The organism is Lichenicola sp., from assembly GCF_965198575.1.
In the GTDB taxonomy this organism is placed as follows: Bacteria; Pseudomonadota; Alphaproteobacteria; order Acetobacterales; family Acetobacteraceae; genus Lichenicola.
This window is the reverse complement of the sequence record NZ_OZ240671.1, coordinates 3,851,239-4,079,498: the sequence shown is the minus strand read 5'-3', so window position 1 is coordinate 4,079,498 and position 228,260 is coordinate 3,851,239. Positions and strand designations below refer to the sequence as shown.

The 228,260-nt window shown below is 67.6% G+C and carries 194 protein-coding genes, 4 tRNA genes and 3 pseudogenes (2 of these 201 only partly in view); 73 read left to right on the top strand and 128 right to left on the bottom strand.

What is annotated here, in order from left to right:
- The 15 genes from bamA to ACOEQ2_RS18355 all read right to left on the bottom strand — a co-directional run.
- Positions 1–1,594 carry the 5' portion of an outer membrane protein assembly factor BamA gene (gene bamA / locus ACOEQ2_RS18425; protein ID WP_419729385.1) on the bottom strand. The gene continues 815 nt to the left of window position 1, outside the view, so the window shows 1,594 of its 2,409 coding nt (coding positions 1–1,594); it begins with the start codon at positions 1,592–1,594; the stop codon falls past the left edge of the window.
- Between the two features lie 209 nt (positions 1,595–1,803).
- Positions 1,804–2,928: an RIP metalloprotease RseP gene (rseP, locus tag ACOEQ2_RS18420; RefSeq protein WP_419731279.1), complete on the bottom strand. Its 1,125-nt coding sequence runs from the start codon at positions 2,926–2,928 to the stop codon at positions 1,804–1,806.
- A 46-nt stretch (positions 2,929–2,974) separates the two neighbouring features.
- On the bottom strand, positions 2,975–4,168 hold the full coding sequence (gene dxr, locus ACOEQ2_RS18415) for a 1-deoxy-D-xylulose-5-phosphate reductoisomerase (protein WP_419729384.1): 1,194 nt from the start codon (positions 4,166–4,168) through the stop codon (positions 2,975–2,977).
- Positions 4,165–5,235: a phosphatidate cytidylyltransferase gene (locus ACOEQ2_RS18410; RefSeq protein WP_419729383.1), complete on the bottom strand. Its 1,071-nt coding sequence runs from the start codon at positions 5,233–5,235 to the stop codon at positions 4,165–4,167. The genes dxr and ACOEQ2_RS18410 overlap by 4 nt, the downstream gene beginning before the upstream one ends.
- Entirely contained in the window at positions 5,162–5,836 is a 675-nt protein-coding gene (gene uppS, locus ACOEQ2_RS18405; RefSeq protein WP_419731278.1) for a polyprenyl diphosphate synthase, read from the bottom strand. The genes ACOEQ2_RS18410 and uppS overlap by 74 nt, the downstream gene beginning before the upstream one ends.
- A 134-nt stretch (positions 5,837–5,970) precedes the next feature.
- A complete protein-coding gene (frr, locus tag ACOEQ2_RS18400) occupies positions 5,971–6,492 on the bottom strand; it encodes a ribosome recycling factor (protein WP_419731277.1) in 522 nt (173 codons plus the stop codon).
- 104 nt (positions 6,493–6,596) lie between these two features.
- Entirely contained in the window at positions 6,597–7,376 is a 780-nt protein-coding gene (pyrH, locus tag ACOEQ2_RS18395; RefSeq protein ID WP_419729382.1) for a UMP kinase, read from the bottom strand.
- 72 nt (positions 7,377–7,448) lie between these two features.
- On the bottom strand, positions 7,449–8,354 hold the full coding sequence (gene era / locus ACOEQ2_RS18390) for a GTPase Era (RefSeq protein WP_419729381.1): 906 nt from the start codon (positions 8,352–8,354) through the stop codon (positions 7,449–7,451).
- 22 nt (positions 8,355–8,376) lie between these two features.
- Positions 8,377–9,108, bottom strand: a complete 732-nt coding sequence (gene rnc, locus ACOEQ2_RS18385) for a ribonuclease III (protein WP_419731276.1) — start codon at positions 9,106–9,108, stop codon at positions 8,377–8,379.
- Between the two features lie 71 nt (positions 9,109–9,179).
- Positions 9,180–9,965, bottom strand: coding sequence for a signal peptidase I (lepB, locus tag ACOEQ2_RS18380; protein WP_419729380.1), 786 nt, complete (start codon positions 9,963–9,965; stop codon positions 9,180–9,182).
- Between the two features lie 145 nt (positions 9,966–10,110).
- Complete coding sequence (locus tag ACOEQ2_RS18375; RefSeq protein WP_419729379.1) at positions 10,111–10,506, bottom strand: VOC family protein; 396 nt, start codon at positions 10,504–10,506, stop codon at positions 10,111–10,113.
- Positions 10,507–10,535: 29 nt separating this feature from the next.
- Positions 10,536–10,955, bottom strand: coding sequence for a holo-ACP synthase (acpS, locus tag ACOEQ2_RS18370; RefSeq protein WP_419729378.1), 420 nt, complete (start codon positions 10,953–10,955; stop codon positions 10,536–10,538).
- Between the two features lie 13 nt (positions 10,956–10,968).
- The gene (locus ACOEQ2_RS18365; protein ID WP_419729377.1) at positions 10,969–13,341 is read right to left on the bottom strand and encodes a RelA/SpoT family protein; all 2,373 of its coding nucleotides are present in this window, start codon (positions 13,339–13,341) and stop codon (positions 10,969–10,971) included.
- 12 nt (positions 13,342–13,353) lie between these two features.
- Positions 13,354–13,752 carry a DNA-directed RNA polymerase subunit omega gene (rpoZ, locus tag ACOEQ2_RS18360; protein WP_419729376.1) on the bottom strand — a complete coding sequence of 133 codons (399 nt, stop codon included), beginning with the start codon at positions 13,750–13,752 and terminating at the stop codon, positions 13,354–13,356.
- Positions 13,753–13,888: 136 nt separating this feature from the next.
- The gene (locus tag ACOEQ2_RS18355; RefSeq protein ID WP_419729375.1) at positions 13,889–14,272 is read right to left on the bottom strand and encodes a UrcA family protein; all 384 of its coding nucleotides are present in this window, start codon (positions 14,270–14,272) and stop codon (positions 13,889–13,891) included.
- Between the two features lie 245 nt (positions 14,273–14,517).
- Here ACOEQ2_RS18355 and ACOEQ2_RS18350 point away from each other — a divergent pair, with 245 nt between their 5' ends.
- From ACOEQ2_RS18350 to ACOEQ2_RS18340, 3 genes are read left to right on the top strand one after another with little or no spacing between them, the layout of a single operon-like run.
- Positions 14,518–14,661 carry a winged helix-turn-helix domain-containing protein gene (locus tag ACOEQ2_RS18350; RefSeq protein ID WP_419729374.1) on the top strand — a complete coding sequence of 48 codons (144 nt, stop codon included), beginning with the start codon at positions 14,518–14,520 and terminating at the stop codon, positions 14,659–14,661.
- Between the two features lie 3 nt (positions 14,662–14,664).
- Positions 14,665–16,248, top strand: coding sequence for a winged helix-turn-helix domain-containing protein (locus tag ACOEQ2_RS18345; RefSeq protein WP_419729373.1), 1,584 nt, complete (start codon positions 14,665–14,667; stop codon positions 16,246–16,248).
- A gap of 40 nt (positions 16,249–16,288) precedes the next feature.
- Entirely contained in the window at positions 16,289–16,447 is a 159-nt protein-coding gene (locus tag ACOEQ2_RS18340; RefSeq protein WP_419729372.1) for a hypothetical protein, read from the top strand.
- Here the strand turns inward: ACOEQ2_RS18340 and folK are convergent, their stop codons facing one another.
- On the bottom strand, positions 16,448–17,011 hold the full coding sequence (gene folK, locus ACOEQ2_RS18335) for a 2-amino-4-hydroxy-6-hydroxymethyldihydropteridine diphosphokinase (RefSeq protein ID WP_419729371.1): 564 nt from the start codon (positions 17,009–17,011) through the stop codon (positions 16,448–16,450).
- A gap of 69 nt (positions 17,012–17,080) precedes the next feature.
- Between folK and ACOEQ2_RS18330 the strand changes: the two genes are divergently transcribed.
- On the top strand, positions 17,081–17,677 hold the full coding sequence (locus ACOEQ2_RS18330) for an NYN domain-containing protein (RefSeq protein WP_419729370.1): 597 nt from the start codon (positions 17,081–17,083) through the stop codon (positions 17,675–17,677).
- A gap of 8 nt (positions 17,678–17,685) precedes the next feature.
- On the opposite strand, the gene ACOEQ2_RS18325 is transcribed toward ACOEQ2_RS18330, so the two are convergent.
- Together ACOEQ2_RS18325 and ACOEQ2_RS18320 are read right to left on the bottom strand one after the other, a co-directional pair.
- A complete protein-coding gene (locus tag ACOEQ2_RS18325) occupies positions 17,686–18,810 on the bottom strand; it encodes a pyridoxal phosphate-dependent aminotransferase (protein WP_419729369.1) in 1,125 nt (374 codons plus the stop codon).
- Between the two features lie 24 nt (positions 18,811–18,834).
- Entirely contained in the window at positions 18,835–21,216 is a 2,382-nt protein-coding gene (locus tag ACOEQ2_RS18320) for a TonB-dependent receptor plug domain-containing protein (RefSeq protein ID WP_419729368.1), read from the bottom strand.
- A gap of 205 nt (positions 21,217–21,421) precedes the next feature.
- Here ACOEQ2_RS18320 and ACOEQ2_RS18315 point away from each other — a divergent pair, with 205 nt between their 5' ends.
- The 3 genes from ACOEQ2_RS18315 (at position 21,422) to ACOEQ2_RS18305 (ending at position 24,112) form a co-directional block, all read left to right on the top strand.
- Complete coding sequence (locus ACOEQ2_RS18315) at positions 21,422–22,111, top strand: uracil-DNA glycosylase (protein WP_419729367.1); 690 nt, start codon at positions 21,422–21,424, stop codon at positions 22,109–22,111.
- A complete protein-coding gene (locus ACOEQ2_RS18310) occupies positions 22,111–23,382 on the top strand; it encodes an Hsp70 family protein (protein WP_419729366.1) in 1,272 nt (423 codons plus the stop codon). Before ACOEQ2_RS18315 ends, ACOEQ2_RS18310 begins: the two co-directional genes overlap by 1 nt.
- Before the next feature lie 64 nt (positions 23,383–23,446).
- The gene (locus ACOEQ2_RS18305) at positions 23,447–24,112 is read left to right on the top strand and encodes an HAD family hydrolase (RefSeq protein WP_419729365.1); all 666 of its coding nucleotides are present in this window, start codon (positions 23,447–23,449) and stop codon (positions 24,110–24,112) included.
- A gap of 9 nt (positions 24,113–24,121) precedes the next feature.
- Here ACOEQ2_RS18305 and smpB read toward each other — a convergent pair whose 3' ends face one another.
- Both smpB and dapA read right to left on the bottom strand, forming a co-directional pair.
- On the bottom strand, positions 24,122–24,607 hold the full coding sequence (gene smpB / locus ACOEQ2_RS18300) for an SsrA-binding protein SmpB (protein WP_419729364.1): 486 nt from the start codon (positions 24,605–24,607) through the stop codon (positions 24,122–24,124).
- 9 nt (positions 24,608–24,616) lie between these two features.
- Positions 24,617–25,495 (bottom strand): 4-hydroxy-tetrahydrodipicolinate synthase, encoded by an 879-nt coding sequence (gene dapA, locus ACOEQ2_RS18295; RefSeq protein ID WP_419729363.1) that lies wholly within the window; start codon positions 25,493–25,495, stop codon positions 24,617–24,619.
- A 215-nt stretch (positions 25,496–25,710) separates the two neighbouring features.
- Between dapA and ACOEQ2_RS18290 the strand changes: the two genes are divergently transcribed.
- A complete protein-coding gene (locus ACOEQ2_RS18290) occupies positions 25,711–27,795 on the top strand; it encodes a transglycosylase SLT domain-containing protein (RefSeq protein WP_419729362.1) in 2,085 nt (694 codons plus the stop codon).
- Complete coding sequence (locus ACOEQ2_RS18285) at positions 27,792–28,292, top strand: phosphatidylglycerophosphatase A (protein ID WP_419729361.1); 501 nt, start codon at positions 27,792–27,794, stop codon at positions 28,290–28,292. Before ACOEQ2_RS18290 ends, ACOEQ2_RS18285 begins: the two co-directional genes overlap by 4 nt.
- A gap of 36 nt (positions 28,293–28,328) precedes the next feature.
- On the opposite strand, the gene ACOEQ2_RS18280 is transcribed toward ACOEQ2_RS18285, so the two are convergent.
- On the bottom strand, positions 28,329–28,697 hold the full coding sequence (locus ACOEQ2_RS18280) for a hypothetical protein (RefSeq protein WP_419729360.1): 369 nt from the start codon (positions 28,695–28,697) through the stop codon (positions 28,329–28,331).
- Positions 28,698–28,815: 118 nt separating this feature from the next.
- Here ACOEQ2_RS18280 and ACOEQ2_RS18275 point away from each other — a divergent pair, with 118 nt between their 5' ends.
- Positions 28,816–29,316, top strand: coding sequence for a CinA family protein (locus ACOEQ2_RS18275; protein WP_419729359.1), 501 nt, complete (start codon positions 28,816–28,818; stop codon positions 29,314–29,316).
- An 85-nt stretch (positions 29,317–29,401) separates the two neighbouring features.
- On the opposite strand, the gene ACOEQ2_RS18270 is transcribed toward ACOEQ2_RS18275, so the two are convergent.
- The 13 genes from ACOEQ2_RS18270 to ACOEQ2_RS18210 all read right to left on the bottom strand — a co-directional run bounded on the left by ACOEQ2_RS18270 (position 29,402) and on the right by ACOEQ2_RS18210 (position 43,415).
- Positions 29,402–29,776, bottom strand: coding sequence for a hypothetical protein (locus tag ACOEQ2_RS18270; protein WP_419729358.1), 375 nt, complete (start codon positions 29,774–29,776; stop codon positions 29,402–29,404).
- 146 nt (positions 29,777–29,922) lie between these two features.
- Positions 29,923–30,417: a type II toxin-antitoxin system RatA family toxin gene (locus ACOEQ2_RS18265; RefSeq protein WP_419729357.1), complete on the bottom strand. Its 495-nt coding sequence runs from the start codon at positions 30,415–30,417 to the stop codon at positions 29,923–29,925.
- Positions 30,417–31,409 carry a lipoyl synthase gene (gene lipA, locus ACOEQ2_RS18260; RefSeq protein WP_419729356.1) on the bottom strand — a complete coding sequence of 331 codons (993 nt, stop codon included), beginning with the start codon at positions 31,407–31,409 and terminating at the stop codon, positions 30,417–30,419. Before lipA ends, ACOEQ2_RS18265 begins: the two co-directional genes overlap by 1 nt.
- A 117-nt stretch (positions 31,410–31,526) precedes the next feature.
- On the bottom strand, positions 31,527–32,936 hold the full coding sequence (lpdA, locus tag ACOEQ2_RS18255; protein ID WP_419729355.1) for a dihydrolipoyl dehydrogenase: 1,410 nt from the start codon (positions 32,934–32,936) through the stop codon (positions 31,527–31,529).
- Position 32,937: 1 nt separating this feature from the next.
- Entirely contained in the window at positions 32,938–34,239 is a 1,302-nt protein-coding gene (locus ACOEQ2_RS18250) for a pyruvate dehydrogenase complex dihydrolipoamide acetyltransferase (protein WP_419729354.1), read from the bottom strand.
- 14 nt (positions 34,240–34,253) lie between these two features.
- Positions 34,254–35,627 carry a pyruvate dehydrogenase complex E1 component subunit beta gene (locus ACOEQ2_RS18245; protein ID WP_419729353.1) on the bottom strand — a complete coding sequence of 458 codons (1,374 nt, stop codon included), beginning with the start codon at positions 35,625–35,627 and terminating at the stop codon, positions 34,254–34,256.
- Between the two features lie 6 nt (positions 35,628–35,633).
- Positions 35,634–36,632 carry a pyruvate dehydrogenase (acetyl-transferring) E1 component subunit alpha gene (gene pdhA, locus ACOEQ2_RS18240; RefSeq protein WP_419731275.1) on the bottom strand — a complete coding sequence of 333 codons (999 nt, stop codon included), beginning with the start codon at positions 36,630–36,632 and terminating at the stop codon, positions 35,634–35,636.
- Between the two features lie 14 nt (positions 36,633–36,646).
- Entirely contained in the window at positions 36,647–37,174 is a 528-nt protein-coding gene (gene moaC / locus ACOEQ2_RS18235; RefSeq protein ID WP_419729352.1) for a cyclic pyranopterin monophosphate synthase MoaC, read from the bottom strand.
- A complete protein-coding gene (trpC, locus tag ACOEQ2_RS18230; protein WP_419729351.1) occupies positions 37,174–37,983 on the bottom strand; it encodes an indole-3-glycerol phosphate synthase TrpC in 810 nt (269 codons plus the stop codon). Before trpC ends, moaC begins: the two co-directional genes overlap by 1 nt.
- Entirely contained in the window at positions 37,973–39,226 is a 1,254-nt protein-coding gene (gene trpD, locus ACOEQ2_RS18225; protein ID WP_419729350.1) for an anthranilate phosphoribosyltransferase, read from the bottom strand. Before trpD ends, trpC begins: the two co-directional genes overlap by 11 nt.
- A 33-nt stretch (positions 39,227–39,259) precedes the next feature.
- Positions 39,260–39,862 carry an anthranilate synthase component II gene (locus tag ACOEQ2_RS18220; RefSeq protein ID WP_419729349.1) on the bottom strand — a complete coding sequence of 201 codons (603 nt, stop codon included), beginning with the start codon at positions 39,860–39,862 and terminating at the stop codon, positions 39,260–39,262.
- An 86-nt stretch (positions 39,863–39,948) separates the two neighbouring features.
- Positions 39,949–41,487 carry an anthranilate synthase component I gene (gene trpE / locus ACOEQ2_RS18215; RefSeq protein ID WP_419729348.1) on the bottom strand — a complete coding sequence of 513 codons (1,539 nt, stop codon included), beginning with the start codon at positions 41,485–41,487 and terminating at the stop codon, positions 39,949–39,951.
- Entirely contained in the window at positions 41,484–43,415 is a 1,932-nt protein-coding gene (locus ACOEQ2_RS18210) for a peptidyl-prolyl cis-trans isomerase (RefSeq protein ID WP_419729347.1), read from the bottom strand. The genes trpE and ACOEQ2_RS18210 overlap by 4 nt, the downstream gene beginning before the upstream one ends.
- Before the next feature lie 197 nt (positions 43,416–43,612).
- On the opposite strand from ACOEQ2_RS18210, the gene tpiA reads away from it, so the two are divergent.
- The 7 genes from tpiA (at position 43,613) to ACOEQ2_RS18175 (ending at position 49,839) form a co-directional block, all read left to right on the top strand.
- Positions 43,613–44,368 (top strand): triose-phosphate isomerase, encoded by a 756-nt coding sequence (gene tpiA / locus ACOEQ2_RS18205; RefSeq protein ID WP_419729346.1) that lies wholly within the window; start codon positions 43,613–43,615, stop codon positions 44,366–44,368.
- A gap of 21 nt (positions 44,369–44,389) precedes the next feature.
- Positions 44,390–44,782, top strand: coding sequence for a preprotein translocase subunit SecG (gene secG / locus ACOEQ2_RS18200; RefSeq protein ID WP_419729345.1), 393 nt, complete (start codon positions 44,390–44,392; stop codon positions 44,780–44,782).
- Positions 44,783–44,804: 22 nt separating this feature from the next.
- The gene (locus tag ACOEQ2_RS18195; protein WP_419729344.1) at positions 44,805–46,166 is read left to right on the top strand and encodes a flavin monoamine oxidase family protein; all 1,362 of its coding nucleotides are present in this window, start codon (positions 44,805–44,807) and stop codon (positions 46,164–46,166) included.
- Positions 46,167–46,177: 11 nt separating this feature from the next.
- Positions 46,178–47,809, top strand: coding sequence for a CTP synthase (locus tag ACOEQ2_RS18190; RefSeq protein WP_419729343.1), 1,632 nt, complete (start codon positions 46,178–46,180; stop codon positions 47,807–47,809).
- 75 nt (positions 47,810–47,884) lie between these two features.
- A complete protein-coding gene (locus ACOEQ2_RS18185) occupies positions 47,885–48,361 on the top strand; it encodes an FKBP-type peptidyl-prolyl cis-trans isomerase (protein WP_419729342.1) in 477 nt (158 codons plus the stop codon).
- Between the two features lie 139 nt (positions 48,362–48,500).
- Complete coding sequence (gene gntA, locus ACOEQ2_RS18180) at positions 48,501–49,247, top strand: guanitoxin biosynthesis heme-dependent pre-guanitoxin N-hydroxylase GntA (RefSeq protein WP_419729341.1); 747 nt, start codon at positions 48,501–48,503, stop codon at positions 49,245–49,247.
- Positions 49,240–49,839 carry a DUF1989 domain-containing protein gene (locus ACOEQ2_RS18175; protein ID WP_419729340.1) on the top strand — a complete coding sequence of 200 codons (600 nt, stop codon included), beginning with the start codon at positions 49,240–49,242 and terminating at the stop codon, positions 49,837–49,839. Before gntA ends, ACOEQ2_RS18175 begins: the two co-directional genes overlap by 8 nt.
- Here the strand turns inward: ACOEQ2_RS18175 and ACOEQ2_RS18170 are convergent.
- The 3 genes from ACOEQ2_RS18170 to ACOEQ2_RS18160 form a co-directional block, all read right to left on the bottom strand.
- Positions 49,811–51,010 (bottom strand): glycosyltransferase family 4 protein, encoded by a 1,200-nt coding sequence (locus tag ACOEQ2_RS18170; RefSeq protein ID WP_419729339.1) that lies wholly within the window; start codon positions 51,008–51,010, stop codon positions 49,811–49,813. The two genes, ACOEQ2_RS18175 and ACOEQ2_RS18170, sit on opposite strands and share 29 nt — an antisense overlap.
- The gene (locus tag ACOEQ2_RS18165; protein ID WP_419729338.1) at positions 50,998–52,266 is read right to left on the bottom strand and encodes a TIGR03087 family PEP-CTERM/XrtA system glycosyltransferase; all 1,269 of its coding nucleotides are present in this window, start codon (positions 52,264–52,266) and stop codon (positions 50,998–51,000) included. The genes ACOEQ2_RS18170 and ACOEQ2_RS18165 overlap by 13 nt, the downstream gene beginning before the upstream one ends.
- A 136-nt stretch (positions 52,267–52,402) precedes the next feature.
- The gene (locus ACOEQ2_RS18160) at positions 52,403–52,951 is read right to left on the bottom strand and encodes a hypothetical protein (protein ID WP_419729337.1); all 549 of its coding nucleotides are present in this window, start codon (positions 52,949–52,951) and stop codon (positions 52,403–52,405) included.
- Here ACOEQ2_RS18160 and ACOEQ2_RS18155 point away from each other — a divergent pair, their 5' ends adjacent.
- Positions 52,952–53,356 carry a hypothetical protein gene (locus tag ACOEQ2_RS18155; RefSeq protein ID WP_419729336.1) on the top strand — a complete coding sequence of 135 codons (405 nt, stop codon included), beginning with the start codon at positions 52,952–52,954 and terminating at the stop codon, positions 53,354–53,356.
- Positions 53,357–53,689: 333 nt separating this feature from the next.
- On the opposite strand, the gene ACOEQ2_RS18150 is transcribed toward ACOEQ2_RS18155, so the two are convergent.
- Positions 53,690–54,802, bottom strand: a complete 1,113-nt coding sequence (locus tag ACOEQ2_RS18150; protein WP_419729335.1) for a GNAT family N-acetyltransferase — start codon at positions 54,800–54,802, stop codon at positions 53,690–53,692.
- A gap of 102 nt (positions 54,803–54,904) precedes the next feature.
- On the opposite strand from ACOEQ2_RS18150, the gene ACOEQ2_RS18145 reads away from it, so the two are divergent.
- The 3 genes from ACOEQ2_RS18145 to ACOEQ2_RS18135 are packed head-to-tail and all read left to right on the top strand — an operon-like array spanning position 54,905 to position 57,714.
- The gene (locus ACOEQ2_RS18145) at positions 54,905–55,654 is read left to right on the top strand and encodes a YdcF family protein (protein ID WP_419729334.1); all 750 of its coding nucleotides are present in this window, start codon (positions 54,905–54,907) and stop codon (positions 55,652–55,654) included.
- Positions 55,645–56,751, top strand: coding sequence for a GNAT family N-acetyltransferase (locus ACOEQ2_RS18140; RefSeq protein WP_419729333.1), 1,107 nt, complete (start codon positions 55,645–55,647; stop codon positions 56,749–56,751). Before ACOEQ2_RS18145 ends, ACOEQ2_RS18140 begins: the two co-directional genes overlap by 10 nt.
- 27 nt (positions 56,752–56,778) lie before the next feature.
- Entirely contained in the window at positions 56,779–57,714 is a 936-nt protein-coding gene (locus ACOEQ2_RS18135) for an NAD-dependent epimerase/dehydratase family protein (RefSeq protein ID WP_419729332.1), read from the top strand.
- Positions 57,715–57,810: 96 nt separating this feature from the next.
- Here ACOEQ2_RS18135 and ACOEQ2_RS18130 read toward each other — a convergent pair whose 3' ends face one another.
- The 11 genes from ACOEQ2_RS18130 to ACOEQ2_RS18080 form a co-directional block, all read right to left on the bottom strand.
- Complete coding sequence (locus ACOEQ2_RS18130) at positions 57,811–58,626, bottom strand: VPLPA-CTERM sorting domain-containing protein (RefSeq protein WP_419729331.1); 816 nt, start codon at positions 58,624–58,626, stop codon at positions 57,811–57,813.
- Positions 58,627–58,680: 54 nt separating this feature from the next.
- Positions 58,681–60,672 carry a tetratricopeptide repeat-containing sulfotransferase family protein gene (locus ACOEQ2_RS18125; protein ID WP_419729330.1) on the bottom strand — a complete coding sequence of 664 codons (1,992 nt, stop codon included), beginning with the start codon at positions 60,670–60,672 and terminating at the stop codon, positions 58,681–58,683.
- A gap of 179 nt (positions 60,673–60,851) precedes the next feature.
- A complete protein-coding gene (locus tag ACOEQ2_RS18120; RefSeq protein WP_419731274.1) occupies positions 60,852–61,601 on the bottom strand; it encodes a PEP-CTERM sorting domain-containing protein in 750 nt (249 codons plus the stop codon).
- Positions 61,602–61,643: 42 nt separating this feature from the next.
- Complete coding sequence (xrtA, locus tag ACOEQ2_RS18115) at positions 61,644–63,119, bottom strand: exosortase A (protein WP_419729329.1); 1,476 nt, start codon at positions 63,117–63,119, stop codon at positions 61,644–61,646.
- 6 nt (positions 63,120–63,125) lie between these two features.
- Complete coding sequence (locus ACOEQ2_RS18110; protein ID WP_419731273.1) at positions 63,126–64,172, bottom strand: FemAB family XrtA/PEP-CTERM system-associated protein; 1,047 nt, start codon at positions 64,170–64,172, stop codon at positions 63,126–63,128.
- A 2-nt stretch (positions 64,173–64,174) separates the two neighbouring features.
- The gene (locus tag ACOEQ2_RS18105; protein ID WP_419729328.1) at positions 64,175–65,014 is read right to left on the bottom strand and encodes an XrtA system polysaccharide deacetylase; all 840 of its coding nucleotides are present in this window, start codon (positions 65,012–65,014) and stop codon (positions 64,175–64,177) included.
- Entirely contained in the window at positions 65,011–66,099 is a 1,089-nt protein-coding gene (locus ACOEQ2_RS18100) for an AAA family ATPase (protein ID WP_419729327.1), read from the bottom strand. The genes ACOEQ2_RS18105 and ACOEQ2_RS18100 overlap by 4 nt, the downstream gene beginning before the upstream one ends.
- Complete coding sequence (locus ACOEQ2_RS18095; RefSeq protein ID WP_419729326.1) at positions 66,099–67,751, bottom strand: hypothetical protein; 1,653 nt, start codon at positions 67,749–67,751, stop codon at positions 66,099–66,101. The genes ACOEQ2_RS18100 and ACOEQ2_RS18095 overlap by 1 nt, the downstream gene beginning before the upstream one ends.
- Positions 67,752–67,934: 183 nt before the next feature.
- Positions 67,935–68,831, bottom strand: coding sequence for a hypothetical protein (locus ACOEQ2_RS18090; RefSeq protein ID WP_419729325.1), 897 nt, complete (start codon positions 68,829–68,831; stop codon positions 67,935–67,937).
- 40 nt (positions 68,832–68,871) lie between these two features.
- On the bottom strand, positions 68,872–70,395 hold the full coding sequence (locus ACOEQ2_RS18085; protein ID WP_419729324.1) for an XrtA system polysaccharide chain length determinant: 1,524 nt from the start codon (positions 70,393–70,395) through the stop codon (positions 68,872–68,874).
- 47 nt (positions 70,396–70,442) lie between these two features.
- Complete coding sequence (locus tag ACOEQ2_RS18080; protein ID WP_419729323.1) at positions 70,443–71,024, bottom strand: XrtA/PEP-CTERM system exopolysaccharide export protein; 582 nt, start codon at positions 71,022–71,024, stop codon at positions 70,443–70,445.
- 689 nt (positions 71,025–71,713) lie between these two features.
- Here ACOEQ2_RS18080 and ACOEQ2_RS18075 point away from each other — a divergent pair.
- The 8 genes from ACOEQ2_RS18075 to ACOEQ2_RS18040 all read left to right on the top strand — a co-directional run bounded on the left by ACOEQ2_RS18075 (position 71,714) and on the right by ACOEQ2_RS18040 (position 84,727).
- Complete coding sequence (locus ACOEQ2_RS18075) at positions 71,714–73,048, top strand: exopolysaccharide biosynthesis polyprenyl glycosylphosphotransferase (RefSeq protein WP_419729322.1); 1,335 nt, start codon at positions 71,714–71,716, stop codon at positions 73,046–73,048.
- An 11-nt stretch (positions 73,049–73,059) separates the two neighbouring features.
- Positions 73,060–75,162: an XrtA/PEP-CTERM system histidine kinase PrsK gene (prsK, locus tag ACOEQ2_RS18070; RefSeq protein WP_419729321.1), complete on the top strand. Its 2,103-nt coding sequence runs from the start codon at positions 73,060–73,062 to the stop codon at positions 75,160–75,162.
- 3 nt (positions 75,163–75,165) lie between these two features.
- A complete protein-coding gene (gene prsR / locus ACOEQ2_RS18065; protein ID WP_419729320.1) occupies positions 75,166–76,602 on the top strand; it encodes a PEP-CTERM-box response regulator transcription factor in 1,437 nt (478 codons plus the stop codon).
- On the top strand, positions 76,584–79,484 hold the full coding sequence (locus tag ACOEQ2_RS18060; RefSeq protein WP_419729319.1) for a tetratricopeptide repeat protein: 2,901 nt from the start codon (positions 76,584–76,586) through the stop codon (positions 79,482–79,484). The genes prsR and ACOEQ2_RS18060 overlap by 19 nt, the downstream gene beginning before the upstream one ends.
- Positions 79,485–79,512: 28 nt before the next feature.
- The gene (locus tag ACOEQ2_RS18055; RefSeq protein WP_419729318.1) at positions 79,513–80,766 is read left to right on the top strand and encodes a glycosyltransferase; all 1,254 of its coding nucleotides are present in this window, start codon (positions 79,513–79,515) and stop codon (positions 80,764–80,766) included.
- Complete coding sequence (locus ACOEQ2_RS18050) at positions 80,763–81,827, top strand: acyltransferase family protein (RefSeq protein ID WP_419729317.1); 1,065 nt, start codon at positions 80,763–80,765, stop codon at positions 81,825–81,827. The genes ACOEQ2_RS18055 and ACOEQ2_RS18050 overlap by 4 nt, the downstream gene beginning before the upstream one ends.
- 7 nt (positions 81,828–81,834) lie before the next feature.
- On the top strand, positions 81,835–83,070 hold the full coding sequence (locus ACOEQ2_RS18045; protein ID WP_419729316.1) for an acyltransferase family protein: 1,236 nt from the start codon (positions 81,835–81,837) through the stop codon (positions 83,068–83,070).
- A gap of 205 nt (positions 83,071–83,275) precedes the next feature.
- A complete protein-coding gene (locus tag ACOEQ2_RS18040; protein WP_419729315.1) occupies positions 83,276–84,727 on the top strand; it encodes an oligosaccharide flippase family protein in 1,452 nt (483 codons plus the stop codon).
- Here ACOEQ2_RS18040 and ACOEQ2_RS18035 read toward each other — a convergent pair.
- Genes ACOEQ2_RS18035 through asnB form a run of 5 tightly spaced genes read right to left on the bottom strand, consistent with a single transcriptional unit; the run spans position 84,658 to position 92,287 of the window.
- Entirely contained in the window at positions 84,658–86,076 is a 1,419-nt protein-coding gene (locus tag ACOEQ2_RS18035) for a glycosyltransferase family 4 protein (RefSeq protein WP_419729314.1), read from the bottom strand. The two genes, ACOEQ2_RS18040 and ACOEQ2_RS18035, sit on opposite strands and share 70 nt — an antisense overlap.
- The gene (locus ACOEQ2_RS18030; protein ID WP_419729313.1) at positions 86,073–87,113 is read right to left on the bottom strand and encodes a hypothetical protein; all 1,041 of its coding nucleotides are present in this window, start codon (positions 87,111–87,113) and stop codon (positions 86,073–86,075) included. The genes ACOEQ2_RS18035 and ACOEQ2_RS18030 overlap by 4 nt, the downstream gene beginning before the upstream one ends.
- Positions 87,103–88,248: a glycosyltransferase family 4 protein gene (locus ACOEQ2_RS18025; RefSeq protein ID WP_419729312.1), complete on the bottom strand. Its 1,146-nt coding sequence runs from the start codon at positions 88,246–88,248 to the stop codon at positions 87,103–87,105. The genes ACOEQ2_RS18030 and ACOEQ2_RS18025 overlap by 11 nt, the downstream gene beginning before the upstream one ends.
- Entirely contained in the window at positions 88,232–90,361 is a 2,130-nt protein-coding gene (locus tag ACOEQ2_RS18020) for an NAD-dependent epimerase/dehydratase family protein (RefSeq protein ID WP_419729311.1), read from the bottom strand. The genes ACOEQ2_RS18025 and ACOEQ2_RS18020 overlap by 17 nt, the downstream gene beginning before the upstream one ends.
- Before the next feature lie 6 nt (positions 90,362–90,367).
- The gene (gene asnB, locus ACOEQ2_RS18015) at positions 90,368–92,287 is read right to left on the bottom strand and encodes an asparagine synthase (glutamine-hydrolyzing) (RefSeq protein WP_419729310.1); all 1,920 of its coding nucleotides are present in this window, start codon (positions 92,285–92,287) and stop codon (positions 90,368–90,370) included.
- A 317-nt stretch (positions 92,288–92,604) separates the two neighbouring features.
- Between asnB and ACOEQ2_RS18010 the strand changes: the two genes are divergently transcribed.
- Entirely contained in the window at positions 92,605–95,670 is a 3,066-nt protein-coding gene (locus tag ACOEQ2_RS18010; RefSeq protein ID WP_419729309.1) for a beta strand repeat-containing protein, read from the top strand.
- Here ACOEQ2_RS18010 and ACOEQ2_RS18005 read toward each other — a convergent pair.
- Both ACOEQ2_RS18005 and ACOEQ2_RS18000 read right to left on the bottom strand, forming a co-directional pair.
- Positions 95,663–97,063 (bottom strand): putative O-glycosylation ligase, exosortase A system-associated, encoded by a 1,401-nt coding sequence (locus tag ACOEQ2_RS18005; RefSeq protein WP_419729308.1) that lies wholly within the window; start codon positions 97,061–97,063, stop codon positions 95,663–95,665. The genes ACOEQ2_RS18010 and ACOEQ2_RS18005 overlap by 8 nt on opposite strands.
- Positions 97,064–97,069: 6 nt before the next feature.
- Complete coding sequence (locus ACOEQ2_RS18000) at positions 97,070–97,216, bottom strand: hypothetical protein (RefSeq protein ID WP_419729307.1); 147 nt, start codon at positions 97,214–97,216, stop codon at positions 97,070–97,072.
- A gap of 270 nt (positions 97,217–97,486) precedes the next feature.
- Between ACOEQ2_RS18000 and ACOEQ2_RS17995 the strand changes: the two genes are divergently transcribed.
- Positions 97,487–97,561, top strand: a tRNA-Val gene (locus tag ACOEQ2_RS17995).
- Between the two features lie 130 nt (positions 97,562–97,691).
- Here ACOEQ2_RS17995 and ACOEQ2_RS17990 read toward each other — a convergent pair.
- Genes ACOEQ2_RS17990 through ACOEQ2_RS17980 form a run of 3 tightly spaced genes read right to left on the bottom strand, consistent with a single transcriptional unit; the run spans position 97,692 to position 102,795 of the window.
- Entirely contained in the window at positions 97,692–99,875 is a 2,184-nt protein-coding gene (locus tag ACOEQ2_RS17990; RefSeq protein WP_419729306.1) for a glycogen debranching N-terminal domain-containing protein, read from the bottom strand.
- A gap of 25 nt (positions 99,876–99,900) precedes the next feature.
- A complete protein-coding gene (locus ACOEQ2_RS17985) occupies positions 99,901–101,796 on the bottom strand; it encodes a hypothetical protein (RefSeq protein ID WP_419729305.1) in 1,896 nt (631 codons plus the stop codon).
- A gap of 18 nt (positions 101,797–101,814) precedes the next feature.
- Entirely contained in the window at positions 101,815–102,795 is a 981-nt protein-coding gene (locus tag ACOEQ2_RS17980; protein WP_419729304.1) for a mitochondrial fission ELM1 family protein, read from the bottom strand.
- A 155-nt stretch (positions 102,796–102,950) separates the two neighbouring features.
- Between ACOEQ2_RS17980 and ACOEQ2_RS17975 the strand changes: the two genes are divergently transcribed.
- Entirely contained in the window at positions 102,951–104,087 is a 1,137-nt protein-coding gene (locus ACOEQ2_RS17975; protein ID WP_419729303.1) for a DEAD/DEAH box helicase, read from the top strand.
- On the opposite strand, the gene ACOEQ2_RS17970 is transcribed toward ACOEQ2_RS17975, so the two are convergent.
- Together ACOEQ2_RS17970 and ACOEQ2_RS17965 are read right to left on the bottom strand one after the other, a co-directional pair.
- Positions 104,007–105,296, bottom strand: coding sequence for a glycosyltransferase (locus ACOEQ2_RS17970; RefSeq protein ID WP_419729302.1), 1,290 nt, complete (start codon positions 105,294–105,296; stop codon positions 104,007–104,009). The two genes, ACOEQ2_RS17975 and ACOEQ2_RS17970, sit on opposite strands and share 81 nt — an antisense overlap.
- Positions 105,293–106,495 carry a glycosyltransferase gene (locus ACOEQ2_RS17965; protein WP_419731272.1) on the bottom strand — a complete coding sequence of 401 codons (1,203 nt, stop codon included), beginning with the start codon at positions 106,493–106,495 and terminating at the stop codon, positions 105,293–105,295. Before ACOEQ2_RS17965 ends, ACOEQ2_RS17970 begins: the two co-directional genes overlap by 4 nt.
- Positions 106,496–106,683: 188 nt before the next feature.
- On the opposite strand from ACOEQ2_RS17965, the gene argE reads away from it, so the two are divergent.
- The 3 genes from argE to ACOEQ2_RS17950 all read left to right on the top strand — a co-directional run bounded on the left by argE (position 106,684) and on the right by ACOEQ2_RS17950 (position 110,507).
- Positions 106,684–107,853, top strand: coding sequence for an acetylornithine deacetylase (argE, locus tag ACOEQ2_RS17960; RefSeq protein WP_419729301.1), 1,170 nt, complete (start codon positions 106,684–106,686; stop codon positions 107,851–107,853).
- A complete protein-coding gene (locus ACOEQ2_RS17955; RefSeq protein ID WP_419729300.1) occupies positions 107,850–108,932 on the top strand; it encodes a peptidase M14 in 1,083 nt (360 codons plus the stop codon). Before argE ends, ACOEQ2_RS17955 begins: the two co-directional genes overlap by 4 nt.
- Positions 108,933–109,064: 132 nt before the next feature.
- Entirely contained in the window at positions 109,065–110,507 is a 1,443-nt protein-coding gene (locus ACOEQ2_RS17950) for an amino acid permease (protein WP_419731271.1), read from the top strand.
- Between the two features lie 46 nt (positions 110,508–110,553).
- On the opposite strand, the gene ACOEQ2_RS17945 is transcribed toward ACOEQ2_RS17950, so the two are convergent.
- Positions 110,554–111,441, bottom strand: coding sequence for a ferritin-like domain-containing protein (locus ACOEQ2_RS17945; RefSeq protein ID WP_419729299.1), 888 nt, complete (start codon positions 111,439–111,441; stop codon positions 110,554–110,556).
- Positions 111,442–112,068: 627 nt separating this feature from the next.
- Between ACOEQ2_RS17945 and ACOEQ2_RS17940 the strand changes: the two genes are divergently transcribed.
- The 7 genes from ACOEQ2_RS17940 to ACOEQ2_RS17910 all read left to right on the top strand — a co-directional run bounded on the left by ACOEQ2_RS17940 (position 112,069) and on the right by ACOEQ2_RS17910 (position 120,395).
- Positions 112,069–113,034, top strand: coding sequence for a ubiquinol oxidase subunit II (locus tag ACOEQ2_RS17940; RefSeq protein ID WP_419729298.1), 966 nt, complete (start codon positions 112,069–112,071; stop codon positions 113,032–113,034).
- Complete coding sequence (locus ACOEQ2_RS17935) at positions 113,031–115,112, top strand: cbb3-type cytochrome c oxidase subunit I (protein WP_419729297.1); 2,082 nt, start codon at positions 113,031–113,033, stop codon at positions 115,110–115,112. The genes ACOEQ2_RS17940 and ACOEQ2_RS17935 overlap by 4 nt, the downstream gene beginning before the upstream one ends.
- Positions 115,109–115,756, top strand: coding sequence for a cytochrome c oxidase subunit 3 (locus ACOEQ2_RS17930; protein ID WP_419729296.1), 648 nt, complete (start codon positions 115,109–115,111; stop codon positions 115,754–115,756). Before ACOEQ2_RS17935 ends, ACOEQ2_RS17930 begins: the two co-directional genes overlap by 4 nt.
- The gene (locus tag ACOEQ2_RS17925; RefSeq protein ID WP_419729295.1) at positions 115,756–116,097 is read left to right on the top strand and encodes a cytochrome o ubiquinol oxidase subunit IV; all 342 of its coding nucleotides are present in this window, start codon (positions 115,756–115,758) and stop codon (positions 116,095–116,097) included. The genes ACOEQ2_RS17930 and ACOEQ2_RS17925 overlap by 1 nt, the downstream gene beginning before the upstream one ends.
- Before the next feature lie 165 nt (positions 116,098–116,262).
- Positions 116,263–117,258, top strand: a complete 996-nt coding sequence (hemB, locus tag ACOEQ2_RS17920; RefSeq protein ID WP_419729294.1) for a porphobilinogen synthase — start codon at positions 116,263–116,265, stop codon at positions 117,256–117,258.
- 11 nt (positions 117,259–117,269) lie between these two features.
- Complete coding sequence (locus ACOEQ2_RS17915) at positions 117,270–119,600, top strand: penicillin acylase family protein (protein ID WP_419729293.1); 2,331 nt, start codon at positions 117,270–117,272, stop codon at positions 119,598–119,600.
- 66 nt (positions 119,601–119,666) lie between these two features.
- Positions 119,667–120,395: an arginyltransferase gene (locus ACOEQ2_RS17910; RefSeq protein WP_419729292.1), complete on the top strand. Its 729-nt coding sequence runs from the start codon at positions 119,667–119,669 to the stop codon at positions 120,393–120,395.
- 51 nt (positions 120,396–120,446) lie between these two features.
- Here ACOEQ2_RS17910 and parC read toward each other — a convergent pair whose 3' ends face one another.
- Positions 120,447–122,672 carry a DNA topoisomerase IV subunit A gene (parC, locus tag ACOEQ2_RS17905; RefSeq protein WP_419729291.1) on the bottom strand — a complete coding sequence of 742 codons (2,226 nt, stop codon included), beginning with the start codon at positions 122,670–122,672 and terminating at the stop codon, positions 120,447–120,449.
- A 127-nt stretch (positions 122,673–122,799) separates the two neighbouring features.
- On the opposite strand from parC, the gene ACOEQ2_RS17900 reads away from it, so the two are divergent.
- Together ACOEQ2_RS17900 and ACOEQ2_RS17895 are read left to right on the top strand one after the other, a co-directional pair.
- Positions 122,800–124,092 carry an MFS transporter gene (locus ACOEQ2_RS17900; RefSeq protein ID WP_419729290.1) on the top strand — a complete coding sequence of 431 codons (1,293 nt, stop codon included), beginning with the start codon at positions 122,800–122,802 and terminating at the stop codon, positions 124,090–124,092.
- Between the two features lie 9 nt (positions 124,093–124,101).
- Entirely contained in the window at positions 124,102–124,986 is an 885-nt protein-coding gene (locus ACOEQ2_RS17895; protein ID WP_419729289.1) for an NAD(P)-dependent oxidoreductase, read from the top strand.
- Positions 124,987–125,008: 22 nt separating this feature from the next.
- On the opposite strand, the gene ACOEQ2_RS17890 is transcribed toward ACOEQ2_RS17895, so the two are convergent.
- Positions 125,009–125,899, bottom strand: coding sequence for an SDR family oxidoreductase (locus ACOEQ2_RS17890; RefSeq protein WP_419729288.1), 891 nt, complete (start codon positions 125,897–125,899; stop codon positions 125,009–125,011).
- Between the two features lie 109 nt (positions 125,900–126,008).
- Between ACOEQ2_RS17890 and ACOEQ2_RS17885 the strand changes: the two genes are divergently transcribed.
- Positions 126,009–126,944, top strand: a complete 936-nt coding sequence (locus ACOEQ2_RS17885; RefSeq protein WP_419729287.1) for a LysR family transcriptional regulator — start codon at positions 126,009–126,011, stop codon at positions 126,942–126,944.
- Here the strand turns inward: ACOEQ2_RS17885 and recO are convergent.
- The 3 genes from recO to rpsB form a co-directional block, all read right to left on the bottom strand.
- Positions 126,905–127,657 (bottom strand): DNA repair protein RecO, encoded by a 753-nt coding sequence (gene recO, locus ACOEQ2_RS17880; protein ID WP_419729286.1) that lies wholly within the window; start codon positions 127,655–127,657, stop codon positions 126,905–126,907. The two genes, ACOEQ2_RS17885 and recO, sit on opposite strands and share 40 nt — an antisense overlap.
- A gap of 15 nt (positions 127,658–127,672) precedes the next feature.
- Positions 127,673–128,596, bottom strand: coding sequence for a translation elongation factor Ts (gene tsf / locus ACOEQ2_RS17875; RefSeq protein ID WP_419729285.1), 924 nt, complete (start codon positions 128,594–128,596; stop codon positions 127,673–127,675).
- Between the two features lie 112 nt (positions 128,597–128,708).
- Positions 128,709–129,572 (bottom strand): 30S ribosomal protein S2, encoded by an 864-nt coding sequence (gene rpsB, locus ACOEQ2_RS17870; protein WP_419729284.1) that lies wholly within the window; start codon positions 129,570–129,572, stop codon positions 128,709–128,711.
- A gap of 274 nt (positions 129,573–129,846) precedes the next feature.
- On the opposite strand from rpsB, the gene ACOEQ2_RS17865 reads away from it, so the two are divergent.
- Positions 129,847–130,200 carry a hypothetical protein gene (locus ACOEQ2_RS17865; RefSeq protein WP_419729283.1) on the top strand — a complete coding sequence of 118 codons (354 nt, stop codon included), beginning with the start codon at positions 129,847–129,849 and terminating at the stop codon, positions 130,198–130,200.
- Between the two features lie 23 nt (positions 130,201–130,223).
- On the top strand, positions 130,224–130,520 hold the full coding sequence (locus ACOEQ2_RS17860) for a hypothetical protein (protein ID WP_419729282.1): 297 nt from the start codon (positions 130,224–130,226) through the stop codon (positions 130,518–130,520).
- A 53-nt stretch (positions 130,521–130,573) separates the two neighbouring features.
- Here the strand turns inward: ACOEQ2_RS17860 and dnaE are convergent, their stop codons facing one another.
- From dnaE to ACOEQ2_RS17710, 30 genes are all read right to left on the bottom strand, one after another.
- Positions 130,574–134,038, bottom strand: coding sequence for a DNA polymerase III subunit alpha (dnaE, locus tag ACOEQ2_RS17855; protein WP_419729281.1), 3,465 nt, complete (start codon positions 134,036–134,038; stop codon positions 130,574–130,576).
- Positions 134,039–134,070: 32 nt separating this feature from the next.
- Complete coding sequence (locus tag ACOEQ2_RS17850) at positions 134,071–135,246, bottom strand: DNA topoisomerase IB (protein ID WP_419729280.1); 1,176 nt, start codon at positions 135,244–135,246, stop codon at positions 134,071–134,073.
- Positions 135,247–135,307: 61 nt separating this feature from the next.
- Positions 135,308–136,006, bottom strand: coding sequence for an ABC transporter ATP-binding protein (locus ACOEQ2_RS17845; protein ID WP_419729279.1), 699 nt, complete (start codon positions 136,004–136,006; stop codon positions 135,308–135,310).
- On the bottom strand, positions 135,999–137,246 hold the full coding sequence (locus ACOEQ2_RS17840) for a lipoprotein-releasing ABC transporter permease subunit (RefSeq protein ID WP_419729278.1): 1,248 nt from the start codon (positions 137,244–137,246) through the stop codon (positions 135,999–136,001). The genes ACOEQ2_RS17845 and ACOEQ2_RS17840 overlap by 8 nt, the downstream gene beginning before the upstream one ends.
- A 2-nt stretch (positions 137,247–137,248) precedes the next feature.
- Positions 137,249–138,568, bottom strand: a complete 1,320-nt coding sequence (gene proS, locus ACOEQ2_RS17835) for a proline--tRNA ligase (RefSeq protein ID WP_419729277.1) — start codon at positions 138,566–138,568, stop codon at positions 137,249–137,251.
- 403 nt (positions 138,569–138,971) lie between these two features.
- The gene (locus ACOEQ2_RS17830) at positions 138,972–140,618 is read right to left on the bottom strand and encodes a ribonuclease J (protein ID WP_419729276.1); all 1,647 of its coding nucleotides are present in this window, start codon (positions 140,616–140,618) and stop codon (positions 138,972–138,974) included.
- Positions 140,618–141,427 (bottom strand): type III pantothenate kinase, encoded by an 810-nt coding sequence (locus ACOEQ2_RS17825; protein ID WP_419729275.1) that lies wholly within the window; start codon positions 141,425–141,427, stop codon positions 140,618–140,620. The genes ACOEQ2_RS17830 and ACOEQ2_RS17825 overlap by 1 nt, the downstream gene beginning before the upstream one ends.
- A gap of 6 nt (positions 141,428–141,433) precedes the next feature.
- Positions 141,434–142,144 carry a biotin--[acetyl-CoA-carboxylase] ligase gene (locus ACOEQ2_RS17820; RefSeq protein WP_419729274.1) on the bottom strand — a complete coding sequence of 237 codons (711 nt, stop codon included), beginning with the start codon at positions 142,142–142,144 and terminating at the stop codon, positions 141,434–141,436.
- An 82-nt stretch (positions 142,145–142,226) separates the two neighbouring features.
- Positions 142,227–143,651 carry an NADH-quinone oxidoreductase subunit NuoN gene (nuoN, locus tag ACOEQ2_RS17815; RefSeq protein ID WP_419731270.1) on the bottom strand — a complete coding sequence of 475 codons (1,425 nt, stop codon included), beginning with the start codon at positions 143,649–143,651 and terminating at the stop codon, positions 142,227–142,229.
- A 13-nt stretch (positions 143,652–143,664) separates the two neighbouring features.
- Entirely contained in the window at positions 143,665–145,605 is a 1,941-nt protein-coding gene (nuoL, locus tag ACOEQ2_RS17810; RefSeq protein WP_419729273.1) for an NADH-quinone oxidoreductase subunit L, read from the bottom strand.
- A 1-nt stretch (position 145,606) separates the two neighbouring features.
- Positions 145,607–145,945: an NADH-quinone oxidoreductase subunit NuoK gene (gene nuoK / locus ACOEQ2_RS17805; protein ID WP_419729272.1), complete on the bottom strand. Its 339-nt coding sequence runs from the start codon at positions 145,943–145,945 to the stop codon at positions 145,607–145,609.
- Positions 145,946–145,949: 4 nt separating this feature from the next.
- On the bottom strand, positions 145,950–146,705 hold the full coding sequence (locus tag ACOEQ2_RS17800; protein ID WP_419729271.1) for an NADH-quinone oxidoreductase subunit J: 756 nt from the start codon (positions 146,703–146,705) through the stop codon (positions 145,950–145,952).
- On the bottom strand, positions 146,702–147,190 hold the full coding sequence (gene nuoI, locus ACOEQ2_RS17795; RefSeq protein WP_419729270.1) for an NADH-quinone oxidoreductase subunit NuoI: 489 nt from the start codon (positions 147,188–147,190) through the stop codon (positions 146,702–146,704). Before nuoI ends, ACOEQ2_RS17800 begins: the two co-directional genes overlap by 4 nt.
- Positions 147,190–148,254 (bottom strand): NADH-quinone oxidoreductase subunit NuoH, encoded by a 1,065-nt coding sequence (gene nuoH, locus ACOEQ2_RS17790; RefSeq protein ID WP_419729269.1) that lies wholly within the window; start codon positions 148,252–148,254, stop codon positions 147,190–147,192. The genes nuoI and nuoH overlap by 1 nt, the downstream gene beginning before the upstream one ends.
- 7 nt (positions 148,255–148,261) lie before the next feature.
- The gene (gene nuoG, locus ACOEQ2_RS17785; RefSeq protein WP_419731269.1) at positions 148,262–150,331 is read right to left on the bottom strand and encodes an NADH-quinone oxidoreductase subunit NuoG; all 2,070 of its coding nucleotides are present in this window, start codon (positions 150,329–150,331) and stop codon (positions 148,262–148,264) included.
- 3 nt (positions 150,332–150,334) lie between these two features.
- Complete coding sequence (gene nuoF / locus ACOEQ2_RS17780; RefSeq protein ID WP_419729268.1) at positions 150,335–151,711, bottom strand: NADH-quinone oxidoreductase subunit NuoF; 1,377 nt, start codon at positions 151,709–151,711, stop codon at positions 150,335–150,337.
- A 16-nt stretch (positions 151,712–151,727) separates the two neighbouring features.
- Positions 151,728–152,468: a complex I 24 kDa subunit family protein gene (locus ACOEQ2_RS17775; protein ID WP_419729267.1), complete on the bottom strand. Its 741-nt coding sequence runs from the start codon at positions 152,466–152,468 to the stop codon at positions 151,728–151,730.
- A gap of 6 nt (positions 152,469–152,474) precedes the next feature.
- A complete protein-coding gene (locus tag ACOEQ2_RS17770; protein ID WP_419731268.1) occupies positions 152,475–153,686 on the bottom strand; it encodes an NADH-quinone oxidoreductase subunit D in 1,212 nt (403 codons plus the stop codon).
- Between the two features lie 74 nt (positions 153,687–153,760).
- The gene (locus ACOEQ2_RS17765) at positions 153,761–154,459 is read right to left on the bottom strand and encodes an NADH-quinone oxidoreductase subunit C (protein ID WP_419729266.1); all 699 of its coding nucleotides are present in this window, start codon (positions 154,457–154,459) and stop codon (positions 153,761–153,763) included.
- Positions 154,401–155,024, bottom strand: a complete 624-nt coding sequence (locus tag ACOEQ2_RS17760) for a NuoB/complex I 20 kDa subunit family protein (RefSeq protein ID WP_419729265.1) — start codon at positions 155,022–155,024, stop codon at positions 154,401–154,403. The genes ACOEQ2_RS17765 and ACOEQ2_RS17760 overlap by 59 nt, the downstream gene beginning before the upstream one ends.
- Positions 155,025–155,031: 7 nt before the next feature.
- Entirely contained in the window at positions 155,032–155,397 is a 366-nt protein-coding gene (locus tag ACOEQ2_RS17755) for an NADH-quinone oxidoreductase subunit A (protein WP_419729264.1), read from the bottom strand.
- 197 nt (positions 155,398–155,594) lie between these two features.
- Positions 155,595–155,671 (bottom strand) — tRNA-Asp (locus tag ACOEQ2_RS17750).
- A gap of 79 nt (positions 155,672–155,750) precedes the next feature.
- A tRNA-Val gene (locus ACOEQ2_RS17745) sits at positions 155,751–155,822 on the bottom strand.
- Positions 155,823–155,875: 53 nt separating this feature from the next.
- Complete coding sequence (locus ACOEQ2_RS17740; protein ID WP_419729263.1) at positions 155,876–156,160, bottom strand: HU family DNA-binding protein; 285 nt, start codon at positions 156,158–156,160, stop codon at positions 155,876–155,878.
- A gap of 170 nt (positions 156,161–156,330) precedes the next feature.
- On the bottom strand, positions 156,331–158,712 hold the full coding sequence (gene lon, locus ACOEQ2_RS17735; protein ID WP_419731267.1) for an endopeptidase La: 2,382 nt from the start codon (positions 158,710–158,712) through the stop codon (positions 156,331–156,333).
- A 329-nt stretch (positions 158,713–159,041) separates the two neighbouring features.
- Complete coding sequence (gene clpX, locus ACOEQ2_RS17730) at positions 159,042–160,298, bottom strand: ATP-dependent Clp protease ATP-binding subunit ClpX (RefSeq protein ID WP_419729262.1); 1,257 nt, start codon at positions 160,296–160,298, stop codon at positions 159,042–159,044.
- 195 nt (positions 160,299–160,493) lie between these two features.
- A complete protein-coding gene (gene clpP / locus ACOEQ2_RS17725) occupies positions 160,494–161,144 on the bottom strand; it encodes an ATP-dependent Clp endopeptidase proteolytic subunit ClpP (RefSeq protein ID WP_419729261.1) in 651 nt (216 codons plus the stop codon).
- A 153-nt stretch (positions 161,145–161,297) separates the two neighbouring features.
- A complete protein-coding gene (tig, locus tag ACOEQ2_RS17720) occupies positions 161,298–162,635 on the bottom strand; it encodes a trigger factor (protein WP_419729260.1) in 1,338 nt (445 codons plus the stop codon).
- Positions 162,636–162,767: 132 nt separating this feature from the next.
- Positions 162,768–162,852: transfer RNA gene (locus tag ACOEQ2_RS17715), tRNA-Leu, on the bottom strand.
- Positions 162,853–162,904: 52 nt separating this feature from the next.
- Positions 162,905–164,377, bottom strand: coding sequence for an NAD(P)H-hydrate dehydratase (locus tag ACOEQ2_RS17710; RefSeq protein ID WP_419729259.1), 1,473 nt, complete (start codon positions 164,375–164,377; stop codon positions 162,905–162,907).
- Between the two features lie 91 nt (positions 164,378–164,468).
- Between ACOEQ2_RS17710 and ACOEQ2_RS17705 the strand changes: the two genes are divergently transcribed.
- The gene (locus ACOEQ2_RS17705; protein ID WP_419729258.1) at positions 164,469–164,960 is read left to right on the top strand and encodes a CopD family protein; all 492 of its coding nucleotides are present in this window, start codon (positions 164,469–164,471) and stop codon (positions 164,958–164,960) included.
- A gap of 70 nt (positions 164,961–165,030) precedes the next feature.
- Here ACOEQ2_RS17705 and ACOEQ2_RS17700 read toward each other — a convergent pair whose 3' ends face one another.
- Complete coding sequence (locus ACOEQ2_RS17700; RefSeq protein WP_419729257.1) at positions 165,031–165,771, bottom strand: hypothetical protein; 741 nt, start codon at positions 165,769–165,771, stop codon at positions 165,031–165,033.
- A gap of 249 nt (positions 165,772–166,020) precedes the next feature.
- Positions 166,021–167,829 carry a glycoside hydrolase family 15 protein gene (locus tag ACOEQ2_RS17695; protein ID WP_419729256.1) on the bottom strand — a complete coding sequence of 603 codons (1,809 nt, stop codon included), beginning with the start codon at positions 167,827–167,829 and terminating at the stop codon, positions 166,021–166,023.
- Between the two features lie 820 nt (positions 167,830–168,649).
- Between ACOEQ2_RS17695 and ACOEQ2_RS17690 the strand changes: the two genes are divergently transcribed.
- Positions 168,650–170,347 (top strand): DEAD/DEAH box helicase, encoded by a 1,698-nt coding sequence (locus ACOEQ2_RS17690; protein WP_419731266.1) that lies wholly within the window; start codon positions 168,650–168,652, stop codon positions 170,345–170,347.
- Positions 170,334–171,689 carry a class I SAM-dependent RNA methyltransferase gene (locus tag ACOEQ2_RS17685; protein ID WP_419729255.1) on the top strand — a complete coding sequence of 452 codons (1,356 nt, stop codon included), beginning with the start codon at positions 170,334–170,336 and terminating at the stop codon, positions 171,687–171,689. The genes ACOEQ2_RS17690 and ACOEQ2_RS17685 overlap by 14 nt, the downstream gene beginning before the upstream one ends.
- 18 nt (positions 171,690–171,707) lie before the next feature.
- Here the strand turns inward: ACOEQ2_RS17685 and ACOEQ2_RS17680 are convergent, their stop codons facing one another.
- From ACOEQ2_RS17680 to ACOEQ2_RS17640, 9 genes are all read right to left on the bottom strand, one after another.
- Positions 171,708–172,079, bottom strand: coding sequence for a HesB/IscA family protein (locus tag ACOEQ2_RS17680; protein WP_419729254.1), 372 nt, complete (start codon positions 172,077–172,079; stop codon positions 171,708–171,710).
- 22 nt (positions 172,080–172,101) lie between these two features.
- Complete coding sequence (locus ACOEQ2_RS17675) at positions 172,102–172,566, bottom strand: SUF system Fe-S cluster assembly protein (RefSeq protein ID WP_419729253.1); 465 nt, start codon at positions 172,564–172,566, stop codon at positions 172,102–172,104.
- Positions 172,567–172,571: 5 nt separating this feature from the next.
- The gene (sufU, locus tag ACOEQ2_RS17670) at positions 172,572–173,051 is read right to left on the bottom strand and encodes a Fe-S cluster assembly sulfur transfer protein SufU (RefSeq protein ID WP_419729252.1); all 480 of its coding nucleotides are present in this window, start codon (positions 173,049–173,051) and stop codon (positions 172,572–172,574) included.
- Positions 173,044–174,306, bottom strand: coding sequence for a cysteine desulfurase (locus ACOEQ2_RS17665; RefSeq protein ID WP_419729251.1), 1,263 nt, complete (start codon positions 174,304–174,306; stop codon positions 173,044–173,046). Before ACOEQ2_RS17665 ends, sufU begins: the two co-directional genes overlap by 8 nt.
- On the bottom strand, positions 174,303–175,601 hold the full coding sequence (sufD, locus tag ACOEQ2_RS17660) for a Fe-S cluster assembly protein SufD (RefSeq protein WP_419729250.1): 1,299 nt from the start codon (positions 175,599–175,601) through the stop codon (positions 174,303–174,305). The genes ACOEQ2_RS17665 and sufD overlap by 4 nt, the downstream gene beginning before the upstream one ends.
- A complete protein-coding gene (sufC, locus tag ACOEQ2_RS17655; RefSeq protein ID WP_419729249.1) occupies positions 175,598–176,368 on the bottom strand; it encodes a Fe-S cluster assembly ATPase SufC in 771 nt (256 codons plus the stop codon). The genes sufD and sufC overlap by 4 nt, the downstream gene beginning before the upstream one ends.
- Positions 176,365–177,867, bottom strand: a complete 1,503-nt coding sequence (gene sufB, locus ACOEQ2_RS17650) for a Fe-S cluster assembly protein SufB (protein ID WP_419729248.1) — start codon at positions 177,865–177,867, stop codon at positions 176,365–176,367. The genes sufC and sufB overlap by 4 nt, the downstream gene beginning before the upstream one ends.
- Before the next feature lie 7 nt (positions 177,868–177,874).
- A complete protein-coding gene (locus ACOEQ2_RS17645) occupies positions 177,875–178,354 on the bottom strand; it encodes an SUF system Fe-S cluster assembly regulator (protein ID WP_419729247.1) in 480 nt (159 codons plus the stop codon).
- Between the two features lie 131 nt (positions 178,355–178,485).
- Positions 178,486–179,796 carry a DUF445 domain-containing protein gene (locus ACOEQ2_RS17640; protein ID WP_419729246.1) on the bottom strand — a complete coding sequence of 437 codons (1,311 nt, stop codon included), beginning with the start codon at positions 179,794–179,796 and terminating at the stop codon, positions 178,486–178,488.
- Between the two features lie 175 nt (positions 179,797–179,971).
- Between ACOEQ2_RS17640 and ACOEQ2_RS17635 the strand changes: the two genes are divergently transcribed.
- The 3 genes from ACOEQ2_RS17635 to ACOEQ2_RS17625 are packed head-to-tail and all read left to right on the top strand — an operon-like array spanning position 179,972 to position 185,377.
- Entirely contained in the window at positions 179,972–182,794 is a 2,823-nt protein-coding gene (locus ACOEQ2_RS17635) for a phosphoenolpyruvate carboxylase (RefSeq protein WP_419729245.1), read from the top strand.
- Between the two features lie 15 nt (positions 182,795–182,809).
- The gene (locus ACOEQ2_RS17630) at positions 182,810–183,649 is read left to right on the top strand and encodes an MBL fold metallo-hydrolase (protein WP_419729244.1); all 840 of its coding nucleotides are present in this window, start codon (positions 182,810–182,812) and stop codon (positions 183,647–183,649) included.
- Positions 183,650–183,685: 36 nt separating this feature from the next.
- Positions 183,686–185,377, top strand: a complete 1,692-nt coding sequence (locus ACOEQ2_RS17625; protein ID WP_419729243.1) for a S10 family peptidase — start codon at positions 183,686–183,688, stop codon at positions 185,375–185,377.
- 36 nt (positions 185,378–185,413) lie between these two features.
- Here ACOEQ2_RS17625 and ACOEQ2_RS17620 read toward each other — a convergent pair whose 3' ends face one another.
- The 7 genes from ACOEQ2_RS17620 to ACOEQ2_RS17590 form a co-directional block, all read right to left on the bottom strand.
- On the bottom strand, positions 185,414–187,030 hold the full coding sequence (locus ACOEQ2_RS17620) for a glycosyltransferase (protein ID WP_419729242.1): 1,617 nt from the start codon (positions 187,028–187,030) through the stop codon (positions 185,414–185,416).
- Positions 187,031–187,049: 19 nt separating this feature from the next.
- Positions 187,050–190,076 (bottom strand): Hint domain-containing protein, encoded by a 3,027-nt coding sequence (locus tag ACOEQ2_RS17615; protein WP_419729241.1) that lies wholly within the window; start codon positions 190,074–190,076, stop codon positions 187,050–187,052.
- Between the two features lie 88 nt (positions 190,077–190,164).
- Positions 190,165–192,237, bottom strand: a complete 2,073-nt coding sequence (locus tag ACOEQ2_RS17610) for a Hint domain-containing protein (RefSeq protein WP_419729240.1) — start codon at positions 192,235–192,237, stop codon at positions 190,165–190,167.
- A gap of 81 nt (positions 192,238–192,318) precedes the next feature.
- Entirely contained in the window at positions 192,319–194,400 is a 2,082-nt protein-coding gene (gene fusA, locus ACOEQ2_RS17605) for an elongation factor G (protein ID WP_419729239.1), read from the bottom strand.
- A gap of 179 nt (positions 194,401–194,579) precedes the next feature.
- On the bottom strand, positions 194,580–194,885 hold the full coding sequence (rpmB, locus tag ACOEQ2_RS17600) for a 50S ribosomal protein L28 (protein ID WP_419729238.1): 306 nt from the start codon (positions 194,883–194,885) through the stop codon (positions 194,580–194,582).
- A 160-nt stretch (positions 194,886–195,045) separates the two neighbouring features.
- Entirely contained in the window at positions 195,046–195,339 is a 294-nt protein-coding gene (locus ACOEQ2_RS17595; protein WP_419729237.1) for a hypothetical protein, read from the bottom strand.
- A gap of 178 nt (positions 195,340–195,517) precedes the next feature.
- On the bottom strand, positions 195,518–197,431 hold the full coding sequence (locus tag ACOEQ2_RS17590; RefSeq protein WP_419729236.1) for an ABCB family ABC transporter ATP-binding protein/permease: 1,914 nt from the start codon (positions 197,429–197,431) through the stop codon (positions 195,518–195,520).
- Positions 197,432–197,527: 96 nt separating this feature from the next.
- Between ACOEQ2_RS17590 and ACOEQ2_RS17585 the strand changes: the two genes are divergently transcribed.
- Entirely contained in the window at positions 197,528–198,382 is an 855-nt protein-coding gene (locus tag ACOEQ2_RS17585) for a thiamine pyrophosphokinase (protein ID WP_419729235.1), read from the top strand.
- Positions 198,383–198,626: 244 nt separating this feature from the next.
- Here the strand turns inward: ACOEQ2_RS17585 and ACOEQ2_RS17580 are convergent, their stop codons facing one another.
- Both ACOEQ2_RS17580 and ACOEQ2_RS17575 read right to left on the bottom strand, forming a co-directional pair.
- Positions 198,627–198,848, bottom strand: a complete 222-nt coding sequence (locus ACOEQ2_RS17580) for a hypothetical protein (RefSeq protein ID WP_419729234.1) — start codon at positions 198,846–198,848, stop codon at positions 198,627–198,629.
- Between the two features lie 137 nt (positions 198,849–198,985).
- The gene (locus ACOEQ2_RS17575; RefSeq protein WP_419729233.1) at positions 198,986–199,945 is read right to left on the bottom strand and encodes an alpha/beta hydrolase; all 960 of its coding nucleotides are present in this window, start codon (positions 199,943–199,945) and stop codon (positions 198,986–198,988) included.
- Positions 199,946–200,130: 185 nt separating this feature from the next.
- On the opposite strand from ACOEQ2_RS17575, the gene ACOEQ2_RS17570 reads away from it, so the two are divergent.
- Positions 200,131–200,625, top strand: a complete 495-nt coding sequence (locus tag ACOEQ2_RS17570; RefSeq protein WP_419729232.1) for an OB-fold nucleic acid binding domain-containing protein — start codon at positions 200,131–200,133, stop codon at positions 200,623–200,625.
- A gap of 123 nt (positions 200,626–200,748) precedes the next feature.
- Here the strand turns inward: ACOEQ2_RS17570 and ACOEQ2_RS17565 are convergent, their stop codons facing one another.
- Complete coding sequence (locus ACOEQ2_RS17565) at positions 200,749–202,440, bottom strand: hypothetical protein (protein ID WP_419729231.1); 1,692 nt, start codon at positions 202,438–202,440, stop codon at positions 200,749–200,751.
- 359 nt (positions 202,441–202,799) lie between these two features.
- On the opposite strand from ACOEQ2_RS17565, the gene ACOEQ2_RS17560 reads away from it, so the two are divergent.
- Entirely contained in the window at positions 202,800–203,597 is a 798-nt protein-coding gene (locus tag ACOEQ2_RS17560) for a dienelactone hydrolase family protein (RefSeq protein ID WP_419729230.1), read from the top strand.
- 4 nt (positions 203,598–203,601) lie between these two features.
- Positions 203,602–204,540, top strand: a complete 939-nt coding sequence (locus tag ACOEQ2_RS17555) for an acetamidase/formamidase family protein (protein ID WP_419729229.1) — start codon at positions 203,602–203,604, stop codon at positions 204,538–204,540.
- A gap of 25 nt (positions 204,541–204,565) precedes the next feature.
- Here the strand turns inward: ACOEQ2_RS17555 and ACOEQ2_RS17550 are convergent, their stop codons facing one another.
- The 3 genes from ACOEQ2_RS17550 to ACOEQ2_RS17540 all read right to left on the bottom strand — a co-directional run bounded on the left by ACOEQ2_RS17550 (position 204,566) and on the right by ACOEQ2_RS17540 (position 206,837).
- Positions 204,566–205,324 carry an SDR family oxidoreductase gene (locus tag ACOEQ2_RS17550; protein WP_419729228.1) on the bottom strand — a complete coding sequence of 253 codons (759 nt, stop codon included), beginning with the start codon at positions 205,322–205,324 and terminating at the stop codon, positions 204,566–204,568.
- Positions 205,325–205,350: 26 nt separating this feature from the next.
- A complete protein-coding gene (locus ACOEQ2_RS17545) occupies positions 205,351–206,592 on the bottom strand; it encodes an MFS transporter (RefSeq protein WP_419729227.1) in 1,242 nt (413 codons plus the stop codon).
- A gap of 101 nt (positions 206,593–206,693) precedes the next feature.
- On the bottom strand, positions 206,694–206,837 hold the full coding sequence (locus ACOEQ2_RS17540) for a hypothetical protein (protein WP_419729226.1): 144 nt from the start codon (positions 206,835–206,837) through the stop codon (positions 206,694–206,696).
- Between the two features lie 130 nt (positions 206,838–206,967).
- On the opposite strand from ACOEQ2_RS17540, the gene ACOEQ2_RS17535 reads away from it, so the two are divergent.
- Together ACOEQ2_RS17535 and ACOEQ2_RS17530 are read left to right on the top strand one after the other, a co-directional pair.
- Positions 206,968–207,498, top strand: a complete 531-nt coding sequence (locus ACOEQ2_RS17535) for a DUF488 family protein (RefSeq protein ID WP_419729225.1) — start codon at positions 206,968–206,970, stop codon at positions 207,496–207,498.
- The gene (locus ACOEQ2_RS17530; RefSeq protein ID WP_419729224.1) at positions 207,495–209,630 is read left to right on the top strand and encodes a S9 family peptidase; all 2,136 of its coding nucleotides are present in this window, start codon (positions 207,495–207,497) and stop codon (positions 209,628–209,630) included. Before ACOEQ2_RS17535 ends, ACOEQ2_RS17530 begins: the two co-directional genes overlap by 4 nt.
- Here the strand turns inward: ACOEQ2_RS17530 and ACOEQ2_RS17525 are convergent.
- Positions 209,620–211,974: an AsmA family protein gene (locus ACOEQ2_RS17525; protein ID WP_419729223.1), complete on the bottom strand. Its 2,355-nt coding sequence runs from the start codon at positions 211,972–211,974 to the stop codon at positions 209,620–209,622. The two genes, ACOEQ2_RS17530 and ACOEQ2_RS17525, sit on opposite strands and share 11 nt — an antisense overlap.
- A gap of 143 nt (positions 211,975–212,117) precedes the next feature.
- Here ACOEQ2_RS17525 and ACOEQ2_RS17520 point away from each other — a divergent pair, with 143 nt between their 5' ends.
- Complete coding sequence (locus ACOEQ2_RS17520; protein WP_419729222.1) at positions 212,118–213,224, top strand: acyltransferase family protein; 1,107 nt, start codon at positions 212,118–212,120, stop codon at positions 213,222–213,224.
- Between the two features lie 46 nt (positions 213,225–213,270).
- Here the strand turns inward: ACOEQ2_RS17520 and ACOEQ2_RS17515 are convergent, their stop codons facing one another.
- A complete protein-coding gene (locus ACOEQ2_RS17515; RefSeq protein ID WP_419729221.1) occupies positions 213,271–213,696 on the bottom strand; it encodes a GNAT family N-acetyltransferase in 426 nt (141 codons plus the stop codon).
- 321 nt (positions 213,697–214,017) lie between these two features.
- Positions 214,018–215,373: an FAD-binding oxidoreductase gene (locus ACOEQ2_RS17510; protein ID WP_419729220.1), complete on the bottom strand. Its 1,356-nt coding sequence runs from the start codon at positions 215,371–215,373 to the stop codon at positions 214,018–214,020.
- A 175-nt stretch (positions 215,374–215,548) separates the two neighbouring features.
- On the opposite strand from ACOEQ2_RS17510, the gene ACOEQ2_RS17505 reads away from it, so the two are divergent.
- The 8 genes from ACOEQ2_RS17505 (at position 215,549) to ACOEQ2_RS17470 (ending at position 222,974) form a co-directional block, all read left to right on the top strand.
- Complete coding sequence (locus tag ACOEQ2_RS17505; RefSeq protein WP_419729219.1) at positions 215,549–216,655, top strand: AI-2E family transporter; 1,107 nt, start codon at positions 215,549–215,551, stop codon at positions 216,653–216,655.
- A gap of 242 nt (positions 216,656–216,897) precedes the next feature.
- Complete coding sequence (locus tag ACOEQ2_RS17500; protein ID WP_419729218.1) at positions 216,898–218,226, top strand: tyrosine-type recombinase/integrase; 1,329 nt, start codon at positions 216,898–216,900, stop codon at positions 218,224–218,226.
- A complete protein-coding gene (locus ACOEQ2_RS17495) occupies positions 218,223–218,744 on the top strand; it encodes a hypothetical protein (protein ID WP_419729217.1) in 522 nt (173 codons plus the stop codon). Before ACOEQ2_RS17500 ends, ACOEQ2_RS17495 begins: the two co-directional genes overlap by 4 nt.
- Positions 218,745–218,816: 72 nt before the next feature.
- Complete coding sequence (locus ACOEQ2_RS17490) at positions 218,817–219,029, top strand: helix-turn-helix transcriptional regulator (RefSeq protein WP_419729216.1); 213 nt, start codon at positions 218,817–218,819, stop codon at positions 219,027–219,029.
- A gap of 292 nt (positions 219,030–219,321) precedes the next feature.
- The gene (locus tag ACOEQ2_RS17485; RefSeq protein ID WP_419729215.1) at positions 219,322–219,708 is read left to right on the top strand and encodes a DNA-primase RepB domain-containing protein; all 387 of its coding nucleotides are present in this window, start codon (positions 219,322–219,324) and stop codon (positions 219,706–219,708) included.
- A complete protein-coding gene (locus ACOEQ2_RS17480) occupies positions 219,705–221,678 on the top strand; it encodes an AAA family ATPase (protein WP_419729214.1) in 1,974 nt (657 codons plus the stop codon). The genes ACOEQ2_RS17485 and ACOEQ2_RS17480 overlap by 4 nt, the downstream gene beginning before the upstream one ends.
- Positions 221,679–221,843: 165 nt before the next feature.
- Positions 221,844–222,170, top strand: coding sequence for a hypothetical protein (locus ACOEQ2_RS17475; protein WP_419729213.1), 327 nt, complete (start codon positions 221,844–221,846; stop codon positions 222,168–222,170).
- Between the two features lie 222 nt (positions 222,171–222,392).
- Positions 222,393–222,974 carry a hypothetical protein gene (locus ACOEQ2_RS17470; protein ID WP_419729212.1) on the top strand — a complete coding sequence of 194 codons (582 nt, stop codon included), beginning with the start codon at positions 222,393–222,395 and terminating at the stop codon, positions 222,972–222,974.
- Between the two features lie 71 nt (positions 222,975–223,045).
- Here ACOEQ2_RS17470 and ACOEQ2_RS17465 read toward each other — a convergent pair whose 3' ends face one another.
- Complete coding sequence (locus ACOEQ2_RS17465; RefSeq protein ID WP_419729211.1) at positions 223,046–223,723, bottom strand: hypothetical protein; 678 nt, start codon at positions 223,721–223,723, stop codon at positions 223,046–223,048.
- Positions 223,724–224,018: 295 nt separating this feature from the next.
- Here ACOEQ2_RS17465 and ACOEQ2_RS17460 point away from each other — a divergent pair, with 295 nt between their 5' ends.
- Together ACOEQ2_RS17460 and ACOEQ2_RS17455 are read left to right on the top strand one after the other, a co-directional pair.
- Positions 224,019–224,207 (top strand): hypothetical protein, encoded by a 189-nt coding sequence (locus ACOEQ2_RS17460; protein ID WP_419729210.1) that lies wholly within the window; start codon positions 224,019–224,021, stop codon positions 224,205–224,207.
- 207 nt (positions 224,208–224,414) lie between these two features.
- Entirely contained in the window at positions 224,415–224,759 is a 345-nt protein-coding gene (locus tag ACOEQ2_RS17455) for a hypothetical protein (protein WP_419729209.1), read from the top strand.
- Positions 224,760–224,776: 17 nt separating this feature from the next.
- On the opposite strand, the gene ACOEQ2_RS17450 is transcribed toward ACOEQ2_RS17455, so the two are convergent.
- Positions 224,777–224,932, bottom strand: coding sequence for a transcriptional regulator (locus ACOEQ2_RS17450; protein WP_419729208.1), 156 nt, complete (start codon positions 224,930–224,932; stop codon positions 224,777–224,779).
- Positions 224,933–225,177: 245 nt separating this feature from the next.
- On the opposite strand from ACOEQ2_RS17450, the gene ACOEQ2_RS17445 reads away from it, so the two are divergent.
- Positions 225,178–225,738 (top strand): hypothetical protein, encoded by a 561-nt coding sequence (locus tag ACOEQ2_RS17445; RefSeq protein WP_419729207.1) that lies wholly within the window; start codon positions 225,178–225,180, stop codon positions 225,736–225,738.
- Positions 225,739–225,780: 42 nt separating this feature from the next.
- Positions 225,781–226,203, top strand: coding sequence for a hypothetical protein (locus ACOEQ2_RS17440; RefSeq protein ID WP_419729206.1), 423 nt, complete (start codon positions 225,781–225,783; stop codon positions 226,201–226,203).
- 122 nt (positions 226,204–226,325) lie between these two features.
- On the opposite strand, the pseudogene ACOEQ2_RS17435 reads toward ACOEQ2_RS17440, so the two are convergent.
- Positions 226,326–226,928: pseudogene (locus ACOEQ2_RS17435) on the bottom strand (IS630 family transposase); the annotation flags it as partial.
- Between the two features lie 68 nt (positions 226,929–226,996).
- Between ACOEQ2_RS17435 and ACOEQ2_RS17430 the strand changes: the two are divergent.
- Positions 226,997–228,056, top strand: a pseudogene (locus tag ACOEQ2_RS17430) (IS110 family transposase).
- Here ACOEQ2_RS17430 and ACOEQ2_RS17425 read toward each other — a convergent pair.
- Positions 228,048–228,260, bottom strand: a pseudogene (locus tag ACOEQ2_RS17425) (IS3 family transposase); it runs 935 nt beyond the window's last position. The pseudogenes ACOEQ2_RS17430 and ACOEQ2_RS17425 sit on opposite strands and share 9 nt — an antisense overlap.

The following is a 228,260-nucleotide window of genomic DNA, read 5'->3' as shown; positions in this document are numbered from 1 at the left end:
CGTAGTAGTTCTGGACGCTCGAGCTGTTGCCCTCGGTCTGGATGTTGAACAGATCGAAGCCGGCGACCATGTTGCGGCCGAGGAAGTACGGGTCGGTCACCGACAGGTCGATCTGGTTCTCGTACTGCGCGATCGTGCCGGTCAGGCTGGCATCGATGCCCGATCCAACCAGGTTCGACTGCCGGATGCCGGCATTGCCGAGCACGCCTGCATCGGTCGAATAGCCGCCGCCGAGGGTGATCTGGCCGGTCGGCTTCTCGGTGATGTTGGCGTTGACGTTGACCTTGTCCGGCGCCGATCCCGGTGCGGTGTCGATCGTGACGGTGTTGAAGAAGCCCAGATCCTGCAGGCTGGTCTTGGCCCGGCGTTGCTGCGCGGGTGTGAACGGGTCGCCCTCGGCGAAGTCGAACTGCCGGCGGATCACCCGGTCCTGGGTGATGGTGTTGCCGTTGATGTCGATGCGATCGACGAACACCCGCGGCCCCTCGCTGACATCGAACAGCAGGTCGACGGTGTGGTTGTCGGTGTTGCGGGCGATTTCCGGACGCACCGAGGCGAACGGACTGCCGCTCGCCTGCAGACGGTCCTGCAGCGCCTCGGCGGTCTTCTGGATGTCGTCGCCGTTGTACCACTGGTGCTCGTAGAGCTGGATCTGCGGCCGCAGGCTCTCCGAGCTGACATGGCGCAGCGTCGATTTCACCTCGATATGGCCGAGCCGGTAGCGTGGTCCCTCATTGATGGTGAAGGTCACGTAGAACGACTTGCGATCCGGCGAGAGCTCGGCGGTGGCGTCGGTCACGGTGAAGTCGACATAGCCGTTGCGCAGGTAGAAGCGCCGCAGCAGCTCGCTGTCGTACTTCACGCGGTCCGGGTTGTACTCGTCGGACGACGAGAAGAACCGGTACCAGGCGGTCTCCTTGGAGGTGATCACCTGGGACAGGCGGGCCTCGCTGAACGCCTTGTTGCCGACGAAGCTGATCTTCTGGATCAGCGTCAGCTCGCCCTCGGTGATCTGGTAGATCACGTCGACGCGGTTGTGCGACAGGCGGATGATCTGCGGCGTCACCGTCACGCCGTAGCGGCCCTTCTGGGCGTAGGAGTCCAGGATCTTCTGGCGGTCGCGGCTGGCCATCTCGGGCGTATAGACGGCACGCGCGCGCAGGCTGATCTCCTTGCGGAGGTCCTCGTCCTTGCCGGCGTGGTTGCCCTCGAACGAGATGCGATTGACGATCGGGTTCTCGACGACGGTGACCAGCAGCGCATTGCCGTCACGATGCAGCGTGACGTCGCGGAACAGCCCGGTCGCGTAGAGCGTCTTCAGGCTGCGATCGAGCTGCTCCTGGTTGAACGGGTCGCCGGCCTGCACCACCAGGTAGGACAGGATGGTGCCGGTCTCGATACGCTCGTTGCCACGGATCCGGATCGACTGGATGGTGCCACCGGACGCCACCGGCGTTTCGGAAGCCCGCTCCGGATGGCGGTGGCGGAGATGACCCGCGGTTCCCGTACTCGCATCCTGGGCGTGCGCGGACACGTCGAGGGCGAAGGGAACGAGGCAGGCCGAAGCGAGCAGTGCAGAACGTTTACCGGACAAGACGACCCATCCCCCACACGATATTCTCTCCCGATGGAGGCGGACGCCGTCCGGCCGGTTTCCTGCCGGCTGCGGCACCCACTAGGCATCACCCGTCGGCAGCACCCCTTGCCGCGCTGCTACCCGAATATCGGTCGGTAGCGCAAGCGTGACCCGCGCTCCATGCAACACATCAGGGGTGTCGTCGCCGGTCCTGCCGCGGCGGGCCCTCATCCGATCACGTGACGCAGCCAGTCGAACAGGCCGAACTGGGTCAGGTCGTTGAACGTCGCGAACAGGAAGATCCCGGCGATCAGCATGAAGCCGGCACGGAAGCCGTACTCCTGCACGCCGCGCGAGACCGGCCGGCCGCGCAGCGCCTCAATCGCGTAGAACACCAGCCGGCCGCCATCCAGCACCGGCACCGGCAGCAGGTTCACCATGCCGAGGTTGATCGACAGGATCGCCATGAACGTCAGCAGGCTGGTCACCCCGGCGGCGGCGAACTGGCCCGACATCTGCGCGATCCTGAGGGTGCCGCCGAGATGCGACGGGCTCACATGGCCGGTGATCAGCTGCCAGAAGCCGGCCACCCAGCCGACGATCACCACCCCGGTGGTGCGCACCGCGGCGACCACGGCGCCACCCGGGGAGACATGCTGCGGCGGCGGCAGATCGGCCTGCACCCCGAGCTGGCCCTCTGCGCGGCCGCCGTCGGTGACGCTGCCGAGCGTCGCCGGCAGCGTGATGTCGTGGCCGGCGCGGCGCACCGTCAGCTGCACCTGGCGGCCGGGACTCGCCGCCACCAGCCGCTGCAGGTTGGCGAAGTTGGGGATCGACACGCCGTCGACCTGCTCGATCAGGTCGCCCGGCTTCAGCCCGGCCTTGTCGGCGGAACTGCCCGCCACCACGCCGCCGACGCTCGGCCGCAGGCCGGCCAGGTCCGACGCATCCGGCGGCCGGCCATTGAAGGCGAACACCACCGCGAACAGCACGATCGCCAGCAGGAAATTGAACACCGGCCCGGCGACGATGACGATCGCCCGGCTCAGCACCGGCTTGTCGTGGAAGGTGCGGCCGGGGAGCCAGTTCGCGCGGATCTCCGGGCTCGCCTCTTCCGGACCCTCGAAGCCGTGCGGCTTCACGTAGCCGCCGATCGGCAGGATGCAGATCCGCCACTCGGTGCCGACGCGGTCACGCCAGCGCAGCAGCGGCTTGCCGAACCCGATCGAGAACACCTCGACATGCACGCCGCGCCAGCGCGCCGCGAGGTAATGGCCGAGCTCGTGGATGAACACCAGCACGCCCAGCACCAGGGCGGCCGACAGGACGGTGCGAAGAAAGTCGCCAAGCATGCTCAAGACCTGTCTCCTGCCCGGCGGCCGACACCGGCCGGGCTCGTCATGCGGCGCGCCCGGCCATGCGCCTGGCCGCGTGCGCCGCTTCCTGGGACGAGGCCTGCAGGATCGCCTGCCGCCTCGCCTCCTGGTCCCAGTGTAACACGGCTTCGATGGTGTCGGCGGCCGGTGCACCCAGCCGGTCGAGCACGAATTCGACCAGCCTGGCGATGTCGCGGAAGCCGATCCGGCGGGCGAGGAAGGCCTCGACGGCGATCTCGTTGGCAGCCGACAGGATCGCCGGCGCCGCACCACCTGCCGCCAGCGCCGCGCGGGCCAGGCGGAGTGCCGGGAAGCGCACCGGGTCGGGCGCCTCGAAGGTCAGCTGGGCGAGTGCAGCCAGGTCGAGGCGCGGCGAGTTGGTGGCCATCCGGGCCGGCCAGGCGAGCGCGTGGGCGATCGGGATGCGCATGTCCGGCGCGCCGAGCTGGGCCAGCAGGCTACCGTCGCTGTACTGCACCAGGCCATGCACCACCGATTGCGGGTGCACCAGCACGTCGATGCGCTCGCCGGGCAGCCCGAAGATGCGCGCCGCCTCGATCACCTCGAGACCCTTGTTGAACAGGGTAGCCGAGTCGATGGTGATCTTGGCCCCCATCGACCACACCGGATGACGCAGCGCGGACTCGGGTCCGGCCCGCTCCATCTCCTCGATCGTGGCGGTGCGGAACGGGCCGCCGGACGCGGTCAGGATGATCTTCTCGACCTGGTCCGCCTGCTTGTCGGCCATCGCCTGGAAGATCGCGTTATGCTCGGAATCGACCGGCAGCAGCGTCGCGCCGGCCGCGGTCACCGCCTGCAGCATGACGTCGCCGGCGCAGACCAGCGCCTCCTTGTTGGCCAGCGCCACCGCCCCGCCGCCCTTGATCGCGGCCAGGGTCGGCGCCAGCCCGATGGCGCCGGTGATCGCCGCCATGGTCCAGTCGACCGGTTCGCCGGCGGCGTCGCATACCGCCTCCCGGCCCGCGGACCAGCGGATCCCGGTGCCGGCGAGCAGCGTGGCGAGCTCGGCGGCACGGCTCTCGTCGGCGATCACCGCGTGCCCGGCCTGCAGCGCCACCGCCTGCTCGGCGAGCTTCACGGCATTGCTGCCGCCGACCAGCACCGCCACCCGGTAACGCTCGGGCGCCTGCAGCAGCAGGTCGACGGTGTTGGCGCCGATGCTGCCGGTGCTGCCCAGGATGGTGACGCTCTTCATGTCGGATCGCTTCCTGAACGCAAGGCGGGGTGATCGGCGGCGTGGCCGGAGCGGGTCGGCAGCAGCGAAGGCATCGATGCCGCGTCGACGTGCGGACCCGCATGGACCAGGCCGAGCGGGGTCGGGCCGGTCGATGCGCCGGCATACCAGAATCCGGCGCCGAAAGGAGCCGCCAGCGACAGCAGCGCCGCCACCGGGACGGCCGCCAGCACGCCGTCGAGCCGGTCCAGAAGGCCGCCATGGCCGGGGATCAGGCGGCCGGAATCCTTCACCCCGCAGCGCCGCTTGAACGCACTTTCCGCAAGGTCGCCGGACTGGCTAACGAGGCCCAGCAGCAGCCCGAACCCGATCCCGCGTAACGCTACCTGTGCGGCGTCGACCCCGGTCGCGTCCGGCAGCAGCAGTGCCACGACACCTCCCACGAGCATCGCGCCGACGAGGCCACCGACCGAGCCGGACCAGGTCTTGCCGGGCGAGATCCGCGGCGCGAGCTTGGCGCCACCGATCGCCCGGCCGGCGACGTAGGCGAAGGTGTCACTGGCCCACACCACGAGGATCACGAACAGCACGCCGTCCCAGCCGCTGCCGGTCATGAAGCGCAGCCACAGCAGGCCGATGCCGCCGAGCCCGATCGCGATGATGCCGACATCGAGCCAGAGCCCGAGCACCGCCGGCACCAGCAGCATCAGCAGCGCCTCGTCCCAGCGGTTGGTGACGATGGCGGCGATGCAGGCGATCGCCGGCCAGGCCAGCAGCACCACGCCGCGAAGCTGCCGCAGGGTCTGGCGCAGCAGCCCGGCCCACTCGAAGCCGAGCCCGACCACGCCGGCGACGACCAGCGCCACGAAGGCCAGGCCGCCCAGCCAGATGCACAGCAGCCCCACCGGCGCGAGCACCGCAGCCGACAGGATCCGCAGCCGGAGGTCGCGCCAGTTCCGCCGGCTGCCTCCCGGCGGCGAGCCAGGCGCGGCGGCCGCCCGGGGTGTGACGATCTCAGCCAGGACGTGCTCCGAAGCGCCGCTCGCGGCGATTGAACGCCGCCAGTGCCTGGGCGAAATGGCTGGCATCGAAATCCGGCCACAGCACGTCGAGGAACACCAGCTCGGCATAGGCCGACTGCCAGAGCAGGAAGTTGGACAGACGGCACTCGCCGCTGGTGCGGATCACCAGGTCCGGGTCGGGGATGTCGGCGGTCGAGAGGAAGCCGGCAAAGCTCGCTTCGTCGAGGCCTGCCGGATCGAGGGTGCCGGCGCGCACCGCCTCCGCCACCCGGAGTGCCGCCTGCAGGATCTCGGCGCGGCCGCCATACGAGAGGGCCACCACCATGGTCAGCCGGGTGTTGCCGGCGGTCAGGCGTTCGGCGGCGGCGAGCTCGGCGCGCACCTCCGGCCCGAACCGCTCATGCTCGCCGATCACCCGCACCCGGACGCCCTCGCGATGCAGCTCGGCAATCTCGCTGCGCAGGTAGTGCCGCAGCAGCCCGGTCAGGTCGGTCACCTCGTCGGCCGGACGCCGCCAGTTCTCGCTCGAGAACGCATACAGCGTGAGCCAGCGCACCTTGTTCTCGATCGCCGCCTGGATGCAGCGGCGCACCGCCTGGGCCCCCGCGCGATGACCGGCAACCCGCGGCAACCGACGCGCCGCGGCCCAGCGTCCGTTGCCGTCCATGATCACCGCGACATGATCGCAGGCCTTGCGGCCGGCACCCTCCCTGGCGCCCTCCCCGGCATCCAGCGGCTGGATCTCGGGAGCCGGCCGCGGGTTCGGAGCCAGCAGGGCTGTGTCCGGATCGGCCAACGGCCTCAGACCTGCTTGATCTCGCGGTCCTTCTCCGCGAGGTTCTCGTCGATCCGGCGCACGTAGCTGTCGGTCAGTTTCTGCACCGCGTCGGACCAGTCCTTGACGCCGTCCTCGGCGATCTCGCCCTTCTTCTCGAAGCCCTTGATCTGGTCCATGCCGTCGCGCCGCACGCCGCGCACCGCGATCTTGGCGTTCTCGGCATAGCGACCAGCGGCCTTCGCCAACTCGACACGCCGCTCGGCGGTCAGCAACGGGATCGGCACCCGCACGATCTGTCCGTCCGACGACGGATTGAGCCCGAGCCCGGCATCGCGCACCGCCCGCTCGACGGCACCCACCAGCGTGCGATCCCACACCTGCACGGTGATCATCCGCGCCTCGGGCACCGCGATGGTGGCGACCTGGGTGATCGGCACCTCGCCGCCATAGGCCTCGACACGCACCGGCTCCAGCAGCGCCGGGCTGGCACGGCCACTGCGCAGGCCGGCAAAGTCGCGCCTGAGGGTCTCCAGGGCGCCATCCATGCGGCGCGTGAGGTCCTCTTTCAGCTCGTTCAGGTCAGCCACTCGAAATCTCCCTCGGGCGGCCGCCTGTCATGGCCGGTCGCCTGCACTACAAGAGCCCTGCTTTACGCGGGGTCGATGATACGCGTGAACAGCCCCTCGCCGCGGATCACCTTGCCGAAGGCGCCGGGCGCGTGGATGTTGAAGACAATGATCGGCAGGCTGTTCTCGCGTGCCAGGCTGATCGCCGACGCATCCATCACGTTCAGGTCGCGCGACAGCACCTCGAGGTAGGTCAGCTCATCGAAGCGGGTCGCGTTCGGGTCCTTGCGCGGGTCGGCGGAATAGACGCCGTCGACCTGGGTGCCCTTGAACAGCGCGGTGCAGTCCATCTCCGCCGCCCGGAGTGCGGCCGCGGTATCGGTGGTGAAGAACGGGTTGCCGGTGCCGGCGGCGAAGATCACCACCCGGCCCTTCTCCATGTGCCGCACGGCGCGCCTGCGGATATACGGCTCGGCGATGCTCGACATCTGGATTGCCGACATCACCCGCGTATCGACGCCGCAATTCTCCAGCGCGTTCTGCATCATCAGCGCGTTGATCACCGTCGCCAGCATGCCGGCGTAGTCGCCCTGCGCCCGTTCCATGCCGCGCGCCGCCGCCGCGATGCCACGGAAGATGTTGCCGCCACCGATCACCAGCCCGACTTCGACGCCCATCCGGTGCACGTCGGCGACGTCGGCGGCGATCGCCGAGACGGTCACCGGGTCCAGGCCGAAATCTCCTGCACCCATCAGCGCCTCGCCGGACACCTTGAGCAGCACCCGGCGGTACTCGGGCGAGATGCCGGCAAGGCTGGTCTCGCGGTCTAGGCCGGCGCTCGTGTCGGTGGAATGTCCGGTCATCGATCCTCGTGTGCTGGGGCGTGGCGGTCGCGGATGCCGGCGGCGGGATCGTCATAATCTGGATGCAGAGGATCAGTCCAGGTCGTCGAGCCCGATCGCCCTGAGGCGCGCGCGTTCCTCGTCCCAGCCGGCGCGTTCCTTGACGTTCAGGAACAGGTGGCAGGGCCGTTCCAGCAGCGAGGCCAGGCCGTAGCGCGCCTTCTCGCCGATCTCCTTGATGCGGGAGCCCTTCTCGCCGATCAGGATCGCCTTGTGGCCGGTCCGCGACACATAGATCGTGGCCTCGATCCGCACCGAGCCGTCCGGCTTCTCCTGGAAGCTCTCGGTCTCGACGGTGCAGGCATAGGGGATCTCCTCCTGCGTCTGCAGGAAGATCTGCTCGCGCACCAGTTCGGCCGCCAGCAGCCGGTCCGGCAAGTCGGTGAGGTCGTCCTCGGGATACAGGAACGGGCCCTCGGGCAGCGCCAAAGCCAGCGCATCCAGCAGGTCGTCGAGGCCGTCGCCCTTGCGCGCACTCACCATGTACACGTGCTCGAACTCGACCAGGCCGGACAGCTCCTGGGTCAGCGGCAGCAGCAGGCCGCGCTCGATCAGGTCGGTCTTGTTCAGCACCAGCCAGGTGCGGCGGCGGGTGGTGTTGAGCCGCTCGGCGATGGCGCGCACCTGGTCGGTGATGCCCTTCTGGGCGTCGACCAGGAGCAGGGTGATGTCGGCATCCTCCGAACCGGTCCAGGCCGCCTTGACCATGGCGCGGTCGAGCTTGCGCTTCGGCTTGAAGATGCCGGGCGTGTCGACCAGCAGGATCTGGGCGTGCGCGTCGGCCACGCGGCGCATCAGGATGCCGAGCACCCGGAACCGCGTCGTTTGGGCCTTCGGGCTGACGATCGACAGCTTGGCTCCGGTGAGCCGGTTCAGCAGCGTCGACTTGCCGGCATTCGGCGCGCCGACGATGGCGGTAAAGCCGCAATGTTGGCTCATGCGCCGTCCTCGCAATGTTGGCTCATGCCAAGCGTCCCAGCAATTCGGCAGCGGCGATGCTCTCGGCGGCGCGCTTGTTTCCGGCCTCGCCCACTCCAGACAGGCCGCTCGCCTGCACCCTGACCACGAAGCGTGGCGCATGCGACGGGCCAGTGGCGGACTCCACGCTATAGACCGGAAGCGGCTGGCCACGCCCGAGCAGCCACTCCTGCAGCGCGGTCTTGGCATCCTTGGGCGGCAGCGCCTGGCCGGTCATCGCGGACTCCCAGGCCTGGTGCACGAGGCGTCGCGCCGGCTCCAGCCCGCCGTCGAGATAGGCCGCACCCAGCACCGCCTCCACCGAGTCGGCAAGTACGTTGGCCGCGTTGCGGATGCCGGCGCGTTCCTCGTGCGGCGCCACGTCGAGCGCCTCGCGCAGGCCGAGATCGATCGCGATCCGTGCCAGCACCGGACGCGACACCAGCTGCGCCAGCCGGGGCCCGAGCTTGCCCTCCTGCTCGTTGGGGAAGCGCGCGATCAGCCATTCCGCGATCAGTAGCCCGAGCACCCTGTCGCCGATGAACTCGAGCCGCTCGTTGGAGCCGACGCCCTTGCGACCGGCGGCAAGACGACTGCCCCTCCTGCCCGGGGCGTGGGGGCTGGACCTGGCCGTCGAGCCCGGCATCTCGTGCGCCGCCGAGCGATGGGTGAGCGCCTCGCGCAGCAGCTCGGGCTTCCGGAACTGCCAGCCGATCAGCGCCTCGACCCGCGCCATGCCCGCCGCCAGCGCATCGTGGCCGGTGCTCGGAAGCGCCGGATCGGGAGCCGGGATCTCCGCCATGTGGCTCAACGCACCCACCGGAACAGCCGGTTCCAGCGGATCTCCACGGGCCACTCCCAGAACTGCCAGAGCGGATGGCTGGCATCGAACGAGAAGAAGATCATCTGCGCGTGGCCGACCAGGTTCTCGATCGGCACGTAGCCGAGATCGTCCATGAAGCGGCTGTCGGCGCTGTCGTCGCGGTCGTCGCCCATGGCGAAGAAGTAGCCGGGCGGCACGACATACTCGGGGGTGTTGTTCTGCATGCCGTCGTTGGTCAGGCGCAGGATCTGGTGCACCACCGGACCGCGGCCGCCGCTGCCCGGCAGCGTCTCGTCATAGAGCCGGCCCTGCAGCTGGTCGCGATGCTCGTCGATCGCCACGTAGTCGCCGATTTCGGTGCGCGGCACCTCGGTGCCGTTCAGGTACAGCAACCCGTCGCGCACCTGGATGTGGTCGCCGGGCAGGCCGACGATGCGCTTGATGTAGTCGATCGAGGTGTCGCGGGTGAAGCGGAACACCGCCACGTCGCCCCGGTGCGGGGCCGAGTACAGGATGCGCCCGGAGAACAGGTTCGGCGAGAACGGCAGCGAGAACTTCGAGTAGCCGTAGGTGAACTTCGAGACGAACAGGTAATCGCCGACCTGCAGCGTCGGGATCATCGAGCCGGACGGGATGTTGAACGGCTCGAACAGCAGGGTGCGCACCACGACCGCGATCAGCAGCGCGTAGACGATCGTTCGGACGGTCTCGCCGAAGCCCGATGCGGCCTTGGTGCCGCTACCGGCCTGGCCGTTATTCACCTGTGTCATACCGTTCCTGGGTGGGGTCATGGCGGCGGCTGCGTCCGGATCTGGCCGGTCCGACCCTGCATGAGGCGAGGCGTGGAGCGGCGGGGTCGACCCCGGGACGGCCGATCCGGAGGTGGCAGGATGAAGCCGACGCGGCCATGCCCTGTCAAGCAGAGGGTGGTGGCACCTGCCCGGCGTCGTGGTCGACATACTCCACGACCAGGCCGTCGGCATGGCGGTAGCGCATCTTCCGGCCGACCGGCGTCGGTTGCACCGGGTCCAGCTGGATCGCGCCGGCGGCTTCGAGCATGGCCCGATAGGGTTCGAGCCGATCGACCTGGATCGTCAGGCGGGTCGCCTCGAACGGAGCCCGACGATCGGCGGCTCCGGCGATGATCAGCACCGACAGGTGCGTCGAGGAGACCGCCGCCAGCTTGAGCCCGACATCCGGATCGGTGAAGCGGAGCGAGATCCGACCGCCCAGGAGCGTGCGGTAGAAGGCGATCGCCGGCTCGATCGCCCCGGCGTCGACGAAAACGCGGGTGAACGTCTCGATGATCATGCAAGGCCCTCGGGGTGAGCGATCGGCCCTCAGCCCAGGGAGTGGCCCTCGGGGAGCGCCTGGATCAGCACCTGGGCAAAGGCGTAGGGCGGCTCGTCGGTCATCGTCAGCAGTAGGCTCGGATGGTGGCCGGCCGGCATCAGCCGCCACAGCCGGGTCAGCGCGCCGCCGGTCAGGTGCAGCGTCGGCTGGCCGCCGGGCAGGTTCACCACCCCCATGTCGCTATGGAACACGCCCTCCGCGAAGCCGGTGCCGAGCGCCTTGGCGCAGGCCTCCTTGGCGGCCCAGCGCTTGGCGTAGGTGGCGGCCCGCAAACCCTCGGTGCGGCGCTCGGCCTTGGCCCGCTCGACCGCGGTGAAGCAGCGCACGACGAAGCGCTCGCCGTGCATGGCAAGCACCCGCTCGATGCGGCGGATGTCGCACAGGTCCGAGCCGAGACCGATCATCATCGGGCGCGCATCCTCACGCCTTGGCCCGCTCGACCTGGGTGATGCCGCCGGCCGACCGTAGCCCGGCGATCACCGAGGACAGGTGCCGCAGGTCCCTCACCTCGACATCGACCAGGATCTCCATGAAGTCGAGCTGCCGGTTGACGATCTTGAGGTTCACCACGCTGCCGTCATGCCGGGACGCGGTGTTGGTCAGCGTCGCCAGCACCGACGGCTCGTTGGCGGCGATCACGCTGATCCGCCCGACGTGGCTCTCGTTGTTCGAGCCCCGCGCGATCGCGTCGTAGTCCCAGTCGATGTCGATGAACCGCTCGGGCGTGGCGGCGAAGCTCTCCAGCGTCTGGCAGCCGGCGGTGTGAACGGTGATGCCCTTGCCGGTCGCCACGATGCCGACGATGCGGTCGCCCGGCAGCGGATGGCAGCAGCCGGCGAAATGCGTTGCCACGCCGGAACCGAGCCCGACCAGCGACATGCCGGAATTGCCCGGCGCCTCCTGGCGTGGACCCGTGCGCGCCGGCAGGCTCGGGATCATGCGCGGGCCGCGGACGGCCTGGCGCAGCTCGGGATAGGCCGCCTGCACCACTTCGCGGGGGCTCAGGTTGCCGTTGCCGACGGTGACGTAGAGGTCCGTGAGAGTCGGGCATTTCAGACCCTTGAGTGCGGCCTCCAGCACCTTCTCGGAGCCGTCGACGCCTTCCTGGCGGAACGCCTTGGCAAGAGCCGCGCGGCCGGCATCGACATGGGTCTCGCGCTGCTGGGCGGCGACATAGCGACGGATCCGCGCCCGCGCCTTGCCGGTGACGACGAAGCGTTCCCACGACGGCGACGGGGTGCCGCCGCGCGCGGTCATGATCTCGACCTGGTCGCCGTTCTGCAGCTCGTGGCGCAGCGGCATCAGCCGGCCGTTTACCTTGGCGCCGACGCAGCTGTCGCCGATCTGGCTGTGCACGGCATAGGCGAAATCGACCGGGGTGGCGCCGCGCGGCAGCGGGATCAGCTGGCCCTTGGGGCTGAAGCAGAACACCTGGTCCTGGTAGAGCTCGAGCTTGGTGTTCTCGAGGAATTCGTCCGGCGCCTGGCTGTTCTCCAGGATCTCGAGCAGGTCCTGCACCCAGCGCAGCCGCTTGATCTGCGGCACGCCCTCGACATGGCGCGGACCGCCGGTGCTCTCCTCGCCCAGCCCCTTGTACGACCAGTGCGCGGCGACGCCGTTCTCGGCGATGTCGTGCATCTCGGGGGTGCGGATCTGCACCTCGATCTTCTGGTTGCGGGGCTGGCGCAGGGTCACGCCGGTGTGCAGGCTCTGGTAGCCGTTCGCCTTGGGGGTCGAGATGTAGTCCTTGAACCGGCCGGTGATCACCGGATAGGCGGCATGCACCGCACCGAGTGCCACGTAGCAGCTCTCGCGGGTCGGTACCAGAACCCGGAACGCCATGATGTCGGAGAGCTGCTCGAAGGCGATGCTGCGGCGCTGCATCTTCTCCCAGATCGAGAACGCGGATTTCTCGCGGCCCGTCACCTCGGCCACCGGCACGCCGGCCTCGAGGCACAGCCGGGTCAGCTCCCGCCTGACTTCCTCGATGACGTCGGCGCCCTGCCCGCGCAGGTAGTTCAGCCGGGCCTGGATGGTGGCGTTGTGTTCCGGCTCGAGCTCCTGGAAGGACAGGTTCTGGAGTTCGGTCTTGACCTTGTCCATGCCGATGCGGCCGGCCAGCGGCGCATAGATGTCCATGGTCTCGCTGGCGATGCGCTGCCGGCGATCGATCGCCTTCACGTAATGCAGCGTCCGCATGTTGTGCAGCCGGTCGGCCAGCTTGACGATCAGCACGCGGATGTCACGGCTCATCGCCAGCACCAGCTTGCGGAAGTTTTCTGCCTGCTTGGTGCGGTCGGACTGGAGTTCGAGGCGGGTGAGCTTGGTGACGCCGTCGACCAGGGCGGCGATGGTCGGGCCGAACTGCGCGCTCAGTTGCGGCAGCTTGAGACCGGTATCCTCGACGGTGTCGTGCAGCAGGCCGGTGCAGATGCTGGCGACATCGAGCCGGAAGCCGGCCAGGATGCCGGCGACGGCGAGCGGGTGGGTGATGTAGGGTTCGCCGTTATCGCGCTTCTGGTCGGCATGAGACGAGCGCGCGATCTCGAAGGCGCGCTCGATCAGGGCGGTGTCGGCATTCGGATCGTAGGATTTGACCCGCCGGATCAGGCCCGCGCAGCTGATCACCCGCTCGGGCGCCGGGGCACTGGTTGCCTCGGATTGTCCGACCGACGGGTGGCCTGCAACAGGCTGGCCGGTGACCGGATGCCCGACAACCGGGCCATCCGGCTCACGGGGTGCCGTGGTCGGGCGGCCGGGAGCGCCGATCCTGTGGTCAGCTCCTGGCCACATCCCCGGTGGCTCCTATCGGCGCGAGCGACCGCCGAGTTCGGCCTCGATGGCGGCCTCGAGCTCCTCCGGGGTCAGCTCGGTGCCCATGGCTCCCGCCTCTTCCTCGACCGAGACGTCCTGCAGGCCGAAGATGTTCTGGTCGGTCGGGATGAGGTCGAGCACCTCCTCGTCCGCGGGCTCGGGCTCCGGCGCACGGGCCAGCGACTTCACCAGGTCCTGGTGCAGGCGGCTGAGCTCGACGGTCTCCTCGGCGATCTCGCGGAGGGCCACGACGGGGTTCTTGTCGTTGTCCCGGTCCACGGTGAGTTCCTCGCCACGGCTCAGGTTGCGCGCGCGCTGGGCGGCGAGCAACACGAGCTCGAAGCGGTTGGGAACACGTTGGACACAGTCTTCGACGGTGACGCGCGCCATGCGGCCAGTCTCCGGATCAATGAAAGGGGAACCGCAGGATATAGAGCCGGCGGCCTGAAATCGCAAGCGATGTTGCATCGCCGCACGGCGCGTCCCCGGCACGACGGCCGGGGGACGCGCCTGTCCGGCACCCGTCTCAGTGGCCGGCGAGTTCGGCGAAGCGGGTGGTGTCGCCGGTGTGTGCTCTGGCCACCAGCACGCGCAGCTGTGACCGAGCATTGGCGACCGCGTCGTCGTGGCAGCGCTGATACGCGGCCGAACCTTGCAGACCCCCCTGGTCGTCGACGCCGCAGACATGCCGGGCCGCGAGCTCGATCCGCCTGGCCACCAGGACGCGGTCCTGCGCCTGCGACAGGTCGAGGTCATGCACGCTGACCGTTTCGGTCACGCTGTCAGCGTCGGCTGGCGATGCCCGCACCGTGCCGAGCGGCAGGGCGACAAGGGCCGCGGCTGCCAGGGCTTTGGCGATGACGGTCGAGATGGTGCGCCTGGCGGTGGATGTCGTGGAGATGGTGAGCATCGGTCGATCCCTTCCCGGTATGTTCTGGACGGCAGCCGATTAGATCCGGCGGGAGACCTCCGACACTCAATCCCGGCTAATCGTTGCTAAACCGGATAAATCGCGCGATTCCAGGATCTTGCAGGTCACCGCATCAAGCCTCGCTTACCGTCGGCAGAAAAAGCGTGCCGGCCGTCGCAATCAGTGGCACTTGCCTCGCGCCCGGCGTAGAGTCCCATGTGGCGGGACCCAAGGGACATGCCCCCGTGCAAACCACCCCGGACACATTCGTTTTCGGCCCGTTCCGGCTGCATCCGGAACGGCGCTTGCTGCTGGCGGACGGGGCTGCGATCGCGCTGACCCCGCGGGCCTTCGACATCCTCGAGTTTCTCGTCAGGCACAACGACTAGGCGGTGACCCGCGACGAACTCGTGGCCCATGTATGGCGCGGGGTGACGGTCGGCGAAAACAACCTGTCCGTGCAGATCTCCGCCTTGCGACGAACCCTTGCGCCGCATTCGGCCACGCCATTGATCGCCTGCCTGCCCGGACGCGGCTACCGCTTGCTGGTGGACGTCGAGATCGTTGCCTGGCCCGCCACATGTCCGCCGCGGGAACCGCCTGATGGAGCGGCCCCGACGCTGCAACCGGTCGGCGGCGAGACAACCCGCTGCGTCACGTCGCCCGCCGGCCCGACCTCGCCGGGCCTCGACCTGCAACCACCACGGCATGACGGGCGCTGGCGGCATTTCATGCTGCTCTCGGTCTTCATGGTCGCCATACCGGGGATTTTCCTGGTCGGGATGGAGAGGGACATGCCTCGCCTGCATCTGGCTAGATCGCATCCGGCAGCGGATGCGCGGCTCAGCATCGGCGTCGATGATTTCACCGCAATCGGCAACGATCCTCTCGCGTCGCGGATGGCCTCCCGCTATTACAACGCCATCCTGCCGCGGCTGCTGATCTTTCACGACCTGAAGCTGTATCCGATGTCGGGACAGCAACCATCCGGCGCGTCACCGCATTTCCGTCTGTCCGGATCAGCCGACATCATCGGCGCCGACATCGTCGTGACACTTCATCTGCTCGAGGAACCGGACCGACAGACGGTCGCCATCGAGGAGCGCCGCACGCCGATTGCGGCACCCAACGACGATCATTTCGCGTCCGCCATGCATCTGGTCGCCGCCATCCGCCCGGCTATCTTCGCACGCGAACATGCGCGCCAGGCGGGACATCCGCAGGACGCGCTGGCCCTGCTGATCGACGCCCATGTCGCGGCCGGCGATACGCATGATCCGGTCGGGCTCCAGGCGGCCATCGACCTCGCCGAGCAGGCGGTGGCGGAGGATCCGACCATGGATGGCGCCAAGGCCTATCTTGCGCTGCTGCTCGCCGAACTCCTGCAACTGCAGGATGCCCATGCCGGCGACGGCGGTGGGCGCCGGGCGATGCAGCTGATCGACGACGTGCTGCAGCGCCATAACCGGAACCAGCTTTTCGTCGGCTACCGCGCCCTCATCTATGCGGCGATGAACGACGCCGACAAAGCCGGCAGCACGGTCGATCGTGCCCTCGATCTGGATCCGAGTTTCTATTACCTGCAGCAGCTCAAGGGCGAGATCCTGATGCAGCAGAACCGGCTGGCCGAGGCGGAGCGTCTGATCCGGGCGAGCAGCGACTATCCGCAGGACGACCGGCTGGCGATCCTGGCCTATGCGAAAGGCGATTACGGGACCGCGCTGCAGCTGTTCCGGAAGGTCCTCAGTGACGCCGGGTCATGCTGGGACACGCCGTTCACCCGGCTGCTGCAGGCGTCGGCAACCGTGCGAGCCGGCCGCACCGACGAAGCGGGCGGCATCCTCAAGCTCGCGATGGCAGGATTGCCGCCGAACTTCCGGGCGATTTCCGCCCTGCGGCAGAGCTACTACGCGCTGCCCGATACCGCGTGGCGCCAGTTCCAGGGTGATCTCAAGGTCGCCGGGATGCCGCCCTGACATCTGCGAAACACGCTTCAACGCTCGAGGAGATCCCGACATGAGAGATGCCGTAACGAACCCGCCGAATTTCCAGGTGCCGGAGAAAGGTCCGCTCCCCGACGATGGCGGCCAGTCATCCGACCATCCCCGGCAAACGCTGCCTGCGCCGGATACCGGCCCCGAGGTGCTCCGGAAGGGGCATGAGAACCCGCCATGATCAGCCGGCCTGGCCGCTGCCGCCTTCATCGCCGGACACGACGCTGATCGCATCGTTCGAACGGTCGGCCAGCGGCAGCCGATCGATCAGCGCGTCGACGCCGAGCCCGAGCACCGGGTGGATCCAGTCCGGTGCGACCTCGCGCAACGGCAGCAGAACGAATGCGCGAAGATGGGCGCGCGGGTGCGGCAGGATCGGGTCCGGCCGGTGGCGGATCGTCGCCCCCCGCGCACCCATTGCGATGATGTCGAGATCAAGCGTGCGCGCCGCATTGGCAACGGTACGCTCGCGTCCGAAGTCCTGCTCGATCCGGGCGAGCATCGCCAGCAGCATGACCGGGTCCGCTGCAGTGAGGTCCTGGGCCTCGAGCCTGGCAACCCCGTTGACGTAGTCAGGCTGGTTCGAGCGCGGCACCGGCGCCGAGCGATACCAGCGCGACATCGTGACCAGCTGCAGGCCGGGTAAGCGCTCGAGCGCATCTACCGCCGCGTTACAAACCTGATAGGCTGTTCGGCCGTCATGCGTGGCAAGGTTGGCGCCGACCGCCACCAGGATCATCGCCATGACCACCGGGCTGGTGCCACGGCCGAAGAGCTGTGCTCCAGGAGGACTGCAGCCCGAGGACAGCACAGCATGAATTTCACCCAGGACGAACGGGTCTGTCTTTTCATAGATGGAGCCAACCTTTATTCCGCATCGCGCAATCTCGGCTTCGATGTCGATTATCGCAACCTGCTCGGTTTCTTCAGGGCGCGTTGCAACGTGATCAGGGCCTACTACTACTCGGCGGTGCTGGATACCGAGGAGTACTCGCCGCTGAAGCCCCTCACCGATTGGCTCGCCTATAACGGCTACACCCTGGTCACCAAGGCGGCGCGCGAATTCACCGACCAGAACGGACGCCGGCGGGTCAAGGGAAACATGGATATCGAGCTCGCCGTCGACATGCTCGATCTGGCACCCCGCATGGACCACGCAGTGCTGTTCAGCGGCGATGCCGACTTCCGGCGACTGGTCGAGGCGGTGCAACGACAGGGGGTGAAAGTCTCGGTGGTCTCCTCGATCCGCACCACTCCGCCGATGGTGGGCGACGAGTTGCGGCGTCAGGCGGACCAGTTCCTGGAGCTGGTGGACATCGCGCCCGAGTTCACCCGCCGCCAGACCGAGCCGCGGCCACGACCCGTGCGTGCATCGCCGACGGAGCATATCGAGAGCGGGCCGATCGCCTGATCGTCGCGTCAGGCATGGCGGGTCCGGCCGGCGCCGAGGACGGCATGCAGGGCGGTGATTGCGCGCGTCGTCTCGTTCTCGGTGCCGATACTGACGCGGATCCACTCGTCCAGGGGCGGAAACGCGCGGCCGACCAGGATGCCGTGCTGCGCCAGTTGCTGACGCAAGCCCGCGGCCGGCACCGGACTGCGAAAGAAGACGAAATTGGCCCGGGAGTCGCTGTGCTGCAGCCCGAGCCTGTCGAGTGCCGCCGTCAGACGTGCCCGTCCTGCCAGCGTCCGGGTGCGCACCGATGCGACCCACGCCTCGTCGGACAGCGCGGCCGATGCGGCGGCAAGCGCCAGGCGACCGAGCACGTGGGAGTCGCCGAAGCCCTCGCCGTGCAGCGCATCGGCCAGGCCGCGCGGCGCCAGGGTGTAGCCGATCGGCAGCCCCGCCATGCCGTGGATCTTGTCGAGCGTGCGGAACACCGCGACGTTGGCGCCGGCACGGGTGAAGCGCACCGCACTCAACGCCATGTCGTCGTAATCCAGATAGGCCTCGTCGACGATCACCAGCGTGCGCCTGGAGATATCGGCGATGAACGCGTCGAACGCGGCCGGTGGGTTCATCGTGCCGCTCGGATTGTGCGGGTTGACGAGATACACCACGCGGGTGTCGCCGACGACCGCGCGCGACAATGCCGGCAGGTCGTTCGCCAGCGCCGCATCGAGGGGGACGCCCACGCCCACCGCACCGAGCGGCCGTGCTGCGTCGACCAGCTCGGTGAAACCCGGCAGCGAATAGACGAAGCGGCCACCGGCCGGTGCGCGCGCTGCCAGATGCAGCCCGAGTGCTTCGAGGATCTCGCCCAGCACGACCTGTTCCGGCGCCACGTTCTCCAGTGCCGCGATTTGCGCCACCAGGTCGCTCGCGGCGGCCGGATCGCCATATCGGTCGACCCGTCCGACCTCGTCGAGCAGCGCCCGCCGCACCGCCGGCGACGGGCCGAACGGGTTCTCGTTGAGGGACAGCCGGGCGGGTTCCAGGCCCGGCTGCACGGGAGCGGCGGCCGCCGGCGTGCTGCCGGTTGCGGCCGCCAGTGTCAGCAGGCCGCCGACATGCAGCAGGTCACGTCGGCCCAGATCGGTCATGCTCGCTGTCTCCGGCTTGATCATTCAGAACTCGTACGATGCCCGGACGTAATAGAACCCGCCATCGATGCCGATCTGGCTGGTGCTGCTATCGTATTTCTCCGAGCCGTCATATCCGTTCTGCGCGGGGATCCGGGTCGGATAGCTGTCGAACAGGTTGTTGGCACCCACCGCAACCCGCAGCGGCTTGATCACCCGGTAGCCGACCTCGAGGTTCGTCAGCCAGCGCGGACGGTTATAGAAGCGGAAGAAGTCCGTGGTGGAATACGCGTTGGGGCCCGAGAAATAGGTCAGCTCGTCGATCGTCTGACCGTAGCGCTGCTCGTGCAGCAGCACATCGAAGGGACCCTGGTGCCAGCGTCCGCCGACGATGATGCGGTTTTTCGGCGTGCTGGTGGTGAGATAGGCGATGTTCTGCGCGGTGAGGTCGGCCAGGCCGTTCGACAGGCTGTTCTCGTGGGTGATGCGCGAGAAGTTCGCGTTGAACGACGCGTCCCAGTCGATCGTGCCGTAGCCCCGGAACACCGTCGTATAGGCGGCGGTCAGGTCGACCCCGCGGGTGCGCGTGCTGGCGGCATTGGTGAAGAACGAGGTCGAGATATCGGCTTCCGTGAGGCTCGGCGACACCTGGATCCCCTGCAGCTGCAACGCCTCGACCGCCGAGCTCCCCGCCACGCCCGGCCCGCTGACGATGCGGTCGCGAATGTCGATCTGGTAGGCGTCGATGCCGATCTGCAGGTGTTTTACCGGTGTCAGCAGCACGCCGGCGGTGATGTTGCTCGATCGTTCCGGCTTCAGCGGCGATGCACCCAGCAGGCGCGCACCTTCGGAGTCCGCGGCGAGCGTGCCGCTGGCGCTCTCCGGGCCCACCGCCAACGCGCTGTAGAACTCGTCGGCGAGGCTCGGCGCACGCTCGCCGTTGCTGATGGTGCCGCGCAACGCGACCTGCGGCGAGATGTCGTAGCGCGTCGAGATCTTGCCGTCATAGGTGTTGCCGAAATCGGTGTAGTGCTCGTACCGGCCGGCGACATCGACCTGCCATGCTTTGGTGATCCGGGTGGAGAGGTCGAGATAGGCTCCGTACACGACGCGGGAATGCGGGCCGGCGTCGGATGGCAGGAAACCGGTCTGCGCGTCGGATCCGCCAAGCAGGTACGAGGCCGGACTGCCGACGCCGACGCCATACGTCTCGAACCGGTGCGAAAGCCCTGCCGCGACATTGACCGGAAACGACCAGAACGGCAGCTGGAACGCGCGGCTGACATCGAGATCGTCGGTCAGCTGCGCGCTCGACAGGTTGCCCAGATGCACGGATAGCGGCGTCGACCCGGTCGCTTCGTACAGCGCCGCGTTGGCGGTGTTGCGCAGGTTGTCGTCGATATCGTCGCCGCCATAGGTCGAGCTGACATCCCAGTGCCAGCCGAAAAGGTTGTTGCCACGGGCCCCGAGGGTCCAGGAAAAGTCGTTCTCGAACGTCGTCTGGTGCGGGGTGAAGCCGCCCGGATACAGCAGCGGCAGGTTGCTCGGCAACCGATACACCTGGTTCACGTCGGTGAAGCGGTAGGTGTAGGTGTCGAAGCTGTAGAGCTCGATGCCGTCCGGCAACGTGTATCCGGCATTGGCGCCGAACGAATATCGGGTGCTTTCCGGATCGCCCAGGATCTTGGTGACGACGGTTCCGGTGCGTTCGTCGTCGCTGTCGCGGACCGTGTGATCCTGGTGGCGGTATTCCACGCTGAGATCCAGGAACCCGTTCTGCCCGAGTGCCGCACTCTTCTCGCCGCCGGCCTGAGCCACGAAGCCGTCGCCCTGCGCGGTCAGGCCGGTCTCGCCACCCACGGTGCCGCCATGGTCGGTGGATTTCAGGATGATGTTGATGACGCCGGCAATCGCATCGGCGCCATATTGGGCGGCGGCACCGTCACGCAGCACCTCGACATGGTCGATCAGGTCGGGCGGGATCAGATCGACATCGACCGGCGTGCTGGAGTCGGCGAACCCGTCGATATAGAGGAACGAGGACGGATGGCGGCGCTTGCCGTTGACCAGCACCAGCGTCTGGTCGGGATTGAGGCCACGCAGGCTGAGGAAATCGGTGGGTGCGCCATCGAAGATGCCGACCGCCGGCCGCGTCACCGACGGCAGCAATTGCGACAACGCATCGATGAGGTTGGTCTGGCCGGTGCGGGCGATCGCGCCGGATGTCACCACGTCGATCGGTGACAGGCTGTCGCTCGCCTTCTTTCGCAGATCGCGCGTGCCCGTGACGATGACGGTCTCCGGGCTCGACGTGGCACCGGGCGCGGTGGCTGCATCCTGGGCCCAGGCCGGCCAGCATGCGAGCGGCAGCAGCGACGTCGAGCCGATCGCCAGGAACCGGAACACTCCGGCTGTTCGACTGCGCATGCGTATCGGGCCTTCCGCTCTTTGGTCCGGGGTCACAACGACCGCCGGTTTCGTCCCGGATAACGCACTAGAGCATGTCGTTCCGATAAACAACCGTTCCTGCGGCATTTAGTTTATATAACCGGGACGCGGTGTGTAATCGCGTCCCGAGCTCGCCGGACCCTCGGTTTGTCGTGCCGGACCGGCTGCGCTAGATCGCTTGCCGATGTCCAAGGCCGCGCCACGTTCCCCTGTTCGACCATCCGACCGCCCTGGCGGCCCCGAGGCGTCCGAGCCGCCGCATGACTGCCCGCTCTGCCCGCGCCTGGTCGAGTACCGCCTGGCAAACCGGGCGGCACAGCCTGGGTGGTGGAACGCGCCGGTGCCGAGCTGGGGTGATCGCTCGGCCGCGCTGCTGGTCGTCGGGCTGGCGCCGGGGGTGCGCGGCGCCAACCGCACCGGCCGCCCGTTCACCGGTGATTTCGCCGGCGTGCTGCTCTACGAGACGCTGATCCGGTTCGGCTTTGCCACCGGCAGCTACGGCGCGGACCCGGATGACGGGCTCAAGCTGCAGGACGCACGCATCGTCAACGCCGTGCGCTGCGTGCCGCCGGCCAACCTGCCGCTCCCCGCCGAGATCCGCACCTGCAACGGCTTCCTGCAGGCGGAGATCGTGGCAATGCCGCGGCTCAGGGCGATGCTGGCGCTGGGCGTGGTGGCGCATAACGCGGTGCTGCGGGCGCGGGGCCTGTCGCCCAGCCGGCAGCCGTTCCGGCACGGCCAGGTGCTGACGCTGCCGGATGGGCTGCTGCTCGCCGACAGCTATCATGTGTCCCGCTACAACACGAACACAGGCCGGCTGACCACGCCGATGTTCGAGGCCGTGGTGCAGGATCTGCGGACCCGCCTCGTCTGATGAGCATCACGCTCGGCATCGATTTCGGCACGACCAACAGCGTCGTGGTGCTGGCCGATGCGACCGGCGCCACCCGAACCCTGCGCCTCGGATCCGATGGGGTGGACGATGGCGACACCTGCCGCACCCTGCTCTGCCTTTGGCACGAGCACGCCGCCGGCCATACGACCCTGCGCGACGCCATCGGCCAGTCCGCGATCGAGGCCTATCTCGATGATCCGGCCGACAGCCGCCTCATCATGTCGATGAAGAGCTACCTGGCGCAGTCGTCGTTCCGCGAGACCCGCCTGCTCGGCCGCACGATGACGCTGGAAGCGCTGGTGGCGCGGTTCCTGGCAGCCCTGATGCGCGCCGTCGGTCATGAGCCGGCCACGATCTCGGCCACGGTCGGACGCCCGGTCCGCTTCGCCGGCGACGATCCCGACGACCGTCTGGGCGAGGCCAGGCTCCGCGCGTCGTTCGCCGAGGCCGGGTTCGGGCATGTCGAGGTGGCGCTCGAGCCGGAGGGCGCCGGCTGGCGCTTCATGCAGCGGCTCGATGCACCGGCCACCGTTCTGGTCGGCGATTTCGGCGGCGGCACCAGCGACTTCTCGGTGATGCGCTTCGACCCGGGCAGTGACCGGCCGGTGGTGGCGCTCGGCCATGCCGGGGTGGGGATTGCCGGCGACCAGTTCGACAGCCGGATCATCGACCGCGTGGTGTCGCCGCTGCTCGGCCGCGACAGCACCTATCGGGTGATGGGAGGCACGCCGCTGCCGGTGCCGATCGGCTGGTACACCAGCCTGTCGCGCTGGCACCTGCTGTCGTTGATGCGCCGGCCGCAGACCCTGCGCGAGATCGCCGATGTCGCCCGCACCGGATCCGCGCCGCAGCAATTGCACCAGCTGACCCGGCTGATCGAGGAGCAGCAGGGCCACGCGCTGTATCGTGCGGTGGCGGCGGCGAAGGCCGATCTCTCCGGCGCCGACCGGACGGTCTTGCGCTTCGAACACGATGATTTCCGGATCGAGCAGGAGATCGCCCGCCGCGACTTCGAGGCCTGGATCGCACCTGACCTTGCCCGTCTCGACGATGCGGTCGGTCGCGCGCTCGAGGCGGCAGGGCTCGGCCCCAGCGGGATCGACCGGGTGTTCCTGACCGGCGGCACCTCGTTCGTGCCGGCCGTCCGCCGGCTGTTCCGCCAGCGGTTCGGTGAGGATTGCATCGCCGATGGCGGCGAGTTCGTTTCGGTGGCCGAGGGTCTCGCCTTGATCGGCGCCTCCCGTCGCTGACCGGCGCAACCTCGGCCCACCGCCCCCGTTGCCGATCGCCGACTGCAGAACGAGGAACCAGACCATGCTCGAGGGCGCCATTTTCGATATCGACGGAACGCTGATCGACAGCGTCGACGCGCATGCCGAAGCGTGGGCGCAGGCTTTCGCCGAGAATGGGCGGCATCTGGATGTTGCCGACGCCCGCAGCCAGATCGGCAAGGGCGGCGACAACCTGCTGCCGGTGTTCCTCGACGAGGCCACGCTGAAGGCGCAGGGCGCTGCCTTCGAGGAAGCGCATGGCCGCATTTTCCTGGAGCGCTACCGTCCGCACATGCAGCCGTTCCCCCAGGTGCGCGAGCTGTTCCAGGCACTGGCCGACCGCGGCGTCCGGTTGGCACTCGCATCGTCGTCGGAGCGGCCCGACCTCGAGCACTACGCGCAGCTCATGGGGATCAAGGACCTGTTGCACAGCACGACATCGAACGAGGATGCCGAACGCAGCAAGCCCGACCCGGACATCTTCCAGGTTGCGTTCAAGCGGCTGCAGCCGATGGACGTGCGGCGCACGCTCGCCTTCGGTGATTCGCCCTATGACGCGCAGGCGGCTTCCGGCGTCGGCCTGCGCACCGTCGGCCTCGCCTGCGGCGGTTTTCCGGAAGCGGATCTGAAGGGTGCAGGCATGATCAGGATCTACCGCGATCCGGCGGACATGCTGCAACGGCTGGACGAGATCATGACGCTGGTGTGACCCGGCCCCTCAGCCGCGCTGGCGCATCAACCTTGCCTTGTCGCGCTGCCAGTCGCGTGCGGCAATCGCGTGGCGCTTGTCGACGTTCTTGCGCCCTTCGCCGACACCGAGCGTGACCTTGGCGACGCCGCGCTCGTTGAAGTGGATGTCGAGCGGCACCAGCGTGTAGCCGCTCTTCTTGATCTCGCCGAGCAGCTTGTCGATCTGCTTGTGGTGCAGCAGCAGCTTGCGCGGAGCCCGCGGTTCGAAGCGCGACAGCACCCCGCCCTGGTATTCCGGGATGTAGCAGTTGAACATCCACACCTCGCCCTCACGCTCGGCGGCATACGCCTCGGTCAGCGTGGCGCGTCCGAGGCGCAGGCTCTTCACCTCCGGACCCTTCAGCACGATGCCGGCCTCGACGGTCTCCTTGATGGTGTAGTCGAACCGGCCCTTGCGGTTCTGCGAGGCGATCCCGTGCGAGATCATCCCGCTCTTTTTCTTGTCAGCAGCCATGATGTGCGATCAGCCGAGCAGGCCGACCTCCTCCATCGCTGCACGCACCCGCTCGCGGGTCTGGTCCAGCAAAGGTGCAAGTGGCAGGCGGCAGAATTCCGAGGACCGTCCCAGCAGGCTCGCGGCATATTTCACCGGCGCCGGATTGCTCTCCAGGAACAGCGCATCGTGCAACGGCAGCAATTTCTCCTGCAGCGCCATCGCCGCACGGATGTCGCCGCGATCCCACGCCGCCTGCATCTCGGCGCAGAGCCGGGGGGCGACATTGGCGGTCACGCTGATGCAACCGGAGCCGCCGGCGGCATTGAAGGCGAGTGCGGTGCCGTCCTCGCCGGAGAGCTGGCAAAACTCCGGCCCGGCGGCGCGGCGGATCTGCAGCGGTCGGAGCAGGTTGGCGGTGGCGTCCTTCACCCCGATGATATTGGGATGCCGGGACAGCCGGGTCATGGTGTCGACGGACATGTCGATCACGCTGCGACTGGGAATATTGTAGATGATGATCGGCAGATCGACCGCGTCGGCGATCGCGCTGAAATGCCGGAACAGCCCGTCCTGGGTCGGCTTGTTGTAGTACGGCGTGACCACCAGGGCGGCCGCGGCACCCGCCTCGCGCGCATGTCGGGTGGTCTCGATCGCCTCCGCCGTGCTGCTCGATCCGGTGCCGGCGATCACGGGCACGCGCCCGTCGGCTACCCGCACGGCGAGCTCGATCAGCCGGCGGTGCTCGTGGTCGGTCAATGTCGGGCTCTCGCCGGTCGTCCCGCAGGGCACGACGCCGCTGCTGCCGCTCTCGATCTGCCAGGCGACGTGGCGCTCGAAGGCCGCCTCGTCCAGCGCGCCGTCCGGCCGCATCGGCGTGGTCAGGGCGACGATCGACCCCTTGAACATCGGCTTCTCCAGAATGTGGACCCGGGGCGAGTCCATCGGACGCGGCGCGAGGCGGGCGCCGGCATCCGCCGGCAGCACGGGCGACGCGAGCCGGCGGATCGCATCCTAGACGGGTCCGCCGTCTGCTGGAACCACCCGGCTCTTGCCCGCCATGCCGGTTCGCCGGATGCTGAGCAGGCCGCCATGACACGCCCCAACCACGCCCCGACCCGGCCATGACGCCGCGTGCCGACCGCTTGCGGCTCAAGGTCGTGCTGCTGTCCGGGCTGGCCCTGCTGGCACCGGCGGCGCTGACCGCATGCGCCCGGCCCACAATCCCCGTGATCGCCGCCATGGCCGGGTCGGCCGCAGGTGAAACCGTGCCGGAACCGGCCGCCGTCGTGGCCGCATCATCGGATCCGCTTTCCGCGCGCCTCGTGTTCTATCTCAGGCTGCTGACCCCCGGCGGCGGATCGGCCACCGAGATCGCGGGCTTCCTGCACGACAACCCGGACTGGCCGAACCGCACCCTGTTGCTCCGGCGGCTCGACCAGGCGCTCGGCAGCGAGACCGACGCCGCCGTGCTCGGGCGCCTGTGCGCCGGCGCCAGCCTGGATTCGGCGCAATCGCTGTTGCGCTGTGCCGGTGCGTCGCTCCCCGTCGGGCCGGAGCAATCGGGCTCGACCGGGCTGCTTGCCCTGACGGTGCCACCGGCGATCGCGCAGGCTGCCCGCTCCGCCTGGGTGCAGGGCCTCGACCAGCCGGACCAGGCGGCAGAGTTCCTGCATGTCTGGGGCCATCTCCTGACGCCGGCCGACGACTGGGCGCGCTTCGACCGGCTGGAATGGGGCGGGAATGTCGCCGCCGCCGGCCGCCTGGTGCCGCTGCTCGCGCCCGCACAGCAGCCGCTCGCCATCGCCCGGCTTGCTCTGCGCCGCAACGATGTCGGCGCGGACGGCATCGCGGCGGCGCTCCAGGCCGATGCAGCGCGCGACCCCGCGCTCGTACTCGATCTCGCCCGCTGGTACCGCCGCGCCGACCGCTCCGACGAAGCGTTGTCGCTCTGGCGCACCCGCGGTTTCGACGCAGAGCAGCAGGCTCCTGCGAGCCGGCTCGCGGCCTTCTGGGCCGAGCGTGACGCCCTGGCACGGGACCTGCTGCGCGATCATCGCGACGCCGACGGCTTCCTGGTCGCCGACGACGCCTACCAGACGACGCCCGCGACGCTGGCCGACGCCGCATTCCTGACCGGCTGGATCGCCCTGCGGCGGCTGCATGACCCGGCCGCCGCCGAGGCCCGCTTCACCCGCCTGCTCGGCTCCGACGCCGCGATCACCCGCAGCCGCGGCGCCTATTGGACCGGGCGTGCACGTCTGGCTCGCGGCGATCCGGCAGGCGGCCGCGCCGCGCTGGACCTGGCGGCGAGCTTCCCGACCACCTTCTACGGACAGCTGGCCCTGGCGCGGCTGCAGGGTCCGCCGCCGGGAATGCCGACGCTGCTCGACCCTTCGCTCGATCGCCCGATGCTGGCAGACCGGCTGGCGCACCTGCACGATCCGCGTTGGAGCAGTGCCCAGGCGATCGACTTTGCCGGCCTCGAGCTCGCGCGCGCCGCCGAGACGCTGGTCGCGTGGAACGATCCGCGGCATGCGCGTGCCTTCCTGCTGAAGCTGGACCAGCTATCCGGCAGCGACACCGACCACGCGCTGGCGGCCTCCCTCGCCGACCGGCTGGGTCTGCCGGACGTCGCGGTGGCGATCGCGCGGTCGGCCGGACGTCATGGCCTGGTGCTGTCTGAAACCGGCTGGCCGCGCCCCTTCACGCCACCGGCGAGCCCGGTCCTGCCGCCGGGGCTGGCGCTCGCGATCATGCGCCAGGAGAGCAGTTTCGATGCCCAGATCACCAGCCCTGTCGGCGCACGCGGCCTGATGCAGCTGACGTCTGGCACCGCCCGGGATACCGCCCGCGGGCTCGGGCGGCCCGATCTGGCGCCGGCTGCGGGATCGCCAAACACGCTGTTCGATCCCGAGGTGAACCTGGTCCTGGGCACCGCCTATCTGGCCGGGCTGCTCGACCGTTTTCATGGCGTGCTGCCTTACGCGGTGGCGGCCTACAATGCCGGTCCACATCGTGTCGATCGCTGGCTGGCGGATAACGGCGATCCGGCCTCCGAAGCCGCGCCTGCCGGTAACGACAACGATGCCCAGGACCGCATGATCGACTGGATCGAGCTGATCCCGTTCGCCGAGACCCGCAACTACGTGCAGCGCGTGATGGAGAACATGGGCGTCTATCAGAGCGGGCCGGGCGGCCGCGCATGAGCGTGGTGCATCACCAGGGGCCGTTCTGGGCACGGGCGATCGCCAGCGTCGGCTTCTGCGGCTTCGTGCCGTTCGCACCGGGGACGATCGGCTCCCTGGTGGCGTTGCCTTTCGGCTGGCTGCTGCTGCAATCCACGCCCCTGCTGGTCGCGGCGATCGTTGTCGTGAGCCTGGTCGGTTGGCTCGCGGTCGCGCGTGCCTCGGGCGGTGCCGATCACGGCTGGATCGTGATCGACGAGGTCGCCGGCCTCTGGATCACCCTGCTCGGGCTGGTGACGCTGCCCGGTATGGCGCGTCCGCACGGGGCTGCGCTTGCGGGCTGGATGGTTGCGGCGTTCGCACTGTTCCGGCTGCTCGACATCACCAAGCCGGGGCCGATCGGTCGGATCGACCGCCGCCATGACGCCGCCGGCGTGATGGGCGACGACATGCTCGCGGGCCTTGTCGGTGCGGTCCTGTTGGCTCTGGGTCGGTGGTTGTCGGTTGCCTTGTCCTGAACGGGCGTCGATGAGCGCTCCGGTCAGTGGGGAGGCTCAGGCGGCGGCGGCGTCGTGATGCTTCCGGTGCAGCTTGTTGAAGTCGTGGATTTCCTCCACCGAGATCCAGCCCTTGTGGCCCACGTCGATCGCGTCGAAGCGCTTGGCGACACGGCTCCAGTTTGCCTGCTGTGCCTGCAGTCTCGTCAGATGCCCGTCATGGCTCGTGTTCGCCTCGGCAAAATGCGTCTCCACGGTGCCGCCATGCTTGACCAGCAGCAGGTCGAGAGCCTCGGCCGAGGCAACCGTCGGGACCGGCTTCGGCACCGACGCGGCCTGCGTCATTCCGCCCTGGGTCAGGGCGCCGAGGGTTGCCAGGCCGCCGGACAGCAGGATCGCGGTCAGATTGACAGAACGGCGCATCACGGGCTCGCTTTCATGGGTCGGGCATCCAGTGCCAGGACCCATAGATCACCATGAAGTGATTACGATCACGTTAACGTGGACCGCTTTCAGGCGGCGGTAGCAGGGAGGAGGCGCGGCGATGATCGGCGATGCGACGCTGGCACAGGCGAAAGCGACGCTCACCGCGCTCGCGTCGGCCGGGATGACCGTGGCGACCGCGGAGAGCTGCACCGGCGGCCTGGTGGCGGCGGCACTGACCCACCACGCCGGCAGCTCGAGCACGGTGCTCGGCGGCGTGGTGGCCTATTCCAATGCGATGAAGCACACGATGCTCGGCGTGGACGCGGCCCTGATCGACCGGGTCGGCGCAGTGAGCAGCGAGGTCGCGGCGGCAATGGCAGCCGGGATGCTCGAGCGCAGCGGCGCCGATCTCGCAGTTTCCGTCACCGGGATTGCCGGACCTGGTGGCGGCAGTCCGGGCAAGCCGGTCGGCCTGGTGTGGTTCGGGATTGCTGGTCGGCTCGAGGGAGTGCGGACACTATCGGAGATCCTGCCGGGCTCGCGAGCCGAAATCCGGGAAGCCGCGGTCCGGATCGCCCTCACATTGCTGCAGGAGGCCGGCAGCCGACACGCAGCATGAAAAAGCCCCGGAGCTGACTGCTCCGGGGCTTCGGGTCGCTTGATGATCCTGTTCGCGGGGAGCCCGAGCCCCCCGCGTCGGCGGTTCAGCCGCCGGGCGCGTTCGTCGGCGCCATCGTGCCGGTCGAGCCGGATGCCGGCGGGGTCATGGTCGAGGTGCCACCCGGAGCGGACATCGGCGCCATGCTGGAGCCCGTGCCCGGCGCGGTCGTGGAGCTGTCGGATCCGGTGCTCGGCGCCGAACCGCCGCGGGCGGCCGCGAGGCTGCGGTCGTTCAGCGACTCGGTGGTCGCGTCCTTCGCCTTGCCGTAGCCGGCCTTGCCATGCATCCCCGTGTGCTTGCCCATATGCTTGCCCATGTGGTGGTGGTGCATCGGCTTCGCGTCATCGGTCGCGGCCAGCGCCGGCAGTGCCAGGAGGAGAGTGGCTGCACAGACCGAGGCACTCAGAATCGACTTCATCGCATGTTCCTTCTCTGTCACAGGGACAGCTGGTTGATATGAGGGTTGCAGCCGCGATGAGCCGCAGCTCCGACACGGTCTGGAAACGACCCCACCCGGTGGCAGTTGCGCAACAGTTGCCGAAACTCAGGCAAACCGGCTGATTTCTAACGCGCGACCCCGGCGCTTGCGGGTGCGGCACCTTCCGGACCCGCAACGGGATGGGTCTGTGGCACCCCGTATATATTGCGGGCGCGCTTCAGGAAGGCCCGGACCATCAGCTTCACGGCCTCGTTGAACACCGTCCCGATCGCCGCCTGCAGCAGCCTGGAGCGGAACTCGAACTCGACGAAGAAGTCGACCAGGCAGCCCCGCGGATCGGGCGTGAACGTCCACACGTTGTTCAGGTAGCGGAACGGCCCGCGCTCGTAACGGACCTTGACGGTGCGAGGCCGGTCGAGCGCCACCCGGCTGGTGAAGGTCTCACGGAACGGCCCGAAGCCGATGGTCAGGTCCGACACCAGCTCGGTGTCGGTCTTGGTGCGCACGCGAGACGCAGCACACCAGGGCAGGAATTCCGGATACCGCCCGACATCCGCGACCAGGTCGAACAGCTGCTCGGCGGTGTAGGGCAGAAGTCGCCGCTCGGCATGGGTCGGCATCAGCCGGCAGCCGCGGCAATTCGCGCGGTCCGCGTCGCGCGCAAAGCCGCGAAATCCTCGTCGGCGTGGTAGGAGGAGCGTGTCAACGGCGTCGCACTCACTTGCAGGAACCCCTTCGAGCGGGCCATGCCGGCATAGTCCGCGAACTCGTCAGGCGTGACGAAACGATCGATCGCAGCGTGCTTCACGCTGGGCTGCAGATACTGGCCGAGAGTCAGGAAATCGACATCCGCGATGCGTAGATCATCCATGACCTGCAGGATCTCCATCCGTTGCTCGCCCAGCCCCACCATCAGTCCGGACTTCGTAAAGATCTGTGAGTCGAGCTGCTTCACGCTGTCGAGCAGGCGCATCGATTGGTAGTAACGCGCGCCGGGCCGGATCGTCGGATACAGCCGCGGCACGGTCTCGAGATTGTGGTTGAAGACGTCTGGACGCGCCGCCACCACGATCTCCAGGGCACCTGGCTTACGCAGGAAATCCGGCGTCAGGATCTCGATCGTGGTCGTCGGTGAGGACTTTCTCAACGCTGCGATGACCTGCGCGAAATGCCGGGCCCCGCCATCCCCGAGATCATCGCGATCCACCGAGGTGATCACCACGTGGCGCAGGCCGAGCTTGGCGACGGCATCGGCGACGCGGTTCGGTTCGTCCGCATCGAGCGCCTCGGGCTGACCCGTCCGCACGTTGCAGAAGGCGCAGGCGCGGGTGCAGATCTCGCCCATGATCATCATGGTGGCGTGGCGCTGGGACCAGCATTCGCCGATGTTCGGGCACGCCGCTTCCTCGCACACCGTCACCAGCCGGTTCTCGCGCATCAGCGCCCGGGTCTCGTGGTAGATCGGGTGGTTCGGCGCCTTGACGCGGATCCAGTCCGGCTTGCGCAGGATCGGGTTGTCCGGCCGATGCGCCTTTTCCGGATGACGCAACACCGGAATCGTAGGCGCGACAGGCTCCCCAAGGCGGTGGTCGATCAGCAGGCGCGTTGACATCAGGTCCGTATGTCCGGGTGAGCCGTCATCGAGAAGTGGCGCTGGCGTCCCGGGCCGTCAAGCAACGCCGGGCAGCCCAGCGGCGGTGATCGGCCCAGGGGTCGGAACACCAGGCGTTCAGAAATGGATCGCCCGCCCCCAGGCATCCAGGACGGCCTCGTGCATCGTCTCGCTCACCGTCGGATGCGGGAACACGCTGTTCATCAGCTCCTGCTCGGTGGTCTCGAGTGTGCGGGCGATCACGTAGCCCTGGATCAGCTCGGTCACCTCGGCGCCGACCATGTGGGCGCCGAGCAGCTCCCCGGTCTTCGCATCGAACACGGTCTTCACCATGCCCTCCGGCTCACCCATGGCGATCGCCTTGCCGTTGCCGATGAACGGGAAACGTCCGACACGGACCTCCCTGCCCTCGGCCTTGGCCTTGGCCTCGGTCCAGCCGACGCTGGCGATCTGCGGCCGGCAATAGGTGCCGCCGGGGATGTTGGTCCAGTCGATCGGATGAACATCAAGGCCCGCGATGTGCTCGACGCACAGCACGCCCTCGTGGCTTGCCTTGTGTGCCAGCCACGGCGCGCCGGCGATGTCGCCGATTGCATACACCCCAGGTTCGGCGGTCTGGCAGTAATGGTCGATCTTCACGTGCGTGCGGTCGACCTCCACCTTGGTACCCTCGAGCCCGATACCCTCGACGTTGCCGACGATGCCCACCGCCGAAATGATCCGGTCGAACTCCAGGGTCTCCGACTTGCCCCCGGCCTCGATCGCGATGCGCACGCTGTCGGTGAGCTTCTCCGGCGTGCCGATCTTCGCACCGGTGAGGATCCGCATGCCCTGCTTCTCGAACTGCTTGCGGGCGAACGCGGCGATCTCCTCGTCCTCGACCGGCAGGATCCGATCGACGACCTCGGCGACCGTCACCTCCGCTCCCATGTTGCGGTAGAAGCTCGCGAACTCGATGCCGATCGCGCCGGAGCCGATCACCAGCAGGCGCTTCGGCATCGCGGTCGGCACCATCGCCTCGCGATAGGACCAGATCAGCTTGCCGTCCGGCTCCAGCCCCGGCAGCACACGGGCGCGCGCACCGGTTGCCAGGATCACGTGCTTGCCGGTCAGGCTGACGACCGGCTTGCCGTCCTTGGTCACCTCGACGCGCCGCTTGTCGCCCGCCATGCCGGCCAGCGCCCCACGTCCGTCGAACACCGGCACCTTGTTCTTGCGAAGCAGGTGTCCGACGCCCGAGGCCAGCTGCTTGGCAACGCTGCGGCTGCGCTTCACCACACGGTCGAGATCGAAGGTGATGTTGTCGGCGGAAAATCCGAACTCGCCGAGATTATGCAGCAGGTGGTTGATTTCGGATGAACGCAGCAGCGCCTTCGTGGGAATGCAGCCCCAGTTCAGGCAGATGCCGCCGAGATGGGTGCTCTCGACGACGCATGCCTTGAGCTTGAGCTGTGCCGCGCGGATCGCTGCGACATAGCCGCCAGGGCCGCCGCCGATGACGATGACGTCGAATTCGGTGTCAGCCATCTCAGACGACCAGGCTCAGCGGGCTCTCGACGACCGACTTGAACACCGATGCCCATTGCGCCGCGAGCGCTCCGTCCACCGCCCGGTGATCGACCGACAAGGTTGCCGTCATGATCGTGGCGATGCCGATGCTGTCGACGCCATCCTTGGTTCGGACCACGGCGCGCTTCTCGCTTGCACTGACTGCAAGGATCCCGGCCTGCGGCGGATTGATGATCGCCGAGAACGCCCGCACCCCGAACATGCCCATGTTGGAGATCGAGAACCCGCCGCCCTGGAACTCCTCCGGCTTCAGCTTGCCGTCGCGTGCCCGGGCGATCAGGCCGCGTGCCTCGTGGCTGATCTGCGCCAGCGACTTCTTGTCAGCGCTGCGGACGATCGGCGTGATCAGCCCATCGGGGATCGAGACCGCGACCGAGATGTCGACATCCTCGTATTCGAGGATCGCCTCGTCGGTGTAGCTGGCATTGACCTTCGGAACCCGCGCCAGCGTGACCGCACATGCCTTGATCAGCATGTCGTTGACCGACAGCTTGAAGCTGCCCGGACCCTCGGCCGGAGACGCATGATTGAGCTGGGCGCGAAGGCTGAGCAGCGCATCCATCTCGACGTCGATCGAGACGTAGAAGTGCGGCACGAACTGCTTGGATTCCGTGAGCCGCCTGGCGATCACGCGGCGGATGCTTGAATTCGCGATGCGGCGGTGCGCTCCGGTGATCGCGGCCGGTGACGGACGAGCCGGCGCTGTCTGGGACGCCACGGCCGGTATCGGAGCGGCCGCCGGCTTCGGGGCCTTGGCCGCCGCCTCGACATCGGCACGGACCACCCGCCCATTCGGACCGGATCCCTTCATCGTGCTGACGTCGAGTCCGGCCTCAGCTGCCAGGCGGCGCGCCAAAGGCGAGGCGAACACCCGGCTGCCGCTATCGCTGCGACCCGCCGCCGCGACCTGAGCCTGACCCGCAGGAGCGGACGGCTGCTCGGCCGCACCCGTCGGCGTCGCAACCGGCGCCGGAGTGTCGAGCTTGCCCGTCCCCGCACCGGCATCCGGCACTGCCTCACCATCCGCCACGATGATGCCGATCGGGTCGTTGACCTTCACGCCCTCAGTGCCGTCGACGACCAGGATGCGTCCAAGGATGCCCTCATCGACCGCCTCGACCTCCATCGTCGCCTTGTCGGTCTCGATCTCGGCGATGATGTCGCCGGACGCGATCGCATCGCCTTCCTTCTTGAGCCAGCGGGCCAGCGTGCCTTCGGTCATGGTCGGCGACAGCGCCGGCATGAGGATATTCACGGACATGCGACGTCAGTCCTTCAGACCAGCTTCTTCACGGCATCCACCACCCAATCGGGCTGTGGCAGGGCGAGCTTCTCGAGGTTTGCGGCGTAGGGCAGCGGCACGTCCAGCCCATGCACGCGCACCGGTGGGGCATCGAGCCAGTCGAATGCATGCTCGATGACCTGCATCGCCACCTCCGCACCGATGCCCGCGAACGGCCAACCTTCCTCGACCGTCACCAGCCGCGAGGTCTTCTTCACGCTCTCGACCACGGTCGCGGTGTCCAGCGGACGCAACGTGCGCAGGTTGATGACCTCCGCTTCGATGCCTTGCCCGGCCAGGATCTCGGCCGCCTTCAGCGCCACGCCCACCATGATCGAGAACGCCACGATGGTGACGTGCGTGCCCACGCGCTCGATCTTTGCCTTGCCGATCGGCAGGACGAAGTCGGGATCGGTCGGGCACTCGAAGCTCTGGCCGTAGAGGATCTCGTTCTCGAGGAAGATCACCGGGTTCGGGTCCTGGATCGCCGCCCGGAGCAGGCCCTTGGCATCTGCCGAGGAGTATGGCGCGACCACCTTCAGCCCTGGCACGTGCGCGTACCAGCTCGCATAGCACTGCGAATGCTGCGCGCCGACGCGCGACGCAGCGCCGTTCGGCCCGCGGAACACGATCGGGCAGCCCATCTGGCCACCGGACATGTAGAGCGTCTTGGCGGCCGAGTTGATGATCTGGTCGATCGCCTGCATGGCGAAGTTGAAGGTCATGAACTCGACGATCGGCTTCAGCCCGGTCAGCGCCGCGCCCACAGCCATGCCGGTGAAGCCGTGCTCGGTGATCGGCGTGTCGATGACCCGCCTGGCGCCGAACTCGTCGAGCAGGCCCTGGCTCACCTTGTAGGCGCCCTGGTATTCCGCGACTTCCTCGCCGATCAGGAACACGTCGTCGTCGGCGCGCATCTCGACGGCCATGGCGTCACGCAGCGCCTCGCGGACAGTGACCGACTTCGTTTCGCCCCACTCGCGCTCAGGCTCGGTCCGCGCCAGTTCCGGAGCCTTTTCCGTGGAGGCCCGGTCCGCGATCTCCTTCTCGCCGCCCTCGGCCGCAACCTTGGGCTGCGCCGCATCCTCCTTCGCCGCCGGTTTGCTCAGCGCCGACGCATCCTCGCCATCCGACAGCAGCACCGCGATCGGCGCATTCACCGCAACGTTCTCGGTGCCTTCCTCGACGAGGATGCTGCCGAGCGTCCCCTCATCGACCGCCTCGACCTCCATGGTCGCCTTGTCGGTCTCGATCTCGGCGATCACGTCGCCGGCGGCCACGCTATCGCCGACCTTCTTGAGCCAGCGCGCCAGCTTGCCTTCGGTCATGGTCGGCGAGAGCGCCGGCATCAGCACCTGGGTCGACATCGGCTCTCAGGCCTCCACCAGCACGTCTGTCCACAATTCGGACGGGTCGGGTTCCGGGCTCGACTGCGCGAAATCCGCTGCCTCGGCCACGATCTTCTTGATCTCGTCGTCGGTCGCCTTGAGCACCGTCTCGTCGACGCCGAGCTCGAGCAGCGCACGCCGCACCTGTTCGATCGCATCGCGCTCGCGGCGCATCTGGTCGACCTCCTCGCGGGTGCGGTACTTCGCCGGATCCGACATCGAGTGTCCGCGATAGCGGTAGGTCTTCATCTCGAGCAGGAACGGCCCGTTGCCGGCGCGGCAATGCGCCACCGCCTCGCGCGCCGCCTCCCGCACCGCGACCACATCCATGCCGTCGACCTGCTGGCCGGGAATGCCCCAGGGCTCGCCGTTGCGCCACAGAGCCTTCGATGCGGAGGAGCGCTCGACGCTGGTGCCCATGCCGTACTGGTTGTTCTCGATCACGAAGATGCAGGGCAGCTTGTTCAGCGCCGCCAGGTTGAAGCTCTCGAACACCTGGCCCTGGTTCGAGGCGCCCTCGCCCATGTAGGCGACCGCCACCTCGTCGCTGCCGCGATACTTGTTGGAGAACGCCAGCCCGGCGCCGATCGACACCTGCGCGCCGACGATGCCGTGGCCGCCGTAGAAATGCTCCTTCTTGGAGAACATGTGCATCGACCCGCCCTTGCCGCGCGAGTAGCCTGTCGCTCGGCCGGTGAGCTCGGCCATCACGCCCTTCGGGTCCATGCCGGTCGCCAGCATGTGGCCGTGGTCGCGATAGGAGGTGACGATCTTGTCGCCGCCCTTGAGCGCCATCTGCACGCCGACGACGATGGCTTCCTGGCCGATATAGAGGTGGCAGAAGCCGCCGATCAGCCCCATCCCGTAAAGCTGGCCGGTCCGTTCCTCGAAGCGGCGGATCAGCAGCATGTCGTGGTAGGCGCGGGTCAGCTCCTCCCGGCTCATCGACGGGCTGTTGCTGCCGCGGGGCGCCGCGTCGATCATCTTCCTGGCTCCGCTCATCGTGTATCCTTCGCCTGTCCTGCCGGCTGGTCCGATGCCTCGTCGTACGTGCCGGACGCGCCGCCGGACTTGTGCAGCACCCGAATTGCCTCGATCCGCATACCCCGGTCCATCCCCTTGCACATGTCGTAGATGGTCAGCGCCGCCACGCTTGCAGCCACCAGCGCCTCCATCTCGACGCCGGTCTGGCCGGTCGTTCGAACCGTCGCCTCGATCTCGACACCTGCCCCTTCGACATTCGGCGCCATCTCGACCGAGACGGAGCTGATCGGCAGCGGGTGACAGAGAGGAATCAGGTCGGACGTCCGCTTCGACGCCATGATGCCGGCAATCCGGGCCGCCGCAAAGACGTCGCCCTTCTTCGTGTCACCCCGGAGGATCTGTTGCAACGTCTCGGGCTGCATCATGACCCTGGCGGCCGCCCTGGCCTCGCGCCGCGTGACCGGCTTGTCCGAAACGTCGACCATCACGGCCCGACCCTCCGCGTCGAGATGCGTCAGCCGCGCCGGCGGACCTCCCGACATCAGATCGGTCCGAGCAACGCTGTGCAGGCGGCCGCGGTGTCGGCTTGTCTGAGCAGGCTCTCGCCGACGAGGAAGCAGGACGCCCCCGCGCCGGCAAGGCGAAGCACATCCTCGCGGGTGCGGATACCGCTCTCGGCCACCACGATGCGGTCCGGGGGCACGCGCGGCGCGAGCAGCATCGTGGTTTCAAGATCGGTCTTCAACGTCTTGAGATTGCGGTTGTTGATGCCGATCAGCGATGTATTCAGCCCGAGTGCGCGATCGAGTTCGGCGCCGTCATGGACCTCGACCAGCACGTCGAGATCAAGCGACCGGGCCAGCGACAACAAATCCTCGGCCATGCTGTCGGACAGCGCCGCCATGATCAGCAGGATGCAGTCGGCGCCGATCAGCCGGCTCTCATAGACCTGCCACGGATCAAGAATGAAATCCTTGCGGAGCACCGGGATTTCGACCGACGCACGCGCGATCTGCAGGTCGGCGACATGGCCCTGGAACGATGGCCCCTCCGTCAGTACCGACAGGCAGCTCGCACCGGCAGCCTCGTAGAGCCTCGCGATGGCCGCCGGGTCATACTCGCTGCGGATCAACCCGCCGGACGGCGACGCCTTCTTGATCTCGGCGATCAGTCCGACGCGGTGCTCGGCGGTCATGCGCTTCAAGGCCTGCCCAAAACCGCGCGGCGGCTCTGCCAGGTCGCGCAGACGCAGCTTCAGCTCCTTGAGAGGTAGCCCGACGCAACGGCGCGAGACCTCCTCACGGGTCAGCGTGCAGATCCGGTCCAGTACGTCAGGCACGTCATCGTTCATGCGGAAGTGCCTTAGGTCGAGCGCGCTGCGGTGGAGCAGGCTTGTCCACCAGCTTGTCCGCTTCACGGTTAAGACCGGATGAACGGCCGGCGTTCCCTGCCGCATCCGGCGCGCGCATCGAATCCAGTACCGCCAGCGCGCTGCCATCGTCCAGGACCCGTGCAGCGTGCCGCAGTCCCTGCAACAGCGTCTCGATCGGCGCCTCGATCTCGGCAACCCCGTCTCCCGGATCGACGTCCGTGCCGGAGTTGGCCAGGATGCTGCCGCGCGCGCTGACCTGCAGCGCCGCCGCGGCATTGAGCAGGACGGTGTCGCGATAGGCGCCGGGCTCGCCCGCAAGCAGCCGTTCCAGGGCCCGGGCATTATGCACCGCGTCCCCCCCGGCGATCGCCGCGACCGGATGGCGCGGCAGCCCGAGCTCTTCGGGCGTCACGCTGAACCGGCAGAGACGACCCTGGTCGAGTGCGACGATCCGGTTCGGACCGGCCAGACCGAGTTCGTCCAATCCCCGGTGGTCGGTACCGTCCGCGTCCTCGCCATGCACGACCCAGACGCAATCGGCGCCGAGCTGCTGCAGCGTGCGCGCGATCGGTTCCTGCCACTCGGGATCGAACACGCCGATCATCTGGCGCCGTACCGAGGCCGGATTACATAACGGCCCCAGCAGGTTGAAGATCGTGCGCAACCCAAGTTCGGAGCGGACCGTGGCCGCGTGGCGCATCGCCGGATGATGCAGGTTCGCTGCCAGGAAGGTCAGGCCGTTCATCTGCAGCGAGGCCTCGAGCAGGTCCGGATCCTGGATGATCGGGATGCCCAGCGCCTCCAGAGTATCGAACGCGCCTGCGCGCGAGGACACCGCGCGGTTGCCGTGCTTGGCGACCGGCACGCCGAGGGCCGCCAGCACGAAAGCCACCGCTGTCGAGATGTTGAGGGTGGAATGACCGTCGCCGCCGGTGCCGCACACGTCGATCGCATCGGCGACACCAGGCACGACACGCATGCGCGCCCGCATCGCCCGAACGGCGCCGAGCAGTTCCGGCACCGTCTCGCCCCGGACGCGCAGGGCCATGACCAGGGCCGCGATCTGAGCATCGGTGCCGCCCCCCGACATCACGAGCTCGAACGCCGCCTGCGACTCTGCCTCGGTCAGCCGGCTGCCGGCCGCAAGACGGGCCAGCACCGGCTTCAGCGAGCGGCATGGCGACGACGCTCGCAGGTCCTCATCGATCGGGCTTTGCGTCATTCTGCTAGCGCGACGTGATCCGGATGTCGGCCATCAGGCAGCCAGCTCGTGGCTCGGCGAGTTCCGGCCTCGGGCAAGTGCCATGAAGTTGGCCAGGATGGCGTGGCCGTGCTGCGAGGCGATGCTCTCCGGATGGAACTGCACGCCGAAGATGGCGAAGTCGCGGTGCCGCAGCCCCATGATGACGCCGTCGGCGGTGCGGGCAGTTTCCACCAGGCTGGCCGGCATGCTGCCCGGCTCGACCGTGAGGCTGTGGTAGCGCGTTGCCATGAATGGCGACGGCAGGCCCTCGAACAGGTCGGCGCCGTCATGCTCGATCGGGCTGACCTTGCCGTGCATCATCGTCGGCGCCCGCACCACGTCGGCTCCGAACACCTGGCCGATCGCCTGGTGGCCGAGGCACACGCCCAGCACCGGGATGACCCCTGCCGCCGCCTCGATCAAGGCACAGCAGATGCCGGCCTCGTTGGGCGAGCATGGACCCGGGGACAGCACGATCGCCTCCGGGCGCAGTGCCATCGCCTCCTGCACCGACAGCGCATCGTTGCGACGCACGTCGCAGGTCTCGCCGAGCGCACCGAGATGGTGCACCAGGTTGAAGGTGAAGCTGTCGTAGTTGTCGATCAACAGGATCATGGACGTATTGTGGTGTGCCACCCGGAGCCGGTCAAACCACGCAACGACGATATGTCATGTGCATCCTGCAGGTCCGCAGCGTCGGCCTAGGCGCCGCTGCCGGTTGCCCGGCCGCTCGCCTGGTTCAGTGCCGCCTCCGCCGCACGGAAGAGGGCCCGTGCCTTCTGCCGGGTCTCCTCGTATTCCGACTCCGGAACGCTGTCGGCAACCACGCCGCACCCCGCCTGCACATGCATGGTGCCATCCCGCAGAAGGGCCATGCGCAGGCCGATGCAGGTATCCATGGTGCCGTCGGCGCCGAAATAGCCGATGCAGCCGGCGTAGGTGCCTCGCCGGGTCGGCTCCATCTCGTCGATGATCTGCATGGCGCGGATCTTCGGCGCCCCGGTCAGGGTACCGGCCGGGAATCCCGCCACCAGGGCATCGACCGCATCCAGTTCCGGACGCAGCTTGCCCTCGACCGTCGAGGAGATGTGCATGACGTGGCTGAAGCGCTCGATCACGAAACTTTCAACCACCTTCACGCTGCCGAGCTCCGACACCCGGCCGACATCGTTGCGTCCGAGATCGACCAGCATCAGGTGCTCGGCGCGCTCCTTCGGATCGGCCAGCAGGTCGGCCTCGAGTCGCTCGTCCTCGGCGCGATCGGCGCCGCGCGGCCTGGTGCCGGCGAGCGGCCTGATCGTCACGGTGCCCTGGCGGAGCCTGACGAGCACCTCAGGGCTGCTGCCGACGAGCTGGAAGCGCGGGCCCCGGGGCTCGTCCTCCAGATCCAGGAAGAACAGGAACGGCGCCGGGTTGACCCGCCTGAGCGCCCGGTAGAGCGCGAACGGCTCGAGCCCGAACGGTGTGGAGAAGCGCTGGCTCGGCACCACCTGGAACGCGTCGCCGGCCGCGATGTAGTCCTGGATGCGTCGGACGACGTCCAGGAACCCCTCGCGGGTGAAGTTGCTGCGCGGCTCGGCCGGCTGCACCAGCGGAGTGCCCGCATCCGTGCCCGGGGCGTTCGGCGGCAGGGCCAGCGACAAGGCGTCGCGGGCCTGCTGGAGCAGCGCCTGCCCGTGCTCCCACAACGCCTGGCTGTCCTGGCCGGGAGCCGGACGCAGCGGCACCGCGAGGGTCAGCTCGTCGCGCACGTTGTCGAACACCGCAAACAGCGACGGCCGCAACAGCATCCCCTCGGGCAGGCCCAGATCGTCGACGGGCGGGTCCGGCAGGCGCTCCATCTGGCGCACCATGTCGTAGCCGAGATAGCCGAACAGCCCGCCGATCATCGGTGGCAGCCCGGGCGGCAGCTCGATCCGACTGGCCGCGATCTGCCGGCGCAGGCTGTCGATCGGGTGCTCGCCCACATCGTCGACGCCGCTGACCTCGCCGTCGCGGCACCGCCAGACGAGGTCCGGCAGCAGGCCGATCACCGAGAAGCGGCCACGTGCCACGCCACCCTCGATGCTCTCCAGCAGGAAGCTGTTGGCTTCCGCATCGGGGAGATGCCGGCGCAGTTTGAGAAAGGCCGCGACCGGGGTGATCAGGTCGGCCGGCTCGACGCTCCAGGCAATCACCGCCTGCCCGCCGGCGAGCCGGTCGCGATCGGCCTGGGCGTGCTGCTCCGCGATCGGGCTCATGACCCGCTATTGCTTCCCGGGCCGCCCGCGGTCGGCGTGCCCACGACACGCTCGACCGCCTTCACGTCGATGTCCTCGTGGCCGCGTTCGCGCAGGGTGTTCACGTAGCTGTTCTCGATGTCGGCGGCGACCGAGGCGTCGAGAGCCGCGCGGGTACGGCTGTAGCCGAGCGCGTCGGCGGCGGCATCGGGATGGCGGATCGCCAGGACGGTCGCAACGACGAAGCCGTCCGGCGTCTGCAGCATCGTCGAGGTGCCGGGCTTCAGCGAGAACGCGATCTGCGCCAGGTTCTGCGGCACCGGACCATCGGCCTGCCCCCGGCGCACCGCGACGTTGCGGACGAGCCCGGGCCGGTTCGCCGCCACGACCGCCAGCCCGCCATGCGCCTGCGCGTCGGCATACAAAGCGGCCGCGGCCTGCTCGTCGGCATGGCGAACCGCGTCCTGCTGCCAACCGGCCCGCACCCGATCGCCGGCCTGTTCGAACGAGAGCGGCTTCGCGGGCATGACATCCTCGACCGCGAGCGCGTACCAGCTGTTCTCCGGGCCCTGCACCAGGGTCGGTGCGTCACCCTTAGCGGTCTGGAACGCCTGCGCCACGATCGCCTTGCGGACCGCGTCGTCGCCCGGCAGCGGCGCCGGATCGCCGGACTGGGTCAGGCCCTGCGCGTCCAGCGTACCTTCTGCGGCGACCGCGCCGAGGTCCGACGGGATCGCATCCAGCCCGCCACCGGCGATCGCGTCCTGCAGCTTCTGCACCCGCGCCGAGAGCAACGACCCCGCCTGCTGCTTGCCGGCCAGGTCGTGCAGCTCGTCCCGCGCCTGCTCGAAGCTGCGATTGACGGCCGGAATCACCTTGGACACCCGCAGCACCACCCAACCGGCATCGGTCCTTTGCGGGGCGGTCACCGTGTCCGGGGCGGCTGCGAACACCAGCTTGCCGATGTCGGGCGACGGGATGCCGGCCTGCGTCGAGGCGTCGAGCGAGATCGGGGTGGCGTCCTTGGCGGTCGCCTGCAGCTGGGTCCAGGCGAGACCACCGGTCCAAAGTGCGGCGAGCTGCCGGGCGCGCGCCTCGTCGGGCACGATCAGCAGCTGCACCGAGCGCTTCTCCGGCACCTGGAAGCGCGTGATCAGGGTTTCGTAGGCGCGGCGCTCGTCGGCTTCCGGGACGGTCAGGTCATGCGCGATGGTGTCCGGCGACAGCAGCACGAGCTTGATCCGGCGGTACTCCGGGGCGGCAAAGCGGTCCTTGTTGTTGGCGTAATACCGTTGGAGGGTCGCAGCGTCCGGGGCGGCCGGCGCCGGCACTGCGCTGAACGGCAGCATGATCATGTCCAGCACGCGCTGCTCGGCGCCGAAATCGAACGCCCGCCGGACGAGCTCGGCAGGCGCCCGCGCACCCACCCGGATCGGCTCGATCAGAGCGGTCGCGGCCGACTGCTCGCGGAACAGCCGCAACAGCTGGTCCTCGGTGAAGCCGGCGGCCTGCATGCGCTGGTCGAACACGGTGCGGCTGAACTTGCCGTCCGGTCCCTGGAAGGCTTTCTCGGCAAAGATCTGGTCGCGCACCACCTGATCGGGCACCACGATGCCGGTCCGCGTCGCCTTGTCGGCAATCACCGCCTGGAACACCAGCCGCTGCATCGCCTCGATGGCGATCTGCCGGCGCTCGCCGTACGGCAGCGAGGTCGGGTCGGTGCTGCCCTGGCTTTGTGCCGTCTGCGCCAGCTGGCTCTGATAGGCGCGCTCGAAGTCGTCGGCGGTGATCGTGCGGCCGGCCACGCTGGCGACCGAGTTGGCGCCGCGGTGGAACAGGTTGGTGAAGAAGTCGCCGATGCCCCACACCGCAAAGCTCGCGAAGATCAGCAGCGCGAGCAGCCGTCCGAGCCAGGAGCCGATGAAGACGCGGCGCATGAAAGCGAGCATGACGATATCCGGTGCGGCAAGGCCGGCCCGGGGAGCGGGCCGGGAGCAAGGCGGCGCACCATAGGGTGCCGCTCCGAGCTTGTCATGCAGGGGTCGACCATGATCTATGACGCCCCCTGGAAGGTCGCCTGGCACGTCGTCGGATGCCGTGTCTGCTGCACTTCCGGCACGCATCGAGCACCCGGGATGGTCCGAGAATGAGCCGCCAACTGATCGCCGGCAACTGGAAGATGAACGGCCTGACCGCCGATGCGGAAGCCCTGGCGCAGGCGTTGATCGCCGGTGTGGCGTCCGCTCCGGGTCATGCGGACCTGCTGGTTTGTCCGCCCTTCACCCAGATTGCCACGGTGGCCGGCATCCTGCGCGGCTCGGTGGTCGCCGTCGGCGGACAGGACTGCCACATGCAGCCGAAGGGAGCGCATACCGGCGACATCGCCGCCCCGATGCTGCGCGATCTCGGGGCCGGGTTCGTCATCCTCGGCCATTCCGAGCGCCGGCAGAACCACAAGGAGCTCGACGAGACGGTGCGCGAGAAGGTGCTGGCAGCGAAGGCAGCCGGGCTGATCCCGATCGTGTGTGTCGGCGAGACCGACGACCAGCGTCGCGACGACGGCCACGAGGATGTGGTGGGCTGGCAGCTCAAGGGCAGCCTGCCGGACGGGTTCGCCGAGGGCGACGGCGTGGTGGCCTACGAGCCGGTCTGGGCAATCGGCACCGGGCGCACCGCCACCGAGGCGGACGTGGCCGAGATGCACGCTTTCATCCGGGCCGAGCTGGTGCGCCAGTTCGGCGAGGCCGGGCAGACCACGCGGATCCTGTATGGCGGCTCGGTGAATGCCGGCAACGCGGCCAGCCTGCTCGCGGTGCCGGAGGTCGGCGGCGCGCTGGTCGGTGGCGCCAGCCTGAAGCCGGAAGATTTTCTCGCCATTGCAGCCGCAGCCCCCCGTGGCTGAACGGCCTGACGGAACAGCACCATGATCGCCGCACTCCTCGTCCTGCATCTTCTCGTCACGCTGACGCTGATCGGCACCGTGCTGATCCAGCGCAGCGAGGGCGGCGGCCTCGGCATCGGCTCGAGCCAGGGCATGGGAAGCTTCATGAGCGGCCGCGGCACGGCCAACCTGCTTACCCGCACCACCGCGATCCTGGCCGGCATCTTCATGGCGCTGTCGCTGACGCTGGCGGTGCTGAACCGCGGCAATTCCGGTCGCAGCCACGATATCCTGGCGGTGCCGCCGGCGGGTCCGCATGCCGCCGGCCCGGTGCTGCCGGGCGTCCCGGTCCCGGGGAGCACGTTGCCGGCCGCCCCGCTGGCAGCCCATCCGCTGGCGCCTGCCCCCGCTCCGGTGCCGATCCCCGGACATTGACCCCGAGCCGCCGGCCACGACGATGAGCGATCCCGAGATCGTCGTCGTCGGTGCCGGTGCGGCCGGACTTGCAGCGGCCGCGGTGCTGCGCCTGGCCGGGCGTTCGGTGCTGGTGCTGGAGGCCGGACCCTCGATCGGCGGGCGGGCGCGCACCGTGCGGCCGCCGGCACTTGGGCGTGCAGCGATCGACGAAGGTGCGACCTGGCTGCACGAGGTCGGCCGCAATCCACTGGTGGACCTGGCACGGGCGTCGGGACGGACGCTGCTCCCGGCACACCAGGGTGACCGGCGGCTGCTGGTCGGCGCGCATGCGGCCACCGACGCCGAGGAAGAGGCATACGGCGAGGCGGATGCAGCCTGGCACCGCGCCGCCATCGCGCTTGCGGACGGGCCGGACCGGCCGCTCGCCCAGGATCACATCGATTTGCCGCCGCACCAGGCCGCATGGCTCGCCAACGTGGAAGCATGGGACGGCTCGATCATCGCGGCCGTCGATGCGGATCGGCTGTCGCTGCATGACTGGCGCCGCAACCTGCTCGGCGAGGATGACCTGCTTCCCGAGGACGGGGTCGGCTGCCTGCTCGCCGAGTTGGTCGGTCCGCATGCCGGGCCGGTGCAGTGCGACACGCCGGTGCTGGCGATCGACTGGCAGTCCGGCGACGGCATGACGGTGACCACCGCGCGGGGCGCCATCCGCGCGCGCGGCTGCATCGTTACCGTGTCGACCGGGGTGCTCCGCCACGAGCAGATCCGTTTCACCCCTCAACTGCCGGCGGAGACCCTCGCCGCCCTCGATGGCCTGCCGATGGGGCTGCTCAGCAAGCTGGCCCTGCCCCTCGCCGACCCGGAATTGCCGTTCCTGGATCTCGAGCCCGGCACCCTGCTCGAGCAGCGACTCGAGCGACCGGGCGACCCGCTGATGCTGCTGACGGTGCAGCCCGACGCAGCGCCCTATGTCAGCGGGTTCTTCGGCGGCGATTTCGCCTGGTCGTTCGTCGGCCGCGAGGAGCAGGCGCTCGACGAGGCACGCGCCCGACTCGCCGGCTGCCTCGGCACAGCCGCGCTCGACGCGCTCGGACCGGGCGGCTTCGTGTCGCATTGGGGCAGCGATCCGTTGTTCCGCGGCGGCTACAGCTACGCCCGTCCTGGACATGCCGGGGCCAGGGCCGTGCTCGGGCAACCGCTCGGCGGCGGCAGGCTGGTGCTGGCCGGGGAGGCCTGCCGCACCGACGGACTCGCCGGCACGGTCGGGGGCGCGATGCTGGACGGCGAGCGTGCGGCCGGCGTGATGCTGGCCTGGCTCGGCGATCGTGGACCGGCCCGGACGCCCTGGCAGGTGTTTCCCGGAGACAATGGGTTCCCGCCGACGCCGGTTAGGGTGTAGGACGACCGCCCATGACGCGGTTCGTATTCATCACCGGCGGCGTGGTCTCCTCGCTCGGCAAAGGTATCGCTTCCGCGGCACTTGCAGCATTGCTGCAGGCGCGCGGGTATCGGGTCAGGCTGCGCAAGCTCGACCCCTATCTCAACGTCGATCCGGGGACGATGAGCCCCTACCAGCACGGCGAGGTGTTCGTCACCGACGACGGCGCCGAGACCGACCTCGATCTCGGGCACTACGAGCGCTTCACCGGCGTGCACGCGACCAAGGCGGACAACGCCACCACCGGGCGGATCTACTCCGACGTGATCGCGCGCGAACGACGCGGCGACTATCTCGGCGCCACCGTGCAGGTGATCCCGCACATCACCGACGCCATCAAGAACGTCGTCGTGCACGACACCGACGATCTCGATTTCGCGCTGATCGAGATCGGCGGCACCGTCGGCGACATCGAGAGCCTGCCGTTCCTGGAGGCCATCCGCCAGCTGCGCAACGATCTCGGGCCGGCGCGGACGATGTTCATCCACCTGACGCTGGTGCCGTGGATCCCGGCCGCCGGCGAGCTCAAGACCAAGCCGACGCAGCATTCGGTCAAGGAGCTACAGAATGTCGGCATCCAGCCGCAGATGCTGCTGTGCCGCGCCGACCGGCCGCTGCCGGACAACGAGCGCCGCAAGATCGCCAATTTCTGCAACGTGCGCCCGGAGGCGGTGATCTCCGCCCTCGACGTCGACACGATCTATGCCTGCCCGATCAGCTATCACGAGGAGGGCATGGACACCGAGGTGCTGCGGTATTTCGGCCTGCCACACGAGGGCGAGCCCGACCTGTCGGCCTGGGCGCGGATCCTGGACGCGATCCGCAACCCCGAGGGCGAGGTCCGCATCGCGGTGGTGGGCAAGTACACCTCGCTCCTCGACAGCTACAAGTCGCTGAACGAGGCGCTGATCCATGGCGGCATCGCCAACAAGGTCAGGGTCAAGCTCGACTGGGTCGACAGCCAGATCTTCGAGAACCAGGACGATGCGATCGCCAGGCTCGAGGACGTGCACGGCATCCTGGTGCCGGGCGGCTTCGGCGAGCGCGGCTCGGAAGGCAAGATCGAGGCCGTGCGGTTCGCCCGCGAGCACCGCATCCCGTTCTTCGGGATCTGCTTCGGCATGCAGATGGCGGTGATCGAGTGCGCGCGGAACCTGGCCGGCATCCCCGACGCCTCCTCCACCGAGTTCGGGCCCAGCGACGATCCGGTGGTCGGGCTGATGACCGAATGGGCGCGCGGCAACGAGATGCTGAACCGGCGCGAGGGTGGCGACCTCGGCGGCACGATGCGGGTCGGCGCCTACGATGCGCATCTGGTCGAGGGCTCGCGGGTCGCCGAGGTGTACGGCACGACCGAGATCCGCGAGCGGCACCGGCATCGCTTCGAGGTCAACATCCATTACCGCGAGCGGCTGGAGCAGGCCGGGCTGGTGTTCTCCGGGCTATCGCCGGACGGGATCCTGCCGGAGATCGTCGAGTATCCGGATCACCCGTGGTTCATCGGCGTGCAGTATCACCCGGAGCTGCTGTCGAAGCCGTTCGCGCCGCACCCGCTCTTCTCGGGCTTCATCGCAGCGTCGCTGCGCAAGGCGCGCCTGGTCTAGCGGTCGGTGATCGGGGCCGGGTGCCTCCGGTCGATTCTGCTGCTATGAGGCGGTCGGATTTCACCCGGAGGCCCCATGCCGCTCGATCGCTTGTTCTCTCCCCTGGCCGTCGGCGCGGCGGCGCTGCTGGCGGTGTTCGTCGGCCACGTGCCCGCCCGCGCCGATACGCCGGCCGCGGCTGCTGCGTTCATGAAGCAGCAATCGGCCCAGCCCGGGGTGGTCACGCTGCCGTCCGGGCTCGAATACAAGGTGATCGAGAAGGGTGACGCCAGCGGGCCGCATCCGACAGCCGCCGACAGCGTGCTGGTGACCTATGTCGGCAAGCTGTCCGATGGCGCCACCTTCGATGACAGCCACGGCCAGATCGTCACCCTCCCCCTCGGCAGCGTGATCAAGGGCTGGACCGAGGGTCTGCAGCTGATGCGCCCGGGCGATGTCTGGATGCTCTACGTGCCGCCTGCCCTGGCCTATGGCGACAAGGGTGGTGGGCCGATCCCGCCGAATGCGGCGCTGGTGTTCCGCATCGAGTTCGTGGCGATCTCCGGCCACTGACGGCATGCGGTTGCAGCCCGCGCGGGTTTGTGACCGCAAGGCAGCATCCCGCTTGGTTTCCGCGTCCCGGGCCCATATCGCGCGTTCCGCCGGCATTCCAGCTGGCGTGGCGCTCGGCTGGACACGGCAAGGACCTCGCATGGATGCGGCTATCGACACCTGGCCCAAGGACACGCTCACCGACGATCGGCATCCGCTGACCGAGCGGTTCAGGTCGTTCATCCGGGAGCCGGACTTTTCCTGCGTCGGCGCGAAATCCGCCCTCTCCCGGGGACGTATGCGTATCCTGGTGGCGCGCGATATCCGCTCGGGCTGGGACGATCTTCGTATCCTCCCGGAGTTGCTCGACCTGGTGCAGAGCTACCGCGCCGACCCGCAGCTGTTCCAGAGTTTCGCCGTGCTGTTCGAGCAACCGGACATGCTGGCCGAGAACGAGTTCGAGCAGCATCTTTGGACACGCGTGCAGTCGCTCTCGGACAAGGATAGCTGGCTCGGCCAGAACTACGACGATCGCGTCAGTCCCGATCCCAACGATCCGCATTTCTCGCTGAGTTTCGGTGGCGAGGCGTTCTTCGTGGTCGGGCTGCACCCCGGCGCGTCTCGCGTCGCAAGACGGTTCGAGCGGCCCGCACTGGTGTTCAACCTGCACGACCAATTCGAGAGGCTGCGCGAGGAGGGACTGTACGACCGTCTGCGGACGACGATCCTCGCACGCGACCTCACGTTGAACGGCAGCCAGAACCCGATGCTGTCACGCTTCGGCGAGACGTCGGAGGCCCGGCAATATAGCGGCCGGGCTGTGACCTCGGATTGGACGTGCCCGTTCAGCGGCCGTACGGCAACGGATCCTGCGACGGCGCCGGATCAGGACCGCCGGCATGGATGATACCATCGGCCGGGTATTCGAGATCCCGCCGCGGTCGGGTGTCGCATTCACGCTCGACCGGGGCCGGATGCTGACGGTCATCGACCCGCAAGGCGAGCAGGTGGCCGATCTGTTGGCGTTTGTGCGTGACGATACGGCCGAGGTGATTTCGTCGGGACGCACGCTGGATTATGCCAGCCGGCTGTTCCTCACGACGGGCGACCCGATCTACTCCAACCGCAGCAACGTCCTGCTGCGGATCGTGGCGGACACCGTGGGGCGGCACGACTTCCTGCTCACCCCCTGCTCTGCGGAGACCTTCCGGATCATCTATGGCGACGAGCATCCGCATCGCGGCTGTTTCGGCAACCTTGCAGCGGCACTCTCGGCGTATGGGATCACGCCGGACCAGATCCCGATCGCCTTCAACGTGTTCATGAACGTGCGGGTCGACGGGGAGACCGGCGCGCTGGCGGTCGCACCGCCGCTGAGCCGGGCTGGCGATCACGCGAGCTTTCTTGCGGAGACCGACCTCGTCATCGGGCTCACCGCATGTTCGGCACTCCAATCCAACAACTTCTCGTTCAAGCCAATCCACTACCGGATCGACTGACGCGGATTTGTTGGATCGATCCGGTCACGAGCCGGCTCGCCAGGCTGGAAATTCGTTTCGCATTCTCGTCCCAAGTCAGCGAGCGCCGGATGATCGTCTGGCGAGCGCTGACCGAAAGTCGCGCACGAAGGTGCGGATCTTCACACAACATTTGCAGCCTCTGGTAGAGGCTGTCCGGGGATACCGGGTCGAACAACAGGGCATCATGCCCGTCCGTCAGGATCTCGCGGATGTTCGCAGTATCCGGAGCGATGATCGGCCGGCCGAGCTGCAGATATTCGAACAGCTTCAGCGGCGACGCGTAGGGCGTGACACCTGGCACAACCGCGATGTCGAACGCCGCAATGTAATGCGCCACATCCTCCCTGGCGATGACCCCGGTGATCGTGAGCCGATCGGCCACACCCCGTCTCCGGGCGTGGTCGAGCAACGAACCGGACGCCGGACCATCACCGACCACCAGGACATGCAGGTCGAGTTCGTCACCATGACCGGCGACGAAATCGATCAATCGGTCGACCGAGTTCCACCCCCGTACGAAGCCGGCAAAGCCGAGCACGAGACGCTGCGGAATCTGCAGTGCCATTTTGGCGGCCATGCCATCCGCAACCGCCACGAAACGATCCGGATCGATTCCGTTCGGGACGACGGTGATGCGGTCGCGCCCGACACCGCTTTCGGCAATCATGCCGGACAGCACGCCGGTCACTGGAAGCACGTGATCCGCCTGTCGCCATAGCAGACGCTGCGACCACCGTCCCAGTCTGCGGAGCCGGAGCCCGTCATGCGCGGCGCGCTCCTCGAAGAGCGGCGAATTGACCTCGAGCAGCAGCGGCAACCTGCTCAGGCGCGCAGCCAATACTCCGGCGAACAGGAACAGGCTGTAGCGCTCATAGAGAATCTCGGGCCGATGGCGACGGATGGCACGGAGCAGGCGCAGCAGGGCCGGACCGTTATAGGCGAGCTCCAGCAACTCGAACGCGAACGCCGGGAGACGGCGCTTGATGGCGTCGACCAGGCGGCTCTCGCCACCGAATCGCGTGGTGGCCAGGCTGGCGGGGCCGATCAGCATGACGTCATGCCCCTGCCGTCGCAGCGCCGCCAGCACTTCCTCGAGATGCACCGATTGCCCATCGCGCGAGGCGATCCGGTGATGCATCAGGATGCGCATCGACGGCAGTCCTCCCATGCGTCTTTGTTTCCCTCGGTCCCGACCGGGCATTCCTGCAGCGAAGTGGCGAGAAGGTCATCGCTCTCTGCGAGAATCGTATTCCAGTCGAAACCGCTGACTGCTTCGCGTGCGGCCGATCCCATCGCGATGCGTCGGGCATCGTCCAGCAGCAATGCCACGACGGTGTCCGCGAAGTCCTGCTCGGTATCGGCAACGACGATGCCATTCCCGATCGTGATGCCGGTCGCGCGCCACGCCGCCTGTGTCGTGACCACCGGCAGACCCATCGCCATCGCCTCGAGAAGCTTGTTCTGGATGCCACGGCCAAGGCGCAGGGGCGCCACGAAAAGGCGTGCGTGGTCGAGGTATGGTCGGACGTCGGGAACACGACCCGTCACCGTCACGCCGGAAATCCGTGCAAGCCGCCTCACCTGGCGCGCAGGCGTGCTGCCACAGATCGTCAGGAGCGTTCCGGGGATCCTCACCCGGATGAGTGGCAGGATCGAGGTGCAGAACCAGACCATGGCATCGACGTTGGGCGCGTAGTTCATCACCCCGGTGAATACGAGAGCATGGCGCTCCCGGGGGTCACCTGAAGACCGGAAATAGGCGAGGTCGATGCCGTTGCGCAGGATCCCGACCGGGACACCCGGGATCAGGCGCCGGAAGTCGTTCGCCTCCTGCTGCGTGCACACCAGCGACCGCGAGAAACGTGGCGCGATGCGCCGTTCATACGCGAGGACACGACGAGCCTCGAGCGCGTAGATCCAGCGCATCGGGATCGGGGCCCGGCGGGACAGCCCCAGCCATTTCTGCGAGTCCAGGTCGGCGAAATCGATGATCCCGGGCAGGGTGGGAAGGCGCTCGATGAACTGGGCAACCGTCGCGCTGTACACGAACACGATATCGGGTTGCAGTCGGGCGGCTGCCTCGGCGACGGCGTCGTGCAGGGCATTCTCGCACAGCATGGCGACCGAGAGCGGCTGCGATGACGGCAAGGCCCGGAGCAACCGCAACAGCCCTGCCCGGCGATGGTATGGCAGCGCCGTCACGCTCGCGGCAATCCCAGCGAGGCCCGCGACGAGGCCGATCTCGCGCGTGTCGGTGGCGAGGCAGAAAACATGCACCTCATGATGGCGCGCCATGTGCCGCAACAGATGGAAGGTGGCAATCTTGTCGCCACGGTCCGGAGGAAACGGAACGCGCTGACACAGGAAGAACACACGCATCCGCGGCTCCGACGCGACGTCCTGCACGGTATCCTGTGCCCGGGTGGGTCTCCATCCGGACGATGCAGATCCGTGCGACACTTCTAGGCGGCTTTCAGCAGCAACGCGGCAGAGCGGTGCAGCAATCCGAGCATGACGTGCACCTGCAGCTTGATCGTAACGATCAATGCTGCGAGGCGTCCCCCTCCAAAGGGCGCACCTGCCCGACCAGAACGTTGTCAGCCATCTGGACCGGTGTCGCGGTCACGTTGCGGACGAAAATCGTCGGCCGATCCATGTCGTTGCGGAAGTGGTTGTTACGGACGATGATTTCAGGCGTGGGGCGATCCACTCCTTCTTCGCCGAGGATGATGGCAGCGCCGTGATTGCTGCAATGCGGACCCTTCTCGAACGTGTCGCCCTCCACCAGGAGGCCGCCGCCGTTCGGCACGTCGACCAGGTAGCTCGCAGTACCGTCCGGACCATCCTCGACCGTCGATCCGACCAACTCGGTGCGAAATGCACGGGATTTTATATGATGTCCGTCATGAGTGTCGGAAAAACGGGACTTCTCGATATGCAGCAGAGCGACCTTGTCGACATAGATGCCGTGCGCACAGCCGCCGCCCTCCTGGCAGACTCCGTTGCCGATGAAGTCGCTGTCCACGACGCGGATCGTCGCTGTCGGGCTGTCGGCCGCGAGTACGCCGTCCTGGTTGTCGATGAACCGCACATGATCGATCGTCAGGTTGCCGCCTTCCGCGCGAATGCCGGCGCCATTGCCATCGGGCACGCGAGCACGCTGCAAGGTGAGGTTTCGCACGATGTCGTCGTGGCCGCTGATCACGAGGAGCGCCTTGCCGCCGCAGGTCTTGTCGGTGAGGACCGCACCGGCCCCGTCACCCTCTATGGTCAGGTGGTCCTGGGTGACGAAGGCACAATCGTAATACTGCCCATTGACGATGTGGACGGTGTCGCCAGGCCGGGCCGCAGCGATGGCCGCGCCGGGTGTTGCGAACTGCTGTCCCGCACCCGCGACGATCGTCCGTGCGGCCGCATGGTCGCCCAGAAAGGGGACTGCGAGAAGGACGCCGAACAGGAGGAGCCCACCAGGCCGGCGGCGCAGACAGGATCGTGACGCAAGCAGCATGATACCGGGCAGCATGGGTACCTCGGGCACAACGCCCGCCGACTATAGAAGAGCGTGGCTGCTCCTGGAAGTCCTGCAGATCAGAACAGCCGACCGACGATAAACGCGATCCCTGCCCACAGCGCCAGTGACACGACCAGAATGACCAGTGCCGCGGCCGGCCATGCCAACCTTGCCGAGGATCGGGCCGTCTGCCGAAGACGCCACATCAGGCCTTCCGTCCGACTGTTACCTGCACGTGTCATTCAGGACTATCATAGCTCCCGAGTATCGACCGCCATATTCCACATGTGAACCAGATGCGGGCCGGTCGGCAAGCTTTCAAGCGGGTGGCGAGTCTCCGCGGCGACAACCGGGAGATGCGGTTCCGCGGGATGGCTGTCTCTGCAGTTGCCTGACGCCCCAGGCCGGCCAACCGCGAAGACTGTGATGCGCGGCAAGTTCAAGCCAATGCAGGGTTTTCGCGGCATTGCCGAGGTTGCGCTTGTAGCGGACGTCGCCGGCAAGAAAATCGTAGCGGTCGGAGCCGGCGGTGGCGGCGTCGGCGATCGCCAGCGCGTGGGCCGTCAGTCCAGGCGAGGCACCCGGTACCGCCTCCGTATCGAACCCGCTCTGGTAGGCAAGAACGTGCTCCCGCCAGTGGAAATTATAGAGGAAGCCGATCGGTCGGTCGGCCACGGCGAGCCGAGAGAGTGTCACCTCGCCCCGCGGCAGGCCGCGCGCGATCAGGCTTGCATGGAACCGCCGGAAGGTCGGGTCGGCGAAAGCGCCCTGCCTGCCGCGGCGGCGCCAGGAGAGCGTGTGCAGGGTTGCCAGCCCGTCCAGGAATTCAAGCGCTTCCGCGACATCGCGCGCCTTCCGCCAGCAGATCGGCCCGAGCGCTTCCAGCCGCCGTTGCGACCGACCGAGCTGCGCGCGCGTGGCACGGCCGAGCTGGCGCCGCCACGCCTCGGCGTCGCCGCCGGCGAGACTGGCATACGGCGCCTCCCGACGCGCCCGGACATGGCACAGTCCGAGCGCGCGCGCATGCTCGAGCGTCGGATCGTCGATGCCGCCGAGCATCACGACGCCGCTGCGTGCAAGCGCACGCTGCAGGATCGCGCGTGCGATGCGGGGATCGTTGTCGGCCACGAGCGGCGCGTTATGTTCGATGAAGACGCTGTCCTCGGCGTCGCGGCCGGTTTCGTGCAGCCACAGCGCGCCCGGCGCCAGCGGGACACCGCGCCGGTTGAACAAGGCGAGCCCGACCGTCCGGCCGTTCTCGACGGCACGCGCCAGCCGTGGCGCCACGAAGCGCTCGGCGATGCGGCAGCCGATCCAGGTCCAGGACTGGAAGAACGAGCACCCGGCATGCGGCTCGAGCGCCCGCCAATCCGCCTCCAGCATGTCCAACCCGGGCCCCGACAGGTCGGGCCTCTCGATCGTCACCCGCATTCCGTCGGCTCCGAAAATAGCCGCCGGCAGATGCCATTTGCAGATCCGCCGTCCGGCAAGACTACACTATCATCGTTGCTGCAGACGGTGCGGACGAGAGGCATGATCCTGAGTTCGTTGGCAACGCCGTTCATCGTCCCGCCGGTCAACCTGGCCGTGCTGGGACTTGTCGCGCTGTGGCGCCGCCGTCGCATCGCCGCCCTCTGGTCGATCGCGGCACTGCTGCTGCTGGCGATGCCGGTGGTGGCCGACCGGCTGACGCGCTCGCTCGAAACCGGCATCGCGCCCACCGATGCGGCCGGTTCGCAGGCCATCCTGATCCTGGGCGGCGATCTCGATCGCGATCGCAACGGGTTGGCGGTGCCGGGCGCCCTGACCCTGGAACGTCTGCGCGAGGGGGCGGCGCTGGCACGGCGCACCGGCCTGCCGATCGCGGTCACCGGCGGTCCGGCCTGGAGAGGCGGTCCGGCCATCGGCGCGGTCATGGCACGGAGCCTGCAGGATGATTTCGGCGTCGTTCCGCGCTGGGTCGAGGGACGCTCGGACGATACCTGGGAAAATGCGCGCGACAGTGCCGCGATGCTCGAGCCGGCAGGCATTCACCACGTGCTGGTGGTGACGCATGCATGGCACATGCGCCGCAGCCTGCTGGCGTTCCGGCATAGCGGCCTGGTGGCGAGCCCCGCTCCGATCTGGCGGATGGGCTATCCGAGCCGCGGACCTGCCTGGGGACCGTATGCGATCCTTGGTGCCGTGCTGCCGCAGGTCGACCAGTGGCAGCGCAGCTACTTCGCATTGCATGAGTGGATCGGGATCGTCTGGTACCGGCTGCGTGACGTCGCATGGCCCTGACCCGCACCCTCACCCACAAGGCGGCCTCCGGAACCGGCCTGATCGCGGAGGCCTGCCCGGTCGCCGACCTGGAGACGCTTGCGCTGCTCGACCGCGTTCCGTTCCAGGACAGCCGCGGATGGTGGCGCGTGGTCACCGGGACGGCGATCGAGACCGGCTTGCAGCCGCAGTTCTGGCTGGTTCACGACGATCGTCCCGTGCTGCTCATGCCGCTGCTTCGGGGTCGCTCCGGCTCCGGGCGCCGGCATGGCCTGACCACCCCCTATACCAGCCTCTACCAGCCGACCTGCGCCGCCGGCGCCGATCTCGAGGCGGCCGGTTTCGCGCTCGCACCGCATCTCGGCCCGCTGCTGCAGCTGGACGCGCTCGATCCGGAATGGCGCGGCTGGGGCCCGCTGCTGCGCGGCCTGGCCCGGGCCGGCCGGCAATCCGCCTGGTTCGCAAGCTTCGCCAACTGGCGCGAAACGCTGCAGGGGCGATGCTGGTCGGATTATTTGGCGGCCCGGCCCGGGGCATTGCGCGAGACCATCCGACGCCGGCTGGGCCGTGCCGAACGCGACGCCCGAGCGGAGTTTTCGCTCGCCGTGACGCCGCAGGATGCACTCGCCCATCTGGCAGAATACGACCGGGTGCACGCCAGGAGCTGGAAGGAGGCGGAGCCGTTCCCGGATTTCGCCGCCGCGTTCGTTGCCGAGGCGGCGCTGGCCGGTGTGCTGCGCATCGCAGTGCTGCGCGAGGCCGGGGAGCCGATTGCCGCACAATTCTGGACTGTCGAGAACGGTACAGCCACATTGCACAAGCTGGTGCATGACGAGGCTGTCCGCGCCCGGTCGCCGGGAACCGTGCTGACCGCCTGGATGATCCGGCGCCTCATCGACGAGGAGCAGGTCATGTCCCTGGATTTCGGCCGCGGCGACGATCCATACAAGCGACTCTGGGCGGGTGAATGCCGCCGGCGTGCCGGGCTGGTCGTTGCCGATCCGTGGCATCCGCTGGGTGCTGCGGCGCTGCTGCGCCAGGTCGCCGGCAGCACGCTCAGGCGGTTGCGCCCTTCCAGAGATGGCGCGGCGCCGGACATCGAGCAACACGCGAGGTGACGCTGTGAGTGAGGTTGCGCTGTGGGCATGACCGGGCGGCATTATCTCGTGACCGGAGGGGCCGGCTTCATCGGCTCGCATCTGTGCGATGCGCTTCTGGCGCTGGGGCATCAGGTCCGCGTGCTCGACGATCTTTCCACCGGGCGACCGGAGAATCTCGATCCCCGGGTGACGATGCAGCACGGCGACGTGTCCGATCCCGGGACGGTTCGTGCATCCGTTGCGGGGACCGACGGGGTGTTTCACCTTGCGGCGATCGCCTCGGTCGCGCGCGGCAACGAGGACTGGTTCGGCACCCACCGGATCAACCAGGGCGGCACCGTCGCGGTGCTGGATGCCGCCCGGGGAGCGGGCCGGATTCCAGTCGTTTATGCGTCGTCCGCGGCGATCTACGGCGACACCGGTGAATATATTGCGCGGGAGGACCGGACGCCGGCACCGATGACCGCCTACGGCGCGGACAAGCTCGGCAGCGAATTGCATGCGCGGGTCGCGAGCGTTGTTCATGGCGTGCCCACGCTGGGCCTGCGGTTTTTCAATGTCTATGGACCCAGGCAGGACCCGAGTTCACCCTATAGCGGGGTGATCTCGATTTTCGCGCGGCGGATCGGCGCCCGGGAGAGCATCACGTTGCATGGGGATGGCACGCAGACGCGCGATTTCGTTCACGTGGCGGACGTGGTCGCTCACCTGCTCGCTGCGATGCGTCGGATCGAGGATCCCGGAGCGCCTGGCGCCACCGGTCCGTTCAATGTCTGCACCGGCCGGCCGACCTCGATCCGGGCCCTGGCCGAACATCTCGCCGCTCTCAACGACCTTCCGCTTCGTTTCGACATGGGACCGGCACGTGCGGGCGACATCCGGCACTCCTGCGGTAGCCCGGCCATGGCGAGCGCAGCGCTCGGGGTGACGGCGCGGGTCGAACTCGCCGAGGGCCTCGCCACGCTGCTCGCCCGAGATTGACGCGTCCCGATCGCCCGACAACGGCCACGGCGCAGTCGGGAGCAAGCGGCGCCGCATCGCCAGGTCACACGGTACGGCGCCGAACCCTGTAGAGCGTTACCCGATCGGCAAGCTTCCGGAGACCTTCCTGCGCCTCCGGACCATGCCGAGTGCCGCGAGGGCCGTCCCGAGAATTCCGATGGCTGCCGGTTCCGGAACGCCTGTCGGGGGTACGATGACCTGTCCCGTCGTGCCGAACTGCACGTTGTCGATGTCGAAGCCCGCCGGCTCGCTGCCGACAAGATGGAACAGCAGCCCGGCGATATCGGGACTTCCGTCGCTCGTGACGAGGCCGAGAAACTCGTCGCCGGTCTGCTGGTTGCAGACGGTGCCAAGATTGTTGCCCTGGGCATCGAACGCCGTGATGCCGGTGCTGCAGACAGCGTTGAAGAAACCGCCGATCAGCCCCACGCCAGCCTGCGGCGTGCTGAAATCGATGGCGATCGGACCGTTATAGAGCGGCGAACCGCTCAGGATCGGGGAGGTCGGCATTGCGCTGTCGCTGGCGATCATCGTCGCGGGCGATGACGGGTCGAGCTTCAACGGTCCGGTAGGCGAGCCGAGAACACAACCACTGAGAGCTGCGCCGGTCGGGCAGGCGCTCGGATTGGCACTGCCGGGCGTTTCGCCGGTAAAGTAGCCGCCGAAGCTCACCGTGGGACTTCCGGCACCGCCGCCATATTGCGCCGGGGTGAAGGTCGGGTTGGTGGTACCGAGCGGGTATCCCGCCTCGCTGAAGGTGATCAACCCGGAGCCGGCGGTGAAGGCCCCGGATGTGATTTCAACGAGACTGGGGCTGGCATGAGCTTGGATCGCGCCCAGTGGCGAGGCCACAGCCAGCGCGGCTCCAGCGCCGGTCAACAGGAGTTGCATGCGAAGGGTCATCACCGTATCCCTCAGGGTTGGTCGATGACGGATATTTGCAAATCACGGGCCAGCATCGAGATGATTGGAATTGCTTGATTTTCCCGGGTGCCCGGGCAGGTCGTGCAAAGGACTCCGACAGGCTTTGGACGACGATGACTCGCCATCCACATTCGGCACGTCGAGCAACTCGCGAAACTCGCCAAGCCACGGCTCGTACCGACGCCAACGAGCGGCTGACGTGCGATATAGCGGCTGCCGGACCTGCCATGCGCTTGCGGTCCGTACCGGGCGATCGGTGTCATGGAACGACAGGCAGGACTCGCTCCACGCCAGGCCGCAGAAATCCAGGAGCCGCCGGGTGACGTTTTCCTGGTCGGCGACCAGCGCCTCATAGTCGATCGTGATCAGACGATCCTGCGGGATCACGCGGTGCCAATGCGCCATCAGCCTCCGATACGCCTTGTAGAAAAACACGATGCTCGATCGATCGTAGGCGAAATCCTGCTCCCGGGCGAAGCGTGTAAAGTAAATCGACAGGCTCGTATCGACCGGGTGTCGGCGGCAATGGATGATCCTGGCATTCGGAAACAGCCCGTGGATCATTCCGAGCAGGAGAAAATTGTGCGGCATCTTGTCGGTGACCCGCGACGCACTGCCGCCGATACCGTCGAGGAGCCTTACGTAGGATCTGACAGACTCGGTGACACCTGGTTCATGGAGCACCGCGCCGGTGCCGAGGCCGAAGCGCAGGCGACACTCGTTCCAGAACGTGAGCTCGCCGCCGGCCGCGACGTCGGGGTGACTGGCAAGCACCTGCTCGACCAGCGTCGTTCCTGACCGCATCATCCCGACGATCAGGATGGGCTTTTCGGTATCGCTGCCCCACCGCTGCAGCCGCGCGATATCCGCCGCTCCGAAGCCGGCGATCAGAGTGTTGAATTCGAGCTCGTTCCGCCTGCGCTCCAGAGTCGGATCCGCAGCCCTGCGGTTCGGCGGCCGCGCATCGAGCCAGGCCTTGTTGGCCAGATCATAGTGTTTGATCGCCGTCTCGCACAGATCGAGATCATCGCAGGCCTTGCCCATTGCGAAATGCATATAGGACCGGTCCGACGCCGAGAGGCCGGCGCCGGCACTCGCAAGCTCCGCGGTGATCCCGGCGACCAGCGATCGATCGTCGCTCCGCAGCTTCTTTGCGTGCGTCAGGCCATAGTAGGAATGCGCGTGGTTGCCGGGCAGCCGGATGGCGGCCTCGAAGGCGGCGATCGCGTCGTCGAAACGGCCGTGACGGCGCATCAGGTTTCCAAGCAGGTCGTAACCGTAGATGTTGTTCGGCACCGTCTCGATCGCGTGCCTGATCACGTCGATGGCGTCTTCACCTCCGACCTGCCCGCGGGCGGCGGCATACCCGTTCAACGCGTTGGCGAACGTGGGATCGATGTCCAGCGCCGCGCGATACGCCTCGGAGGCAGCCGGATAGTCAGCCATCTCGAACAGCAGGCCGCCCAGCGCGCAACGTATGTCCAGACGTTTGCCGTTGAGCGAGACGGCCCGGCGATAGGCGAAAACCGCATGATCGTTGAATCCCGACGCCTGCCAGGCAATTCCGACATTATACCAGGCTTCAATGAAGTCGGGCTTCAGGCCGAGGGCGGCCCCGAAGCTGGCCGCGGCTTCGGCGAAACGTCCCTGATCGCGACGGACGATACCGAGGTTGTGGTGTGCGTTCGGATAGCCCGGATCGAAACGCAGTGCGGCGGCGAAAGAGTCGGCGGCCCCGTCGAGGTCACGCCTGGCATGCTGCAACGCGCCGAGATCGGTGTGAGCCTCGGCCGAGCGCGGCTCGACCTTGAGTGCGTCGCGTAGCAGCTTGATGCCGGCCTGCCAACGTCCCGCGTGGCCGGCGATGACGCCGAGAAACCGCAATGCCGGAAAGTTACGTGGGTGACGGTCCAGGACCTGGCGATAGAGCCGCTCGGCCTCCGGAAATTGTCCGGCCTGGTGAGCCGCGAAGGCGGCCTGCAGCGTCGCGTCCGTGGCATCCAGGGTCGGCACAACCACTCACCTCGAATTCGATGGCAATGTCGCCTGCGTCGGGGTCCGTGACCGGGCGATGCCAGCTGATCTCACCCGTCCTGTGCCGCCAAAACCGGAAAGGGCGACACGCGAGACGTGTCGCCCTCCCCGCTTTGATGTCCAAATTGCGGTATGGCCCGGTCGCGAGGGATTCGCGGTCACCCGACCTTTGCAAGCGTCCGGCGCCGCAGTGCGACACCGAGCGCAATCAGGCCGCCACCCAGCAGCGCGAACGACGCCGGCTCCGGCACGCTCGTGATGTCGATGGTGTCGTTCACATCGCCTGCACCCGTGGTCGTGATCACGAACTTTTCGGTCTCGGAGAAGACGGGGCCGAGCGACGGCGTCGCGTCGACGATGCTTTTCGTGCCCAGCCCGGTGAAGCTGTCCGATGCCAGAAGGGTGCCGCCGTAGAGAGCGTTGGTGGTGCTGATATAGGTCGATTCCGTGATGGACTTGACCGCACCGTTGAAGAGGTTCGAGGTGAATGCCGTGAGGAAATCACCAACGCCTTTCGGAGATGTCAGGCCGGACTCCGTCACGTACACGGTCAGGGTGCCGCCTGCTGCGGCGCTCACGTTGATCGCGCTGCTGTCCAGGTTCGGGGACGGCAGGATCGGCGAGCCGACCGCATCGATGTCGTTCAACGTGAACGATCCGAACGCTCCTTCGTAGATCGCGGAGCCGGTGCCGGCATCGGTTTTCACCGTCGTCACGGCACCGCCGCCGTAGCCGGCCTCCTGCAGCCCGATCGAGATCAGGGAAGCATGTGCGGATGTCGCGGAAAGCGCCGAAGCGGCCAGCAGGCCGATGGCTGAAGCGAGGGTCTTGCGCACGATGTGTTTCCTCAAGAATGATAACGCAGACAGATAAGCAACTGCCGGGCCACGGGAAACATTTAGGTCCATCAACGGGTTAAGTCATCTCTTTTCCGAAACCGTCGGAATTGCTTACAACCATGACCGCCGCGCCAGCTCGGACACGGTGGCCGCCGCACCCGGGCCTCGTGCCGTGATGATGACCGACATCGCGTGCGCCCCGCCGGCGAAACTGGCCCAGCCCATCCGGAGCCGATCCTCCAGGCCGCCCGATGCGACACGTCCGCGTGTCAGGACCGCCATCGCAACCGCCATCTCGGGGTGGGCCAAGCAGTCCAGGCGCCAGTCGCCCTGCACCGTCTCCAGGGTGCGATGCTCCACGTCAGCGTCCCCGGCGGCCGTCGCAAGCCCGGCTTCGGCGGCACGGAACCCGTCCAGGATCATTCCGGCGCCGGCATGCGGTGGATACCGGTGCACCTCCACCTGCAGTCGCAACTCGCCGCAGGAGAAGATCGCAGTCGTGGCATCGATGGTTCTGCTTCTGGTGCAGCCCTCCGGCGGCTGCAGGGTTGCAGCCGGGAACCAGGCTGGATCGGTCGGCCGGCCTGCGGCGGCATGGTCGAGCGCCCAGGCCGTGATCGGACCGAGGGCGGCCACTGCCACGCCGGCCAGGATCGCTGCTGCGAACGCGACTGCCGGCACCGATTGCGGCTGTGCGGGGTCGATCGCGTGCGACGGGGGCGGCGGCGGGACGAGATGATCCTCGCGGAACGGCAGCCCCAGCAGGACCAGCAGCAGGATCACCAGCGAGAAGAAGATCCAGCCGTACAGCACATGATCGACGGCGCCGGCTGCCGCGCTGCCGCGCAGGTTGCCGAGCACGACGATGCCGAGCGCCCTGATCCCGTTGGCGAGCACCGGTACCAGGACCGAGGCGAGCAGGAAGCCGATGCGGCGTGCGGGCCGGCGATAGATCAGCGCCGCATACAGCGCACCGAAGGCCACCGAGGCGATCAGGAAACGCAGGCCGGCGCAGGCCTCGGCAACCTGGAACGTGCCCTCCGGAATCTCGATGCTGGTTCGGTCCACGACATGCGCGATGCCCAGCAGGTCCAGACCGGCATCGATGAAGCCGGTCGTGAAATCCTGCAGTGCCGGCACCAGGAAACCGCCGAACGGCACCAGGAACACCAAGTACGCCAGCGGAATTGCCATGACGCGTGTGACTGCCGGTCCGACACCGGCCAGGACCAGCACCCAGACGGTCGCCAGGGTCGCCAGTTGTCGCCCCTCCATCACGCCCAGCCGCTCGGCGAACAGCCACAGCAGGGTCGCCGGAAGCATCAGCCAGGCTGCCGACGGCATCGGCGCCGGCTGTGTGGCGAGGAGGCGGTCGCGCCGGTCCCAGGCAAGCCAGGCGGCGATCGGCAGGATCAGGAAGCAGTGGCCATACGCGGTGGAACTCGACCAGACATGCAGTGCTGCGGCCAGTTCGGCGTGCCGGGTGGCCAGCAGCACGGCCAGGCCACTGGCGAGCGGGACCAGCGCCGGCGCCCATGCCCCGGGTATCGCGATGCGGCCGTGCCGGAGGGCGTCGGTGGCACCCATGGCGGTTCAGCCGAGCCCGCGCACCAGGCGTGGCCCGAGCCAGTTCGCGACCGGCAGCGGCAGGCGCTTCCACGACGAGATCAGCAACCTGTATTTCGGGTTGAGCGGGTTGTGGTCGGGCACCGTCTCGCCCGCCCGCAACAGGAAGCGATAGGCGAGCGGCGTCGGCGTGAAGCCCCAGTTCTTCTTGAACGCGTACGCGCCGGTGCCTTCCTTGCTGCGGCCGAAATCGAACAGCGTGGCGCCGCGTGACGCCGCCCGGCACATCACGTCCCAGTACATGACGTCGAACGCCTGGCAGTCGCGCGCGTCCGGGGTGCCGCCGCCATAGTAGGGCAGCACCTCGTTGCGCCAATGCAGGGTCAGCACCCCGGCGGCGGGTCGGCCTTCCGCGCGCACGAGCGTCGTGTCGACGGCACCCGGGAACGTTTCCAGCAGCGCCTCGAACCAGCGCCGTGGGAAAACCGGACTGCCGAGGTTGCGCACGCTCTCGGCGTAGATCCGGTACACCGGTGCCGCGTCACCTGTCGTCAGGATCTCGAGTTTGCGCTCGATGCCCTTGCGCACCACCGCCCGCTGCTTGCGCGGGATCGCCTTCAGGTTGGCCGCATCATCGCCGACGATCGGTTTCCGGAACGTCGCATACAGGCCGCTGCGGACGGTCCAGAGTTCCCCCTCGCTGACCCACGGATCCGGCAGCGGCTGCAGCCCGCGCAGCTCGAGCGTGGCCGCATTGGTCTGGCGCAGCAGCGCCGCCGCATGATCCAGCAGCGCCCGCGCAGCCTCGCCGTCGACCGCGAGCGGGCCGCCATAGACACAGAACGGCAGCGAGATGAGCGCGTGGCCGAACAGCCGGGTGCGCAGTTCCACGAGCGGCAGCACGCCGACGACATCGCCATCCTGCAGCGCCAGGACGGACCGATCGCGATGACCATAGATGCGCGCGATCAGGCCCGGGAGTGCTGCCTGATGAAAGAAGGTGGCCTCGGGACAGCCGGCGACGAACCCGTCCCAGGCCGCCATCCGGCTCGCATCGAGCGGCACGATCCGCATGCTCACGACGTCACCTGCGGGAAGACACGATCGATGCGGCTCCAGGAGAAATCGCTGCAAAGGCGCGCAAGCCTGGTCTCGGTGCGGGACAGGTTGATGCGGTGGCGCCATTGCGACCGCAAACCCGCCTGGCGCACGCGCGGCTGGCCGGGATCGATCTCCCAGGGATGAATGTAGAACACGCCGGCCCGCTCGCGCGTCCCATGCGCAAAGCCGCGGCGGAACAGCGGATACGGCGCCAGCCGGAACCAGCCACCGCCGGCACAGGGCAGGTTGCGACCGGCGGCGCGTGCGGTGGTCATCGGGATCTCCCAGACCGGCCCGTCGAACGGACGATGCGGGTCGCGCGGCGCATCCGGATCGCCGTAGAGGTCGTGACGGACCGGGAAGACGCTGGAGGAATAGCTGTGGCCGGTCTGCGCCAGCACCTCCCAGGCCCAGGGCGTCGCACGGCCGAGAGAGAATGTCGGCGCCCGGTAGCCACGCACCGCGATGCCGGCGACCTCCTGGAGACGGTCGCGGGCATGCGCCACGTCCGCACGGAAGGCGGCCGCATCGGCTGCATCCACCCGGCGGTGCCAGTAGCCGTGGCTGGCGAGCTCGTGTCCGGCGCTCACGATGCGGCGGATCAGAGTGGGGTGCCGGTCGGCGATCCATCCCAGGGTGAAGAAGGTCGCCACCACGCCCGCCTCGGCGAACAAGGCGAGCATGCGGTCGGTGTTGGCCTCGACGCGGCGGGGCAGCCGATCCCAGTCGGTCTGCGGCAACACGCCGGCATAGGCCTGGACCTGGAACCAGTCCTCCACGTCGACGGTCAGCGCGTGGCGGCGGGGTGTGGTCATGAGCCAGACCGCAACAGCTCGGCCACGCGTCCGACGAGCTGCTCGCGCGCCCGCAGGTGGCGCTCCAGCGCGTCCACGCGGTCGACAAGCCGGGTGACCGGATGCTCCGGGCCGGGGCCTGGATCGGGGCGCGGGTACGGCCTCCGCTGGCCGCGCGGCGCACCGAAATTCGGCTCGCTGGCGACGGGCTCCGACGCGTGTCGCGTGACCGCGACGGGCTCCGGCACGTGTCGCGTGACCGAAGCGGCCTGCGGCGCGGGGCCGTCCAGGTCGCGTGCGAGCTCGGCCGCCACGTCGTCGACCAGCGGCGCCAGGATCGTTGGCAGCCCGTCGAGATCCGCCAGCAGCAGCACGCGCGCGAACAGCCGGTTGATGCGGCGCGGCACCCCGCCGGTGACGCGATGCACCGCGTCGAACACGTCGGACGCGATTGCCGGGCGACCGGACCAGCCGACAGTCGCCAGCCGGTGCTCGATATAGGCCCGGGTCTCGTCCCGGCCGAGCGGCCCCAGGTGGAACGACGCGACGACGCGCTGGCGCAACTGGTCGAGGCGGCTGCTGGCCAGCATGCGGCGGAACTCCGGCTGCCCGAGCAGCACGATCTGCATGCCGGGAACGCCGCCTTCGGCGAGATTCGACAGCATGCGCAGTTCCTCGAGTGCCGCGTGCGACAGGTTCTGCGCCTCGTCGACCAGCAGCACGCAGCGCCGCCCGGTGCTGCGGTTGGTGGTGAGCAACCGGCTGAAACGCAGCAGGATCGCGGCCTTGTCGCCACCTCCGCCGGTGCCGATGTCGATGCCGAACCCCGCCATCGCAAGCCGGAACAACTCGTCGGCGGAAAGCTGCGTGGTGGAGATCCGCGCCAGCAGGTAGGTGCGATGATCGAGGCGCGACCACAGATGCTCGATCAGTGTCGTCTTGCCGGCGCCGACATCGCCGGTGATGATGACGAAACCCTCGCCCTGGTCGAGCCCGAACGTCAGATGGGCGAGTGCCCGGGTCTGCCCGACGCTTGCAAAGAAGAAGCGTGGGTCGGGCAGAAGCTGGAACGGCGCACCGGTGAAATCGTACAGCGTCTGGCTCATCAGAACGACTTCTCGAAACTCAGCAGGATGACGTTCTGCGACGAACCGGGTCCGCCTTCGCGCCCGCCGCCACCCTCGCTAGGACCCTCCCCCGACTGGCGGTCATAACTGTAGCGAAGCTGTGCCGAGAGCGTCGGCGACAGGGCATCGACCAGCGCCACCGATGCCAGCTCGACATCCTGCTGGCCGGTGAGACCTTCATCGTCGAGCACGCCATACTGGCCATAGACCGACAGGCTGAGCGTCGGCGAGAGCGTGTGCGACCAGTCGAGGCTGCAATAGATCCCCTTGTTGCTGCCGAGCGAACCGGCTTGGCCGCCCGAGGAGACCAGGTCGTCCTGCTCGGCGTTGACGCTCAGCGAGAACACGTCGCGCGGCTGGGTCAATTCCCCGGTGAAGGTCAGCACCTTGCTTCGGTAGAGATTGTCCTGCGGCCCGAACAAGCCGCCGTTCGCCAGCAATGGCGCGCCGGTGCTGTGATCGACCGGATTTCCGAGCGGGTCGAAGTCCGACGTGGCGAGCGTGTTCTGCAGTTGCTCGGCTTCGGTGCTGAGCCCTTCGGAATACCGGATATAAAGCCTGGTGCGTGCAGTCGGCGCCAGGGAAAGGTCGAGACTGGCCGCGTCCAGCCCGTCATGATGACCGTAACGTGCCTCGATCGTGCTGTCGGGTCCGAGCGAAAGCCGCAGCCCTCCGTCCCAGATCGCATCGTCGATGCGGATCGGATTCGATCCGGAATAGTCGATATGCTCGTAGCCGACGCGCCCGAGCAGGGTGAACAGCCGGGTGACCGCGTAGCCGCTATCGATCGTTGCAGTGTCACGCACGGCATTGTTCAGAACCCCGCTGCCGTCGTACTTGGTGGCATAGCCGAGTGCGGTGCCGTTGTAGCGGTCGAACGCCTCGCCGGTCTGGAAGGCGACGTGCCCGCTATAGCTGGTGACGTTCTGGTCGGAGGCGGTGTCGAAGGCGCCGGCATTCGGCACCGCGCCTCCGGAGTCGGATCCGCCGGTCAGCGCACCGAGCGTCGTGCGGCTGAAACTGGCGCCGATCTCGCCTGTGCCCCACGTGCCGAAACGTCGCAGTGCGTAGGGACTGATCGAGACATCGAGCGTCTGGGTCGCGCCGTTCGCGGTGGTCGCTGCGGTGCCGACGGGTCCGCCGATCCCGTTGCTGGTGGCGTTGCCGTAGCCGCGCACATCCAGGAACAGCGTGCCCGGCAGGATCACCCCCAGGAACTGGCCGCCGAAATTCTGCGCCACCTGCGTGTCCGCGGAATGGCGGGCATAGATATCGACTTCCGGATGGTAGGACAGGCTGCCCTGCAGGCGCGCGCTTGCGCCGGTAATTTCGATGCCAGGCTGGATCAGCGTGATCACGTCGTCACCGCTACCGGTACCGCTCTGCCCGAGCACGTTGTCGGTGAATTCCTCGCCGAGCCCCAGGCTCGGAGTGATGGTCCAGTTGCGCGTCGCCGGCTGCCGGGGCGCCCCGAGGAAACCGGCAGCCAGGCTGTCGCGCAGATCCCCGACACGCACATTGGCGCCGGTGGCGGCAAGTAGTCCGCCGGGTGGCGCGATCGGCGGCGGCACCGCATCGCCACTTGTGGGCTGCACGCCGTTTGCCGTTGCCGGGCCATTCGCCGCGGTCATTGCAGGATCGCCCGGAGGTGCTGCCGCGCCATCAGGCGCCGGGCTCGATGCCGCCGTGACCGGGAACGCCGCCGTGGATTGCGCACGCGCAGAGCCGGTTCCGGCCTGGAGGAACGCAGCGACCAACACGAGCAAGCCGGGCGCGGCGATGGCGAGGCGGCAGCGGCGGCACGTCACATCGACCTACCAGCCCTTGCCGTACAGGTCGTAATAGCTGCCGAAATGGCCGGTCGTGCCGGTGCGGGCCTTGTTCAGGACCAGGCTGATCGTCTCGCAGGTGGAGAGCAGTCCGATCGCGCTCTCGAGCTCGCCCTGCTGCGTCCGCTCCGCCTCGACGATCATGACGATCTGGCCGACATGCGGTGCAAGCGATGCGGCGTCACTGCTGGCCAGGCACGGCGCCGTGTCCAGGATCAGCAGCCGGTCCGGCTGCTGCCTGGCGACATGATCGAGGATCGTGACGAGATCCCGGCTGATGTCCCGCCCGCACCCCTGCATCCGGCCGGTGGCGCCGTTGCCGGTGCCCCCGCCACCCTCACCGCCGCGTCCGATCGTCAGCAGGTCGAGGCCCTTCACCGCGGTCGGCGTGATCACGCCGAGAGGGTCGAGTGTGCGGTCGGTCATCAGGTCATGCAGGCCCGGTCGATCGGCGAGGCCGAGTACGTCGGTCAGGTTTCCCGGCTTCTCGTCGACATCGACCAGCAACACATCCGATCGGCCACCCTGCGCCATCGTGACCGCCAGGTTGAGCGAGCAGTAGCTCTTGCCCTCCCTCGGCCGGCTGCTGGTGACCATCAACGCGGTGCCCAGGCTGCCGGCAGATACCGTGAGCTGGCGCCGCTGCAGGGTCTGGGCCACGATCTGCCATTCCTCGCCCGCCCTGGTACGCCGTCCGGTCACGGTGATGGCGCCGGCCCGCGACAGCGTCTCGATCGTGACCGACGGCCGCTGCTGAAGCGCCGGGGCTGATGCTCCGCTGAGGTCGACGCGTGACGGGGCAGTCCCGAGACCGGCCGCCCGGGGCGTGCGCATGCGCCGGACCGCACGCTCGACCAGATGATCCGTCGGATGTTCACTCATGCACGCGACCTGGCTCCCTGGCCGGATGGAAGACGTGGCATCAGGCCAGCGCGAAGCCGGCGAAGGCGTGCAGCATCAGGGCGCAGTAGGCGGCTCCCAGGAGCAGCAGGCAGAGCCCCGGTGCCGCAACGGCGAGCCCGAGTTGTCGCGGGCGTCGCACATCCGGCCCGGGCAGCAGCGACAGGCTTCCCGCGACCGGCAGGCCGAGGCTGCGCAGCTCGAGCGTGGTGTGGAACGACCTGTCGAGCTGGCTCAGCAGGAACGCGCTGGCGCCGCCGCCGGCCAATCCTGCCAGCAGGACCAGCGACAGCAGCACGCGCCGATCGGGAAATACCGGGATCCGTGGCACCTGCGGCGGATCCACCACCTCGAGCTTGATCTTGTCGGCCCGGGTGTCGGCCGCCGAGTCGAGCCGCATCGCCTCGCGCCGGTTCAACAACTCCTCATAGTTCTTGCGCAGCACGTCGTAGTCGCGATTCAAGTTCACGTATTGCGCCTGCACCGACGGCATGTCGTGGGCGATCTGCTCGAGCCGGTCGCGCTCGCGATGCGCGTCCTGCACCCGGCGGGTCAGCGAGGCGACGTCGCTCTCGGCCTGCACCAGCATCACCTCGAGCTGCTGGTGGATCATGTTCGGCTCGCTTCGGCTCCGTCCGCCACGCGCCGGGGTCGTGCCGCCGCCACCACTTTTCAGGGCCGCGATCAGCGCCCGCTGCCGGATCACGTCCGGGCTGCGATCGGTGAGTGTCGTCAACATCTCGCGCAACGTCGCCTGCGCCTCGGCCAGGGATCCGCTGCCGGCCGGACCCGTGCCGGCGTCCGTCTCCGTCACCAGGCTGGTCGGGGTCACGGCGATGGCCCGCGTCAGGCGATCGCGCCGGCCCTCGGCGTCGCTGAGTTCGCCCTCGAGTTGTCGCACGCTGTCCCGCGCTGCATCGAGCTTGGTGCTGCCTGAACCTTCTGCCGGCAGCAGGTCCATGTAGGTCGCCCGGAACGCGGCACGCTTGGCTTCCGCCTCGCGGAGCTGGGCTTCGTAGCTCGCGATCTGCTCGCCGAGAAACGTCTTGGCGTTGGCCATGTCGGTCCGGCTGGCACCCGCCTTGTCCTCGACGAAGATCCCGAGAACGGTGCGCACGACGTCGTAGGCGAGGCGCGGATTGCTGTTGCGGTAGGTGATGGTGAACAGGTTGCGGGTCTGTGGCACGACCTCGATCTGGGTGCCGAGGGCTGCCACCATCCGCTCGAGATCGTCCGGGCGCACCACGAAAAGTGAAAGGTCGGTTTCAGATACCAGCTTCTCGAGATTCGGCCGGCTGAGCAGCGTCCGCTGCAACTCCTCGATCTGGGCGGCGAGCGGGTCGTCCAGGGCGATCCCGCGCAGCAACGGCGTCAGCACGGCGTCGGCGTCGACATAGACCCTGGCGCTGGCCTGGTACCGGTTCGGGATCATCGCCACCACCGCCCAGCCGATGGCGCAGATCAGCCACGCAACGGCCAGGGCCATCCATCGGCGTTGCAACATGCCGATCGCATAACGCCGCAACTGGTCGCGTAATTCCCCCATGAGCTAGCGAACCCGTCCCTGCCCTTCTGAGATTGCGGTCACGGCACCTAGAACCAGGTCTGCGGAATGATCAGCGTGTCGCCAGGCTGCATCGATACGTTCTTGCTCACGTCACCGTCCTTGATCAGGTCGGCCAGCCGGACGTGCAGGCTGACCTCGCGATCCTGGCCGTCGCGGCGGATGATGACGGCGCGGTTGCCGGCGGCGAACCGGGTCAGGCCTTTGGTCTGGATCATCACGTCGAGCAGCGTCATGTGCTGGCGATAGGGGATCGCCTGCGGATCGGCCGCCTCGCCGATCACCTTGATCTGCTGGTCGTAGGGTCCGACGAAATCGAGCACCTCGACCGTCACCTCGGGTGACTTCACGTAGGTCGCGAGCCGCGCCTCGATATCATGCGACAACTGCGCCGGCGTCCGCCCGGCGGCGGCGATATCATGGATGAGCGGCAGCGAGATCTGTCCGTCAGGCCGCACCGGAACGCTCGCGGTCGACATGTCCGGCTTCTCATAGACCAGCACACTGAGCTTGTCGGTCGGACCGATGATATAGGCGCTGGTCTGCGGATCGACCGGCAACGGCGCCTCCGACACCGGGGACCCGGCGCAGGCCGTCAGACCCAGCACCATGCAGAGAGCTGCTGCCAGCCTGCCTGGGCTTGCAGCCGGTGAATCGGAACCGCCCCGCCGATGCGTGCACATCTAGAACCTTCTCCTGAAAACCGCTGCACTGCAGCAAAAGCTTTTCGATGTACGTGTTCATTCAAGTCATGGAACGACCCGGATTTAATTCCACCTTACGATCTTGTCCAGCGTGTTGCGGAAGCAGTGGAAAATTTCCCCGATGGTTTTTTCGTGAAACTCGCATCCTATGACGCCTGAACGATCAAATAACGATCCAGTCACCCCGACCGTTATCCGGATGTTAATCGGATGTTGATCGAACAGGGTCCATAATCAGGTATTTTCTGAAAGCATGAACTCCGGGCTATGGGCGAAACTTTCTTCACCAAGCGAAACAAATTATTGACTGCGTCTCACCGAGCGGACATCCTGATGCCGCCCGGGGGAGCTCTGCCTCCGGTCGTTCCGTTTAAATATCGTGTATTGGAAGCACCGCATGCTGCTTACCGATCACGCGCCGTGGTTGCTTATGCTGTCGATGCAGGCTGTGTAGATCCGTGACCGGTCTTCTGCGGGCTACCATCCGTCAAACGTGATCCGTGAGGCGCTTCATCGTGTCCTTTTCACATCGAACAACCTCGCGCCCGACGGCACGGGCTTCGAGCCGTATCTTCGACGTGTCGGGACGCCTGGGCATGATCGTCTTGTGGGCGACGGAGACGCTGGTCGGCGTATTCGGGTTCTGCCTTGTCTTCGGCTCGGGCTCGGCGGGATCGCTGCCTGCGACTGCCGGACTTGGCTCGCCGGCTCTCTCGGCGGTCGACCAGGCGGTCCTGCTGTCGATCATGCTGGGCCTGCCGGGCATCGTGCTCGGCTTGTACAAGCCGAATGTCATCCTCGAGACCCGGCGTCTGCTGCTGACGGCCGCGGTGGCGGCGACGTGGTCGATCCCGCTGCTCTGGCTGATCGCGGGCACGGGCATGATCGACACCCGTGCCCTATTCGGCAGCAGCCGTGTCTGGCCGGTCGAATTGATCGCGTTCTGGATTTCCCTGCTGATCTGCACACGATTGGCCTACTCGTTCGGGATGCGCAGCGGGATCCTGGTCCGCGACGTGCTGGTGCTGGGCGACGAGGCCGCGGTGCAGGCGGCCGCCAACGCGATCGGGATGCTGCGGCCCGGACAATTCAGGATCCGCAAGGCCGGCCAGGACGCGGCCGACCCGCCTGGGCGGAGCATCCTGTCGTCCTGGACGGTGGTCGCACCGGACAGCCTGCTCGGCGCCGACGGGCCGGCCCTTGCCTGGACGGACGGCGGAACGTCGGCGCGGGTGACCGACCTCGAGACCTTCTATGAGCGCCAGCTGGGCCGGGTCGATCTGGAGGCACTCGCACGCACGCTCAGTTTCCACGGGGCTGATCACGGCTTTTCCGAGGATGCGGTGGCGCGCGTCCTGCACCGCGGCCTCGATATCGTCGTCGCGGTGCTGCTGGCGATCCTCACCGCGCCGCTGATGCTGGTCACGGCCTTGCTGGTGGCGCTCGACAGCCCGGGACCGGTGATCTACCGGCAGGAGCGCGTCGGACGCGACGGCCAGAGGTTCGTCATCCTGAAATTCAGGAGCATGCGAACCGATGCGGAGGGTGACGGTGTCGCCAGGTTCGCGAGCCCGCGGGACAGCCGCGCGACACGCTTCGGGAGTTTCATCCGCAAGGTCCGGCTCGACGAGTTGCCACAGCTGTACAACATCCTCCGCGGCGACATGAGCATCGTCGGGCCGCGTCCCGAGCGGCCGGATTTCGTGCGGATGTACGAAGCGTCGATCCCGCTCTACCGGATGCGGCTGCAGGTGAAGCCGGGCCTGACCGGCTGGGCGCAGGTCAACAGCGCCTACACCGCCAGCGTCGCGGAGACCCGGGAGAAACTGGCGTACGACCTGTACTACCTGCGCAATCGCAGCATCCTGCTCGACCTGACGATCCTGCTGGCCACCGTGCGGGTGATCCTGTTCGGCGTCGGCGCGCGATAGGGCGGCCGCGGATGATGCTGTTCCTGGCGACGCAGATCTCGTGTGCGGTACTTTATCTGTTGCTGGGCGCGGTGATCCTGCTGCAGGCCCGGGGCAGCCGAACGGCGCTGCTGCTGACCGCCGCCTGCCTGGTCACGGCCGCCTGGGCAGGGTCCGCGGCACTCCCGGGTGCCGGATCGGCCGCTCCCGGCAGCCTGCTCGATCTGCTGCATGCCGCCGCCTGGTACGGCGTGGCGCTGCACCTCTATCGCCGCAACGTCGCCGACGCGGTGCAGGGTCGCTTCTACCTGGTGGTCGGCCTGCTGGTCGTTGCCGGCATTGCCGCGATCACCGTCGGCGAAGCGCCGTTCCGGCCGGTGCCTGGGCCTGCCCACGCGCCCGGGCATGCCGTGACGCTGCTCTCGATCGCGATCCTGCTGCGCCTGCTGCTTGCGATCTGCCAGATCGTGCTGCTCGAGAACCTCTATCGCGGCACCGAAACGGATCAGCGCTGGCATGTCGGACTGTTCTGCATCGCACTCGCCGGGACTGCGCTGTACGACGTGATCCTGATCACCGACGCGGTGTTGTCGCATGACCTGACGCCCGCACTCGTCGCCGGGCGCGCGGTTGCGGCGATGCTGGTGGCGCCGCTCCTGGCGGTCACCGCGGCGCGCAACCGCAGGTGGAACGTAAACCTGCACGTGTCGCGCACGGCGGCGTTCCATAGCGCGACGTTGATGGCCAGCGGCATCTTCCTGGTGTCGCTCGGGAGCGTGGCGCAGCTCCTCACGCACACGCCCTGGGGCCTCCATTCGGACTGGGCCGACCTGCTCGAAGTCGCGCTGCTGTTCGCCGGCCTGATCGCGGTCGCGGTGCTGCTGGTGTCGAACTCCTCGCGCAACTGGTTGGCGCGGCTGGTGGCGCAGCATTTCTTCACCTGCCGCTACGACTACCGCCGGGAGTGGCTGCGCTGCCTGGCGACATTGTCGCAACACGAGCGGTCGGATCTGGAAGCGCTGCCTCGTGCGGCGATCCGGGCGCTGGCCGATATTGTCGATAGTCCGGCCGGGTTGCTGCTCTCGGGCGCAGCCGGGCGGGATGGTCTATTGTGGGCGGCGTCATGGAACCTGGCGCCGATCGGACCGCTGCCGCCGGAACACCCGCTGCTGCAGACCATCGAGTCCGGCGCCTGCATCGAGCTGACCGATGCGATGCTGCAGCCGCCCTTGGCCGGGCTGCGTCTGCGCTTCGCGGTGCCGCTGCCCGGACCTGGTGGCGAGCCCGAGGGCTGCATCCTGCTGGCCAACCCGCGCGGGCCGTTCCGCCTCGACGCCGAAGTCACCGCGCTGCTCGGCGTGCTGGCGCAGGAGGTGGCGACCCGCCTCGCCGAACGCGACGCCGTGCGGGCGCTGACGGAGACGCGCGACCTGCGTGCCTATGGCGAGCGTTTCGCCTTCGTCGCCCACGACATCAAGAACGTTGCCGGACAATTGCGGCTGTTGACCGCGAACGCGGAACAGCATCTGGCGGATCCCGAGTTCCAGCGCGACATGCTCGCCACCGTCGCGGCGTCGGTGCGCAAGATCACCGCGATGATCCGCCGGCTGGAGGTCGAGGAGGACGCGGCCGGTCCGGAACCGCAGGCGGCGCTGCTGCCGCTGCTGTCCGCTGCCTGTTGCAAGGCGCGGGATGCCTCGGTGCAGCTGGGTCCGGCGCCGCCCGCCGACTGGCGCGTCGCCATGCGGGATGCCGACCTCGACGCCGTGCTCTGTCATCTCCTGGACAATGCCGCAGCCGCGGGTCCCGGTGGCGTGGTGCGTATCGCGGCGTTCCGCACCGGCGACCGCATCGTGGTCGAGATCCGCGATCGCGGGTGCGGCATGACGCCGGAGTTCGTGCGCGACGAGCTGTTCCGGCCGTTCCGCAGCCGCACCGCCGGCGGCAGCGGCATCGGCGCGTTCCAGTCCCGCGAGCTGCTGCGGCGTGCCGGCGGCGACCTGCTGGTGCTGAGCGTGCCGGGCGAAGGCACCACGATGCGGCTGCTGTTGCCCGCGTCGGAGCCGGCCGCGGTTCCCGCCCGGCCGATGCAGCCGGCACCGCTGGCATCCGATCTCGCCATGGCAAGGATCTGAGCGATGGCCGCGGTCGCAAGGCAGGTCCGGCCGAGGCTGCTCATCGTCGAGGACGACGAAGGCCTGTGCAGCCAGTACCGCTGGGCGTTCCCCGACTTCCAGGTGCTGTTCGCGGCGTCACGGGCCTCGGCACTGGCGATCGTGGCGCGTGAGCAGCCGCCGGTGGTGCTGATGGATCTCGGCTTGCCGCCGGATCCGGACGGTGTCTCCGAGGGCTTCGCCACGCTCGATGCGATCCTGGCACTGGCGCCGCACACCAGGGTGGTGGTGGCCACCAGCCACGGCGACCGGGCTCACGCGCTGCGTGCGGTGGCGGCCGGCGCCTATGATTTCTGCGACAAGTCCGAGGAGATCCAGTCGCTGCGCAGCGTGACGGCGCGCGCATACCGGCTGTCGGAGCTGGAGGCGGAGAACCGCCGGCTCAGCGAGGCGGTCTCGCCCGGCGCGGTGCGTCGCCTGGTCACCCGCGATCCGGCGATGCTCAAGGTCTGCCGCGACGTCGAGCGACTGGCATCGGCCAACGTGACGGTGCTGCTGGCCGGCGAGAGCGGCACCGGCAAGGAGGCGTTGGCGCTCGCGTTGCACGAACTCGGACCGCGGGCGCGGGGTCCGTTCGTGGCGATCAATTGCGGCGCCATCCCCGAAGCCCTGCTCGAGAGCGAACTGTTCGGCCACGAGCGCGGCGCCTTCACCGGGGCGGTGGCGCGCAGCATCGGCAAGATCGAGAGCGCCCAGAAGGGCACGCTGTTTCTCGACGAGATCGGCGACCTGCCGTTTTCGCTGCAGGTGAAGCTGCTGCGCTTCCTGCAGGAGCAGGTGATCGAGCGGATCGGAGGGCGCAGCACCATCCCGGTCGATGTGCGCGTGGTCTCGGCGACCAACCAGGGGCTCGACCGGCTGGTGGCTGAAGGCCGCTTCCGCGCGGACCTGTTCTACCGGCTGAACCCGGTCACGGTGCGGATCCCGGCCCTGCGCGAACGGCCAGGCGACCCGCTGCTGCTGGCGCGGGTGTTTCTCGCCCGCTTCAGGATCGAGTTCCAGCGCAGCGTGCGCGGCTTCAGTGCGAGCGCCAACGCCACCATCGAGGCGCATCCCTGGCCCGGCAACGTGCGCGAGCTCGAGAACCGGGTGAAGCGCGGCGTCCTGATGGCGGACGGCCCGCTGATCGAGCCGGCCGATCTCGAGCTCGAGCCGGTCGACCAGGAGCCGACGCTCGATCTGCGCACCGTGCGGCTGCAGGCCGAGCGCCTCGCCCTCACCCGCGCCCTGGCGCGCGCCGACGGAACCCTGTCGGCCGCCGCCCGCCTGCTCGGCATCAGCCGGCCCACACTCTACGACCTCCTGGAAACGCACGGCCTGTCGCGCACCGACGCGGAGCCGGGCGAGCGCCAGTCGAGCCACTCCGACCGGGTTCACCCGACATGCGACACGCCGTCCTGATCCTGTCTGCCAGCCTGGTCGCAGCCGGTGCCGGAACCGGCGGCTGGCTGGCGCTGCGCCACCGTGATCCGTTGCTGGAGGCGCAGGAACTGGTGCAGCGCCACCAGCTGCACGGCGCGCAACTGGTGCTGCGCGACCTGGTGCGGCGCCATCCCGAGCGCGCGGAGGCGCATCTGCGGCTGGCCCAGGTCCAGCTGGCGCTCGGCGATCCGCTCGGTGCCGAGCACGAGCTGCGCAGCGCTGCCGAACACGGTGCCGCCGAGACCGCGCTGCGGCCGCTGCTGGCACAGGCACTGGTGCAACAGGGACGCGACCAGGAGGTGCTGCAGAAATACCAGGCGGATGGGCTCGATCCGGACGCGTCGGCCAGGCTGCACATCGCGCGGGCTTCGGCGGCACTGGCCCTGCGGCAGCCGCAGCAGGCCCGCATGGAAGCGATCGCGGCCCAGCGCGCGGCGCCGCGGTCGGTCGAGGCGGCGGTGGCGGCGGCCCGGGTCGCGCAGGCCACCGGGGATTTCGACGACGCCCAACGCCATGTCGACGAGGCCCTGGCGCTCGATCCCCGGGCGAATGCGGCACTGGTCGTGCGGGCGCAGGTGCTGGCGCAGCAGGGACGCCGGGATGCCGCGATCGCAGCGTACGGCGCGGCGATCGCGGCCCCGTCCGGAGCTCCTTCCGACATGCTGGCGGCGCGGCTGGCGCGGGCGTACCTGCTGATCCAGGCCGGGCGCAGCGGCCTGGCACGAGCGGATCTCGCCGGCGTGCTGCAGGCCCAACCGCGCAACCGGACCGCCAACTTCCTGATGGCGGCGGTCGAGGCGCATGACCGGCACTGGAGGGCCGCCGACGAGGCGCTCGAGCAGGTCGGCACCGGGCTCGACCGGTTCCCGCGCGGCGAGCTGCTGCGGGCGGTGGTGAAGGACACGATCGGCCAGCCGCAGCAGGCGCTGGACTCCGCCGAGCGCTTCCACCTGCACGAGCCCGACAGCCGGACCGGGGCGCTGCTCCTGGCCAGCCTGTATCTGAAGCAGAATCGCCCGGCGGATGCGACGACGCTGTTATCGAAGTGGAACGTTCCCGGCCGCACCGGCGCCGACGTGTTGTCGCTGCTGAGCCAGGGCTATGCGATGAGCGGCAATGGCAGCACCGCGGCGGCCACGCTGCGCCAGGCGATGGCGCCGGCCGATCCCGCCGGACTGGTCAGGATCGCCGACCTCGCGCTGAACGAGGGCGATCCGTCGCTTGCCGCCGACGCGCTGCAGGCAGCACTCGACACCGGACCGGGGCATCCCGGGTCGCCACTGGTCCCGGTAAGCCTTACCGGCGCCGCGCCGCACGACACTGCGCCGGCGCCGGTGACCTCCCGGGCGGATACCGAGGCAACCCTGGTGGAAACCCTGCTGCGTGCCGGCCAGCCCGATCGTGCGGCCGCCGCACTCGACCGGCTGCGCCAGATGCATGGCGACCCGGAGCGGATCGACGTGCTGGACGGCCAGGTGAAGCTGGCCCGCTTCGACTTCGCCGGCGCCCAGGCCGCCTTCGAGGCCGCGCACCGCATCGATCCCGGGTCGGTGCGGGCCGTCATCCAGCTCAGCCAGGTGCTGCAGCTGCAGGGCGACGGCGCCGGAGCGACAGCGCTGCTGGTGCAGGCACGCCGGGACCATCCCGACGACCGGGCCGTGCTCGACGCATCGGTCGCACTGGCGATGTCGCAGCATGATCCGGGCAAGGCCGAGGCGGTGCTCGAGGCGGCGCACCAGGCGCAGCCGGGGGATGTGCATGTCGCCAGCCTGCTGGCCGAGATCTATCTCGGCACCCGGCAGCCGGACAAGGCGCTGGCGCTGGCCGACGCCATGCCGGCGGACTCGATCCAGCATCTGGCGCTGGTGGCCACGTCGCAGCGTGACCTGGGTCACATCGACCAGGCGATCTCCGGTTGGCGCGCGCTGCTGGCCAAGGCGCCGCAGGATCTCGCCTTGCGACGGCGGATCGTGCGCGCGTTGATCGCGCTCAGGCGCTTCGACGATGCAGCGGCGGTGCTCGATGACGGGCTGGCGGCCCATCCGGACGATCCCGGACTGCAGGGCGACGCCGTGGCGCTGGCGACGGACCGGTCGGGCCTGCAGGCCGGCCTCGACCGCGCCGATGCGCTCACGGCGCAGTCCCATGATCCGGCCTCGCGGCTGCTGAAGGGCGACCTGCTGCTCGCGGAACACCAGCCGGCGCAGGCCGCCGCCGCCTTCGCCGCCGCACGCGCCGCCCTGCCCCGGCAGCCAGCATCCCCGCCAGCCGCTTCGCCCGCGAGCGGGTCGCCCGACATCGCCGCGATCCTGGAGCTGCGACAGGCCGGCGCGCTGTCGGCGAGCGGCGACCGGGCGGGCAGCGCGAAACTGCTGGACGACTTGCAGGCAAGCTACCCGGACCAGCCGGCGGTGCTGCTGGCGCTGGCAGAGCAGGACCTCGCCGCCGGGGCGCTGCAGCCGGCGCGGGCCAGGTTTGCCGCCCTGCTCAAGCTGCAGCCCGGCAACGACGTCGCTCTCAACAACATCGCCTGGATAGAGCGCCAGCAGGGCGATCTCGACGATGCGCGCGTGCATGCCGCCCTCGCCTACCGGCTGGCGCCGACACCGCAGATCGCCGACACGCTGGGCACCGTGCTGCTGGCCGATGGTCGCACGGCCGATGCGCTGCCGCTGCTCCGGCAGGCTGGCGACGCGCTGCCGCACGATCCGTCGGTGCAGTTCCACCTGGCGCAGGCGCTGAGCAAGGGCGGACACGCGGAGGCGGCCCGGGCGGTGCTGAAGCCGGTGCTCGATGGCGGCGCCAGGTTCGATGAGCGTGATGCGGCCGAACGGCTGATGCAGTCGCTGGGCAAGTCCTGAGCCGATGGACGGCCGTGCGCATTCGGGAATGTCGACGGGGCTCGGCCTGCTGACCTTCAGCACGCTCTATCCGAGCGAGCGACGACCGCATCACGGGGTGTTCGTCGAGACCCGGCTGCGTCAGCTGGTCGCCGGCGGCGTGGTGCGCAGCACGGTCCTGGCGCCGGTGCCATGGTATCCCTCCTGGGCGCCGGAGCATGGCCGCTGGATCCGTTCGGGTGCCATCCCCGCTATCGAGTACCGACACGGACTGGTGGTGCATCATCCACGCCATGTCGCCATTCCGCGCATCGGCATGACCGTGGCACCGGCACTGCTGGCAGCGAGCGGGCTCGCATGGCTGGCGCGGCGCTCGACGGCCGAGCGGGCGGATTACGATCTTGTGGACGCACACTACGTGTATCCGGACGGTGTCGCGGCGGTGGCGCTCGCACGGACGCTGCGACGTCCATTGGTGATCACCGCACGCGGGTCCGACGTGACGCAGCTGCCCGACCATGCGGGACCGCGGCTGATGATCCGGCGCGCCATCCGGGCGGCGGACGCGCTGATCGCAGTCAGTTCCGCGCTCGGCCAGCGGTTGGTGGAGCTGGGCGCCGATCCCGCCCGGGTGCATGTGCTGCGCAACGGCGTCGACCTCGAGCTGTTCACGCCACCGGCCGACCGCGCGCAGGCACGCCGCCAGCTCGGCCTCGGCGATGGCCCGGTGCTGCTGTCGGTCGGTCACCTGATCGAACGCAAGGGTCATGACCGCGTGATCACCGCCCTGACGCTGTTGCCGGGGAGCGTGCAGCTGCTGGTCGTCGGCGAAGGCCCGCTCGACGGCGAGCTGCGCGCCTTGGCGGAGCGGCTGGGCGTGGCCGGGCGGGTCCGTTTCCTCGGGCTGCTGCCGCCGCACGCGCTGCCGGCGATCTACGGCGCCGCCGACCTGCTGGTGCTCGCCTCGAGCCGCGAAGGCTGGGCCAACGTGCTGCTGGAGGCGATGGCCTGTGGCACCAGGGTGGTCGCGAGCCCGATCCCGGGCAATCCTGAGGTGGTGCGCTCGGCGGCGGCGGGGGTGATCGCCGACAGCAACACGCCGGTCGGGCTGGCTGCCGCAATCGCCGCCCTGCTGCGATCACCCGCGGACCGCGACGGCGCGCGCGCCTATGCCGAGGGGTTCGGCTGGGACGCTGTCAGTGCCGGACAGCTGACGGTGTTCCGCACCGCGCGTGACCGCTACGACGAGCGCCGCACCGCCCGCCGCCGTCCTGTATCCGACAGCCCGCGGGTGGCCGGATGAGCCGTCTTGCCGGCATCGAGAGCGGGCGTGGCATTGCCGCACTCCTGGTGGTCGCGGTGCACGCACGCAGCCATTTGTTGCAGGCCTCCGGACCGTTCCCCGGCGCCGACCTGTTCCGCTTCGGCCATGTCGGCGTCGACTTCTTTTTCGTGCTGAGCGGTTTCATCATCCTGCATGTGCACGCAGGCGATATCGGCCGGCCGGCCCGGCTCGGGCACTACCTGCAGCGGCGCGTGACCCGGGTGTTGCCGCTCTACTGGGTGATCCTGGCGCTGTCGCTGCTGGTCGTGCTGGCGCGGCATCCGTGGCCGCCATGGTCGGTCCTGGTCACCTCGGTCTTGCTGCTGCCGCTGCCGGGCCCACTGCTGGTTCCGGTGGCCTGGACCCTGCAGCACGAGATGGTGTTCTACGCGCTGTTCGCGATGCTGATCCTCGACCGCCGGCTCGGGCTCGCGCTGTTCGGCGGCTGGCTGCTGCTCATCGTGCTTGATGTCGCGGGCATCCGCGGCCTCCACGGAAGCGGCCTGGTCGACATCCACTCGATGTTCGACGCCGAATTCTTTCTCGGCATGCTGGCGGCAACGCTGCTCCGGCGCTTCCCCGTGCGCCATTCCTGGAGCCTGTTGCTGACGGGTGTTTTCCTGTTCCTGGCGCTGGGTGCCGCCGAGGACATGCAGCGGGTGCGCGGACCGGCCGACCTGACGCATCTGGGCTTCGGCCTGGCCTCGATGCTGATCGTGATCGGCATCGTCGGCGCCGAACGGCAGGACCGGCTGCATCTTCCCGTGGCGCTGCAGCGGCTGGGGGCTGCGTCCTACGCCCTCTACATCACCCACCTGCTGGCGATCGGCGTGACATGGCAGCTTCTCCTTGCCACCGGGCTGAACCGGCTGCTGCCGGCGTGGAGCCAGTTCGTGCTGTTCCTGGCCGCCGCGGTGCTGTTGGCGCTGGCGGTGTCGCGCGTGATCGAGGCGCCACTGATCGCCGGGGCGCGACGCCTGCTCACCCGCGCCGGCACCAGGGCACGCGGCCCGCTCCCGGTCGCGGGCCACGGCGCCTGACATGCCGGTGGCCTCTCCCGTTCGCGCGCTCCGCATTCCCGCGCCGCAGGGGTGCCGGGAGGCGATCGATCCGCGCGTTGCCGTATCGCCGCCGAAACACCTGGCGGCGCTGGACGGGCTGCGCGGCGTGGCCGTGACATTCGTGATTGCCAGCCACTCCTTCCCGATGGTCCACGACCTGCCCTGGACGGTGAAGCGGTTCAGCAATCTCGGCTTCTACGGGGTCCAGCTTTTCTTCGTGGTCAGCTGCGTGACGCTCGCCAACTCATGGCGCCGGAGCGAGGCCGCCGGGGTCCCGAGCCTGCGGGGTTTCGCGCTCCGCCGCGTGTTCCGCATCGCGCCGGCATATTTCCTCGCCGCCCTCGGATACGCCTGGTTGCTGCATCCCGCGGCAATCGATCCGACGCGGTTGCTGACCTTCGTCACATTCACCGACGGCTGGACGCCGGCGCAGATGCCGACGGTCCCCGGCAGCTGGATCGGTGTTCCCGGCGGCTGGAGCATCAAGGCCGAATTCGCGTTCTACATGCTGTTTCCCTGCCTGATCGTGACGTGTCGCGGCGTCACCCGGGCGCTCGCTGCCCTGGTCGTCAGCCTGCCGCTGGCGTGGATCGCCAATTCCGTCGGGCTCGCACTGTTCGAGCCGGCATACGGAACGACCGCAACGCTCCAGTTCCTCTATTACTGGCTCCCAAACCAGTTGCCGGTGTTCCTCTGCGGTCTGGTCGCCTACGAGGTCGTCGCGATGTGCAGCTCCGGAGGCCGGCATCACGCCGTTGGGCGCCGCATCGTCGCGATCGGCCCGGTACTACTCGCGCTCTGCGGGATCATGGTCCTGTGTCTTGCAGTCCTTCCCTGGCCGCGGCTCCCGCAGCCGGACCATGGATTCCTGCCCTCGCATGTCGTTGCGGCCGTTGCGTTCAGCGGCGCCTTGGTGATCCTCACGCTGCGTCCAATGACTTTCATCGTGCACCCGCTCGTCGTGGGGTTGGGAAAGGCGAGCTTCAGTGCCTACCTGATGCATTTCGCGGTCATCTCGGGCGCGGAATTTATCCTGCCGGCTCCGGTGTTCGCCCGGACCGGAATACCGGCCGCTCTGACGGGCGGCGTGCTGTTCCTGCTCGTGCTGGGAGTGACCGGCGGCCTTGCACAGCTGACGTATCGGCTCATCGAACTGCCCGCGATCCAGCTCGGCGGCCGCGTGATCGGCATGTCCGCTCGCCGGCCCCTGACGACGCGGTGAGACGCACCCGATGACACTGCTCCTGCCGAGCCGACATCGATGCGTCCACACACTCTTCTCCGGGTCCGGACGGAGACTGCAAACTTCCGCACGACGTCCTGCTCTCGATGACGCACCGTGCAGGACCGGACAGTTGCCGGAGCGCATGTTCTGCGCGAGCATCCGGCCGAGATAGCCGAGGCCTGCGCCGATGGAAGCCGCGTCGATGAGCTCCACCCGCCGGGCCCTCGCCTGGTCGCTGCTCGAGCGCTACACGACGACTTTGGTGTACGCGGTGTCCAACGTCGTGCTGTCACGCCTGCTGACGCCGCACGATACCGGCCTGTTCACCGTCGGCTTCGCGCTCACCGTGCTGATCGGCACGTTCCGCGACTTCGGTGTCGCCACCTACGTGATCCAGGAGCCGGACCTTACCGACGCGAAATGGCGCGCGGCGCTGGGCGTCAGCGCGATCACCAGCCTGGCCGTGTTCGCCGTCCTGGTGGTGGCCAGCGTGTTCGCCGGGCGCGCCTACCACGATCCGGCGGTGACCCGGGTGATGCTGGTCTCCGGCCTGACGCTGCTGCTGATCCCGCTGAACTCGCTCGTCCTTACCTGGCTCCGTCGCGAGATGCGGTATGGCGTGCTGTCGCGCATCACGCTGGCCGGGGCGGCGATCCAGAGTGTGGTCACCATCGCACTGGCCTGGGCCGGCGACGGCGCCATGAGCATGGCGTGGGGCAGCGTCGCCAACTCGGCCGTGCTGCTCGTCGGCAGCATCCGGCATCGGCCGCGGCAGTTCGGCTGCCTGCCGTCGCTCGCCGGTTGGCGTCCGATCGCCCGGCTCGGCGGCTACTCCACGATTGCCGGATTGTGCAACGAGATCACCCCGCACGGCGCCGACCTGTTCATCGGCCGCTTCGCCGGCCTCTCGGCGCTTGGCCAATTCAGCAAGGGCTCCAGCCTGGTCGGCTTCGTCAACCAGGGCGTGACCAGTGCCGTGTTGCCGGTGGCACTGTCGCTGTTCGCGGCGCGGCGGCGAGCCGGCCAGGCGCTGGATGTCGCCCTGCCGCATGCGATGGCGCTGCTGACCGGCCTCACCTGGCCAGCCTTCGCCGGCCTGGCAGTGATCAGCACGCCGCTCATCCACCTGCTGTTCGGCAGCCAGTGGAGTCCGGCGATCGCACCCGCCCGCATCATCGTGCTGACCGCGATGCTGACCTCGCTGACCGCCGTGCACACGGCAATCTACCAGGCCACCGGTGCGATGCGTGCGCGCATGGTGATCCAGCTCTGGGTGACGCCGATGCAGCTGCTGGTGCTGTTCGTGGCGGCGCACGGAACGCTGGTGCAGGCCGCCATCGGCACCACGGTGAGTGCCGCGATCGAGCTGCTGCCGTCGCAGTTCGCCGCGAACCGGATCTGCAGCACCAGCATGGCAGCGGTCGCCACCGCCCTGCTGCCGAGTGCTGTCGTCACCGCCTGCACGGTCGGCGGCGCGATCGCCGGCACCACCCTGGTGCATCCGGGACCGCACGCGGCGCTGGCACTGGCGGCCGGACTTCTCGGTGGGGGGTTCGGCTGGATTGCGGGGCTTGGCCTGTCGCATCACCGGCTGGGTGTCGAGCTGCTGTCGGCGGTCCGCGATGTGCACCGGCTGTCGACCGGACGGGCGTAAGCGCGCTCGCGACCCGCCTCCCGGTCGTGAACGCCGGCGACCTCCCGGTCGTGCACCCCCGCGACCTCCCGGTCGTGAACCCTGGCAACCTCCCGATCGTGCATGCTGGCGACCTCCGGGTCGACCCCACACACCTCCAGGAACTGGCGGCTCTTGCTCTCCCAGCCGCTGCCGGCCGCGACCCGCAGTCCGGACGCCGCCAGCGCCTCGCGAGCTGCCCCGTCCTCCACCAGCCGGCGCATCGCTGCGGCAATCTCCGTGACCGAGCGGCCATCGACGACGAGACCGTTCTCGCCGCTGCGTACCGCATCCCGGCTGCCGCCATCGCATCCGGCGATCACTGGCAGGCCGCACGCATTGGCCTCCAGGAACACCAGCCCGAAGCCCTCGGTGTCACCGTTTTCCAGCTCGCGGTTCGGCATCACGAACACGTCGCCCAGCCGGTAATGCGCGACCAGTTCCTCGTCCGTGACCTGGCCCGCCAGGATCACCCGCTCTTCCAGCTGCATCTCGCCGATGATGCGTCGCAGCTCCGGCTCGAACGGACCGCCACCGACGATCAGGTAGCGCAACTCCGGCATCGACGGCGCCAGCGTCGCGAAGGCGCGGATGGCCTGGTCGAGCCCCTTCTTCTCGAGCAGCCGGCAGACCGACACGAAGCTGAAGCACCCGCTCAGGCGATAGCGCCGCACCAGGTCGGGCCGGCGCGCGCCGGGAAAGAACCGCCCGGTATCGACACCGTTCTCGATCAGGCGGAGACGGCCGGCGCTGTCCGGTCCGAGCAGCGCCCGCACCGTCTCCAGGGTGAAGCGGCTCACCACCACGATCCGGTCCGCGGCCAGCAGCGCGCGACGACACCGCCTGCGGTCGGGATCGTACGGGTCCTGCGTCGTGATCTCCTCGCCATGCACATACACCACCAGCCGCAGCCGCAGGCCGAGCCGTACCAGTCGGCGCAACGCGGTCAGCAGCCAGCCGCTGGAGAGCAGCTCGCCGACGCAGACCGCCTGCACCCCGGGCCCCCGCACCAGGCGCAGCACGGTCCAGAGCAGACGCAGCCGGATCGCCACGTCGCCAAGCAGGAAGCGCATGCGGTTCTGGGCGCCGGCCGCGTCGATCAGCGTGCGCAGCAGGTCGAGGCGGCGGGTGGCGTACGGGGCACGTCGGTCGTGCTCGCGCCAGCCGATCATCGGCAGCCCGTCCAGGTAGTTGCGCCGCGGGGCCAGCACCAGGATCTCGGACGGCGCCTGCCGCGCGAGGTTGTCATAGACGATCGCCGAACCGCCCCTCACCGGCGGGAAATTATTGGCGATCAGCAGGATCGACGGACGTCCGGAGGGGCGGCTCATCCGACTGCACACGCTTCGGGCGGCGGACGCAGATGGTCCGCGACCCGCAGGATGTCGGTGAAGCGCCACCCCTGCTCGCGCGTCAGATGGTCGAGGATCGCGGACAGCCGGTCGTAGAACCGGTGCAGGTCCGCCTTCGATTGCACGTATGGATTTCCGCCGATCGCCAGCGACGAGCTGTGGAAGCTGAGCGCCAGCACCGGATGGCCGCGCGACACCAGGCCGTTCGCCAGCCGCCGCATCGCCGCCACGTCGTTGCCCTCGGGCGAGAATGTGACGCGTTCGGCGCAATGGCTGCGGGTCAGCGCCGAGCCCAGCGACAGCCGCCGCGCCCACGGAGCCGAGAGCGCGCGATAGGCCGCCGCGCCGCCGCCGCCGCCCCACCCCACGACGCTCCGGCACAGCGGCAGCTCGAGCAGCCGCCGCCGCACGCCGAACCAGAACGGCCGGCAGTCGAAGCCGCCATAATCGGGCCCGCCATCGGCGCCGAGATCGGTGCGCGGCGCCACGCTGGTATCGATGCGGAACCCGTGCTCCTCGAGCAGCCTGGCGGTGTTCGGGCCGAAGCCGTAGCGGCCGCCGCGGAACACCGTCGGTGCGAAGCCGAAGCGTTCGATGAACCTCTCCAGAAGCGCGATCAGCTTGCGCTCCTCGAGACCCGCCGCAAGATTGCCAGAATAGGACTGGTGATGATCGGATCCGCCATCAAACGGCGGCGTCACCCAGGTATGCAGCTGCAGCCCCAGGATGCAGCGCCCACGCTCGAGCTGGGTGCGCAGGCTGTGCACCGCGTCGTCATCCATCAGGATCGGATAGGTCAGCAGATAGGCCGGGACCGCGCCGTTGGTGTCGAGGATGTCGTGCAGCACCGACAGGTCGTGCAGGTTGCGGGTCGAGTACTGCGTGCCGTGCAGCGGCCGGTGCCAGTCGAAGCTTTCCTCCGCGTCGATCACCAGGGTGCAGACCGGCCTCCCCGGCTCGCGTGGCACCGCCAGGCGGGCCGCCGGGAACAGCGACGTCGCCGGCTCAGCGCGCATTGGCGGCGAACGCCTGGCGCGTCCGGTCGAGCAGCCCGCTCCAGCGCTCGATCATCCGGGCTTCGTCGAAGAGCTGCTCCGCCCGGGCGCGATTGGCCTCACCCAGCCGACGTCGCAGCGTCGCGTCGCCGGCCAGCCGTGCCAGCGCCTTCCCGAGTGCCGCCGCATCCAGGGCGGTGACCAGCTCCGAACTCTCCGGGCCCAGCATGTCGGCGACGTCGCCCACGTTGCAGGACGCCGCCGGGAGGCCGCTCGCCATCGCCTCCAGCAGCGAGAGCGGCATCTGCTCGGTGTCGGAGGACAGCGCGAAGATGTCCATGTGCCGGTAGAGCGGCGCCGGCTCGGCGACGTGGCCGACAAAGACGACGCGGTCACGCGGCAGCAAGCCGGCCGCAAATCCTTCGAGCTGCGCACGATCCGGCCCATCCCCGCCGACGAGCAGACGGGCCGGCGGGTCCAGCATGGCGACGGCCTGGATCAGCCGGGCCAGGTTCTTCTCGGGACGCAATGCCGCCACCGTGCCGATCACCACGCCGTCATGTGCCAGCCGCCATTCCGGCAGCGGCGGCACCGGCGGGCCCGGCTGGAAGCTGGCGAGATCGATCCCGTTCGGAACCTGATGCAACGCGCTCGACGGCAGCCTCCAGTTCCGCCGCGCGATGTCGGATAGGGTCAGCGACGGGACCACCACCGGGGTCCCGCCGAGCACCACCCGGCGGAACCAGTTGCGCCGGCGCAACCGGCGGGTCCGCTCCTCCGGTCCGAAGCCGTCCTCGGCATGCAGCTGCGCCACCAGCCGACCCGGCCAGCGGTTTGCCAGCGCCCACTCGATGCTGCCCCAGTTGTGGGTCAGCAGCAGGTCCGGCTGCAGCTCGCGCAGCATGCGGCGCTGGCGGCGATACAGGCGGATCGGGTTGCGGGTACGGCGCCCGGCCTCCAGGAAGCTGACGTCGAGCCCGGCAGACAGGTGCTCGCGACAGGCCAGGTTGCCGTCCATCGCCAGGATCACATGCCGCCAGCGCCGGCCGAGCCGATTGGCCAGCGTCGCGAACCGCATCTGCGGGCCGCCGACCGCGAAGGTCGCGAACACCGAGAACAGCAGCGGCGGTGGCGGCAGGTCAGCCCGGCCGTGCATGGATCCGCACCGCCTGGTCGAGGAACCGCTCCCTGTCGGCGACCGGATGCCAGCCGAGATCGCGCACCGCATCGCCACAATCGAAGCGTGCGACCAGCCCGCGCGACCTCAGGTCCCGCAGCGGCGGCATCGGCACGCGCCGGCCGCTCGCCCGCTTGACCGCGAACTTGGCAAGCTCGCCTGCCCAGAGCCCGCGCACCGATTGCGGATGGAACACCAGCGGCCGCTGCAGCGCGCGTGCCAGCTCGGCCACATAATCCCGCGCCGAGAGTCGCACGTCACCGACGAGGTTGTAGGCGGGTGCTGCGGACGGGGTGTCGCAGACACGCAGGATGGCATCCGCCACGTCGTCGACGAGCACGAAGGGCAGCGGATTGCGGCCGTCGTTCCAGCCGATGCAATGCTGCTCGGTGTTGTAGAAGCCGAGCCCGCCATGGAACGGCGACGTGCCCGCGCCCACGACGAGGCCCGGACGCAGGATCGTCAGCCGCAGCTGCGTCGTGGCGAGATCGGCCAGCAGCCGCTCGGTCAGGATCTTGGCGCGTGCGTAGTCGGCCCGCTCCGCGTGGCGCGGGTCCGGCGGCGTCGCCCCGGTGACGCTCTCGGCCGGGTTCCCGAGATAGAGCGCCGCGATCGAGCTGACATGGATCAGCCGGGCGCCGACGTCGAGGCAGGCATGGGCCACGGTGGCAGCACCGCCGGCCATCGCGGTGCGGATGGACTGGAAGTCGCCGCCGCCGCCGCCATGCGCCAGATTGACCACGGCCGGGGCGCCGGCGATTGCCGCGCGCACGACGGCCGGATCGGTGATGCTGCCGCGATGCCAGCGGATCGCGGGCTCGGAGGAATTGCCCGGCGAGCGTGACAGCACCGCGACCCTGAGCCCGGCGCGTTGCAGGGCCGCGACCGTCGCCTGGCCGATGAAGCCGGTGCCGCCGAGCACGGCGACATCGGGCCGCGTCACCGCCACCAGGCCGGGGCTGGCCGGGCCGTCGGGTGACGATGCGGCAACCGGCACGGTCGGCTCGGTGACGTGGGGCAGCCCGGCGGCCTCGACGATGCGCAGGCAGGTCTCGACCAGGCCGGCACCGAAGCCGGCATCCAGCGGCGGCGGCTGGCCGAGGTCGCGGGCGGCATGGAACGCGTCGATGCTCGCCCGCATGCTCAGGAAGAACGGGTCGTTGCGGGCGCGCAGGCCGGCAGTGGAGACCAGTCCGGCGCCGAAATTGCGCGCACTCGCCAGGGCGACGCCGCCGGCGGTGGCCGCACCGGAGACCAACCCGTCGACCAGGTCGAGCCAGCGGGTGCGGCGGTAACGCAATGTCCGGTTGGCGACCATGTCTGCCACCGCGACCCCGTCGTCGCACACCAGGGTGACCTGCCAGAACGGGAAGCTCTCGCCGACCGCGAAGCGAAGCTGTGCCGGCAGTCTCTCACCCCGGATGAGCACGTCGAAGGCAGGATGGAATTGCCGGCCCACATCCAACGCGAGGGCCGGCGCCGCCGTCGCTTGCAGCGTCCTGGTCGGCCCGGCAAGGGCTGCGATCTGCGACAGCGGATGCACCGCCTGCTCGAGCAGGATGTTGGCGGGCTGGCGGAACATCCAGTGATCGAACTGCCGGGCTGCAAGCTGGCGTAGCGGCATCGCATAGATGCAGCTGACCGAGCGCGGCCGACCTATCGATCCACTTTCGAGCATCCTCCGGAGCTGCAGGAAGGCCGGATGGAACACGAAGTTCTGGTTGATGCCGAGGCGATCGCCGGCCAGCGCCGACAAGCCCATCGAGGCCGCGCGACTGGTGGCCAGCGGCTTCTCCAGCAGCACGCTCTTGCCGGCATCCAGCAGCTGGCGCGCGATCGCGGCATGGGTGTCGGGCGGTGTCAGCACATGCGCGCGCCCGAAACTGCCTTCGGCGAGGGCCGCCTCGAGCGTGGCGTGCACCTGACCGCCGGGAGGGCACAGCCGGCGCGCCGCCTGCAGGTCGGGATCGACCACGCACACGATCCGCCGGGGCCGCGCCTGCAACGGCGATGCGAGCGCTTCGGCATGGATGCGGGCGATGTTGCCGGCACCCACCAGGCAGATCGCCGCGTCCGGACTGAAGCTGTCCATCCGGCGTCAGGCCGCCTCGACCATCGCTGGAGCCGCGGCGAGCTCGCTGCGCAGGAACCCGTCCAGCACCAGCAGCAGCCAGATCGGTTGGGCGTGATCGAGGCGGCCGCTCGCATGCTCGTCGAGCAGACGGGCGACCGCGTCTGGCCGGAACAGCGCGTGGTCGAGGAAATCCGGCGACAGCAGGCGCGCCCGGATCCGGCCCATCCCGGCGCCCAGCGTGCGGCGCAGATCCATCGCGAACCCCTGCTTCGGGCGCTGCAGGATCTCCGGCGGCAGCCATGGCGCGATCGCCGCCCGCAACACCGCCTTGCCGCGGCCACGGCGCAGCTTGTAGTCGGCGGGCAGCGAGAGGCCCCACGACACCAGCCGGTGGTCAAGCAACGGCGAGCGCACTTCCAGGCCGCTCGCCATGCTGGTGCGGTCGAGCTTGGTCAGCATCTGCCCGGGCAGCCAGGTGGCGAGGTCGACATGCTGCGCCTGCGCCAGCGGATCGTCGCTGCCGCTCTCCTGCATCAGCCGGGCGAAGCGGGCGCCGGGGTCATGGCCGTCCAGGCGCGCGGCCAGTGTCGGGTGCAGCAACGCGGCGCGACGCTCGTCCTGCAGGCGCGCCATCGTGCGGTAGTAGCCGAGCGCGCTGTCGAGGCTGAGCTCGGTCAGGGTGTGGCGGGCGCGCAGGAAGCGGGGCGCGCGGTCGAGCTTGGGATACAGCCGCGCGAGGGTGGCGATCGGGCCGCGCCGCATCGCCGGCGGCAGCTGCCGGCGCAGGCTCTCGACCAGCATGTGCCAGCGATGGCGCCGGTAGCCGGCGAACACCTCGTCACCGCCGTCCCCGGACAGGGCAACGGTGACGTGGCGGCGGGCGAAACGGCAGAGCCGTGCGGTCGGCACCGCGGATGGATCGCCGAACGGCTCGCCGAACACCCGCCCCTGGTCTGCGCTTGCGGCGATCCAGTCGATCCCCCCGGCGCGCTCGACGGCGTGACTGGCGCCGCAATGCGCGGCTATGGCCGCCGCCGCCGGGCTCTCATCCTCGGCGCCTGCAAAGCCGATGGTGAAGCTGTCGATCGGGTCTGCCCGGTCACGCACCCGCATCGCCGCCGCGACCACCCCGGCGCTGTCCAGGCCGCCCGACAGGAAGGCCCCGAGCGGCACGTCGGCGACCAGCCGCGCCGCGGTCGCATGCAGCAACCGGTCACGCAGCATCTCCGCCGCCGCCTCGAAGCCCGGGATGTCGGTGCCGGCCTCGGGACGCCAGTAGCACCCTGGCGCCGGAAGTCCGCGGGACGCCGCGTGCATCTCGATCAGCAGCGTGTGGGCGGGTGGCAGCTTGTGGATGCCGGCCCAGATCGTTGCGGGATCGGGCACGTAGCCCAGGGCCAGGTAATCATGCAGTGCGGCCGGATCGATCTCGCGCCGCACCCCGGGAACCGACGCGAAGCTGGCGAGCTCGGAGGCAAAGGCCAGGCCGCCCGGCAGGGCTGCGTAGTAGAGCGGCTTCTTGCCCAGCCGATCGCGTGCCAGGAACAGCCGCCGGGCGCGCTTGTCCCATAGTGCGAAGGCGAACATGCCGTCGAGCCGCTGCACGACATCCGGGCCCCATGCCTCCCAGCCGCGCAGGATCACTTCCGTATCACTGCGCGTCGAAAAGCGGTGCCCGCGTGCTGCCAGCTCGTCCCGCATTGCAGCAAAGTTGTAGATCTCGCCATTGAAGACGAGAACCACGCCGTCATCGTTGCACATCGGCTGGGCGCCGCCACCAGGATCGAGCACCGAGAGCCGCCGATGACCCAGCCCGAGCCCCGGCTCGACATGCAGCCCATGGGCATCGGGGCCGCGATGCGACAAAGCCAGCGTCATCCGAGCGAGCACGTCGTGATCGATGGGAGCGCCGTCCATGCTGAACACGCCGGCAATCCCGCACATGCCTACCAGCTTCTTCCTGCAAGACCATCCAGATTAAGGGACAAAAATCATTACCCCAGCATCATGCAGACCAACGCACGGAATATTGGACTCCGAAAACTATCAAGCTGAGAAACGATGAAATCAAGACTCCGCAAACCATCAATTCAGATTTAACGTTGTTGAAGTGCTGTTAACGATTGTGTAACGTACTGCCGGTAGGGGTAGCCTGCGGTGTCGGACAGGCACCGGCTATCGCCACAGCAGCTTCATCGATGTCCGTCACGAGTAGTGCCGCAAGCGCTTCGGGCCGACAGAACGTCGGAACGGAGATCATCATGCAGGCGGATTCTCACGCGCTCTTCTCCGTGACCGGACTTTCAAGCGACCTCGCGAGCCCGATCGTCCCTGCTGCCGCGGTCCCGCCCGCCTACATGGTGCCGACAGCGAACCCGGACATCCTGACGGTCGGCGCGGGAGGAGAATTCGCGACGCTGTCGGCGGCCCTGGCGGTTGCCGTCAACGGCGACACAATCGATGTCCTGGCCGGTACCTACACGAACGATTTCGGCATCGTCACGGCCAAGGTGACCATCCAGGGCGTCGGTGGCATGGCCAATTTCGTCGCCACGGTGCCGCCCCCGAACATGAAGGGGATCCTGACCGTCGACAACGACGTGACGATCCGCAACCTGTCCTTCTCCGGCGCCGCGATCGGTGCCGCCGATGGCGGCAACGGTGCCGGGATCCGTTACGAAGGCGGTCAGATGGTGCTGGACCATGACAGCTTCAGCAACAACCAGGATGGGTTGCTGGCGGTGCCGGTCCTGAGCGCCCTCACCACCAACACCATCGTCGTGACCAACTCGACCTTCACCGATAACGGCTCGGGCAGCGGCTATACGCATAATCTCTATGTCGGCGCAGTCAGTTCGCTGACGGCGACCAACGACGTGTTCCAGGGCGCCGTGGTCGGCCATGAATTCAAGAGCCGTGCGCTGGTCAACGTCATCACCGACAACGTGTTCAAGGATGGTCCGACCGGAACCGCCAGCTACGAGATCGACCTGCCGGATGGCGGCAAGGACACCATCACCGGCAACCTGATCGAGAAGGGCCCGGAGGCGCAGAATTCGGCGATGGTGCATTTCGGCGGCGAAGGCATCCCCTATGTCGGATCCTCGCTCACCATCACCGGCAACCAGTTCGTCAACGATTACGGCCCCGAGGCGGTGGCCGTCCTCAACCAGACCGCGATCAGCGCCAGCATCGACAACAACAGCTTCACCCGGCTCACTCCCGCCGAGATCGTCGACGGCCCGGCGACCGGGACCGGCAACGTCGACGGTCTCGGCAACCCGCTGCCCGACATCACCCAGGTCGGCGTGCTGCCCGGCAACACCCTCGTGATCACCGACAACCTGGCGCACAACGTGACGCTCGATGTGGCGCTGCAGGCGGTCGAGGGCGGTGGCGGGTTGCTCACCGTCTATGCCGCGATCGGGCATGTGATCGCCATCGGCGGCAGCGGCGGCATGAACCTCACCGAAAGCCCGACCTCCGGCGGAAACTCCTTCGCCACCGCGGCCGGATCCTCGAACACGCTGATCCTCCACGGCAGCGACCAGATCGACAGCGAGGGTCACGACGCCATCACTGCCGGCGCCGGCAACATCGTCGCCACCATCGGCGGCACCGCCGTGATCCAGGACGGCCAGGGCGACAACCAGTGGACCGTGAACGGCACCGCCGCGATCACCGGTCACGGCGGCAATGCCCGGGTCTCGATCGATGACGGCGGGCAGGCTGCCATGTCCGGAGCATTCGCCAGCCTCATCCTCAACAACGATGGCGGCAACGTGCAATTCAACATCACGCAGGGCGGTGCGACCGAGGCGATGGCCATCACCGGCGGCGCGTCGACCGTCAACGTCGAGGGTGGGGCGATGAACGTGGCCACCGCAGCCGGCGTGACGGGCAGCACCCTGACCCTCGGGACCGGCACCGCCAACGTGCAGAGTGCAGGACCGGACACCATCCGCGCGGGATCGGGCTTGGACACGATGATCGTGACCGGACAAGCAAAGATCTACGCCGGAACCGGCACCCTCGATGTTTTCGGGCGCGGCGACACGCTCGGGGCAACGGTTTACGGCGCCGCGGGTACCGTCACCCTGGGTGGTGATACCGGCGCCCTGACCTATGTCGGCGAGGCGGCCGCCAACACCGTCATGCTCGATCTGAACAGCAACACGCTCATCGGCGGCACCGGACGGATGACCGTGATCGACGGTTCGCGCGAGACCATCCAGGGTGGTTCCGGCGGCCTGACCATCCTCGCCCGGGATGGCGGCGGCGCCGACATCATCACCACCGCGGCGGGCTCCTCCAACCTGCTGCAGCTGGCCGGCGGCGACATCGTGAACAGCTACGGCAACGACAGCATCAGCGGTGGCGGCGGCAACCAGGTCCTCGTGGTGCATGGCAACAGCCTGGTCCACGGCAGCACCGGCTACAGCACCATCACGCTGGACGGGCGCGACACCCTGGTCGGCGCCGGCCAGGACACGGTGACCGTCAACCAGGGTGCCGTCGCCACCATCTCCGTCGGTGCTACCGGGGCCGCCGTGGAGACCGTCAGCGAGACGAATGCCAGCGTCCGGCTCGGCCTGCTCAATGCCGGCGCGACGACGGTGACCGGCGGGTCCGCGACCCTGGCGGAAGCGGCGGTCGGCGCGACCACCATCGCCACGACCGGCCATGGCTCGATCATCCAGCTCGGCGCCGGTGCCGCGAACGTTGCCTCGGCGGCGGCCGATACCATCACCGGCGGATCGGCAACCGACGCCATCGTGTTGAAGACCGCCGGGGTGCACGTCACCGGCGGGTCGGGGCCGCTCTCCATCCTCGACCAGGACTGGAACACGGGCGACGGCGTCACCGTGCAAGGCGGATCCGGCACCCTGAGCTACGACCAGGGCCCCGGCGCGTTGACCTTCATCGGTGGCAGCGGTGCGGCGCAGATCAATGCCGAATACGGCAGCGCCAATGTCATGGCAGGAAGCGGCAACGTCACGCTGCTCGGCGGCAGTGCCGGGACGAGCTTCACTGCCGGCAGCGGCAGCGCGAAAGTCACGCTGACCCCGAACGGCGGCGCCGTCACCTTCGGCACCGGCAACACCCATGTGCAGGAAGCGGCCTATGGCGCCGCCGACATCTTCAACGCGGTCGCCGGACATGGCGGTGGGACCGACATCATCACCGGCTTCCGGAGCGCGACCGACAAGCTCGTCCTGCACGGCGTCAGCATCGTCACCGCGTCGGTGGGTTCAGGCGGCTACGGCCTGAGCCTGAGCGACGGCACGCACATCATGCTGGTCGGCGTGACCGGGCCCGTCACCTGACGGCTGTCGTCACCGCGGTGACCTGGCCCCGCACGGGTGCATATCGCACCCGGCCCCGCGGCCAGGCTGCATCGGGGTCGGCGGCATTCGGCGACGCCGCATCGGGCGTCGCCAGGCTGCGCTGGACGATCATCCTGACCACGGCGAGCAGGGCCACCAGGAGATAGTCGATGTCGCGGTAGGCAGCGCTCAGCAGGCCGCCGGACACCATGAAGGCGAGCAGCGAGACCCGCAGGTGACCGGCCAGTGCCGCCGCCCAGATCAGGTCCGCCCGGCCCGATCGCGAGACCAGCCGCCTCGCCATGCCGCCGTCACGCCAGGCGCCGGCCAGCAGCAGTAGCAGCACCACGAGGCCGGGGACACCGAGGTCGCCCAGCACCTCGAAATAGATGCTGTGCGCGGCACGCGGGAACACCCCGATCGGTACGCCGGGCACGACCTGCAGCATGGCAGCCCGCCGGGCCTGGCTGTTCCACATGTCGGCGTGCTGGATGGCGTGCAGTCCACCGCCGGTCAGCGGGCGCTCGAGGGCCAGGGACAGGCTGACCTTCCAGGCCTCGACGCGCCCCATGAAGGAGTCGTCGTTCTGCGCGTGCTGCACCGTGTCGATCCGCGCCGCCCAGTCGGCGCCGGTCAGCGACCAGCCGACCGCCAGGCTCACCGCCAGCAATGCGGCTGCCAGCACCTTGCGCCGGCTGCCGGCAACCGACGCGATCGCCACGATCATCAGCCCGATGAAGCCGCCCCGGGAGAACGTCGCAATCACGGTGACGACGGCCAGGATCGCCGTGCCGATGCAGACCAGACGCAGCAGCCGGGATGCTGCGGCCCCGTACAGGTAGTGCAGCAACGGCAGCATCAGCACGACGTCGAGTGCCACCTGGTTGTTGTCGCCGAGCGAGGGCGAGCCGACCACCTTGTGGCTGCTGCCGGAGATCAGGAACTTGGCGCCCTCGTCGACGGCGATGTACCCGATGCCCAGGCAGATCGCGAGCAGCAGCCCATGCACGCGCAGCCGGTTGTTGATGCAGCACAGCACGGCGAGCGCCAGCCCCAGCACCTTCAGGAAACGGACGCAAAGGTCCCAGCCGGGCGCGGTATCGACCATCGGCGAGAGGCTTTGCGACACCACCGCAAGGACGCCGAGTGCCAGCATCAGCATGCCGGTGCGACCGATGCGGAACTGCACCTCGCCACGCCGGTGGAACACCAGCTGCAACAAGGTGGGCAGCGCTGCCAGCTTGGCGAACGGGATCGACATGCCTATGCCGTAGAGCAGGTCGTTCGGTGCCAGCAGCGAGGTCCAGGCCCAGAGCAGGACACCCAGATGCGCCCCGCGAAACACCAGCGGCAGCAGGACCAGCCAGCATGCGAGGAAGGCGATGTCGCGCATGCCGTGTCAGCGCGGCCGGCGGCGGCGGGCCTTCATGTCCGGGCCGGGTGATGGCCGCCACGCGAGCAGCCCTGCACTGCCCTGGCCGGCCACCACCCAGCGCAGGACGAGGAAGATCCCGGCACATTCCAGGAGGAGCAGTATCGCATCCATTCTGAAGGCTTCCTTTGTCCCTCGGCCAGGTCGACAACTGATACGAGCGCCGAACAGGATTGCAAGCCGGAATGGATTCGTGACCGGGACGCGACGGCTGGTGGCCGGCCGACAGCCAGCCCGTCTCCGCGAGCCCCCCGGGCACCCCCGCCCGCTTCGGCAGATCACATGACGCCCGCCGATATGTCTGTCTCGTTCCGGATTTCCCCGGACCCCAGCCTCTTGCCGAGCCACCGAAATCGCCATACAAGCCGCGTCACCGGGCAGGATGGGTGCGTAGCTCAGCGGTAGAGCATCGCCTTCACACGGCGGGGGTCACAGGTTCAATCCCTGTCGCACCCACCATCCGAGCCGGCGTGCGGTCGGAAGCAGCAGCGCCTCGGCTCCCAGGCTGAACCCGGTCGACATGACGCCGGACCCCCGGCGGCTCACCGGTCCTGCGTGTGCGCGTCCGTTCCCCTGCAGGCCTGCTGCATCAGGTCAGGCCCCCTCCCGGCTGCTCTCCCGGCACGCCGAAATCGAGCGCCCGCCCGAATGGCAGCCGTTGCACCGCCGCCGGATCGCCGGCCAGCACCTCGTGGCGGGTGGCAGCGCCGTCGCGCCAGAACCGGATCGCGAACTTCGTCTGCCCGACGGTCAGGTCCGTCAGCGTGACGTCCGGCATCCAGTCCGGGAGCGCCGGATCGACCGTCAGGCGGGATTGCGGCGCGTCCGGTGCCAGGCCGAGCATCGCATGCAGCAGCGTGAAGGCCGATCCCGCCGCCCAGGCCTGCGGCACGTTGGCGCCCAGATACTGCACCGGGAAATTGGTGCTGTCCTTCTGGATGCCGGCATAGAGCTCGGGAAGCTGGTTGTTCTCGAAATGCGACGCCGCCCCGCTGATGTCGCGGGCGATCTGTGCCGCCTCCGCGTCGAAGCCGTATCGCTTGAAGCCGAGCGCGATGAGCGAGTTGTCGTGCGGCCAGACGGCACCAAGCTGATACGCATACGGATTGAATGACTTATGCGCCGATGACAGCGTGCGGATGCCGAAGCCCGACCACATGTCCGGCGCCATCAGCCGCTGCACCACCTTCTGAGCACGATCCGGCCGGACGATGCCGGACCACAGGCAGTGCCCGGGGTTGGACGCCACCGACAGCACCTGTTTCTTTTCGCCGTCGAGGGCGTAGGCGTAGTATCCGCCGGCCTCGTCCCAGAACGCCGCATTGAAGCGCTCGAACAACGCGTGCGCCTTGTTCCGCAAGTCGCTGGCACGCCCGGCCTGTCCGAGCACGTCGAATATCTGTGCCATGCGTTGCCAGGCGTCATAGACGTAGCCTTGCAACTCGCACAGCGCCTTCGGGCCGCGCACCAGCGTGCCGTCCGGATACATCACCGCCTCGCCGCTATCCTTCCAGCCCATGTTCTCGTAGCCGGCGCTCGAGCGCGTCTGGTATTCCTGGAAGCCGTCGCCGTCGCGATCGCCGTCATGGTCGATCCACTCGAGGCACGCCTCCGCAGTCTTCAGGTGCCGGTCTAGGAGATCGCGATCGCCGGTCGCGCGCCAGGCGGCATGAAGGGTGATCAGCCAGAGCGGCGTCGCATCGGCGGTGCCGTAATACGGCGTGTGCGGGATCAGCTTGAAATGGGCGAGCTCGCCATAGCGCAATTCGTGCATGATCTTGCCGGGTTCGGCGTCCCGGTAGGCGTCGTATTCGGTGGCCTGCAGGCTGCCCAGCACATCCAGCGCACCGCGGGCGAATTCCGGGTAGATCGTGATGTTCTGCAACGACACGATCAGGCTGTCGCGTCCGAACGGCGCCATGAACCAGGGCAGTCCGGCTGCCGGCACGAATTCCATGTGGTCGCCGCTGCCGATCGGCAGGCGGAGTGCCGCCATGTCCTCGACCGCCTGGTGGAAGAAGCGGTAATATTCCTCGTTCGAGCTGGTGATCTTGAGAACGCGCGATTGCCAGTCGCGCAGGTTGGCCGAATGCCGGTTTTCCGCGTCGTGCGCCGCGCACTCCCGCGGGGCCTCGATGAGCACCTCGCCATCGGTCAGGTCGTAGCGCAGGCAGCAGTGCCACGAGGCACCGGGCGCCAACTCGATATCGAAGCTCAACCGGCCGTTCGCGTACAGCGCCGGCGCGTGCAGTGCGGTGATGGTGACGGCGCGGATGAAGTCCGCGTTGCAGTAGGTGTTGGAGAGCTTCTGCGCGGCCTCGTCCCACACCGTGGTGATCTTGCCGCGGCGCACGATCCGGTCGGACTTGACCTCGAAGGTGTCCGCGAAGTCGCAACGCAGCGCCAGCTCGAGGTTGAATTTCAACGGCGCGGCGCCGTGGTTGGTGATGTCGAGATCCTCGTGCATGCCGCCATCGATCTCGCGGCTGATCACGAGTGCGACGGTGCGTGCATCGACCATGCCGTCCTGTGTCCGGAAGGCGTCGTTGGTGAGGAACACGCGCGCCGCGTAGTAGGTGATGGCGCCGCCGTTCAGCAGCCGCCAGGGCACCCCGTTCGCATAGATCGACCACGCACTGATCAGCCGGGTGTCGCGGAAATACAGCCCCTTGTCGGTCGGCCAGGTGATCCCGCCATCGTTCTCGGTGATCAGCACCGTCTGGGCCTGATGGATCGCGATCTGCGGCGGTCCGACCTGCACCTTGAACGGCATGCGGCGTCTCCTTCTGCGGCGGCGGTCAGAACCCGAACATGTGGTCGAGCGAGAACGCGCCCTCGTCATCCATCAGGCCATGATAGCCGAACAGCCGGCAGGTGGTATCGCGGATCAGCACGTAGCCGCGCGGGCCCGCGAGGCCGAGCAGCTCGGGGCTGAACAGCTTGTGCGGCCAGACCATCATCGAGCCGGAGCAGGCGATCTCGATCGGCCGCTCGGCCACCACCTCGCCGGTCGCGTCATGCAGGATCAGCTGGGTCCGCGAGCGCGGATGCCAGGCCGCCGACGCCGGATACATCATGGCCGCGAAACTGTGCCGGTGGGTGTCGCCGAGGCGCAGGAACAGGCGGGTCGACAGCCCGGGCGGCGGTCCGGAATAGGATTGCGGCTCGTCGCGATAGGTCATCGCGGTGTTGAAGATGTGCGCGCCGAAACTGGTCTCCGCCACGTGCGGGGTGGTCAGGCTCTCGTAGCGCACCAGCGCGTGCAGCCAGCCATCGGCGCTGCCACCGTCGCGAAAGTCATAGACCAGCTCGGCATGACCTTCGGGTGCACCGAGTTCGGCAAGGTCGATCGCCACGTCATGGTTGCGTGGCAGCCGGCCGAGAAAACGCTCCCCGACCTTGTGTCCCTCGACGTCGAATACATCCAGCCGCAGCGGCAGATCGACCTGCTGCTCGGCCATGATCGTCGGCTGCACGATGCTGCGGAACTGCTCCGGCGGCAGCACCGGGAACGGCAGCAGGTAGCCACGGCCCATCGGCGCCGGCAGCGTGGGGATACCAGGATCCGGACGCAGGTCGGCGCGCTCGACGTTGAGGTGGGCGATGCGGCTGCGGCCATGCCGGGTCACCTCGTAACGCGGCCGCACCACGTGACGCCCTGCGCGCAGCTCGATCTGCGCCGGCCAGTGCAGCCCAGGCAGATGCGCCGACACGTCGACCGCGACGCTGGCATAGGGTGCAACCGCGAACGGCAGCGTGACCGGTGTTTCCGCGCCCATCCGGTCGAGGCTCAGCGCATCCGCGGGGATCGGTGTCGCGTGGCTGTTCTGCACCCACAGGTGTACGGTCTCCCCGGCATCCGGCGCCGGCAGGTTCGCGTAGCGATCGGAGGGCCAGGCATTGGCGTCGTGAGTGACCGAAAGGCTGCGGCCGCCGCCCGTGCCCTCGCCGTTGTCGTAGGTGTCGAGCGCGTATTTCACCACGTCATGGCCGGCGACGCCGATCGCATGGATGAAGAGCTGGCCTGTGAACTCCGGAAGGTCGAAGCGCCGGCGCACCTCGCCGCTGTCGATCATGATGCCGCCCGCCCCGGCTGGCGCCATCTCCTCCCAGCTGGCAATCGGAACCCCGGCGGCGTCGAACAGCCGCAGCCAGAGCCGCACCCGCCTGGCACCGTAATTGGCCCAGTAGTTCGCCGTGACCAGCCGCGTCGAGAGGCCGCCGGCATCGCGGAAGAACGCGTAGTTGGTGGCGAAATTCAGCCGGTCGAGATAGCTCCGCGTGCCGGTCAGCATCTCGCTCGGCAGCCGCGCCTCGTCCAGCGTCACCACCTGCATGCCGCGCGGCACCAGGCTGCCCATGCGCGCCAGCACCCGCTGCGCGTCGAAGCTCACGACCAGCAGCGTCGCCGCGTGGGAGTGCACGAGCTCGGTCAGCGGCAGCGTATCGGTGCCGAGTGCCGGCCGGCCGACACCGGAGACGTCCTGCACATAGAGCTCGGTCACCGGCGGCAGCGTGGGATGCATCGCGAACAGCATGTCCGCGGCCGCCTCCGGGTCGAACACCGCGAGCGGACCCTGCCGCCTCAGGCGATCGCCCAGCGTGGCCAGCGCCTCGGCCGCGAGCGGATGCGCGAGTGCCTTGTAGAGCACGTTGCCGCCGGCCCGCGCGTCGTAGGTCTGGATGTTCAGCATCGTCTCGGACTTCCCGCTCTAGTGGCTCGGGGCCGGCCGCCCCGCCTCGCACGTCACCGGCAGACCCAGGCGACGGCACATCTCGGCGGCCACCGCGTCGGTGTCGTCCAGTGGCGCCGCGTTCCAGCTTTCGAAGCGGCCGTTGAAGGATCGAATGCGGCCGGCGTCAACCAGATCGCGCAGGAACAGGCCGATCCGCCTCGACCGCCCTGGCAGATGCGCCACCAGCACCGGCACGCTGGTCGCCGCCGCCTCCGACACCATCGACACGCTGTCCGACGTCACCACGATGGCGTCGGCGCAGGCGAGCAGCCCGAGATAGGGGTTCGCGCCGGCCAGGTCCCACACCCACCCGCCGAGCGGCTGCAGCGCGCGCTCCAGGATCGCCCGCTGCTCCGCGCCGGTGCGACGCGAGGGCGTCAGCGCCAGGCCCACGCGGTCCGTGCGCATCATCCCGGCAAGCCCCGCGGCGAGCGCCTCCGCCTCGGGCGGTCCCATCCGGAAGCGTCCGTTCGAGCCGCCGACCAGCACCGCCACCAGCGGCCTGGGCAGGTGTGCCAGCCGCTCGGTCCAGGCCGCCCGCGCCTCGGCCAGCACCGCCGGGGTCACGCGATGCAGGGCGGTCCGGCCGAGCAGCACGTTGGGACCGTCGATCTCGTCATGCCGGTTGGCGACCACCAGGTCGAAGCGATCCAGCCGCATCCGCGGGTTCTGGATCTGCACCACCCGACGACCCTGGCGACGCAGTACGGCACCCACGGCGGCACCGGTGCCCCCGGCGGTCAGCAGCAGTCCGTCCGGAAGATCGCGCAGGCCGTCGCCATCAGCACCACCGACCATCGCCAGCGGCGCCGGCCAGAAGCGCGGCGGCAGCCGGCCCCACGGCAGCGTTGGCCGCAGCGCCCGCGTGCCCGCCACCACCAACCCGGCCCGCTCGGCGAGTCCCAGCGCCTGCGCCTCCAGGCCGGCATAGCCTTCGGTCAGAATGACACCCTGCATCGTCCGCTTTTGCGAGCGGTTCGCGGTTCCGTCAATCGTCGCGGGCGACACGGTGAGGCTCCCTCAGGCTTGAGCACGCGCTTGACAGTCGCGCCGGCGGGCCGCCACACATCGCCGTCCGACGCTGGGGATCCAGCCCGCGGAAGGCCCAATCCATGACAGATTTTCGTTCGCTCGGGCTCACCGAACCGCTGCTCGAGGCCCTGCGCGCGGCCGGATACGACGCGCCGACGCCGATCCAGACCGAAGCGATCCCGCCGATCATGGCCGGCCGCGATGTCCAGGGCATCGCCCAGACCGGGACCGGCAAGACCGCCGCCTTCGCCCTGCCGATCCTGCACCGACTGCTGGCCGAGCCAAAACCCGCGAACGCCCGGTGCTGCCGGGTGCTGATCCTGTCGCCGACACGCGAGCTCGCCAGCCAGATCTGCGACGTGATCCGAATCTATGCGCGCCGGACCGGCCTGCGCATCGCCGCCATGGTCGGTGGCGTGCCGAAGCCGCCGCAGACCAAGGCGGTGGCGGCCGGCATCGACATCCTGGTGGCAACGCCGGGCCGGCTGCTCGACCACCTCTCCGACGGCAGCGTCCGCCTCGACGAGACCGCCATCCTGGTGCTCGACGAGGCCGACCACATGCTCGATCTCGGCTTCATCGACGACGTCCAGGAGATCACCTCCCGGCTGCCGCAGCAGCATCGCCAGACGCTGCTGTTCTCGGCCACCATGCCGCCGGAGATCGCCGCACTGGCGAGGCGGCTGCTGCACAAGCCAGTCTCGATCGCCACCACGCCACAGGCGACCACCGCCACCGGTATCGAGCAGCGGGTGATCTTCGTGGAGCCGGGGGCCAAGCGCGCGGCCCTGCTCGAGCTGCTGAAACGCGGCCGCATGACCCGCACGCTGGTGTTCACCCGCACCAAGCAGACCGCCGACGAGGTGGTGGCGGCCCTCGACAAGGGCGGCATCCGGGCCAGCGCGATCCACGGCGACAAGAGCCAGCCCCAGCGCGACCGCACCCTGGCCGCGTTCCGCAAGGGCGGCTTCCCGGTGCTGGTGGCGACCGACGTCGCCGCCCGCGGCATCGACCTCGACGGCATCACCCACGTGGTGAACTACGATCTGCCGGAAGTGCCGCAGGCCTACGTGCACCGGATCGGCCGTACCGCCCGCGCCGGCGCCGCGGGCGTCGCGATCACCCTGTGTGCGGCGTCAGAGCGCCCGCTGCTGCGCGCCATCGAGAAGCTCCTCGGCACCCGGGTGCGCGTCCACGAGGCGCGCAACGCCGCCTGAGGCTATCGCACGGCGACCGGCCTCCGGCACCTCTGCGCCAGGTGGGGGCACTGCGTCCGGCACGCTTGCCGCCCGTCCCAGCACCCGGCGCGCGATCCCGTCGAGCAGGGCCGCCGCCTCGACGCGCCAGGCCAGCCGCGGATCCAGCCTCGGCCGCGCCGGGACCGGCGGTGTGGCCAGCAGACGGTCGATCGCCCGGCGCAGGTCGGTGGCGTCCGGGCTGCACATGATCGCCAGCCGTTCGTCCCGGAACTGCTCGACCAGGCCGCCGACCGCGGTCGCCACCACCCAGCGCTGTGCCGCGATCGCCGCCGCCGCGACCCCGCTCTGGCTGGCCTCGCGATAGGGCAGCACCACCGCATCGGCCCACTCGATCAGGGCCGCCACCTCGTCTTCCGGCACCCAGCGATTCTCGACGCTGACCACCGGCAGGTCGGCCAGCCGGGACAGCTCCGGACTGGCCGGCCCCGATCCGACCACCCTGACCTCCAGACGGCCTTCGAGCCCCGGCGCCGCCAGCGCGTCCGCCAGCAGGTCGAGCCCCTTGTACGGCAGCAGCCGCCCGAAGCAGAGCAGCCGCAGGCGCCCGCCATGCGCGCAAGGCGGCGCCGGCAGCGGGCCGAATACGAACGGCGGCAGGCTCGCCATCAGCAGCGTGCGGGCGCCGACGGCACCCTGCTCGGCCAGCCGGTCGGCGACGTGCCGGCTCAGCGCCACCAGCCCGTCGGACCGGTCGATCAGCCGGCGCTGCAGCAGCATCTGGACCACCGAGCCGTCGCCCGGGTGCCGATCCGCGTCATGCACGACGACCAGGAACGGCAGCTTCAGCCGACGCAGTGCCGAGGCCATCTCGAGGTCGAGCGGTCCGGGCATGGCGCAGATCGCCACGTCCGGCGCCAGCGACGCGATATGGCGCAGCAGCCACCGCCGGCGCAGCGGCGCCGTCAGCGCGCGCCAGACGAAGCCCGACCGGCCGGCATAGGTCGCGACCGGCAGATCGACCGGCACCGCGGATCGGCCGGACAACAGTTCCGCGCCGGTCGAGAGCGACAGCATCGCGCGGCAGCCCGGCAGCGACGCGAAGCCCGCCGCCATCTCGACCGCAACCCGGGGCCCGGCGCCGCGGCGTCCCCACTGCCAGACCAGCACCCTGATCCCGGATCCGGACGTCTCGCGGCAGCGATCCTCCCCGGTGGTGGGCGTTGTCATGCGCGGGCCACGGGATCCGGAACCGGCACGCCGATCGCCGCCAGGGCCGCAAGCAGTCCGGCGCCGCCGAGCCGGGCCCGGGCCGCCGCCTCCGCCGCCTGGCCCAGCGCGATCCGCCGTCCGGGAGCATCGGCCAGCGCACGCAGCGCCTGCGCCGCCTGGTCGATGTCGGCATCCGCCCAGACCGCGCCCGGCGCCTCGAACACGCCACGCGGATCCGCCGCCGGCACCAGCCGGTAGCCGATCGGCACACCGCAGCTCTCGTCCAGGAACTCCGTCGTCGCGGACCAGTCGGTCGACACCACCGGCCGGCCCAGCAGCATCGCCTGCGCCGGCACCAGCCCGAATCCCTCGCTCCGGTGCAGCGACAGCACGATGTCGCAGGCCCGGGTCAGTGCGTGCATGTCGGCCTCCGGCAGCATCCTGGTCTCCAGCCTGATGTTGGGCGCACCGGCGATCGCCTCCTGCAGCAGCAACAGGTCGTTGCCATGATGCTCGGAATTTCCCACCTTCAACAGCAGCAGCCGGTCGCGCCGGTCACCGAACGCCTTCCGGAACGCGCCGATCGCGGCAATCGGATTCTTGCGCGCAAAAGATGAAGCAAGACTGAACGAGGTCAGCACCACGACCACGTCCGCGGGGAGCCCGAAGGCCTGCCGGTCGAGCGGCGAGGGCACCGGTGGCGCCAGCGCTAGTGCCGGCGGAACCACCCGCACCCGGCCCGGCGCCAGCGCCTCGAAGGCCATGGCCGTGAAGCGCGAGGGAGCCCAGATCTCGTGGACATGCGCCAGCGCCGGATGCCAGCTCGTCGGCACCACCGGCAGCTCCCAGTACCAGTTGCCGATGATCCGGCGGCCGCTGAGCCGCCCGCGACCGAGGCCGATCAGGGTGGCGGGCAGCTGCGGCGCATTCACATGCAGGACCAGCGCGGCCCGGTCCGGCCAGCCCGCTGCCCTCGCATCCGGGCGGCGGCGCGCCGTGTCGATCGCCGAATGCGGAACGCCAAGACGCTGCAGCGCCTGGTCCATGATGCGGGCTGCCTCGCCCAGCCCCGATGCCCGCCCGATCTCGCCGCCGACGACCACGCCACCGCATGCGGGGAGCGGCAGGGGGTCCGGCCGTGGCGCCACCCACGCCGTGCCCCGCGCCAGCCAGAGGCGCCGCTGGCGTGCCGGAAGCGCCTGCCAGAGCCGGTGCAGCGGGTGCAATCTTGGTTGCGGTGTGGACATCGTCGGGGCGAACTGTGCGAGCCCCGGCCGCCCCCGGCAAGTGGGCCTGCAGCACCGTCACACTCGGCAATGGCTGGTAACGCGAGCGGCTCGAACCATTGCCGCGCGAGCGCCCATCGGGCCATTGCCGCGCGACCGCCCACGTATAGAGTGGAGCCATGCAAGACGGTCAGCTTCTGTCGACGATCGAAATCCTGACGCAGCTCGTCGCCTTCGACACGACGAGCCGCAACAGCAACCTGAAGCTGATCCACTGGGTCGCCGACTATCTCGCCGGCCACGGCATCACCGGCCGGCTCACCTATGATACCACCGGCACGAAGGCGAACCTGCATGCGGTGATCGGCCCGGCGGTCGAGGGCGGCCTGGCGCTGTCCGGGCATGTCGACACCGTGCCGGTCGACGGCCAGCGCTGGAGCAGCGACCCGTTCACGCTGCGCCAGGCCGAGGGCCGCGCGTACGCCCGGGGTGCTGCCGACATGAAGGGGTTCGTCGCCTCGATGCTGGCCGCGGTGCCCGACATCCGGGCGATGCCGTTGCTGCGGCCGTTGCATCTGTTCATCAGCTACGACGAGGAAGTCGATTGCGACGGCGCCCGGGTGCTGGTGCGCGAGCTGGAAGCGGATGGCCTCAGGCCGGCCTTGTGCATCGTCGGCGAGCCCTCGCTGATGAAGCCGATCATCGCCCACAAGGGCCGGCTGTCGGTGCGGGTGACGGTGCGCGGCCATGCCGGACATTCGAGCCAGCCCGGCCAGGGCGTGAACGCGATCCATGCGGCGGCGGAGGCGATCGCCCACATCGCCGCCGAGCAGCGCCGGTTCGCCAGCTCCGGCAGGCGCGAGGCCGGGTTCGAGCCGGAACACAGCACGATCCATGTCGGGCTGGTCGCCGGCGGATCGATCCTCAACATCATCCCGGACCGCGCGAGCTTCGACATGGAATGGCGCACGATCCCGGGCGACGACGCGTTCGCCGAGCTCGACGCGCTCAAGGCCCATGTCGCGGCCCACATCGAGCCCTGGATGCACGCCGTCGATCCCGAGAGCGGCTTCACGTTCGAGCCGATGGACGAGCTGCCGCCGCTGGCGCTCGATCCGCATCATGAGCTGGTGGCGCTGGTCAAGCAGGCCGGCGGCGCGAACCAGGAAGGAAAGGTCAGCTACGGCACCGAGGCAGGCATCTACCAGAATGCCGGCATCGTCAGCATCGTCTGCGGCCCCGGCGACATCGCGCAGGCGCACCGGCCCGACGAATGGGTGGCGCTGAGCCAGCTCGAGGCCTGCGACGCCTTCATCCGCCGCATCGCCACCCGCCTCACCCGCACATGAGCGATCCATCGGAGACGGCAGGTCACGACCAGGACCCGGAGACCTCGGCCGCGCCCGAGCTCATGCCCGAACTCATGCCGCAACTCACGCAGGGCCTCACCCCGGGCCTGGCGCACCGGCTGACGCACATGCCGCCGCTGCCGCGCTTCGAGGTCCGGCTGCGTCCGCCGGACCTGGCCGACTGGATCCCGGGCAATACCGGCCTGCCCGGTGTGATGCAGTTCGATAGCCGCCGACCCGGGCCGCATGTCGCGATCACCGCGCTGATGCACGGAAACGAGTTCGCCGGCGCCATCGTGCTGGACGAGCTGCTGCGGCAGGATTTCCGCCCGCTGCGGGGCCGGCTGTCGATCGGCTTCCTGAATCTCGCCGCCTTCGAGCGCTTCGACGCCGCCCAGCCGACCGCCTCGCGCTTCATCGAGGAGGACATGAACCGGCTCTGGGACACCGCCATCCTCGACAGCGCACGCGCGTCGGTCGAGCTCGACCGCGCCCGCGAGCTCAGGCCGCTGTTCGACGATGTCGACATCCTGGTCGACCTGCACTCGATGCTGTGGCCGTCCGAGCCGCTCATCCTCAGCGGCCCGACCGAGAAGGGCCGCCGCTTCGCCTGCACCCTCGGCATGCCGGCGATGGTGGTGACCGACCAGGGCCATACCAGCGGCCCGCGGCTGATCGATTACGCGATGTTCGCGAGCCCGGACGACAGCCGGGTCGCCTGCCTGATCGAGGCCGGACCGCACTGGGAGCCGATCACGGTCGACACCGCGCGCGTCGCGGTCCGCGCCCTGCTGCGCGAGACCGGGATGGTGGAGGAGGAAAAGCTGCCCGGCCCCTCGCCCCGCCAGCGCTGCGCCGAGGTCACCCAGGTCGTCACCGCCGCGAGCTCCAGCTTCAGCTTCACGCAGTCGTTCCGTGGCGGCGAGATGATCGGCGAGCGGAACACCCTGATCGGCCATGACGGGCCCATCGAGATCCGCACGCCGCACGACGACTGCCTCCTGGTGATGCCGAGCCTGCGGCCGAGCCGCGGCCACACTGCCGTCCGCCTCGCCCGCCTGCTGCCGGACGCCTGCTGACCGGGCTTCTGGCACGCGAGGTGCAAGGCCTGCGGGCCAAACGACAAGACGCCCGAGGAGACGCGCACCATGTCCCAAACCGAAGCGGCTGCGACCGCGACGTCGCTGTGGCGACGCAAGTCGATCGAGCAGATGCAGGAGGACGGTGCCGCCGATGCGAGCGGTGGCCACGCCCTCAAGCGTGCGCTCGGCCCGGGCGCGCTGGTGGCACTCGGCATCGGCTGCACGATCGGCGCCGGCCTGTTCTCGCTCACCGGGATCGCCGCCTCGGAGAATGCCGGTCCGGCGGTGGTGCTGTCATACCTGATCGCCGCCATCGGCTGCGGCTTCGCGGGCCTCTGCTACAGCGAGCTGGCCAGCATGATCCCGATCGCCGGCAGCGCGTACACCTACGCCTACACCACGCTGGGCGAGTTCGTGGCCTGGATCATCGGCTGGGACCTGGTGCTGGAATATGCGGTGGGCGCCGCTACCGTCGCGGTCAGCTGGTCGCGCTACCTGGTCAAGCTGCTGGGCCAGTTCGGCATCTCGCTGCCACCACGGCTGTGCGCATCGCCGTTCGAGAGCGTGAAGCTCGGCGACGGCAGCACGGCGGCGGGCCTGGTCAACCTGCCGGCGGTGTTCGTCATCGTGTGCGTGTCGCTGCTGCTGATCCGCGGGGTGTCCGAGTCCGCGCGCGTCAACAACGTGATCGTGGCGATCAAGCTGCTGGTCATCGTGGCCGTGGTGGCGCTCGGCATCCCGTTCATCAAGACCGCCAACTACATCCCGTTCATCCCGCCCAACGACGGCACATTCGGGCATTTCGGCCTGTCCGGCGTGATGCGCGCCGCGGGCACGATCTTCTTCGCCTATGTCGGTTTCGATGCCGTTTCGACCTGCGCGCAGGAGGCGAAGAACCCCGGGCGCGACATGCCGATCGGCATTCTCGGCAGCCTGGCGGTGTGCTCGCTCGCCTACGTGGTGTTCTCCGGCGTGCTGACCGGCATGCTGAACTACCACCTGATGCTGAACGACCCTGCCCCCGTGGCCACCGCGATCGACCAGACACCGTATGGCTGGCTCAAGATCGCGGTCAGCCTGGGCATCCTGTGCGGCTTCACGTCGGTGCTGCTGGTGCTGCTGCTGGGCCAGAGCCGGGTGTTCTACGCCATGTCGAAGGACGGCCTGCTGCCCCGGCTGTTCTCCGACGTGCATTCGCGCTGGCAGACGCCGTGGCGCTCGAACCTGTTCTTCATGGTGCTGACCAGCGCGCTGTGCGCCTTCCTGCCGATCAGCGAGCTCGGCCACATGACCTCGATCGGGACGCTGCTCGCCTTCATCATCGTGTGCGTCGGCGTGCTGATCCTGCGCGTCCGCGAGCCGGAGCGGCCGCGCGCCTTCCGGGTGCCGTTGGGCCCGACGGTGCCGATCCTGGGCATTCTCTCCTGCGCCGCCATCATGGCCTCGCTCGACGGCCTGACCTGGATCCGGCTCTCGGTGTGGCTGGTGATCGGGCTCTGCGTCTATTTCGGCTACAGCCGCCGCCACAGCCGGCTGCATCGGCGCAGCACGACCATGAACGCTCGCGGATAGCGGGAAGCGACCGGTCGCTGAACACGACCGGTCGCGTCGGCTGGCCTCAGGAGGCCGACGAGGTGAACATCCCCTGGATGCCGTTGGGGAAGAAGCCGCCGCTGGTCGTGCCACCGGCAAACACGATTGCCAGGACCTGTTCCGGCGTGCGCGTGAAGGCAAGCGAGTTGCTGTCGGTCGGCGCGACGTTGACCGCGCCGGCGGCGCCGTCGTCACCAGCGTCGTCGCTCGGCGTGCCCGTGCCCGGCCCGGTGCGGGAGAATTCTGCCCGGATCGCCGAGATGCGGTCGGTATAGACCCCGTAATTCGCCTGGTAGAGCGCGCTGCGGATTGCGCCGGCGTGGTAGGCCTCGACTGCGAGGATGCTGGCAGCAGCACCGAGATAGGTCTTGCTGGTGACCAGCGGCGCGGCGCCGTTGTACGCGGTGACTCCGATATCCTCGAATACATAGGCGCCGAGCAGGAAGCTCAACTGGTCGGCGAACGGGTTGAAGCCCGGCAGGCCGATCGCCTGGCCGAGAGCCAGGAAGGTATCGGTGAAGTCGATGTTGGGCTCCGGAACCGCCATCGTGCCGAGGGCACTCCGCAAGAACGCGACGTGATTCGTCTCGTCGAGGGCGATGGCGGTGAACAGCTTCTGCAGCAACGTGTCGGTGAACGGAACCTGGCCGCCACCCTTGACCGACCCCGGCGTCCCGATATTTGACAGGCCGATGCCGTGGACGCCGCGATTGTAAAACTCGCCCTCCAGGTATTCGAGGTTGAGCGCGAAATTCAGTATGCCGACGTCAATGTCGGTTGCGGCTGTCGCCGGAGACGTGCGGCCGATGCCTGCCGCGAGTGCTCCTGCGGCAAGCGCACCGGTGCCGGCACGGCCGAGCAGAGTGCGGCGCGAGGCCATGGCCGGGGTCTGGAGAGTCTTGTCCTGCTGCATGGTACGTTACATCCCAGGTTAGCGCGTGAGGGCGCCTTGGAAGCCGCGCCCTGCGGCTCCCGAACCTTGCTACGGAGCAACCTGTGGTGCGGATGCCGCCTATCACCGTGATCGTATAGATTTAAAGACTGCTGTTCCGGCCTCGGCCTGCTGCGAACGCTCCGGTTGCCCTGTCCACGGTGTCGAACGAGGCTCTCCTCGGCTGGTGTTTCGGCAAGTCGGTCAGACCGGGTCCTGGCACCGAAATTCGCGGCTTTCAGACGTCCGCTTCGATCCTTCAATTGTGGGTGCGGCCCGACTGGGAGGGTGGGCCGGAAATGTGGGCTGGAGACGCGCCCCCGCGACCGCATGGTGCCGACGGCCGCAAACCCGTTTCAGTTTCCGATCGTTTTGACCTCGCGCGATATTCGCGTCGATATTCGCGGCCACGCCGGCCGTCCGGCAGGGATCACGAAACCGTCTTGCCTTGCGGGATCTCGTAACGGGTGCAGCCGTGCCATACTCGCATCGTCGTGATGGTGCAGGCGCGAAGGCCGTCTGGCACTCTGGCGTCCTGGCCGGAGCGTTCCGGCCATTCCTATGAGTTCGTCCGACAGGAGGCTGCACCTGGCACATCGATGCGGGCACGTGACACGGGCCCTCGCCCTGGTCCTGCTCACCCTCTGCGGCGGCTGCTCCACCGCGGGATTCTGGCTGATCCACCCGGCCGGCCCGGTGGCGGAAGCCGGTCTGCAATCCTGGATCGTCGATACCGGCGCCACGTTCCTGGTCATCGGCCCGGCCACGTTGTTGGTGATGTGGGCGGTCTGGCGATACCACCGCCGTGTCGGACGCGGCGCCTACGTCCCAGGCTGGTCGCATTCGGTGCCGCTCGAGGCGACGTTCTGGGGCGTTCCGCTCGTCGTCGTCATCGGGCTCGGCTTCTACGCCACGCACAGCTCGTTCCAGACCGATCCGTCCGGACCGGGTGTCATGGCCGCCGGCAGCAGCGCCGATGCCGACAAGCCCGCGATCCAGATCGATGTCATCACCACCGACTGGCAGTGGCTGTTCGTTTATCCCGACAGGCACATCGCGATCGCCAACCAGCTGGTGATCCCGGCCCATACGCCGATCCGCTTCCGGCTGACCTCCGCCACCGTCGCGACGGATTTCTTCATTCCGCAGCTGGCCGGCCAGATCGACGTGATGCCCGGCATGCGCACCTGGCAGGGCCTCATCGCCAATCATGTCGGGACCTACCAGGGATTCGCGTCGGATTATAACGGCCCGGGATTCTCCTGGATGCGGTTCCAGACCCGGGTGGTGTCGCCGGCCGACTTCACCAGCTGGGTTGGCGAGATGGCCGACGCGCCCGCCCATCTCGACGATGCGGCGTTCCTCAAGTTTGCCGCGCCAACCATCAACACCCATGACACCGTGCTGCGCTTCTCCGGCGTCCAGGACGGGCTGTTCGATCACGTGGTACGGACCGTCATGGCGGGCCAGATCTACGAGACGCCCGCCGGCATGACCGAGAAGAAGTCGCACGACATCAATGGCGGCAGGCAACAGACCGAAGCCGTCACCCCTGCGCAGGACCAAGCCCGATGACCAACGTTCAAGAGCACTGGGACTGGTTTCTCGGGCGGCTCACCCTGTCCCAGATCCCGTATGACAACCTGATCGTCGGCGGCGCCTTCATCTTCGCAGTCAGCCTCGGCGTGCTGATCCTGGCGGCGCTGACGTACTACCGGAAATGGGGCTGGCTGTACCGCGAGTGGCTGACCACCGTCGACCACAAGCGCGTCGGCATCATGTACATCATCGTCGGCACGGTGATGCTGTTCCGCGGCTTCGTCGACGCCATCATGATGCGCACCCAGCAGGTGATGGCGGCGGGGCCGTTGTCGCACGGCTACATGGGCGCCGAGCACGGCTACCTGCCGCCGTATCATTACGACCAGATCTACGGGTCCCACGGGACCATCATGCTGATCTTCGCCGCCACGCCGATCCTGGCCGGCTTCATGAACTACCTGGTGCCGCTGCAGATCGGCGCCCGCGACATGGCATTCCCGTACCTGAACGCGCTCGCCTTCTGGATGACCGCGGTCGGTGCGGCGCTCACCATGGTGTCGCTGTTCGTCGGCGACTTCAGCCAGGCCGGCTGGGTCGGTCTTGCCCCGCTCACCGAGCTTTCCTACAGCCCCGACGTCGGCGTCGATTACTGGAGCTGGGCGCTGCAGATAGGCAGCATCGGCACCACCATCGGCGCCGTGAACATCATCGCCACCATCATCAAGATGCGTGCGCCCGGCATGACCTGGATGCGCCTGTCGCTGTTTACCTGGACGTCGCTCACCACCAACGTGATCGGCCTGACTGCCTTCCCGGTGCTGGGCGTCGCCATCGGCCTGCTCAGCCTGGATCGCTATCTCGGCACGCATTTCTACACCACCGGGTTCGGCGGCAACTTCATGCTCTACACCGACCTGTTCTGGATCTGGGGCCACCCGGAGGTGTATTTCATCATCCTGCCGTCCTGGGGAATGATGTCGGAAATCATCCCGACCTTCTCCGAGAAGAAGCTGTTCGGCTATCCGGTGATGGTCGCCGCCACGCTCAGCATCGGCTGCATCTCCTGGACCGTCTGGCTGCACCATTTCTTCACCATGGGTGCGGGCGCCATCGTCAACAGCTTCTACAGCATCGCGACGATGCTGGTGGCGATCCCGACCGGCGTGAAGGTGTTCGACTGGGCGCTGACGATGGTGCGCGGCCGCCTCACCTTCACCACCCCGATGCTGTGGGCGGTGTCGGCGATCTTCATGCAGATCATCGGCGGCTGGACCGGCATGATGCTGGCGATCCCGGCGATCAACTACATGACCCACAACAGCGTCTTCGTGATCGCGCATTTCCACTGCGTGGTGATGGTGACGGTGTTCGCGGCGATCGGTGGCGCCACTTTCTGGTTCCCCAAGATGTTCGGCTTCACCCTGAACGAGCGCGCCGGCCAGTGGGTGTTCTGGCTGCTCGTCGGTGGCTCGTTCATCGTGTTCACCGCGATGTTCATGCTCGGCCTGACCGGCATGCCGCGCCGCCTCGCCTACGTGCCGTACGCCACATGGTGGCCGCTGCTGGTAATCGAGGAAATCGGCATCTTCGTCGACATCGCAGCCCTGGCCGCGTTCATCTGGCAGATCACCGTCAGCATCCGCGACCGCAACATCAACCGCGCCGGCCAGGATCCGTGGGGCACCGCGCGCAGCCTCGAATGGATCACCCATTCGCCGGTGCCGGACTACAACTTCGCCGTCATCCCGCACATCAACGCCCGCGACGAATGGGCCTGGCGGCGCGAGCACCATCTCGACCAGATCATGCCGGAGCAGTACGAGGACATCGAATTGCCGCTGAACACGCCGGTGCCGATGTTCATCGGGGCCTGCACGTTCGCCTTCGGGTTCGCCATGGTCTGGCGGATCTGGTGGCTGGCCATCGCGTCGCTGATCGCCATCTTCGCCATCGTCATCTTCCGTTCGTTCGACGATGGCGAGGGCACGATCATCAAGGCTGACGAGGTGCGTCGCCGCGATCTGCTCGCAGCACGGCCGCCGGCGCCACGGAGAACCGACCAGTATATCCCCGGCGCGGTCACCGCCTTCAACGCGGGAGCCGCGGAATGAGCACGACGCGCGATTGGGGCCTGCACGATCCGGTGCCCGGCCCCGGCACGAAGCTCTGGGCGGAGCCGAACCACGAGCACGACATGATGAGCACCCGCCTGCTCGGGTTCTGGCTCTACATGCTGAGCGACTCGCTGGTGTTTGCAGCACTCTTCACCGCCTACGAGGTGCTGAGCTTCCCGATGAGCTTCAACGGCGGTCCGACGCCGCGCGATGTCGCCTCGCCGATCTACGGCTACGGCGAAACCATCGTGCTGTTCGCGAGCGTGTTCGCCTACGGCATGGCGATGGTCAACCTGAAGGCTGCGAAAGTGCGCGGCGTGATGGCGTGGCTGACCGTGTCGCTGGCGATCGGCCTGGTGTTCATCGGCATGGAGGTGAGCGAACTGCACGGCATCGCCGCCGCCGGAGGTCCTGCGCAACGCAGCGGATTCCTCTCGATCTTCTGGACGGTCGTCGCCGTGCATGGCCTGCATCTGGCGATCGGCCTGCTCTGGATGTTCGTGATGCTGGTGCAGGTCGCCCGCAAGGGCTTCACCCTGCTGGTGACCTACCGGCTGGCCAACCTGAAAGTCTATTGGGTGTATCAGGGCCTGATCTGGACCTTCGTGTACACGTTCGTCTATCTGCGGGGGTCGATCTGATGTCTGTCGACAACGAGCGTCCCGCCGATCATCCCGAGATCGCCTACGCCAACACCACCAGCTACATCATCGGCTTCGTGCTGACGCTGGCCCTCCTCGGCATCGCGCTCGCGCTGGTCGAATACCATGCGTTCTCGGCGTTCAACCTGATGGCGTCGATCTCCGTTCTGGCGTTCCTGACAACCGTCGCGAAGCTGGTCTTCCTGTTCCACCTGGATTTCTCCGAGACCCAGCGCTGGAACACCCTGACCCTGATGCTCAACGTGCCCCTGCTGATCCTTTCGGTCGGCCTCACCGCCTGGATGTTCCAGACCCTCTATTACCGCGTGATGATGCCGTAGGCAGGCAAGCCCCGAGCGCGTCATCGCCGGTGGCGGCTCAGGCGTTGGATAGTCCAGGTCGAAACCCGGCCCGGGCATTCGAGCGATCGGTCGCTTCGGCCGCCACTTCCCGCCTGCCTGTCCCTGCCCTATCCAGGGCGCTCCTCCACGCCAAGGAGCCTCCGGATGAATGTCGGCCGGTATCCATCTACCCGTCTCCGTCGCAACCGCCACGACGACTTCACCCGCAGGCTGGTGGCCGAGAACCGTCTGTCGGTCGATGACCTGATCTGGCCGATCTTCTTCACCGAAGGCGCCGCCGGCGAAACCGACGTGGCCTCGATGCCGGGCGTGAAGCGCGTCACCCTCGATCGGCTGGCCGCCCACGTGGCCCCCGCCGCCCGGCTCGGCATCCCCGCACTCGCACTGTTCCCGGTGACCCCGCTCGAGGTCCGCGACGCCGAGGGGTCCGAGGCGAACAACCCCGACAACCTGATGTGCCGCGCTGCCCGGCTGCTGAAACGCGAGTTCCCGGAACTCGGCCTGATCGGCGACGTCGCACTCGATCCGTACACCGACCACGGCCATGACGGCGTCATCCGTGACGGCTACGTCGCCAACGAGGACAGCGTGGCGGTGCTGGTGCGCCAGTCGTTGAACCAGGCGCAGGCCGGCATCGACATCCTGGCTCCGTCCGACATGATGGATGGCCGCATCGGCGCGATCCGCCAGGCGCTCGACGCGCACGGCCTGATCCACACCCGCCTGATGAGCTACGCCGCCAAATATGCGAGTGCGTTCTATGGCCCGTTCCGCGATGCGCTCGGCTCCGGCGGCCTGCTGAAAGGCGACAAGCGGACCTACCAGATGGACCCGGCGAACAGCGACGAGGCGCTGCGCGAGGTCGAGCTCGACCTGGCCGAGGGTGCCGACATGGTGATGGTCAAGCCGGGTATGCCGTATCTCGACGTCATCCGCCGGGTGCGCGAGCGCTTCTCGGTGCCGACCTTCGCCTACCAGGTGTCGGGCGAGTACGCGATGATCATGGCCGCCGCCAGCAACGGCTGGATCGACCGGGACCGCGCCATGATGGAGAGCCTGATCGGCTTCAAGCGCGCTGGCGCCGACGGGGCGCTGACCTACTTCGCGCTCGAGGCCGCCGAGCGCCTGCGCACTGCATGAGCTGGGGCCGCATGAGGCGGGCGCGCCGCATCGTCCTTGGCCTGGTGGCGACGCTGGCCGGGACGGTCACGCTGGCCGTACTCGTCATGGCCGGCCTGCTCTGGAACACCCTGCCGCCCCTACGGCAGGCGCTGCAGCTGGCCGGGCTGCATCATCCGGTCGAGATCAGCCTCGACGAGCATGGCGTGCCGCACATCACCGCCGCCGACCTGGTCGATGCCGCCACAGCCATCGGCTACGTGCATGCCCGCGACCGCATGTTCCAGATGGAGCTGATGCGCCGGGTCGGCTCCGGACGGATCGCCGAACTCGCCGGGCCGGGCGGGCTGCCGATCGACCGCATGACCCGCACCCTGGGGCTGCGCCACCTCGCCGAAGCCTCCTATCCGATGCTGCCCCGGGATGTCCGCGACCAGCTCGACGCCTATGCGCGCGGCGTCAACGCGGCGATCGAGGCGCGCGGCCGCTTCATCGCGCCGGAGTTCCTGCTGCTCGGCCGCCCGGAGCCCTGGACCCCGGTCGACACCCTGCTCTGGGGCCGGCTGATGGGGCTGAGCCTGGCGGAGAACTGGCACACCGAGCTCGCCCGCCTCGGTGCCGCCACCCATGTGCCGCCGGACCGGCTGCTGCAGCTCCGGCCCGAGCATCCCGACACGCCCGCACCCGACGCCGCGCGCGACGATCCCGGCCTCCGCACTCTGGCCCGACGCCTGGCCGCCGCCCTGCCGCGCTTCCCGGCGCCCTACACCCTGCCCGAGGAAGCCTCCGACGAATGGGCGGTCGACGGCGCCCACAGCGTCACCGGCGCGCCCTTGCTGGCCGGCGATCCGCATCTGGCGTTCGGCTTCCCGAGCATCTGGTACCTGGCCCGGATCAGCGTGCCGGGCCACGTGCTGACCGGCGCCACCGCCCCCGGCACGCCGTTCCTGGTGATCGGCCAGAACGGCCATATCGCCTGGACCTTCACCAGCAGCAGCGCCGACGTGCAGGACCTGTTCATCGAGACGCCGCTCACCGACGGCCGCACCTACGCCACGCCCTCCGGGGCGCAACCCTTCCTCGTCCGCACCGAGCGCATCCATGTCCGCGGTGCGCCGGACGTGGTGCTCACGGTCCGCACCACCCGGCACGGCCCGGTGATCAGCGACATCCTGCCGGCCAGCGGCGCTCAGCACGTGATCGCCGCCGAGATGGAGAACCTGCGACCCGACGACGCCTCGCCCGGACTCGCCGCCCTCGACGTGGCGGACGACATCGAGGCTGCCGGCAAGGCCGCCGCCTTGATCTCGGAGCCGGTGCAGAACCTCCTGGTCGCCGACCACAGCCGCATCGCGCTGTTCACCACCGGACACGTGCCGATCCGTCGCGGCGGTGACGGCAGCGTCCCGTCCGACGGCGCCAGCGGAACGCATGACTGGATCGGAGATGCGTCCGGACGCGCCCTGCCGACCATCGTGGCACCCGCCAGCGGCCACGTCTTGAACGGCAACGAACGCACCGCGCCGCCGGACTTCCCGGTGTTCATGGGGCGCGACTGGCCGGCGCCGTGGCGTGCCACCCGCATCCGCGAGCTGCTCGACGCCATGCCGAAACACGATGTGGCCGGCTTCACCCGGATGCAGACCGACCGCGTCAGTGCCTATGCCCGACACCTGCTGCCGCTGCTTCTGGCCCGCGACATCCACGCCGCGCCCGGCAGCCTGCAGGCCCGCGCGCGCGACCTGCTGCGGGATTGGAACGGGAGCATGGATCCGGACCGGCCGCAGCCGTTGATCTTCAACGCCTGGGTGCAGCGCTTCGTGGGTGACGTGCTGCAGCGTGACGGCCTCGATCCCGGGGTGACCGCCGGGTGGGAGGATCTCGCAGACCTGCTGCTCGGGCCCTCCGGCGGCACCTGGTGCAAGGGCGACTGCATGCGGATGCTCTCCGATGCGCTGCGCGAATCGACACGGGCGGTGGCCGCGTCCGAGGGTGACGATCCCACAGCCTGGCGTTGGGGCCACGTGCACCACGCGGTGTTCGACAACGCCTTCCTGCGCGCGATCCCGGGGCTGGGCCGGCTTGCCCGCGGCGAGGTCGCGATCGGCGGCGACGACAGCACGTTGTTGCGTGGCGGCAGCGGCATCCTTGGCGATTTCATCGCCCGGCACGGCGCATCCTATCGGGGCGATTACGACCTGGCCGACCCCGAGCGGAGCCGCTTCATCGTGTCGCCCGGCCAGTCGGGGAACTGGGTCAGCCGCAGCGCATGGAATTTGATGCAGATTTGGGCGGAGGGCTCTACCATATCGATCGGGCAGATTCCCCGACGCACCACGGCCACGATCTCGCTCCGCCCCTGAGGCGACGCAGCGACGGTCGGGCGGTCAGCGTCCCGGGATCGATCAGGGAGACCGGGCGCAAGCTGCATGACCTACACACCGCCTAGACGGCCGCAGTTCTTCTACACCACGGCGCCGCTGCCCTGCCCGTATGTCGCGGGCCGGACCGAGCGCAAGGTCGTCACCGAGATTGCCGGTCCCGATGCAGAAGCGTTGCATGACCGCCTGTCCCGCGCCGGCTTCCGCCGCAGCCACAACATCGCCTACGCGCCGGTCTGTCCGTCGTGCAACGCCTGCGTCCCGATCCGCATCCCGGTCGCCCGTTTCGAGCCCGGCCGCACGCTCCGGCGCATCCTGCGGCGCAATGCCGGTGTCGACGGCTTCGAGGTTCCGGCACGCGCCACCACCGAGCAGTACGCGCTGTTCAAGCGCTACCAGCTGGCGCGGCACGGCGAAGGCGACATGGCCTCGATGAGTTTCTACGACTACCGGGCGATGATCGAGGACACCCCGATCGAGACCTTCCTGGTCGAATTCCGCGATCCGGAGGACGAGCTCATCGGCGTGTGCCTGACCGACCGGCTCAGCGACGGGCTGTCCGCGGTGTACAGCTTCTTCTCGCCGGAACTGGCCGACCGGTCGCTGGGCAGCTTCTCGATCCTGTGGCTGGTCGAACGCTGCCGGGCGCTGGAACTGCCCTACGTCTATCTGGGCTACTGGGTCGCCGACAGCCGCAAGATGGCCTACAAGGCGCGCTTCCGGCCGAGCGAGATCCTCAGCATGGGCGCCTGGCGCGAGCTCGAGGCGCCCGAGTAGGCAAGCCGGCGGCTTCTACTCCCGCAGCAGCCCCTACTCTCGCAGCAGCCCCTACTCCCGCAGCAGCCAGGTCGGCACCGGTTGCCCGGTGGCGGCGCGCTTGCCGACATAGGCAGCAAGGTCCTTCATCGAGCGCGTCTTGGCGCCCGGGCGCCAGACCAGGCCGACGCCCCCATCGAACACCCGCACCTCCTTCAACCCGCCATCCTTGTACTTCTGCAGCGTGGTGCCGGTGCCGCGTCCCAGCACCGGCAGCTCGGCGAGCGGGAACACCAGCAGCCGGCGGTTGTCGCCGAGCACCGCTACCTGGTCGCCGGTGGCCGGGGTGCAGGCCACCGTCTGCTCGCCTGGCTTCAGGTTCAGCACCTGCTTGCCGGTGCGTTTCTCGGCCACCAGGTCCGCCGCCTCGATGACCAGCCCGCGGCCGCTGGATCCGGCGAGCAGATAGCGGCCGCCATCGCCCAGCACGAACAGCGCGATCACCTCGTTCTCGTTGCCGAGCTCGACCATCACCCGGATCGGCTGCCCGTCGCCGCGCCCGCGCGGCAGGTCGCCGGCCCGCAGCGTGAAGGCGCGACCGTCGGTGGCGAACAAACACACCCGGTCGCTGGTCAGGCATTCCAGCACGCCCAGCCCGGGCAGCAGCCCGTCGCCCTCCTTGAATTTCTGCGCCGCCAGGTCGACGCCGTGGCCGCGTACCGCCCGGATCCAGCCCTTCTGCGACAGGATCACGGTAATCGGCTCGCGCTCGATGGCAGCGATCGACGACAGGTCGAACGGCTTCGGCGGCTCGGCAAACGTGCTGCGCCGCGTGCCCAATGGCCCCGATCCGAACTGCTTGCGCAGCCGCTCGAGCTCCTGGCCGATCCGCTTCCAGCGCAGCTTCACACCGCCGCCCTGGTCGTCGAGCAGGGCGGCCAGCTCGTCGCGCTCGCGGGACAACGTGCCGTGCTCGCGGCGGATCTCGATCTCCTCGAGCCGCCGCAGGCTGCGCAGCCGCATGTTCAGCACCGCCTCCGCCTGCATCTCGGTCAGCGAGAAGGTGGCCATCAACCCGGCGCGCGGCTCGTCCTCCTCGCGAATGATGCGGATCACCTCGTCCAGATTGAGATAGACCGCGAGGAACCCCTCGAGGATCTCGAGCCGGCGCTCGACCGCCGCCATCCGGTGCGCGCTGCGACGCCGCAGCACCTCGTGCCGGTGGTCGAGCCACGCGAGAATGACCTCGCGCAGGCCCATCACCCGCGGCACGCCGTTGGCGCCCAGCACGTTCATGTTGAGGCCGAACCGGGTCTCCAGCTGGGTCAGCCGGAACAGCGTCTCCATCAGCACTTCCGGCTCGACGCCACGGGTCTTGGGCTCCAGCACCAACCGGATGTCGGTGGTGCTCTCGTCGCGGATGTCGCCCAGCAGCGGCAGCTTCTTCAGCTCCATCAGCTCGGCGATCTGCTCGATCAGCCGCGACTTCTGCACCTGGTACGGGATCTCGGTGACAACGATCTGCCAGGTGCCGAACCGTCCCTCCTCGCGGGCCCAGCGGGCGCGGATGCGGAAGCCGCCGCGGCCGGTCTCGTAAGCGGTGCGGATCGACGCGGCATCCTCGACGATCAGCCCGCCGGTCGGGAAATCCGGCCCCTGGATCAGTCCCAGCAGCGCCTCGATCGGGGCGTCGCGGTCCTTCACCAGGAGGGCGGCGGCCGCGCATACCTCGCCCGCATTATGCGGCGGGATGCTGGTCGCCATGCCGACCGCGATGCCGGCTGCGCCGTTCGCCAGCAGGTTCGGGAACGCCGATGGCAGCACCACCGGCTCGCTTTCCTCGCCGTCATAGGTCGGCCGGAAATCCACCGCGTCGTCGTCGATGCCCTCGAGCAGCGCCTTGGCGACCTCGGTCAGCCGCGCCTCGGTGTATCGCATGGCGGCCGCGTTATCGCCGTCGATCGAGCCGAAATTGCCCTGGCCCTCGACCAGCGGGTAGCGGACCGCGAAATCCTGCGCCAGCCGGACGAGCGCCTCGTAGACCGCGACGTCGCCGTGCGGGTGATACTTGCCGATCACGTCGCCGACCACGCGGGCGCACTTCTTGAACCCGGCGGTCGGGTCCAGCCGCAGCTGCTGCATCGCATACACCAGCCGGCGATGCACCGGCTTCAGCCCGTCGCGGACGTCCGGCAGCGACCGCGAGGTGATGGTCGACATCGCATAGGCGAGGTACCGCTCGCTCAGCGCCGTGCTGAGGCTGGTGTCCTCGATGTGTCCGCTGACGTCCGCCGCCATTCCGCTTCCCCCAACCTATCCGGCAAACGTGAACAAACAGAGAAGGGCTTGATTGTCCACAGCCGCTTGTCCGGCCGCCGCCGACCTGCAACCTTCACCGGCTCGCGCTCCCAGGGTGATCCGACCGATGCCGGCCGATGCCAACTCCTATCCCTCAGGCCGCGCGCGCCGCATGCGGGTGCTGGCCCTGACCCTCCTGGTCATCGCCGGCACCGTCAACTACCTCGACCGCTCGGCACTCTCCATCGGCAATTCCAGCATCCGCGGGTCGCTGCACCTGAGCGATGCCGAGATGGGCCTGCTGCTCTCGGTGTTCGCCATCGCCTACGGTGTGGCCCAGCTGCCCGTCGGCATCCTGATCGACCGCTACGGACCGCGCCGGCTGATGAGCATCGGCCTGCTGCTGTGGTCCGGAGCCCAGATCTGTGGCGGCCTGGTCACCGGGCTCGGGCAGTTCGTGGTCGCCCGGGCGGCACTCGGGATCGGCGAATCGCCGATGTATCTCGCCGGCACCAAGGTCTGCTCGAACTGGTTCCAGGCCCGTGCACGGGCGCTGCCGATCGGGCTGTTCAACGCCTCCTCGGCGCTCGGCCCCGCCATCGCGCCGCCGATCCTGACCACCCTCATGCTGACCTTCGGCTGGCGCTCGATGTTCGTCATCATCGGCGTGGCCGGCCTTGCCATCGCCATCCTGTGGAGCCTGATCTACCGCGATCCCGACCAGTACGGCATCACGCCCGAAGAGCAGCGCTGGATCCACGACGAGGACAGCCCCGCCGACGAGGCCCTGACGCTGACCGGCTGGCCCAGCCTGTTCCGCGAGCCCACCACCTGGGGCATGGCGCTCGGCTTCCTCGGCGTGATCTACCTGACATGGCTGTACGGCACCTGGCTGCCCGACTATCTGGAGCGGGCGCGCCACCTCAGCCTGCGACAGGCCGGCCTCTGGACCGCAATCCCGCAGGCCTGCGGCTTCTTCGGCGCCCTGCTCGGTGGCCTGGCCGCTCGGACGCTCGGCCGTCACGGCATGGCGCCGGTGGCGAGCTGCCGGCTGCCGCTGGTGCTGGCGATGCTGGTCACCGCCGCCTGCACCGCGGGCGCATCGCTGGTGCATGGCACGTCGGCGGCGATCCTGCTGGTGAGCGTGGCGTTGTTCGCCGGGAGCCTCGCCTCCTCCTGCGGCTGGGCGATGGCCGCGGTCGCCACCACGCCGGACAAGGTGGCGACCCTGGAGGCGATCCAGAACATCGGCGGCTCGATCGGCGGCGCGCTGGCGCCGTTGGTCACCGGTCTGGTCGTCGGCCTCACCGGATCGTTCACACCGGCGCTGCTGCTCGCGGCCGGCATCGCCCTCGCCAGCGCGTTGATCTACCAGTTCGGCACCCATGACCGGCCGCGGCCCGCGCCGACCACGACCTAGGAGCACAGCATGAAGATCGGTTTCGTCGGGATCGGCCCCATGGGGCTAGGCATGGCGCGGCGTCTGCTCGATGCCGGTCACATGGTCAGTGTCCATAACCGCACCGAGGCGCGTGCCCGGCCCGTGGTCGATGCCGGTGCGCGCTGGTCGGCGACGCCCGCGGATGCTGCGCGGGACGCCGAGCTGGTGTTCAGCATGCTGGCCGACGACGACGCCGTGGAGACGATGACGCTCGGTCCGGACGGGATCGCCGCGGGCCTGGCAGCCGGCGCAGCGCACGTCTCCAGCAGCACGATCTCGGTTGCGTTGTCCGGCAGGCTTGCGGCCGCGCATGGCACGCGAGGCCAGGGCTATCTCTCCGCCACCGTGCTCGGCCGCCCGCCGGCCGCCGCCGCGGGCGAGTTGTTCGTGGTCGTCGCCGGCGACCTGGCGCTGCAGCAGCGTGCGACGCCGGCGCTGGAGGCGATGGGCCAGCGCATCTTCAGAGTCGGCGACGATCCCACGCGGGCCAACCTGGTGAAGCTCTCGCTCAACTTCCTGATCTTCTCGACCATTGAGCAAATGAGCGAGATTTTCGCGTTAAACGACAAGGCCGGACTGCCGCCGGCCGAGCTGCTCGAGATCCTGACGGGGAGTTTCTTCAACGCCCCGGTGCATCGCAACTATGGCCGCCTGATCGTGGAGCGCGCGTTCGACCCGCCGGGCGGCCCGATGACCCTCGCCGCCAAGGATGCCAGGCTGTTCCTGGAGGCCGGCAACGATCTCGCGGTGCCGCTGCCGATGGGCTCGCTGATCCATGACCGCCTGCTGGCCGCGATCGCCCGCGGTGAGGGCGGCCTGGATTTCGCCGCCCTCTCCCGTCGCGCCCGCGAGGATGCGGGCCTGCCCGACTAGGCGATTGTGTCGCGGCACCGCATCAGCCGGCCGAGTTGTCGATGTTCCAGCTGACAGCTGCAGCCTTGGCGAAATCACCGTAGCTGCGCGGTGCCCGGCCGAGCAGACCGGTGAGGCGCTGCAGCCCCTCGGACGTCGCCGGCGCACCATCCAGCTGGTAGCGTCGCATCATCAGCTTCATGTCGTAGGCGAGCCAGGCCGGCCCGAACGATCTCAGCCGCTGCTCCATCGCCTCGAGATCGTCCCCGCCATAGCGGATCGAGCGCCCGAGCACCTCGCTCCAGGTGGCCGCGAGACCCGTGCCCGTCAGGCAGTCCGGTCCGACCAGGTCGTAGGTCCGCGGTTCCGTCGAGCCCTCGCAGCACTCCCGCCGGAGCAGCTCGATCGCCGCCGCCTCGCCGATGTCGCGCGTGTCCACCATCGAGACGCCGCGCTCGCCGATCGGCATGCCGTACACACCGTGGCCCAGCAGCGCGTCCTTCTGGCGATAATCGTTCTGGATGAAATAGGCCGGCCGCAGGATCGTCGCTGCGAGCCCGGTGCCGGCGATCATGCGCTCGACGGTCAGCTTGCTCGCGAAATGCGGGACATCGTCGTACTGCTCGCCCTTGAACACCGACAGATAGACGATGCTGCCGACACCGGCCTCGCGTGCGGCGTTCAACGCCAGCATCGCCTGGGTGAGTTCGTCGGCGACGTTCGGCACCAGCAGGAACAGCGTGCTCACGCCGGCGAGGGCCGCACGGAACGAGTCGGTGTCGCCGAGGTCGCCGCGCACCGGAATTACGCCGTGCGGGAAGGCAGCCTTCTCCGGCGACCGGGTCAGCGCCCTGATCTCGCTGCCGTGGCCGGACAGATGCGCAAGCACCGCCGATCCGATGGTGCCCGTGCTGCCTGTAACAAGGATCGCCATGTGGTGTCTCCCGATGTCGTTGATTGCTGACGACCAGGAAGATAAAGGTTCCATCTGACGGCAACAGACACCAGGATCGGGACGTGTCGTCTCATCAATGGAACACCTCATGGACCTGCACGCGCTGGCCGACTTCAACCTGGTGGCGGGCGAAGGCGGCTTCGGTCGCGCCAGCCGGACAAGCGGTCGCCCAAAGGCCACGTTGTCGCGGAAGGTCATGCAGTTGGAGCGTGAGCTCGGCGTGCGCCTGGTCGAGCGCGGCTCGCGGGTGCTGCGGCTGACCGAGGAAGGTCGCGCGTTGTACGAGCGCACCACCGGGCTGCTCGGCGAGCTTGCCGAGGTGGGTGCTGCGGTCGCCTCCGCCGCACCCCGACCGCGCGGGCGGCTCCGGGTCAGCGCCCCGCTGGTGTTCGCGCATGTGATGCTCGGACGGATCGGCGGCCGCTTCGCGCAGGCCTATCCCGAGGTGCAGCTCGAGATCGTCGCCGAGGACCGTCTGGCCGATCCCGTCGAGGACGGCTACGACCTGGTCATCCGGATCAACCCGGCGCCGGACGAGCAGCTGGTCGGCCGCCGCTTCCTCGACGATGAGCTGGTGCTCGTCGCACCCCCCGAGTTGCCTGTTCCGGCAGGCGCGCCCGGGAGTGCCGGCGCAGTCACGATCCCTGCGATCATGCTCTCGACCAACGATTTCGGAGCCGTCTGGAGGATCAGGCGCCCGGATCTGACGGTCGCGTTCGAGCCGCGGCCGGTGCTGCGGTGCTCGTCGCTGCTGATGGTCCGCGACGCCGTCCTCACCGGCGTCGGCGCGTCGCTGTTGCCAAGGCTGCTCGTGGCAGGCGACCTGGCGAACGGGCGCCTGGTCTGCTGGGGCGTGCAGGATGCGCCGCCGGTCGGGATCTGGGCGCTGCACAGCTCGCGGCGGCTGGTCAGCGCCAAGCTGCGGGCATTTCTCGACACGCTGGAAGCGGAATTCCCCGACCGGATGATCGTCCGGAGCGGCGCTCAGTCGGCGGCGTCGGCCAGCGTCACCATCATGTCGTAGAGTCGGCCGCGGGCCTGCGGCACCGGTCGATGGCGCTGGCCGAAGGCGTCGCGCTCGAGGAAATGCCCGGTCAGCCGCAGGCCGTCGCGCCAGTCTGCGGCACAGCCGGGATCGGCGTCGTCCAGCATGAAGGGTGGCAGCCGCAGCAGCCGGTCGGCCCAGGCGCCGGCCCCCTCCTGCGACACCGCACGGCCGGTGCGGGGCGAGACCCACGCCAGGTTGTCGGTGCCGCCGCAGACAGCGCACCCGGACAGGTCGAGCCCGTAGCCCAGGTCCGACAACATCAGCATCTCCCAGCGGATCAGCGCCGCCGGCCCGGCCTGCTCGGCCTCGGCGGGATCGAGGCTCAGCAGGGTGAGCAGCCGGGTCAGGCCATGGAACAGGTTCGGGTGCGGCTCGCGCTCGGGCAGTGCGCCGTCGGCCACGGCACAGGCGGAACTCAGCATCGCCAGCGGACGCGCATGCTGGAGCAGCCGTGCCGAGGAGGGATGCACCAGCTCGGCGGTGAGTGTCCCGAGCTGCTCGGGCAGTCGCGCGAACCAGCGGGCGGTGATCAGGTTGCCGGGCTGCCAGAGCGAGGCTTGGGTGCGCGAGCTGCCGCCCCGCACCAGGCCGCGATACGCACCGAACTCTTCGCTGAGTACATGCGCGACCGCGCCGCCCTCACCATAGGACGACGCGGCCAGGACAATCGCAGGAGCCTCCCATTCCATCGGAGGCTCCGTTGTTCAGGCGGCGGGACGACCCACGCCGGACACTGCGGCCACTTCGGCGGCGAAGTCGGTGGTCTCCTTCTCGATGCCCTCGCCGAGCTGGAAGCGGTCGAATGCCACCAGCGTGCCGCCGGCCTTCTGCACCACCGCCTTCACGCGGCTTTCGCCGTCATGCACCCAGACCTGCTCGAGCAGCACCACTTCCTCGTAGTACTTCTGCACCCGGCCATTGACCATCTTCTCGATGATCGCTTCCGGCTTGCCCGAAGCCCGCGCCTGCTCGGACAGCACCGCGCGCTCGCGCTCGAGGGCCGCCGGATCGACCGCATCGACATCCAGCGCCGCCGGACGGGTGGCCGCCACATGCATGCCGATCTGACGGCCGAGCAGCTCCAGCGCGTCGCTCTCGGACGCCGCCTCGAGTGCCGCCAGCACCGCGATCTTGCCGACGCCCGGACGCAGCGCCCCGTGCACGTAGGTCGCGACCACGCCGGACGGCACGCGCAACACGCGGGCGCGGCGGATCGTCATGTTCTCGCCGATGGTGGCGATCAGGTGGGTCAGGTCCTCGGCGATGGTGCGATCCGAGCCCGGGATGGTCGCGGCCTTGATCGCCTCGACATCCTCGCCGACCAGCAACGCCACCTTCGCCACGTTCTCGACGAACGCCTGGAAGCTCTCGTTGCGCGACACGAAGTCGGTCTCGGAGTTCACCTCGACCATCGCCGCGATCCGGGGCGCCGACGCCACCGCGACCAGGCCCTCGGCCGCAACGCGACCGGACTTCTTGGCGGCCGCAGCGAGGCCCTTCTTGCGCAGCCAGTCGATCGCCGGCTCGATCTCGCCGCCGGTCTCGTTCAGCGCCTTCTTGCAGTCCATCATGCCCGCGCCGGTCTTCTCGCGCAGGTCCTTCACGAGGGCAGCCGTAACTTCCGCCATCTTTGTCAAACTCCTTCAGCAGATCGGCGCCCGCATCCGGGGATGGGGCGCGTCACCTTCGTTGCAGATCAGGTCCGGCCAAATCGGGCCGGGCCAGATCGGGCCGGGATGGCTACTCGGCAGCCGCGACGGGCTCGCTCTCGGGTGCAGCCGGGGCCTCGGCGAAGAGGTTCTCGACGGGCGCCTCGGCCGGCTCTCCGGACGGCGCCATCTCGGCCGCGTCGATCTCCGGCACCAGCTCGACAGGAAGCTCTTCCGCCGCACCGTAATCCTGGCCGGACGCGCCGAGCTCGGCGGAGATGCCGTCCAGCACGGCCGAGGCGATCAGGTCGCAATACAGCGTGATGGCGCGGATGGCGTCGTCGTTGCCCGGGATCGGGTAGGTCACGCCGGACGGATCGGAGTTGCTGTCGAGCACCGCGATCACCGGGATGCCGAGCTTGTTGGCCTCCTCGACCGCCAGCTTCTCCTTGTTGGTGTCGATGATGAACAGGATGTCGGGCAGGCCGCCCATCTCCTTGATGCCACCGAGCGACCGCTCCAGCTTCTCGCGGTCACGGGTGACGTCGAGGATCTCCTTCTTGGTCAGGCCCTGGGTGTCGCCGGAGAGCATCTCGTCGATCTGGCGCAGGCGCTTGATCGAGCCGGTGATGGTCTTCCAGTTGGTCAGCATGCCGCCGAGCCAGCGATGGTTGACGTAGTACTGGCCGCAGCGCGCGGCTGCGTCCGCGACATGCTCGGCCGCCGCCCGCTTGGTGCCGACGAACAGCACGCGGCCGCCGCCGGCGACGGTGTCACGCACCGCCTTGAGGGCGCGATCGAGCATCGGCACGGTCTGCTGCAGGTCGATGATATGGACCTGGTTGCGGATGCCGAAGAGATACGGCGCCATGCGCGGGTTCCACCGGCGCGTATGGTGACCGAAATGGACGCCGGCCTCGAGCAGCTGACGCAGAGTGAAATCGGGCATCGCCATGGGCGTGCTCCCTGTCCTACTGGTTGAACCTCCGCGGGGTGTCGGTCCGTCTCCGGACACCAGGGCCATGCCCCGCGTGCGAATTTGCCGACCTGAGCCAGCGCGCGGGATATGGGCCAAGACGGCCGCCGAAGCAACCTGTTGCACTGCCGCTCAGCGTTGCGTTGCACCCGGCCCGGATATTCATCCCCGACACCGGCTATCCATACGGCGCATGATGTGCCGGTTTCCAGGTGGGGTAACAGCCTGGCGGTTCGCCGTCCCGCCCCCGGTCGTGCAGCTGCTCGAACTCAAGGGTGGCGACGAGATCGGGATCCATGTCGCCGGCGCCAGGGACATGGCGATCTCCCGCAAGCCCGGCCGGGAAGTCTATCGCGGCCCTCGTGGTGGACGGCAACAAGCCAATGTCCGAGCGATCTCGTTGTTCCTGCCCTCTACCCTGTTGAGGTATGGGGTGACCACCCGGTTGAGGCAGGCCCACTTCCTTGCCCAGGCCTGTGAGGAGAGTTGGGGCCTGTCCGACACGGAAGAAGAGCGGTCGGGGGCCGAATATCAGGGACGCAAGGACCTCGATGAAACCCACCCGGGAGACGGTGTTCGCTTCAGGGTCGCGGCCTTATTCAATTGACCGGCCGCGCGAACTACAGGCGAATGGGCAACAAATTGAACCTGGACCTCGTCGGAAATCCTGAAACTGTAAAAACACCCAATGTCGCTGTCAAAACGGCTTGCCGATACTGGCTGGACAAAGGCCTCAACCAGCTTGCAGACCAGGACAACCTCAAAGCCATCACCCGCCGGATCAATGGCCGGCTCATGCTGGGACTGAAGGAAAGGGCGGCGTATCTTGCGAAAGCAAAGCTGCTGTTAGGCCAAGATCGAATGCCTGCGGATGTCGTACATCCGGTGACCTATGGTCCCAATGGTGAACCGATCTACGCCGCTTGATATCGACTGAGGCGCAGCGTTCGCCTCAGGACCGGCATGGAGGGGCGCCACGGCTAACGCTCCTCGACCCGGGCGACACCCGTCACGAGCTTGAGCGTCTGCGCCAGGCGGGGCGTGACCATGTAGGCGTCCGGCAGGGTCAGCTCGACGTCCTGGCTGTCGTCCAGACACGGCAGCACCACCACCTTGCCACGGCCGCCGCGTTCGCGCGCCAGAATTCCGCGGATCTCCTCCACAGCACCCGGCCGATCCACCCAGATCCGCATCTCGGCGCGGTCCTCGGATGCGGCCTTGTCCAGCGAGACCGCGTCCTGCGCCGTCACCCGCAGCATCTCGCCCTCCATGCGCAGGTCGGCGGTCACCAGCACCGGATCGCCGCTCGCCAGCACGTCGCGGGTCCGCGCCAGCACCTCGCTGAAGAACGTCACCTCGCAACTGCCCGAGGCATCCGACAGCCTGACCCAGGCCATCTTGGTGCCGGTGCGGGTCGGCCGTTCCTTGCGATCGATGACGCAGCCGGCGATCTTGACCCGGCCGATCCCCGCCTGCCCCGCCGCCTCCAGCGCGTTCGCCTTCACGGCACCCAGCCGCCGCAGCAACGACGCATATCCGTCCAGCGGATGCGCCGTCAGGTGGAAGCCGATCGCCTCCGCCTCGAGCCCCAGCCGCTCGATGCCCGGCCAGTCGGGGCCGTCGACGACGCGCAACGGCTCGCGTCGGGTGGTGCCGCCGAAGAGACCGATCTGGCCACTGGACGCCTCCTCCGCCTGCGCCTGCGCCCGCCGGAGGATCATCTCGGCGGCGTCGAACACGCGCTTGCGGTTGCCGTCCAGGCTGTCGAAGGCGCCCGCCTTGGCCAGGTTCTCGATCTGCATCTTGTTGAGCTGCTTCGGATCGACCCGCTGCGCCATATCCGCCAGGTCGGCGAATGGCCGATCGCCACGCGCCACCTCCAGCGCCTGCATCGCGGCAAATCCGACCCGCTTCACCGCCGCCAGCGCATAGCGGATCGACTGGGTGCCGTCGGCTGCGACCTCGACGGTGAAATCCGCACCCGACCGGTTGATGTCGGGCGGCAGCACCCGCACGCCGAGCCGCTCGGCTTCCTGGCGCAAGGCGGCGAGCTTGTCGGTCTTTTCCCGTGCCAGCGACATGCACGCGGCCAGGAATGCCACCGGATGGTTGGCCTTCATCCACGCGGTCTGGTACGACACCAGCGCATACGCCGCCGCGTGCGACTTGTTGAAGCCATAGTCGGCAAATTTTGCCATCAGGTCGAACACCTCGACCGCCTTGTCGCGATCGATGCCGCGTCCCACCGCACCCTCGGTGAAGATCGCCCGCTGCGTGTCCATCTCGGAGCGGATCTTCTTGCCCATCGCGCGGCGCAGCAGGTCGGCGGCGCCCAGGCTGTAGCCCGCCATCTTCTGGGCGATCTGCATGACCTGTTCCTGATAGACCATGATGCCGTAGGTCTCGCCGAGGATGTCGCGGATCTCCTCGTGCGGCGCCTGCCACGGCTCGCCGTGTTTCCTCTTGCAGTAGTCGGGGATGTTGGCCATCGGGCCCGGCCGATACAGCGCCACCGCGGCGATCAGGTCCTCGATCCGGGTCGGCCGCATCTGCCGCAGCACGTCGCGCATGCCGGCCCCTTCGAACTGGAACACGCCCGCGGTGTCGCCGCGCGCCAGCATCGTGTAGGTCGCCGCATCGTCCAGCGGCAGCACCGAAAGATCGACCGTGTGGCCCAGCTTTTCCAGCATCTGCACGCCGCGCTGCAGGATCGTCAGTGTCGTCAGGCCGAGGAAATCGAACTTCACCAGCCCGGCCTGCTCGACGAACTTCATGTTGTACTGGCTGACCAGCATGTCGCTCTTCGGATCGCGATACAGCGGCACCAGCTCGACCAGCGGACGATCGCCGATCACCACGCCGGCGGCGTGCGTGCTGGCGTGGCGATACAAACCCTCCAGCTGCAACGCGATTTCCATCAGCCGGCGGAGGCCTTCGTCGTTCCGGCGCATGTCCTGCAGCCTGGTCTCGCCGTCGATCGCCTGCTTCAGCGTCACCGGCTTGGCCGGATTGTTCGGGATCAGCTCACAGACCTTGTTGACCATGCCGTACGGCAGCCCGAGCACGCGGCCGACATCGCGCACCGCCGCACGCGCCTGCAGCTTGCCGAAGGTGATGATCTGCGCCACCCGGTCGCTGCCATATTCGCGGCGCACATAGGCGATCACCTCGTCGCGCCGGTCCTGGCAGAAATCGATGTCGAAATCCGGCATCGACACGCGCTCGGGATTGAGGAATCGCTCGAACAGCAGGTTGAACGGCAACGGGTCGATGTCGGTGATGGTCAGAGCCCACGCCGCCAGCGAGCCGGCACCGGACCCGCGTCCGGGCCCCACCGGAATGCCCTGTGCCTTCGCCCACTGGATGAAGTCGGCGACGATCATGAAATAGCCGGGAAACCCCATCTTCGCGATCACGTCGAGCTCGAACGCCAGCCGTTCCCTGTAGCGGGTGCAGGTTTCGAGATCCGCCGCCAGTTTCTGCAGCCGCAGTTCCAGGCCCTCCTCGGCCATAGCGCGCAGCGTCTGGTCCTCGGTGCTGCCCTCGCGAACCTTCGGGCACACCGGCAGCAGCGGCTTGCGCGTTTCGGCCATCACCGCACAACGCTGCGCGATCGCCAGGGTGTTGTCGCAGGCTTCGGGCAGGTCCGCGAACAGCGCGCGCATCATCGCCGGTGGCTTGAACCACTGCTCCGGCGACACCCGCCACCGATCCCTCTCCGCCACGGTTCGTCCCTGTGCGATGCACAGAAGGGCATCGTGCGCCTCGTGCATCTCGGGCCTCGGGAAGAACACCTCGTTGGTCGCCACCAGCGGCAGGCCGAGTTCGTCCGCGAGCGCGATCAGTCCAGGCTCGATGGTCTTCTCGAGCGGCGTGCCGTGTCGCTGCAGCTCGACGGCGATGCGGTCCGGGAACGCCGCCGCAAGCGCCTCGAGCAGGCGGCGCGCCGCATCCTGTTGACCATCCGCGAGCAGCCGAGCCAGCGGCCCGCGACTGCCGCCGGTCAGCAGGAACAGACCCCCGGCGTGCGCGCGCAGCACCTCGATCGTCACGCACGGGTCGGACGGGTCGCTGTCCAGGAAGCCGATCGAGGACAGATGCTGCAGGTTGGCGAGCCCGGTCGGGTCCTGAGCGAGCAGCACCAGCGGCTCCGACGGTGCGGCGCCGCGTCCGTTCGGGAGCGCCGCGCCGATCTGCAGGCCGTCCGCCAGGGAGCCTGGGCTCGCCATCAACGTGACCTGGCAGCCGATGATCGGCTGCACGCCCTTCCCCGTGCAGTACTGTGAGAATTCCAGCGCGCCGAACAGGTTGCCGCTGTCGGTGATGGCCACGGCCGGCATCCCGGCCGCCTTGGCCAGTGCGGCGATCTCGGGAACCTGGATCGCCCCCTGGCTCAGCGAGTAGGCGGAATGGACGCGAAGATGGACGAAATCGGCGTGCGGCATCCGCCCAGTTTACGGCAGAAGCCCGAGTCGCGTCACGCCGGCGAGCCGGTCGAGGCCCCGCCCTGTTCGGCCACCCGCTCGAGGGTGCGGCCGAGGAACGCCATCACCGCCACCTCTTCCGCGGTCAGGTCGGTGTTGCCCCTGGCGCCGTTCGCGGTCGCTGCGTCGGCCGACAGAGCGGCTTCCGCACGCTGCTTCAGCGCCTCGGCCAGAGTGCCGTCGAGATAGCCGTCGAAGATCTTCGGGTGGATGTAGCACTTGCGGCAGATCGTCGGGGTGTTGCCCAACATCTTGGCGACCGTCTCGATCGCCCGCAGCACGTTCTTCTTTGCTTTCGCCTGGCTGTCGAACTGCTCGAACTCGTGCAGCGCGAGTGCGGCCAGGTTGGTCGCGGCCCAGGTGCGGAAATCCTTTGCGGTGATGTCCTCGCCAGTTACCTCGTGCAGATACTCGTTCACGTCGTGCGAGGAGATGTCGTGCTGAGCGCCATCCTCGTCGAGATACTGGAACAGCTCCTGCCCGCGCAGCTCCTGCAACTTGGAGACGATGTTGGCGAGGCGGCGATCCTTCAGCTCGATGTGCTGCTGGATGCCGTGCTTGGCGCGGAAATCCAGCACCAGGCCCGCACCCTTCACCTTGGCGTGCCGGGTTCGCAGGGTCGTCAGGCCGAAGCTCTTGTTGGTGCGGGCATACTCGTCGTTGCCGATGCGCATCATGGTCTTTTCCAGCAGCGCTACGACGGTCGCCAGAACCTTGGCGCGGGGCAGCCCGGCACGTCCCAGATCCTTCTGCACCTGCGCGCGGATCGCCGGCAGCTTCTCCCCGAACACCAGCATCTTGCCGTATTTCGCCTCGTCGCGGATCGCGCGCCAGTCCGGGTGGTACCGGTACTGCTTGCGCCCGCGCGCATCCCGGCCGACCGCCTGCAGGTGCCCTTTGGGGTCGCGGCAGATCCACACATCGGTGTAGGCCGGCGGGATCGCGAGCTTCTTCAGGCGTGCGATCACTGCCTCGTCAGTGACGGGCTGTCCCTTGAAGTCGAAATACCGCATGCCGTCCGGACCGGGCTGGCGTGAGAAGCCGGGTTTGCTCGGGTCGACATAATGCAGGTGGGCCGCCCGCGCGGCCTCGCGGGCATCGACGGACGCATCCGCAAGTTCCGCTTCCGCCGGCATAAATTCGATCTTCGCGCGCGCCTTGGCTGCCATGTCGTCCGTCACCCATCTGCCGTCGTGCCACAACCGGGCACGGACGGGCGGGTTCGCCGGATCAGGCGAACGGGACGATCAAGCCTTCGCGCAGGGTCACGATCCGGTCCATCCGGCCGGCGAGCTCGACGTTGTGGGTGGCGATCAACGCCGCCAGCCCCTGTTCGCGCACGACCCGCATCAGCTCGGCGAACACCGTGGCAGACGTCGCGACATCGAGGTTGCCGGTCGGCTCGTCGGCCAGCAGCACACGTGGGCGGTTTGCCAGTGCCCGCGCGATCGCCACGCGCTGCTGCTCGCCGCCGGACAGCTTGCCCGGCAGATGGTCGAGCCGGTGCGCCAGCCCGAACAGACCGAGCAGCTCATCCGCCCGGACCCGGGCCTCACGACGCGAGACGCCGGCGATCATCTGCGGCAGCACCACGTTCTCGCGGGCAGTGAACTCCGCCAGCAGATGGTGGAACTGGTACACGAAGCCGATCGAGTTGCGGCGGATGGCGGTCCGCTCCTTGTCGGATAGCCGCCCGGCATCGCGTCCGGCCACCATCACTGAACCCGCCTGCGGCGTCTCCAGCAGTCCCGCCAAATGCAGCAGCGTCGACTTGCCGGTGCCGCTCGGGGCCACCAGCGCCACGATCTCGCCCGGCCGCAGCGTCAGGTCGGCACCGCGCAGCACCTGCAGCGTTTCCTCGCCGCTGCGGTAGCCGTGGCTGACCTGCGCCAATTCCAGCGGCACGGCGCCGGTAGTCACGTCACTCATGCCGCAACGCCTCGATCGGATCGGTCCGTGCGGCACGCCAGCTCGGATACAGGGTCGCCAGCAACGACAGCACCAGCGCCATCACGATCACCTGGGTCACTTCCGACCATTGCAGCTGTGCCGGCAGGTGCTCGAGATAATAGACCTCCGGGTTGAACAGGTTGGTGCCGGTGATCGATTGCAGCCACTGCCGGATGCGCTCGATGTTGAGGCAGAACACGATGCCGAACGCCGTGCCGAGCAGCGTGCCCGTGACGCCCACCGACGCGCCGCACATCAGGAAGATCCGCATGATGGCGCCGCGCGACGCGCCGATCGTTCGCAATACGGCGATGTCGCGTGTCTTGTCCTTCACCATCATGATCAGCGACGAGATCACGTTGAACGCGGCGACCAGGATGATCAGGGTCAGGATCAGGAACATCACGTTCTGCTCGACCTGCACCGCGCCGAAGAACGCATTGTTGCTCTGCGTCCAGTCCATCACGCGCACCTGGTCGCTCGCCAGCGCCTGGCGGATTTGCGGGGTGACCCGTTGCACGTCCTCGGGGGTTTTCGTCATCACCTGGATCAGCGAAACGGCACCCGGGATCTGGAAGAAAACCTGTGCGGCCTGCATCGGCAGGAACACGTAGCTCGCATTATAGTCGCTGACACCGGCATCGAAGATCGCCACCACCCGGTAGGCGCGCACGCGGGGGATGGTGCCGAAAGCGGTGGCCGCACCGTTCGGTGAGACCAGCGTCAGCCGTGCGCCGACATACAACCCGGCGCGGGAGGCGAGCGTGGCGCCGATCACCACCGCGTCGTCGCCCTGGAATGCGTCCAGCGAACCCTCGCGAATATTGTCGCTGATTTCGTGCAGGGCGCGCAGGTCGGACTGCTGCATGCCGTGCACCAAGCCGCCGGCGCTGTACGAGCCCGCACTCAGCAGCACCTGGCCTTCGACGATCGGCGAGGCCGACACCACCTCGGGCAGATGGCTGACACGTTTCGAGATGGCATCGTAATCGCCGATGGTGGCGCCGGCGCCGTAGATGCTGAGATCGCCGTTCAGCCCGAGGATCCGGCTGAGCAGGTCGGCCTTGAAGCCGTTCATCACCGACATGACGATGATCAGGGTGGCGACGCCGAGCGCGATCCCGACCAGCGAGAAGATCGCGATCACCGACACGAAGCGCTCGCCACGCCGCGCGCGCAGGTACCGCCCTGCAATCGCCCGCTCGAACGCTCCGAACATCGCTAGGATCCGAGTCCGATCCTGGACAGCGCGTCCTCGACGGAGTGCTCGGTGCGCTCCCCGGTGGCGCGGCGCTTCAGCTCCACCACGCCGGCAGCCGCACCGCGCGGGCCGACCACCAGCTGCCACGGATGGCCCATCAGGTCGGCATCGGCGAACTTCACGCCGGCGCGGTCGGGTCGGTCGTCGTAGAGCAGCCGGTCCGGGGCGGTCTGGTAGAGACGCTCGCACAATGCGTCGCAGGCGGGATCGCCGGACTTCAGGTTCAGGATCACGGCATCGAACGGCGCCACCTCGTCCGGCCAGATGATGCCGGCCTCGTCGTGGCTGGCCTCGATGATCGCGCCGACCAGCCGCGACACGCCGATGCCGTAGCTGCCCATCTCAGGGAAGAAGCTCTGGCCGTCGGCGCCGTTGACCGACACCCCCATCGCCTCGGTGTACTTGGTGCCGAAATAGAAGATGTGGCCGACCTCGATGCCCCGCCCTTCCCGCCGCCGCGACGGATCGACACCCGCCCACGCCGCCTCGTCGTGCTTCTCGTCGGTGGCTGCGTAGAACGACGTCATGCGCTCGAAGAAGGCCTCGAGCGATGCGTGGTCGTCGATGTCGACCGGCTGGCCGAGCCAGTCCTGCTCCTCGAGGGCGCCGTCATAGAACACGCCGCTTTCGCCGGTGGGCGCCAGGATGATGAATTCGTGGCTGAGCTCGCCGCCGATCGGGCCGGTGTCGGCCACCATCGGGATCGCCTTCACGCCGAGCCGCTGGAACGTGCGCAGATACGCCAGCATCATGCGACGATAGCTCGCGACCGCACCGGCGTAATCAGCGTCGAAACTGTACGCGTCCTTCATCAGGAATTCACGGCCGCGCATGACACCGAACCGCGGCCGGACCTCGTCGCGGAATTTCCACTGGATGTGGTACAGCGTCTGCGGGAGCGCGCGGTACGAGCTCACCGACTGCCCGAACAGGTCGGTGATCATCTCCTCGTTGGTCGGCCCGTACAGCAGGTCGCGCTCGTGCCGGTCGGTCAGACGCAGCATCTCCGGACCATAGGCGTCGTAGCGGCCGCTGCGCTTCCACAGTTCGGCCGGCTGCAGCGTCGGCATCAGCACCTCCTGGGCGCCGACCGCATCCTGTTCCTCGCGCACGATCTGGCTGATCCGGCGCAGCACCCGCAGGCCCGCCGGCAGCCAGGCATAGATGCCGGACGCGGTCTGGCGCACGAGCCCGGCCCGCAGCATCAGCCGGTGCGAGACGATCTGAGCATCGGCCGGCGTCTCTTTAAGGGTCGGCAGGAAACTGCGGGACAGACGCATCGCGAACGGGTTCTTCCGGGTCGAGGAGAGGTGGCGGACCCTAGATCAAACGCCGCGACGTGGAAACCGCCACCGGCCGTGTTTGTGCAGTGCACAAAGTAGTCTCAAGTCGAATGATGCACTGCACAAGTAACAGTGGATAAATTCTTTCATTTCGGGTGATGACAAAGTGGAAATCTCGCCATAAAGAAGGCGCCACGATGCTTGGTCCGGCAGTTGGGGTCAGGTTTAGGGAGAAAACACCAGTCACACGGCAGGACAGGGAGCAATCCGCGTCCTGCCGGAGATGACGGAATGATCCGCATTACGGATCTGCTGCTTCAGAAACGATAACCGCCAAGGGAAAGCCGAACGCGATGCACCGCAAGTGCAAAGCGTCCGGCTATCCCTGCGGCCGTTCGTTTCACACCCGCATCAAATGCACGTCGACCAGCGGTCGCTTCTGCAGCTTTCGCCCCAGCGCCCGTCGCAGCGTGGTCTTGACCGCGTCACGGAAATTATCCTCGTCCTGGCGAACACTCGCCGGGATCTCCGCCAGCCCCGCCACGAAGGCGCCGTTCACACGGATCGATTCCGCGTCGTCGCCATCGAACAGGCCGGGGGCACTCAGCATCGGCTTGCCGACCACGCGGCCGCTTGCATCGACGACCAAGCTTGCCAGCACCATGCCGTTGAACAGCATCTTGCGACGGGCCGCCAGCACGCCGCCATTCATCGGCAGGATGCGATTGCCGTCGAGTGCCAGTCGTCCGGTCGGCGCACTATCGACCACTTCGACGCGCCCGGGAGCCAGGTTCAGGATGTCGCCATCCTCGAGCAGGATCGGGGTGACGCCCTCCTCCCGTGCCAGCTCCGCGTGCGCCGACAAATGCCGCCACTCGCCATGCACCGGGACCGCATAGCGCGGCTTCACCAGCCCGTAGATGCGCCGGATCTCGTCGCGCGCGGCATGACCCGACACGTGCACGCTGTGATCGCGGTCGGTCAGCACGCGCACGCCACGCTTCACCAGGTTGTCCTGCACCGCCATCACCGCGCGCTCGTTGCCCGGGATCATCCGGCTCGAATAGACGACGGTGTCGCCCTCGCCGAGCGAGATGTTCTGGTGGGTGTCGTTGGCGATCCGCGAGAGCGCGCTGCGTGGCTCGCCCTGGCTGCCGGTGACGATCATCAGCAGGTTGTCGTCGGGGATGTCCTCGGCGTCCTGCTCGGAGAGGAAGTCCGGCACGTCCGACAGGTAGCCGCACTCGCGCGCCGCGACTTCCAGGTTGCGCAGCGAGCGCCCGACCACGACCACGGAACGCCCGGCCGCCTCCGCCGCCATCGCGATGCTCTCGACGCGGGCCACGTTGCTGGCAAAGCAGGTCACCGCGACCCGGCCGCTGATGCTGCGGATCAGCGTCGCCATGCTGCGGCGGACATCGGCCTCGGAACCGCTCTCGCCCTCGACCATCGCGTTGGTGCTGTCGCACACCAGCGCCAGCACGCCCTCGCGGCCGAGCTCGGCGAACGCGTCCAGGTTGGTGGGCGGTCCGACCAGCGGGTTCGGGTCGAGCTTCCAGTCGCCACTATGCAGCACCGTGCCGTATGCCGTGCGGAGCACCAGCGCCTGCGCCTCCGGCACCGAGTGGGTCATCTGCAGGAACTGCAGATCGTATGGCCCGAGGGTGAAGCTGCCGTTGGTCGGGATCACGTGCAGAGGCACCTGCCCGAGCAGTTGCGCCTCGCCGAGCTTGCGACGGAGCACGGCGGCGGCGAACGGCGTCGCATACACCGGACAGCGCAGCTGCGGCCACAGATGTGCCACAGCCCCGAGATGGTCCTCGTGTGCGTGGGTGATCACCAGCCCGATCAGGTTCTTGCGCCGCTCGGCGATGAAAACCGGGTCCGGCATCAGGATCTCGGCTTCGGGGGTCTCGCTGCCGCCGAAGCCGATACCGCAATCGACCGCGAGCCAGGTTCCGTCGCACCGGTAGAGGTTGAGGTTCATGCCGATCTCGCCCGTCCCGCCCAGGGGCAGGAAAGCCAGATCGCCGTTCAATTCATTCATCAGTCGCCTTCGATCGCTTTTGTCTTGTCGTTGCTGAGCAGAGGATGGGGATTGCGCCCCGCGAGTATCCGGAGACCCTCGAGCGTGAGCTCCGGATCGATCCGTTCGATGATGTCGGTGCCCTCGGCCAGTAGCGGCGCGAGACCCCCGGTGGCGATGACCTTCATCGGTCCGCCGACTTCCGCCCTGATCCGGGCGACGATCCCTTCGACGAGGCCGATATAGCCCCAGAATATGCCCGACCGCATGGCCGGGATGGTGCCGCGTCCGACCACCGTGCCGGGCCGCCCGATGGCGATCCGTGGCAGGCGGGCCGCTGCCTGGTGCAGCGCCTCGATCGAGAGGTTCACTCCCGGTGCGATCGCCCCGCCGTTATAGCCGCCCTCGGCATCCACGACGTCGAACGTGGTCGCGGTGCCGAAATCGATGATGATCGCGGGGCCGCCATAAAGCCGGTGCGCCGCGAGTCCGTTCAACAGCCGATCCACGCCAACCTCGCCAGGCTGATCCATGTGGACCTTGAAACCCCAATCCAGCCCGAGTGCTGCGATCAGCGGCTCGGTCTGCAGCCATTCCCGGCTCAACCGGCGCAGATGATACAGCGCCGCCGGCACCACGGTGCCAATGACCGCGCGATCGATCTGCTCGACGCTGAGCCCGCTCCGGCCCAGCAGGGTCAGTAGCCAGACCGCGTATTCGTCCGAGGTCCGCTGGATGTCCGTCGAGATCCGCCAGATGCCGCGCCAGGACGCGCCGTCATGCACCGCGAAAACGATATTGGTATTGCCGGCATCAACCACAAGCAGCATGACGCTTCAGCTTCCCCCGGACAGCAGGATCTCTCCGGTATCGATCCGGTGCACCCCTGCGTCATGGCGCAACAGCAAGGCGCCGTCCTCATCGAGACCGGCGAATGTCCCGGCTGTCTGCGCCCCGCCCACCCGGACCGCAAGCGCAGCCCCGATCGGGTGGGCTCGGTCGAGCCAGGCGGTCCGGATCGCAGGCAGGCCTTCGGCGGCCCACAGCCGCATCCAGTGGTCGAGTGCTGCCAGCAGTCGGGGCGCCACCTCATCGGGTGTCGGTGGTGGACCGAGTTCCGCAAGGCACGCAGCGACACGATCGGGCAGTTCCGGTGCCGCGGCAAGATTGGCGCCGAACCCGACGACCAGCCAGTCGTGACCCCCGCCAAGGCCGCGTTCGATCAGGATGCCGGCGAGCTTGCGGCCATCGAGCATCACGTCGTTCGGCCATTTCAGCGACAGGTGACCCTGCGCATGTCCGCACGCCAGCGCCTCGTGCAGTGCCAGTCCGGCGATCAGCGGCCAGACCCCTGAAGCGGGCAGATCGCCTGCAGGCCGCAGCAGCACCGAAAGTGCCAGGTTGCCGGCGGGCGGTTCGCTCCAGGACCGACCTCGGCTGCCACGCGCCCGGGTCTGGCGACGCGCCAGGATCGCCAGGCCGGTTGGCTCGCCAGCTTCGGCCAGCTCGATGCAGGCGTCCGAGGTCGAGGGCAGGCTGTCTTGCACGATCAGGCGCCAGGAGCCGATGCCTGCGGAACCGGGTGCAGCCCCGGATGATGGTGCTGCGATCAATGCGGGTGAGTGCCCATTACCTGAACAGCACCAGGGCGGCCGCCTGCGCCGCTCCGTTCACCGGCCCAAGAACCAGCAGGAACAAGGCGGTGACCAAGCCCATTGCACCGGCGACGAAGGAGATCGACGGTGCGCGGCGATCGAAGGCCGGCAGCGGTGCGTCGAGATACATCACCTTCACCACCTTCCAGTAGTAGTACAGGCCGATGATGCTGCTGACGACGCCGACCACGGCAAGCGTCCACATCCCGGACTGCACCGCCGCCGAGAACACCAGCAGCTTGCCGAAGAAGCCGGAGAGCGGCGGCACGCCGGCCATGCTGAACATGAAGATCGCCATCGCCAGCGCCAGCATCGGGTCGGTGCGGGACAGGCCGGCCAGGTCGCTGATCCGGTCCAGCGGGCGGCCACGGCGGCGCATCGCCATGATGCAGGCGAACACGCCGATGGTCATGAACAGGTAGGTCGTCAGATACACGAGCGTGCCGCGCGTGCCGGCCTCGGTGCCGACCGCCACGCCGATCATCGCGTAGCCCATGTGGCCGATCGAGGAGTACGCCATCAGCCGCTTGATGTTGACCTGCGGGATCGCCGCGAGCGATCCGACCAGCATCGTGGTGATCGCCACCAGCTCGACCAGCAGCTGCCACTGATGCGCCAGATGTCCGAACGGACCCGCCATCACCCGCAGCAGCAGTGCGAACGCGGCGACCTTGGGGGCACCGGCCATGAACGCCGTCACCGAGGTCGGCGCACCCTGGTACACGTCGGGCGTCCACATGTGGAATGGTGCCGCGGACAGCTTGAATGCCAGCCCCACGAACACGAACACGATGCCGATGACCAGCCCGGCCGGCACCACGCCAGCCCCGGTCAGGGCCGTGCGCAGGCCGGTATATTCCATCGTGCCGGCGAAGCCATAGACCAGCGAGATCCCGTACAGCAGCAGCCCCGATGCCAGCGAGCCGAGCACGAAGTATTTGAGCCCGGCTTCCGCCGAGGTCAGCTCGTCGCGGGCAAAGGCGCAGAGGATGTAGATCGCCAGGCTTTGCAGCTCGAGGCCGACATACAGCGTCATCAGGTTCTCCGACGACGCCATCATCATGGTGCCGACGGTCGAGAACAGCAGCAGCACCGGGAACTCGAACCGGTCGATTTTCTGCCGGCCATTATAATCCAGCGCAAGGATCGCGCTGAACGCCGCGCCGACCAGGCCCAGGATCTTCATGAAGCGGGCGAACCCGTCATTCACGAAGGTGCCCTTGTAGCCGGCACCCTCCGGCGCCTGGATCACCAGGAAGGCGGTCACCACGAAGGCGGCGATAGCCAGCACGGTGCAGGAGAAGCTGGGCTCGCGGCGCTTCTGCAGCACGCCGAACACCAGGATGGCGAGACCGCAGACGGAGAGGAAGATCTCCGGAACGGCCAGGGTCCAGTTCATCATGGGGCGCCGATCACCGGAAGATCAGGAAGACGGACATCAGAATCACCAGGCCGATCAGCATGGTGAAGGCATAGACCGCGATCGAGCCGGTCTGCAGCCTGACGAGCTGGGTCGAGCCGTCGGTGGTGAGCAAGGCGACGCCGTTCGAGGCACCGTCGATCAGCCCCTCCTCGCCGATATGCCACAGCCCGCGGGCCAGGGCGCGATACGGCCTTACGAAGATCGCGTCGTAGAGCTCGTCGAAATACCACTTGTTCAGCAGGAACAGGTACATCGGCCGGTAGCGGGCGGCGAGCAGCGCCGGCACCTGCGGGCGTGCCATGTAGCAGTAGTACGCCACCGCGGCACCGAGCAGGGCGGCAATGGTCGGCACCAGCGTGATCAGCAGAGGCAACGTCTCCAGCTGTGCCAGCACGTGGTTCTCAGCCCCGCTGAAGATGGCCCCATTCCAGAACGCCGCCTGCCCGGTCCCGACATAGGGCGCATAGAGCAGCCAGCCGGCGAACACCGCACCCAGCGACAGGAACACCAGCGGCCCGACCATGACCGCCGGGCTCTCATGCGCATGGTCTGCGAGATGCTGGTCACGCGGTGCGCCGTGGAACACCAGGAACAGCAGGCGGCCGCTATACAGCGCGGTCAGGAACGCCGTCGCGACGCCCATCACCCAGCCGTAATAGCCGATGCCGCCGGACAACCAGGCCGCGTCGATGATCGCATCCTTCGACCACCAGCCGGCGAAGGGCGGGATGCCGGCCAGCGCAAGCGAGCCGGCCCACATCGCGGCATAGGTGATCGGCAGCTTCCGCCACAGGCCGCCCATCTTGAACATGTCCTGCTCACCGGCGAGGCCGTGGATCACCGAACCGGCGCTCAGGAACAGCAGCGCCTTGAAGAAGGCGTGCGTGGTCAGGTGGAACATCGAAGCCTGGTAGGCACCGGCACCGGCGGCGATGAACATGTAGCCGAGCTGCGAGCAGGTCGAATACGCGATGGTGCGCTTGATGTCGGGCTGCACCAGGCCGACGGTCGCGGCGAAGAAGCAGGTGCTGGCGCCGATCACCATCACCATTCCCTTGGTGTAAGGCGCGAACTCGATCAGCGGCGACATCCGCGCCATCAGGAACACGCCGGCCGTCACCATGGTCGCGGCGTGGATCAGTGCCGAGACCGGGGTCGGGCCTTCCATCGCGTCCGGCAGCCAGGTGTGCAGGAACAGCTGCGCGGACTTGCCCATCGCCCCAATGAACAGCAGCACGCCGATCACCTCGTAGGCGCGGAAGTCGCTGCCGAACAGGTGATAAGCCGCGTTCACGTGCGACGGCACGAGCGCGAAGATGTTGTCGTATTCGACGGTGCCGAACTGAAGGAACAGCAGCGCGATCCCGACCATGAAGAAGAGGTCGGCGACGCGGTTGACGATGAACGCCTTGACAGCGGCGGCGGCGGCGCTTGGACGGTCATACCAGTAGCCGATCAGCAGGTAGCTCATCAGGCCGACGCCCTCCCAGCCGAAGAACAGCTGGATCAGGTTGTCTGCACTCACCAGCATCAGCATCGCGAAGCTGAACAGCGACAGATAGGAGAAGAAGCGCGCGACCGGCGTCTTCTCGCCGTGCATGTAGCCGATGCTGTAGATGTGGATGACGGTCGAAACCACGGTGACCATCGTCACCATCGAGGCCGACAGCGCGTCGAAGCGCAGGATCCACGCGGCGTGGAAGCCGCCTGCCTGGATCCAGCTCGAGATCGGCACGCCGATGGTCTGCGAGCCGGTGACCACGCCGAGCCAGAGCGCGCCGATCGCGGCCAGCGACGCCACGACCATCAGCAGGACGCTGGCGACCATCGACGCGCGGTCGCCGATCAGACGGCCGAACAGGCCGGCAATGAGCGCGCCGGCGAGGGGCGAGAAGACTGCCAGCGCGAAAAGGGGGGCGACCGAAAGCATCTCAGCCCTTCATCAAAGTCACGTCCTCGACCTGGATCGAGCCGCGGTTGCGGAAATACACGGTGACGATGGCAAGCCCGATCGCCGCCTCGGCAGCCGCCACGGTCAGCGAGAACAGCGTGAACACCTGGCCGGACAACTCGCCCAGGGCGGCGGAGAACGCCACCAGGTTGAGGTTCGCCGCCAGCAGGATCAGCTCGATCGACATCATGATGATGATGATGTTCTTGCGGTTCAGAAAGATCCCGAACACGCCGAGCACCAGGAGCAGCGCGCTCACGAACAGATACGGCCCGATCCCGACTGCCTGCAGTCCGCCGGATCCCTGGACAAGGTTCATCCGCTCAGGCTCCCAGGTGCTCGTTGGTTTCGTGCTGCCGCTCGGGAGTTTCGTGCTGCCGCTCGGGGGTTTCGTGCTGCTCCGGTGCGCGCCCGGCGCCATGCGCGGCAACCGCGCCGTATCCCGCCGGCGGTCGGATGAAGCCGCCGCTCTCGCCGGTGCCCTCGCCCAGCCCGAGCGTCATCAGCTGCATCGTGTCGGCCGGCTGGCGCAGATGCTGCAGCGTCACGTCCTGGCGCCGCGCGGACGGCCGCTCGCGCAGGGTCAGCACGATCGCACCGATCATCGCTACCAGCAGCACCAGGCCGCATGCCTGGAACAGCAGGATGTAGTCCGTGTAGATCACCCGGCCGAGCGCCTGGGTGTTGCTGATCGCCGGGCCGGTCGTGGCCGCGACGGGCACGGTCGTCGGGATCAGCTTCCAGCCGCCGATGGTGAATACCAGCTCGGCGAACAGCGCCACGCCGATCGCCGCCCCCACCGGGGTGTAGCGCTGCAGGCCCTCGCGCAGCTGGTTGAAGTTCACGTCCAGCATCATGACGACGAACAGGAACAGCACCGCGACGGCGCCGACATAGACGATGACCAGGATCATCGCCAGGAACTCGGCGCCGGCGATCAGGAACAGCCCGGCGGCGTTGAAGAACGCCAGGATCAGGAACAGCACCGCATGCACCGGATTGCGCGCGCTGACGACCATCGCCCCGGCGATCACGAGCACGGTCGCGAACAGGTAGAAGGCGATCTGGGTGATGATCATCTGTAGGGTGCGTCCTGTTCGAGGCGCCGGGCCAGCACGCTCTCCCAGCGATCGCCGTTCGCGAGCAGCTTGTCCTTGTTGTACATCAGCTCCTCGCGCGTCTCGGTGGCGAACTCGTAGTTCGGCCCCTCGACGATCGCGTCGACCGGGCAGGCTTCCTCGCACAGCCCGCAATAGATGCACTTGGTCATGTCGATGTCGTAGCGCGTCGTGCGCCGTGATCCATCCTCGCGCGGCTCCGCCTCGATGGTGATCGCCTCCGCCGGACACACCGCCTCGCACAGCTTGCAGGCGATGCAGCGCTCCTCCCCGTTCGGGTAGCGGCGCAACGCATGCTCGCCGCGGAAGCGCGGGCTCAGGTGACCTTTCTCGTACGGGTAGTTTATGGTGGCCTTGGGTTTGAACATGTAGCGGAAGGTCATGCTCAGGCCGCCGAGCAGCTCGAGCAGCAGGAAGGATCGCGCGGTTCGATCGAGCAGGGCCATCAGCCGACACCATGGTTGATCACGACGGACGACACGGCGCCCGCCTGTGGCATGCCGGGAAGCAGCCCGGTCGCCAGGAGGAATCCCGCGGTGAGGATCATCCACACCAGCGAGAACGGCAGGAACACCTTCCAGCCGAGACGCATCAGCTGGTCGTAGCGGTAGCGCGGGAAGGTCGCCCGCACCCAGATGAACATGAACAGCACGACACAGATCTTGAGGATCAGCCAGATCGGGCCGGGGATCCAGGTGAACGGCGCACTATTGAACGGCGCCAGCCAGCCACCCAGGAACAGGATGCTGGTCATCGCCGACATCAGGATCATGTTCATGTACTCGCCGAGGAAGAACAGCCCGAACGCCAGCGCGCTGTACTCGACGAAGAAGCCCGCCACCAGCTCGCTCTCGCCTTCTGGCAGGTCGAATGGGGCGCGGTTGGTCTCCGCCAGCGAGGAGATGAAGAAGATCACGAACATCGGCAGCATCGGCAGGATGAACCAGACGTGCCGCTGCGCCAGGATGATGTCGTTCAGGTTGAGGCTGCCGACGATCAGCAGGATCGAGACGATCACCAGACCGAGCGACACCTCGTAGGACACCATCTGGGCTGCAGAGCGCAGGCCGCCCATGAACGCGTATTTCGAGTTGCTGGCCCAGCCGGCGATCAGGATGCCGTACACGCCCAGCGACGACACCGCGAAGAGGTAAAGGACACCGACGTTGATGTTGGCGATCGCCCAACCGTTGTTGGTGGGGATCACCGCCCAGGCCATCATCGCCAGCACGAAGGTCAGGAACGGCGCGAACAGATACAGGACGCGGTTCGCCCCGGCGGGGATCACCGTCTCCTTGGTAAGCATCTTAATGGCGTCGGCGAAGGTCTGGAACAGCCCGAACGGCCCGACCACGTTGGGGCCGCGCCGCAGCTGCATGGCGCCCAGCACCTTGCGCTCGGCATAGACCAGGTAGGCCACCGCCATCAGCAGCGGCACCAGCACCGCGAGGCACTCCAGCACCGTGATCACGACCAGGCCGAACGCCGTGTGGAAGAGGAATTGATCCACGAGGGCGCTACTCCGCGGCCTGGAAGGTCGGGCTGACGACCGGATGGGCATACACCCGCGAGCACTCCGCCATGGTCGGGCTGGCGCGGCTGATCGCATTGGTCTGGTAGTAGTCGTGCATCACCGGGGCAAATGCGGCCGATCCGACCGCGACCGCATCGCCGTCCGGGCCCGCCAGCTCGACAGCGCCGAACCGCGGCAGTCCCTGGCGGGCGAATACCGGGTTCACCTCGGCAAGGCGTGCACGCACCGCCTCGATGGTGTCGTATGGCAGCTTGTGCCCGACCACTTCGGAGAAGGCCCGCAGGATGCGCCAGTCCTCGCGCGCCTCGCCGGGTGGGAAGATCGCCTGGAACGCCCGCTGCACCCGGCCCTCGGTATTCACGTAAGTGCCTGATTTTTCAGCATACGTGGCGCCCGGCAGGATCACGTCCGCTCGCGCCGCACCAGCATCGCCGTGATGGCCCTGGTACACCACGAAGGTATCCGGTCCGATGCGACCTGCGCCGACCTCGTCCGCGCCGAGCAGCCACAGCACCTCGACGCCACCGCTCATCATGCCGGCCACCGACCGCGCACCCGCACGCGGCACGAAGCCGAGATCCAGCGCGCCCACCCGGGCGGCCGCGTGATGCAGCATGTTGAAGCCGTGCCACTCGGCGGTCAGCGCACCGACCGCTTCAGCGAGCTTCCACGCCGCCGCCAGCACCGCCGACCCGTCCTCGCGCGTCACCGCACCGCTGCCGACGACGATCATCGGACGCTTGGCGGACTTCAGCAGCTCGACGAACGCGACGCCGCCATCGAGCAGCCCGGTCAGCACCGACGGCCGGTCGCCGAGATGCTGCACGTCGTAGGTCAGGTCCGGCCCAGACGCGCCGATCACGCCGACCGGGAAGTTGCCCGCGAGCCAACGCTTGCGGATGCGCGCATTGATCACCGGCGCCTCGTGGCGCGGGTTGGTGCCGATCAGCAGCAGCGCGTCGGCCTCCTCGATCCCGGCGATCCCGGTATTGAAGGTGTAGAACTCGCGCCGTGACAGGTCGTACTGCGCGCCGTCCTGGCGGCAATCGATGTTGCCGGAGCCCAGCGCCGTCATCAGGTCCTTCAGCGCAAGCATGCTCTCGGCATCGCACAGGTCACCGGCAATGGCGCCGATGCGCTCGCCCCTCACGCCCTCGAGCCGACGCGCGATGGCGACGAACGCCTCCTGCCAGCTGGCCGGATGCAGCTTGCCATGCACCCTCACCCACGGCCGATCGAGCCGCTTGCGCTTGAAGCCGTCGAAGGAGAAGCGGCCCTTGTCGGCCATCCACTCCTCGTTCACCTCGTCATTGGTCCGCGGCAGCATGCGCAGCACTTCCGGCCCGCGCGCATGGATACGGATGTTGGTGCCGACCGCGTCCAGCACGTCGATGCTGTCGGTCTTTTTCAGCTCCCATGGGCGCGCCATGAAGGCGTACGGCTTCGAGGTCAGCGCGCCCACCGGGCAGATGTCGATCAGGTTGCCGGACAGCTCCGAGGTGAGCGCCTTCTCGACGTAGGTGGTGATCTCCATGTTCTCGCCGCGCGACGTCGCACCGAGCTCAGGCACGCCTGCCACCTCGGACGCGAACCGGATGCAGCGCGTGCACTGGATGCAGCGCGTCATCACGGTCTTCACGAGTGGCCCGAGATACTTGTCCTGCACCGCGCGCTTGTTCTCGGCGTAGCGGGAGTGGTCGGCGCCGTAGGAATAGGCCTGGTCCTGCAGGTCGCACTCGCCGCCCTGGTCGCAGATCGGGCAATCCAGCGGATGGTTGATCAGCAGGAATTCCATGACCGCGCGACGCGCCCGGCGCACCACCTCGGTGTCGGTCCTGACCACCATGCCCTCGGCAGCCGGATAGCCGCACGACGCCACCGGCTTCGGCGCCTTCTCGACTTCGACCAGGCACATGCGGCAGTTGCCGGCGATCGACAGGCGCTCGTGATAGCAGAAGCGCGGGATCTCCTTGCCGGCCGCCTCGCAGGCCTGCAGCACGGACGAGCCGTTGGCGATCTCGACCTGGATCCCGTCGACGGTGACCTTCATGATCCCCTACTCTGCTGCAACAAGAGTGGGCGCCACCGGAACCGGCGCGCCCATCACGTTTTCCGTCGGCACCGGCAGGTTGTCCGGCGTCGGCGCCAGGCGGGACGCCCCGTGCGTCGCCTTGTAGGACCTGATGCGCTCTTCCATCACCGGACGGAAGTGCCGGATCAGACCCTGGATCGGCCAGGCCGCCGCGTCGCCGAGCGCGCAGATGGTGTGGCCCTCGACCTGGCGGGTGACCTGCTCGAGCATGTCGATCTCCTCGAGCTCGGCGCGGCCTTCGACCATGCGGTACATCACCCGCATCATCCAGCCGGTGCCCTCCCGGCACGGCGTGCACTGGCCGCAGCTCTCATGCTTGTAGAAGCGCGAGAAGCGGGCGATCGCCCGGATGATGTCGGTGGACTTATCCATGACGATGACGCCGGCGGTGCCGAGCCCGGACTTCTCTGCACGCAGGCTGTCGAAATCCATCAGCACTGTGTCGCACACCGACTTCGGCAGCAGCGGCACCGAGCAGCCGCCGGGGATCACCGCCAGCAGGTTGTCCCAGCCGCCACGCACACCACCGGCGTGGGTCTCGATCAGCTCGCGCAACGGAATGCCGAGCTCTTCCTCGACGACGCACGGCCGGTTCACGTGACCGGAGATCGCCATCAGCTTGGTGCCGCAATTATTCGGCCGGCCGAGGGCGGAGAACCAGGCCGCACCACGACGCAGGATCGTGGCCGATACCGCGATGCTCTCGACGTTGTTCACCGTCGTCGGGCAGCCATACAGTCCCATCGCCGCCGGGAATGGCGGCTTCATCCGCGGCAGGCCCTTCTTGCCTTCGAGGCTTTCGAGCAGTGCCGTCTCTTCGCCGCAGATGTAGGCGCCGGCGCCGCGATGCACGAAGAAGTCGAAATCCCAGCCGGAGCCGCAGGCGTTCTTCCCGATCAGCCCAGCCGCGTAGGCTTCGTCGATCGCGAACTGCAGATGCCGCGTCTCGTTGAAGAACTCGCCGCGGACATAGATGTACGCGGTGTGCGCGCCCATCGCGAACGAGGCGATCAGCGCGCTCTCGATCAGCTTGTGCGGTTCGTGCCTGAGGATCTCGCGATCCTTGCAGGTGCCGGGCTCGCTCTCGTCGCCGTTGATGACCAGATACGACGGCCGGCCGTCCGACACCTTCGGCATGAACGACCATTTCAAGCCGGTCGGGAATCCCGCGCCGCCGCGGCCGCGCAGGTTGGACGCCTTCATCTCGGCAACGATCGCGTCGCGTCCGCGTGCCAGGATGGCGGTGGTGCCGTCCCAGTCGCCGCGTGCGCGGGCGCCAGCCAGCCGCCAGTCGTTCTGGCCGTAGATGTTGGTGAAGATCCGGTCCTGGTCTTTCAGCATCGTTCCCGCTCCAGGCTCAGACGTTTGCCGGTGAGGCACCGGGCTCGATCTCCGGCAGATTGCCCGGCTGACCGTCGGCGTGGCGCTCGCCGACCTCCTCGAGCAGCGTCGTGCGACCACCGACAGGTGCCGAATTATACCGGTCGATCGTCGGTCCGCGCTCGGGTTTCTCTCCGCGACGCAGCGCCTCGATCAGCGCCACCGTGCGGGGGCCGTCGAGATCCTCGTAGTAGTCGTCATTGACCTGCAGGATCGGCGCATTGGCGCACGCACCCAGGCACTCGACTTCGGTCATGCTGAACAACCCGTCGCCGCTGACTTCCTCGAACGCCGAAACGCCCGCCGCCGCTTTCGCAGCAGCCACGATGTCGTCCGAGCCACGCAGCCAGCATGGCGTTGTGGTGCAGACCTGCAGGTGGTACCGCCCGACCGGCTTGGTGTTGAACATCAGGTAGAAGGTGGCGACCTCGTACACGCGGATCGGCGGCATCGACAGCCTCGCAGCCACCGCGTCCATCGCGACGCGCGGCACCCAGGCATTGCCACTCTCGCGGCGCATCTGGCTCTGCACGACATAGAGCAGCGGCAACACGCCACTTGCCTGCCGGCCTTCCGGATACTTCGCCAGGATCGCCGCGATTTCCTGTTCGCTCTCGGCGTCGAACACGAAGCTTGTCACCTGGTGGTCGGTTGCCGGACGCGGCGTATGGCCGGGCGTGCCGTGGCCGATATTCTCTGCGGAAAATTGACCGGACATCGTGCCTTACCTGTCGATCTCGCCGAACACGAGATCGAGCGACCCGATGATCGCGACCGTGTCGGCCAGCATGTGACGCCTGGACAGCTCGTCGAGCGCCTGCAGATGTGCAAACCCTGTCGAGCGGATCTTGCACCGATACGGCTGGTTGCTGCCATCGGCCACCAGATACACGCCGAACTCGCCCTTCGGACTTTCGACCGCGGTGTACGTGGCACCGGGTGGTACATGATAGCCTTCGGTGAACAGCTTGAAGTGATGGATCAGCGCCTCCATCGAGCGCTTCATCTCCTTGCGCGATGGCGGCGAGATCTTGGTGTCCTGGATCTTGATAGGCCCAGGCTGCATCTTCGCCAGGCACTGCTCGACGATCCGCACGCTCTCGCGCATCTCGGCGATGCGCACCAGATAGCGATCGTAGCAGTCGCCGTTGCGCGCCACCGGCACGTTGAACTCGACCTTGTCGTAGTTGTCGTACGGCTGGGCGCGGCGCAGATCCCACGGCACGCCGGACGCGCGCAGGCACGGCCCGCTGAAACCCCAGTCCAGCGCCTGCTCCGATGTGAACACGCCGATCCCGACGGTTCGCTGCTTCCAGATCCGGTTGCCGGTCAGCATCGACTCCAGATCGTCGATGAATTTCGGATATTCCTGCGTCCAGGCTGCAATCCGATCGGTCAGTCCGGCCGGCAGGTCGCGCGCGACACCACCCGGCCGGAAATAGTTGGCATGGAAGCGCGCGCCGGACGCCGCCTCGTAGAACTCGAGCAGCTTCTCGCGCTCCTCGTAGCCCCACAACGCCGGCGTAAGCGCGCCGCAATCGAGCGCGAACGAGGTCACGCTGAGGATGTGGTTCAGCACCCGGGTGATCTCGGCGAACATCGTCCTGATCCACTTGGCGCGGTCGGGAATATCGATGCCGAGCAGCTTCTCGGTGGCGAGCGCGAAGGCCTGCTCCTCGCACATCGGCGACACGTAATCGAGCCGATCGAAATACGGCAGCGCCTTCATGTAGGTCTTGTATTCGATAAGCTTCTCGGTGCCGCGATGCAGCAGCCCGATATGCGGAACCGCACGGGTGACGACCTCGCCGTCCATCTCCAGCACCAGCCGCAGCACGCCGTGCGCGGACGGATGCTGCGGGCCGAAATTCAGCGAGTGGCTGTCGATCTCGACGGTTTTCAGGCTGCGCCCGTCGCCGACCTGATCGGGCATCATCGTGTCTGGAATGTCGTCGTGCAGGATGATGTCGCTCATCGTGTCCGGCTCCTGGGGCAGCGTCCGGGCACCGGCTAGCGCGCCTGGCCCGGCGGACCGGCCACGATGCCCTGGCGATCCTGATGCGCCTTCTCGTCACCCGGCAGGGTCATCATGCCCTCCCACGGCGAGACGAAATCGAAATTGCGGAAATCCTGCGTCAGCTTGACGGGCTCGTAGATCACCTGGCGACGGTCGACGTCGTAACGGACCTCGACGTACCCGGTGAGTGGGAAATCCTTGCGCAACGGATGACCCTCGAAGCCGTAATCGGTGAGGATGCGGCGCAGGTCCGGCTGGTCGGAGAACAGCACCCCGAACAGGTCGTAGCACTCGCGCTCCCACCAGGTCGCCGACGACCAGATGCGATGCACGGACGGCACCGGATTGACCTCGTCGGTGGTGACGATCACCCGGCAGCGCTGGTTCAGCGTCACCGACAGCAGGTTGTACACCACGTCGAAACGCTCGGCGCGCTCGGGGAAATCGACCCCGCACAGATCCATCATCTGCTGGAAGGCCAGCCGCGGATCGTCACGCAGGCGGGTCATCAGGGCGATCAGCCCGTCACGCCCGACGCGCACGACCAACTCGCCCTTTTCCACTCCGGCCGAAGCGATACCGGGGACGCCGGTCGCCAGCGCAACCGCCAGCGAGCCGAGCCGGGCGGACGCGTCAGCCACGCAGGATGGTCCCGGTGCGGCGGATCTTTTTCTGCAGCTGCAGGATCCCATACACCAGCGCCTCGGCGGTCGGCGGGCAGCCCGGCACATACACGTCGACCGGGACGATACGGTCGCAACCGCGCACCACCGAGTAGGAATAATGGTAGTAGCCGCCGCCGTTGGCACAGCTGCCCATGCTGATCACCCAGCGTGGCTCGGCCATCTGGTCGTAGATGCGGCGCATCGCCGGCGCCATCTTGTTGGTGAGCGTGCCGGACACGATCATGACGTCTGCCTGACGCGGGCTGCCGCGCGGGATGATGCCCATGCGGTCCAGGTCGTAGCGCGGCATGAAGGCGTGGATCATCTCGACCGCACAGCAGGCCAGCCCGAACGAAAGCGGCCACAGGCTGCCGGTGCGCGCCCAGTTCACCAGCTTGTCGACGTTCGCAACGACGAAGCCTTTCTCGGTGATCTCGCCGGTGATGCCCTTGATGACCGCGTCCTGCGCCGGACCAGGTACCAGGACTTCCCGGTTCCAGGCCACCACGTCCGGCTCGCTGGCCACCACCGGGGAACGGACGATCGAAGCACCGGTGGCGACGGACGGAGAGATCGTGTGGTTCTCGCTCATGACCGGCTCATTCCCAATCCAGCGCGCCTTTGCGCCACTCATAGATGAAACCGACGGTCAGCACGCCGAGGAAACCGAGCATCGACAGGAAGCCGAACAGGCCGATCTGGCCGAGGCTGACTGCCCAGGGAAAGAGGAAGGCCACCTCCAGGTCGAAGATGATGAACAGGATGGCCACCAGGTAGAAGCGGACGTCGAAGCGGCGGCGGGCATCGTCGAACGCATCGAAGCCGCACTCGTAGGCGGTGACCTTCTCGGCATACGGGTTCTGCCGCCCTGCCAGCATCGAACCGCCCAGCATCGCCGCCGAAACCGCAGCAGCGATCACGACGAACACCAGGATCGGGAAATAATCTGACAACAGGGTCTGCATGACACCGATCTCGTAGCGTGTATCGCGGAAGGCAAGGCGCCTCGCGGAATAAGCTGCCCGAAGCGGACGACCCTGGCGCTGCCTCGACAGAACTTAATCCAACCACCGAGCGCCGCAAGTGCGGTGCAGCATCTGATTGACGTCGGCCGGGGGGGGTTGTCCTGCGGAGCGCACTGGTCATCGGATCCGATGACCAGTGGCGCGAGTGACGGGGCTCGAACCCGCGACCTCCGGCGTGACAGGCCGGCGCTCTAACCAACTGAGCTACACCCGCAACTGGCGTGAGCGGCGGTTTAAAGACCCGGCTTTGGCCCGTCAAGGCACCTCGGCGAGGCTTTCGTGACTTAGGGGAATGGGCGGTGACGGTTTCGAACCGCCGACCCTCTCGGTGTAAACGAGACGCTCTACCACTGAGCTAACCGCCCGCCTGGCTAGCCGACCTGGCTGCCCGACCAGCTGCCCAACCTAGCTGCCCGACTTAGCTGACAGCGTCCTTCAGCGTCTTGCCCGCCTTGAAACGGACCGACGTCGAGGCCGGGATGTCGATCTCCTCGCCGGTGCGCGGGTTGCGCCCTTTCGCGGCCTTGCGTGCAGCCGCGACGAAGGTGCCGAAGCCGACCAACCGAACTTCCTGTTTGTTCCTCAATGCCTTCTCGATTGCCGCGAACACCGCGTCGACCGCCTCGCCGGCTTTCGCCTTGGGCAGGTCCGCCTCGTCCGCGACAGCAGATATCAACTCCTGCTTGTTGAGGGGCTTCTCCATGGACGGCCTTTCATGATTGCGCCCGTGGAGCCAACACTCTGCTCCAGGCGAACCCGACGTTACCGGTCACCGTTCTGCCACGTCAACGAACCACCCGAGAGACCGCCAGCATACTGAGGCAGGATGGCCACAACAGGGGGGCGACCGCATGCCGCCCCGCCCGCTCGCGTTCAGTGCGGCAGAGACGGGCTTTGTACCGCCACGGCCGGAGCAGCCACCGCTTCAGCCGGCTCCTCCCACTCGATCGCCTCGGGGTTACGCACCAGAGCCTGACGAATCACCTCGTCCACATGTGCCACCGGGATCAGCTTGATCGCCTTCTTCACCGAGTCGGGAATTTCGGCGATGTCCTTCTCGTTGTCCTTCGGGAAGAACACCGTGGTGATCCCGGCCCGCATCGCCGCCAGCAGCTTCTCCTTCAGCCCGCCGATCGGCAGCACGCGACCGCGCAGCGTGATCTCACCGGTCATGGCGATGTCGCGCCGGATCGCGATCCCGGTCATGACACTGACCAGCGAGGTCGCCATGGCGATACCGGCTGACGGACCATCCTTCGGGGTAGCCCCCTCCGGCACGTGCACGTGGAAGTCCCGCTTCTCGAACAGCGTCGGCTTGATGCCGAAGCTGAGCGAGCGGCTGCGCACGTACGACAGCGCCGCAGACACGCTCTCCTGCATCACGTCGCCGAGCTTGCCGGTGGTCTTCACCAGCCCCTTGCCGGGCAGCATGACGCTCTCGATGGTCAGGATCTCGCCGCCCACCTCGGTCCAAGCCAGGCCGGTCACCACACCGACCATGTCCTCGCTCTCGGCCTCGCCGTAGCGGAACCGCTTCACCCCGGCATATTTCTCGAGGTTCTTCTTGGTGATGGTGACCTTCTTGGCCTTGCCGGTGACGATCTCCTTCACCGCCTTGCGCGCCAGGTTGGCGATCTCGCGCTCTAGATTCCGGACGCCGGCCTCGCGGGTATAGGTCCGTACCAGCTCGCGCAGGGCGTCGTCCGACAGCGACCACTCGTCCGGCTTCAGGCTGTGCGCCTCGGTCTGCTTGGCGAGCAGATGCCGCTTGGCGATCTCGACCTTCTCGTCCTCGGTGTAGCCGGGGATGCGGATGATCTCCATGCGGTCGAGCAAAGGCTGCGGCATGTTCAGGCTGTTCGCCGTGGTCACGAACATCACGTCCGAGAGGTCGTAATCGACCTCCAGGTAGTGATCGGCGAACGTGCTGTTCTGCTCCGGATCCAGCACCTCGAGCAACGCCGAGGACGGATCGCCGCGCCAGTCGGCACCGAGCTTGTCGATCTCGTCGAGCAGGAACAACGGGTTCGAGCTCTTCGCCTTCTTCATGCCCTGGATCACCTTGCCGGGCATCGAACCGATATAGGTGCGCCGATGACCGCGGATCTCGGCCTCGTCACGCACGCCGCCCAGCGACATGCGCACGAAGTTGCGGCCCGTCGCCTTGGCGATCGACTTGCCGAGCGAGGTCTTGCCGACACCCGGAGGCCCGACCAGGCACAAGATCGGCCCCTTCAGCTTGTTGGCACGGCTTTGCACAGCGAGGTATTCGAGGATCCGCTCCTTGACCTTCTCGAGACCGTAATGGTCGGCATCGAGCACCTTCTCGGCCTCACCGATGTCGTTGCGGACCTTGGAGCGCTTCTTCCAGGGGATCGACACCATCCAGTCGAGGTAGTTGCGCACCACCGTCGACTCCGCCGACATCGGGCTCATCGCACGCAGCTTCTTCAGCTCGCCGGTGGCCTTGTCGAGCGCCTCCTTGGTGAACTTGGTCTTCTTGATCTTGTCCTCGAGCTCGGAAGTCTCATCCTTGCCCTCCTCGCCGTCGCCGAGCTCCTTCTGGATCGCCTTCAGCTGCTCGTTCAGGTAGTACTCGCGCTGGGTCTTTTCCATCTGCCGCTTGACGCGGTTACGGATGCGCTTCTCCACCTGGAGCACGCCGATCTCGGCCTCCATGTGCGCGAACACCCGCTCAAGCCGCTCGGCGACCGGCAGCGTCTCGAGCAGCTCCTGCTTCTCGGAGATCTTGAGGTTCAGGTGGCTGGCAATCGTGTCGGCGAGCTTGCTCGGCTCCTCGATCTGGTTCAGCGAAACCAGCACCTCGGGCGCGATCTTCTTGTTCAGCTTGATGTACTGCTCGAACTGGCCGACCACCGTGCGACCCAGCGCTTCGACCTCGCCACCTTCCACGGGTGCGGCCTCCGGCAACTCTTCGATGACCGCTTCGAAATGGCTCTCGGTCTCGCGGAACTCGCGGATCCGCGCCCGGCGGCCGCCCTCGACCAGCACCTTAACCGTGCCATCAGGCAGCTTCAGCAACTGAAGGATGGTCGACACGGTGCCGCACCGGTAGATGTCGTCGGCGGTCGGATCGTCCTGGGATGCATTGCGCTGTGCGACCAGGAGGATCTGCTTGTCCTCCTTGGTGACCGCCTCCAGCGCCCGAACCGACTTCTCGCGCCCGACGAAGAGCGGCACGATCATGTGCGGGAACACGACGATGTCGCGCAGCGGCAGCACCGCCAGCGTCATCTCGGCGAGGCCGCTGCTCCCCTCTCCATCCCCTGCCGTGACCGCCTCGAGCGAAGCAGCTGCCAGGGGCGTCGTGTCGTCCGAGACCTGCGGAGCGGTATCGGATTCCGGGTTGTCGTTGCCGTGTCTGGAGCCCTCGGGCTTCTTGTCGGACTCGTTCACCATCTTGACCTCCTGAAGGACAGTCCCGGCCCGGACGCCCGTTACGGCGCGCCCGGATCCGGCAAGGCATGATGTAGTGTCATGCCCTCGTCATGAAGCATGTCGGCACGGCAGGTCGACGCCGCAAGGGTGGAGCGCTTCCCGATCCAGGCGCCGCCAGAAGCGGGTTAGGCGGACTGCTCCGCCGGCCGCTCCTGCCCATACACGAACACCGGGTTCGCCTTGCTCTCGGCGACGTCGCGGTTGATCACCACTTCGTCGACATTCTCGAGTCCGGGCAGGTCGAACATCGTGGTGAGCAGAATCGCCTCCATGATCGAGCGCAGGCCGCGCGCGCCGGTCTTGCGGGCGATCGCCCTGAGCGCGATGTGTTTTAGCGCGTCCTCGGTGAAGGAAAGCTTAACGCCCTCCATCTGGAATAGCCGTGCGTACTGCTTGACCAGCGCGTTCTTCGGCTTGGTCAGGATCTCGATCAGCGCCGGCTCGTCGAGGTCCTCGAGGGTGGCAACCACCGGCAGGCGACCGATGAATTCCGGGATCAGCCCGAACTTCAGCAGGTCCTCCGGCTCGACGTCGCGCAGGATGGCGCCGGTCCGACGCTCCTCCGGTGCCTGCACGTGGGCACCGAACCCGACGCCGGCACCCTTGCCACGCGCACCGATGATCTTCTCGAGGCCCGCAAAGGCGCCGCCGCAGATGAACAGCATGTTGGTGGTGTCGACCTGCAGGAATTCCTGCTGCGGGTGCTTGCGTCCGCCCTGCGGCGGCACCGAGGCGACCGTGCCCTCCATGATCTTGAGCAGGGCCTGCTGTACGCCCTCGCCGCTCACGTCGCGGGTGATCGAGGGGTTGTCCGACTTGCGGCTGATCTTGTCGATCTCGTCGATATACACGATGCCGCGCTGCGCCCGCTCGACGTTGTAATCGGCCGACTGCAACAGCTTGAGGATGATGTTCTCGACATCCTCACCAACATAGCCTGCCTCGGTCAGCGTCGTGGCGTCAGCCATGGTGAACGGCACGTCGAGGATGCGGGCCAGGGTCTGAGCCAGCAGCGTCTTGCCCGAGCCGGTCGGGCCGACGAGCAGGATGTTCGACTTGGCAATCTCGACGTCGTTGTTCTTGGCGCCGTGAGCCAGCCGCTTGTAGTGGTTGTGGACGGCGACGGAGAGCACCTTCTTGGCATGGAACTGGCCGATCACGTAGTCGTCCAGGACCTTGCAGATCTCCTTCGGCGTCGGCACCCCATCCCGCGACTTCACCAGGTGGGTCTTGTGCTCCTCGCGGATGATATCCATGCACAGCTCGACGCACTCGTCGCAGATGAACACGGTTGGACCGGCGATGAGCTTCCGCACCTCGTGCTGCGACTTGCCGCAGAACGAGCAGTACAGGGTGTTCTTCGAGTCGCTCGACTTGGTCATGGCCACTCCTACCCCAACGGCGGCCGGGTCGCGCCGTCATGGGTCAAGCCGGGCAGACTAGACCTGCCCCAGAAACTTCATCAAGTGCCGAGGATCGACCGGATCGCCGCATCACGCAACCGAGAGGACGCGTTCGGCAGTCCGGCCATCCGTCGCACGGGCTGACATGGGGCGCCTGGAGCGGCGCCGCCAGTCTCAACCGCGGTTGGCAGCATCCTCGGACGACGGCACCGGCCGGTTCTGCAGCACCTCGTCGACGATGCCGAACTCCTTGGCCTCCAGCGCCGACATGTAGCTGTCGCGCTCGAGCTTGCGCTCGATCTCTTCCAGCGTCTGGCCGGTGTGGGTCTCGTAGATCTCGTTCAGGCGCTGGCGGAGATAGAGTATCTCCTTGGCCTGGATCTCGATGTCGCTGGCCTGGCCCTGCGCACCACCCGAAGGCTGGTGCACCATCACGCGGGCATTCGGCAGTGCCAGCCGCTTGCCCTTGGCACCGGCCGCAAGCAGCAGCGAGCCCATCGACGCGGCCTGCCCGATGCAGAGCGTGTTCACCGGGCTGCGGATGTACTGCATCGTGTCGTAGATCGCGAGCCCGGCCGACACCACACCGCCCGGGCTGTTGATGTAGAAGGAGATCTCCTTCGTCGGGTTGACGCTCTCCAGATGCAGCAGCTGGGCGCAGATCACAGCGGCGACCTGGTCGTACACCGGCCCGGTCAGGAAGATGATGCGGTCCTGCAGCAGCCGCGAATAGATATCGAACGCCCGCTCGCCGCGGGAGGTCTGCTCGACCACCATCGGCACCAGGGCGTTGTTGTAGATCTCGACGGGATCACGGTCCCACATCTGCTCTAATCCTGACCTGAGGTGGCTGGCCCGGCATGGGGGATGACGCCCCATGCCGGCCGGCTCGTTTGATGGCGCCTGGGCATCCGGTCCACACAAGATAGAGACTAAATGCGCCCGTGCTAGTCCCGGCGCCTGCCTTGGGGTCAGGCCTTAGAGTTCGGCCGGCGGGATCTCGGCCAGCTCCTCGGGGGTCACGACCTTCTCCTCGACCTTGGCCAGCTCGAGCACGTAGTCGACGACCTTGTTCTCGAAAATCGGCCCGCGCAGGGTTTCCGCCGCCTGCGGGTTCTGCCGGAAGAAGTCGATGACCTGCGCCTCCTGCCCCGGGTAGCGGCTGGCCTCGGCCCGCATCGCGCGCACCATCTCGTCGGAGGTCACGGTGACGCCATTGGACCGGCCGATCTCGGCGAGCAGCAGCCCCAGCTTCACCCGGCGCTCGGCAATCCGGCGGTAGTCGGACCGCAGCGTCGCCTCGTCCTTATCCTTGTCTTCCTCGTCCAGGCGGCCGGCCTTCTGGTCCTGCTCGACGCGCGACCAGATCGACTGGAACTCGCCCTCGACCATGCCTTCCGGCGCATCGAACGGCGTCTGCAGGGCCAGCTGGTCGAGCAGCTCGCGCTTGATCCGCATGCGAGACATCTGGTCGTATTCCTGCCTGACCTGGCCGGACAAAGCCTCGCGGACCTGCTCCAGCCCCTCGAAGCCGAGCTTCTTGGCGAGGTCGTCGTCGATCGCCGGCTCGATGGCGCGCTTCAGGGCCTTGGCGGTGATGTCGAAGGTGGCCAGCTTCCCGGCGAGCTCGGTGGCCTGGTAGTCCTCGGGGAAGGTCACCTCGATGGTGCGGCTCTCGCCCGGCGCCAGCCCGTCGAGCTGCTCGGCGAAACCGGGGATGAAGCCCTCGCCGCCGATCTCGACATTGACGTCCTGGGCCTCGCCGCCCTCGAACGGGACGCCCTCGACCTTGCCGAGGAAATCGACCGTCAGCACTTCGCCGGTGGTGGCCCCGCGGGTCTCCTCGATGGTCTCGAAGCTGCGCTGGCGCTTGGCGATGTCGGCCAGCGCCTTGTCGACCGTCGCCGGATCCGGCTCGGCCTTCAGGCGGGTCAGCGACAGCTGCGTCAGGTCGGGCTGCACGATCTCCGGCAGCAGCTCCAGCTCGACGGTGAATTCGAGGTCGGTGGCGCCGGTCGGCTCGGCGCCGCTGACCAGCTCGACCTTGGGCTGGCTCGCCTGCCGCAGGCCGCGCTCGGTCATCAGGTCGCGGGTCGCGTCGTTGACCGTCTGCTCGAGGATCTCGCCGGTTACGGCGGTGCCGTAGCGCTGCCGGACCACCGCAAGCGGGATCTTGCCCGGACGGAACCCGGCCAGCTTCATGGTGCGACCGAGCTCGGTCAGCTTGGCGGTGCGCTTGCTCTCCAGCTCGCTTGCCGGCACCACCACGGTGAAGCCGCGCTTCAGACCCTGGTTAAGGGTTTCAGTGACCTGCATGAGCCAGGCAATCCTCTCGTGTTCATACGACGCTGCCGACGACCCGATTGCGCGGAGCGTCGGCGATGGGGCTGGACCGGAAGCCGGCGTGGTCAGGCTGGCTGGCCCTGGCCAAGCTGGAACGGGCAAGACTGGTGCGGGCGGAGGGACTTGAACCCCCACGACTTGCGCCACCAGAACCTAAATCTGGCGTGTCTACCAATTTCACCACGCCCGCCTGGGTGCTGCTGCCGAGCCGCCAACCCGCTTCCGCGAGGGCCGGCCTTAGCTCACGCGCCCCCGCTAATCAAGCCCGCGAGAGGCAAGGGCAGCCCGGCGCACATCTCGCGCGCCCTCTTGCAGGCGTCCGGCAGATGCAGCGGCAGGTCCTCGGCAATCAGACCGTCGCCCGCCAGCCGGCCGGCCTCGCCATGCAGCCACACCGCTGCCGAGGCCGCCTCGAACGGCTCCATGCCCCCGGCCAGGCACGCAGCGACGATCCCCGACAGCACGTCGCCCGATCCGGCGGTGCCGAGCCAGGCGGTCGCGTTGTCGTTGATCGAGATCCGGCCGTCGGGGGCGGCCACGATGGTGTCGGAGCCCTTCAGCAGCAGCACGCCACCGAACGACGCCGCCGCCCGGCGGGCGGCCCCTGCCCGGTCGTCGCCGGGGTCGCCGAACACCTTGCGGAACTCGCCCGCATGCGGCGTGGCGACACTCACCCCGCGCAGTCGCTCCGGTGAGCCGGCCGCCTCGGTGAGCGCCCCGGCATCCGCCACCACCTGCCGCCCCGCCGCCAGCAATGCCGGCAGCGTCGCCCGGACCTCGTCCGCCCCGAGACCCGGGCCGCATACCCAGACGTGTCGGCGCTCATCCTCGAGCAGCTCCGCCAGCGGCTGTTCATCCACGATCAGCCCGGCGGCGCCCATCCGGTAGATGTCGGCGCCGTGCTCGGCGGCGATCCGCACCAGCCCGGCGCCGGCGCCGCGTGCGCCCGCCGCCGAGAGCCGGGCGGCGCCGGTCATGTGCGCGCCACCGCACACGCTGACCACGCCGCGGCTGTATTTGTGGCTCTCTGCGCCGACCTCCGGCAGCCGCCACAATCCCGGCTGGTTGTGCCAGGCGGCGATGGCGACGTCGTCCGGGTGCCCGCGGATGCCGATATCGGCCAGTTCAAGCCGCCCCAGCAATGCCCGTCCGGGCAGCAGCAGGTGGCCCGGCTTGCGGCGATGGAACGTGACCGTCATCCAGGCCTGGGGCGCGTAGCCACGGACCGCCCCGGTCGCGCCGTCGACGCCGCTCGGCGTGTCGACCGCCAGCAGGCGCCCGGCCGCAGCCAGGGTTTCGGCGATCACGCCCTCCACCGGCCGCGCGAGCCCGGCGCCGAACACCGCATCGATCACCAGCCCGGCCCGCGCCGCCTGCCCGGGTCCGAACTCCACCAGAGGACCGCGCCAATCCGCCGCCGCCCCTGCCGCATCGCTGCCGGCCCGGGGTGGCGCAAACGCCGCCACCGACACCGGCCACCCCTGCTGTGCCAGCAGCCGTGCGGCGACATACCCGTCACCGCCATTGTTGCCCGGACCGCACAGCACCAGCGTCGGGGACGGCTTCGTATGCCGCATCGCCGCGCGCGCCACCGCCCGCCCGGCATGCTGCATCAACGCCTGCACCCCGCCCGGAACGGTGTCGGCGGCGTGGCGGTCTATGCGTGCCATCTGGTCCGGCGTCAGGAGCTCGAGCGAGGGGGGAATCGGGTTCATGCGCAGTCTCTCCTCTTGCCCTGCGCGGTCGGGGCGTGTTGCATCCGCGCGCCTGAAACCTGTCCGCCAGACCGCAACGCACGAGGCCGCCATGAACTCCAACACTCTCGCGAATACGGTGACCTCACCCGGCGGCACGATCCTCTGGGGCCTGGTGCTGGCCGTCCATCTTCTCGGCATGGCGGCCTGGCTGGGTGGTGCGGCCTACGCCCTGTTCGTGCTGCGCCCCAGCCTCGGCCTGCTCGACACGACGCAGCGCAACTCGGTGCAGCTCCAGACCCTGCGGCGCTACTTCCGCCTGGTCTGGCACGTCATGCCGCTGGTGCTGATCACCGGCTGGGCGATGCTTGCCGTCCCGCTTGGCGGCTTCTCCAACCCGGACTGGCACATCCAGGCGATGCAAACCCTGGGCGTGGTGATCGCCGGGATCTTTGCCTACGCGTTCTTCGGGCCGTTCCGGAAGGTGCGGCGCGCGATCCGGCCGCAGCAGGCGAGCTTCGACACGATCCGGTCGCTGGTCAGCGTCACCCTGCTGCTCGGCATCCTGGTCGTGGTGATCGCCTCGCTCGATCACTCCTTCTGACGCCAGGTCGATCCGGCAGCGCGTCGCAGGCTCGCCCGGGACGCCCCATCCCAAGGTCGTGCGGCGGCTGTCATCCGGACTGGCGCACGGGGCGGTGGAGAGGCCGGCTTCCGGCAACCGAGAATGCCCAGGTTGCCGCGCCGAGCATGCTCTGCACCAGGGTGGCCAGCCAGGACTGGCCGATACCCACCAGCGCCGAACCGCGATCGGGGCCCTCGGTCGCCAGAACCACGAGCGGCTGCAACAGGTGGAGGTCGAGCACCATCACCAGCACGCTGAAGCCGGCTATGCGGGCATACGTGCCGCCGGGCAGACGGTCCCAGACCAGGCCCGCCAGTGCCACCGTGGCGGTCGCCGGCTCGAGGGCGGTGACGTAGGCGGGCACCAGGACATGCATCCCGTACGGCATCGTATAGACGGCCGCATGAGCGAGGTCGCCGGCGGAGGCCAGGAGTGGGCGTGACAGCCAGGCGGCCAGCATGCCGCCGACCGGAAACGCCAGCACGGCGATGGCAAGACCGGAGACGATCAACTGCCAAGGCCGGAGCGGGCGCGGTGTCGTCCAGCCGACAAGGCAGGCGATCACCAGGAAAGGCACCAGCGCCGGCAGGTTCGCCAGGAAGGAGTAGCTCCAGGCGGTGGTGACCACGGCATCCATCAGGGGATGGCGGATCAACCTCTGGAAGAGCATCGCCAGCAGCACGAACAGCAGCAGGCATCGAGCTGGCTTCGACAGACCGTCGAGTGAGGGTGTCGCCAGGCGCCACACGACCAGGGCTGCGACCGCCATCGCCGCCTGCGTCAGGAACACGAGCAGCCCGCCCGCCGGGTAGTCGGCACTGCCGGGCAGGTGGAGCAGCTGGACGGCAGCCGCATGGACGGTCAGCGCACAGACGGCGGTCAGGATCGTGCCTCCGACCAGTCGGAGCGGGCGGAACGGGATCCTGTTCAGGAGAACCGCATCGTCGATTTCGGGTGGTGCCGCGCCGTCACCGGGCTCGTCGCGTGTGCAAGCCAGTGGCTTGGGCGTGACGCACCGAGACCGGGCATCGCCGTGTTCCTACGCGGCCTGGTCGAGCTCGCCGCGGACCGGCACCGTGCGGTCGCGCAGATGCACCGCCGCACTGACCAGCGCCACATGCGAGAATGCCTGCGGGAAATTGCCGACCTGGCGGCGCAGATGCGGGTCGTATTCCTCGGCGAGGAGGCCGAGATCGTTCGACAGCCCGCAGAGCCGCTCGAACAACGCCTCCGCCTCGGCGTAGCGGCCCAGAAGCACGTAGCTATCCACCAGCCAGAAGCTGCAGGCCAGGAACGCGCCCTCGCCGCCGCTCAAGCCGTCCGCGGTCTCGTCGGTGCGGTAACGCAGCACGAAGCCGTCGACCAGGAGCTCTCGCTCGACCGCCTCGACGGTGCCGACGATGCGCGGATCCTCTGGCGGCAGGAAGCCGATCACGGGCAGCAGCAGCAGGCCCGCATCGAGCGAGTTCGAGCCGAAGGCCTGGGTAAAGCTGTTCTTTTCCCGGTTGAACCCCTGCTCGCAGATCATCGCGTGGATCTTGTCGCGCACCCCACGCCAGCGCTCCAGCGGGCCGGGCAGGCCGTAATCCTGGATGTCGCTGATCGAGCGATCGAACGCCATCCAGCAGAACGCCTTCGAGACGGTGAATTGCTTGCGGCCGCCGCGAACCTCCCACATGCCCTCGTCCGGCTCTTCCCAGATGGTCTCGAGATGTTCGAGCAGCCCGACCTGCAGCGACCAGCCGTAATTCGCCTCGCGCAGGTTCTCGCGACGGGCCAGATGCAGCGCGCTGATCACCTCGCCATACACGTCGAGCTGCAGCTGTCCGGCGGCAGCGTTGCCGACCCGCACCGGCAGCGATCCCTCGTAGCCCGCGAGCCAGGGTACCTCCCACTCCATCAGCTGCCGCTCGCCGGCGATCCCGTACATGATCTGCAGCTGCCCCGGGCTGCCGGCGATGCTCCGGTGCAGCCAGTCCCGCCAGCGCCTCGCCTCGTCGTAGTAGCCACCCGACATCATCGCCATCAGCGTGAGGGTGGCATCGCGCAGCCAGCAGAACCGGTAGTCCCAGTTCCGCGGGCCGCCGATCTGCTCGGGCAACGACGTCGTGGCCGCCGCGACGATGCCGCCGGTCTCGGCGTAGGTCAGCGCCTTGAGGGTCACGAGCGAACGCAGCACGGCCTTCTTGTGCGGTCCCTCATAGGCGCAGCGTGCGGCCCAGTTTTCCCAGAACGACTGGGTGTGCTGGAGGGCGGCATCGACGTCGACCGGTTCCGGCGCCTCCCGGTGCGATGGGCCGTAGCTCATCACGAAGCTGATGCGCTGGCCCTCGGCCACGCTGAAACGCGACACGGTGCGCATGTCCTCGCCCTCGAGCGGCGCCTCGGTACGCAGCACGACAAGAGCCGGGCCGGCGATCGAGGTGGTGCCGGACTGGTCGGCCATCCGGGTGACCCAGGGCACCGATGCGCCGTAATCGAAGCGCAGCTTGAGCTCGCTGGTCATGTCGACTTGCCCGCTGCGGCCTTCGACGATCCGCACGATGGTCGGCGCCGGTGCATCAACCGGCATGAAATCGATCACCGCGACCTGCCCGCCATCGGTGTCGAATATCGTCTCCAGCACGAGGCCGCTGTCGCGGTAGCTCCGGGTGCTGCTGGCTGGGCCGGCCGGCGCCAGCAGCCAGCGGCCGTTATCCTCGGTGCCGACCAGCGCCGCCATGCATGCAGCACTATCGAACCTCGGCCAGCACAGCCAGTCGATAGATCCATTGCGACCGACCAGGGCACAACTCGCGCAATCGCCGATGAGCGCGTAATCCTCGATGGCGAGCGGAGAGTATGACAAGCTGTGCACCTCATCGTGACCGGAACTGGCTGAACGGAGGCCATGGGAGGCCGGTTCCCGCCTTGGATAAAACGACCGCCCACGAAACGGGTTGTGCGTCCACCGGCGGCTGGAAGCTTGACTTTTCTGGCTTATATGAGGATACGCAGCATCGCCCGGCCTGCTGGCGCCAGGTTCCTGGAGTGGTTGGTTCCGGGCCTCCGGCGAGCTGCGCATCAAGCAGGCGACATCGCAGCCGGGACGTCAAGCCTACCGCCGACCTGTCCGCTGCGTCCGCGGCCGACGCCAAGCGGCACGCCTCCTTGTTCCGCTAACTGACAGGTTCGAGAAAGTTTTGAGCGACACCATACCCGGCGCGACCGAAGGTCAGACTGCTGACCCGACCCCGAAGACCGACGGTCAGACCGTTGACCCGACTCCGAAAAAACGAGCCCCGGTGCGCCGGACCCGCAAGAAGGCGGTTCCGGTTCCTGGCGACTCGACGGGCGTGTCGGACGCTGCCGTGCCGGTCGCGGCAGCCGAGCCGGTGCCAGACGCAGCACCCGACGCGGCCCCGGCGGTGGCGTCCGAGACCTCCGCCATGCCCAAGGCGGAACCGGTCGGGGAGGCTGTCGCCGACGTCGCTGAGGTGGAAAACCCGCAGCCGAGCCAGGTGCAGGGCGAGCCCGAGGCGGAGTCTGTCGAGCTGACCGGTGCGCCGATGCATGTCGGTGGTGCCGGTTCCGGCGCGGCCGTCGCACGGACCCCGGACGTCGAGGACGCGGAGAGCGACGCGCAGGACGTTCCGTCGCGTTCACACGATTCGATGGCTGACGTCGTGATGGTCAATCCGCCGGTCACCGAGGCCGAGGCGCTGCCGCTGTTCTCGACCCTCGGGCTGTCCGAGCCGATCCTGCGGGCGATCGAGGAGATGGGTTACCGGCATCCCACCCCGATCCAGGCGCAGGCGATCCCGTTCGTGCTGGCCGGCCGGGACGTGCTGGGCGTCGCCCAGACCGGCACCGGCAAGACCGCAAGCTTCACCCTGCCGCTGCTCGACATCCTCTCCGGATCGCGCGCGCGTGCCCGGATGCCGCGCTCGCTGATCCTGGAGCCGACGCGCGAGCTCGCTTTGCAGGTCGCCGAGAACTTCGTGATGTACGGCAAGTACACGAAGCTGACGCACGCCCTGCTGATCGGCGGCGAGAGCATGCAGGACCAGAAGGCGGCGCTGAATGCCGGCGTCGACGTGCTGATCGCGACGCCGGGTCGGCTGCTCGATCTGTTCGAGCGTGGCGGCCTGCTGATGACGCAGACCCGCACGCTGGTGATCGACGAGGCCGACCGCATGCTCGACATGGGGTTCATCCCCGACGTCGAGCGCATCGTCACGCTGCTGTCGCCGACCCGGCAAACACTGTTTTTCTCGGCCACCATGGCGCCGGAGATTCGCAGGCTTGCCGACGCGTTCCTGACGAACCCGAAGGAGATCTCGGTCAGTCGTCCGTCCGAGATGGCGACGACGATCATCGCGGGCCTGGCCGTGGTGGAGGAGGTCGACAAGCGCAAGGCGTTGCGCCGGCTGATCCGCGCCGAGGACGTGCTGAACGCGCTGATCTTCTGCAACCGCAAGCGCGACGTCGACGTGCTGTACAAGTCGCTGACGAAACACGGCTTCTCTGCCGGCGCGCTGCATGGCGACCTGCCGCAGAGCGTGCGCACCTCGACGCTCGAGAAGTTCAAGCAAGGCGAGATCAAGCTGCTGGTGTGCAGCGACGTGGCCGCCCGCGGCATCGACATCGGCGGGCTGAGCCACGTGTTCAATTTCGACGTGCCGATCCATGCCGAGGATTACGTCCATCGCACCGGCCGCACCGGGCGCGCGGGACGATCCGGCCACGCCTACACGCTGGCCACGCCGTACGATCGCGGTTTCGTCGCGGCGATCGAGAAGCTGACCGGCCATTCCATCCCGCTGCTCGAGGTCGAGGGCATCACCACCGCCGCCTGGTCCGAGGATGATCGCGGCCGTCGTGGTGGTGGCCGGGGTCGTCCGAAAACTCCGGACCGGCGGGACGGCCGTTCGGGCAGCGCGCCGCCAGAACGTCACGCGGAGCGGCAACCGGACGAGAAGCGGCTCGCGCCGGCGCGTGATCGTACGCCGCGTGACGCTGCCGAATTGCCGCGTCCCGACTCGCGGGAGCGTCCGGATCAACGGCGTCGGGCCGAGCCTGCGCGTGGCGCCGGGACGCCGGATCGGGGCGCCGACACACGTCGGCCGCAGACCGAGCGCCGGCCCGAGCGGGCACCGGATCATCGGCCGGTTCAGGACGCCCGGGGCCAGGACGTCCGGGGCCAGGATGGGCGCGCCGCCGACGGCAGACGCGAGACGCGGCATCGTCCGGACGATCTGGGTCCGGCGTTGATCGGGTTCGGTGACGAGGTCCCGGCGTTCATGCGCCTGCCCAGGCGGGTGCGTCAGCCGGAGGCTGTGGATGTCGAGCAGGACCATCCCGACATCACCTTTGACCAGGACTGACCGCCTCCCGGATGCCGCACCCGCGGTGTCCGCCGCCGGCGCCGAGCCCTCCTACAGCGTCCGCATCGACAGCCTCGGCAGCGAGGGCGACGGTGTTTCGCGGGAACGAGGTGCGCCACTGCACGTCGCATACGCGCTCGGCGGCGAGACCGTCATGGTCCACCCGGTCGGGCGCGGCCGGGCGATCGCCGGGCAGGTGCTCGAGGCCAGCCCGGATCGGGTGACGCCACCATGCCGGCTGTTCGGACGCTGCGGCGGCTGCGTGCTGCAGCATCTCGACCGAGCGGCCGCCCTTGCCTGGAAGACCGGACTGGTCCGCGACGCCCTGCGCAACGCCGGCTTTACTCCGCCTGCCGAGATCCTGGCCGTGCAAAGCCCGCCCTCGACGCGGCGGCGCATGGACCTGGCGGTCAGGCGCGGACCGGAGGGCGTGATCATCGGGCTGCATGCGCGTGGCAGCGACGAGGTGGTCGCGCTGACCGAATGCCACGTGCTGTTGCCGCGGTTGTTCGAGCTGATCGCGCCGCTCCAGCTCGTGCTGACCCGATTGCAGGGATTGCGGAAATCCGGTTCCGCCAGCGTCAACATGCTGGAGAGCGGGCCCGACATCCTGCTTTCGACCGACGCCGAGATGGTGCCGCGCGACCGCACCATCCTTGCCGAGTTCGCGGCCGCTCAGGGCGTCCCCCGGATCGCCTGGCAGCTGGCGGGCGGCCGGGCGGTCGTGGAAACCCTGTGCAGCCTGGCGCCGTCGATCCATAGTTTTGGCGGCGTGACGATCACGCCGCCTGCCGGGACCTTCATGCAGGCGACCCTGGAAGGTGAGCGCGCGATCACCGATGCGGTGCTGGCCGCCCTCCCCGACCGGCTGCCGCGCAGCGCCCGGATCGTGGAGTTGTATGCGGGCTGCGGCACCATCAGTTTCCCGCTCGCCACCCGCGCCCGGGTGATCGCCTACGAAGGCGACCAGGCGTCGGTGGCCTGCGTGCGTGCCGCGGGATCCGGACACCGGGTCGAGATCACCCAGCGCGACCTGAACCGCCAACCCGTGATGGCGCGTGACTTTGCGGGTGCGGCCGCGATCGTGCTCGATCCGCCGCATGCCGGCGCCGGTGCCCAGGCCCGCGAGCTTGCAGGGTCCAACGTCGGGACAGTCATCTATGTGAGCTGCAACCCGACGGCGTTGGCACAGGATGCTCGGCTGCTCGCCGAGGCCGGCTACCGGCTGGATCGGGTGACGGTGATCGACCAGTTCCTCTGGTCGGCGCGGGCGGAAAGCGTCTGCCTGTTCACCAGGACGATTCCGACGGTGCGTGGCCCGCTCCGCCGGCCGGCCCGCTGATCGGTCCGACCGGGCCGGTCAGACGTGGAAGCTTTCGCCGCAGCCGCAGCGGCCCTTCTCGTTCGGGTTCACGAACACGAAGCCGGCTGACAGGTCCTTGACCTCGTAATCCATCGTGGTGCCGATCAGGAACAGCGACGCCTTGCGATCGACCAGCACGGTCAGCCCGCGATCGGTCACCACCTCGTCGCTCGGTCCCGCCGCCTCGACCCAGTTCATGTCGTAGGAGAGGCCGGAGCAGCCCTTGGTGCCGACACTGATCCGCAGCAGCTGGCCGACATGGCCGGTCGCATAGAGGGTCTGCAACCGCTCGGCCGCCCGGTCGGACAGCGCCATCAAGGGCGGCAATGCACGGCGCCTGGTGGGCGCGCTGGCCTGGGTGCTGCTCATCTGCGTGTCCCCTCTGCTGCCGTCAGTACATGTTCAGCGAAAGACGCGCGTCGTCGCTCATCCGGCTCGCATCCCACGGCGGATCCCAGACCGTCTCGACGTCGCATGCGGTGACGCCCGCCACCATCAGCACTGCCTCGCGAACCTGAACCGGGAGTTCCTGGGCGCTGGGGCAGCCAGGTGCGGTGAGGGTCATTTCCACCTTCACCCGGCCGTCGTCGTGCAGGTCGATCGCGTAGATCAATCCGAGTTCGTAGATGTTCACCGGGATTTCCGGATCATAGACCGACGCGATCGCCGCGATGACGTCATCCTCGCTGAGCGGAGCGGCAACTTCGCCGTCCGGCGTCCACGCCGACACGACGGAGCGGTGTTCCTCCTCGACCGGCGCGCGTGATGCGAGATCGAAATTCGGGAGCCGACGAGCAGGAACCGCCGGTTCCTGGCGGGCTGCTGCAGCGTCGTCGAGATCCTGGTTGACCATCATGTTCATCATGGTTCCTCAGTCGTCTTCGAGGGCGACTTCAACGCCGACAGAAGTGCGGACCACGGCAATGTCGCACATCTACGGCGCGACCTGTAGTCATGTAGGTCGGCAAAGGCGAGAAGCAAACCGAGCTGCTTGCGGGCGTCACTGTCGAGCGCGTCCTGGCCGTCCTGCAGCATCGACTCGAATTGCCCGAACATTGCGGACGCGGCCGGAGCGTCGAGGCCGGGAACCATGTCCGCCATCAGGTCGGCGGAGGCGGCACAGATCGCGCATCCCCGTGTGTGATGCGCGACACGTGCTATGCGCCGCCGGTCATCCAGCCGCAGCGAGACATGCGTCCTGTCGCCACACAGCGGATTGTCGCCGTCCGCCGTCGCATCCGCGGGATCGAGATCGCCGGCATGCAATGGGCGCCGTGCCCGCTCGACGACGAGATCCTGGTACAGCGACGCAGCCGTGCTGAATGTCGCGGCGTCAGACAAGGAACCGCCTGACCCGCTCGAGGGTATCGGCCAGGACGTCGATCTCTTCGATCGTCGTGTAGAGGGCGAAGCTTGCGCGTGCGGTGCTGCCGACGCCCATGCGACGCATCAGCGGCTCGGCGCAATGGTTGCCGGCGCGGACGGCGATGCCGTTCTGGTCGAGCAGCGTAGCGATGTCGTGCGCGTGCGCGCCGTTCATGGTGAACGAGATCACGCCACCACGGTCGCGCGCGCGCCCGATCACCTGCAGTCCCTCGATATCGGCGAGCCGTGCCAGCGCGTGCGAGGTGAGTGCTGCCTCATGCGCGTGGATGGCGTCGATGCCGACCGCCTCGACATAGTCGATCGCGGCACCCAGGCCGATCGCCTCGATGATCGCGGGCGTCCCGGCCTCGAACTTGTGCGGCACTTCCGCCCAGGTCGAGCGCTCGAAGCTGACCGAGCCGATCATGTCGCCACCACCGAGGAACGGTGGCATCGCCTCCAGCAGCGCACGCCTGGCCCACAGCACGCCGATGCCGGTCGGGCCGTAATATTTGTGGCCGGTGAACACGTAGAAGTCGGCATCCAGCGCCTGCACGTCGACCCGGCGATGCACCACCGCCTGGGATCCATCGAGCAGCAGTTTCGCACCCGCTTCGTGCACGATCCGGGCAATCTCGGCGGCCGGCGTCACGGTGCCGAGCACGTTGGACATGTGGGTGAGCGCCACCAGCCCGACTTTGCCGTCAGCCAGCAGCGCCTCGAGTGCCTGCAGATCGAGTTCGCCGACATCGGTCACCGGTACGACCCGCAGCTCGATTCCGGAACGGTCCCGCAGCATCTGCCACGGCACGATGTTGGCGTGGTGCTCCATTTCGGAAATCAGCACAGCCTGGCCGGGGCGGAGCAGCGATCCGTAGCTGTGTGCCACCAGGTTGATCGCGTTGGTGGTGCTCGCGGTGAAGACGATTTCCTCACGCGAGCCGGCGTTCAGCAACCGCGCAACCTTGTCGCGCACACCCTCGTATGCGTCCGTCGTGCGCTCGCTCATCCAGTGCAGGCCACGATGCACGTTGGCGTACTCGCTGCGCATGGTGTGCGTCATCGCGTCGATGACCGCGATCGGCTTCTGCGCCGAGGCAGCACTGTCGAGGAACACGAACGGCTTGCCGCGGATCGTTTCGGAAAGGATCGGGAAGTCCGCCCGCAGATGCGAGAGGTCGATCGCCGGCGACGCGGAGAATGGCGGGATCTTGTGTGAGAGCTCGTTCATGCCGGGCGTCCGATCCACCAGCGTTCCACCGCGCCATCGAGCACGGCACGGATCATCTCGTCCTCGACCAGGGCGAGCGCGTCATCGAGGAATGCCCGCACCAGGATCGCCCGCGCCTCAGCATCCGGAACGCCGCGGCTGCGCATGTAGAACAGCTGCTCCTCGTCGAGCGCGCCGGCAGTGGCGCCGTGGCTGCACTTGACGTCGTCGGCGTAGATCTCGAGCTCGGGCTTGGCGTCGATCTCGGCCTGATCCGAGAGCAGCAAAGCCTGGTTCATCTGGTAGCCGTCGGTTTTCTGCGCAACACGATCGACGAAGATCTTGCCCTGGAACACGCCGCGGGCGCGGTTGGTGAGCACGTTCTTGACGGTCTGGCGGGAGATGCAGTCCGGTGCCAGATGCGAGATCACGCTGGTCAGGTCGGCAACCTGCGTGTTGCCGAGCAGCTGCGCGCCATTCACATGCACTGCAGCATGGGGGCCGTTCAGGCTGGCATGCACCTCGTGTCGCGCCAGTGCTGCGCCGAGCGCCAGGTTGAAGCCGTCATAGGCCGCACGGGTGGCGACCGCAGCCTGCACCAGGGAGAACGAGAAGGCGCCCGGAGCGTCCTGCTGCAAACGGACATGGCGCGCGTGCGACCCGGCGCCCAGTTCGAAATCGAACAGGGTGTCGTGCAGGTAGATCCCCTCACCGCCGGCAATCTCCAGCAGCGAGAGCCTGGCATCCTGCTCCAGCACGACGCGATGATGCAGGTGGAAGGCCGTCGGCGCGATGGTCCCGACGCCGAGTGTCACCAGCAGCAGACGACCGCCATCGACAGCAGCGGGCACCCGGATGGCGGCGCCGTCCTCGGCCAGCATGGTGTTGAGGGCAACCATCGGATGCCGCACCGGCGCACCCGCCGCGGCGCCCTCGAACGCCCCGCATCCGAGGCCAGCAGGCGGCCGACTCAGGCCTACGGACAGCGTCCCGTTGACGAACACCAGGCGCGGCAAAGCGGAGTCGCCATCGACATCAAGGCCAGCGGCAGCGAGCACGTCGGCGAGAAGCCGGGCGGCCAGTGCATCGTCCGTTGTCGCCGGCTCGAAGACCGTCTCCCAGAGCGGTCGCAGGCTGGTGTATTTCCACGCCTCCTCGGTGCGCCTCGGCAGGCCGTGCCGCTGCAGCCAGGATGCGGCGTCCGCGCGTGCTGTTGCGTCGTCGCCGAACGCGTCCCGCCTGGCCTCGAACTGCGCAAGGAACGTTGCCGCAGTCGTGCCTGTCTCGGCGTTTCCCAGCGGTCGAATGACGTTCATGCCGCCTCCGCCAGGAAGCCCGCATAGCCCTGCGCCTCGAGCTGATGCGCGAGCTCGGGACCACCGCTGCGCAGGATCCGGCCGCGCGCCATGACGTGGACACGGTCGGGCACAAGATAGTCCAGCAGCCGCTGATGATGCGTGATCACCAGTGCCGAGAAACCAGGCGACCGCAACGACTTCACACCCTCGGCGACGATCCGCAATGCATCGATGTCGAGGCCGCTATCGGTCTCGTCGAGGATCGCGAAACTCGGACGCAGCATCGCCATCTGCAGCACCTCGTTGCGCTTCTTCTCGCCGCCGGAGAAGCCGACATTGACGTTCCGCTTGAGCAGGTCCTCAGGCATCGAGAGGCGCCTGGCTTCCGCACGCGCCGCCTTGAGGAACTGCACGGCGTCGAGCTCGGGCTCACCACGTGCTCGCCTGACGGCATTGACGGCGGTGCGCAGGAAGTTGGCGTTGTTCACGCCCGGCAGTTCTACCGGCGCCTGGAACGCCAGAAACACGCCGGCGGCCGCACGCTCCTCCGGCTCCATCGCCAGCAGGTCCTGTCCCATGAAGGACGCGGATCCGCCGGTCACCGTGTAGTCCTCGCGCCCGGCCAACACATAGGACAGGGTCGACTTTCCGGAGCCGTTCGGGCCCATGATGGCGTGGATTTCGCCAGAGGGGATCTCCAGATCGACCCCGTTCAGGATCGCCTTCGGCGTGCCCTGGTCATCGATGGTGGCGCACAGGCCTTCGATCTTCACGAACGCGGTCATCCGACGCTTCCCTCGAGGCTGAGCTGCAGCAGCTTCTGGGCTTCCACGGCGAACTCCATCGGCAACTCCTTCAGCACGTCCTTGCAGAACCCGTTGACGATCAGCCCGACCGCGTCCTCTTCCGACAACCCACGGCTGCGGCAATAGAACAGCTGGTCCTCGGAGATCTTGGACGTCGTCGCCTCATGCTCGATCTTTGCCGACATGTTGCGGTTCTCGATATACGGCACGGTATGCGCGCCGCAGCGATCGCCGATCAGCAGGCTGTCGCACTGGGTGTGGTTCCGCGCTCCGGACGCCTTCGGCATCATCCGCACGAGCCCGCGATAGGTGCTGTCGGACTGGCCGGCGCTAATCGTCTTGGCGACGATCGTCGAGCGCGTGTTGCGGCCGATATGGATCATCTTGGTGCCGGTATCGGCCTGCTGGTGGTTGTTGGTCACCGCCACCGAATAGAACTCGCCGACCGAACCCTCGCCGAGCAGGATGCAGGACGGATACTTCCAGGTGATCGCCGATCCGGTCTCGACCTGCGTCCAGGAGATCTTCGACCGGGCGCCACGGCAAGCGCCGCGCTTGGTGACGAAGTTGTAGATGCCGCCCAGGCCGTTCGCGTCGCCCGGATACCAGTTCTGCACCGTCGAGTACTTGATCGTGGCATCGTCGAACGCCACCAGCTCGACGACGGCGGCATGCAGCTGGTTCTCGTCGCGCATTGGCGCGGTGCAGCCCTCGAGATACGACACCGAGGCGCCTTCCTCGGCAATGATCAGGGTGCGCTCGAACTGCCCGGTATTGCGGGCATTGATCCGGAAATAGGTCGACAGCTCCATCGGGCAGCGCACGCCCTTTGGGATGAACACGAACGAGCCATCGGTGAACACCGCGGAATTCAGCGCCGCGTAGAAATTATCCGACGCCGGCACCACGCTGCCGAGATACTGGCGGACGAGCTCGGGATGGTCGCGCACCGCCTCGCTGATCGGGCAGAAGATCACGCCGACCTTGGCGAGTGCAGTACGGAACGTGGTTGCCACAGACACGCTGTCGAACACCGCATCGACGGCCACCTGGGGACGATCGCCCTCGCCCGGAAACTCGGCATCGGCCGGCTCCACACCGGCCAGGATGGCGCGCTCCTTCAACGGAATGCCGAGCTTCTCGTACACCGCGAGCAGCTCCGGATCGACCTCGTCGAGCGACTTCGGACCGGGCTTCTTCTTCGGCGCCGCATAATAATGCGCATCTTGGTAGTCGATCGGCGGATGCACCGGCTTCGCCCATTGCGGCTCCTGCATGGTGTTCCAGGCGGCGAACGACTTCAGCCGCCATTCCAGCAGCCATTCCGGCTCCTGTTTGCGCGCCGAGATCAGCCGGATGGTGTCCTCGTTCAGCCCCTTGGGCGCGAAGTCCATCTCGATCGCAGATTCGAACCCCCACTTGTAGGTGGACTGGGTCAGGGTCTCGACGGCACTCAGGGTCTCGGCAACGGCAGGCATGAAGGCCTCACTCAGCAGCAAAAGGTGCAGGACCGGATGCAGCATCCGGGTAGCGTCGGCTAAAGTCGGGGATCGCCCCGTCGCAGCAACTCACATCCATCTGATCCAGCGTGATGCTGGTCAGCGCAGTGCGGATGGCATCGTTCACCGGGTCCCAGCGTCCACGGATCGGGCAGCTCGACTGCGCCTCGCATCCGCCGGTGGCACCATCGACGCAGGCGGTGAGCGAGATCGGTCCGTCGATCGCGGTGATCACGCGGGCGACCGGGATCGACGAAAGCGGCCGGGCCAGCCGGTAGCCGCCACGGGCGCCGCGCTGCGAGGCCACCAGGCCAGAGGCACACAGCGCCTTCAGCACCTTGGCCACGGTCGGCTCCGGGACACCGGTCGACTGGGCCAGCGCCGGCGACGTCGCCAGCCGGTCCTCGTGCGACAGGCGCACCAGCACGACCACCGCGTAGTCCGTCAGTTTCGACAACCTGAGCATGATGCCTCAGAACGGGTTCATCCGGACCTGCTGGGTCCGGTATGCTGGAAATGACCCCGACTGCCCCTCACGTCAAGGGCTTGGCTGGGCGGCCTTCCTGCTTCCAGGCCGCCGCGTGGTGCATCCAGGGATCAACCGGCCTGCGGTCCGAACAGCCAGTGCAGCCCGGCATACAGCGCGCCGCCCACCAGGAAGCCCACCAGCGTGCCGTTGATCCGCACGAACTGCAGGTCACGCCCGACCCTGAGCTCGAGCTTGTCGGTGATCAGCCGCGTGTCCCAGTTGCCGACCACCCCGGCGATGAACCCGGACAGGCGGTCGCGCAGACCGGGCAACGCCCACCGCGCCATCGCATGAGCCGCGCGATCCACGCCGCCACGCACGGCTGCATCCTGCTCGAGCGCCAGCGCCAGCCGGCCCATCGCATCGCCCATCAGCCGCGACATCCAGCCATCATCGTGCTCCAGCTCGGCCTCGATCGCGCCGCGCGCACGGCCCCAGACATCGGCCACCCACAGCCGGACGCTCTCATGCGTGACCAGGCCGCGCAGGGTTTCGCCGAGCTCGCGGCCGCGCTCGGGGTCGGTCTCGATCAGGTCGATCTCCTGCCGGATCCAGGCCGTGACCGCCTCGCGCAACTCGGACTCGCGCGGATCGGTGCGTTCCAGCTCGGCGTTGATCGCCGACAGCACCCGGGTGGCGACGGAGCCGCCGATCGCCCAGCCGACCAGCCGGCCGCCCTGCTCGCGCACCCGCTCCTCGATCAGCTGGTGCAGGTGCGCCTCGCGGCTCTTCAGCAGGATCTTGATCTGGTCGAGCAGGAACGACAGCACCTCCTGGTGCCGGTCGCCATCCACCAGCGCCCGCAACGCCCGCGCCACCACCGGCGCCAGCGCGCCACCGCTGAGCAGCCGCGGCACCAGGCGCGCCAGCAGCTCCTGCGCGCGACCGGCTTCCAGCCCGTCCAGCAGATGCGGCACCACCCGCGCCGTCGCCGACGACATCAGGCCGGCGGTGCGGGGGTCGGTCAGCATGCGGCGCAGCAGCAGCGGCAGGTCGAGGCCCGCCAGTGCACGATCGATGTCGGCCTCGGTGAACACGTGGTTGGCGACGAAGCTGCCCAGTGCCCGGCCCAGCCGTTCCTTCTGCGCCGGCAGGATGGCGGTGTGCGGGATCGGCAGGCCGAGCGGATGGCGGAAGAGTGCGGTCACCGCGAACCAGTCGGCCAGGCCACCGACCACGCCGGCCTTGGCGCTCGACTGCAGCAGGCCGACCCAGTAGCCGCTGCCGAGCGCGTAGCTGCCCAGGGTGACAGCCGCCATTGCCACCAGAAGACCGGTCGCATGACGCTTCTGCCTGCGGAGCCCGAGGCGGGCGGCCAGGTCCGCCTCGAATGCAGCGTCCAGGGAGGCTTCCGGAACCGTGTCCGGTCGGACAATCATGCCGACCGGATAGCATCAACCTGCGATCTTGCCCAACCTCGCGGCGCTACCCGAGTGCGGCTGCGTCACGGCATCGGCGGGGAGCGACCCGACATGACCGTCCGGTGCCCGATATTGCCGTCCTGCAGCAGACATGGAACGGTGCGGAACAGCACGAGCTCGGGGCCACCGCATCATGGACGACCTGCCGCCGGCCTCTTCCGAGCCCGATCGCCGACATGCGCCGAACCAGCGCCTCGACCAGCTGGTGGCGCAGGCAGCCCATCTGGTCGAGCGCCAGGAGGAGGATCCGTTCGGCAATCCGGTGCTGGCGATCGCCCTGCAGCTGTCGCGCCGGCTGGACGAGGCGAGCCTTTCGATTGAGGACGTCAACGGCCTGGTGTGTCGGCTGCGCGACGACGCCTTCGAGGAGCGGGCGGCCCGCCTCGCGCGCTATGTCGGCCTTGCCGCCGGCCCGGACAATCTGGGGCGGCTGGAGCAGATCGCGGCACGGCTGATCCGGCCCGACCCGAACGACAGCCCGATCCCGCTGGCGCAGTTCCGTGCGGCGATCCATCGCACCCGGTTTGCCGCGGTGTTCACCGCTCACCCGACCTTCGCCCTGCCGCCACCGGTGTATGCAGCCCTCGCCGCGACCGCCAGCGGCACCCGCACGATGCCGGACCTCGCATCACAACGCCCGACGACGCCGACACTCACCGACGAGTTCGATCTGGCGGTCGCGGCGATCCTGCGTGGGCGCGACGCCATCGACAAGCTGAACGCGGCCCTGCTGCAGGAGGCGGCCCGCTACTGGCCCCAGGCCTGGACCAGCCTGGTGCCGCGGCCGCTGATCCTGGCGACCTGGGTCGGATACGACACCGACGGCCGCACCGATATCGGCTGGTGGGACACGCTCCGGCTGCGGCTTCGGATGAAGCAGTTGCAGCTGCAGCGGCTGCACGACCAGCTGGCCGAGCTGGAAGCGCCGCCCACGGAGCTGCTGGCCCGCACCGCCGCGGCGGTCGGCGCGGTGGCGGCACAGGTGGCAGCGGCGCCGGATCGCGCCGATCCCGAACAGGTGGCGGCATTCGCGTCCACCCTGATCGATCGTCGCGACGAGGCGATCCTGAACCCGGCGGTGCTCGACGAGATGTTCGCAGCCTCGATCGCCGGCGCCCCCGAGGCGGACCGGCTGGCGCTGGTGGTGGCCCGTGCCGGCTTCGTGTCGCACGGCATGGGGGCGGCGCACACGCATTTCCGGCTGAACGCCACGCAGATCCACAATGTCGCCCGCCAGCGCCTCGGCATCGAGGACAGCCCGGAAAACCCGGCGCAGCGGCGCGCTTTGCTGGCCCGGATCAACGAGGCGCTCGACGAGGTCCGCCCGGTGCCGGTCGATTTCGGGGCACTGCTGGCAGAGCAGGCTTCGGCGGCCCGGCTGATGATGACGGTGGCGCAGCTCGTCAAGCATATCGACAGCGCCAGCCCGGTGCGGTTCCTGATCGCCGAGACCGAGAGCGGCTACACGCTGCTGGTGGCGCTGTGGCTGGCACGGCTGTTCGGCATCGAGGACCGGATCGAAATCTCGCCCTTGTTCGAGACCCGCGAGGCGCTGATGCAGGGTTCGCAGATCGTCGAGGAGGCGCTGCATTCGCGTCACTATCGCGACTACCTGCAGCGCACAGGGAAGCTCGCGCTGCAGTTCGGATATTCGGATTCCGGACGTTATGTCGGCCAGCTTGCCGCGACCTACCTGGTCGAGCGCCTGCGCCTGAAGATCGCCGACCTGCTCGCCAAGCGCGGCATGACCGACGTCGAGGTGATCCTGTTCGACACCCACGGCGAGAGCATCGGCCGTGGCGGCCACCCGTTCGCGCTGGCCGACCGGCTGGACTACCTGTCGCCGCCGCATTCCAGGCAGGCGTTCCAGGAAGCCGGCATCGCCTACCGCGAGGAAAGCGCGTTCCAGGGCGGCGACGGCTACCTGCTGTTCGGCACCCCGACGCTGGCCGACGCGGTGATCGGCACCATCGCCACGCACGCCTTCGAGGTGGTGAAGGTCGAGCGCGATCCGATCTATGACGAGCCGGATTTCTCCGCCGATTTTTTCGCAGCGATCGGGCTCGGCATGACCGAGCTGGTCGAGGATCCGGGCTATGCAGGGCTGCTCGGCGCGTTCGGGCCGGCGCTGATCGATCGCACCGGCTCGCGTCCGGCGGCACGGCAGACCGATGGCGCCGGGGGGCCCGCGCGCATCCGCCATCCGCGCGAGCTCCGGGCGATCCCGAACAACGCGATCCTGCAGCAGCTCGGCTGGTGCGCGAACACGCTGCAGGGGCTGGGCCTCGCCGCCGCGCGCCACCCGGAGACGTTCGAGGAGTTCATGCTGAAGTCGCCGCGGTTCCGGCGTGCGCTGGATTTCGCCAGTCATGCACTGGCGCATTCCGATCGTGACGTGCTGCGCGCCATCGTGCTGACACTCGATCCGGGCGTGTGGCTCGACCGCGCGGCGCACGAGACCGATCCGTCCCGGCGCACCGCCCTCGTCACGTTGTCGGAAGGGCTGGAGCGGCTGGATCTCTGGGCGATCACGCAGTCGATGTTCCGGCGCATCCAGGCCGATCACCTGGCGCTGCGGGTGGCGTGGCCGGACGCGCCGCGGATGCAGCTGCCCGAGGTGCTGCTGCATGCGATCCGGCTGGCGCTGATCGAGCGCATCTGGCTGCTCTCGACCCGGATCCCGTATTTCTCGCCGCGCAACGGCTTCACCCGCGAGGCACTCGACGATCAGGTGCTGCGGCTCGAGATCCCCGGCGTGCTGGCGCAGCTGGCGGAGATATTCCCCCAGGCGTCTGACCAGTCGGTGATGCTGGATTTCCGCGAACCCCGTGGTCCACGCTCGGAGAATGCCTACACGCGGGAGGCTGCGGAGATATTCCAGCCGATGCGGCGGCTGTTCGAGCTGGTGCGTGAGATCAGTATCGCGGTGATGCATAATGTCGGCGCGTTCGGCTAGCCGGCGGCCATGCACATGGCAAGACGACGCGCCTGGCGGCTCACCGAGCCGGCGCCCCCACGCGCCGTGCCGCTGGTCGTGCGCGAGGGCATCAGGCGGATCGTCGCTCCCAATCCCGGACCGATGACCTATAACGGCACCAACACCTGGCTGGTCGACTGGGCCGGCGGGATTGCGGTGATCGACCCGGGCAGCGACGAGGAGAGCCACATCGACGCCATCCTCGCCGAGACCGGGTCGCGGCTGTCGCACATCCTGCTGACGCACACGCATCGCGACCACCTGACCGGTGCCGAGTTGCTGTCCCGGCGCAGCGGCGCGCCCACATGCGGCTTCGCGCGGAGTGCGGATCCGAATTTCGAGCCGGCGATCAAGCTGCGGGAGGGTGAGCGGGTCGCAGGTCTGGTGGCCGTGCACACACCCGGCCACGCGATGGACCATCTCTGCTTTGCCACCGACGACGACGTGCTGTTCAGCGGCGATCATGTGATGGGCTGGTCGACCTCGGTGGTGCCGCCGCCACCGCACGGCGATCTTGCCAGCTTCATCGGCAACCTGGAGCGGGTGCGCGATCGCGACGACCGGCTGATGCTCTCGGCGCATGGCCCGGCTATCGAGAACCCGCGCGAGCTGGTGCAGAGCCTGCTCGACCACCGCATGGCACGCGAGGCATCGATCGCCGCGGTGCTGACGCACACGCCGGCACCACTCGAGAACGTCCTTGCGCGAGCCTATATCAATCTGCGTCCGGAGCTGCGTGCGGCCGCGCGCGCGAACCTGCTCTCGCATCTCGGGAAACTCGAGGCCGAGGGTCGTGCCGTGAACATGCCGGAGGGCTGGCGCGCCACGACCTGACGCCGACGTTTTCCCGTCAACACCAGGAGCCCACCATTGAAACGAGCCTCCCTCTTTCTCACCGCTGCCCTGCTCGCATCGCCGCTCGGCCTCGCGCACGCCGACGACACGACCGTCAAGATCACCAAGTCGGCAAAGCCGCTTCCGCATCTGAGCGCCGATGAGAAAACCAGCGACGGCAGCGTCAATGCCGGCGGCCAGCATGTCGACTACCAGGCAGTTGCCGGGACCCTGGTGGTGCATCCGAAAGGCTGGGACGACACCGACAAGGCCGACATCGACGGCGCCGGAAAGCCGGACGAGAAAAGCCCGGACAAGTCGGACACGCAGGCCGCCGACGACAGCAACCCGAGCGCCGAAGCCTCGATGTTCTACGTCGCCTATTTCAAGAAGGGCGCACCCGTAGCTGGCCGGCCGATCACTTTCCTCTATAATGGCGGGCCCGGCTCGGCGTCGGTCTGGCTGCACATGGGCGCGTTCGGCCCGCGTCGGGTGGTGACGCTCGACGACAGCCATGGCCCCGCAGCACCCTACCAGTTCATCAACAACGACCAGAGCCTGCTCGATGTAAGCGACCTGGTGTTCATCGACGCACCGGGCACCGGCTTCTCGCGCATCGTCGGCAAGGACCGCGAAAAGAGCTTCTGGGGCATCGACCAGGATGCGCACGCCTTCTCCGATTTCATCGCGGCATTCCTGTCGAAATACGACCGCTGGAATTCCCCGAAATACCTGTTCGGCGAGAGCTACGGCACCACCCGCTCGGCGGTACTGATCAACCAGCTCGAGCAGGACAAGTCGGTCGATTTCAACGGCGTCATCCTGCTGTCGCAGATCCTGAATTTCGATGCCAGCGTCGATGGTCCGGAAGCCAATCCGGGTGTCGACCTGCCCTATATCGTGGCGCTGCCGACCTATGCCGCGACCGCCTGGTATCACCACAAGCTCGGCGACAATCCGCCCGACCTGCAATCGCTGCTGAAGGACGTGGAGAGTTTCGCCTCCACCGACTACACGACCGCCCTGCAGCAGGGTGCCGCCCTGGACCCTGCGAAGCGTGACGAGATCGCCAACAAGCTGGCGCAATATACCGGCCTGTCGGTCGACTACATCAAGCGCGCCAACCTGCGCGTCGATGGCGGCGAGTTCGAGAAGAACCTGCAAGGCGCGGAGACCACCACCGGCCGGCTCGATACCCGCTTCTCCGGCCCGACGATGGACCCGCTCAGCAAGGAAGCGGATTACGACCCGCAATCGGCGGCGATCGGCTCGGCCTACGTGTCGGTATTCAACGACTATGTCCGCAAGACGCTGGGCTATGGCGGCGACAAATACTACAAGCCGGAAATCGAGATCGACAGCTGGGACATGAAGCACGCGCCGTTCGGTTCGTCGCAGCCGAGCACCGGCAGCGCCAATGTGATGCCGGATCTGGCGGCTGCGATGAAATACAATCCGAAGCTCAAGGTCATGCTGAACGCCGGCTATTACGACCTGGCGACCCCGTACTACGAGGGCATCTTCGAGATGCGCCACCTGCCGATGCCGCAGGCGCTGCAGGCCAACATCGAGTTCAAGCAGTATGCGTCGGGCCACATGGTCTATGCCCACCAGGCGGCGCTGCAGCAGCTGCATGACAACGTGGCCGACTTCATCCGCCGCACCGAAGGCACCAGCCCGGCGACCGGCTCGGCAAACCAAGGCCAGGCGCCGGCCAACACGCACTGAAAGACCCGGCCCGGACGATCGGCGCATCGCGACAGGTCAGCTCTCGCGATGCGCCAAACCCGGCGCCAATCGCGCAACCGCGGCCAACAGCCCGTCGAGCCGCGTTTCGGACAGCGCAGCCTCCGCCCATTCCAGGCCGGCCTGCGCCATCTCCGCATTCGCGGCAGCGTCGCGGTGCAGCCACACGATCTCGCGCGCGAAGTCGTGCGTGCTCGCGGCCACCCGCTTCGCCAGGACAGGCGGAAGTTGCAATCCTTCCACTGCAACCGGCGTACACACGCACGGGATCCCTGCAGCCAGGCTCTGCATCACCTTGCCCTTGATCCCGGCTCCGAACACCAGCGGGGCCACCGTGAGCCGCACACGCTCGAACAGATCAACCAGCACCGGAACATGCCCCACCGGCACGATCCGAGCGTCCCCGGCGTTGGCCAGGGCGGGTGGCAGCCGGCTGCCGGCGAGCAGGCAGGGCATGTCCGGCTCGTGCTCCCAGACCAGCGGCATGATCTCGCGCACCAGGCGGAGGGCGGCGTCGAGATTGGGCGCGTGCGCGTAATCGGCCAGGAAGGCGACACCACGACGCGCGGCAAAGCCCGTGACCACCGGACGCACCGGCACCGACCATGGCACGACATGGAGTTCCGCGCCGGGAAGTGCCGCCTGGATGATCGACGCCTCCTCGGCCGAGTGCGTCAGCGTGGCGTCCGCGACGGCCACGCAATCGAGCTCGCGGGCCCTGGTCTGTCGCGCCAGGGCAAGCAGTTCCGGCCGCTCCTGCGCTTCCGCCTGGCGGGCGAGCCGGATGTGCGCCAGGTCTGCCACCGCGTACACGATCCGGGCTTTCGGACACAGGTGGCGAACCAGCCGCGCATACCGGAAGGCGATCGGCCCGCGATGCAGATACACCAGTTGCAGACTGGCGGCATGGCGACGCAGCACCTCCTCGACGGACGCATAGAACGGCGCCCGGCACGGCGTGATGCCGTGGCCTGCAAGTCGCTCCGCCTGAAGCACGGTCCGGGGGTCGGCCGCGAAATCGGCGGCTGCGAACAGCACCGTCAGGCCGAGCCGCCGGAAGGCCTGCATGTGGGAAATCACGGCGCCCGACCCGGCATCCCGGTCGGCGTCCGGCATCAGCTCGTCGATCACCAGCATGGTGCCGCCCGGATCGGTCCCGTCGTTGCCCGGTAGCGGCGCGGTGATTGCCTTCGCGCGGAACTCGAGCAGCCTGTCGATCTGCCGGCGCAGGAACTCCAGCCGTTGGTCGATCGTCGTCGGGTCGGCCTCGACGCCGTCGAGCAGCAGTGTCTCGAGGCGGTCCAGGGTCGACGGGTCGAAATCCGGCGCGGGTTCGAGCAGCCAGGGCGAGTGGGCGAGTTCGAGCCCATCGAGCTCGCGCGTCACCCGCAACCGGTGATGCCCGAGCGGCGACAGCATTGCCCCAAAGATGAGCTCGAAGCCATGGCGGCCGTCGCCGATCCCGGCATCCGCGAGATCGTGGCGGAACCGGTTGGCAATGCAGCGGCCGATCAGCGTCCCGTTGAGCGTGACCAGCAGGCTGACCGGCTGGTCCGGCCAGCGGTCGTCCTGCGCCCAGCCGCGGATGCTGCGGCGATCGGCGACATCGACCTGGCCCCGGAGCGTTGCGGCCACGCGGCTCCCTCGCCCGGGCTCAGGCGGCGCGTCGGACCGCCGGTGCGACGCCGTCGAGCGACCGGCGCAGCATGACGTTCGAGGCGGCGGTCAAACCCGGCACCGCCAGCTCGAAACCGTGGCAGCCGGCTCCGAACCCGGCCAGCGCCAGATCACGACGGAAGGTATCGGCCAGCACCTGCGCCACCACCTGCCCGTCGAGCAGCACGTCGAGGCACACCGGCGTCTCGGGATGCTCGGCACACCAGGCCCAGCCGCGCAGACGGCCGGCCTCGATCTCGTCGATCTGCACGCGCAGCTCGGTCGCATGCTGCCGCACGGTCAGCCCTGCAACGGCGGCAAGCCGGCGCCGTATCGCCTCCAGCGCATGCCCGCTCTCGACGCGCGGCGCGCACCAGGCCGGCACGGTCGCGACACGGTCCGGATACAGCCGCGCATACTCCTCCGCGTTGTGGAACATGCCGCGGCTGTCGTCGTCGACGAAGCTCTCGGTGGCGGCACCCTCGGCCAGCAGCAGGTCGTGATCCTCGAGTTCGATGTGCAGGTAATGGATGTCGCCGATTGGCTCGTCCTGCACGATCGACATGCCGTTCACCAGCAAGCCGGCCGGCACCAGCACGCCATCCAGCAGCATCGCATGCTTCGGCGACACCAGCAGGTCGCGACGCGGCAGCCCCTCGCCCAGCGCGCCGGCACGAATGCGGATCGGCATGATATCCACGTTGCCAGCGGCGAACCGGCGCGCATAGCTGCGACGGCCGATCCACAGCACCGGTCGCGCAGCACCTGAGGCCGTCCGCACGAGATCGCCGATCTTCAATGTTTCCACCGGGGCTCCACCTGCCGCGGTGCCGATCAAGGTTCCGGGACAGAAGCACGCGACCGTATTGGAGAGGGTAATTTCGGTCTCACCTCCGTAGTAGCCATAGGACGAAAGTGGCGTGGCAAGGAAGATCGCGTCACGGTAATCACCAACAAAGTCCATAGTAATGGTCGTCGGACCGTTCTCTTGCACCAGCGTCAGGATCGTCGATGTCGCGGTACTATTCTGGTTCGTGAGCTGATATCGGCCGCCATCGACCGTCGCAGAGTCGGTGGCCGCGAATCCGGATATGTGGGCCAACTCGTCAGCTCCTACTGAAAATTCCAAGGAGGCGTCAGGCCCGGCAAACTGGATCGTCTCGCCGGAGCCGATTCCCCCCGCATCACCGTTGAAGCCGGAATCGATCTGAACGGTACCGGTGCCGGAGATCCCGTTCGTGCTGTTCCCGACATGGAGGCCCCCAGTCAGCTCCACCAGGCCCTGGTTGACGATCGGTGACAGGACATCACCGATATCAACAATCAGCGTTGCCCCGGCATCGACCGTCACGGTACCGGACTGAACAGATGCACCACTGGGTCCCGTCTGACCGCTGATCTCGATGCTCCCCTGGCTGTCGACCATGACAAGGCCATTATCAACGTCGAGCGTGCCGATGACTATCCGGCCGCCATCCTGTGTCGACAGGCTCGTTTCCTCGAGGCCTTGCCCGCGACCATCCGCGGCAATACCCATATGCATCGTGCCGTCGACGACGAGGATCGCTCCGGTGCCGATCACCGACACGTTGCCGATCAACAACGAGGCCGACCCTGCATCAAACTGCGCCGTAGCGCCCATCTGGATGCTGCCTGAGACGACATCCAGCGTGCCGGCCTGCACATGGCCGCCATCGGCGATCCAGAACGGGGCGGAGGACGCACCCTGATCGATGGTGAGGGTACCGCCGACATCGAGAATGCTGCCCGAACCACCCAGCGACACTCCGCCCAGGACATCTGCATCGCCGGTCACATCCACCTCGGCGCCCGGCGCTATCGCCATGATCCCGGTCGTGTCCCCTGGTGTCAGGACCTGCAACGTCTGGGTGACAAAGCTGCCGTCGAACAGCACGTCGTTGTGCACGGTGACGTCGAGAGCCGCGCCGCTTCCGGTGACGACGGTGAAATCCTGCTGCGCGTCGCCGGAAATCGTCACGCTGTCGAGCAGGCCGGGCGCCGTTGTCGCGGGGCTGGCGGTCGTCGTATCCAGCCAGCTCGACGCGTCATTCCAGGCAGCGGCCGCAACCGTGTTCCAGGCGAAGCTGTCGCCGGAGACCGTGCCCGCACTCGGGACCGGCTCAATCGCCGGGAGCGTGGTCGCGGCAACGACGTCGCTGACGTTGCCGGCCCCCTCGATCAGCGAGAACGTGACGCCGGACTCGTCGCCCTGCAGGGTCACGGAGGCGACTGTTCCCGAGGTGCCCCCGAGAGCCAGGACGCCGGACGCCGGATCATAGGTCAGCTGCGTGCCGAGGCTCCCGAAGTAGCCGAAGGCGAACTGGATTTCGTCGCCGGACGACGTGAAGCCTGAGACTGAGGACGAGATAGAACTGCCCGACAGCTGCAAGGACGCGGATGGGCCTGTGAATGCGATCGTCACGCCGGACGCGCCATCGAGCAACAGCCTCGCCGACTGGTCGATCTGCACGATGCCGGTGCCGGTGATGTCGCCCGCTGCAAGCGTGCCGCTGGAGGCTTCGATCAGGCCGTTGTCGGTAACCGACGAGAAACCGGAGAGGCCACCGAGGCGCCCCGACCCGACCAGCGAGGAGCCGGCATCGATCGTGATCGATCCCAGGCCGATGATCGCGTTGTCGAGGAGCAGCCGTGCCGTCGAGGTCGTGCCCGAGCCGATCTCGAGACTGCCGCCGCCAAGCCGGTCCGCAAGGATCTCGGCGCCGGTGGTGATCTCGAACACCCCTGACTGCACCTGCACCGTAGTCGCATAAACGTTGTCGTACAGGATGTCGTAACCGGACAAATACAGCGTGCCCGCCTCGGCGTTTCCGGTGTTGTGGATGTCGATGGCGTCGGATTCGGTCGGGCCCCCGGCGATCGTCACCGTGTCATCGGTCGAAGGCGGCGTGGTCGCGACGGGCCCGGTGGGGGAGCCGATCCTGTAAACGCCGGGATCGCTGAAATCGCCAGCCCCGTACGTCGTCCAGAAATACTCCTGACCCATCCGCCACTCCCGTCGTTTATTTTTACAACGTTAGCAGCGGATCGGGACCATAACCATGACAGATTACCGAAACGATTAGCGCCCGGCTTCAGCCTGCCAGGCGCCGCTCCGGCATCATTCCGTCCAGCGAGCGGCGCAGGGTGACGGTCGATCTGGCGGCCAGGCCGGGCACCGCAAGTTCGAAACCGTGGCAGCCGGCGCCGATGCCGGCCAGCGCCAGATCCCGGCGGTAGCGGTCGGCCAGAACCTGTCCCGCCAAGTCCCCGTCCACCAGAATATCCAGGCACACCGGCATGTCCGGATGCTCTGCACACCACGCCCAGCCGCGCACCCGGCCGTCCTGCACATCGTCGATCTGCGTACGGAGTGTCGGCGCTTCCACCGGCTCAGTCAGGCCAGCATGCACCGCGAGCCGACGCAGGATCGCCTCCAGCGCATGTCCGCTTTCCACCCGCGGCGCGCACCAGAGCGGTGCCGTCGCAACCCGATCCGGATACAGCCGCGCATATTCGGCCGCGTTGTGGAACATGCTGCGGCTGTCGTCGTCGACGAAGCTTTCCGTGGGCGCACCCTCGGCCAGCAGCAGGTCATGATCCTCGAGTTCGATGTGCAGGTAACGAACGTCGTCGATCGGCTGCTCCTGCACGATCGACACGCCGTTCACCAGCAGTGCGGCCGGCACCAGCACGCCATCCAGCAGCATGGAATGCATCGGCGACACCAGCAGGTCACGATGCGGCAGCCCCTCGCCCAGTGCGCCAGCGCGGATGCGGATCGGCGTGATCGCGGTGTTTCCGGCCACGAACCGCTGCGCATAGGTGCGACGGCCGATCCACAAGACCGGCCGCAGAACGCCCGCCGCCGTCAGGACGCGATCACCGATCTCCAACGCCTCGACCGGCCGTTCGCCTGCTTCGGTGGCGATCAGCGTGCCCGGGCAGAAACACGCCACCGCCTCGGAAACCGTAATCTCGGTGTAGAGAATATCGAGGCCCTGATAGACAACGACGGGATCCTGGACAGCAAAGTTCTGGCCGCCGAAATTGCCGGCGAGCGTGAACGTCGCGCGGTCGCCGGCGTCGTCGGCCAGCGTCAGAATGGTGCGCTCGGCATTGCTGTCCTGGCTCTGCAGCGAATAATCACCGCCGAACTGCAGACCATCGGTGGCCTGGAACCCGGTGACGTTGAAGGTCGTGCTGCCCGGCTCCAGGCCGAAATTCAGGATCGCGTTGCTGCCGGCGAAGCGGATCGTCTGGGTGTCGTCGATGCTTCCCACGGACGCTGCGGAGAATCCGGCATCGACCTGAAGTACGCCATTTCCGGAAACCTCGGCGAGCTCCGGGTTCCCCCCGCCGAGTTCGATCACGCCGTCGTTCCAGATCGGCACATCGATCTCGCCGCCATTCACCACGAGCCTCGCGCCGGGATCGACGGTGACATCACCCTGACGCACCATGCCGGTTGCCGGATCGACGTCGGGCACGCCGGACCCGATCTCGATGCTGCCACCCTGGTCGACACCGATCCTGCCCTGGTCCAGCACGATCTCGCCTGCCAGCACGCTGCCGCCGGCCAGGGTCGCCAGGGTCGCACTCTGCACGCCCGCGGCGCCCGGCGTGGCCGAGCCGACTGTCAGGGTGCCACCGACCGTCATGCGGCTGCTGGCGCCGATCACCGAGAGTTGGCCCAGAATGGAGGCCGTCGTGGCGGCGAACGCCTGGTCCTCGAACATGCTCACCGGGACGGTGGTGGTCCCGGCATCGACCGTCAGCGCGCCGGTCGCGAAGGAGCCGTCGAAGATCACGCCGTGGGAAACAGTCACCGACCCCGCCTCGCCCGAGCCGGTCAGCTCGAAAGGCGCGTTGTTCGGATTGTACTCGGTTCCGGAAATCTGGACGGAATCGTTCATGCCGGGAGGGGTGGTCGCAGGTGTTCCGGCGCCGACGATCCAGCTGGCCGGATTGTTCCACGCTCCGACCGGCGCCTCGGCGTAGGTGTACACCAGCCCGACATCGTCGAGTGCGGCCGGCATTGCCTGAGGAACAAGCATGCCGATGCCGCGATCGTCCGGATTATCGACTGCGAGGCTCGTACCCAGGGCTTTTTCCATACACCGCGATCCTTTTTGATCTGCGGCTGTAATTACTACCAATGGTGTCAAATGTCTTCATCAACAACCCGATATGAAAAAGGCCGGCCCGTTGCCGGGCCGGCCTGTTTTCGTCGACGCTGTGACGTCGGGTTACGCCGACTTCGCCATGATCTCGTCGGCGATGTTGCGCGGCACCGGGTCGTAATGATGGAACTGCATGGTGAACGAGGCGCGGCCCTTGGTCATCGACCGCAGGTGCGAGATGTAGCCGAACATCTCCTTCAGCGGCACCTGGGCGCGCACCGTCACCGTCGAACCGGCACTCTCCTGGTTCTGGATCTGGCCGCGACGACGGTTGAGATCGCCCACCACGTCGCCGACATGATCCTGCGGCGTGGTGCACTCGACATCCATGATCGGCTCGAGGATCACCGGCGAGGCGCGCTTCATGCCCTCGCGGAAGCAGGCCTTGGCCGCGATCTCGAATGCCAGCGCGGACGAGTCGACGTCATGGTACTTGCCGTCGACCAGCGTGTACTTGAAGTCGACGGTCGGGAAGCCTGCAAGCACACCGGTCGAGGACTGCACCCGAATGCCCTTCTCGACGGCCGGGATGTATTCCTTCGGCACCGTGCCGCCGACGACCTTGTTCTCGAACAGGATGCCGGCATTCCGCTCCTGCGGCGAGAACTCGATCTTCACCTCGGCGTACTGGCCCGAACCGCCCGACTGCTTCTTGTGGGTGTAGGTCTCGGTGTGCGTCTTGCTGATGGTCTCGCGATACGCCACCTGCGGCGCGCCGATATTCGCGTCGACGCCATACTCGCGGCGCAAGCGGTCGATGATGATCTCGAGATGCAGCTCGCCCATGCCGGACAGGATGGTCTGGCCGGTTTCCTGGTCGGTCTTGAGGCGCAGGCTCGGATCCTCGCCGGCGAGCTTCTGCAGCGCCAGCGTCATCTTCTCGACGGCTTCCTTGGTCTTCGGCTCGACCGAGATGTCGATCACCGGAACCGGGAACGCCATGCGCTCCAGAATCACCGGGTCATCGGCCGAGGCCAGCGTGTCGCCGGTGCCGGTATCCTTCAGGCCCACGAAGGCGGCGATGTCGCCAGCCTGCACTTCCTTGATTTCCGCACGCTTGTCGGCGTGCATCTGGAACATGCGGCCGATCCGCTCCTTGTGGTCCTTGGTCGTGTTCATGACCTGATCGCCGGACTTCAGCGAGCCGGAATAGACCCGCACGAAGGTCAGGGTGCCGTACTTGTCGTTGATGATCTTGAAGGCGAGGCCGGAGAAGTTGCCTTTCGGATCGACCTTGATCAGGCGGCGCAGCTTCGGATCGCCATCCTCCTGGCCCTCCTCGGCGGCAACGCGGATGCCTTCGCGGTCGTCCGGCGCCGGCAGGTAGTCGAGCACCGCATCAAGCAGCGGCTGCACGCCCTTGTTCTTGAACGCCGTGCCGCACAGCACCGGACGGAACACGCCAGAAATGGCACCCGCCTTGATGCAGCGCTTCAGGGTCGCGACATCGACGTCGCCCTTCTCGAAATACTCTTCCATCGCCTCGTTATCGACCGAGAGCGCGGTGTCGAGCAGCAGCTGGCGGGCTTCCTTGGCGCGCTCCAGCAGGTCGGCGGGGATTTCCTCGTCGTGGAACTTCGCGCCGAGCTCGCCGCCTTCCCAGATGATCGCCTTCATCTCGACCAGGTCGACGACGCCGATGAAGGTCTCCTCGATGCCGATCGGCAGCTGCAGCGGCAGCGCGATGATGTCGAGCTTCTCCTTCAGCGTGTCGAACGCGCGGTAGAAGTCGGCGCCGGTGCGGTCCAGCTTGTTGATGAAGATGATGCGCGGGACGTTGTAGCGGTCGGCGAGACGCCAGTTGGTCTCGGACTGCGGCTGCACGCCGGCCACGCCCTCGATGATGAAGATGGCGCCATCGAGCACACGCAGCGACCGGTTCACCTCGATGTTGAAATCGATATGGCCGGGAGTGTCGATGATGTTGATGCGGTGGTCCTTCCACTCGCACGTCACCGCAGCCGAGGTGATGGTGATCCCCCGCTCGCGCTCCTGCTCCATGTAGTCGGTGGTGGTGTTGCCCTCATGGACCTCACCGATCCGGTGCGACACGCCGGTATAGTACAGGATGCGCTCGGTGGTGGTGGTCTTGCCAGCATCGATGTGCGCGGTGATGCCGATATTGCGGATCTTGGACAGTTCGGACACGGCTCTCTCCTCAAACCAAGAAGGCGCGACCGGAGCGGGCTCCGCGCGCCTTCCCGGGCCGCGGGCTAAGCCTGGCGGCCGAAAGACTGATGGGGCCTCACATGCGCGAGAAGCCCCGATTTTGCAAGACCGATGGGCGGCGGCGGACCCCTCAGGATCCGCGCCGGCCCGGACCGGCCTCAGGCGGGCTGGGCGGCCTGCTTCTTGACCTGGGCGCGAAGGATCCGGCGCTTCAGGATCTGCGCCGCTTCCGGCAGGCGACGGTTCGGCGTCGTCAGCAGGAAGCTGTCGAGGCCGCCATTATGCTCGATCGTGCGCAGGCCGTGCGTGGTGACGCGCATGCGGATCGACGTGCCGAGCACATCCGACAGCAGCGACGTATCCTGCAGGTTCGGCAGGTAGCGGCGGCGGCTCTTGTTGTTGGCGTGGCTGACGTTGTTGCCCGTCAGCACGCCCTTGCCGGTCATTTCGCAGCGGCGCGACATCGTCTCATCCTTAAGGTCACACGTCCCGGTCAACCGGAACGAAACACCGAACGCCCGGCGCAACCGGGCCCGGTTTGATCGTCTCATCGAGGCGCGGCTTATCACCCCACGGCCGGCAATCCGTCAAGCTCTTCCTGGCGCCCACCCGGAGCGCGGCGCCTCAGGCCTGGCCGCCGCCACGATCGTTGGACGGATGCAACTCGCCGGCGCGCACGCTCACCATGGCGTTCTCAAGCATGCGGATCATCACCGTCTGGTCCATCGTGCGTGCGAGCAGCCCGAGCGAGCCGCCCAGCAGCGCCGAGGCAATCGCCAGCGGCGGCAGCTGCTCGCCCAGCATGTACTCGATCGCCTTGTCCACGACCGCGCCGGCGTGGCTCAGCTCGGCCGGAACCGATCCATCCTGTCCGAGCGGCTGTTCGCCGGTGTGGTCGTGATGCTGCTCGACGCTCATGCTGCCTCCTGTGGCGGGCTCGACCGAGTCGCGAGCCTTGCCCCTCATGCCTCGACCGTGCCGCGCGAGCGCAGGCCGGATGCCTCGTGTCTGCCACGGATTGTCTGCTGCCGGGTGGCCGGCCGCCGTCGGTGTAGCGCACACATGGGACTGCGCCACCCGCTAATCCAGCCGGCTTTCAGGGAGCGACGCCCGTCGTCACCAGCTCCGCCTGCACGCCACGCGGCCGACCCGGCGCCGGATGCTCGGCTGCCTCGACATGCTCCTCCGCCGCTTCCTCCTCGGACTGCGCCGCCCACATCCGAGCATACACGCCGTCGGATGCCAGCAGCTCGCGGTGGCTGCCACGCTCGGCGACCAGCCCGTCCACCAGCACCAGGATCTCGTCGGCATCGACCACCGTCGACAGCCGGTGGGCGATCACCAGGGTCGTGCGATTGGCTGCCACCGTGCGCAGCGCCGACTGGATCTCCTGCTCGGTGTGGGTGTCGAGCGCGCTGGTCGCCTCGTCCAGGATCAGCACGCGCGGGTTCTTCAGGATGGTACGGGCGATCGCCACCCGCTGCTTCTCGCCGCCGGACAGCTTCAGCCCGCGCTCGCCGACGCGGGTGTCGTAGCCCTCCGGCAGCCGCATCACGAAGTCATGCACCTGCGCCAGTTGGGCCGCGTGCTCGATCTCGGCCTGGGTGGCGCCGATCCGGCCATAGGCGATGTTGTAGCGGATGGTGTCGTTGAACAGCACGGTGTCCTGCGGCACCACGCCGATTGCCGCGCGCAGGCTCTCCTGGGCGTAGTCGCGCACATCGGTGCCGTCGAGCAACACCCGGCCGGCATTTACGTCATAGAAGCGGAACAGCAGCCGGCTGATCGTCGACTTGCCCGCGCCGGTGGGGCCGACGATCGCGGTGCGTCCACCCGGCTGCACCGAGAAGCTCACCCCGTGCAGGATCTCGCGGTTCGGCCGGTAGCCGAAATGCACGTCCTCGAACCGGACCTCAGCTGGTGGCGCATCCTCGAGCCGGGCCGGCAGCAGTGCTGGGGACGTCGGGTCCTGCACCTCCTGCGCCTCGCCGAGCAGCTTGAACATCTGCTCCAGGTCGACCAGCGATTGACGCAGCGAGGAGTACACGAAGCCGAGCAGGTTCAGCGGCTGATACAGCTGCATCAGGTAGGTGTTCACCAGCACGAACTTGCCGACGGTCAGCTTGCCCGCCGCCACGCCCTGCGCCGCCATCAGCATGATCACCGCCAGGGCCACCGCGATGATCGTTACCTGGCCGATATTGAGCATGTTGAGCGAGACCTGGGTGCGCACGGCCGCCCGCTCGTAGCGCGACTGGGTTTCGTCGTAGCGCCGGGCCTCGTGGCGCTCGTTGCCGAAATACTTGACCGTCTCGTAGTTCAGCAGGCTGTCCAGCGCCTTGCTGCTGGCCTCGCTCTCCACTTCGTTCATCTTTCGGCGGATGCCGATGCGCCAGCCGGTGAACGCCACGGTGAAGCCGACATACACCACCACCGTCAGCAGCGTGGCGAGCGCGAAGCGCCAGTCGAACAACCGCCAGATCACCGCGGTTACCATTAGCGTCTCGAACAATGTCGGCACGATGTTGAACACGCCGAGCCGGAGGATCAGCTCGATCGCCTGGGTGCCACGCTCCACCGCCCGGGTGACGCCGCCGGTCTGGCGGTCGAGATGGAAGCGCAGCGACAGCCGGTGCAGGTGGCTGAAGGTCTGCATCGCGGTGACCCGGATCACCCTCTGCTTGACCGGCGCGAACACCGCGTCGCGCAGCTCGCCGAAGCCGCCGGTGGCGATCCGCAGCAGCCCATACGCGACGATCAGCCCGACCGGGACCACCAGCATGTGGGTCGGGTCGCGGTGCGAGAGCCGGTCGATGGCGCGGGCATAGACCAGCGGCACGCAGACCGTGGCGAGCTTGGCCGCGATCAGCAGCACGATCGCCGCAACGACATGCGCCCGGGTGCGGAGGTCGCGCTTCGGCCAGAGATACGGCAGCAGCCCGCGCACCGTCTGCAGCGCCGTACGTGTCGAAAGGGCGGCTCGGGGGGCGCTTGTCGTGGGAGGTGTCATTCTCACGGATGTGGCACCGAAGCTGTCGAAAACAAAGGTCGGGTATGTCGCTCGCGCGCTGTTGCAAGGCAGGCTCGTGCGACGGCACGCTGCGCCATGACACCCAGCATCGCGCCCTTCCTCCGCCACCTCGACGCCTGCAACAACGCCGACTTGCCGGGCGGCCGCCTGCCGTTCCTGCTCGGGAGCGCCCAGGTCGGCTGGATCGCGCCTGGCCTGGCGCCCGAACTGGAACGCCGTGGGGTCCGCCGCGAGGGTGACCGGCTCATCCTCGACGACGGACGACGGCTCCTGTCACTCGGCCAGGAGATGGCCAGCGACGGCCTGTTCCGCGATCGCCACGAGCCGTTCGACGTGCGCGCCGAGCCAGACGGTGCGGTACTGGCGCAGCTCGATCGCGGTGCCCTGCCGAGCTTCGGGGTGCTGGCCGACGGGGTGCACGTGAACGGCATCGTCGAGCGCGCCGACGGCACCCACCTGTGGGTCGGCAGGCGCGCACCCGACAAGCTGCTCGACCCGGACAAGCTCGACCACCTGATCGGCGGCGGTGTCTCGGCCGGGTACGACAGCCGCCGGACGCTGGCCAAGGAAGGAGCCGAGGAGTGCAGCCTGCCTGCAGAGCTGGCCGGGCAGGCGGTGCTGGTCGCGACCATCCGGTACGCGATGGCGCGACCGGAAGGACTGCGGCGCGACCGGCTGCTGTGCTTCGACCTGGTGCTGCCCGAGAGCTTTCAGCCGGTGCCCGCCGACGGCGAGGTGGTGTCGTTTACGCTGTTGCCACTCGCCGAGGTGTTCCGCCTGGTCCGCGACACCGACGCATTCAAGTTCAACGTCAACCTGGTGCTGATCGACCTGTTCCTGCGTCACGGCCTGATCGACCCAGCGACCAGCGATGGTGAGCTCCTGAGACACTACCTGAACGGGTCGTCCCTGGGATCAGCCACGAGGTGATGGCGCGGCCTGACGGTTCCGCCCAGTCTCACTCCACAAGCTTCGCCAGGACAGCCGGCCGAGGCGCCCGCCTCACATGACGCAGCCTCCGGGTGGAGCGCAGGGCGAAGCGTTGCCTCGGTCGATGCCACGGACAGTCGCCGGATACCGGACGACCGCCTCGTCGGTTGGCTAGTCCTCACCCCCGGGCGACATCACCCGGGTCCTGCACGGCCTGATCTGGACCGGCCGTGCAGGGTGAGCACTAGCCTCCTTGCGGCGGGGGTGGCGCCATCGTGCCGGGCGGGGGTGCCGGCGGCATGTATGCGGGTGCCGGCGCCATCATCCGGGAACCCGGCGTGCCTGGTGGCACCTGGTGCCAGTTCTGCGGGTTCTTGTCGTCCTGCTGCGCGTTGAGCTTGTCGACGGCGCTATTGCCGGTGCCGTCGGCATACGGCGAGTGCGGCGGCGGCTGATGCTGCGCCAAGGCCGGGGCAGCTCCTGCCATGAGTGCGAGCGCCGTCACCAGCGCGGGTGCACAAGAATATCGACCGATACGCGACATGATCGTCCTCCATTGCTTTCGCACATCATGACGCACGAGACCGCCCCGCGGTTTACCACTCAGCTCGAGCGTATCGCCGCCGCGAGCTGGTCGATCAGCGCGCGGCCCTGTTTCAGAACGCCGGCCATCTGCATGAAGCCGTGGATCATCCCCGGATAGCGGACCAGCGCCACCCTCACCCCGGCCTCCCGCAGCCGGTCGGCATAGAGCTCGCCCTCGTCGCGCTGCGGGTCGAACTCGGCGGTGACCACCAGGGTCGGCGGCAAGCCGTGCAGCGCCTCGAGCGGTGCCAGGGCCGGCGACGCATGCGGCTGCGTCCGGTCGATGCCTGGTGGCAGGTATTGGTCCAGCACCACCTCCTTGCCCTTCCGGTCCAGGACGATGCCGTCATTCTGCTGCCAGGAAGGCTGGTTGCTACCGGCCCGCGCGTCGGCATCCGGATACACCAGCAGCTGCAGAACGACCGGCCCGAGCCCCTGGTCGCGGGCCAGCATCGCCCCCACGGTCGCGACGTTGCCGCCGGCACTGTCGCCCCCGACCATGATCCGCGCCGGATCGAACCCGAGCGACGCCGCATGGGTCGCCGCCCAGCCGATGCTGGCGGCTGCGTCATTGACCGCGGCCGGAAACGGATCGGCCGGCGCCAGGCGGTAATCCACCGCGAGGATCCCGCACGCCGCCCGGTTGGCCAGCGCCCGCAGCGGCACGTCGTGCGATCCCTGGCCGCCGCCGACGAAGCCGCCGCCATGGAACCACAGCAGCAACGGACCGCTGGCCGACCCCGCCGGCCGATACAGCTGGGCGTGGATCGGCACCTCGGCGCCGTCGATCAGCAGGTCCTCGACGGCCTCGATCGGCTCGGGGCGACCGGACAGGTTGCCGTTGGACTGCTTGCCGTCGGTCGAGGGCGGTGCCTTGGCCCGGGCTGCCATGAACTCGAGCAGCGTCCGGGCGGCCGGATCGATTTCACCGGCCGTGGGGGTGAGCCAGGGCAGCGTCGCCGCCTGCATGTCGGTCATCGTGTGCTTTCTTCGTCATGTTCCAGGGTCGGTGCGCCACGATCCGACGTGGGATCCGCCATGCGCACCGTAGAACTCCAGGTCGCCACCAACACCCCCTCCCTGGACGGGACCAACCACACCGACGCGCTGTTGCGCCCGGCGCGTGAGCTCGGCCTGACGCGCCCGACCGGGAGCCCGCGACCGTGCTGGCCCCGCTCGGCGATGGCGGCGAGGTGGTGGCCGATTACCGTATGACCGGCCTCAGCCTGAAGCGCTACCCGCTCTCGCTGCTGCGCCCTGCCCTGCAGACGCGCGGCCTGGTGCCGTGCGGCGTGCTGGCGACGGCGCGCGACGGACGGCGGCTGGGCGTGGCCGGCATCGTGCTGGTGCGCCAGAAGCCCGGCTCGGCCAAGGGCGTGATGTTCATGACGATTGAGGACGAGGCCGGCATCGGCAACCTGGTGATCTGGCCGTCGCTGTTCGAGCGCCAGCGCAGCCTGATCCTGTCCGCCGGCATGGTCGCCTGCCACGGCCGCGTGCAGCGCGCGGGCGAGGTCGTGCATCTGGTCGCCGACCGCCTGGAGAACCTGACCCCGCCGCTCCGCGACCTGGAACACAGCCGCGCCTTCCGCGATGGACGCCGCGACCGGGACCATGGGTCGGCGCCGATCAGGGTGCCGACACGGGATTTTAGGTAGGTGAAAGCGTCAGGCTCACCAAGCTATTTGATATTCCGGTTTCCGTGCACTCTGAACACCCGAACTGCAATATAGCTAATCTCATTTTTAGCGAGCCGCGAGATCTTCGAACTGACAAGAGAGCTAAGGTTCATACCCCAAGAGCCGTCGAACCCGCACAGCATTAAGACCGCTACTCTTCGCCAACTCCTTTAAAGCCAGCCGCATGTTTGTAGCCACAATACCGCAATTAGGATCGATATACTTGCTTTGATCAAGCCTTACGGCATTACTAACTATCATGCTTAGCTCGCCTCCTGCTGACCTTTGCAGCATTTCAACAAGATCCTGCACACTAACTGTGGATAGAAATTTGATAGCCTCCTGCGACCACCCGTTAGTAATCCCTAGTAAAACCTCTTTAGGGTTTTCTGTCAACGGAAGTTTGTCTAGATTTTTTTGAATAGTATCTCTTATAGACTTGTGCACGGTTTCGTCCGTTGAAGACCGCTCCTCATAATATTTTCTCGGCTTCGCCTCTATACTTTCTAAGTAATCCTTTAGCAACGCATCGGACTCTGCCCCGTAACTCAATTTATTCAGCAAATCAATACGCTCTGTGATCTCTGCTGGACTCATATGCTCAAGCAATTCAGGACCAGGGCTACAAAGTACCCGGACTATGGCTTCGACATTATCATCAAAATTATTGTAGATAAGTCTCCACGGGGCTTGCATAGCTTCTTGGAGCCCATACACTCTAGACCGCTTATCAATTATAAGCGCTTGGGCTAAAATATCTCTCTCATCAAACCATCCTGCTTCTAAACCCAACAGAATGGCCCTATCAAAGTCGTCGAAACTAACAAAACCATAAGCGCTTAAAATGGGATCTAGTTTTACTATTTCTGTTGCGGACTTTTCCTCGAATGAACGTGAAGCAGTCTTTCGATAGCCCCTCAAGCCGTCCAATTTTGGGGCCAAATCAGGCTCGAACACAGTCCAACCAAGTAGCGCAACGGAAGCTATCATGGTTTTCATTACATCAGGGTGGAGTCCCTGTAACGTTTTTTCAAGATAAACCATAAAGCGCCTAATCCGTTTGATTACCCGGATATTAGTGACGCCAAGCATGATAGTACGCTCTGCAAGCGCTTGATCAAGCGGCTCATCGCCGAGTGCGAGGTCAACTGCTTCTTGAGGAGTAGGCTCAAAACGAATGGAATGGTCCATCACCTTCTCTAGATATTTACGATATATAAGCTTTGAATCACCCAACCCCTCGTCATTGAGAAGAAGAACAACTTTACAATTCTTTTGTTCCTTTAGAAAAGAAGCAAAGCCGAGGATTTCTTGGATCTCCAGGCCGTTCCCGGCGCGCTCGATGTCATCGATGCAGACGATCTGGTTTGATATCAAATACGAGCTGCTGAAATCGATCAGATCAGAAAGCTTTCCGACTACAGGTAACCCGGCGATGATTGTTTTAGCCGGGCGGGCGAAACGCCTTGACGCCTTGACTAACAGCGCCTTTCTGCTCGCCTCGTCTGATAAACTATCGGATAGCGCATCCCACGTGGGCGTAAGTGAGTTACCCTTCAAAGAAACTGTGGACTGAAAGATCAAGGATTTAAGGTTATCCAAGCTTCGTATACCAAACGCCGAGACGTAAGCATACATTTGACGACTGCACAGGTCGCCTTTGCAGCGCCGATCAATCTCACTCTTCCAGGCTGTCGTCTTTCCGACACCCCATCGTCCAGTGATGCTTATGACTTCTGGCTGGTCCTCCGAAAGAAAACGGTCAATTTCTTTCAAAGCCCGAGAACTTGACATGTATCCGCCTTCTTGCTGGAGAGTTTATATCATATTTCAATCTTTAGTTTATAGCGTCTGTGTATTATTAAAGATCGGTCATTCTTTCGAAGCTAGAAGTCTTCCACCTACTTTCAGTTGCCAGATCCAGTGCCAAGGTCGATATTCTCTAAATCTACGTCATAGCTTAGGATGCCTGCTTGTTCCAGATCTCACTTTGGGCGGGACGTCTCTTGGTTGCCATGATAAGTTTCATCAACTTACATAAAACAACTATGACAGCTGCTCTCAACTAAGCACGGCATCATAAAATCTCTAACCTCAGGAAATCGCATTTGATAGACCATTTTCAGCCGGTCCTGAACCGCCGCAGCTTCGTCATGAGTAGCCTGATCGTCGGCTTCACCCCCGCGATCGCGTATGCGGACGCGACGCCGATCCATACCGACAGCACCGGCCTGGTCGCCGAGGAAGTGCGTATCCCCGTCGCCGACGGCGCGCTGCCGGGATATGCCGCCCGGCCGCAAGGCAACGGTCCGTTCCCGATCGTGCTGGTGATCGAGGAGATCTTCGGCGTCCATGAATACATCAAGGATGTCTGCCGCCGCCTCGCCCATCAGGGCTACCTCGCCGTCGCACCCGAACTCTACGCCCGCATCGCCGACCTCTCGACCATGACCGACCCGCAGCAGATCGTGCGCGACGTCATCTCCAAGGCGCCGGACGCGACACTCCTCTCCGACCTCGACGCCACCGCCGCCTGGGCACACGGCCAACACGGCGACCCGTCCCGCCTCGCCTGCCTCGGCTTCTGCCGCGGCGGCCGCGACAGCTGGCTCTACGCCGAGCACAACCCGAACCTGAAAGCCGCAATCGCCTTCTACGGCCCGGTCAACACCACCGACACACCCATTCAGCCGCACAGCCCGCTCGAGCTCGCAGCCAGCCTGAAATGCCCGCTGCTCGGTCTCTATGGCGGCCAAGATTCCAGCATCGCGATCGCCGACGTGCACGCGGCACAAGCCCGCGCCCGGGCAGCCGGCCGGGAGGTCGAGATCGTCGTCTATCCGGACGCGCCGCACGGCTTCCACGCCGACTACCGCCCGAGCTATCACCGTGCCGACGCAGAGGCTGGCTGGAACCGCGCCCTCGCCTGGCTGCACCAGCACGGAGTGTGACCGCATGACGCTGCACCGGCTCGACCCCTCGCCCGCCACCTGCCGCTGGGGCCTGTTCGATGCCGCCTTCGCCCCGGTGCTGATGGTGCAGCCGGGCGACAGCGTGACCATCGCCACGGTGTCCGGCGTGCCCGCGGTGATGCCGCCGGAGGGCTCCCCGTTCACCCCCGACCCGCGTCTGCTGCAGATCCACGCCGAACTCGAGCGCGCTCCGGGCCACATCATCACCGGCCCGGTGGCGATCGCCGGCGCCGAGCCGGGCGACATGCTGGAGGTGCGCATCGAGGCCGTCGAGATCACCCAGGATTGGGGCTATTGCGGCTTCCGCCCGCTCGCCGGCACCCTGCCCCGCGAGTTCGACCGTCCCTTCCTGACCCACATCCCGGTCGATCGCGCACGCGGCACGGCCCGGCTGCCATACGGGCCGGAACTCCAGCTGGCACCGTTCTTCGGCGTCATGGGCGTGGCGCCGCCGCCCACGTTCGGCGCGATCAGCACCGTGCAGCCGCGCCAGCACGGCGGCAATCTCGACAACAAGGAGCTCGTCGCCGGCAGCACGCTGTTCCTGCCGGTCTGGGCGACGGGCGCATTGTTCTCCTGCGGCGACGGCCACGGCGTGCAGGGCGACGGCGAGGTGTGCATCAACGCGCTCGAGATCGATCTCGCCGGCACCTTCACCTTCGTGCTGCACAAGAACGCGGCGTTGCGGTTTCCGCGCGCCGAGACGCCCACGCATTTCATCAGCATGGGACTGCACGAGGATCTCGACACCGCGATGCGCATGGCGTTGCGGGAAATGATCGGGTTCATCTGCAGCCGGTCGGAGCTGTCGCGCGAACAGGCGTACCAGTTCTGCTCGCTGGCAGTGGATTTCCGGGTGACCCAGACGGTCAACGGCGAGAAGGGCATCCACGGAATGCTGAAGCGCGGCCTGCTGTTCTAGAGCCGGACCGCGCCGCCGCCCCGGCTTATTCCCTGTCGAGCACAGCCCGGAACATCCGGTTCCAGGTCGGCGAGATCACCACCTCGTTCATGCACACATGCGCCGGCAGCAACGCCACGTAGCGGATCAGGTCGCCGAGATCGTCCGGCTGCAGCATGCGCGCGCGGCTCTCGTCCGACACCTTCACCGGCCGCTTGTCCAGGATCGGCGTCGCGGTTTCGGCAGGGCAGATCACGCAGGATCGGATCCCGTTGACGCACTCCTCCTCGTTCAGCAGCTGGCTCATCACCATCATGCCCTGCTTGGCCGCCGAATACGCCGCACCCGACACCGGTGACGGATGCCGCCCGGCCCAGCTGCCGGTGTGGATCAGCACGCCGTCGCCCTGCGCGCGCATGATCGGCAACACCGCCGTCACGCAATAGAACGCGGCCGACAGGTTGGCGCCGATCACCTGGTCGACACCCGCCGGCGTCAGCGCCGCGAACGACCGCGCCTGGATGTTCGAGCCGGCATTGTTCACCAGGATGTCGATGCGGCCGAGCGTGTCGCGGGTCCAGGCGGCCACCCGCTGCACCGCGTCGCTGTCGGTGACGTCGGCCACCTGCACGTGCGCAATTCCGCCCGCAGCTGCGATCGCATCCGCCACGAGCTGCAGCGCCTCGGGACGCCGCCCGCTCAGCACCACCGTCACGCCGGACGCCGCCAGCGCCCGCGCCGCCGCCTCGCCGATGCCGCTCCCGGCTCCCGTCACCCAGGCAACCTTGCCATCCTGTTGCGCCATGATCGGTCTCCTTGATCGTTGTTCCGTCAAACCCTGCGGCGCCCGAGCAGCAGCGCCGTCGCCAGCCCCGCCGCAAGCAGCACCGCTGCGAATCCGGCCACCCCAGGCCAGCCAGCAGCGCTCCAGAACCAGCCGCCCACCGAGCCCATGATGCTGGAGCCGAGATAATAGGCGAGCAGATAGAGCGACGCCGCGTGGCCCTTGTCGATGGTCGCACGGTGGCCGACCCAGGCGCTGGCGATCGCGTGGCTGACGAAGAAGCCGACCGTGATCAGGGCCAGGCCGCACAACACCGACGGCAGCCACGCGTCCAGCGTGAGCGCGAGCCCGGCCAATCCGATCAGCTGGCCCGCGATCAGCACCGGCGCGCGACCGAAGCGGGCGGACACGCGCCCGGCCAGCGGCGAGGCGACGATGCCGAACAGGTACACCATGAACACTGCACCGGACCCGCCCTGGCTGAGCGAGAAGGGCGGCCGCAGCAGCCGGAAGCCGAGATAGTTGTACACCGTGACGAAGGTGCTCATCGCCAGGAAGCCGGTGAGGAACAGCCCGCCCATGCCCGGGTCGCGCAGATGCAGCCACCAGGCGCGGAGATGCCGCTGCACCGCCCGGCTGGTGGCCGCCTCCGTCCGGGCAGGCATCGCACGTGCGGTGGGCAACAGCCACAGGAACAGCAGGGCCGCCAGCAGGCACGACACCCCCGCCGCCAGCATCCCGGCGCGCCACCCGGCATGGTCTGACACGAACGCGGTGCCGACCCGCCCGGCCATGCCGCCGAACGCCGTGCCGCCGACATACAGCCCCATCGCGGCTCCGAGGTCGGCGGGGTCGATCTCCTCGGCCAGGTGGGCCATCGCCACCGCCGGGACGCCGCCGAGCAGCACGCCCTCGATCGCCCGCAGCAGCAACAGGGTGCTCCAGCCGGGGGCGAAGGCGACGGCGATGTTGCACAAGGCCGCCAGCACCATCGAGGCGCCCATCACCCGCCGGCGCCCGGCCCAGGCGGCCAGCGGCGTGGTGCACAGGATCGACGCGGCGAGGCAGCCGGTGCTGAGCGAGAGTGCCAACGATGCGCCGGCGGGGCTCGTGCGGAAATCGTCGCGGAACACCGTCAGCAGCGGCTGCACGCAATACAGCAGGGAGAATGTGGAGAAGCCGGCGAGGAACAGCGCGATGCGGAACCGGCGATAATCCGGGCTGCCACGGGCAATCCGCTCGGGACTCGCGGGTCTGGCCAGAGGCTGGCGGCTGGCCGGGTGCTGCATGCCTTTGCAATGGCACTGCGCACCAGGGCCGGACAAGGGGTGGTGCCGCGGATCAGCCTACCGCGGCACCAGGTCGCTTATCCCCCCGGCAGGTCGGCCGATCAGTGGCGCGGCACGTCGTCGTGATGCGGGATGTAGTGGTGGTGATGCCGCACATAGTGGTGGTGGTGATAGGGTTCGGCCTGGGCCAGGGTTGCCGTCGCCAGCAGGCACACGACACCGGCAATAACTGATAAGAGACGCACTCTGGGACACTCCGTGGCTGATCTTCGGACGGAACGTTATCAGCCACCATCGGCCATGCACAGTGCGGAACTGCTGCCGGATTCACGAGCGGTTCTCGGTGTGGCGCCGGAACCCTGCTAGCCTCCGCCGGTGAGCAATAGTCCCGCCGATGACGGCCCCCCACCGCTGTTGACGATCGGCTACGAGAGCGCCCGCTTCGACCAGGTGCGCGACGCCCTGAGCCAGGCCGGCACCCGGCTGCTGATCGACGTGCGGGCCATCGCCGCTTCCAGGCGGGCTGGCTTCTCCAAGCGCATCCTGGCCGCGGGTCTCGCCGAGGCCGGCATCGAGTACGTGCATCTGCAGCCACTCGGCACCCCCAAGGAAGGCCGCGAGGCGGTCCGGCGCGGCGATGTCGGCACCATGCAGCGGATCTTCGAGGCGCACATGCAGGGTGACCGCTCACAGGCGGCGCTGCAGGAGGCGCACGCGCTGGCCATCGAGCGTCGTGCGTGCCTGCTGTGCTTCGAGCGCGACCACAGCCATTGCCATCGCACCCTGGTGGCCGGGATGATCGCCGGCGAGAGCGGGCAGCGGATCCAGCACCTGGTCTGCGCCATCGACATCCCCGAGCCCGCAGCCAGACGACCCCGCGCGACCCCGAGAAAGAGACCCGCATGACCGAAGTGCCGTCGCCGCCGACCGCCCGCCAGGAGCCGCATCGCATCGAGCAGCTGGGGCGTGTCCGGGTGGACCCGTACGCGTGGATGAAGGACGAGAACTGGCAAGCCGTGCTGCGTGACCCGGCGGCGCTGCGTGCCGATATCGCCGAGCATCTGCGCGCCGAGAACGCCTACGCGAATGCGCTGCTCGAGCCCACGACGTCGCTGCAGGCGGAAATCCTTGCCGAGATGAAGGGCCGGATGAAGCAGGACGAGATGTCCCTGCCGGTGCCGGACGGAGCCTGGGAATACTACGCCCGCTACGAGCCGGGCGCGCAGCATCCGGTGCATGCGAGACGGCCGCGCGGATCCTCGGCCGGCGAGCAGGTGCTGCTGGACGTGCAGGCGCTCTCGCTCGGTCACGATTATTACGTGGTGGCGAGCGCGCAGCATTCGCCCGATCACCGTTTGTATGCCTACGCCGAGGATGCGCAGGGATCGGAAGTGTACCGCATCCAGGTGCGCGACCTCGACACCGGCGAAACGCTGCCCGGTCCGGTCGAGAGCTCCACCGGTGATTTCGCATTCTCTCCCGATAGCGCCTGGATCTTCTGGACCTGGCGCGACGAGCATGGCCGCCCGACGCGGATCTATCGCCGCCCTGCCCGCGGTGGCGAAGACGTGCTGGTGTACCAGGAAACCGACCCGGGCTTCTTCATCGGCGTCGAGGTGAGCGCGTCGCGCGCCTGGATCATGATCACCTGCGGCGACCAGGAAACCAGCGAGACCCTGCTGATCCCGGCCACCGATCCGACTGCCGCACCACGCATCGCCGCGCCGCGGGTGAAGGGCGAGCGCTACAGCCTGATCCACTGGCCGGGCGGCGCGCACGACCGTTTCATCGTGCACACCAACACCGGCGACGCGATCGACTTCACGCTGATGCAGACGCCGGTGTCCGACCCGGACCGCAGCGCCTGGCGTCCCTGGGTGCCGCACCGTCCGGGCCACTTCATCATCGGCGTGACGGCGTTCGCCGGGCACCTGGCCTGGATCGAGCGCCGCGACGTCAATAACCGCATCCTGATGGTGCCGATCGCCGACGCCGACGCTCCGGACATCCGCGCGCATGCCGCGGAAATTGCCGTCGAGGAGGAGGCCTACCTGCTCTCGCTGGACGGCTCGTACGAGTTCGACACCACCACGCTGCGCTACGGCTACCAGTCGCCGACCACGCCGCGGCACTGGTACGACTACGACATGACGACCGGCGCCCGTACGCTGCGCAAGGTGCAGGAGATCCCGTCGGGACATGACAGCGGCGCGTATGTCACCCGCCGCCTGCAGGCCACCACCCCCGATGGCGCGCAGGTCCCGATCACCGTGCTGATGCGCACGGATACCCCCACCGACGGCACCGCGCCGCTGCTGCTGTACGGCTACGGCTCGTACGGCCATGCCATCGAAGCCAGCTTCTCGACGCGCACCCTGAGCCTGGTCGATCGCGGCTGGATCCATGCGGTCGCACATGTTCGTGGCGGCTCGGAAAAAGGCCGCGGCTGGTTCCTCGACGGACGCGGCCGCGCCAAGCCGAACAGCTTCACCGATTTTGTCGCCTGCGCACGCGCGCTGATCGCCACCGGCCACGGCTCGGCCGGCGGCATCGTGGCGCACGGTGCCTCGGCCGGAGGGCTGCTGATGGGTGCGGTGGCCAACCTGGCGCCGGAGCTGTTCGCCGGCATCATCGCCCAGGTGCCGTTCGTCGACATGCTGAACACCATGTCCGACACCAGCCTGCCGCTGACCCCGCCGGAATGGCCGGAATGGGGCAATCCGATCACCGATCCCGACGCCTACGACCTGATCGCCGGCTACTCGCCGTACGACAACCTCCGCGCCGCCGCTTATCCGACAATCCTGGCGATGGGCGGCCTGTCCGACCCGCGCGTGACCTACTGGGAACCGGCGAAATGGGCGGCCCGGCTGCGCGATGTCAGCACGTCGGCCAACCCGGTGCTGTGCCGGATCAACATGGAAGCCGGCCATGGTGGCGCCTCCGGCCGGTTCGACAGCCTGAAGGAAGCCGCCCTGGTGCAGGCGTTCGCGATCTGGGCCTGGCAACGCGCACGACCGGCCGCCGTCACCGCCTGACCCCGGCCGGTGCCGGCTGACCCGCGGACGGCAGCAGCCCGGCGTCGCTGCACGTCCTGGGGTGATCGCCGCCGAACAGCGCATCGACCAGCAACCCGACCTTGTCGAGGCCGGACGCGTCCAGGCGTCCCTTGATGTCGCGGAACGGCCCGGTGACGACCACCGGAACCGCCACCGACGACCCGGCCAACCGCGCCAGCGGATGCAGCTTGAGGTCGATGGTCTCCGCGCCGAGATCGACCTGACCGTCGCCGATGAGCTTCAGGTACGTGGTGTCGACGGCGATCGTGTCGAAGCGGCCGATGCCCCGGTCGAACGTGCCGACCAGGCCGAAACAGCGGATCGCCGTGTCGCCGCCGGCCGGCACCTTGATCCCGAGCGCCTGGAGCGACGCGGACGCGACCTGCTGCAGCGCGGCGTTGCTGATCCGGCCGCCGAGCATGGTCACCGCCAGCGAGCCGCCCAGCGAGGCCGCAAGCGCATGCGCCGAGTCTCCGGCGGCGTGCAGATCGACGCCGATCCGGACCTCGCCCTCGACCGCACCGGGCAGGTCCGCCGGCCGCGCCAGCAACGCCAGCGGGACCGCCTCCGCGTGCAGCGACAGGCTGACCGGCATCACGGCCTTTGCGGCGTCCACCGCCAGCGTGCCGTCGATCGCGCCATCGGGCAGCATCGCGTGCAGCCGTTCGATCCGCAGGCGGCCGTCCTGCAGATGCAGCGCCAGTCCTGCATTGCGCCACGGCATCCGCTGCCAGGTCACCGTATCGAGGCCAAGCTGCAGGTCGATCGAGGGCCCGCGCAGCCGCGTCCAGGGCAGCGTCGTATCGGGGATGACCGGCCCCTTGATCGCGGTCGACGGGGTCCCGGCGGCATCCGGGCCGGCGGCCGGCAGCAGCGCGTCGAGATCGAGCCGGGCGCCCTGCAGCACGGCCGCAACCCCGGCGGCCGCGCCGAGCCGCATCGTGACGCTGCCGGCGAGATCGGCCTGGCGCGCCTGCAGCGTGGCCGCGCGCAGTCCGACCTGGTCGAGCCCGGCCGGCACCACCAGCCGGCCATCGAGGGCCACGTCGGTCAGCGGCGGCAGCATCGCCAGTGCGGCTCCCCCCGGCAGGCCCTTCAGGTCCGGCAGGCGGAGCGACACGTCACCCTGCAGCCCGGCGAACTGCAGCGCGTCGAGCGCCAGCCGCCCCTTGAGGCGGATGCTGCGGGTTCCGGCGCCCGGCAACGTCGCCGTGAGATCGAGCGGCACGCCCACCCTGCCGTCCGGATGCGCCGGAACCCCGACCGTGCCGCCCAGCGCGAACCCCGTGCCCGACAGGCGTCCCCGGACCACAAGCCTGGCCAGCCCGTTCTCCGCCGGCAACGACGCGTCGAGCGCGCCCAGCAGCAGCCCGGGCAGCAGCGCCTGCAGGTCGGCGCTGCCCACATGCAGCACGCTGCGGCCGATCACCGGCAGGTCGCCACGCTCGGGGCCGTTGCGGATATGCGTCGTCACGGTCATCGCGTGCAACGGCGGCAGCTGCATCTGCGGCAGCAGCGCGTTCAGCTTCTCCAGCGCCGGCAGGTCGGCCGTGGCGTCGAGATCGTAATCGCCGGCGACATCCATCGTGCCGTGGGCGGTCGCGGTGGCATCGAAGGCCGCGAAATCCAGGCGCGTCCGCCACGGGTCGCGGATGCCGCCGGTCGGCGAGGCCGCAACCTTCAGCGCGAACGGCTGGTTGTCCGAATAGACCAGCACCGTGGACAGCGTCAGCGGGCCGCCATCGACGGTGTGCCGGAAGGCCAGCGCGCGGATACCGACCACCTTGGTACGGGCCGGGAAACGGAACGTCACCATGCCGTTCCGCACCGCCACGTCGCGGAACTGCAGGGTCATCGGCGACGCGGCCGGGGCCGCCGACTGCTGGCCGGTCGGCGTGCCCGGCGCCGCGGCACCGGCCGTCCGGAACACCCAGTTCGGCTGCCCGCCGACCTGCTCGAACAGGATGTTGGGGCCGACCAGCGTCAGCCTGACGATCTCGATGCGATGCCATAGCAGCGCCGGCAGCGAGATCTGCGCCCGGATCCGCTCCGCCCGCGCCATGTCCGGACGCGACCCACCCGGCAGGTTGGCGAGCTTCACGTCGTTGACCTCGAGCGTCGGCCGCAGCGACCAGGCGATCCGCAACGGCCCGTTCAGGCTCAGCACCCGCCCGGTCTGCGCCTGCACCACCGCGGCCAGCCTGGCCTTCAGCGCATCGGCATCGAAAGCGGCCGCGGCGATGCCGGCGGCACCGAGCGGCAGCAGCACGATCAGCGCCGCCAGCAGCAGCCCGAGACGCCACCAGAAGCGGGTCCGTGTCATCGTCGGCCGGCACCACGCATCATGACGCGGCGCCCGATGCGCCGATGGCCAGCTTCAACACGATCGGCCGGCCGATGTCACCCCATCATCGCCAGCCGGACCCGGATGCCGGTAGCATCCGGTGACCCGGTTGCGGAGCGCCCATGAGCGTCGGCTTGCGAAATCCTGCGATCGACCTGCTGCGCGGCATTTCGATCGTCCTGGTGCTGCTACACCATTTCAACATCGCCTATCGCCTGCAGGATACGGCCCTCTCTCGCGTGCTCGGTTGGAACACCGTCCACGCGATCGTCAGGAACGGCAATTACGCGGTGACGATCTTCTTCGTCGTATCCGGGTTCCTGATCACCTCGAACGCCGAACGACGCTGGGGACAGCTCGCAAGTATCGGAGCGTCCACCTTCTACCGTTTCCGGGCTGCACGGATCATGCCGTGCATCCTGCTGTTGCTCGTGATCGTCAATATCCTGGCCACGTCGAGGATCACGATATTCCAGAACCAGCCCGAATTCGGCGGCCCGGTGCCGCTATGGGTGGTCGATCTCGCGTCGCTGACCTTCTGGATGAATGTCCTGATGAGCCATTCGGGATGGCTGAACTACGTTCTCTGCGTGCAGTGGTCCTTGTCCGTCGAGGAGGTGTTCTACCTGTCGTTCCCGATCCTCTGCCTACTGCTGCGACGGGACCGCCTGCTGCTCCTCGCCTGGAGCGTCGTCATCGTCATCGGCCCGATCTGGCGCGCCACCCACCAGGCCACGGAATACACCGAGCTGAATTCGTACCTGTCCTGCTTCGACGGCATCGCATTCGGCTGCTGTGCCGCGGTCCTCGGCAGGCATGTCCGCCTCCCCGCACGGACGCGCACGATGCTGCAGATCCTGGTCGCCGGTGCGATGGCGTGGTTCTACCTGTCCTGGTCGATCCAAACGACCGCCATCTACGGCGTGACCCTGATGGCGCTGGGAACCGCAATCCTGCTGATCCTGCTGGGAGGAGTCGTTTCCTCGCGACGCACGCGGCCGTCCCTGCTGAGGTTCTGCGGCCGACTCAGTTATGAGCTGTATCTGTTCCACCTGGTCATCCTGGGTTCGCTGCGGACGATCTGGCCGCCGGATGACACGCAAGGCGACATTCGGGTTCTTCTCCTGGTCGCATACCTGCTGCTCTCGATCGGCCTCGCCACGGTCGTCGGGCGATATTATTCCGAGCCCTTGAACCGACGCTTCCGCGGTGCATTCGCTGCAGCCTGATCACGCGTCGCAACCGCCGAAGCCGCCGCTCCGCCGGGCATCCGGATCAATGCTGCCGGCGGAACCAGAACGCATCGGGCACCCTGGCCATGCCCGCGCGCTCGTAGAAGCCGACGGCTTCCGGCACGGAGGCGAGGATCAGGCTGACACCCGGACCGATCTGTCGCCTCGCCTCCTCGAGCAGGCCCAGCCCGATTCCGAGGCTCTGTGCGGACGTCGAAACCGCCAGCTCGGCAAGATAGCAGCACCAGGCAAAGTCGGTGACGCACCGCGCCAGTCCCAGCAGCCGACGATCCGGCCGATCGGCCCGCGCGGTCAGCACCAGGTTGGAGCCCGCGAGCATGGCGCCCAGCCGCTCGTCGTCATCCACCGGCCGCGTCGCACCAAGCCCGGACTCGATCAGCACCCGCTTGAACTCGGCGGTATCCAGGAAGGGTTCCCGGGCGTAGCGGATGCCTTGTTCGATCGTCATGACCGTGACGATAAGCCGCTTTCCATCGCACCGCGACGCCACCGCCCGCGGCTCACGATGATCGAGAACCCTGGATCGCCGAGGCTGCTGCAACCTCGCTCTGCCCGGGCACGCGAGCAACGGGGCCAGGCCCACGACGCCGGCGCCGAGGCAGGGCAGCGACACCCGGCGCGGACCCGGGGCGCATCGTCTAGGGTGCAGGCCCACGGCCCAGGGCGGCCGGTCCGACCGCGGCCTTCGCGGGCTGGTTTTCTGCTTGCAGCCGACGGAGAACCCTGCGGTCGATCGCGTCCACAACCGGGGATCACCCGCCCCGGCCGATCAGTCCGCCGCTACGCTCACCGCGACCGCTGCGACCTCATCGATCATCTTGCCGGGGTTCAGCAGGCGCAGCGGATCGACCTGCTGCCTGAAGCCGACCCGGTCGCCGCCCCTGAAGCCGCAGGCATGCGGGGTGCTCATCGCGACGCCGTTCTGCTCGTGGATGCGGATGATCTCCGCCAGCCGCTCCTCGGTGCTGAACCGCACGATCTGCAGCCCGACGCAGGCCGGCGCACCCCCCATCGTGACGAACTCCAGATGCATCGGCACCTCGTCGCCGAACAGCGCGCGGATCCGCTCGACTGTCGCGAGAGAGTCCGCCACCGGAAACCGGCTCCGCAGGTAGGTCACTGCCGGGTCCCGCTTCAGCATCTGCAGGGTGGTGTGGTGCCAGGCGAGCTCATACAGCGGCACCCCGCCAGCATGGGTCTCGGCGACGAGCGTGTCCGCATCGAGCACGATCCGCCCGCCATGCGCCGCCACCAGCTCGCGCAGTGCCGTCATGCCGGACGGCGCCACCATCAGCAGCGCCAGGCACTCACCCGCCGACAGCAGCTCGCGCACCCCCCTGAAGGACTGCGCGATCGCCGCCTCGACCGCACTGACCAGCTTGCGATCGATCGCCGGATTGCTGGCCAGATCCAGACAGAATCGGGCCGCCTGCATGAACCCCGGGAAGCCCGCCACCACATCCCGCCAGGGCATCGCCGGCGCCAGCGGCAGTTCCAGCTCGGTGATCACGCCGGTGGTGCCCCAGGCCCCGCTGACCAGCCCGGTGGCACTGCCGCGCAGCTCCAGCACGCGCGGCGTCGCCTCGGCCGTGACGATCTGCACTGCCAGAACGTTGCCGGGATCATCGAGCGCACCCCAATTCACCGAACCCACGCCGACCGCATCGCCTGCCACGAAGCCGCCGATCGTGGCGTTCCGCTTCGCCGACGGGAACAGCCGCAGCTCCCAGCCGCGCTCGCGCAGGACCCGTTCCAGCTCGACCAGCCTGGCCCCCGCCTCCACCCGCATCATCCCGTCCCGCACCCAGACGATCCGGTCGAGCCGGGTGAGGTCGAGCACCACGCCGCCGGCCAGCGGCACCGACTGGCCGCAGGTGCCGGTGCCGCCACCGCGCGGCGTCACGCTGACACTGAACCGCACTGCCGCCGCCAGCACCCGCTCGACCTCGTCGCGGTTGCGCGGGCACACCACCAGGTCGGCCACCCTGTCGTTGAGCTGGCGCTTCAGCACCGGGCTGTACCAGAAGCAGTCACGGCTGCGCTGCTGCACCAGCGCCGGATCGCGCAGCACCGGGATATCGCCCAGCGCACTCGTGAAGGCGGCGAGAGCGTCTGGGTCGGTCATGCATGGTCCCGCGCCTGATCTGCGGCGGCGGTCTGCAACCGCCGTGCCATGCGCCGGAAGGGTTCCGAAGGTGGATTTGCCGTGGCATCCGGCTCATGCGCAAATCGCCCACCGGTATATGGCGGGTGACGCAATGACATCCGAGCCGCGGATCGTTGCCAGGAGAGATCGTTCGATGCCCGAGGCCGCTGCCCAAGTTGATCCGAACGACTGCCGGCAGGTGCGGCAGACCCGGTCGCAGCAGATTGCCCGCGGGCTGCTCGGCGGGTTCCTGGTGCTGCTCGGGATCTACACCCTGCGCGACTTCCTGCCCGCCCTGGTCTGGGCGGTGATCTTTGCCATCGCGACCTGGCCGTTGTTCCAGCGGGCGAAGAAGCGCTGGCCTCCCGGTCGGCACAACCTGCTGTTGCCGCTGCTGTTCACCCTGATGATCGCGCTGGTGTTCCTGATCCCGTTGTCGCTGATCGCCTTCGAGGCGGCGCGCGAGGCCCAGGGCGTACTGGTCTGGATGGAGCATGCCCGCCATACCGGCGTCCCGGTCCCGGACTGGGTGCACGGGCTTCCCGTCGGCAGTGCTGCCGCCAGCGCGTGGTGGCAGCAGCATCTGGCCACCCCGGGCGATGCCACCGACCTGTTCGCCAACATCCGCACCGGCGGCAACCTGCGCATGACCCGCCAGCTCGGCAGCCAGGTCGCCCACCGCAGCACGCTGTTCGCGTTCAGCATCATCACGCTGTTCTTCCTGTTCCGCGACGGCGCTGCCGTCACCGAGCAGATGCTGACCGCCAGCCGCCGCGCATTCGGCACCCGCGGCGAGCGCATCGGCCGCCAGATGATCGCCTCGGTGCACGGCACGGTGGACGGGCTGGTGCTGGTGGGCTTGGGCGAGGGCGTGGTGCTCGGGATCGCCTACGCGGTCGCCGGCGCGCCGCATCCGACGCTGTTCGGCGTGGTCACCGCCCTGGCCGCGATGGTGCCGTTCTGTGCGGTGATCGCGATCGGGCTGGCGTCATTGCTGGTGGTGGCGCAGGGCACGGCGGTTGCCGGGATCATCCTGTTCGTGTTCGGGCTGATCGTGGTGTTCGGCTCCGACCACTTCATCCGCCCGGTGCTGATCGGCGGCGCGACCAAGCTGCCGTTCCTGTGGGTGCTGCTGGGCATTCTCGGTGGCGTCGAGGCCTGGGGCCTGCTGGGCCTGTTCCTCGGCCCGGCAATCATGGCCGCCCTGATCCTGCTCTGGCGGGAATGGACCGACCCGCACGAGGAGCCGCAGGTTCCGTGATCTTGCGGGGTGTTTTGGTCGGGCAGGCGGGATTCGAACCCACGACCCCCAGTCCCCCAGACTGGGACGTCACCTCCGACAGACGATAGCGACAGATAGCAGTGGCTAGCGTTCTTCCTTTCATTCACTGGCTTTTCAGCCTACACCCTCAGCCCCGAGGTAGCGGCTGATAGCCTCAAGTGGTGAGCATTAGCTGCTAGCCCGGACTGTGCTGCTCCCCCAGCTGCTACCCCGAGGTGCCCATGCCCAGCATTGCTCTGACGCCTTCAATCGTTAAGGGGTTGGCATGCGCGCCCGGTGCGACCGAGACGATCTACTGGGCTGACGACATGCCGGGGTTTGGCCTCCGCTGCCGGAGCTCTGGAGAGCGCCGTTGGTTCGTCCAATATCGGAACCGCGACGGACTGACCCGCAAACATACCCTGGACGCCCCGGAGACCTTGTCGCTCGCGAAAGCGCGGGCTCAGGCGAAGGATCTGCAAGCTGATGTGACGAAGGGGCAAGATCCTGCGGCAGTGGCTGGCAAAGTCCGTGGGCTGTTGACCGTTGAGGAACTCGTTGCCGCCTACCTCGCCCACCAGCGCCAAACGCTTCGGCCTCGAAGCTACATCGAGGTGTCTCGCCACCTCGGCGACTTCTACGAGCCAATGAAGAAGCTGCGTCTCCGTAAAGCCACGACCATCACTGTCAGGGATGTGGTGGCAGTGCTCGAACAGGTGGCGACGAACAACGGGCCGGTAGCTGCGAACCGTCTCCGGGCAACGCTGCGGGCCATGTGGTCCTGGGGCTTGCGGTCGCAGCGGTTGACGACGCCAAGCCCTGTCACCGACACTTTCAAGCCAGCGAGGGAGGTGTCGCGCGCTCGGGTCCTCACCGAGAAGGAGCTTCAACTCGTATATGGCCAAGCTGGAGGCGGCGCATACGGGTTGATCGTCCGATTGTTACTTCTCACCGGCCAGCGCCGTGAGGAGGTTGCCGGCATGCGTTGGTCGGAGCTTACACCGGCACCTGACGGATCTGCCTTGTGGGTCCTGCCGGCGAGCCGGACGAAGAACGGCCTGGAACATGAGGTTCCGCTTGTTCCGGCTGCGGTCGCCCTGTTGCCGGTGAGGCGAAAAATAGGTGCTGACCATGTGCGCGATCTCGTTTTTGGCGGCGGTAAAGGCGGAACCCACAAGCTTCGGGACACCGAGGCGACGAAACCGGGTCGACAAGCGAATTATGGCGAGGACAGCTTCGGCGCCTGGAGCCGGAGCAAGGAGCGCCTCGATGGCAGGCTGGCGCGAGCGAGGGGCACGAAAGAGAAGCCGGAGCCGGTGCCGGGATGGGTGCTGCATGATCTGCGCCGTACCTTCGTCACAAGCCTGAACAACCTCGGCATCGAGCCGCACGTGATTGAGGCTGCCGTCAATCACCACTCGGGCGTGTCAAGGGCCGGTGTCGCAGGGACATATAACCGCTCGCGCTACACGAGCCAGGTGCGTGACGCGATGAAAGTCTGGGCTGCTCACATAGGTGCTTTGGTCGTTCCCGCCGGCGGCGCCCACGACGTAGGAGGGCCTGCCGAATGACGGCGGAGAACCGGAAGTTCCGGAAGCCAACAAAACTTGCAGCCGAACGCCATCAAAAGATTCAGATGGACCAGATGGCCGCCAATGAGACCGCCAAAAATGCTCGAGAGTCGGCCGGGCATGCAATAGCCAAGGGGCTTGCCGTATATGTTCCACCTGCTCCAGGCCTACCGTTGACAAGGTCTAGTAGTGACCCCGTCGCAGGTGCACTGCGTTTCATCATTGAAGCAGCCGAGGCATCGGCTAGGCTGCCGTCTGCACCGCGACGAGGTCGGCCCCCTGACTACAGGAAACTCCTGACAATACTCAATTTTGTCGAACAAGGCCCCTGGGTGCTTGGCATCGTGCCACCGGGGAGGCTTGGTGGAACTGATAGGCGCGTTGGGACCGGCGTCAATGGGAAACTCGTGCAGAGCGCTGCAATCAAGATGAACCTCTCGCCAGCCCGGGTGTCCGATCTTGCGCGGCAACTTGCTGACATGGCCGGCACCATGCCGGAACGGAAAATCGGCTCCTAGTCTATTTAAACCATCCACATCGCTCCGCTATCTGCCGCTATGCCTGATGTCGCCCCTCGGTGGAGTGACACCATGATGAGCCACGACCTCACCACCCATAGTGACGATAAGATCTTTACTCCCGGCGAGCTTCAGAAGCTCGGCTTCCCGCACCGAGTTACGCTGGCGAAGTGGCGCGCCAAGCGGCTGGGGCCGCCATTCATCCAGCTCTCGCCGCATCGCATCGGCTACCGCCTTGGTGACGTGCGGACCTGGGCGGCTGCGCGGACTGTTCAGACAGGCTGATCAGTCCACAGCGACAAGGCCATCCCAGCAGTCTCGTGGTCCATCAGGTGAGATCGCCAGCAGGAAAGATGCCGGCATGCCAGGATTCACTACCGTCGTTAATTCCCCAAGCAATGTCATAGCAAGTGCCACCGTGGAAGGAAACCAACCGCGTCCGTCCCGCGATGGCTTCCAACCCTGGATTGACGCCTTCGGGCCGCGACTTTGCGTCCAGGTCTTTGACGATGGCGCCCGAAAGCGGCCGCGACTCGCAAGGACAAGGCACGGGCTTCTTGACGACCTCTGGCTTTGGATGGTCGCAGAGAACGATCGCGGATGTGGTATTTTCGCGTCGGTGAACCGGGTCCTGCCAGAATTGCCTCGGATCGCCAACAACGTCGATCAAGTACGGGCCTTTGTGGCTGACAACGATAACCCCGAGCGGCGTGAGGCAGTGGAGGCTGAAATTGCACGTCGCGGCCCGCCCCCGGATCTAGTCATCGAGGCCAGCCCCGGCAAGCGGCACTATTACTGGCTGACGACCGACTGTCTGCTGGAAGATTTCAAACCTATGCAGCAGGCTATTGCTGCGGCACTCGGGACCGACCCATCGATCTGCGACCTCCCTCGCGTCATGCGGCTCCCTGGCTTCCTCCATCGCAAGGCAGTGCCGTTCCTGGTCCGCGTGGTGTACCCATGACAGTCTCTCCAACCTATCAGGCGATGGCGGCCGCCTACCTTCCTGCGGCCAGCGGTGTAACCATCTCGGGACCGCGGATCAGCACGGTCCTGCCTGGCCATCGATCGTCGATCTTCCAGCATATGCGCACCGACATGAACGCGGCCAGCAAGTGCGGGCTGGTCAATATGGAGGAAGTCAGGGCTGCTGCGCGCTTCTTGAGGCGGGTGCGGCCCTATTCCTCATGGCGCGACAGCGTAGCCTTCCCATTCGCATCAATGATCAAACTCAGCCCTCATTTCTTAGGTGAGCTACTAATCCTGTTTCGAAAGATTAACCTGCAGACCGCAGATCCGGCGAAAGCATCCGGCGCCTATTTCCAGGCGGCAGAGCAGGTGCTAACGGCTGCTGTCGCTCAACAGCAGCGTCATCCGGATGCGCCCACAATCGGTCCGCATGCGTTCCTACAGGCCGCCTTGGAAGAGGGCTGGGACGGGAGGACAGCGGCGTCAGCGTCAGCGTCCTCTTTCCAGCCGCCGAACCTCTTGGTCAACAGTCCATTCTTCCAGGGCGTCAACGTGCAGGCGGCGAACCTAACCGCAATACCCTGGTTGGTATCTGGTCTTGCAGTTCGCGGGGACATTTCGGTAGTTTCTGGCCTAGGGGGGAGCGCGAAGACCACGGTGGCAATTGACCTCTTAGTCTCTGTCGCGGCCCAACTACCAGACTGGTGTGGCCTTAAGATCGCGCCGCGTGCGGACGGGCAACCGCATCAGGTGGCCATTGTGTCGGCGGAGGAAAATATCAACCGCATAAATCTGGGAGTTGCCGCATCCTGCCAGGCACAAAAGCTTTCACCGGCGCAGATCAATACTGTACAGATAAACCTTTGGGTACATGATGCACGCCAGTCCAGCTTCCGCATCGGCGCTCCAGGTGCCCGCGGGGAAACCCTATGCCCGGAGGTAGACGATACCGGATGTGCTAACCTTAAGGTCGCGCTTGCGGGAAAGAGCCTCGTGGTGCTCGACACGTTAGCTGCCATCTTCTGGTTGCCTAATGAGAACGACAACTCTGCTGCCACTGTTCTTATGCGACGCTTGGCAGGAATCCTTGAAGTGAGCGGTTGCTCTGCAATTCTGCTTCACCACACGCCGAAAATGAATAACGAGGGCATCGCGGCGCAGCGCGGTCAAGCTACGGCCGTGCGTGGTGGCGGCGCCATCACCAACTCGTCCAGGATCGTCTGGACCCTCACGGCGCTACCTGCCTCGGAAGCAGGACTTTTTGCACTCTTGGGTTTAAATGTAGGCGCGATCCGGCGCCTTGACCCTGTCAAGCTCAACGACGCTGCACCGCCCGACCCGATGTTTTTCGAGGTGGTCAGCGAGTGGGTTCGGATACGTGACGGAACCGACGTCTCCATCCGCGCGATCAAACCCCTGATCCAGCCTCAGGCCGCCGCAGGCGTCATCCCGGATTCGAGGCTCAACGTCGCACTGCGCGCAATCGACGCCGGCACCATGATGGGCGGTGTCAACGTTGCCCTTAGTAAGACTGCGACCGGTGACCGCAGCGCGGTGCTTCACATTGCCAACGCGCTGAGTCTGGCTGACCCGGGCTTGCTCAACGTTCACGCAAAGGCTGCAGCTCGCCAAGTCCTTTCCGACCTCATGGACCGGATTTGTTGCGTTACCACGAGTAAAGTCTTGGTGCCGAAGTTCAAAGCCAACGGCAGCCCGAACGGGCACGAAACCCGCGACGGCCTGATCGCCCACTGGAACCTTGCTACCTGGCTCACGGTGCCAGCGCCGGCTGTTCCGCCCGCACCTACCCAGGCTGCCCCGGCGGTTGCGCCAACCCCGGTTTCGGTGGCGCTACCGGTTCCGACGCGGACCGTTCTACCCGTAACTGCTCAGGTCGCCCCGGCCGCCCCTTCTGCCGCGCCGGCTTCTCCTGCCGTGCCGCTGCCAGTTCGGCCGCAATCATGAGCGAGCAGCCTCGCACGCCTCGCACGAGCCTCGCGATGCGTTTGAGAGGTTTGAAGAAAGAAGGAGGGCGTTGCGAGTGCTTCAGCCTCGCAGGCTCTTCCTTAGGGGTGTGGGGGGCGTGCGAGGCTGCGGATACCAATCAAAATCAACGCTGAGGATGTTCAGATGACTGACGAAGAGCTCTTCCAGTATCAAGACTTGATCAAAGATTCCGAACGGCGCGGCGAATGGGCGCCGCTGCCCAACGAAGCCTTCGGGCGTCTTATCCCTGGTGACGACGAGCACCCGTTAGGCCTCGGGGTCATCATCGTGTTTCCCGCCAGGGATGAGCTATGGTCGCTGATCGCCCGTTTGATCCCCCACGCCAGGACAGCGGCGACCCTGGTTCTGTCACCCTCAGGCGCGATCACAGAATGGCGCACCGCTGAATTGCTCCACGACTACGGCGACACAATGATCAAACGCAGCATGAACTCGGACCGCTATAGTTAATCCAGGTTCAAGCGCAGCCAGTGGAAGACCTTTCCCGAAGAGATCCTGCTGCCTGTGCATAACAGACTCGGCTACCATTGGATCAGGTTGTCCGACGCGGATGAACGTGTCCTGCTACCGCGCCTCCATCTGCTCCACGTATTCGACGTCACAGTGCTACCGCCGATTCTGGTTAGTCTCCCTGTCGATGAAGCGTTTGACGTAGCTGCTGCGGTTGTAGCGATGAACAAGAGCTACTTCGCAGAGTGGCGCGCTGAGCAGCCCGCCGAGACTGTCGCCACGATACAACGAGGCACACTGCCAGCAGCTTTCGGACTGGCTCTGGCACTCCTGATCGACGCCGGGTGCCGGCTAAGGCGGGTGACGGGCGAAGATGCCGCCACATGCGGTCGTCGCCTCGATCGTTGGTTGCTGCCGGCAGGGGTGGCGCAGGTGATATCGCTGCTGAACAAGGCCCAAGTTGTGCCTGAGGACCCGAGCCTGTCACGGTCGCATCACGACTGGGTTCGGGGCGCCTCCACGACGCCGGCGACAGCGGCGGAGGAGCGCGCCTTCGCCGCTGAGATGACGGTGCACGATCAGCGCCGATATCCGTCGCTTCGACAGCCGCTGGAGGTCCTTTCGGCGGCACGAGACTGGTTCGGGCGCGACAGCGCGGAAAGGGTGCTTCAGCTTGCCCTACAGGCTGAAGTGGACGCTGGGCTTGGAACGGATGACGTGCAAACGATGCTGGACGTGTGGGCCAGGGGCTCGTGGGACAGGGACATCACTTTCGACCCCAAGTGGCGGCCGGCCGGGGTCTGACGGTGGAAATGACTGCTGCAGGCCGCAATGCTCGCGAAGGCGAACTTCCATTCATTCCGGCCTGTCGCGCTCTACGGCTCCAGACGGCTCATGCTTGGCCAGGTGCAGTTCTCGAAGGCCTTTGCAGGCCCGCCAGAGCGCAGGACGTCCATGTCAGTCTGCGGTGGCCGGTTCTGGGCACGAAGGCCGCTGGTCGCCGTCGTCTCGACGATCTGAGTGATCCGCTCGACGTACTCGCGCCCGTCGCGATCCCGTATCATCGTGGGCGAGCCGGCGCTGATGATCTTCTCGTTCCCCTCGTGGTCCGCGAAGACGATCGTGAAGGTGAACGGCACATTCCCGCCTGCCCCACCCGCGCGGTCGCGGCCGTAGCCGCCAACCTCCCCCAACCGCGCGCGCGTCTCCATGAGCCGGATCTGCTGAGCAGACAGCTGTGCCAAGGCGGCGCTGCGGCCGTCGACCGCGGCCGACACGGCGGCGATGCCCAGCCGTTGCTCGATAGCGTCCAGGTCCGCCGCGATGCCGTCTCGAGACAGGTACGGTCCCACCTCGAACGGGATAGATGCCTCGGTGCCCAGCGCAGTCATGCGGCCCTTAGCAGCCTGGCGCTGTGCCGCCACCACCCCGACCTTGCCGGTCATATGGCCGACCCGGTGCCGCTGGACCGCCATGCGGTTCATGCCGCCCAGGGCCTCAGCGATCACTCGGTCTGGCTGACCTTCAGAGACCATCTGTTTGGCTATCGCCATGCTGTCGGGGTCCGAGCATATCTTGCAGGCGCGTGCCATTGGGTCCTCGGAGGCTACCGGTGCACATCATGCACGATTGGCACAGGAACTGGGAATGTAATCCTAACACCGTGCCTCATGGCTGTGGGCATTGGCCTTTGGTATGCCTTCCTGCCTCCCGACGCAGGCGGGGACCTACTCGACGACGTGTTGCTGAATGCGGCCAGCCAAGGCGCTTTTTAGCGACAGGGTGCCAATCAGCGTGTGATCTGAACCGGCCTGAGGACTTATTAGCTGATCGGGATAGAGCCGACACATGAGTGACAAACAGAGCCAGATCCTGGCAGCACTGGAGCGGTGGGAGCAGCGGTTCAACGGGCTGGAGAAAGGGCTAGACAGATTCCGGGTTGATGTAATGGACCGCATCGACCGGCTTCACGACACCGCGACCGGCATCCGTGAGGACATCAGAACCAAATCCAGCATGTCAACCCGTTCAGAATGACGCACGACCAAGCTCACAGGCCCCGGTAGCGAGAGCATGCTCTTCATAGATACCGTTCGGAATGAAGGAGCTCATGACGACCGCTCCAACCCACCTCTACGCCGTCCTCCGCAATGCCGGCGCCCAGCCGCATGGTGGCGGCTCGGGCTGACCGAAGATCGCCGGTAGCCATTGGATAAGGTTGATCGATAAGCTGGGAACGAGGCGATGAAGGAGCTGCTGCGAGTGAAACAGGTCTCCACCGACCTCGATGCTCGGATGAACGAGCAGATGAGGCTCTCCCGGCTCCGAACCATCGAGATGATGGAGGAGGCTGAACGGGACCATCAGCGCCGGAAGCAACGCCGGCTGCACTGGGAACGGTTCAAGTGGCTTTATAGGGTGCTCATCGGTTCAGCCGCCGTTGCCTTCGCCGCCAGCTGCGCGCTCATTGGGTGGATCATTGGCAGCGACCTAGCTGGCGCGTCCAGAGCGTCCGAGCGGCCAAAGGTAGTCATCATGATCCCGGGGCAGGCGTCGTCATCAGGCGGCGCTCCGCGGCTGCAGCAGTAGGTGCTGCCCGAACAAACCTATGTCCGCGCCACCTGCAATAGCTCGTCGAGGACCCGATGTGGGTCGATCGCGATCACCTCGCAGATGTCGATCAACTCGAGCAAGCTCAGGCGACGCTCGCCAGCCTCGTAATTCGAGACAAAAGATTGGGGCCGGTCGAGCAGCTTCGCCACATCTTCCTGCTTCAACCCCGCGAGCGTACGGGCCTCCCTGAGAAGGTCCTGAAGTCGTAACTGTCGTGGGGTGCGTCGTAAACGAGGCATGGTTGCAGCCGACCCATGGATTGGTCGGTTGGCCAGATAGAAGCCCCTAGCGCAGATCCGAAAGTCAGATATAGAAGCCAGGAACGGCCACGGAGGATGCAACTGTACCCTCACTATAGTGGCGGTAGTTATGGATGTCGGCGACAGGATTGGCTATGGCGGAAATTGTTAAGATCACGATCACTTTTGCCAACACGACCGTAGTCAGCAGACGGTATGCGCCGGGCCGGCCTGTGCAGCAGGCCCAGCCTGCAAAACACGACACACAGATCACGTCGAAGAAACCGCTCTTACAGACACGTGTGAGCGGAGAACGCTATCGGGAACGCTTCTTAATTGGCTTCGCTCAAAAGAGCGCCAGGAACAATTGGGATGAAGACCAATGTGCGGATGAAGCGCGTCGCGAGGCCATAGCGCCAGTCATCGCTCAAAAGCTTCGCTCCGCAGGAACGGTAGCCACACTTATTAGCCAAGCCAGGCTCATCGGTCACCCTGATGTCCGCAACCAAGTGCCTCGTTTCCTTGCCCTCCGAGACGAAGTCTGGGACCTCCAGAGAAAGTTCTTAAAAGCGGCATTTCATGGGCCATCCCAAATATTTATTGATATTGGAGTGCGATATGCGCGGCCGGGCGAGAGAGACAACGTCGTCAACGCGAAGGCATACCTACGCTATCTGCAGATACGTTTCCAAAAATACGCCGACCTGATCGTTTGATCTTAACTCTTCTAGACGTCCTATGTTTTCGATGATTTCCACATGAAGCGATTGGTAAAGTACGTTGCGATGGAAAGTGCCGCCCGAGCCTTGGTGACCGCGATCGTCGGCGAGACTTTTGAATTGGAAAGAGCGGTCGCGCGCCAAATCGCCGCGCGACTGATAGTAGCACTCGATAAAGCTGGCTTGGTGATCATGCCAGCCGAACCGACCTCTGACATGGTGCAGGCTTCTATGGTAGCCATGCGCTCAACCCGAACGATAGGTGGTTCAAGCCCCGATAGAATTCAGGCGGTCAAACATACGATTCGATACCGAGCGATCGTGGAGATGCAACGCGGTCAGCTTTCGCTCGCGAAGAACACCCGGCCTGCTGCGGCTAAGCGATCGCGAAAACGAGTGCTTGGCGCTCGGGACGGAAAGTATACCAAGCACCGACCTTTAACCTCTTTCGAGATAACGTAAGTCCAGACATGACGGTGCACTGCCGGCTGAAACTAAGTCGTGTTCTGGCTTGCGTCGTTGCTACGCGGCATCATGCAGGCGGACGCGTATGCCGGGTTAACGAGTTCTAGAGCAGAGTCTGATCATTCCGGCTCGTATCCTACAGCGGTGAAGTAGTTTTCGCACTCGCGTTGGCTGAAGGTTGGGAGCGCGTCGCGAATGGCGTTCCAGAGGTCATCGATGGTCCGAGCGGCTGCCTTGCGCAGCACTGCCTTCAGCTTGGCGGACGCGTTCTCGATCGGGTTGAAGTCCTGTGAGTAGGGCGGCTGGTAGCGCAGCGTGGCGCCCGCAGCTTCGATCATGGTGCGGACGGCGACACTTTTATGGGCAGCCAAGTTGTCCATCACGACGATGTCGTCTGAGCGCAGCGTCGCGACGAGCACCCGCTGGATATAGGCTTGGAACGCCTCGGCATTCATCGGACCGTCAAGCACCATCGGTGCCGTCATGCCGGAGAGCCGAAGTGCGCCCGTGAAGGTGGTGGTTTTCCAGTGCCCGTGCGGGACAGGCGCGCGGCAGCGGTGACCACGCCGGGCGCGTCCGCGCAGGCGCGCCATCTTGGTGGAAGCACCGATTTCATCGATGAAGACCAGACGGGCGGGGTCGAGATCCGGCTGGGCGTCGAACCAAGCCTGCCTGCGGACGGCTACGTCCGACCGCTCCTGCTCGCTGGCGTGTGCTGTTTTTAGGGGATGGCCCGCCCCACTCCCCTGAAGCGGTAGGCTGACGGGCAACCGGAGGAAGGAGCTGGTGGATGCTGATCGCGGTGTTGGGGATCGACCTGGGCAAGAACAGCTGCAGCGTCGGGGGATTGGATGCGGACGGGCGGGTCGTGCTGCGACGGCGGCTGCACCGGGAGAGTGTCGTCAAGCTGGCGGCCGGTTTGCCGAGCTGCGTGATGGCTATGAGGCATGCTGTGGAGCCCATCACCTCGGTCGCAGGCTGCATGAGCAGGGACATTCGATACGGTTGATGTCGCCTTAGTATGTGCGACCTTACGTCAAAACGCAGAAGAACGATGATCGCGATGCCGAGGCGATCGCTGAGGCGGCGACCCGACCGACCATGCGGTTCATCGAGCTGAAGAGTGAAGAGCAGCTCGATATGCAGAGCTTGCATCGCGCAAGAGACCGGCTGGTGGGCGAGCGGACGGCGCTCATCAACCAGATGCGTGCCATCCTGCTGGAGCGCGGAGTTATCGTGCCCCAGGGGCGGCGCAAGCTGGAAGTTGCGGTTGAGACCATGCTCGCAACCGAGTCCACCCTATCAGCCCGCGGATCCGGCTGCTGATCGAAGACCAGCGCAGGGAGTGGCGCGAGCTCGACCGTCGTATTCTGGCTTTCGATGAGGAGTTCGCGTTACAGGCGCGCACGGACCCGGCAGCCAGACTGCTGACCACGATCCCGGGCATCGGGCAGCTGAACGCAACCGCCCATGTCGCCGCGATGAGCAGCGGGCAGACGTGTCAGCGCGGCAGGGACCCGGCAGCATGGCTGGGATTGGTGCCCCGGCAGATGACCAAGGGCGGCAAGCCGAAGCTGGTTGGTATCACCAAGCGCGGCAACGTGTATTTGCGCAAGATGCTGATCAACGGGGCACGCGCGGCCATGCCGACGCTGTCGAAGGCTGAAACCCCTATAGGTGTCTGGCTGCGTGGTCTGATCAGCCGTGCCCAAGCGAATACCGTGGTGGTGGCGCGTGCGGCCAAAATGGCGCGGATCGTCTGCGCGGTGCTTCGCAGCGGAGAGCGCTTTGAGATGCGGGCTGCGACGATTGAGCTGCTGCCGGTTCTGTGGACACGCAGCTTAAGCTGACGCCTTGATCCGCTCGAACTCCATAGGGCTGAGATAGCCGCTGGTCGAGTGGCGTCGCCGCGGATTGTAGAACCGCTCGATGTAGTCGAACACATCGGCCCGGGCCTAGTCCCGAGTGCGATACACCTTGCAGGCTGTCCGCTCGGTTTTCAGCGAGGAGAAGAAGCTCTCCATCGCCGCGTTGTCCCAGACATTGCCGGACCG

Excerpts from the sequence above, each read along its gene's own strand:
- rseP (WP_419731279.1), bottom strand. The coding sequence starts at position 2,928 with ATGCTTGGCGACTTTCTTCGCACCGTCCTGTCGGCCGCCCTGGTGCTG.
- dxr (WP_419729384.1), bottom strand. The coding sequence starts at position 4,168 with ATGAAGAGCGTCACCATCCTGGGCAGCACCGGCAGCATCGGCGCCAAC.
- ACOEQ2_RS18410 (WP_419729383.1), bottom strand. The coding sequence starts at position 5,235 with ATGCCAGCCATTTCGCCCAGGCACTGGCGGCGTTCAATCGCCGCGAGC.
- uppS (WP_419731278.1), bottom strand. The coding sequence starts at position 5,836 with ATGGACGGCAACGGACGCTGGGCCGCGGCGCGTCGGTTGCCGCGGGTT.
- frr (WP_419731277.1), bottom strand. The coding sequence starts at position 6,492 with ATGGATGGCGCCCTGGAGACCCTCAGGCGCGACTTTGCCGGCCTGCGC.
- pyrH (WP_419729382.1), bottom strand. The coding sequence starts at position 7,376 with ATGACCGGACATTCCACCGACACGAGCGCCGGCCTAGACCGCGAGACC.
- era (WP_419729381.1), bottom strand. The coding sequence starts at position 8,354 with ATGAGCCAACATTGCGGCTTTACCGCCATCGTCGGCGCGCCGAATGCC.
- rnc (WP_419731276.1), bottom strand. The coding sequence starts at position 9,108 with ATGGCGCGGGTCGAGGCGCTGATCGGCTGGCAGTTCCGGAAGCCCGAG.
- lepB (WP_419729380.1), bottom strand. The coding sequence starts at position 9,965 with ATGACACAGGTGAATAACGGCCAGGCCGGTAGCGGCACCAAGGCCGCA.
- ACOEQ2_RS18375 (WP_419729379.1), bottom strand. The coding sequence starts at position 10,506 with ATGATCATCGAGACGTTCACCCGCGTTTTCGTCGACGCCGGGGCGATC.
- acpS (WP_419729378.1), bottom strand. The coding sequence starts at position 10,955 with ATGATGATCGGTCTCGGCTCGGACCTGTGCGACATCCGCCGCATCGAG.
- ACOEQ2_RS18365 (WP_419729377.1), bottom strand. The coding sequence starts at position 13,341 with ATGTGGCCAGGAGCTGACCACAGGATCGGCGCTCCCGGCCGCCCGACC.
- rpoZ (WP_419729376.1), bottom strand. The coding sequence starts at position 13,752 with ATGGCGCGCGTCACCGTCGAAGACTGTGTCCAACGTGTTCCCAACCGC.
- ACOEQ2_RS18355 (WP_419729375.1), bottom strand. The coding sequence starts at position 14,272 with ATGCTCACCATCTCCACGACATCCACCGCCAGGCGCACCATCTCGACC.
- ACOEQ2_RS18340 (WP_419729372.1), top strand. The coding sequence starts at position 16,289 with ATGAGAGATGCCGTAACGAACCCGCCGAATTTCCAGGTGCCGGAGAAA.
- folK (WP_419729371.1), bottom strand. The coding sequence starts at position 17,011 with ATGGCGATGATCCTGGTGGCGGTCGGCGCCAACCTTGCCACGCATGAC.
- ACOEQ2_RS18330 (WP_419729370.1), top strand. The coding sequence starts at position 17,081 with ATGAATTTCACCCAGGACGAACGGGTCTGTCTTTTCATAGATGGAGCC.
- ACOEQ2_RS18325 (WP_419729369.1), bottom strand. The coding sequence starts at position 18,810 with ATGACCGATCTGGGCCGACGTGACCTGCTGCATGTCGGCGGCCTGCTG.
- ACOEQ2_RS18320 (WP_419729368.1), bottom strand. The coding sequence starts at position 21,216 with ATGCGCAGTCGAACAGCCGGAGTGTTCCGGTTCCTGGCGATCGGCTCG.
- ACOEQ2_RS18315 (WP_419729367.1), top strand. The coding sequence starts at position 21,422 with ATGTCCAAGGCCGCGCCACGTTCCCCTGTTCGACCATCCGACCGCCCT.
- ACOEQ2_RS18310 (WP_419729366.1), top strand. The coding sequence starts at position 22,111 with ATGAGCATCACGCTCGGCATCGATTTCGGCACGACCAACAGCGTCGTG.
- ACOEQ2_RS18305 (WP_419729365.1), top strand. The coding sequence starts at position 23,447 with ATGCTCGAGGGCGCCATTTTCGATATCGACGGAACGCTGATCGACAGC.
- smpB (WP_419729364.1), bottom strand. The coding sequence starts at position 24,607 with ATGGCTGCTGACAAGAAAAAGAGCGGGATGATCTCGCACGGGATCGCC.
- dapA (WP_419729363.1), bottom strand. The coding sequence starts at position 25,495 with ATGTTCAAGGGGTCGATCGTCGCCCTGACCACGCCGATGCGGCCGGAC.
- ACOEQ2_RS18290 (WP_419729362.1), top strand. The coding sequence starts at position 25,711 with ATGACGCCGCGTGCCGACCGCTTGCGGCTCAAGGTCGTGCTGCTGTCC.
- ACOEQ2_RS18285 (WP_419729361.1), top strand. The coding sequence starts at position 27,792 with ATGAGCGTGGTGCATCACCAGGGGCCGTTCTGGGCACGGGCGATCGCC.
- ACOEQ2_RS18275 (WP_419729359.1), top strand. The coding sequence starts at position 28,816 with ATGATCGGCGATGCGACGCTGGCACAGGCGAAAGCGACGCTCACCGCG.
- ACOEQ2_RS18270 (WP_419729358.1), bottom strand. The coding sequence starts at position 29,776 with ATGAAGTCGATTCTGAGTGCCTCGGTCTGTGCAGCCACTCTCCTCCTG.
- ACOEQ2_RS18265 (WP_419729357.1), bottom strand. The coding sequence starts at position 30,417 with ATGCCGACCCATGCCGAGCGGCGACTTCTGCCCTACACCGCCGAGCAG.
- lipA (WP_419729356.1), bottom strand. The coding sequence starts at position 31,409 with ATGTCAACGCGCCTGCTGATCGACCACCGCCTTGGGGAGCCTGTCGCG.
- lpdA (WP_419729355.1), bottom strand. The coding sequence starts at position 32,936 with ATGGCTGACACCGAATTCGACGTCATCGTCATCGGCGGCGGCCCTGGC.
- ACOEQ2_RS18250 (WP_419729354.1), bottom strand. The coding sequence starts at position 34,239 with ATGTCCGTGAATATCCTCATGCCGGCGCTGTCGCCGACCATGACCGAA.
- ACOEQ2_RS18245 (WP_419729353.1), bottom strand. The coding sequence starts at position 35,627 with ATGTCGACCCAGGTGCTGATGCCGGCGCTCTCGCCGACCATGACCGAA.
- pdhA (WP_419731275.1), bottom strand. The coding sequence starts at position 36,632 with ATGATCGACGCGGCGCCCCGCGGCAGCAACAGCCCGTCGATGAGCCGG.
- moaC (WP_419729352.1), bottom strand. The coding sequence starts at position 37,174 with ATGTCGGGAGGTCCGCCGGCGCGGCTGACGCATCTCGACGCGGAGGGT.
- trpC (WP_419729351.1), bottom strand. The coding sequence starts at position 37,983 with ATGAACGATGACGTGCCTGACGTACTGGACCGGATCTGCACGCTGACC.
- trpD (WP_419729350.1), bottom strand. The coding sequence starts at position 39,226 with ATGACGCAAAGCCCGATCGATGAGGACCTGCGAGCGTCGTCGCCATGC.
- ACOEQ2_RS18220 (WP_419729349.1), bottom strand. The coding sequence starts at position 39,862 with ATGATCCTGTTGATCGACAACTACGACAGCTTCACCTTCAACCTGGTG.
- trpE (WP_419729348.1), bottom strand. The coding sequence starts at position 41,487 with ATGAGCCCGATCGCGGAGCAGCACGCCCAGGCCGATCGCGACCGGCTC.
- ACOEQ2_RS18210 (WP_419729347.1), bottom strand. The coding sequence starts at position 43,415 with ATGCTCGCTTTCATGCGCCGCGTCTTCATCGGCTCCTGGCTCGGACGG.
- tpiA (WP_419729346.1), top strand. The coding sequence starts at position 43,613 with ATGAGCCGCCAACTGATCGCCGGCAACTGGAAGATGAACGGCCTGACC.
- secG (WP_419729345.1), top strand. The coding sequence starts at position 44,390 with ATGATCGCCGCACTCCTCGTCCTGCATCTTCTCGTCACGCTGACGCTG.
- ACOEQ2_RS18195 (WP_419729344.1), top strand. The coding sequence starts at position 44,805 with ATGAGCGATCCCGAGATCGTCGTCGTCGGTGCCGGTGCGGCCGGACTT.
- ACOEQ2_RS18190 (WP_419729343.1), top strand. The coding sequence starts at position 46,178 with ATGACGCGGTTCGTATTCATCACCGGCGGCGTGGTCTCCTCGCTCGGC.
- ACOEQ2_RS18185 (WP_419729342.1), top strand. The coding sequence starts at position 47,885 with ATGCCGCTCGATCGCTTGTTCTCTCCCCTGGCCGTCGGCGCGGCGGCG.
- gntA (WP_419729341.1), top strand. The coding sequence starts at position 48,501 with ATGGATGCGGCTATCGACACCTGGCCCAAGGACACGCTCACCGACGAT.
- ACOEQ2_RS18175 (WP_419729340.1), top strand. The coding sequence starts at position 49,240 with ATGGATGATACCATCGGCCGGGTATTCGAGATCCCGCCGCGGTCGGGT.
- ACOEQ2_RS18170 (WP_419729339.1), bottom strand. The coding sequence starts at position 51,010 with ATGCGCATCCTGATGCATCACCGGATCGCCTCGCGCGATGGGCAATCG.
- ACOEQ2_RS18155 (WP_419729336.1), top strand. The coding sequence starts at position 52,952 with ATGATCGATCGTCAGGTTGCCGCCTTCCGCGCGAATGCCGGCGCCATT.
- ACOEQ2_RS18150 (WP_419729335.1), bottom strand. The coding sequence starts at position 54,802 with ATGCGGGTGACGATCGAGAGGCCCGACCTGTCGGGGCCCGGGTTGGAC.
- ACOEQ2_RS18145 (WP_419729334.1), top strand. The coding sequence starts at position 54,905 with ATGATCCTGAGTTCGTTGGCAACGCCGTTCATCGTCCCGCCGGTCAAC.
- ACOEQ2_RS18140 (WP_419729333.1), top strand. The coding sequence starts at position 55,645 with ATGGCCCTGACCCGCACCCTCACCCACAAGGCGGCCTCCGGAACCGGC.
- ACOEQ2_RS18135 (WP_419729332.1), top strand. The coding sequence starts at position 56,779 with ATGACCGGGCGGCATTATCTCGTGACCGGAGGGGCCGGCTTCATCGGC.
- ACOEQ2_RS18130 (WP_419729331.1), bottom strand. The coding sequence starts at position 58,626 with ATGCAACTCCTGTTGACCGGCGCTGGAGCCGCGCTGGCTGTGGCCTCG.
- ACOEQ2_RS18120 (WP_419731274.1), bottom strand. The coding sequence starts at position 61,601 with ATGGACCTAAATGTTTCCCGTGGCCCGGCAGTTGCTTATCTGTCTGCG.
- xrtA (WP_419729329.1), bottom strand. The coding sequence starts at position 63,119 with ATGGGTGCCACCGACGCCCTCCGGCACGGCCGCATCGCGATACCCGGG.
- ACOEQ2_RS18110 (WP_419731273.1), bottom strand. The coding sequence starts at position 64,172 with ATGCGGATCGTGCCGCTCGATGCGAGCCGGATGGCGGCCTGGGACGGG.
- ACOEQ2_RS18105 (WP_419729328.1), bottom strand. The coding sequence starts at position 65,014 with ATGACCACACCCCGCCGCCACGCGCTGACCGTCGACGTGGAGGACTGG.
- ACOEQ2_RS18100 (WP_419729327.1), bottom strand. The coding sequence starts at position 66,099 with ATGAGCCAGACGCTGTACGATTTCACCGGTGCGCCGTTCCAGCTTCTG.
- ACOEQ2_RS18095 (WP_419729326.1), bottom strand. The coding sequence starts at position 67,751 with ATGACCGCGGCGAATGGCCCGGCAACGGCAAACGGCGTGCAGCCCACA.
- ACOEQ2_RS18090 (WP_419729325.1), bottom strand. The coding sequence starts at position 68,831 with ATGAGTGAACATCCGACGGATCATCTGGTCGAGCGTGCGGTCCGGCGC.
- ACOEQ2_RS18085 (WP_419729324.1), bottom strand. The coding sequence starts at position 70,395 with ATGGGGGAATTACGCGACCAGTTGCGGCGTTATGCGATCGGCATGTTG.
- ACOEQ2_RS18080 (WP_419729323.1), bottom strand. The coding sequence starts at position 71,024 with ATGGTGCTGGGTCTGACGGCCTGCGCCGGGTCCCCGGTGTCGGAGGCG.
- ACOEQ2_RS18075 (WP_419729322.1), top strand. The coding sequence starts at position 71,714 with ATGATCGTCTTGTGGGCGACGGAGACGCTGGTCGGCGTATTCGGGTTC.
- prsK (WP_419729321.1), top strand. The coding sequence starts at position 73,060 with ATGATGCTGTTCCTGGCGACGCAGATCTCGTGTGCGGTACTTTATCTG.
- prsR (WP_419729320.1), top strand. The coding sequence starts at position 75,166 with ATGGCCGCGGTCGCAAGGCAGGTCCGGCCGAGGCTGCTCATCGTCGAG.
- ACOEQ2_RS18060 (WP_419729319.1), top strand. The coding sequence starts at position 76,584 with ATGCGACACGCCGTCCTGATCCTGTCTGCCAGCCTGGTCGCAGCCGGT.
- ACOEQ2_RS18055 (WP_419729318.1), top strand. The coding sequence starts at position 79,513 with ATGTCGACGGGGCTCGGCCTGCTGACCTTCAGCACGCTCTATCCGAGC.
- ACOEQ2_RS18050 (WP_419729317.1), top strand. The coding sequence starts at position 80,763 with ATGAGCCGTCTTGCCGGCATCGAGAGCGGGCGTGGCATTGCCGCACTC.
- ACOEQ2_RS18040 (WP_419729315.1), top strand. The coding sequence starts at position 83,276 with ATGAGCTCCACCCGCCGGGCCCTCGCCTGGTCGCTGCTCGAGCGCTAC.
- ACOEQ2_RS18035 (WP_419729314.1), bottom strand. The coding sequence starts at position 86,076 with ATGAGCCGCCCCTCCGGACGTCCGTCGATCCTGCTGATCGCCAATAAT.
- ACOEQ2_RS18030 (WP_419729313.1), bottom strand. The coding sequence starts at position 87,113 with ATGCGCGCTGAGCCGGCGACGTCGCTGTTCCCGGCGGCCCGCCTGGCG.
- ACOEQ2_RS18025 (WP_419729312.1), bottom strand. The coding sequence starts at position 88,248 with ATGCACGGCCGGGCTGACCTGCCGCCACCGCCGCTGCTGTTCTCGGTG.
- ACOEQ2_RS18020 (WP_419729311.1), bottom strand. The coding sequence starts at position 90,361 with ATGGACAGCTTCAGTCCGGACGCGGCGATCTGCCTGGTGGGTGCCGGC.
- asnB (WP_419729310.1), bottom strand. The coding sequence starts at position 92,287 with ATGTGCGGGATTGCCGGCGTGTTCAGCATGGACGGCGCTCCCATCGAT.
- ACOEQ2_RS18010 (WP_419729309.1), top strand. The coding sequence starts at position 92,605 with ATGCAGGCGGATTCTCACGCGCTCTTCTCCGTGACCGGACTTTCAAGC.
- ACOEQ2_RS18005 (WP_419729308.1), bottom strand. The coding sequence starts at position 97,063 with ATGCGCGACATCGCCTTCCTCGCATGCTGGCTGGTCCTGCTGCCGCTG.
- ACOEQ2_RS18000 (WP_419729307.1), bottom strand. The coding sequence starts at position 97,216 with ATGGATGCGATACTGCTCCTCCTGGAATGTGCCGGGATCTTCCTCGTC.
- ACOEQ2_RS17990 (WP_419729306.1), bottom strand. The coding sequence starts at position 99,875 with ATGCCGTTCAAGGTGCAGGTCGGACCGCCGCAGATCGCGATCCATCAG.
- ACOEQ2_RS17985 (WP_419729305.1), bottom strand. The coding sequence starts at position 101,796 with ATGCTGAACATCCAGACCTACGACGCGCGGGCCGGCGGCAACGTGCTC.
- ACOEQ2_RS17980 (WP_419729304.1), bottom strand. The coding sequence starts at position 102,795 with ATGCAGGGTGTCATTCTGACCGAAGGCTATGCCGGCCTGGAGGCGCAG.
- ACOEQ2_RS17975 (WP_419729303.1), top strand. The coding sequence starts at position 102,951 with ATGACAGATTTTCGTTCGCTCGGGCTCACCGAACCGCTGCTCGAGGCC.
- ACOEQ2_RS17970 (WP_419729302.1), bottom strand. The coding sequence starts at position 105,296 with ATGACAACGCCCACCACCGGGGAGGATCGCTGCCGCGAGACGTCCGGA.
- argE (WP_419729301.1), top strand. The coding sequence starts at position 106,684 with ATGCAAGACGGTCAGCTTCTGTCGACGATCGAAATCCTGACGCAGCTC.
- ACOEQ2_RS17955 (WP_419729300.1), top strand. The coding sequence starts at position 107,850 with ATGAGCGATCCATCGGAGACGGCAGGTCACGACCAGGACCCGGAGACC.
- ACOEQ2_RS17950 (WP_419731271.1), top strand. The coding sequence starts at position 109,065 with ATGCAGGAGGACGGTGCCGCCGATGCGAGCGGTGGCCACGCCCTCAAG.
- ACOEQ2_RS17945 (WP_419729299.1), bottom strand. The coding sequence starts at position 111,441 with ATGCAGCAGGACAAGACTCTCCAGACCCCGGCCATGGCCTCGCGCCGC.
- ACOEQ2_RS17935 (WP_419729297.1), top strand. The coding sequence starts at position 113,031 with ATGACCAACGTTCAAGAGCACTGGGACTGGTTTCTCGGGCGGCTCACC.
- ACOEQ2_RS17930 (WP_419729296.1), top strand. The coding sequence starts at position 115,109 with ATGAGCACGACGCGCGATTGGGGCCTGCACGATCCGGTGCCCGGCCCC.
- ACOEQ2_RS17925 (WP_419729295.1), top strand. The coding sequence starts at position 115,756 with ATGTCTGTCGACAACGAGCGTCCCGCCGATCATCCCGAGATCGCCTAC.
- hemB (WP_419729294.1), top strand. The coding sequence starts at position 116,263 with ATGAATGTCGGCCGGTATCCATCTACCCGTCTCCGTCGCAACCGCCAC.
- ACOEQ2_RS17915 (WP_419729293.1), top strand. The coding sequence starts at position 117,270 with ATGAGGCGGGCGCGCCGCATCGTCCTTGGCCTGGTGGCGACGCTGGCC.
- ACOEQ2_RS17910 (WP_419729292.1), top strand. The coding sequence starts at position 119,667 with ATGACCTACACACCGCCTAGACGGCCGCAGTTCTTCTACACCACGGCG.
- parC (WP_419729291.1), bottom strand. The coding sequence starts at position 122,672 with ATGGCGGCGGACGTCAGCGGACACATCGAGGACACCAGCCTCAGCACG.
- ACOEQ2_RS17900 (WP_419729290.1), top strand. The coding sequence starts at position 122,800 with ATGCCGGCCGATGCCAACTCCTATCCCTCAGGCCGCGCGCGCCGCATG.
- ACOEQ2_RS17895 (WP_419729289.1), top strand. The coding sequence starts at position 124,102 with ATGAAGATCGGTTTCGTCGGGATCGGCCCCATGGGGCTAGGCATGGCG.
- ACOEQ2_RS17890 (WP_419729288.1), bottom strand. The coding sequence starts at position 125,899 with ATGGCGATCCTTGTTACAGGCAGCACGGGCACCATCGGATCGGCGGTG.
- ACOEQ2_RS17885 (WP_419729287.1), top strand. The coding sequence starts at position 126,009 with ATGGACCTGCACGCGCTGGCCGACTTCAACCTGGTGGCGGGCGAAGGC.
- recO (WP_419729286.1), bottom strand. The coding sequence starts at position 127,657 with ATGGAATGGGAGGCTCCTGCGATTGTCCTGGCCGCGTCGTCCTATGGT.
- tsf (WP_419729285.1), bottom strand. The coding sequence starts at position 128,596 with ATGGCGGAAGTTACGGCTGCCCTCGTGAAGGACCTGCGCGAGAAGACC.
- rpsB (WP_419729284.1), bottom strand. The coding sequence starts at position 129,572 with ATGGCGATGCCCGATTTCACTCTGCGTCAGCTGCTCGAGGCCGGCGTC.
- ACOEQ2_RS17860 (WP_419729282.1), top strand. The coding sequence starts at position 130,224 with ATGGGCAACAAATTGAACCTGGACCTCGTCGGAAATCCTGAAACTGTA.
- dnaE (WP_419729281.1), bottom strand. The coding sequence starts at position 134,038 with ATGCCGCACGCCGATTTCGTCCATCTTCGCGTCCATTCCGCCTACTCG.
- ACOEQ2_RS17850 (WP_419729280.1), bottom strand. The coding sequence starts at position 135,246 with ATGGCAGCCAAGGCGCGCGCGAAGATCGAATTTATGCCGGCGGAAGCG.
- ACOEQ2_RS17845 (WP_419729279.1), bottom strand. The coding sequence starts at position 136,006 with ATGAGTGACGTGACTACCGGCGCCGTGCCGCTGGAATTGGCGCAGGTC.
- ACOEQ2_RS17840 (WP_419729278.1), bottom strand. The coding sequence starts at position 137,246 with ATGTTCGGAGCGTTCGAGCGGGCGATTGCAGGGCGGTACCTGCGCGCG.
- proS (WP_419729277.1), bottom strand. The coding sequence starts at position 138,568 with ATGCGTCTGTCCCGCAGTTTCCTGCCGACCCTTAAAGAGACGCCGGCC.
- ACOEQ2_RS17830 (WP_419729276.1), bottom strand. The coding sequence starts at position 140,618 with ATGAATGAATTGAACGGCGATCTGGCTTTCCTGCCCCTGGGCGGGACG.
- ACOEQ2_RS17825 (WP_419729275.1), bottom strand. The coding sequence starts at position 141,427 with ATGCTGCTTGTGGTTGATGCCGGCAATACCAATATCGTTTTCGCGGTG.
- nuoN (WP_419731270.1), bottom strand. The coding sequence starts at position 143,651 with ATGAACTGGACCCTGGCCGTTCCGGAGATCTTCCTCTCCGTCTGCGGT.
- nuoL (WP_419729273.1), bottom strand. The coding sequence starts at position 145,605 with ATGCTTTCGGTCGCCCCCCTTTTCGCGCTGGCAGTCTTCTCGCCCCTC.
- nuoK (WP_419729272.1), bottom strand. The coding sequence starts at position 145,945 with ATGAACCTTGTCCAGGGATCCGGCGGACTGCAGGCAGTCGGGATCGGG.
- ACOEQ2_RS17800 (WP_419729271.1), bottom strand. The coding sequence starts at position 146,705 with ATGATCATCACCCAGATCGCCTTCTACCTGTTCGCGACCGTGCTCGTG.
- nuoI (WP_419729270.1), bottom strand. The coding sequence starts at position 147,190 with ATGGCCCTGCTCGATCGAACCGCGCGATCCTTCCTGCTGCTCGAGCTG.
- nuoF (WP_419729268.1), bottom strand. The coding sequence starts at position 151,711 with ATGCTGAAAGACCAGGACCGGATCTTCACCAACATCTACGGCCAGAAC.
- ACOEQ2_RS17775 (WP_419729267.1), bottom strand. The coding sequence starts at position 152,468 with ATGTCCGGTCAATTTTCCGCAGAGAATATCGGCCACGGCACGCCCGGC.
- ACOEQ2_RS17770 (WP_419731268.1), bottom strand. The coding sequence starts at position 153,686 with ATGATGCCCGATCAGGTCGGCGACGGGCGCAGCCTGAAAACCGTCGAG.
- ACOEQ2_RS17765 (WP_419729266.1), bottom strand. The coding sequence starts at position 154,459 with ATGGGATCCTGCAGCTGCAGAAAAAGATCCGCCGCACCGGGACCATCC.
- ACOEQ2_RS17760 (WP_419729265.1), bottom strand. The coding sequence starts at position 155,024 with ATGAGCGAGAACCACACGATCTCTCCGTCCGTCGCCACCGGTGCTTCG.
- ACOEQ2_RS17755 (WP_419729264.1), bottom strand. The coding sequence starts at position 155,397 with ATGCAGACCCTGTTGTCAGATTATTTCCCGATCCTGGTGTTCGTCGTG.
- ACOEQ2_RS17740 (WP_419729263.1), bottom strand. The coding sequence starts at position 156,160 with ATGGAGAAGCCCCTCAACAAGCAGGAGTTGATATCTGCTGTCGCGGAC.
- lon (WP_419731267.1), bottom strand. The coding sequence starts at position 158,712 with ATGACGCTGGCGGTGCTGCCGCTGCGCGACATCGTCGTGTTCCCGCAC.
- clpX (WP_419729262.1), bottom strand. The coding sequence starts at position 160,298 with ATGACCAAGTCGAGCGACTCGAAGAACACCCTGTACTGCTCGTTCTGC.
- clpP (WP_419729261.1), bottom strand. The coding sequence starts at position 161,144 with ATGTGGGACCGTGATCCCGTCGAGATCTACAACAACGCCCTGGTGCCG.
- tig (WP_419729260.1), bottom strand. The coding sequence starts at position 162,635 with ATGCAGGTCACTGAAACCCTTAACCAGGGTCTGAAGCGCGGCTTCACC.
- ACOEQ2_RS17710 (WP_419729259.1), bottom strand. The coding sequence starts at position 164,377 with ATGAACCCGATTCCCCCCTCGCTCGAGCTCCTGACGCCGGACCAGATG.
- ACOEQ2_RS17705 (WP_419729258.1), top strand. The coding sequence starts at position 164,469 with ATGAACTCCAACACTCTCGCGAATACGGTGACCTCACCCGGCGGCACG.
- ACOEQ2_RS17690 (WP_419731266.1), top strand. The coding sequence starts at position 168,650 with ATGGTCAATCCGCCGGTCACCGAGGCCGAGGCGCTGCCGCTGTTCTCG.
- ACOEQ2_RS17680 (WP_419729254.1), bottom strand. The coding sequence starts at position 172,079 with ATGAGCAGCACCCAGGCCAGCGCGCCCACCAGGCGCCGTGCATTGCCG.
- ACOEQ2_RS17675 (WP_419729253.1), bottom strand. The coding sequence starts at position 172,566 with ATGATGGTCAACCAGGATCTCGACGACGCTGCAGCAGCCCGCCAGGAA.
- ACOEQ2_RS17665 (WP_419729251.1), bottom strand. The coding sequence starts at position 174,306 with ATGAACGAGCTCTCACACAAGATCCCGCCATTCTCCGCGTCGCCGGCG.
- sufD (WP_419729250.1), bottom strand. The coding sequence starts at position 175,601 with ATGAACGTCATTCGACCGCTGGGAAACGCCGAGACAGGCACGACTGCG.
- sufC (WP_419729249.1), bottom strand. The coding sequence starts at position 176,368 with ATGACCGCGTTCGTGAAGATCGAAGGCCTGTGCGCCACCATCGATGAC.
- sufB (WP_419729248.1), bottom strand. The coding sequence starts at position 177,867 with ATGCCTGCCGTTGCCGAGACCCTGAGTGCCGTCGAGACCCTGACCCAG.
- ACOEQ2_RS17645 (WP_419729247.1), bottom strand. The coding sequence starts at position 178,354 with ATGCTCAGGTTGTCGAAACTGACGGACTACGCGGTGGTCGTGCTGGTG.
- ACOEQ2_RS17640 (WP_419729246.1), bottom strand. The coding sequence starts at position 179,796 with ATGATTGTCCGACCGGACACGGTTCCGGAAGCCTCCCTGGACGCTGCA.
- ACOEQ2_RS17635 (WP_419729245.1), top strand. The coding sequence starts at position 179,972 with ATGGACGACCTGCCGCCGGCCTCTTCCGAGCCCGATCGCCGACATGCG.
- ACOEQ2_RS17630 (WP_419729244.1), top strand. The coding sequence starts at position 182,810 with ATGGCAAGACGACGCGCCTGGCGGCTCACCGAGCCGGCGCCCCCACGC.
- ACOEQ2_RS17615 (WP_419729241.1), bottom strand. The coding sequence starts at position 190,076 with ATGGGTCAGGAGTATTTCTGGACGACGTACGGGGCTGGCGATTTCAGC.
- rpmB (WP_419729238.1), bottom strand. The coding sequence starts at position 194,885 with ATGTCGCGCCGCTGCGAAATGACCGGCAAGGGCGTGCTGACGGGCAAC.
- ACOEQ2_RS17595 (WP_419729237.1), bottom strand. The coding sequence starts at position 195,339 with ATGAGCGTCGAGCAGCATCACGACCACACCGGCGAACAGCCGCTCGGA.
- ACOEQ2_RS17590 (WP_419729236.1), bottom strand. The coding sequence starts at position 197,431 with ATGACACCTCCCACGACAAGCGCCCCCCGAGCCGCCCTTTCGACACGT.
- ACOEQ2_RS17585 (WP_419729235.1), top strand. The coding sequence starts at position 197,528 with ATGACACCCAGCATCGCGCCCTTCCTCCGCCACCTCGACGCCTGCAAC.
- ACOEQ2_RS17575 (WP_419729233.1), bottom strand. The coding sequence starts at position 199,945 with ATGACCGACATGCAGGCGGCGACGCTGCCCTGGCTCACCCCCACGGCC.
- ACOEQ2_RS17565 (WP_419729231.1), bottom strand. The coding sequence starts at position 202,440 with ATGTCAAGTTCTCGGGCTTTGAAAGAAATTGACCGTTTTCTTTCGGAG.
- ACOEQ2_RS17560 (WP_419729230.1), top strand. The coding sequence starts at position 202,800 with ATGAGTAGCCTGATCGTCGGCTTCACCCCCGCGATCGCGTATGCGGAC.
- ACOEQ2_RS17555 (WP_419729229.1), top strand. The coding sequence starts at position 203,602 with ATGACGCTGCACCGGCTCGACCCCTCGCCCGCCACCTGCCGCTGGGGC.
- ACOEQ2_RS17550 (WP_419729228.1), bottom strand. The coding sequence starts at position 205,324 with ATGGCGCAACAGGATGGCAAGGTTGCCTGGGTGACGGGAGCCGGGAGC.
- ACOEQ2_RS17545 (WP_419729227.1), bottom strand. The coding sequence starts at position 206,592 with ATGCAGCACCCGGCCAGCCGCCAGCCTCTGGCCAGACCCGCGAGTCCC.
- ACOEQ2_RS17530 (WP_419729224.1), top strand. The coding sequence starts at position 207,495 with ATGACCGAAGTGCCGTCGCCGCCGACCGCCCGCCAGGAGCCGCATCGC.
- ACOEQ2_RS17525 (WP_419729223.1), bottom strand. The coding sequence starts at position 211,974 with ATGACACGGACCCGCTTCTGGTGGCGTCTCGGGCTGCTGCTGGCGGCG.
- ACOEQ2_RS17520 (WP_419729222.1), top strand. The coding sequence starts at position 212,118 with ATGAGCGTCGGCTTGCGAAATCCTGCGATCGACCTGCTGCGCGGCATT.
- ACOEQ2_RS17515 (WP_419729221.1), bottom strand. The coding sequence starts at position 213,696 with ATGACGATCGAACAAGGCATCCGCTACGCCCGGGAACCCTTCCTGGAT.
- ACOEQ2_RS17510 (WP_419729220.1), bottom strand. The coding sequence starts at position 215,373 with ATGACCGACCCAGACGCTCTCGCCGCCTTCACGAGTGCGCTGGGCGAT.
- ACOEQ2_RS17505 (WP_419729219.1), top strand. The coding sequence starts at position 215,549 with ATGCCCGAGGCCGCTGCCCAAGTTGATCCGAACGACTGCCGGCAGGTG.
- ACOEQ2_RS17500 (WP_419729218.1), top strand. The coding sequence starts at position 216,898 with ATGCCCAGCATTGCTCTGACGCCTTCAATCGTTAAGGGGTTGGCATGC.
- ACOEQ2_RS17495 (WP_419729217.1), top strand. The coding sequence starts at position 218,223 with ATGACGGCGGAGAACCGGAAGTTCCGGAAGCCAACAAAACTTGCAGCC.
- ACOEQ2_RS17490 (WP_419729216.1), top strand. The coding sequence starts at position 218,817 with ATGATGAGCCACGACCTCACCACCCATAGTGACGATAAGATCTTTACT.
- ACOEQ2_RS17485 (WP_419729215.1), top strand. The coding sequence starts at position 219,322 with ATGGTCGCAGAGAACGATCGCGGATGTGGTATTTTCGCGTCGGTGAAC.
- ACOEQ2_RS17480 (WP_419729214.1), top strand. The coding sequence starts at position 219,705 with ATGACAGTCTCTCCAACCTATCAGGCGATGGCGGCCGCCTACCTTCCT.
- ACOEQ2_RS17475 (WP_419729213.1), top strand. The coding sequence starts at position 221,844 with ATGACTGACGAAGAGCTCTTCCAGTATCAAGACTTGATCAAAGATTCC.
- ACOEQ2_RS17470 (WP_419729212.1), top strand. The coding sequence starts at position 222,393 with ATGAACAAGAGCTACTTCGCAGAGTGGCGCGCTGAGCAGCCCGCCGAG.
- ACOEQ2_RS17465 (WP_419729211.1), bottom strand. The coding sequence starts at position 223,723 with ATGGCGATAGCCAAACAGATGGTCTCTGAAGGTCAGCCAGACCGAGTG.
- ACOEQ2_RS17460 (WP_419729210.1), top strand. The coding sequence starts at position 224,019 with ATGAGTGACAAACAGAGCCAGATCCTGGCAGCACTGGAGCGGTGGGAG.
- ACOEQ2_RS17455 (WP_419729209.1), top strand. The coding sequence starts at position 224,415 with ATGAAGGAGCTGCTGCGAGTGAAACAGGTCTCCACCGACCTCGATGCT.
- ACOEQ2_RS17445 (WP_419729207.1), top strand. The coding sequence starts at position 225,178 with ATGGCGGAAATTGTTAAGATCACGATCACTTTTGCCAACACGACCGTA.
- ACOEQ2_RS17440 (WP_419729206.1), top strand. The coding sequence starts at position 225,781 with ATGAAGCGATTGGTAAAGTACGTTGCGATGGAAAGTGCCGCCCGAGCC.